Annotated in this window: 162 protein-coding genes and 6 pseudogenes; 66 read left to right on the top strand and 102 right to left on the bottom strand. The window is 66.5% G+C overall.

Annotated elements, in window-relative coordinates; all coding sequences use genetic code 11:
* Positions 1-94: 94 nt before the first annotated feature.
* Both E5S69_RS13225 and E5S69_RS13220 read right to left on the bottom strand, forming a co-directional pair.
* Positions 95-856: an SDR family NAD(P)-dependent oxidoreductase gene (locus E5S69_RS13225; protein ID WP_171515085.1), complete on the bottom strand. Its 762-nt coding sequence runs from the start codon at positions 854-856 to the stop codon at positions 95-97.
* Positions 857-911: 55 nt separating this feature from the next.
* Positions 912-1,652: an SDR family oxidoreductase gene (locus E5S69_RS13220; protein WP_171515084.1), complete on the bottom strand. Its 741-nt coding sequence runs from the start codon at positions 1,650-1,652 to the stop codon at positions 912-914.
* A gap of 250 nt (positions 1,653-1,902) precedes the next feature.
* Between E5S69_RS13220 and E5S69_RS13215 the strand changes: the two genes are divergently transcribed.
* Positions 1,903-2,829 carry an AraC family transcriptional regulator gene (locus tag E5S69_RS13215; protein ID WP_171515083.1) on the top strand — a complete coding sequence of 309 codons (927 nt, stop codon included), beginning with the start codon at positions 1,903-1,905 and terminating at the stop codon, positions 2,827-2,829.
* An 8-nt stretch (positions 2,830-2,837) separates the two neighbouring features.
* Here the strand turns inward: E5S69_RS13215 and E5S69_RS13210 are convergent, their stop codons facing one another.
* The 3 genes from E5S69_RS13210 to E5S69_RS13200 are packed head-to-tail and all read right to left on the bottom strand — an operon-like array spanning position 2,838 to position 4,658.
* A complete protein-coding gene (locus tag E5S69_RS13210) occupies positions 2,838-3,764 on the bottom strand; it encodes an NADP-dependent oxidoreductase (protein WP_171515082.1) in 927 nt (308 codons plus the stop codon).
* Positions 3,764-4,192, bottom strand: coding sequence for a nuclear transport factor 2 family protein (locus tag E5S69_RS13205; protein WP_171515081.1), 429 nt, complete (start codon positions 4,190-4,192; stop codon positions 3,764-3,766). The genes E5S69_RS13210 and E5S69_RS13205 overlap by 1 nt, the downstream gene beginning before the upstream one ends.
* A gap of 25 nt (positions 4,193-4,217) precedes the next feature.
* Positions 4,218-4,658 (bottom strand): DoxX family protein, encoded by a 441-nt coding sequence (locus tag E5S69_RS13200; RefSeq protein WP_171515080.1) that lies wholly within the window; start codon positions 4,656-4,658, stop codon positions 4,218-4,220.
* Between the two features lie 96 nt (positions 4,659-4,754).
* Here E5S69_RS13200 and E5S69_RS13195 point away from each other — a divergent pair, with 96 nt between their 5' ends.
* Positions 4,755-5,666 carry a LysR family transcriptional regulator gene (locus E5S69_RS13195; RefSeq protein ID WP_171515079.1) on the top strand — a complete coding sequence of 304 codons (912 nt, stop codon included), beginning with the start codon at positions 4,755-4,757 and terminating at the stop codon, positions 5,664-5,666.
* Between the two features lie 295 nt (positions 5,667-5,961).
* Here the strand turns inward: E5S69_RS13195 and E5S69_RS13190 are convergent, their stop codons facing one another.
* The 4 genes from E5S69_RS13190 to E5S69_RS13175 all read right to left on the bottom strand — a co-directional run bounded on the left by E5S69_RS13190 (position 5,962) and on the right by E5S69_RS13175 (position 8,782).
* On the bottom strand, positions 5,962-6,258 hold the full coding sequence (locus tag E5S69_RS13190) for a high-potential iron-sulfur protein (RefSeq protein ID WP_171515078.1): 297 nt from the start codon (positions 6,256-6,258) through the stop codon (positions 5,962-5,964).
* Positions 6,259-6,412: 154 nt separating this feature from the next.
* On the bottom strand, positions 6,413-7,468 hold the full coding sequence (locus E5S69_RS13185) for an alkene reductase (RefSeq protein ID WP_171515077.1): 1,056 nt from the start codon (positions 7,466-7,468) through the stop codon (positions 6,413-6,415).
* An 84-nt stretch (positions 7,469-7,552) separates the two neighbouring features.
* The gene (locus tag E5S69_RS13180; RefSeq protein ID WP_018314104.1) at positions 7,553-7,849 is read right to left on the bottom strand and encodes an ArsR/SmtB family transcription factor; all 297 of its coding nucleotides are present in this window, start codon (positions 7,847-7,849) and stop codon (positions 7,553-7,555) included.
* A 171-nt stretch (positions 7,850-8,020) separates the two neighbouring features.
* Entirely contained in the window at positions 8,021-8,782 is a 762-nt protein-coding gene (locus tag E5S69_RS13175) for an NADPH-dependent F420 reductase (RefSeq protein ID WP_171515076.1), read from the bottom strand.
* A 214-nt stretch (positions 8,783-8,996) separates the two neighbouring features.
* Between E5S69_RS13175 and E5S69_RS13170 the strand changes: the two genes are divergently transcribed.
* Together E5S69_RS13170 and E5S69_RS13165 are read left to right on the top strand one after the other, a co-directional pair.
* Positions 8,997-11,306, top strand: coding sequence for a TonB-dependent receptor (locus E5S69_RS13170; protein WP_171515075.1), 2,310 nt, complete (start codon positions 8,997-8,999; stop codon positions 11,304-11,306).
* A gap of 38 nt (positions 11,307-11,344) precedes the next feature.
* Positions 11,345-12,406 carry a beta-propeller fold lactonase family protein gene (locus tag E5S69_RS13165; RefSeq protein ID WP_171515074.1) on the top strand — a complete coding sequence of 354 codons (1,062 nt, stop codon included), beginning with the start codon at positions 11,345-11,347 and terminating at the stop codon, positions 12,404-12,406.
* An 11-nt stretch (positions 12,407-12,417) separates the two neighbouring features.
* Here the strand turns inward: E5S69_RS13165 and E5S69_RS13160 are convergent, their stop codons facing one another.
* A complete protein-coding gene (locus E5S69_RS13160) occupies positions 12,418-13,098 on the bottom strand; it encodes an ankyrin repeat domain-containing protein (RefSeq protein WP_171515073.1) in 681 nt (226 codons plus the stop codon).
* A 351-nt stretch (positions 13,099-13,449) separates the two neighbouring features.
* Here E5S69_RS13160 and E5S69_RS13155 point away from each other — a divergent pair, with 351 nt between their 5' ends.
* The 4 genes and pseudogenes from E5S69_RS13155 to E5S69_RS32400 form a co-directional block, all read left to right on the top strand.
* Positions 13,450-15,180, top strand: a complete 1,731-nt coding sequence (locus tag E5S69_RS13155; RefSeq protein WP_171515072.1) for a pyrroloquinoline quinone-dependent dehydrogenase — start codon at positions 13,450-13,452, stop codon at positions 15,178-15,180.
* Positions 15,181-15,202: 22 nt separating this feature from the next.
* Positions 15,203-15,817 (top strand): c-type cytochrome, encoded by a 615-nt coding sequence (locus tag E5S69_RS13150; protein ID WP_171515114.1) that lies wholly within the window; start codon positions 15,203-15,205, stop codon positions 15,815-15,817.
* A gap of 162 nt (positions 15,818-15,979) precedes the next feature.
* Positions 15,980-17,020 carry a virginiamycin B lyase family protein gene (locus E5S69_RS13145; protein WP_171515071.1) on the top strand — a complete coding sequence of 347 codons (1,041 nt, stop codon included), beginning with the start codon at positions 15,980-15,982 and terminating at the stop codon, positions 17,018-17,020.
* Positions 17,021-17,264: 244 nt separating this feature from the next.
* Positions 17,265-17,441: pseudogene (locus tag E5S69_RS32400) on the top strand (APC family permease); the annotation flags it as partial.
* Positions 17,442-17,878: 437 nt separating this feature from the next.
* Here E5S69_RS32400 and E5S69_RS13135 read toward each other — a convergent pair.
* The 6 genes and pseudogenes from E5S69_RS13135 to E5S69_RS13110 form a co-directional block, all read right to left on the bottom strand.
* Positions 17,879-19,027 carry a branched-chain amino acid ABC transporter substrate-binding protein gene (locus tag E5S69_RS13135; RefSeq protein ID WP_171515069.1) on the bottom strand — a complete coding sequence of 383 codons (1,149 nt, stop codon included), beginning with the start codon at positions 19,025-19,027 and terminating at the stop codon, positions 17,879-17,881.
* Positions 19,028-19,434: 407 nt separating this feature from the next.
* Positions 19,435-20,325: an HpcH/HpaI aldolase/citrate lyase family protein gene (locus tag E5S69_RS13130; protein WP_171515068.1), complete on the bottom strand. Its 891-nt coding sequence runs from the start codon at positions 20,323-20,325 to the stop codon at positions 19,435-19,437.
* A gap of 110 nt (positions 20,326-20,435) precedes the next feature.
* Positions 20,436-21,587, bottom strand: coding sequence for a glycine cleavage system aminomethyltransferase GcvT (gene gcvT / locus E5S69_RS13125; RefSeq protein ID WP_171515067.1), 1,152 nt, complete (start codon positions 21,585-21,587; stop codon positions 20,436-20,438).
* Positions 21,588-21,697: 110 nt separating this feature from the next.
* Positions 21,698-22,648: a GlxA family transcriptional regulator gene (locus tag E5S69_RS13120; protein ID WP_171515113.1), complete on the bottom strand. Its 951-nt coding sequence runs from the start codon at positions 22,646-22,648 to the stop codon at positions 21,698-21,700.
* Positions 22,649-22,724: 76 nt separating this feature from the next.
* A complete protein-coding gene (choW, locus tag E5S69_RS13115; RefSeq protein WP_171515066.1) occupies positions 22,725-23,621 on the bottom strand; it encodes a choline ABC transporter permease subunit in 897 nt (298 codons plus the stop codon).
* A pseudogene (locus E5S69_RS13110) lies at positions 23,614-24,777 on the bottom strand (quaternary amine ABC transporter ATP-binding protein); the annotation flags it as partial. The gene choW and the pseudogene E5S69_RS13110, both read right to left, overlap by 8 nt.
* A 469-nt stretch (positions 24,778-25,246) precedes the next feature.
* Between E5S69_RS13110 and purU the strand changes: the two are divergent.
* Complete coding sequence (purU, locus tag E5S69_RS13105) at positions 25,247-26,119, top strand: formyltetrahydrofolate deformylase (RefSeq protein WP_171515064.1); 873 nt, start codon at positions 25,247-25,249, stop codon at positions 26,117-26,119.
* A gap of 76 nt (positions 26,120-26,195) precedes the next feature.
* Here the strand turns inward: purU and E5S69_RS13100 are convergent, their stop codons facing one another.
* From E5S69_RS13100 to E5S69_RS13055, 10 genes are all read right to left on the bottom strand, one after another.
* Positions 26,196-27,059 (bottom strand): glycine betaine ABC transporter substrate-binding protein, encoded by an 864-nt coding sequence (locus E5S69_RS13100; protein ID WP_171515063.1) that lies wholly within the window; start codon positions 27,057-27,059, stop codon positions 26,196-26,198.
* A 106-nt stretch (positions 27,060-27,165) separates the two neighbouring features.
* Complete coding sequence (locus E5S69_RS13095) at positions 27,166-28,326, bottom strand: hybrid-cluster NAD(P)-dependent oxidoreductase (RefSeq protein WP_171515112.1); 1,161 nt, start codon at positions 28,324-28,326, stop codon at positions 27,166-27,168.
* A 27-nt stretch (positions 28,327-28,353) separates the two neighbouring features.
* Complete coding sequence (locus E5S69_RS13090; protein ID WP_171515062.1) at positions 28,354-29,595, bottom strand: aromatic ring-hydroxylating oxygenase subunit alpha; 1,242 nt, start codon at positions 29,593-29,595, stop codon at positions 28,354-28,356.
* 53 nt (positions 29,596-29,648) lie between these two features.
* Positions 29,649-30,434: an electron transfer flavoprotein subunit beta/FixA family protein gene (locus E5S69_RS13085; RefSeq protein WP_171515061.1), complete on the bottom strand. Its 786-nt coding sequence runs from the start codon at positions 30,432-30,434 to the stop codon at positions 29,649-29,651.
* Positions 30,431-31,600, bottom strand: coding sequence for an electron transfer flavoprotein subunit alpha/FixB family protein (locus E5S69_RS13080; RefSeq protein WP_171515060.1), 1,170 nt, complete (start codon positions 31,598-31,600; stop codon positions 30,431-30,433). Before E5S69_RS13080 ends, E5S69_RS13085 begins: the two co-directional genes overlap by 4 nt.
* A 4-nt stretch (positions 31,601-31,604) precedes the next feature.
* Positions 31,605-33,530 (bottom strand): (Fe-S)-binding protein, encoded by a 1,926-nt coding sequence (locus E5S69_RS13075; protein ID WP_171515059.1) that lies wholly within the window; start codon positions 33,528-33,530, stop codon positions 31,605-31,607.
* A 2-nt stretch (positions 33,531-33,532) separates the two neighbouring features.
* The gene (locus E5S69_RS13070; RefSeq protein WP_171515058.1) at positions 33,533-35,596 is read right to left on the bottom strand and encodes an NADH:flavin oxidoreductase; all 2,064 of its coding nucleotides are present in this window, start codon (positions 35,594-35,596) and stop codon (positions 33,533-33,535) included.
* Between the two features lie 61 nt (positions 35,597-35,657).
* A complete protein-coding gene (locus E5S69_RS13065; protein ID WP_171515057.1) occupies positions 35,658-36,197 on the bottom strand; it encodes a DUF5943 domain-containing protein in 540 nt (179 codons plus the stop codon).
* Positions 36,198-36,328: 131 nt separating this feature from the next.
* The gene (locus E5S69_RS13060) at positions 36,329-37,300 is read right to left on the bottom strand and encodes a dipeptidase (protein ID WP_171515056.1); all 972 of its coding nucleotides are present in this window, start codon (positions 37,298-37,300) and stop codon (positions 36,329-36,331) included.
* A 28-nt stretch (positions 37,301-37,328) separates the two neighbouring features.
* Positions 37,329-38,603, bottom strand: a complete 1,275-nt coding sequence (locus E5S69_RS13055; protein ID WP_171515055.1) for a serine hydroxymethyltransferase — start codon at positions 38,601-38,603, stop codon at positions 37,329-37,331.
* A 412-nt stretch (positions 38,604-39,015) separates the two neighbouring features.
* On the opposite strand from E5S69_RS13055, the gene E5S69_RS13050 reads away from it, so the two are divergent.
* Positions 39,016-40,032 (top strand): GlxA family transcriptional regulator, encoded by a 1,017-nt coding sequence (locus E5S69_RS13050; protein ID WP_171515054.1) that lies wholly within the window; start codon positions 39,016-39,018, stop codon positions 40,030-40,032.
* An 88-nt stretch (positions 40,033-40,120) separates the two neighbouring features.
* Here E5S69_RS13050 and fdhA read toward each other — a convergent pair whose 3' ends face one another.
* Positions 40,121-41,317 (bottom strand): formaldehyde dehydrogenase, glutathione-independent, encoded by a 1,197-nt coding sequence (gene fdhA / locus E5S69_RS13045; RefSeq protein ID WP_171515053.1) that lies wholly within the window; start codon positions 41,315-41,317, stop codon positions 40,121-40,123.
* Positions 41,318-41,660: 343 nt separating this feature from the next.
* Here fdhA and E5S69_RS13040 point away from each other — a divergent pair, with 343 nt between their 5' ends.
* Positions 41,661-43,091, top strand: coding sequence for an MFS transporter (locus tag E5S69_RS13040; protein WP_171515052.1), 1,431 nt, complete (start codon positions 41,661-41,663; stop codon positions 43,089-43,091).
* 93 nt (positions 43,092-43,184) lie between these two features.
* On the opposite strand, the gene E5S69_RS13035 is transcribed toward E5S69_RS13040, so the two are convergent.
* The 7 genes from E5S69_RS13035 to E5S69_RS13005 form a co-directional block, all read right to left on the bottom strand.
* The gene (locus E5S69_RS13035) at positions 43,185-44,336 is read right to left on the bottom strand and encodes a porin (protein WP_171515051.1); all 1,152 of its coding nucleotides are present in this window, start codon (positions 44,334-44,336) and stop codon (positions 43,185-43,187) included.
* Between the two features lie 155 nt (positions 44,337-44,491).
* A complete protein-coding gene (locus E5S69_RS13030) occupies positions 44,492-44,938 on the bottom strand; it encodes a dihydroneopterin aldolase (protein WP_171515050.1) in 447 nt (148 codons plus the stop codon).
* Complete coding sequence (locus tag E5S69_RS13025) at positions 44,935-45,588, bottom strand: sarcosine oxidase subunit gamma (protein WP_171515049.1); 654 nt, start codon at positions 45,586-45,588, stop codon at positions 44,935-44,937. The genes E5S69_RS13030 and E5S69_RS13025 overlap by 4 nt, the downstream gene beginning before the upstream one ends.
* Positions 45,578-48,589 (bottom strand): sarcosine oxidase subunit alpha family protein, encoded by a 3,012-nt coding sequence (locus tag E5S69_RS13020; protein WP_171515111.1) that lies wholly within the window; start codon positions 48,587-48,589, stop codon positions 45,578-45,580. Before E5S69_RS13020 ends, E5S69_RS13025 begins: the two co-directional genes overlap by 11 nt.
* Entirely contained in the window at positions 48,586-48,882 is a 297-nt protein-coding gene (locus E5S69_RS13015) for a sarcosine oxidase subunit delta (protein WP_171515048.1), read from the bottom strand. The genes E5S69_RS13020 and E5S69_RS13015 overlap by 4 nt, the downstream gene beginning before the upstream one ends.
* A gap of 19 nt (positions 48,883-48,901) precedes the next feature.
* Positions 48,902-50,146: a sarcosine oxidase subunit beta family protein gene (locus tag E5S69_RS13010; protein WP_171515047.1), complete on the bottom strand. Its 1,245-nt coding sequence runs from the start codon at positions 50,144-50,146 to the stop codon at positions 48,902-48,904.
* Positions 50,147-50,160: 14 nt separating this feature from the next.
* On the bottom strand, positions 50,161-51,549 hold the full coding sequence (locus tag E5S69_RS13005; protein ID WP_171515046.1) for an L-serine ammonia-lyase: 1,389 nt from the start codon (positions 51,547-51,549) through the stop codon (positions 50,161-50,163).
* Positions 51,550-51,888: 339 nt separating this feature from the next.
* Between E5S69_RS13005 and E5S69_RS13000 the strand changes: the two genes are divergently transcribed.
* From E5S69_RS13000 to E5S69_RS12990, 3 genes are all read left to right on the top strand, one after another.
* Positions 51,889-52,974, top strand: a complete 1,086-nt coding sequence (locus E5S69_RS13000; RefSeq protein WP_171515045.1) for a GlxA family transcriptional regulator — start codon at positions 51,889-51,891, stop codon at positions 52,972-52,974.
* 178 nt (positions 52,975-53,152) lie between these two features.
* Complete coding sequence (locus E5S69_RS12995; RefSeq protein ID WP_171515044.1) at positions 53,153-54,259, top strand: S-(hydroxymethyl)glutathione dehydrogenase/class III alcohol dehydrogenase; 1,107 nt, start codon at positions 53,153-53,155, stop codon at positions 54,257-54,259.
* Between the two features lie 281 nt (positions 54,260-54,540).
* Positions 54,541-57,999, top strand: a complete 3,459-nt coding sequence (locus tag E5S69_RS12990; RefSeq protein ID WP_171515043.1) for an adenylate/guanylate cyclase domain-containing protein — start codon at positions 54,541-54,543, stop codon at positions 57,997-57,999.
* Positions 58,000-58,034: 35 nt separating this feature from the next.
* Here the strand turns inward: E5S69_RS12990 and E5S69_RS12985 are convergent, their stop codons facing one another.
* The 4 genes and pseudogenes from E5S69_RS12985 to E5S69_RS12975 form a co-directional block, all read right to left on the bottom strand.
* Positions 58,035-58,556, bottom strand: a complete 522-nt coding sequence (locus E5S69_RS12985) for a flavin reductase family protein (RefSeq protein WP_171515042.1) — start codon at positions 58,554-58,556, stop codon at positions 58,035-58,037.
* Between the two features lie 38 nt (positions 58,557-58,594).
* Positions 58,595-59,059 (bottom strand): annotated as a pseudogene (locus tag E5S69_RS12980) (L-serine ammonia-lyase, iron-sulfur-dependent, subunit alpha); the annotation flags it as partial.
* Between the two features lie 42 nt (positions 59,060-59,101).
* Positions 59,102-59,176, bottom strand: a pseudogene (locus E5S69_RS32935) (serine dehydratase beta chain); the annotation flags it as partial.
* Between the two features lie 439 nt (positions 59,177-59,615).
* On the bottom strand, positions 59,616-60,194 hold the full coding sequence (locus E5S69_RS12975) for a TetR/AcrR family transcriptional regulator C-terminal domain-containing protein (protein WP_171515040.1): 579 nt from the start codon (positions 60,192-60,194) through the stop codon (positions 59,616-59,618).
* Between the two features lie 510 nt (positions 60,195-60,704).
* Between E5S69_RS12975 and E5S69_RS12970 the strand changes: the two genes are divergently transcribed.
* Positions 60,705-61,598, top strand: coding sequence for an NAD(P)/FAD-dependent oxidoreductase (locus E5S69_RS12970; protein WP_171515039.1), 894 nt, complete (start codon positions 60,705-60,707; stop codon positions 61,596-61,598).
* Between the two features lie 140 nt (positions 61,599-61,738).
* Complete coding sequence (locus tag E5S69_RS12965; RefSeq protein WP_171515038.1) at positions 61,739-62,200, top strand: methyltransferase family protein; 462 nt, start codon at positions 61,739-61,741, stop codon at positions 62,198-62,200.
* Between the two features lie 34 nt (positions 62,201-62,234).
* Here E5S69_RS12965 and E5S69_RS32930 read toward each other — a convergent pair whose 3' ends face one another.
* Positions 62,235-62,399, bottom strand: coding sequence for a DUF6572 domain-containing protein (locus tag E5S69_RS32930; protein ID WP_423766625.1), 165 nt, complete (start codon positions 62,397-62,399; stop codon positions 62,235-62,237).
* A gap of 13 nt (positions 62,400-62,412) precedes the next feature.
* Between E5S69_RS32930 and E5S69_RS12960 the strand changes: the two genes are divergently transcribed.
* Positions 62,413-62,877 carry a YaiI/YqxD family protein gene (locus E5S69_RS12960; RefSeq protein WP_171515037.1) on the top strand — a complete coding sequence of 155 codons (465 nt, stop codon included), beginning with the start codon at positions 62,413-62,415 and terminating at the stop codon, positions 62,875-62,877.
* Positions 62,878-62,951: 74 nt separating this feature from the next.
* Complete coding sequence (locus E5S69_RS12955; RefSeq protein ID WP_171515036.1) at positions 62,952-63,470, top strand: DUF1697 domain-containing protein; 519 nt, start codon at positions 62,952-62,954, stop codon at positions 63,468-63,470.
* Between the two features lie 45 nt (positions 63,471-63,515).
* Here E5S69_RS12955 and argC read toward each other — a convergent pair whose 3' ends face one another.
* A complete protein-coding gene (gene argC / locus E5S69_RS12950) occupies positions 63,516-64,445 on the bottom strand; it encodes an N-acetyl-gamma-glutamyl-phosphate reductase (RefSeq protein ID WP_171515035.1) in 930 nt (309 codons plus the stop codon).
* 126 nt (positions 64,446-64,571) lie between these two features.
* Between argC and E5S69_RS12945 the strand changes: the two genes are divergently transcribed.
* A complete protein-coding gene (locus E5S69_RS12945; protein WP_171515034.1) occupies positions 64,572-65,456 on the top strand; it encodes a LysR family transcriptional regulator in 885 nt (294 codons plus the stop codon).
* Between the two features lie 144 nt (positions 65,457-65,600).
* On the opposite strand, the gene E5S69_RS12940 is transcribed toward E5S69_RS12945, so the two are convergent.
* Positions 65,601-66,662 carry a hypothetical protein gene (locus tag E5S69_RS12940; protein WP_236901308.1) on the bottom strand — a complete coding sequence of 354 codons (1,062 nt, stop codon included), beginning with the start codon at positions 66,660-66,662 and terminating at the stop codon, positions 65,601-65,603.
* On the opposite strand from E5S69_RS12940, the gene E5S69_RS32395 reads away from it, so the two are divergent.
* Positions 66,661-66,948 carry a hypothetical protein gene (locus tag E5S69_RS32395; protein WP_236901307.1) on the top strand — a complete coding sequence of 96 codons (288 nt, stop codon included), beginning with the start codon at positions 66,661-66,663 and terminating at the stop codon, positions 66,946-66,948. The genes E5S69_RS12940 and E5S69_RS32395 overlap by 2 nt on opposite strands.
* A gap of 407 nt (positions 66,949-67,355) precedes the next feature.
* Here the strand turns inward: E5S69_RS32395 and E5S69_RS12935 are convergent, their stop codons facing one another.
* On the bottom strand, positions 67,356-67,802 hold the full coding sequence (locus E5S69_RS12935; RefSeq protein WP_171515032.1) for a MerR family transcriptional regulator: 447 nt from the start codon (positions 67,800-67,802) through the stop codon (positions 67,356-67,358).
* A 131-nt stretch (positions 67,803-67,933) separates the two neighbouring features.
* On the opposite strand from E5S69_RS12935, the gene E5S69_RS12930 reads away from it, so the two are divergent.
* The 4 genes and pseudogenes from E5S69_RS12930 to E5S69_RS12915 all read left to right on the top strand — a co-directional run bounded on the left by E5S69_RS12930 (position 67,934) and on the right by E5S69_RS12915 (position 71,802).
* Positions 67,934-68,764, top strand: a complete 831-nt coding sequence (locus E5S69_RS12930; protein ID WP_171515031.1) for an alpha/beta fold hydrolase — start codon at positions 67,934-67,936, stop codon at positions 68,762-68,764.
* Positions 68,765-69,050: 286 nt separating this feature from the next.
* Positions 69,051-69,946, top strand: a pseudogene (locus E5S69_RS12925) (HisA/HisF-related TIM barrel protein).
* A gap of 99 nt (positions 69,947-70,045) precedes the next feature.
* Positions 70,046-71,026 carry an acetoacetate decarboxylase (ADC) gene (locus E5S69_RS12920; RefSeq protein WP_216621313.1) on the top strand — a complete coding sequence of 327 codons (981 nt, stop codon included), beginning with the start codon at positions 70,046-70,048 and terminating at the stop codon, positions 71,024-71,026.
* A gap of 296 nt (positions 71,027-71,322) precedes the next feature.
* The gene (locus E5S69_RS12915; protein WP_171515030.1) at positions 71,323-71,802 is read left to right on the top strand and encodes an SRPBCC domain-containing protein; all 480 of its coding nucleotides are present in this window, start codon (positions 71,323-71,325) and stop codon (positions 71,800-71,802) included.
* 40 nt (positions 71,803-71,842) lie between these two features.
* Here the strand turns inward: E5S69_RS12915 and E5S69_RS12910 are convergent, their stop codons facing one another.
* The 5 genes from E5S69_RS12910 to E5S69_RS12890 all read right to left on the bottom strand — a co-directional run bounded on the left by E5S69_RS12910 (position 71,843) and on the right by E5S69_RS12890 (position 74,926).
* Positions 71,843-72,058, bottom strand: a complete 216-nt coding sequence (locus tag E5S69_RS12910) for a hypothetical protein (protein ID WP_171515029.1) — start codon at positions 72,056-72,058, stop codon at positions 71,843-71,845.
* A gap of 88 nt (positions 72,059-72,146) precedes the next feature.
* Positions 72,147-72,788: a TetR/AcrR family transcriptional regulator gene (locus E5S69_RS12905; protein ID WP_171515028.1), complete on the bottom strand. Its 642-nt coding sequence runs from the start codon at positions 72,786-72,788 to the stop codon at positions 72,147-72,149.
* A 13-nt stretch (positions 72,789-72,801) separates the two neighbouring features.
* Positions 72,802-73,188 (bottom strand): nuclear transport factor 2 family protein, encoded by a 387-nt coding sequence (locus E5S69_RS12900; protein ID WP_171515027.1) that lies wholly within the window; start codon positions 73,186-73,188, stop codon positions 72,802-72,804.
* A 22-nt stretch (positions 73,189-73,210) separates the two neighbouring features.
* Positions 73,211-73,996: an SDR family NAD(P)-dependent oxidoreductase gene (locus E5S69_RS12895; protein WP_171515026.1), complete on the bottom strand. Its 786-nt coding sequence runs from the start codon at positions 73,994-73,996 to the stop codon at positions 73,211-73,213.
* 39 nt (positions 73,997-74,035) lie between these two features.
* Positions 74,036-74,926, bottom strand: coding sequence for an alpha/beta fold hydrolase (locus E5S69_RS12890; protein WP_171515025.1), 891 nt, complete (start codon positions 74,924-74,926; stop codon positions 74,036-74,038).
* 131 nt (positions 74,927-75,057) lie between these two features.
* Here E5S69_RS12890 and E5S69_RS12885 point away from each other — a divergent pair, with 131 nt between their 5' ends.
* From E5S69_RS12885 to E5S69_RS12855, 7 genes are all read left to right on the top strand, one after another.
* Positions 75,058-75,855 carry an SDR family oxidoreductase gene (locus E5S69_RS12885; protein ID WP_171515024.1) on the top strand — a complete coding sequence of 266 codons (798 nt, stop codon included), beginning with the start codon at positions 75,058-75,060 and terminating at the stop codon, positions 75,853-75,855.
* A 137-nt stretch (positions 75,856-75,992) separates the two neighbouring features.
* On the top strand, positions 75,993-77,564 hold the full coding sequence (locus E5S69_RS12880; RefSeq protein ID WP_171515023.1) for a DUF1302 domain-containing protein: 1,572 nt from the start codon (positions 75,993-75,995) through the stop codon (positions 77,562-77,564).
* 55 nt (positions 77,565-77,619) lie between these two features.
* Positions 77,620-78,402 carry a 2-oxopent-4-enoate hydratase gene (gene dmpE, locus E5S69_RS12875; RefSeq protein ID WP_171515022.1) on the top strand — a complete coding sequence of 261 codons (783 nt, stop codon included), beginning with the start codon at positions 77,620-77,622 and terminating at the stop codon, positions 78,400-78,402.
* 27 nt (positions 78,403-78,429) lie between these two features.
* Positions 78,430-79,335 carry an acetaldehyde dehydrogenase (acetylating) gene (locus E5S69_RS12870; protein ID WP_171515021.1) on the top strand — a complete coding sequence of 302 codons (906 nt, stop codon included), beginning with the start codon at positions 78,430-78,432 and terminating at the stop codon, positions 79,333-79,335.
* A gap of 11 nt (positions 79,336-79,346) precedes the next feature.
* Positions 79,347-80,372, top strand: a complete 1,026-nt coding sequence (dmpG, locus tag E5S69_RS12865; protein ID WP_171515020.1) for a 4-hydroxy-2-oxovalerate aldolase — start codon at positions 79,347-79,349, stop codon at positions 80,370-80,372.
* Positions 80,373-80,448: 76 nt separating this feature from the next.
* The gene (gene surE / locus E5S69_RS12860) at positions 80,449-81,441 is read left to right on the top strand and encodes a 5'/3'-nucleotidase SurE (protein WP_171515019.1); all 993 of its coding nucleotides are present in this window, start codon (positions 80,449-80,451) and stop codon (positions 81,439-81,441) included.
* Positions 81,442-81,452: 11 nt separating this feature from the next.
* Positions 81,453-82,115 (top strand): hypothetical protein, encoded by a 663-nt coding sequence (locus E5S69_RS12855; RefSeq protein ID WP_171515018.1) that lies wholly within the window; start codon positions 81,453-81,455, stop codon positions 82,113-82,115.
* Between the two features lie 44 nt (positions 82,116-82,159).
* Here the strand turns inward: E5S69_RS12855 and E5S69_RS12850 are convergent, their stop codons facing one another.
* From E5S69_RS12850 to E5S69_RS12835, 4 genes are all read right to left on the bottom strand, one after another.
* Positions 82,160-82,375, bottom strand: a complete 216-nt coding sequence (locus E5S69_RS12850) for a hypothetical protein (RefSeq protein ID WP_171515017.1) — start codon at positions 82,373-82,375, stop codon at positions 82,160-82,162.
* A 186-nt stretch (positions 82,376-82,561) separates the two neighbouring features.
* A complete protein-coding gene (locus tag E5S69_RS12845) occupies positions 82,562-83,743 on the bottom strand; it encodes a CaiB/BaiF CoA transferase family protein (protein WP_171515109.1) in 1,182 nt (393 codons plus the stop codon).
* Positions 83,744-83,748: 5 nt separating this feature from the next.
* Positions 83,749-85,713, bottom strand: a complete 1,965-nt coding sequence (locus tag E5S69_RS12840; RefSeq protein WP_171515016.1) for an AMP-binding protein — start codon at positions 85,711-85,713, stop codon at positions 83,749-83,751.
* 68 nt (positions 85,714-85,781) lie between these two features.
* Positions 85,782-86,591, bottom strand: coding sequence for an enoyl-CoA hydratase/isomerase family protein (locus tag E5S69_RS12835; RefSeq protein WP_171515015.1), 810 nt, complete (start codon positions 86,589-86,591; stop codon positions 85,782-85,784).
* 413 nt (positions 86,592-87,004) lie between these two features.
* On the opposite strand from E5S69_RS12835, the gene E5S69_RS12830 reads away from it, so the two are divergent.
* The 6 genes from E5S69_RS12830 to E5S69_RS12805 all read left to right on the top strand — a co-directional run bounded on the left by E5S69_RS12830 (position 87,005) and on the right by E5S69_RS12805 (position 94,123).
* A complete protein-coding gene (locus E5S69_RS12830; RefSeq protein ID WP_171515014.1) occupies positions 87,005-88,333 on the top strand; it encodes an MFS transporter in 1,329 nt (442 codons plus the stop codon).
* A 32-nt stretch (positions 88,334-88,365) separates the two neighbouring features.
* A complete protein-coding gene (locus E5S69_RS12825; protein ID WP_171515013.1) occupies positions 88,366-89,286 on the top strand; it encodes an alpha/beta hydrolase in 921 nt (306 codons plus the stop codon).
* The gene (locus E5S69_RS12820; protein ID WP_171515012.1) at positions 89,286-90,341 is read left to right on the top strand and encodes a zinc-dependent alcohol dehydrogenase family protein; all 1,056 of its coding nucleotides are present in this window, start codon (positions 89,286-89,288) and stop codon (positions 90,339-90,341) included. The genes E5S69_RS12825 and E5S69_RS12820 overlap by 1 nt, the downstream gene beginning before the upstream one ends.
* A 53-nt stretch (positions 90,342-90,394) precedes the next feature.
* Positions 90,395-91,855 carry an aldehyde dehydrogenase gene (locus tag E5S69_RS12815; RefSeq protein ID WP_171515011.1) on the top strand — a complete coding sequence of 487 codons (1,461 nt, stop codon included), beginning with the start codon at positions 90,395-90,397 and terminating at the stop codon, positions 91,853-91,855.
* A gap of 172 nt (positions 91,856-92,027) precedes the next feature.
* Positions 92,028-93,290 (top strand): CaiB/BaiF CoA transferase family protein, encoded by a 1,263-nt coding sequence (locus E5S69_RS12810; protein ID WP_236901306.1) that lies wholly within the window; start codon positions 92,028-92,030, stop codon positions 93,288-93,290.
* Positions 93,291-93,322: 32 nt separating this feature from the next.
* Positions 93,323-94,123 (top strand): SDR family NAD(P)-dependent oxidoreductase, encoded by an 801-nt coding sequence (locus E5S69_RS12805; RefSeq protein WP_171515010.1) that lies wholly within the window; start codon positions 93,323-93,325, stop codon positions 94,121-94,123.
* Between the two features lie 21 nt (positions 94,124-94,144).
* Here the strand turns inward: E5S69_RS12805 and E5S69_RS12800 are convergent, their stop codons facing one another.
* From E5S69_RS12800 to E5S69_RS12725, 16 genes are all read right to left on the bottom strand, one after another.
* Positions 94,145-95,299, bottom strand: a complete 1,155-nt coding sequence (locus tag E5S69_RS12800) for a CaiB/BaiF CoA transferase family protein (protein ID WP_171515009.1) — start codon at positions 95,297-95,299, stop codon at positions 94,145-94,147.
* A 113-nt stretch (positions 95,300-95,412) separates the two neighbouring features.
* Positions 95,413-96,618: a CaiB/BaiF CoA transferase family protein gene (locus E5S69_RS12795; RefSeq protein WP_171515008.1), complete on the bottom strand. Its 1,206-nt coding sequence runs from the start codon at positions 96,616-96,618 to the stop codon at positions 95,413-95,415.
* A gap of 6 nt (positions 96,619-96,624) precedes the next feature.
* Positions 96,625-97,647 (bottom strand): Bug family tripartite tricarboxylate transporter substrate binding protein, encoded by a 1,023-nt coding sequence (locus E5S69_RS12790; RefSeq protein WP_171515007.1) that lies wholly within the window; start codon positions 97,645-97,647, stop codon positions 96,625-96,627.
* A 62-nt stretch (positions 97,648-97,709) separates the two neighbouring features.
* Entirely contained in the window at positions 97,710-98,126 is a 417-nt protein-coding gene (locus tag E5S69_RS12785; protein ID WP_171515006.1) for a Zn-ribbon domain-containing OB-fold protein, read from the bottom strand.
* 13 nt (positions 98,127-98,139) lie between these two features.
* Positions 98,140-99,354 (bottom strand): thiolase family protein, encoded by a 1,215-nt coding sequence (locus E5S69_RS12780; RefSeq protein ID WP_171515107.1) that lies wholly within the window; start codon positions 99,352-99,354, stop codon positions 98,140-98,142.
* Between the two features lie 10 nt (positions 99,355-99,364).
* Positions 99,365-99,880, bottom strand: coding sequence for a MaoC/PaaZ C-terminal domain-containing protein (locus tag E5S69_RS12775; RefSeq protein WP_171515005.1), 516 nt, complete (start codon positions 99,878-99,880; stop codon positions 99,365-99,367).
* A gap of 28 nt (positions 99,881-99,908) precedes the next feature.
* Positions 99,909-101,057 carry an acyl-CoA dehydrogenase family protein gene (locus tag E5S69_RS12770; protein WP_336510592.1) on the bottom strand — a complete coding sequence of 383 codons (1,149 nt, stop codon included), beginning with the start codon at positions 101,055-101,057 and terminating at the stop codon, positions 99,909-99,911.
* Positions 101,058-101,232: 175 nt separating this feature from the next.
* Positions 101,233-102,174, bottom strand: a complete 942-nt coding sequence (locus E5S69_RS12765) for a LysR family transcriptional regulator (protein ID WP_171515003.1) — start codon at positions 102,172-102,174, stop codon at positions 101,233-101,235.
* Positions 102,175-102,569: 395 nt separating this feature from the next.
* Positions 102,570-103,544: an NAD(P)H-dependent flavin oxidoreductase gene (locus E5S69_RS12760; protein WP_171515002.1), complete on the bottom strand. Its 975-nt coding sequence runs from the start codon at positions 103,542-103,544 to the stop codon at positions 102,570-102,572.
* 63 nt (positions 103,545-103,607) lie between these two features.
* Positions 103,608-104,576, bottom strand: coding sequence for a Bug family tripartite tricarboxylate transporter substrate binding protein (locus E5S69_RS12755; protein ID WP_171515001.1), 969 nt, complete (start codon positions 104,574-104,576; stop codon positions 103,608-103,610).
* Between the two features lie 22 nt (positions 104,577-104,598).
* Entirely contained in the window at positions 104,599-105,369 is a 771-nt protein-coding gene (locus tag E5S69_RS12750; protein WP_171515000.1) for a crotonase/enoyl-CoA hydratase family protein, read from the bottom strand.
* A gap of 10 nt (positions 105,370-105,379) precedes the next feature.
* Complete coding sequence (locus E5S69_RS12745) at positions 105,380-106,177, bottom strand: SDR family NAD(P)-dependent oxidoreductase (RefSeq protein ID WP_171514999.1); 798 nt, start codon at positions 106,175-106,177, stop codon at positions 105,380-105,382.
* Positions 106,174-107,709, bottom strand: a complete 1,536-nt coding sequence (locus E5S69_RS12740; protein WP_171514998.1) for a class I adenylate-forming enzyme family protein — start codon at positions 107,707-107,709, stop codon at positions 106,174-106,176. Before E5S69_RS12740 ends, E5S69_RS12745 begins: the two co-directional genes overlap by 4 nt.
* 15 nt (positions 107,710-107,724) lie before the next feature.
* A complete protein-coding gene (locus tag E5S69_RS12735; RefSeq protein ID WP_171514997.1) occupies positions 107,725-108,870 on the bottom strand; it encodes an acyl-CoA dehydrogenase family protein in 1,146 nt (381 codons plus the stop codon).
* Between the two features lie 29 nt (positions 108,871-108,899).
* Positions 108,900-110,045: a thiolase family protein gene (locus E5S69_RS12730; protein WP_171514996.1), complete on the bottom strand. Its 1,146-nt coding sequence runs from the start codon at positions 110,043-110,045 to the stop codon at positions 108,900-108,902.
* On the bottom strand, positions 110,042-110,452 hold the full coding sequence (locus E5S69_RS12725) for a Zn-ribbon domain-containing OB-fold protein (protein ID WP_171514995.1): 411 nt from the start codon (positions 110,450-110,452) through the stop codon (positions 110,042-110,044). The genes E5S69_RS12730 and E5S69_RS12725 overlap by 4 nt, the downstream gene beginning before the upstream one ends.
* Positions 110,453-110,583: 131 nt before the next feature.
* Between E5S69_RS12725 and E5S69_RS12720 the strand changes: the two genes are divergently transcribed.
* The gene (locus tag E5S69_RS12720) at positions 110,584-111,717 is read left to right on the top strand and encodes a CaiB/BaiF CoA transferase family protein (RefSeq protein WP_171514994.1); all 1,134 of its coding nucleotides are present in this window, start codon (positions 110,584-110,586) and stop codon (positions 111,715-111,717) included.
* 12 nt (positions 111,718-111,729) lie between these two features.
* Positions 111,730-112,377 carry a TetR/AcrR family transcriptional regulator gene (locus E5S69_RS12715; RefSeq protein ID WP_171514993.1) on the top strand — a complete coding sequence of 216 codons (648 nt, stop codon included), beginning with the start codon at positions 111,730-111,732 and terminating at the stop codon, positions 112,375-112,377.
* A gap of 107 nt (positions 112,378-112,484) precedes the next feature.
* Here E5S69_RS12715 and E5S69_RS12710 read toward each other — a convergent pair whose 3' ends face one another.
* The 5 genes from E5S69_RS12710 to E5S69_RS12690 form a co-directional block, all read right to left on the bottom strand.
* Positions 112,485-114,665 carry a molybdopterin cofactor-binding domain-containing protein gene (locus E5S69_RS12710; RefSeq protein WP_423766627.1) on the bottom strand — a complete coding sequence of 727 codons (2,181 nt, stop codon included), beginning with the start codon at positions 114,663-114,665 and terminating at the stop codon, positions 112,485-112,487.
* A gap of 18 nt (positions 114,666-114,683) precedes the next feature.
* The gene (locus E5S69_RS12705; RefSeq protein WP_171514991.1) at positions 114,684-115,142 is read right to left on the bottom strand and encodes a (2Fe-2S)-binding protein; all 459 of its coding nucleotides are present in this window, start codon (positions 115,140-115,142) and stop codon (positions 114,684-114,686) included.
* Positions 115,139-115,927, bottom strand: a complete 789-nt coding sequence (locus E5S69_RS12700) for a hypothetical protein (protein ID WP_236901304.1) — start codon at positions 115,925-115,927, stop codon at positions 115,139-115,141. The genes E5S69_RS12705 and E5S69_RS12700 overlap by 4 nt, the downstream gene beginning before the upstream one ends.
* A 112-nt stretch (positions 115,928-116,039) precedes the next feature.
* The gene (locus E5S69_RS12695) at positions 116,040-121,202 is read right to left on the bottom strand and encodes a trifunctional serine/threonine-protein kinase/ATP-binding protein/sensor histidine kinase (protein WP_171514990.1); all 5,163 of its coding nucleotides are present in this window, start codon (positions 121,200-121,202) and stop codon (positions 116,040-116,042) included.
* A gap of 191 nt (positions 121,203-121,393) precedes the next feature.
* Positions 121,394-122,053 (bottom strand): response regulator, encoded by a 660-nt coding sequence (locus E5S69_RS12690; protein WP_171514989.1) that lies wholly within the window; start codon positions 122,051-122,053, stop codon positions 121,394-121,396.
* 391 nt (positions 122,054-122,444) lie between these two features.
* Here E5S69_RS12690 and E5S69_RS12685 point away from each other — a divergent pair, with 391 nt between their 5' ends.
* From E5S69_RS12685 to E5S69_RS12650, 8 genes are all read left to right on the top strand, one after another.
* A complete protein-coding gene (locus E5S69_RS12685) occupies positions 122,445-123,131 on the top strand; it encodes a hydrolase (RefSeq protein ID WP_171514988.1) in 687 nt (228 codons plus the stop codon).
* Between the two features lie 54 nt (positions 123,132-123,185).
* Positions 123,186-124,007 (top strand): alpha/beta fold hydrolase, encoded by an 822-nt coding sequence (locus E5S69_RS12680; RefSeq protein ID WP_171514987.1) that lies wholly within the window; start codon positions 123,186-123,188, stop codon positions 124,005-124,007.
* Positions 124,008-124,086: 79 nt separating this feature from the next.
* Positions 124,087-125,952 (top strand): amidohydrolase, encoded by a 1,866-nt coding sequence (locus tag E5S69_RS12675; RefSeq protein WP_236901303.1) that lies wholly within the window; start codon positions 124,087-124,089, stop codon positions 125,950-125,952.
* Positions 125,953-125,993: 41 nt separating this feature from the next.
* Entirely contained in the window at positions 125,994-126,458 is a 465-nt protein-coding gene (locus E5S69_RS12670) for a DoxX family protein (RefSeq protein ID WP_171514985.1), read from the top strand.
* Between the two features lie 5 nt (positions 126,459-126,463).
* Positions 126,464-128,095, top strand: a complete 1,632-nt coding sequence (locus tag E5S69_RS12665; protein ID WP_171514984.1) for an MFS transporter — start codon at positions 126,464-126,466, stop codon at positions 128,093-128,095.
* 27 nt (positions 128,096-128,122) lie between these two features.
* Positions 128,123-128,401 carry a XapX domain-containing protein gene (locus E5S69_RS12660; protein ID WP_171514983.1) on the top strand — a complete coding sequence of 93 codons (279 nt, stop codon included), beginning with the start codon at positions 128,123-128,125 and terminating at the stop codon, positions 128,399-128,401.
* Between the two features lie 37 nt (positions 128,402-128,438).
* Complete coding sequence (locus E5S69_RS12655) at positions 128,439-129,494, top strand: porin (protein ID WP_236901315.1); 1,056 nt, start codon at positions 128,439-128,441, stop codon at positions 129,492-129,494.
* A 98-nt stretch (positions 129,495-129,592) separates the two neighbouring features.
* Positions 129,593-129,967: a response regulator transcription factor gene (locus tag E5S69_RS12650; protein ID WP_171515106.1), complete on the top strand. Its 375-nt coding sequence runs from the start codon at positions 129,593-129,595 to the stop codon at positions 129,965-129,967.
* A 100-nt stretch (positions 129,968-130,067) separates the two neighbouring features.
* On the opposite strand, the gene yddG is transcribed toward E5S69_RS12650, so the two are convergent.
* Both yddG and E5S69_RS12640 read right to left on the bottom strand, forming a co-directional pair.
* Positions 130,068-131,000: an aromatic amino acid DMT transporter YddG gene (yddG, locus tag E5S69_RS12645; protein WP_272871714.1), complete on the bottom strand. Its 933-nt coding sequence runs from the start codon at positions 130,998-131,000 to the stop codon at positions 130,068-130,070.
* A gap of 73 nt (positions 131,001-131,073) precedes the next feature.
* Positions 131,074-131,199 (bottom strand): annotated as a pseudogene (locus tag E5S69_RS12640) (aldehyde dehydrogenase family protein); the annotation flags it as partial.
* A 208-nt stretch (positions 131,200-131,407) separates the two neighbouring features.
* On the opposite strand from E5S69_RS12640, the gene E5S69_RS12635 reads away from it, so the two are divergent.
* Positions 131,408-131,818: a hypothetical protein gene (locus E5S69_RS12635; protein ID WP_171514980.1), complete on the top strand. Its 411-nt coding sequence runs from the start codon at positions 131,408-131,410 to the stop codon at positions 131,816-131,818.
* 62 nt (positions 131,819-131,880) lie between these two features.
* Here E5S69_RS12635 and E5S69_RS12630 read toward each other — a convergent pair whose 3' ends face one another.
* From E5S69_RS12630 to E5S69_RS12595, 8 genes are all read right to left on the bottom strand, one after another.
* Complete coding sequence (locus E5S69_RS12630; RefSeq protein ID WP_171515105.1) at positions 131,881-133,425, bottom strand: acetolactate synthase large subunit; 1,545 nt, start codon at positions 133,423-133,425, stop codon at positions 131,881-131,883.
* Positions 133,426-133,493: 68 nt separating this feature from the next.
* Positions 133,494-134,279, bottom strand: a complete 786-nt coding sequence (locus tag E5S69_RS12625) for a GntR family transcriptional regulator (protein ID WP_171514979.1) — start codon at positions 134,277-134,279, stop codon at positions 133,494-133,496.
* A gap of 156 nt (positions 134,280-134,435) precedes the next feature.
* Positions 134,436-134,639 carry a CsbD family protein gene (locus E5S69_RS12620; protein ID WP_116358015.1) on the bottom strand — a complete coding sequence of 68 codons (204 nt, stop codon included), beginning with the start codon at positions 134,637-134,639 and terminating at the stop codon, positions 134,436-134,438.
* A gap of 105 nt (positions 134,640-134,744) precedes the next feature.
* Positions 134,745-135,353: a hypothetical protein gene (locus E5S69_RS12615; protein WP_171514978.1), complete on the bottom strand. Its 609-nt coding sequence runs from the start codon at positions 135,351-135,353 to the stop codon at positions 134,745-134,747.
* A 313-nt stretch (positions 135,354-135,666) separates the two neighbouring features.
* Positions 135,667-138,789, bottom strand: a complete 3,123-nt coding sequence (locus tag E5S69_RS12610) for an efflux RND transporter permease subunit (RefSeq protein ID WP_171514977.1) — start codon at positions 138,787-138,789, stop codon at positions 135,667-135,669.
* A 13-nt stretch (positions 138,790-138,802) separates the two neighbouring features.
* Positions 138,803-140,053 carry an efflux RND transporter periplasmic adaptor subunit gene (locus E5S69_RS12605; protein ID WP_236901302.1) on the bottom strand — a complete coding sequence of 417 codons (1,251 nt, stop codon included), beginning with the start codon at positions 140,051-140,053 and terminating at the stop codon, positions 138,803-138,805.
* A gap of 23 nt (positions 140,054-140,076) precedes the next feature.
* Positions 140,077-141,492, bottom strand: a complete 1,416-nt coding sequence (locus tag E5S69_RS12600; protein ID WP_171514976.1) for a TolC family protein — start codon at positions 141,490-141,492, stop codon at positions 140,077-140,079.
* Positions 141,493-141,816: 324 nt separating this feature from the next.
* Positions 141,817-142,974 carry an acyl-CoA dehydrogenase family protein gene (locus E5S69_RS12595; RefSeq protein ID WP_171514975.1) on the bottom strand — a complete coding sequence of 386 codons (1,158 nt, stop codon included), beginning with the start codon at positions 142,972-142,974 and terminating at the stop codon, positions 141,817-141,819.
* Positions 142,975-143,204: 230 nt separating this feature from the next.
* On the opposite strand from E5S69_RS12595, the gene E5S69_RS12590 reads away from it, so the two are divergent.
* Positions 143,205-143,450 (top strand): hypothetical protein, encoded by a 246-nt coding sequence (locus tag E5S69_RS12590; protein ID WP_171514974.1) that lies wholly within the window; start codon positions 143,205-143,207, stop codon positions 143,448-143,450.
* Positions 143,451-143,480: 30 nt separating this feature from the next.
* Here the strand turns inward: E5S69_RS12590 and E5S69_RS12585 are convergent, their stop codons facing one another.
* Positions 143,481-144,341 carry a LysR family transcriptional regulator gene (locus E5S69_RS12585; RefSeq protein ID WP_171514973.1) on the bottom strand — a complete coding sequence of 287 codons (861 nt, stop codon included), beginning with the start codon at positions 144,339-144,341 and terminating at the stop codon, positions 143,481-143,483.
* Between the two features lie 121 nt (positions 144,342-144,462).
* Between E5S69_RS12585 and vapB the strand changes: the two genes are divergently transcribed.
* Together vapB and E5S69_RS12575 are read left to right on the top strand one after the other, a co-directional pair.
* Entirely contained in the window at positions 144,463-144,711 is a 249-nt protein-coding gene (gene vapB / locus E5S69_RS12580) for a type II toxin-antitoxin system VapB family antitoxin (protein WP_423766624.1), read from the top strand.
* Entirely contained in the window at positions 144,711-145,136 is a 426-nt protein-coding gene (locus E5S69_RS12575) for a type II toxin-antitoxin system VapC family toxin (protein WP_171514972.1), read from the top strand. Before vapB ends, E5S69_RS12575 begins: the two co-directional genes overlap by 1 nt.
* Positions 145,137-145,167: 31 nt before the next feature.
* Here E5S69_RS12575 and E5S69_RS12570 read toward each other — a convergent pair whose 3' ends face one another.
* The 6 genes from E5S69_RS12570 to acnB all read right to left on the bottom strand — a co-directional run bounded on the left by E5S69_RS12570 (position 145,168) and on the right by acnB (position 152,666).
* A complete protein-coding gene (locus E5S69_RS12570; protein ID WP_171514971.1) occupies positions 145,168-145,533 on the bottom strand; it encodes a hypothetical protein in 366 nt (121 codons plus the stop codon).
* A gap of 205 nt (positions 145,534-145,738) precedes the next feature.
* On the bottom strand, positions 145,739-146,563 hold the full coding sequence (locus E5S69_RS12565) for a class I SAM-dependent methyltransferase (protein WP_171514970.1): 825 nt from the start codon (positions 146,561-146,563) through the stop codon (positions 145,739-145,741).
* 181 nt (positions 146,564-146,744) lie between these two features.
* Positions 146,745-147,593: an EamA family transporter gene (locus tag E5S69_RS12560; RefSeq protein WP_171514969.1), complete on the bottom strand. Its 849-nt coding sequence runs from the start codon at positions 147,591-147,593 to the stop codon at positions 146,745-146,747.
* Positions 147,594-147,697: 104 nt separating this feature from the next.
* Entirely contained in the window at positions 147,698-149,038 is a 1,341-nt protein-coding gene (locus E5S69_RS12555) for a PQQ-dependent sugar dehydrogenase (RefSeq protein WP_171514968.1), read from the bottom strand.
* 141 nt (positions 149,039-149,179) lie between these two features.
* Positions 149,180-149,884 carry a glutathione S-transferase N-terminal domain-containing protein gene (locus E5S69_RS12550; RefSeq protein WP_171514967.1) on the bottom strand — a complete coding sequence of 235 codons (705 nt, stop codon included), beginning with the start codon at positions 149,882-149,884 and terminating at the stop codon, positions 149,180-149,182.
* Between the two features lie 190 nt (positions 149,885-150,074).
* Positions 150,075-152,666, bottom strand: coding sequence for a bifunctional aconitate hydratase 2/2-methylisocitrate dehydratase (gene acnB / locus E5S69_RS12545; RefSeq protein ID WP_171514966.1), 2,592 nt, complete (start codon positions 152,664-152,666; stop codon positions 150,075-150,077).
* A gap of 846 nt (positions 152,667-153,512) precedes the next feature.
* Between acnB and fliL the strand changes: the two genes are divergently transcribed.
* The 8 genes from fliL to nadC all read left to right on the top strand — a co-directional run bounded on the left by fliL (position 153,513) and on the right by nadC (position 158,930).
* On the top strand, positions 153,513-154,004 hold the full coding sequence (gene fliL / locus E5S69_RS12540) for a flagellar basal body-associated protein FliL (RefSeq protein ID WP_171514965.1): 492 nt from the start codon (positions 153,513-153,515) through the stop codon (positions 154,002-154,004).
* A gap of 57 nt (positions 154,005-154,061) precedes the next feature.
* Positions 154,062-155,081, top strand: coding sequence for a flagellar motor switch protein FliM (gene fliM / locus E5S69_RS12535; RefSeq protein WP_171514964.1), 1,020 nt, complete (start codon positions 154,062-154,064; stop codon positions 155,079-155,081).
* Positions 155,074-155,520 (top strand): flagellar motor switch protein FliN, encoded by a 447-nt coding sequence (gene fliN / locus E5S69_RS12530; protein WP_171514963.1) that lies wholly within the window; start codon positions 155,074-155,076, stop codon positions 155,518-155,520. Before fliM ends, fliN begins: the two co-directional genes overlap by 8 nt.
* The gene (gene fliO, locus E5S69_RS12525) at positions 155,517-155,972 is read left to right on the top strand and encodes a flagellar biosynthetic protein FliO (RefSeq protein ID WP_171514962.1); all 456 of its coding nucleotides are present in this window, start codon (positions 155,517-155,519) and stop codon (positions 155,970-155,972) included. Before fliN ends, fliO begins: the two co-directional genes overlap by 4 nt.
* A 77-nt stretch (positions 155,973-156,049) precedes the next feature.
* Complete coding sequence (fliP, locus tag E5S69_RS12520; protein ID WP_423766626.1) at positions 156,050-156,790, top strand: flagellar type III secretion system pore protein FliP; 741 nt, start codon at positions 156,050-156,052, stop codon at positions 156,788-156,790.
* 41 nt (positions 156,791-156,831) lie between these two features.
* Positions 156,832-157,101: a flagellar biosynthesis protein FliQ gene (gene fliQ, locus E5S69_RS12515; RefSeq protein ID WP_012355210.1), complete on the top strand. Its 270-nt coding sequence runs from the start codon at positions 156,832-156,834 to the stop codon at positions 157,099-157,101.
* Positions 157,102-157,181: 80 nt separating this feature from the next.
* Positions 157,182-157,967, top strand: coding sequence for a flagellar biosynthetic protein FliR (gene fliR / locus E5S69_RS12510; RefSeq protein WP_171514961.1), 786 nt, complete (start codon positions 157,182-157,184; stop codon positions 157,965-157,967).
* A 129-nt stretch (positions 157,968-158,096) separates the two neighbouring features.
* A complete protein-coding gene (gene nadC, locus E5S69_RS12505) occupies positions 158,097-158,930 on the top strand; it encodes a carboxylating nicotinate-nucleotide diphosphorylase (protein WP_171514960.1) in 834 nt (277 codons plus the stop codon).
* Between the two features lie 98 nt (positions 158,931-159,028).
* On the opposite strand, the gene E5S69_RS12500 is transcribed toward nadC, so the two are convergent.
* Positions 159,029-159,574, bottom strand: a complete 546-nt coding sequence (locus tag E5S69_RS12500; protein WP_171515101.1) for a MarR family winged helix-turn-helix transcriptional regulator — start codon at positions 159,572-159,574, stop codon at positions 159,029-159,031.
* A 354-nt stretch (positions 159,575-159,928) separates the two neighbouring features.
* Between E5S69_RS12500 and phnN the strand changes: the two genes are divergently transcribed.
* Positions 159,929-161,734 carry a phosphonate metabolism protein/1,5-bisphosphokinase (PRPP-forming) PhnN gene (gene phnN, locus E5S69_RS12495; protein WP_171514959.1) on the top strand — a complete coding sequence of 602 codons (1,806 nt, stop codon included), beginning with the start codon at positions 159,929-159,931 and terminating at the stop codon, positions 161,732-161,734.
* 43 nt (positions 161,735-161,777) lie between these two features.
* Positions 161,778-162,770: a tripartite tricarboxylate transporter substrate binding protein gene (locus E5S69_RS12490; protein WP_171514958.1), complete on the top strand. Its 993-nt coding sequence runs from the start codon at positions 161,778-161,780 to the stop codon at positions 162,768-162,770.
* A 111-nt stretch (positions 162,771-162,881) separates the two neighbouring features.
* Here the strand turns inward: E5S69_RS12490 and E5S69_RS12485 are convergent, their stop codons facing one another.
* From E5S69_RS12485 to E5S69_RS12465, 5 genes are all read right to left on the bottom strand, one after another.
* Entirely contained in the window at positions 162,882-164,111 is a 1,230-nt protein-coding gene (locus E5S69_RS12485; RefSeq protein ID WP_171514957.1) for an RtcB family protein, read from the bottom strand.
* A gap of 73 nt (positions 164,112-164,184) precedes the next feature.
* On the bottom strand, positions 164,185-165,147 hold the full coding sequence (locus E5S69_RS12480; RefSeq protein WP_171514956.1) for a threo-3-hydroxy-L-aspartate ammonia-lyase: 963 nt from the start codon (positions 165,145-165,147) through the stop codon (positions 164,185-164,187).
* A gap of 76 nt (positions 165,148-165,223) precedes the next feature.
* The gene (locus E5S69_RS12475) at positions 165,224-166,858 is read right to left on the bottom strand and encodes a methyl-accepting chemotaxis protein (RefSeq protein WP_171514955.1); all 1,635 of its coding nucleotides are present in this window, start codon (positions 166,856-166,858) and stop codon (positions 165,224-165,226) included.
* Positions 166,859-167,153: 295 nt separating this feature from the next.
* Entirely contained in the window at positions 167,154-168,149 is a 996-nt protein-coding gene (locus E5S69_RS12470; protein WP_171514954.1) for a tripartite tricarboxylate transporter substrate binding protein, read from the bottom strand.
* Between the two features lie 63 nt (positions 168,150-168,212).
* Positions 168,213-169,331: a muconate/chloromuconate family cycloisomerase gene (locus E5S69_RS12465; protein WP_171514953.1), complete on the bottom strand. Its 1,119-nt coding sequence runs from the start codon at positions 169,329-169,331 to the stop codon at positions 168,213-168,215.
* Positions 169,332-169,441: 110 nt separating this feature from the next.
* Between E5S69_RS12465 and E5S69_RS12460 the strand changes: the two genes are divergently transcribed.
* Positions 169,442-170,329, top strand: a complete 888-nt coding sequence (locus E5S69_RS12460; RefSeq protein ID WP_171514952.1) for a LysR family transcriptional regulator — start codon at positions 169,442-169,444, stop codon at positions 170,327-170,329.
* Between the two features lie 25 nt (positions 170,330-170,354).
* Here E5S69_RS12460 and E5S69_RS12455 read toward each other — a convergent pair whose 3' ends face one another.
* From E5S69_RS12455 to E5S69_RS12445, 3 genes are read right to left on the bottom strand one after another with little or no spacing between them, the layout of a single operon-like run.
* Complete coding sequence (locus E5S69_RS12455; RefSeq protein WP_171514951.1) at positions 170,355-171,113, bottom strand: enoyl-CoA hydratase/isomerase family protein; 759 nt, start codon at positions 171,111-171,113, stop codon at positions 170,355-170,357.
* Between the two features lie 20 nt (positions 171,114-171,133).
* Positions 171,134-171,889, bottom strand: coding sequence for a glutathione S-transferase family protein (locus E5S69_RS12450; RefSeq protein WP_171514950.1), 756 nt, complete (start codon positions 171,887-171,889; stop codon positions 171,134-171,136).
* A 16-nt stretch (positions 171,890-171,905) separates the two neighbouring features.
* Positions 171,906-172,886, bottom strand: coding sequence for a quinone oxidoreductase family protein (locus tag E5S69_RS12445; RefSeq protein WP_171514949.1), 981 nt, complete (start codon positions 172,884-172,886; stop codon positions 171,906-171,908).
* Between the two features lie 208 nt (positions 172,887-173,094).
* On the opposite strand from E5S69_RS12445, the gene E5S69_RS12440 reads away from it, so the two are divergent.
* Together E5S69_RS12440 and E5S69_RS12435 are read left to right on the top strand one after the other, a co-directional pair.
* Positions 173,095-174,330 (top strand): CaiB/BaiF CoA transferase family protein, encoded by a 1,236-nt coding sequence (locus tag E5S69_RS12440; RefSeq protein ID WP_171514948.1) that lies wholly within the window; start codon positions 173,095-173,097, stop codon positions 174,328-174,330.
* A gap of 47 nt (positions 174,331-174,377) precedes the next feature.
* Positions 174,378-175,355 carry a Bug family tripartite tricarboxylate transporter substrate binding protein gene (locus tag E5S69_RS12435; RefSeq protein ID WP_171514947.1) on the top strand — a complete coding sequence of 326 codons (978 nt, stop codon included), beginning with the start codon at positions 174,378-174,380 and terminating at the stop codon, positions 175,353-175,355.
* A 19-nt stretch (positions 175,356-175,374) separates the two neighbouring features.
* Here E5S69_RS12435 and E5S69_RS12430 read toward each other — a convergent pair whose 3' ends face one another.
* Together E5S69_RS12430 and E5S69_RS12425 are read right to left on the bottom strand one after the other, a co-directional pair.
* Entirely contained in the window at positions 175,375-176,061 is a 687-nt protein-coding gene (locus E5S69_RS12430) for a GntR family transcriptional regulator (protein ID WP_171514946.1), read from the bottom strand.
* 114 nt (positions 176,062-176,175) lie between these two features.
* On the bottom strand, positions 176,176-178,308 hold the full coding sequence (locus tag E5S69_RS12425; protein WP_171514945.1) for a catalase: 2,133 nt from the start codon (positions 178,306-178,308) through the stop codon (positions 176,176-176,178).
* 314 nt (positions 178,309-178,622) lie between these two features.
* Here E5S69_RS12425 and E5S69_RS12420 point away from each other — a divergent pair, with 314 nt between their 5' ends.
* Both E5S69_RS12420 and E5S69_RS12415 read left to right on the top strand, forming a co-directional pair.
* Positions 178,623-178,826 (top strand): hypothetical protein, encoded by a 204-nt coding sequence (locus E5S69_RS12420; protein ID WP_171514944.1) that lies wholly within the window; start codon positions 178,623-178,625, stop codon positions 178,824-178,826.
* 46 nt (positions 178,827-178,872) lie between these two features.
* On the top strand, positions 178,873-181,077 hold the full coding sequence (locus tag E5S69_RS12415; RefSeq protein ID WP_171514943.1) for a phosphocholine-specific phospholipase C: 2,205 nt from the start codon (positions 178,873-178,875) through the stop codon (positions 181,075-181,077).
* A 131-nt stretch (positions 181,078-181,208) separates the two neighbouring features.
* On the opposite strand, the gene E5S69_RS12410 is transcribed toward E5S69_RS12415, so the two are convergent.
* Together E5S69_RS12410 and E5S69_RS12405 are read right to left on the bottom strand one after the other, a co-directional pair.
* Positions 181,209-182,711: a tripartite tricarboxylate transporter permease gene (locus E5S69_RS12410; protein WP_171514942.1), complete on the bottom strand. Its 1,503-nt coding sequence runs from the start codon at positions 182,709-182,711 to the stop codon at positions 181,209-181,211.
* A gap of 10 nt (positions 182,712-182,721) precedes the next feature.
* Complete coding sequence (locus tag E5S69_RS12405) at positions 182,722-183,183, bottom strand: tripartite tricarboxylate transporter TctB family protein (RefSeq protein ID WP_171514941.1); 462 nt, start codon at positions 183,181-183,183, stop codon at positions 182,722-182,724.
* Between the last annotated feature and the right edge of the window lie 46 nt (positions 183,184-183,229).

Below are 183,229 nucleotides of genomic sequence, written 5' to 3'. Positions count from 1 at the left end.
TCGATGCGCCGGTGATGAACCAGGTACGGGATGCTTGCTTCACGGTAAGAACTCCTTGAGTGATGAAACGTTTGGCTGCGGACAGGATGTTTCTTCAGGGCAAGGCGACGCTCATGCCCCCGTCGGCCATGACCACGGCTCCGACGATGAAGCTGGCCTTCTCCGATGCGAGGAAGGCGATCACCTCGGCAATTTCCTTCGGCTGGGCTGCGCGGCGAATGGGTGCCTTCTTGCCATGCTCGGCAAGAAATGCCTGGCCATCGGCATGGATGTGATTGGTGATGTTGGTAATGACATCGCCAGAGCCCACCGCATTGACGCGAATGCCATGTTCGATGGCTTCCAGCGACAGCGCGCGAGTCAACTGCGCAAGCGCACCCTTCGACGCCGCATAGGCCGCGATCAGCGGAAATGCCTGATAGCAGGCGTAGGAGCCCACGTTGACGATGGCGCCGGTCTTTGCCGGCACCATCGCGCGCATGGCTTCCCGGGAGAACAGAAACGCGCCCGTGGCATTGACGGCCTGGATGCCGTTCCAGTCATCGAGCGACATGTCCACCAGGGGCTTATTGATGATGATCGCTGCGTTGTTGACCAGGATGTCGAGCTTGCCGAACCGGTCAATCGCGGTGGCCACCGCCTGCACCGCGCTTTCCTCGCGCGCCACATCGGCGACGATGGGAACGATGCCGGGACGCGCAAGGGCTTCCACGTTGCTGCTGCGCCCGACGGCAATGACGCTCGCGCCTTGAGCATGGAGCAGTTCCGTCGTGGCCAGGCCGATGCCACTGGCTGCACCGGTAACGATGGCGACCTTGCCTGCAAAGGCGCCGCCTGCTGTGTGAGTGGATGTCATGGTGTTCTCCTTGATTCGCTTGGGTAATGCGTCGTGCTTAGTGCGTACCGGCTCGTCAGAACGGGCTGGCGGTGGGGCGCACGACGATCTCGCTCACGTCGACGTCGGCAGGCTGCTCCACTGCGTAGGCAATGGCACGCGCGATGGCGTCGGGCGTGATGGCGATGCGGCGGAATTCCTTCATGGCCGTCCGCGCGGTGTCGTCAGAGATCGAGTCGGCGAGCTCGGATTCCACGACGCCGGGGCAGATCACCGTCACGCGGACGTTGTCGGTTTCCTGACGCAGTCCGTCCGAAATCGCGCGCACGGCGAACTTGGTGGCGCAGTAGACGGCGGCAGTCGGCGACACGGATAGTCCGCCGATCGAGGAAATATTGATGACCTGACCGTGTCCCTGCGCTTCCATTGTTGGCAACACCGCGGCAATGCCGTGCAGTACGCCACGGATATTCACGTCGATCATCCGGTTCCACTCGCCTACCTTCAGGGCATTGAGCGGCGAAAGTGGCATCACGCCTGCGTTGTTGATCAGCACGTCGATGCGGCCGAAGGCGTCGAGCGCGAAGCGGGCAAACGCCGTGACGTCGTCTGCGGAGGTCACGTCGAGTTCGCGATAACGAACGATGCCGCCGTACGCTTCGATCGATTGCGTCAGTTCCGCGAGCCGGTCGGTACGGCGCGCGCCAATCACAAGCCGGTGGCCTTGCGCGGCGAGCAAACGGGCCGCACCCTCGCCGATGCCGCTGCTGGCGCCGGTGATCAGAATGACTTTCGACTGTTCGGTTGTGTTTGCCATATTGCATACTCCTATCGTTGGTTCGGGTCTGGCCGGTAAACTCCGCGCTTGACGTGGTACGTTTTCGGCAGGTTGTCTGCCATCAATGAAGCGATATGGTTCGCCAGCCGGTGAGTGAATGTTAGGGATGGCCGGCCTTCCGGCGAATACACGGACCGATGCCGTCATTGCCTATTCCTATCACGTACGCTAGAGCCGGGCGCGAGGGAAGACTAGAATGGCGCCTATAGCGAACACACAGGAGAACGTGATGTCGAAGGTCCGCTCCCCCGCTTCCGTCAAGATGGTCAGCCTCATCGAGAAACTGGCGCCTAACGAGGGCTACACGCAGTCGACGCTCGATAGCGTTCGGCTGATGCGTTCAGATCGTCCCCTTGGGCGCACGCCAGTGCTGTACGAGCCGAGCATCGTGATCGTCTGCCAGGGCTGCAAGCTGGGCTTTCTGGGTAATGAGGTCTATGTCTACGACGCGCAGCACTATCTGGTGCTGTCTGTGCCGCTGCCGTTTTCGACGGAAACCCAGGCGTCGCCGGAGGAGCCGATGCTTGCGGTTTCCATCCGCCTGGACCTCCTCGAACTCAGCGACCTGATCACGCAGATCGGTGCGGCGGGACATCTTCCCGACGAGCCGCCGAATGGCATGGTGTCTACACGGCTTGACGAGACTCTGGCCGGCGCAACAGTCCGGCTGCTGGAGGCATTGACGGTGCCAATGGATGCGCAAATCCTGGGACCGAGCCTTGTGCGGGAGATCTGCTATCGGGTACTGACGGGCGCGCAGGGCGGCGCGATGCGTGCCGCACTTGTCCACCACGGACGGTTTGGCCGCGTCGCGAAAGCGCTGAAGCGCATCCACGCCGACTATGCTGCGCCGCTCAATGTGACACGTCTTGCCGAGGAAGCGGGCATGAGCGTGCCGGCATTTCACGCGAACTTCCGCACGGTGACGCAGACTTCGCCGATCCAGTACATCAAATCGACCCGTCTCCACCAGGCGCGCCTGATGATGATCCGCGACGGCGTCACTGCCGCGGCGGCAGCAGGACGCGTCGGCTACGAAAGCGCCTCACAGTTCAGCCGGGAGTTCAAGCGACTTTTTGGAAGAACGCCGGTTGAGGAGGCACGCGACATGCGCGAGTCTTTCACCCTTTCGCCGGCGGTCCGCTTTGGTGCCTAGGGCAAGGTCTACTTGATCACGTCTAGAACAACCTTGCCTCTCACGTGGCCGCTCATGCTGTGGCCAAGGGCATGGCCCGCGTATGACAGAGGAAAGACCGAATCGATGTGGGTGCGCAGATCGCCCGCTGCATGGAGCGCTGCCAATTTCTCAAGCAGCGGGCCATCGCTACGGGTCGCAAAATGTCTGCCATTGGCCTGCGCGCCTTGGGCGCGTGCGGAATCAGGTCTGGCAACGGTCGAGACCAGCGTGCCACCGGATTTGAGCACAGACCATGACCGGTCCTGGGTTTCTCCGCCGATCAGGTCCAAAACCAGGTCGACACGTGAAACACGCTTGGAGAAATCCTCGGCACGGTAGTCAATGAAGGCGTCGGCGCCAAGGCTCTGGACATAGTCCCGATTTCTCGCCGAGCCGGTGCCGATCACGCGCGCACCGGCCAGCTTGGCGAGCTGCACGGCCGCACTGCCTACACCGCCTGCCGCACCGTGAATCAGGACGGCTTGGCCGGCTCGCAATGCCCCATGTTCCTGTAACGCCTGCCAGGCCGTCAGCGACGCCGCAGGAAGCGCGGCGGCCTCGGCAAAACTCACTGACTCTGGCTTGCGTGCCAGCCGGGACGCTTCCACCACAGCGCGCGTGGCAAAGGCCCCGACGATGCCAATGAAGCCCATCACTTTGTCCCCCGGCTCAAGCGTAGTGACATGGCGTCCTACGGCGATGACGGTGCCAGCAGCATCCACGCCCGGCGTAAATGGCAGCGGCAGTGGAATGAACGCCTGCATGGCGCCACTGACAATTTTCCAGTCGATGGGATTCACTGACGCCGCGGCAACATCGATCAGTACTTCGTTGTCGCCAGGCACGGGATCGTCCACCTCGGCGACAGTCAGACGGTCAGGGCTGCCATAGGCAGCGACTCGGATCGCTTTCATTAGATGCTCCTGGAAGAGACGCCCACCACGGGGGCATCGAGGGCGAGGGCGGCCTGGACCGGATCAAAATACTCCCGCAGATGCACGATGCGGTCGTCATGGGCGGTCAGGAACACGACGTACTCCTGGCGATAGATACGGCCGGTCGCAGCAATGAGGCCCTCGGCGTGTACCCGTGCGATCGCATGCCGGGGGTCATCCGTCGCTGTCACGACGGCATCGAAAAAGCGGAAGTTCTTCACGGCTGCCGCGAACCAGCTCGCGTGCCGCAGCACGGATTCGCGACCTTCGAGTTTCAGCGGATGGCCCAGACTGGGGGCGTAGGGCAAATCCCAAACGATGTTCTCGGCAATCAGTCCCTGCCATTGCTGTGGCTCGTCCACCAGCCATTGGAGGTGTTGCTGCATGAGCGTTGTTGCGATGGTCATGATGTGGTCTCCAGTCATCCAATCATCAGGCGACGACGCGGGCGGCTGCTGCGCGACGGTTGTCAATGCTGAAGGCGCCCGGTCCAAAAGCCACTACCTGCAAGAGGCCACCGGCCATTGCCAGGTTCTTAAGGAAATGGAACATCTGGTTCTGGTCAGCGAGTGCGTGATGGAAGATCAGTGCGGTCACGACAGCGTAGGCAGCAAGCAGTAGCGCTGTCAGACGCGTCTTGTAGCCAACGACCAGGAGCGTGGCGCCCGCCAGTTCCAGGACCAATGCGCCAGTTATTCCGAGCGCAGGCGCCGGTAGACCGAGCGATGCGATATAGGACATTGTTGCGCCGGGGGCCAGAAGCTTGCCAATGCCGCTGATAAAGAAGATGGCTGCAATGAGCGTGCGGCCAGCGGCGGAAACTACCGGGTTTGCGGCGAGCGAGACATTGAGGTTCGAGTTCATGGTGATCATCCTTTCAAGTGAGAGTGGGTAGACCGAAGAGTAAAGACTTGACATGTATCCAGGAAGCCTATATTTCTAGATGTAATCCATCTAAACCATAGATACATGCTCGACGCCGTCTCGCTGGATCAGCTTCGCACCTTCATCGCCGCTGCCGATGAGGGCAGTTTCTCCGCAGCAGGCCGTAAGCTGCGCCGCGCGCAGTCCGTGATCAGCCATACGCTGGCCAATCTGGAGGGGCAGATTGGCGTACAGCTCTTTGATCGCGTCGGACGTTATCCGCGACTGACGGATGAAGGGACGGCCTTGCTTGCGCAGGCGCGCCTCGTGGTAAGCGGCATGGACGGCTTCAAGGCAAAGGCCCGCGCCATATCCGACGGACTTGAACCCGAGCTGTCCGTCGTGGTGGACGTGATGTATCCAATGGCGTCATTGACTGACGCCGTGGGCGCGTTCCGGGAAGCGTTTCCGCACACACCATTGAGGCTTTACGTCGAGGCGCTGGGCGCCGTCATGCAGCCTGTACTCGCGCAGGCATGCCGGATCGGCATCAGCGGTTCGATGCCATCGGTCCCGGAGCTTCTCGATGCCGAGAAGCTCCGGGATGTTTCCATGATCACGGTCACCGCGCCGTCACACCCGCTGGCATCAAAGAAGGGGATCATCCGGCCGGCCGAGCTCAAGGCGCATGTGCAATTGGTGCTCACCGATCGCACAACCCTCACGGAGGGCAAGACTTTCGGCGTCTTCTCCCCACAGATATGGCGGCTTGCCGATCTCGGCGCCAAACATGCATTCCTACGCGCCGGATTCGGATGGGGCCATATGCCGGTAGCGATGGTGCAGGATGACCTGGATGCCGGGAAGCTGGTGCCCTTGCGGCTTGAAGCCTTCCAGCCGTACACGCCTCCAATCGCCATGTTCGCGGTCTATCGAAAGGACACGCCGCCGGGACCCGCCGGTCGCTGGTTTCTCAAACGGCTTAAGGGCGCCCGTGGTATCGAATCGATGGGGTAACGGAGGCGAGCGTCTCAAGATCATTCATGTTCGGTCAGAGACAATAGCGAGTCGATAGACCGATATGGGTCGCGAGCGGAAATCCATGGTCGCTGGCGCCCTGGCGACCGACGATCGCCCGCCTTCGGCCATGACGCGACATTCGCTCTTTCCGTCGGTCACAAATATGGATGTCCGTTCCTCGCTGAGAATGGTCCCCCCAACTGCGAGCTAGGGCTTCCGGCCGCCCGCTGCCAGCCACCCGCCTTGCCAAGGTATGCAGCGCGCGATGTCAGCCCTGCTCCCAGGCGCTGCATCACCCCTTCGCCGCGACATCCTTGCCGCCGAACAGTGCGCAACCGCCGGCGGCGCTGCCCTCGTCACCCTGGTAAAGCTGGCAGTTGGCGCAGGTCTGCGATGGCTTGTGGGCCGGGTATTGCCGCGGATCGACCTTGGACGAGTGGGCCATGTAGCCGACCTTGAGCGCCTGCGGCTCCTGCTCGCCCAGCATGGCGGCGGCGCGGGCCGGCCGGCTGCCGAGGGCCGCTGCGGCAGCGATGCTGCCAGTCAGCGCAAGCGGGAGATAGCCAAGGAACTGTCGTCTGCAAGGCATGGCCGGGGCTCCTCTGTTGGGGGACGGTGCCCGGCTTATGCCTGCCGCAGGAGGCAGAGCTTACTGCGCGTCGTCCGCAAGAGGCAATGACGGCGCCGGAAGGACGGCGCGCAAGCATGGTGGCCGACGCTGGTGCGCGGGCCACAACGGCTGCTCAGGCGAGCGCGGGGTAATCGATATAACCTTCGGCGCCGGGATGGTAGAAGGTTTCCGGCTGCGGCGCGTTGAGCGGCGCATCCAGTTGCAGGCGGCGCGGCAGGTCCGGGTTGGCGATGAAGAGCTGGCCGAAGGCCACTGCGTCGGCTTCGCCGGCCTGCAAGACGTGCTCGGCGGTGGCCTTGGTCATTTTTTCGTTGGCGATATAGGTGCCGCCGAAGGCCCGCTTCAGTTCCGGCCCCAGGCGGTTATCGCCGAGCGCTTCGCGCGAGCAGATGAAGGCAATGCCGCGCTTGCCCAGTTCGCGTGCCACATAGCCGAAGGTGGCGGCGGGGTCGGAGTCGCCCATGCTGTGGGCATCGCCGCGCGGGGCCAGGTGCACGCCCACGCGCGCCGGACCCCAAACCGCGATGCAGGCATCCGTGACTTCCAGCAGCAGCCGGGCGCGATTTTCGATCGAGCCGCCGTAGGCATCGTTGCGCTGGTTGGTGCTGTCTTGCAGGAATTGATCGAGCAGGTAGCCATTGGCGCCGTGCACTTCAACGCCGTCGAAGCCGGCGGCCTTGGCGTTCTCCGCGCCGTGCCGGTAGGCGGCGACAATGCCCGGGATTTCCTCGGTTTCAAGCGCGCGCGGGGTGACAAAGGCGCGCTTGGGGCGCACCAGGCTGACATGGCCGCCGGCCGCGATCGCGCTGGGTGCCACCGGCAGTTCGCCGTCGAGGAAGACCGGGTCGGAGATGCGGCCCACGTGCCACAGTTGCAGGAAGATGCGGCCGCCGGCGGCGTGCACGGCGTCGGTAACGTGCTTCCAGCCAGCCACTTGTTCTTCCGACCAGATGCCCGGGGTGTCGGCATAACCCACGCCTTGCGGAGTCACGGCCGTGGCTTCGCTCAGGATCAGGCCCGCTGAAGCGCGCTGTACATAGTATTCGGCCATCAACGCGTTGGGCACGCGGCCGCCGCCCACTGCGCGCGAACGCGTCAGAGGCGCCATGATGACGCGGTTGGGAAGGTCGAGGTCGCCGATACGGATCGGGTCAAAGAGTGTGGGCATGGTTTTCGGTATCGAGGAGGGTGAATGCACCATCGGTGCGGAATTTGGCGCTTGCGCGCCGCTGACTATGCGCAGTGCAGGTCTTCAAAGATCGCTATGCATGTGATCGAGGAAGGCGCGGATGGTCTCTTCATCGCGCTTGAAAAAAACCCATTGGCCGACCCGCTTCGACGTCACCAGCCCGGCTCGCTGCAAGGTCGCAAGGTGGGCCGAGACGGTGGATTGCGACAGCCCGGTGCGCGCGTCGATCAGGCCCGCGCATACGCCGAGGTCGAGCGGATATTCCTGCTCGCCGAAACACTGCTGCGGCGTCTTGAGCCAGGCCAGGATATTGCGCCGGACCGGATTGGCCAGCGCCTTGTGGATGGCATCGATGTCCATGGAGGGGTTCGCCTTGGGTGAAGGAACGCTGTTTCGCCAATCTGCGAAACATAGATCATTCCCTTACAAATTTAATATCGAGATTATACGATATAACTTTCGGCTTTGCTGGCGTGGTCCAAACGGCACTGGCCTTCCAAGCGAGGTATGGTCTCTTATCGTTTTGCCGCGCTATTGCCCATTCATCTTGCTGCGGAATTCCTCCGCAGTGCCAATCTGCCGGAACAGCGGCCCGCCCGGCGCGAACTTGTCCGCGCTGGCCAGCGGCCCCACCACCACCGGCTCAAACCCCGCATCGCGCACCAGTTGCGCCGCCACCTGCAGCGCCGCCTGGTCGTCGCCGGCAATCGGCACGGCAATCAGGCCGCCCGGCCGGTGATGCTGACTAGCGAAGTTGGTCGCCCCCATGAAGTTGAACGCCCGCACCACGCGCGCGCCGGGCAGGTATTTCGCCGTGGTGATGCCAATGCCGTTGCGCTGGGCTTCATCGGCAATCGCGCCGTCGCGCTGGGCAATGGCATTGGTGGCATCCAGCACGATCTTGCCTGACCACGCTCCGGCATGCTCCTGGCCGAGTTGCGGCAATGCGCCATAAGGGGTGGCGAGGAACAGCACATCGGCAAAGGCGATTGCCTGCGCGACGGTGCCAGCCTGCGCCAGCGGGCCGAGGCCGTCGACCAGCGGCTTGAGCGCTTCAGGATGCCGCGACGAGAACAGGACCGGGTGCCCGGCCTTGACCCACAGTCCGCCGACGGTCCCGCCAATGCGTCCGGAGCCGATCACGCCAATGCGCGCCGGGCCCGCGTTCCCGCCAGCAGCCGTTCGCTGAGCGCAGGCGGTCAACGGCGGAAGGTTCAGCGTCAGGATGGCCAGGGCCCCTGCCCGCAGCATGCGGCGGCGTTCGGGATCCATGACAACTGCCGGCTTTTGCATCGCGCGCTCCCAGGAAGACTGCTTGACCCCGGGGCCGGTGCGCAAGGACGCCTGCTGCACACTGGCCGCCAAGAAACTCTAGGCGAAAAAATGGCTTGCCGGGCAATGGCGCTTGGCACTGCCTGCGCGCTGGATTAGATTAGGTAGCATTGGCGCCACTCCAGGAAGTCTCCATCACAGCCGCCCTGTGCGAGGCGGCGCCAGAGGGAAAGCCATGGCCGATGCCCGACGCCGCACCTGCCCGTCCTTGCCTGCGCCGGGCATGGTCGCCGTTGCGCTGGCGGCGGCCACGCCTGTCGCAGCGCAGCAGGCGAGCCCGGATCCGGGCAGCCAGGCCGACCAGGTCCACAACCTCCAAGAGGTCACCGTCGTGGCCCCGACACCCTTGCCCGGCTTCACCATCGAGCGCCAGGCTTTTCCCGCCAATGTCCAGACTGCCACCGATGGCGACCTGGAACGGGCGAAATCCACCAGCCTCCCGTCCTTCCTGGCGGAGCACATGAACGGGATCGTGGTCAATGACGCGCAGGGCAATCCGTTCGCGCAGGACATCCTTTACCGCGGCTACCGGCTCTCACCCACGCTCGGTTCCACACAGGGGCTGTCGCTGTACCTTGACGGCGTGCGCCAGAACGCGGCGCTGGGCGATGTCATCAACTGGCCCGGCATTCCTGAGGCCGCCCTCAGCACGCTGACGCTGGTGCCCGGCAGCAACCCGCTCTACGGGCTCAACACGCTGGGCGGCGCACTAGCGCTGGTCACCAAGTCCGGCGAAACGCATCCGGGCGTGGAGGCCGACCTCAGCATCGGCAGCTACGGCCGCGCGCGGCTTGATATCAGCGCGGGCAAGTCGCTCGGCGACGGCTGGCACGCCTACTTTGCCGGCACCGGCTGGCGCGAGGACGGCTGGCGCGACCGCTCCGGCAGCGATCTCGGCAACCTGTTCTTCAAGCTGGGCCGCTCGACCAGCGCCACCCAATGGAGCATGAGCCTGCTGGGCAGCAACAGCCGGCTGTCAGGCAACGGCCTGACGCCAGACAGCCTCTACGGCCAAGACCGGCGCGCGATTTACACCGCGCCCGATGCCACGCGCGTGAAATCGCTGCAGCTGACGCTCAACGGTGCGCATCAGTTCAATGCGCAGGACCAGCTGCAGCTCACCGCCTACGTGCGCCGCACGCGCTTGCACGCCAACAGCGGCGATATCAACGATGACTACCTCGACACCCTGCTCGGCTGCCAGGGTGCCGATGGCTGCCAGGGGGATGAAGTGCCCCCCAGTGCCATACTCAATACTTCCACGGTAAGCGAGACCAGCTACGGGCTGTCGGCGCAGTGGTCGCACGATGGCGAGACCCACCGCTTCGCACTGGGTGCCGCGCTGGACCTGAACCGGTCGCGCTACACGCAGGCCACGCAGCTGGCCAGCTTCGACGCTGCGCGCACGGCGCAGGGTGATCCCAATGCGCCGGTGGCCACCAATGCCTTGCTGGACGGCCACGACAGCACTGTGGGGCTGTACGCCACCGACACCATCCGCCTGCTGCCGCACAGCTTCCTGACGCTGGCCGCTCGCTGGAACGACGGCCGCCGGCATACAGTGCTGGGCGCGCCCACGCCGTCGGACGAGCGCTTCACCTTCGCGCGCCTCAATCCCTCGGTGGGGGTATCGCACCTGCTGTCCGACAGCGTGACGGTCTTCGGCTCCGCCTCGCAGGGCACACGCATGCCCACGGCGATCGAGCTGGGCTGCGCGGACCCGGCCAACGCCTGCCAGCTGCCAACCGGCCTGCAGGCCGACCCCTTCTTGCGCCAGGTGGTCACGCGCACCGTCGAGCTGGGCGGACGCTGGCAGCCGGCTGACACCACTGAAATGACGCTGGCGCTATACCGCAGCCACAATACCGACGACATCATCTTCCAGCGCTCGCCATTCAGTCCGCTGGGGTATTTCTCGAACTTCCCGAAGACACGCAACCAGGGCTTCGAGCTCGGCTTGCGCCAGCTCCTGGGCCGGCTCACGCTGCGCGCCGGCTATAGCTATACGCAAGCGACCTACCGGGCGGACGGCCAGTTGCAGACCCCCTTGGCCGCGCCGGTGATGGTGCATCCGGGCACACGCATGGCAGGGATCCCGCTGCACAGTTTCAGGCTCGGGGCAGACTGGCGCGCGACCACTTCCGTCAGCGTGGGCGGCGACGCGATCGTGTCGTCCTCGCGTCCGGTCGCGGGCAACGAGGATGGCGCGCTCAGCGCGCAAGACCCGGGCCTCGCCCGCACCGCTGGCTTCCTGCTGCTGAACCTGCGCGCCAGCTGGCAGTTCTCGCCGCGCTGGCAAGTCTATGGGCGCATCGACAACCTGTTCGACCGGCGCTACCAGACCTACGGACAGGCGGGCTACAACCTGTTCCCGGGCGGCACGCTGCTGCTGCCGGGCGCGGCCGTACCCGTCGGGCGTTTCGTGGCCCCGGGCGCGGCCCGGCTGTTCCTGGTCGGCGTGCGCTATGAATGGGACGGGCGCTGAGCGGGCAACAATATCCTGCCTGACAACGAGGAGACACCATGCCTTCACATCCGTGCCGTACCTGGCACCTGCTCGCCTCTGCCGTACTCGCGCTGGCCGGTCCCGCTGCGGCCAACGCGGCGCAGGCCTACGTGTCGACCGAAGGCGGTGGCATTGCCGTCATCGACCTGGACCGGCTCGAAGCCGTGGCCAGCCTCCCGACCGGGGGCAAGGGTCCGCGCGGACTGAGCGTGACCGCCGATGGCAAATACCTGCTGACGGCCAACAAGGACACGGGCGACCTGGCGGTGATCGACATTGCCACGGGCCAGCTGGTCCGGCGCGTGCCGATCGGACAGAACCCGGAATTCATACGCGTGGCGGGGGGCCAGGCCTTCGTCACTTACGAACCGGGCGAACGCTCCGGCCCGCCCGGCGCCGCGCCGCCACCCTCCGCCAAGGGCAATGGCAATGATCACAAGCCCCTGCCGGCGGAAGTTGCCGTGATCGACCTGAAGGACTGGCGCGTGAGCCGGACCATCCGCAGCGGGCTGGAAACCGAAGGCATCGAGTTCTCGCGCGATGGCAAGCTGATGCTGGTCACCAACGAAGGTGACGACACCGTCACGGTCTATGAGAAAGCCAGCGGCAGGCAAGTGAAGCTGCTGCCGATGCCGGCTGGCTCGCGCCCGCGCGGGATCAAGGCAAGTCCGGACGGCAGGCGTTATGTGGTGACGCTGGAATCGGCCAATGCCTTCGTCGTGCTAGACGCCGCGGACTTCCGCGTGCAGCGCACCGTGCCGACGCGTACCGGTCCCTACGGGGTGGCGTTCGATCGCGCCGGCGCGCGGCTGTTCGTCGCCGCATCGCGCGCCGATACACTGCAGGTATTCGATGCGCAGACCTTCGCCTCGCTGGCCGAGATCGCGGTAGGCAAGCGCTGCTGGCATTTCAGCTTCACGCCGGACGATGCGCGACTGCTGGTGGCCTGCGGGCGCTCCAATGCGGTCTATGTCTTCGACGCGCGCACCTACCAGCCAGTGCGGCAGTTCGACGGGCTGCCGCTAAGCTGGGGCATCGTGACCTATCCGAGGAGCGTGGGTTCGATCGATTCGCCTTGACCGCAGCGGCACTACCTCGCCGGCCCCGCCGCGGTCTGGCTACCCGGCAGGTTGGTCAATGCGTGCTTCGCGCCGGCCTGCTCGGCAATCTCGCGCGCAGTCAGCCCGCGATCATCTCGCAACGCGGCATCCGCGCCACGCGAGAGCAGCAGTTGCACGACCTCGTTCCGATCGTAGCCGGCCGCCCACATCAGCGCGGTCAGGCCATGTGCATAGCGCGCGTTGATATCGACGCCGGCATCGAGCAACTGCTTCACCACCACCGTGTGTCCCTCCCCCGCTGCGTAGATCATGGCGGTCTTGCTGACGCGGTCGGTGGCGTTGAGCTCGGCATGACGCGCCAGCAGCAGCGCGGTGATCTCCTGGTAGCCACCAAACGCAGCCGCCATCAGCGGCGTCACGCCTTGCACGTTCGCCTGGCTGACATTGGCTCCGTGTTCGACCAGCGCGCGCGCCATGCCGGTCAGGCCGCGCTTGGCGGCAGTCAGCAGCGGCGTGTCGCCGATACGGTTGCGCGAGTTCACCGCAGCGCCCTGTTCCAGCGCACCGCGCACGCCGGCCTCGTCCCCGGCGCGCGCCGAAGCCAGCAACCGCGCGTTCACGCTGATGTCGTCTTCCGCAAGTGCCTGGCCTGCGAGCAGGCCTAGTGCGCACAGGCACGCCACTGAAACCTTTCGCGGACCACGCTTCATTTCCGGCTCCTCGGAAAACAACCGGTGCGACGCGTTGCGCAAGACCGGTACCGCAGTTCAAGGCCACTCGCTGGCTCATTCGCTCACCCGCCCGCTAAGTCTGGTGCGTGCGAAGCACAAATTCAAGTCGCCTGCGGGTGCCCTGATGCCAGGAACCAGCGGATCCCTTGCGGCGTGTCAGCCACGCCTGGTGAGCTGGTTGTTTTGCGGGGGTTCTTGCCTATACTGCACTTTACCTCGGGCCACTTCGACGCATGGCAAGGCCTGCTTTGCGTCGGCACGGTACGCAGCGACTCATGCGTTTCCCACACCCAGCGGCCAGGTCGACAAGAATCAAATAAGGAGCACCCCATGCTCTCATTCCCTCGCCTCTCCGGGCATGCCCTCTCCTTGCTGTTTGTTGCCTTCCATGCGTCCGCCGCGCTCGCCGCCGAGGAAATCCAGGGCGGTGCGACCACGCCAGCCGCGCCAATGTCCAGTGCGCTGCGCCCGGTCACCCAGGCTCAGCTCGATGCCGCGGGCACCAACAGCAACGACTGGCTGCACTCCAACGGCTCGTACGTGCAGACGCGCTACTACCCGGCGGCGCAGATCAACACCAAGAACGTCGCCAGGCTCCGGCCCGCCTTCATCTTCCAGACGGCCGTGATGGAGTCAATGGAAACTGCGCCGATCGTCGTCAACGGCGTCATGTTCCTCACGACTTCCTACAACCACGTCTATGCCATCGACGCGGTGACGGGCAAGGAGTTCTGGCACTACAAGCACAAGATGGGACCGATCACCACGTTCTGCTGCGGGCCTAACAACCGTGGCGTGGCGATCAGCGGTGATCGTCTCTACATGGGTACGCTTGACGCCAAGCTGGTCGCCCTCGATGCCAAGACCGGCAAGCTGCTGTGGGAAACACAGATCGCGGACCCGGAGCTTGGATACTCGGAAACCATGGCGCCGGTAGTCATCGACGACAAGATCCTGATCGGCACCAATGGCGGCGAGTACGGCATCCGCGGCTTCGTCAAGGCGTTCAGCGCCACCGATGGCAAGCTGCTGTGGACCTTCTACACCATACCCGAGAAGGGCCACGAGGGTGTCTGGGCCACCAAGGACGCTACCGGGCGCGACATGAAGCGCGACATCGCCGCGGAGAAAAAGATGCTGGCCGACAAGGGCGGCGACTTCTACAAGACACTTGGTGGCGGCGTGTGGATGGCCCCGGCAGTGGACCGCGCCAACAAGCTGGCGATCTTCGTAGTGGGCAATCCGTCGCCCGACCTGTATGGCGCGATCCGTCCCGGAGACAACCTGTACACCGATTCGCTGGTCGCGGTCGACCTGGACACGGGCGCCTACAAATGGCACTCGCAATATATCGCCCATGACGTGTGGGACCTGGACGCAGCCAGCCCACCGATCCTGGTCGATGTGCGCGATGAAAAAGGCCAGATGATTCCGGGCGTCATCCACGGCGGCAAGTCCGGGCACGTCTATGTGCACGACCGCCGCGACGGCCGCCTGATCCGCTATTCCCAGGCGATGATCCCGCAGGAGAACATGTGGACCTTGCCCACCGCGCAAGGCGCGCGCATGCTACCGGGCGCAAACGGCGGCGTGGAATGGTCGCCGATGGCGTTCAACCCCAAAACGCGGCTTGCCTATGCCGCCAACCTGCATCAGCCGATGACCTACCAGGTGGAAGACGTGCCTTATCCGGGCGGCAAGCTGTGGCTGGGCGGCGCATTCAAGGTCATCCCGAGCGAACAGCAGTGGGGCAAGCTTTCGGCGGTCAATATCGATAGCGGCAAGGTGGCGTGGGACTACAAGACCGAGCAGCCGCTGATCGGCGGCGTGCTGGCTACCGCCGGCGGACTCGTCTTCACTGGCGAGGGCAACGGCCTGTTCAAGGCGTTTGATGCGGCCAACGGCAAGATGCTGTGGCAGTTCCAGTGCGGGGCCGGCGTCAATTCACCGCCGGTGTCCTATACCGTCGGCGGCAAGCAGTACATTGCCGTGGCAGCCGGCGGCAACACCCAGCTGGACTTCAAGCGCGGCAACAGCATCCTGGTGTTCGCGGTGCAATAGGTCCGTGGCAAACGATCCGGAAATGCGGGCTCCCCCGATCCGTGCGCGCCGCCATCCCGCGGCGCGGCGCGTCGTGGTGTCTGCCCTGCTCGCCCTGTTCGCAGCAAGCGGCAATGCCCGTGCCGATGCGGCGGCCGGACAGGCCAAGGCACAGGTATGCGTTGCGTGTCACGGTCCCCAGGGCAATTCCACCAATCCCGCCTATCCGCAACTGGCGGGACAGACTGCGCGCTACCTCTACCTGCAGTTGCGTGATTTCAAGGAAGCACGGCGGAGCGACCCTGTCATGTCGCCGATGGCCACGCCGTTGTCAAAGGAGGACATGCTGGACCTGTCCGACTACTTTGCCGCGCAGAAGCCGATGGCATCGACCTACAAGGTCGATGCAGCGCGGGTCGCGGCCGGACGCAGCAAGTCGGAGGAAGTGCTATGCACGATGTGCCACCTCGGCGGCTTCGCCGGGCAGAACGAAATACCGCGGGTAGCCGGGCAGCAGTACGCGTATATCGTCAAGCAACTGGAGGATTTCCGGGCCCGGCGGCGCACGAATGACGCGGGGAATATGACAAGCGTATCGCGCAACCTGAGTGATGACGATATCAAGAATCTCGCGAACTACATTACCGGCCTGAATTGATCCGGCGGCCGGATCGTCAAGGCGTAAGGCCCCTCCGGCGTGGCGCGCGACCTCGTTTCGGTACGCGGGCGGGGTTGCCAGCGATCCCCGCCCCAGCCGTTTTCCACTGTCGCGGCAGGCGATTTCCTCACTTTGCGACGCATACTCGGCCAGGAGGCGGACATGCTGGAAGTCGAGAAGGGAAGAGCCGTGACAGCGGTGAGCAGGATTCTTGAATCCGTGTTGGTTCCGCTATGTGCATCGGCCTTCCTGAGCGTCCTGCTCGCGATGACTTCGGCACGGGCGCAACCCTTGTTCGAGACGTTTGCCGTCCCCCCAGGAAGCGCACCGCACGATGTTGCACCAGCCCCCGACGGCACTGTGTGGTACACCGCGCAGGCGCAGGGCGCGGTGGGACGCCTGGAACCTCGCTCCGGCACGGTCGACACGGTGTCTCTCGGCGCAGGCTCGGCGCCACACGGCGTGATCGTCGGACCCGATGGAGCGGCATGGATCACGGACGGCGGCCAGAATGCAATCGTACGCGTCGACCCTAAGACACGTGCCGTAACGCGTTATCCGCTCCCGAAGGACCGGCCGAATGCCAATCTGAATACCGCGGTGTTCGACAAGCGAGGGCATCTGTGGTTTACGGGGCAAAGCGGCATCTACGGCGAACTCGACCCAGCGCGCGCCACCATGCGCGTTTTCGATGCGCCGCGCGGGCCCGGTCCGTACGGCATTTGCGTGAGCCCTGACGGCAGCCTGTACTTCGCGTCACTGGCCGGTAGCTATCTCGGCCGCATCGATCCCGCGAGCGGCGCGGCGCAGGTCATTGAGCCGCCGACGCCGAATCAGGGTGCGCGACGCGTATGGGCCGATTCGAAAGGGCGTACTTGGATCAGCGAGTGGAGCGCTGGGAAAGTCGGCGTGTTCGATCCGGCAACGCATCAATGGCGCGAATGGCGGCTGCCCGGCCACGACCCCCATGCCTACGCGATATTTGTCGACGATCGCGACATCGTTTGGCTTAGCGAATGGAGCGCCAACGCGTTGGTTCGCTTCGACGCGCGTGCCGAGCGATTCGAAGTGATCACGCTTCCGCGTCCGCACGCGAACGTACGCCAGATAATGGGCCGCCCTGGGGAAGTCTGGCTGCCCGAATCCGGCACCGACCATCTGCTGCGCTACCGGCCTGGTGCGGCCGATGCCAAACGCAATTGATGCCGCTCTGCGGCGGGGCCATAGCGTGCATCCGCCGCGGGGTTGCGCGATTGCTGCGTGTGGCATCGCTTTCGCCCGTGCCAACGAAGTAGTTCCATCGTCACTGCTGCAATGAGACGCGCGAAGGTGCCATGGTATGTACTACAGCGCTCGGTAGCGATTTCCGTTCCAGCCACTTTTCGCCAGAATCTCCAGAGTCGCCTCTTGCAAGCACGCGCCGAGGAGAGTAGAAGTTGGTCCATCAATGCCGACCACGCGTCGCGCGCCCCATGGACCCATCCATAGGCTCAACGCCAGTTCGCTGGGAATCGTCGAATCCGTGATCATGGGCATCGCCGGCACGGCGCCTGCCTGGAGCATCGAGATCACGCTCATCGGGGCGGCCGGCACACTGTCGGCGGCGAACATCCTGGTGTGCGGGTTCTGGAGACAGCAATGAAGAATTTGGCTTGCCTCATCGTGCTTTCGCTAACGGTTGTTGCGGCTTGGGCCCAGGGCGGTCGCTATGGTTCACCTCCAACACCAGGAACTGATACTGGCAGGCGTCCGGAGCTGTCTGAGCAGGCCGCCAGCGGTGCCGCCGGCAAGAGTGCCAAAACGGACAAGAGCGAAGCGCATGGCAAGGTCGACCGCAGTATGGAGTCTACCGGCGCCCGGGGCGCTTCCGGCGCGGTTAGCCGTCCTGCCTCGGAGCCAAAGAGCCGGCCCTGAGTTGGTTCTGCTCGCCCAGGCACCGCGCACAACGGCGTGCGAATTGCTTCTTTGCGTCGTACCGCACGCTGGTGGAACGTTGCGTCACTCCACAGCACGTTAGCCCGGGTTCGTTCGCACGGATGCTCCGTCGAAGTCTCAATAACGTCATTCAACCCCGATCGTCGTGACCGGAACCCAACGGCCACCTTTTACCTGATAGAGCGTCGACGTCGGGTTCTTCAAGTCGCCGTTCGGATCGAAGGCAATCTTCCCGGTGATACCCTCGTATTGCGTTGCGCGCAGCGCCGCGAGGAGGTCGGCCGACGTCGCAGAATTCGCCTGCCTGAGAGCGTGTATAGCCACCCACGCGGCGTCATACGCGAAGGGCGCATAGCTGAGACTGCCGGTGCCGAAGCGCTTCCTGAATTTCTGCATGAAGGCCTTGCCTTGCGGCAGCGTTTCGACAGGACGCCCGTATTCCCACGCCATCGCGCCATCCGCGGCGGGACCGGCAATGTTCAGGAAGATACTGTCCGCGATGCCACCGCTTCCGACGAACTGGGTGCGCATGCCGAGTTCCCTCATCCGCTTCGTGATAAGCGCCCCTTGGCTGTCCAGGCCGCCGAAGAACAGGATGTCGGCATTGGCAGCCCGGATGCTCGTGAGCTGCGCGCTGAACTCGACCGCCTTGTCGCTGGTGTATTCAGCGATCGCGATTCTTCCGCCTGCACGGGTGACGGCCTTCTTGAACTCGTCCACTGCCCCCTGGCCGAACGCGGTCCGGTCGTCCATCACGGCAATGCGCTGCCCCTTCATGACGTTGACCGCGTACTTGCCAGCGGTACCGGAGTTTTGCCTATCGGTCGCAATGATGCGGAAGACCGTCTTCAGACCTTGATGCGTGATAGCCGGATTGGTTGCCGCCGGATGGATGACCGGGATGCCTGCGCGGGCGAAAATCAGCGAGGACGGAAGCGCAACGCCAGAGTTGTAATACCCCACAACGACAGCCACCCCGTCATCGACCAGCTTCTGGGCCACCTGAACGCCGATGCGCGGGTCACTTTGGTCGTCCACCGAATCAAGCTCGAAGCGGGCGTCCTGGCCATCCAGTCTGATGCGCTGCGCGTTGGCTTCTTCAACAGCGAGACGAACACCGCTCTCAATGTCCTTCCCGTTGGCGGCATTGATCCCTGTCAGCGGAACGGAAATACCGATCTTGACAACCAGTTGCCCATACGACGGGTTGCAAGCGAAGGACAGCAACAGGGCGCTCAGACTCGTAACGAGCAGCTGTCGAGGAAAATGGATCATTGGCCGACTCCGGCGACTAACGGACGGTGCTATCAACGGCAGAAACCGACCCCGCACCGATTCTGATCGCTCCCTGAATGGCGATTTCTATTTTGCCATGGTGCCTGCTCAGGTGCGCCCGCGATTCTAAACCGACGGTGGAACGGCGCATCCCGGCTCAGCCTGTTTCGCTTCCAGGCACGCATGGACGACAGCCATCACGGATGCAAATAGCATCAGTGAAACCGATATCGGGCCGGGCAAGAAATAGGCGACGGCAACGCATGCCGTGAGGAGGGTGCCTGCCATCTCCTTTGTCATCATTGACTTCCCTCCTTATATACGGTGAAGCTTGATACGGCAACATAACGCGCCAACCTCAATGCGCGAAGCATCATCGCGTCGACACCGTTGCCCGACTGCTGATCTCAACTCTCGTCGACGTGACACAAGATTCGATGGGCGAGGCGAAGGTGCGGGCGATCTATCATTGCGTTTCCCAATCTCGCAACACCAGAGGCGCCGACCCGCGAAAACGCCTCGACCACCTCACTCGCCCAGCGTATTTCCGCTTGCTGCGGTATGAAGGCCTGGTTGATGGCGTCGATCTGAGAAGGATGTGCGGCAGCTTTGGCCGAGAATCCGTCTCGTTTTGCCTGCGCGGCTTCTTCCCCGATCCTCGCCGGATCGCTCAGGTTCGTGCTGACCGCATCGATGGCGTCGATACCCGCCTGGGCGGCCGCCAGCAGGCACATGGTACGAGCCACGGAAAACGGCGTGGTCAGCTCCTTGCCGGTATGCGACGAGAATGCGCCAAGGTCGGCCGCAAGATCGTCCACGCCCCACATCAGCGCCCGCAGCCGCATCGGCGCGTTGCGATACGACGATAAACCGAAGACACCTTCGGATGATTCGGTCGCCATCGCGATGATGGACACTTCCCACCTATCGTCCAAAAGGGCGCATTCAAAGGCTGCGAGAAAGTCGCAAAGGCGATGCACATCATCGACACTACGACACTTTGGCAGCACGATCGCGTTGGGCCGGTGCGGCACCACGGCGGCCAGGTCGCGCAGAATGTGGCCGGACGCCAGCCCGTTGACACGCACCAGCAAGGCCTGATGCATCGAGGCTCGATGCTCTTCGAGGAAGCCAGCCAGCTTGCACCGTGCGTACGCCTTCCCTGGCTCCGGGATGGCGTCTTCCAGATCGAACACGAGTCCATCCGCTGCTGACTTCAGCGAGGACGCAAGTTTCCGGTCACTGTCGGCGGGGACGAAAAGGAGTGAGCGCAAGCGCTGCGGCAAGTTGTCGTGCATAAGCGGTCGTAACGTGATTCTCGGGCGGGTCAGGTCTGCGGCTCCCGCAACCAATGGTCTGGTGCAGTGCGTCGGCACGATCTCTGGCGCAGAGGTTGCACAAAGCCGCCCTATTGTTCCCGCACTGGGCTTCCGTCCCGTACGAACGGTGGGCGAACGACCTTTGCGGAGATTCGCTTGTTGTAGACCTCGACACTCACATACGATCCGACCTTGATGTCTGGGGTAACCAGAGCCAAAGCGATGGCGATTCGAAGCGTCGGACTATAGGTTCCGCTGGTGACCTTCCCGATCTTTTCCCCTTCGAGGCTCATCACCGGGCTCTGCGTGCGGGCCACCGCGGCGCTTCCTTCGAAAGCGAGCCCGACGAACTGCCAATCCTGGCGGCGGGCACGTAGCGCTGCCTCGCCGACAAAGTCGCGCTCCAGCTCCAGATCAACACTCCAGCCCAAGCCGACGTCGAAGGGCGAGGTCTGCGGGTCCATGTCCAGCCCATTCAGGTGCATGCCTGCTTCGAGCCGAAGAGTGTCCCATGCGTCGAGGCCTGCTGCAGGGATGCCGGCCGACCTCAGCATGTCCCATACCTGACCGGCATGCTTTGCCAGCACGATCATTTCGAAGCCGTCCTCGCCGGTCTTCCCGGTCCGCGCCAGCATCAGTTCGCCGACTGCGGAGTCGTGCACGATGATGGAGTTGAACGGCTTCACCTTGTCAGCGGCGCGCGTTGACGGGATGGCTCGAAATACCTTTTCCCGAGCATTGGGACCCTGCACGGCGATCATTGCCAGCGCCTCCACGTCGCCGCCAACCATATCCTCGCGCCGCGCGACCAGCGTCACCGAGCTTTTGGTCTCAACGATCTGTGACCGGATCCATTCAATGTCGCGGCTGGCAGCGTGCGCGTTCAAGACCATACGGAAGCATTCATCGTCCAGGTAGTAAACGACCACGTCATCGATCACTCCGCCTTCCCTGTTAAGCATGCATGAATAGAGCGCCTTTCCAGGGGATCGCAGCTTGCCGATGTCGTTGGCAAGCAGCTTGCGGAGAAACATTCGAGCGTCCGCCCCGCGTATGTCGATCACGCACATGTGCGAGAAGTCAAACATGGCGGCATCCGCCCGCACGGTGTGGTGCTCCTCGATCTGGGATCCATAGGCAACCGGCATACTCCAGTCACCAACATCTGCCATGCGGGCGCGGATGAAACGGTGACGCTCATACAGCGGGGTGCGCAATGGGTGCAGGATCGTCTGGGTCATGGGAGGTCAAGGTCAGTAGTCAAGCTGGCGCAATATCGCGCATTCCGTTGCGCGTCTGAAGGCCGGGTATCCGCGGCCCTGGCGATCGCTTCGTGCCCCGCCAGCAGCGATCATCGCGTCGGTCGGCGTTCATGGCTGGGCGCATGGCCGAACTGGGCGCGGTACGCCTTGCTGAAGTGGCACGGCGAATGGAAGCCACAGACGGCCGTGACGCGGGCAATTGACGCGTTGGTCGTGCGCAGCAGCTCGCGCGCGCGCTTCAGGCGCAGCGTCAGGTAGTGGTGGGTCGGCGACACATTCAGATAGAACTTGAAGATCCGCTGCAGATGCCGCTGCGACAGCTGGACCAGCCGGGCCAGCGCGTCCAGCGACAGCGGCTCCTCGATATTCGCCTCCATCAGCCGCACGACCTCGACCAGCTCCGCCCGCGAGAGGCCAACCCGTGCATCGACCGGGATCGGCTGTGGATCGGTCGCGCCACGTATCCGCTCGAGAATGAACTGCTCGGAGACCTGCGCGGCCATTTGCTGCCCAAAACGCAGGCCGACGAGATTCAGCATCATGTCGATCGGTGCGGTCCCGCCCGTACAGGTAAGCCGGTCCCGGTCGATGACGAACAGTTCGTCGGCTAATTGCACCAGCGGAAACTCGCGGTGCAGTGCGGATCGGTTCTCCCAATGCACGGCGCAGCGGTAACCGTCGAGCAGACTGCTCGACATCAGCGCGTAGGCACCCGTGCAGATCCCGCCGAGCGGCATATTCTGCCCGGCGAGTCGCGCAAGCATCATGCGCGTACCATCGTCAACGGCATCGCGGATGCGGATGCCGCCGCAGACGACCATCACGTCCGGCAACTCCGAGGCGTCGAGCGCGCGCGTCGGCCGTACCGCGATACCATTGCTCGCGCGCACCGGCGCGCCCTGGGACGAATAAATCGACCACGTGTAATGGTCGGCACGCCCGACATAGTTCGCCATCCGCAGCACTTCGACCGCGCTCGAGAATGCGATCATCGAGAAATCGGGCAACGTCAGGAAGCCGAAATGCGCGAGCGTCGACATCGGCGGTGGAGCGCTGTGAGCCAGCGCGGCGGCAACGGACCTCACATCGCTCTCCTGGCGAACGGATCAGCCGGAATCAGGCGTGGGCCGTCGCCGTCTTGGCACTGAACAGCTGCCTGAGCCCCGAGAACAGCGGCGCCTTCGCAGTGCCCGGTGCGCGCCCAAAGCTCTCCGTAATGCGGTCCAGGACAATCGCCAGCAGCACCACCGACAGGCCGCTTTCAAAGCCCAGGCCGATGTCGAGCCGCTGGATGCTCGCTAGCACCTCGTTGCCGAGGCCGCCCGCGCCTACCATCGATGCAATGATCACCATCGACAGCGCCATCATGATGGTCTGGTTGACGCCTTGCATGATCGACGGCAGCGCGTTGGGGAACTGCACCTTGTACAGCAACTGCCACGGCGTGCAGCCGAACGCATAGCCGGCTTCGACGATCTCCATGTTCACCTGGCGAATCCCAAGGCTGGTCAGCCGCACCGCGGGCGGCATCGCGAATATCACGGTCGACAGGATACCCGGCACGCGACCCAGTCCGAACAGCATCGCGGCAGGAATCAGATAGACAAAGGCCGGCATCGTCTGCATGAGGTCAAGGATCGGGCGCACGATGGCCGCAACCACCCGGCTCTTCGCCGCCCAGATGCCGAGCGGAACGCCAAGGATCAGACTGATGATCGTCGACGACAGCGTGAGGCCCAGCGTAATCACGGTCTGATCCCAGAATCCCGTGGCGAAAATCACGAACAGCGACGCGGCCGTGAAGATCGCAAAGCGCCAGCCGACGCGCCAGAGTCCAATGCCAATGAATAACGCCATCATCAGCCACATCGGTACCGCCTGCAGGCTCCGCTCGATCATTGCGGCGAGCCCCTCGATCGCTCGCCCGACCGCGTCGAACGTCGCCGCATCGTGATCGAGAAGGTAATGGACGGACTGGTCGACCCAGTGGCCGAGCGGAAGGATTTCAGACATGGTGACCTCGCAGGTGCGTGATGGCTTTCAGGATGACGGCACGGTCGACCGAGCCGCAATAGCAACCGTTGTCGTCGACGACTGGCAGCGCGTTCGGGCTTGCCACGACACGCTCGACAACGTGTTCGAGCGACGCATCGCGCCGGATGCTCTCGATGGGCCGCACGCTCGCCGCCGCATCGCGCATGACGCAGCCTCGAAGCTTGCGCTGGGCATCGAGCACAAAGGCATATCCAGCCTGGTTGTTCAGCATCGCGTCGAGGTTTGGCGTATCGAGCTTTGACACGACCGGCACGGCGTCCGTCTGCATCAGGTCGCCGGCAGTCAGGTAGCGGCTGGTGTCGATGCCGTCGAAGAACGTGCGGACGTAGTCGTCGGCTGGCTTGGCAATGATTTCCTGCGGCGTCCCGACCTGAACCAGGCGGCCACCTTCCATGATCGCGATCCGGCTGCCGATGCGCAACGCTTCCTCCAGATCGTGCGACACGAACATGATCGTGCGGCGAGACTCTTTCTGCAGCTGCAGCAGCACGTTCTGCATTTCCTTGCGCTTGAGCGGATCGAGCGCGGAGAACGCTTCGTCCATGATCATCAGCGACGGGTTCACCGCCAGGGCCCGCGCAAGGCCGACGCGCTGTTGCATGCCTCCCGACAATTCGCGCGGAAGCTTCTGCGCAAACGTCGAGAGCCCGACCTGCTCCAGCACATCCATCGCCCTGCGCTCACGCTCGCTCCGGCCGACGCCGGCGACCTCGAGCCCGAACGCGGCATTCGACAGCACGGTGCGCTGCGGCATCAGCGCGAACGACTGGAACACCATGCTCATGTCCTTGCGACGGAGCGCGATCAGTTCCGAGCGGCTCACGGCGGCCACATCGCGGCCATCGATCAGCACCTTCCCGGCGGTCGGCTCGACGAGCCGGTTGACGAGACGGATCAACGTCGACTTGCCGGAGCCGGACAGGCCCATCAGCACGAAAATCTCGCCCTCCTTGACATCGAACGACACGTTATGCACGCCGACGACCTGACCGGTCCGCCTGAACACTTCGTCCTTCGTCGAACCGGCGGCTAGCATGTCGAGCGCCTGTTGCGGGTTACTTCCAAATACTTTGCACAGACCTTCGACCACGACCTTGGGACTATCCATCGAAACCTTCTCCTGGTCCTGCGGGGACTCATACGTCATATGGCATGCCCGCGACTTCCTTGTATCCGAAAGGCGCTGGCGGTGCATTGCTACGTCTTCCTGGAATGCCTTGGCAAATTCGCTTCGTCGCATCACAAACAGAAGCGGTGCGATCACCTACATAGTTGCCAGAAAAGGCCCTCTCCTGCCGATGAATTCCGACAAGGGCTTGCACAAATGCGACACCGCCAATCGTGGCAACCGATGGTCCGGCCCGGCTTGTGCGCAAGCGACGCCGAATGGCTCGAATGCGACCCGCCAGCGCGAGCTTGCTGAAGACGCCGGCATCGGGTAGCAGCGTGCGTTGGCGCGCCGATACCAGCCACGCGGCGCTTCGGTTCTATCCGCCCTGCCATGCAGCCTGCTCTACTTCGCGCATGGCCCGCGCAGGCGCTCGACGCGTCCGCCCGCCACACCACCCCAATAAAGGAATCCCATGGACGCCATGCCCCGCTCACAACCATTCGTTCTCACGCTGGCGTGCCCCAGCGCGCCAGGCCAGGTGGCCGCGGTCGTCGGCCTGCTCGAGCGGCACCGCTGCTACATCGACGAGCTGACCGTCTTCGATGACGACCTGAGCAATCGCTTCTTCTTGCGCTGTGTATTTCATCCAACGCATTCAGAAGCGCTTGTCATCGACGTACTGCGGCAGGAATTCACGCCGATCGCGGATCGCTTCGACATGCAATGGGCGATCCACGACGCCCTCGCGCGTCCGAAGGTTCTGATCATGGTGTCGAAGCTTGAACATTGCCTCGCGGACCTGTTGTTCCGCTGGCGAATGGGCGAGTTAAAGATGGACATCGTCGGCATCGCCTCGAACCATCCCGACCTGGAACCGCTCGCCCGGCAGCATGATCTCCCGTTCCGGCATTTCCCGATCACGCCAGAGACGAAGGCTGAACAGGAAGCGCAGTGGCTCGACCTGTTCGAGTCGAGCGGCGCGGAACTGGTGATCCTCGCCCGCTACATGCAGGTGCTGTCCCCAGGAACCAGCGGCAGGCTCGCCCATCGCGCGATCAACATTCACCATTCTTTCCTGCCCGGCTTCAAGGGTGCGAAGCCGTATCACCAAGCGCATGCGCGCGGCGTCAAGCTGATCGGCGCGACCGCGCATTTCGTCACAGACGATCTCGACGAAGGTCCGATCATCGAGCAAGCCGTCGAGCGCGTCGATCATTCGTACCGTCCGGAGCAACTGCTCGCGGTCGGACGCGACGTCGAATGCATCACGCTCGCGCGCGCCGTCAAGGCCTTCATCGAGCGGCGGGTGTTCGTGAACGGAGACCGGACAGTCGTGTTTCAGTAGGCCCTAAATGGCACCGGCCACGCGCGCAATGCGAGCGTGGCCGGTGCCTGCTGGTTCTGCTGTGTCGTTTGACGAATTAGCGCTCGACCTCGATCCACGCATTGACGCGCTCCGCGTTCGCGGAGATCCACGCATCGGCGGCCGCATCGGGTTTCGTGCCGCCCTGGATCGCCAGCATCACGCTGTCGATCTCGCCTGGCTTCCACTGGAATTTCTTCAGGAACCCGACGACCGGCTTCGCCTTTGCCTCAAGCCCGGGATTCACGATGTTGTCGACGTGCTCGGCATCGCCGAACACCTTCTTCGGATCGTCGAGGAAACGCAGCTTCCATTTGGCGAACATCCAGTGCGGCGCCCAGCCCGTCACGATCACCGGCTTGTTCGCGTTCATCGCGCGCGCCAGTTCCGCTGTCATCGCACTGCCCGAACTCGGCATCAGCGAGTAACTTAGGCCATAGCTCTTGATCGCCTCGGAGGCCTTGCGCATCACGCCGGCGCCGGCGTCTATGCCGACGATGCGGCCTTCGAACTTCCCCTTCTGCGCGTTCAGGTCGTCGATGCTCTTCGCGCTCACCGATTCCGGAACGATCAGGCCAATCCTTGCCTCGGTGAAGTTGGGGCCGAGATTGACCACCTTGGTCTTGAACTGGTCCCAGTACGCGCCCTGCGTAACCGGCAGCCAGGCGGACAGCGTCGCATCGAGATCGCCGCGCGCGACACCCTGCCACATCACGCCTGCCGCGAGCGGCACCAGTTGCACCGGGTATCCCAGCTTCTTCTCGATGATCCGCGCCGCGACGTTGGTCGTCGCGACGCTGTCGTCCCAACCCTCGACGTAGCCTATCTTCAAGGTCGGTTTGGCATCCCCTAGCGCGAACGCGCTCCATGTCATCATCACCGACGCCGCGCCGGTGAAAAACAGCTTTGCAAGCAGCTTCATGGCATACCTCCATTGGTCGGGGCGGAAACGCCCCGTGTACTTAGAATCGTCGAGAGAGCGGCCCGACGGTCCTCATCGACCGTCGTCTGCGTGGCATGCGCCTGCCCTACTTATCGATGATGAGATCCGACAGCGGCTTGCTGCAGCACAACAACACCATCCCCTGGTCGATCTCGCGCTGGCGGATGCCGCCGTTGTGCTTCATTTCGACCTGGCCCGACACGAGCTTGACCTTGCAGGTGCCACACATGCCCTGGGTGCACGACGCCGGCAGCCGCACGCCCGATTGCCGCGCCGCGTCGAGTACATGCTGACCCGAACCGCAGAGGATCTCGCGGTGGCTCTTGGCGAAACTGACGCTGAACCGCGCCATGTCGGCATCGCCGTTTGTCGCCGGCGCGGTGCTGGCAGCCGGCACGTCGAGCGCGGCCTCGGCCTCGGCCTCGGCGACCAGCGTCTCGAACGAGAAACTCTCCTCGTGGTAGCGCCTGCGATCAAAGCCGGCCTCGTCGAGCAGGTCGCGCACCGCCTTCATGTACGGCGCCGGCCCACACGTAAAGACCTCGCGTTCCATGAAGTCCGGCGCGATCAGCTTCAGCAACGGCAGCGACAGGAAACCCGTCATGCCAGCCCAGTTGGTACGCGCGCCAACCCGTTCGCACACAAAAGAGGTGCGGAAGTTGGCGTGGTTTGACGCGATCAGGTCCAACTCGCGCGCGAAGATGATGTCGTCCGGCGTGCGCGCGCTGTGCACGAACACGATGTCGCGATCCTCGCCGAGATCATGGTGTGCACGGCTCATCGACATCAACGGCGTGACACCCGAGCCCGCGGACAGGAACAGATACTTGCGCGCCGGATGCCGCGCGCAGGTGAACTCGCCGGCCGGGCCGAGCACCCGGATCGGTGCGCCCGGCCGCAAGTTGTCGTGCAGCCAGTTTGACACCTTGCCGCCCGGCACCCGCTTGACCGTGATGGCGAGCGTATGCGGCCGCGCGGGCGACGACGAGATCGTGTAGCACCGGTTGATCGTCTCGCCCTCGATCTCGAGCTCCAGCGTGATGAACTGCCCCGGCTCGAACACGAACGCGCGGCCCTCCGGCGAATGGAAGAAGAAGCTCTTCACATCGTGCGTTTCCTGCCGCACGTGGCAGCACACAAGTGTTTCCTCGATGTCGCTCGTCCAGCGTTCAGGGAGCGCACTCCAGAACGCCACGCGTGTCACCCGGCTGTCGGCGGGCTCGAATTGGACCGCATCGCGCATCATCTCCATCTCCCCTTCCTTCGCTTTCGCCTAGGCGTCCGTCTGCTCGGCGAGCCGGCGGATATACCAGGCCGAGAACTTCTCGACGAGACCTTCGGTGAACGGCGAGTACGGGCCGGGCTCGTACGCGCTGCTGGCCGCGCCGCGCTGCGAATACTCGACCAGCACGCGGTCCTGGTCGTTGGTCGCGTTCCACACGGCCGTCAGGTTCTCGACGTCGTAGTCGACACCTTCCTGCGCATCCTTGTGGACGAGCCACTTCGTTCGCACCAGCGTTTCGCCGGCAGACAGCGGAATCACCGAGAACGTGACGATGTGGTCGCTCATGAAGTGATGCCATGCGTTCGGCTGGGTCCAGAACGAAAGCCCGCCCAGGTCGGCCTGCGCGAAGTTGCCGAGCAGCTTCTTCGAGGCGACCTTCGCATCGAGCGTCTGCGATTCGCCGCTGCGGTCGAGCGGCAGGCGCTGCGTGCGGAAGCCGGTGGTGTCGAGCAGGCGCTCGATTTCGGACGACGGCAGGTTCAGCGCTTCCCACTGCGCCGCGCGCTCGATGCAGGTTCTCTCGAACGCTGCCATGCCCTCGGCGTTGGCCGGCGAGTGCTGATAGCCGAATCCGTACTCGTATAGCGAGACGGTCAGCTCGGGATGGTTCGCCACGCAGTGATAGCACTCGCGGTTGTTTTCCATCGTGAGCTTCCAGTTGCCCTTTTCGATGATATCGACCTGCGCGGCGATCTTCGTGTTCGGCAGGTCGTGCGGGAGCAGGTACGGCTCCATCGCGGCGCGCATCGCGGCGAAGTCGGCGGGCGGCTCGTCCGCCAGGCAGACGAAGATCAGCCCCGCCAGGTTCTGCACATGGACCGCCTTGAGGCTGTGCTTGCAGCGGTCGAACTTCTCGCCCATGTGCTCGGCGAACATCAGGTCGCCGTTCAGGTTGTAGGTCCAGCTGTGATATGGGCAGACGATATTGCCGACCGTGCCCTTGTCCTCGTTGCACAGGCGCGCGCCGCGATGGCGGCACACGTTATGGAAAGCGCGCACCTGCATGTCGTCGTCGCGCACGACCAGGATCGAGTCGGGGCCCAGCTCGACCGTCACGTAGTCGCCCGGCTCGGGCACGTCCGGCTCGACCGCCACGTGGATCCAGTGCTTGCGGAAGATCGCTTCCATGTCGAGCGCGAAAATCTCTTCACTCTGATAGAAAGGCGCCTCGAGGCTGTAGCCTTGCTTGCGCCGGTCCACCAGCGCACGAATGTCTGCCGATACTTTCATCGTTTGGCTCCGGATTCCTTATTCTCTGTTGGTTTGCCGACCGATCGGCAACATCAGTAGTCGATGAGTTGATGCTCGCGCAAGTACGCGAGGATGACTTGTGCTTTTTCGACCGAAGTCCCTCCGTTTACGACGTTTCCGCCGCGGCTCTCGGTCGTCGTCGCCGACAGCATCCGGGCGTGACCGGAGCGCTTCTCGGCGGCGGCCAGCCTGACTGGCTTGCGCTCGGGAGCGCCGAGTGTCCACGCGGCGGCGCCGGCGTCTTCGAATCGCGCCGCGGGCGCCGTCCGGATCGCGCCCGCACGCAGCCGTGCGTACGCATAGCGCGGCTGCACGTTCGCGAGCGGATGGACGGCCACCACGGCCGGCAGCACCGCCTCGACGCGCCGGCGCAGTCCCTTCGGCAGGAACTGACGCACGGTGGCGCGGCCGTCGGCGACGCCGACATCGACGGCCGCGGCAAGCAGCGGGCGCCCCAGCGCCGCGGCGACCTGGTAGGGCAGCATCCCGGTGTCGTACGCGCCTTCCGCGCGGGTACCGGTCAGCACGAGGTCGTAGTCCTTCACGCGCGCGGCCAATGTGCGCCCGGGGTCATCCGCTGCCCCGCATGCGAGCACCTCGACTTCGCGTGCCCCGAGCGCCAGGTACTCGGCGAGCGCCGGCTCCGCGGCGTCGCCCGCGTGCAGTACCGCCAGTTGCGCGCGATGTTTGTCCGCGAGCGCCAGGCCGATTTCGAGCGCCGCCGCGTCGTTGCGGCTGTAGCGCCGCGCGCCGCTGAGCGGATGACGGCCGACCGACACCAGCACCGCGATGCGTCGGATTTGCTGGGGGGCGTTCATGCTGCGGCTCCTAAGGGTTCGCGGACGCTGGCCGCGGCCGGCGCCTTTCCGTTCGCGCGGCGCGCGGCCTGCACCGCTTCGATCAGCGCCGCGATCGTCTCGTTGGCGTCGCCGACGATGGTCAGGTTCGCGCGCTTGGCAATGGGTGCGCTGCCGTCCAGGTTGACGGCGATTACGTGACGGCAGTCCTTGATGCCCTGCAGGTGCTGCACGGCGCCCGAGATGCCGAACGCGATATAGACGCTCGCCTCGACCGTCTTGCCGGTCGCCCCCACCTGCTTGTCGCGCGTGAAATGGCCGTTGTCGACCGCGACACGGCTCGCGGCGATCGCCGCGCCGAACACGCCGGCGAGCTGCTCGAACGCACCGATATCGGCTACGCCGTTGCCGGCCGACACGATGAAGTCCGCTTCCTCGAGCGCGACCTGTGCGGCATCGATCTCCTCCAGGCCCAGGTCGCGGTACGGCTGCGAGCTGTCGCCGATTCCGAGCAGGAAATCGCCGGACATGGCCTGTCCCGCGCCGGTGAACGGCAGCTTGGTGTCGACCGCGCCCGGTGCAAGCAGGATCACGTCGGGCAGCGAGCGGGTCGCAAACGCGCGTTTCGCCTGTGCATAGGTGCCGACGTGGCGCGCGTCGATCTCGTTTACATGCGTCGCGACGCTCGCGCCGGTCGCCGCCACGTAGCGGCGGCCAAGATCGCCGTCGCCGGTGGCGTTATCCGGCAGGAAGAGATGCTTCGGCGACAGCGCGGCCGCGCAGGCCAGCAGCGCCCGCAGCTCGGCATCGGGCTCAAACGCGCGGCGATCGAATGCGGGCAGCGCGATGACCTTGTCGGCGCCAAGCGCCGCCGCGTCGTCCTTCAGCTCGCCGAACACCAGCAGCGCGACCTCAGTCTGCGCATCGGCAAGCAGCGCGGCCGCGGCGAGCGCCTGGCACGCATGATCGTCGAGTGCTCCGCGCTCGCTGTGCGCGGCGACGAGCAGTACCTGCCGCGGGTCGCTGACCGCCCGGCGCGGCCTCGCCGCCGTCGCGCCGTGGCCGTGCCCGGGCCAGTGCGCGGCGTTCGGATCCGCGCTGCCGGTTTCGCCGAGCGTGATTCTTCTCAGGCCCGCCGCCGTGATCACGAACGGCCGGCGTGGATCCATACGGGGGATCTTGTTCATCGAATCACTCCAGCGAGGCCGCAACAAGTTCGGCCACATCGAGCACGTCCGGGCGCGGGCCGACCACGCCTTCGAGCATTGCCGTGCAGTTCGGACACCCGACCGCGACCACTTCCGCGCCCACAGCGCGCGCATCGGCGACGCGGATATCGGGGATGCGCTGCTTGCCCGGGATATCGGTCAACGGCGCGCCGCCGCCGCCGCCGCAGCAGCGGCCACGCATGCCATGGCGTTCCATCTCGACCACCTTGATGCCGATCGTCTTCAGCAGCTTGCGCGGCGCCTCGGTCTCGCCGTTGTAGCGACCGAGATAGCAGGGGTCGTGATAGGTGGTGACCTTCTCGCGCAGCGCTTCAACCGCCTTCGGCGCAATGCGGCCGCTGTCGGCCAGTTCGGCGAGGTAGCTCGTGTGATGCTTGACCGTGACGCGCAAGCCCAGGGCGCGATACTCGTTGCGCAGGCTGTGCATCACGTGCGGATCTGCTGTCACGATCTGCCCGAAGGACAGCGTGCCGAGCGTGCCGATCAGGCGCCTGGCCATTTGCTGGAACGTCGCCTCGTCGCCGAGACGGCGGGCCACATCGCCGGTGTCCGTTTCCACGCTACCGAGCACCGCATAATCGACGCCAGCCTTGTTCAGCACCTTCACGAAAGCCCGCAGCGTGCGCTGATAGCGCATGTCGAAGGCGCCCTCGCCGGCAACGATCAGCACGTCCACCGCCTTGCCCCGCTGCGCGACCGGTGCACTGAGGTCGACCGACCAGTCATAGCGCGCTGCGGTGTCGTAGCCGCCCATCGTGCCGGTCTCGCGCAGGTTCGCGAGCACTTCGGCGCCTTTGCCCGGCACGGTGCCGTGCACAAGCGTCTGGTTGCGGCGCATATCGACGATCGCATCGACGTGCTCGATCAGCATCGGGCACTCCTGCACGCAGGCTCGGCAGGTCGTGCACGACCACAGCGTCTGCGCATCGATCAGGCCCGACACGATCGGGCCATTCGGCTCGCCGCGATGGCGGCCGACCGGAATGCCCGGAGTGGGGCTTCCGGCGTACGCGGCATCGGTGCCGCCCGCCATGCCGACAACGAGATCCTGGATCAGTTTCTTCGGATTGAGCGGCTGGCCCGAGGCGAACGCGGGACACGCGGCCTCGCACTTGCCACACTGCACGCAGGCATCAAAGCTCAGCAGCTGGTTCCAGCGGAACTCCACGGGCCGGGCCACGCCGTACTCCTGCTTATCGATCTCGGGCAGCTTGAGCGCGGTCGGCGGTGTGGCGGTGCCGCTGCCGGTGTACGCGTCAGGCTTGCCGGCAAACCGTTCCTGGCGCGGATGAAACGCCAGATGCATGAGGCCCGCGATCGCGTGCTTCATCGGGCCGCCTTTTGCCGCGCCGAACGTCATCGCGAACGCGCCGGCGCCGATCAGCAGCGCGCAGGCCACCGCGAACGCACCGGACATGACGCCAGCCGGCACGACCACGAACAGCACGAGGCCGAGCGCGAACGAACCGAGCAGCCATGGCAGCGTATTCCATGGCCCCTTCGACAGGCGTGCGGGCACGTCCTTGGCGGCCCGCCGGCGCCAGACGAACACCGCGCCAACCAGCATCGCCACCGCCGCGGCAAAGATTGCCCGATCGAGCCATGGCGAGTAGATGGCGAGACCGTAGTTGACGAACACAAGCGCCAGCGCGGCAATCGCGCCGCCGGCCGTGGCGACGTGCGTCCTGGCGATGTACGGATCGCGGGCGACGACGTGGTGCAGGTCGACGAAATAGCGCTTCGGGATGGCCAGCAGGTTAGCGATGCCGAACGATCCGGGCGCGGTCGCCCGGCCGAGCCGCCAGTACGACGCGCGCTTCACGACCGCGAACGCGAGCCCCGCCACCGACAGCCACAGCAGAACGGTAATCAGGAGGGACGGATTCATCGTCAGAAATCCTTCACGAGCCGCAGCGCGTCATAGATGGCGCCGTGGATGTTGTGCATCGAGATGCAGTCGCCGACGCGGAACAACAGGAAGCGGCCGTTGCCGAGCGTTTCCGACAGACTCGGCTGCGGCTCCGACGCAAACAGCTTGTGGACGTCGACCTGGCCGCGGTTGACCGATTCCGGCTTGAGCTTCCAGTACAGCGCGTCGTTCGGTGTCGAGCCGTTCTCGATCACGACCTGGTCGACCGCGCGCTCCTCGAGCTCTTCCGTGTACTCGTTGCGCAGCACCGCGATCTTCTTGCCGCCTTCCTCGTAGACGCGATCGAGCCAGTAGTTCGGCGTATGAATCACACCCTGCGCGTACAGGCGGCGATAGAAGATCGGGAAGGTGGTGCCGCCGCAGTCGTCGGCCACCTTGACGTCCGGCGTCACGATCTCGACCTTCGCACCGCGGCTCGCCAGGTAGTCGGCTACGCCCGCGCCTGCGTGCGTGCTGACCCCGTCGTAGACGAGCACGTTTTCCTTCGCCTCGACATGGCCGGCCAGCACGTCCCACGAACTGACCGCGAGCCCTTCGGCGACGGCCCAGCCGGGCACCTGATCGGAGAATGCACGGCCGCCCGTCGCGAGCACGATGATGTCCGGCTTCTCTGCCATGATCGTCTTCGCGTCCGCCTCGACACCCAGCCTCCGGTCGACGCCGAGGCGCTTGGTCTCCATGTCGAACCAGCGCACGATGCCCTGCATCTGCTCGCGCTGCGGTGCCTTGGCGGCGAGCAGGATCTGCCCGCCCACTTCGGTGTTCTTCTCGAACAGCACGACGTCATGGCCGCGCGAACGCGCGACGCGCGCCGCCTCCAGGCCACCCGGCCCGGCACCGACCACGACGACCTTGCGCTTCGGGCCGCGCGACTTCTCGATGATGTGCGGCATCGTCGCCTCGCGCGAGGTCGCGGCGTTCTGCACGCACAGCACGTCGAGGCCGTTGTACTGGCGGTCGATGCAGTAGTTCGCGCCGACGCATTGCTTGATCTCGTCCTCGCGGCCGTCGCGAATCTTGATGACCATGTGCGGGTCGGCAATCTGGGCACGCGTCATGCCGACCAGGTCGACCATGCCGTTGGCGAGCAGGCGCTCGGCCTGGCCCGCGTCACGGATGCTCTGCGCGTGCATCAACGGTACCTTGATCACCGACTTGATGCCCGCCGCGAGATGCACGAACGGCTCGGGCGGCAGCGCCATCGGCGGCATGCAGTTTGCGAGCGTGTTGTGCGTGTCGGCGCCGGAGCCGACCACGCCGATATAGTCGACAAGCCCCGACTCGGACATCGCCTGCGCGATCTCCTTCAGTTGCTCGTGATCGAGACCGTCTTCATGGAACTCGTCGCCGCACATGCGCAGGCCGACGCAGAAGTCCTTGCCGACCACCTCTCGCACCGCCTTGAGCACCTCCACGCCGAAGCGCATCCGGTTCTCAACGCTACCGCCCCACTCGTCGGTGCGGAAGTTCGTGCGCGGGCTCCAGAACTGGTCAATCAGGTGCTGGTGGGCGGCCGAGATCTCGATGCCGTCCATGCCCGCGTCCTTCACGCGCCTGGCAGCGGCCGCGAAGTCCGCGATGATGCGGCGGATCTCCTCGACCTCGATGATCTTCGCGTTGCCACGGTGCACGGGCTCGCGCACGCCGGACGGCGTCATCAGGTGCGGCCAGTGCTCGCCATGGAACGCCGAGCGGCGTCCCATGTGCGTGGCCTGGATCATGATCTTGGCGCCGTGCCGGTGCATCGTTTCGGCGAGCCGTGACAGCGGATCGATGATCTTGTCGGTCGAGAGATTCACCGACTTCCACCACCCCTGCGGACTGTCGATCGACACGGGGCTCGAGCCGCCGCAAATCGCCAGGCCGACGCCGCCCTTTGCCTTCTCTTCGTAATAGCGAATGTAGCGGTCACCTGGCAGGCCGCCAGGCTCGGCATACACTTCCGCATGCGCCGTACTCACGATCCGGTTGCGCAGCGTCAGCTGATTGAGCTGCAAAGGTTTGAACAAGTGGGGATAACGCATCGCGGACGACCTCTGGCGTTGGTGTGTCTCGTATTTGTCGTAGTGCGGACGGGCCTCGGTGTCAGCGTGCGATCGGCGACACTTCGAACCCGCAGTGATCGTGCCCTTCGGCTGCGCACTGCACTTCCTTCGACTGCGCGCGCGGGGCGCCCTTGCCCTTGCCCGCGGGCGTGGTGTCGTTGACCCAGTCCATTGCGCCGGCGAACCAGCCGGCGAACATGTAGCAAAGCTTGCCGCTCTTTTCCGGCTGCTGGAGCACGAATGACGAGTGGCGCAGCGCGATGCGCGCGCTCGCCGTCGCCGGATCGGCCTCGAGGATCGAAAACAGTCCCCAGCCGCGCTGCGACAGCCGCTTCAGGTAATGCTCGAACACGGCCATCCCGCTGATGTCATGCAACTGCGCTTCCTTATCGCACCAGTGGTAGGCGGACTTGTAGCCGGCCTTGTAGAGGATCTCTTCGTATGCCTCCCGGCCGAGCGCTTCTTCGACCGCGACATGGTTGTTCGTGAAGAAGTGGCGCGGCACGTAAAGCATCGGCAGCGCGTCGGTGGTCCAGACACCGGTTTCGGGATCAACGTCGATTGGCAGTTGCGGTTGCATCGTGATAACTCCGTGAGGAAAGGAAAGCCGCTGGTAGCGTTGCGTAGACGCGGCGTCGCCCGCGAGCGCGCGCTATCGCGCGCGCCCGTCCCGTTTGTGGGGATTTGATTGAAAGTCGGCGCTGGCGGGGATCAGGCGCCCCACACTTCCTTGAAGACGCGCACCCAGTTCTCGCCCATGATCTTGCGGATGCGAGAGGCCTTCCAGCCCGCTCGCTCCATCGCCGCAGTCAGGTTCGGAAACTCGCCGATGGTCCGGATCCCTTCGGGGTTGATCACCTTGCCGAAATTGGTCAGGCGCCGATAGCGGCCCTTGTCGTGCGTCAGCATGTCGAAGAACTCGGTGCTGTAGCCCTGCGTGAAGTCGGTGCCGATGCCGACCGCATCCTCGCCGATCAGGTTGACCACGTAGTCGATCGCTTCGATGTAGTCGTCGACCGTCGCCTCGATCCCGCGCTTGAGGAAGGGCGCGAACATCGTCACGCCGACGAAGCCGCCCGCATCGGCGATCTCCTTCAGCTGCGCGTCGCTCTTGTTGCGTGGATGTTCCTTGAGGCCGGACGGCAGGCAGTGCGAGTAGCAGACCGGCTTCTTCGAGAACGCAATCGCCTCGGACGAGGTATTGCCCCCAACGTGCGACAGATCGACCATGATCCCGACGCGGTTCATCTCGGTGATCACTTCACGGCCGAAGTCCGACAGGCCGCCGTCGCGCTCATAGCATCCGGTGCCAACCAGGTTCTGTGTGTTGTAGCAGAGCTGCACGACACGCACGCCCATGTCGGCAAAAGCTTCGACATAACCGAGGTTGTCCTCGAACGCGTGGGCGTTCTGGAAGCCGAGGATCACGCCGGTCTTTCCCTCATGCTTGGCGCGGCGGATGTCGTCAGTCGTGCGCACCAGCGTCAGCAGCTCACTGTTGTCGCGAATCGCCTTCTTCATCAGCGCAATGTTGTCGACGGTCTTGGTGAAATTGTCCCAGACCGAGACCGTACAGTTCGCGGCCGTGACGCCGCCCTTCTTCATGTCTTCGAACACCGACCGCTCGAACTTCGAGATGTTCAGGCCGTCGATGATGATGCTGTCCTGGTGCAGCGGGCTCATGGGGGCTCCTGTCTTTTCGTTCGTCGGGTCAGTAGATCGGGAAGCGATCGCACAGCGCGAAGATCTGGTGGCGCACGCGCTGCTCGGTGGCAGCGTCGCCCTCCGGATTCGCGCGCAGCGCTTCGAACACTTCAAGGATCAGGCGGCCGATCTCGCGGAACTCCGCAACGCCGAAGCCGCGGGTCGTGGCTGCCGGCGCGCCGAGCCGGATGCCGGACGTGATGGTCGGCTTCTCCGTGTCGAACGGGATGCCGTTCTTGTTGCAGGTGATGCCGGCACGTTCGAGCGCCTGCTCGACCTGCGTGCCCTTGAGACCCTTCGGGCGCAGATCGACCAGCAGCAAGTGATTGTCGGTGCCGCCGGTGACGAGGTCGACACCGCCTTCCTTCAACACTTCTCCGAGCGCCTTCGCGTTCGCGAGCACGTTGTCGATATAGGTCCTGAAGTCCGACGACAGCGCCTCGCCGAACGCCACTGCCTTGGCTGCGATCACGTGCATCAACGGGCCGCCCTGCAGACCGGGGAACACGGCCGAGTTGATCTTCTTGGCGATCTCTTCATCGTTGGTCAGCACGAAGCCGCCGCGCGGACCTCGGAGGGTCTTGTGCGTAGTCGAAGTGACGACGTGGGCATGCTCGACCGGATTCGAATGGCGGCCCGCAGCGATCACGCCGGCGATGTGCGCCATGTCGACCATCAGCTTCGCCCCGACGCTGTCGGCGATTGCGCGGAAGCGGGCGAAATCGAGCTGGCGCGGATACGCGGAGAAGCCGGCGATGATCAGGCTCGGCTTGTGCTCTTGGGCGAGCGCATCGACCTGATCGTAGTCAATCAGCATCGACTCGCGGTTCACGCCATACTGCACGGCGTTGAACCACTTTCCTGACAGCGCCGGCTTGGCGCCATGGGTCAGGTGGCCGCCCGCGTCGAGCGACATGCCAAGCACGGTGTCGCCCGGCTTGGTCAGCGCGAGCATCACCGAGCCGTTCGCCTGGGCGCCCGAGTGGGGCTGCACGTTGGCAAAGCCGGCGTTGAAGAGTTGCTTCACGCGCTCGATCGCGAGCGATTCGACTTCGTCCGCAAATTCGCAGCCACCATAGTAGCGCTTGCCCGGGTAGCCTTCGGCGTACTTGTTGGTCAGTACCGAACCTTGCGCCTCAAGCACCGCACGCGACACGATGTTTTCCGAGGCGATCAGCTCGACTTGCGATTGCTGACGCTCGAGTTCCTTCGAAAGGGCGCCGCGAACCAACGCATCGCGCTCGGCCAGAGGCTGCGAGAAGAAAGACTGGGTGTTCGACATAGAGGTCCGTGTGGGATGAAATGGCTGACTGGGGGCGAGAGACCCGCTGCGCCAGGCTTGTTCGCCTGATCGGCGCAGCGTTGTCAACGGCTCTATTCTTGTCGTTCGTGTTTTTGGCCGATTGATGAATTCAGACGCGTTCTTTTCCATTTCCGCCATTCCCGTCCGATTTGCACAAGTGCCCCGGGGCGGGCACTGCGGCGGTGCCTGACGCGCATTGCGGGTGCGGGGCGTCACGATTGCAGTGCAACAAGGAAGGCGGCCACCTGCCTCCCAGCGAGACACCCCACTAAAGAGCTAGGGTTTCGCCGTATGGCATGCTTGTTGCGGCTGACTTAACAATAAGTAAAAAGAATCCGGACCCTTCCCCCAAGGGCTGGAAAAGCACCTTAAAAATCTGAAGGACGCCCCCATGTCGACCGACCGCACCGCGTCGTTATCTCACTTCGCGTTCCTGCCGCTGCCCAACTTCACCATGATCGCGTTCACCAATGCGATCGAAGTGCTGCGCATGGCCAATTACCTGAGCGGCCAGGAACTGTACCGCTGGAGCATCATCAGCCCGGAAGGCGGACTGGTGACGGCGAGCAACGGCCTGGCGCTCGACACCGAGCGGGCCGACAGCATCGGGCGTCCTGACATCGTGTTCGTTTGCGGCGGCATCGACGTGCAGCGTTCGACGACAGCGGAGCACCTCTCCACGCTGCGCCGCGCGGCGCGCGAGGGCACGATGCTGGGGAGCCTCTGCACCGGCACGTACGCGCTCGCGCGATCCGGCCTGCTGGCCGGCTATGCCTGCGCGATCCACTGGGAAAACATGTCCGCGCTCAAGGAGGAGTTTCCCGATACGCGCTTCCTGAAGGAACTGTTCGTGATCGACCGCGACCGGGTCACTTGCACGGGCGGCGTTGCGCCGCTGGACATGATGCTGAACCTGATCACCCGTCGCGTCGGAACCGCGCGCGTCACGCAGATCGCCGAGCAGTTCATTGTCGAGCACGTGCGCGACACCAGCGCGCAGCAGAAAATCCCGTTGGTCGCGCGCCTGGGCTCGGCGAAGAAGTCTCTGTTCGAGGTGGTCTCGCTGATGGAGAACAATATCGAGGAGCCACTGTCGCGCGAAGAGCTGGCGCGGCTTGCAAACTTGTCTCAGCGCCAGCTGCAGCGCCTGTTCCGCGACCATCTCGGCATGACGCCCACGCATTACTACCTGACGTTGCGCCTGCGCCGTGCGCGCGAGCTGCTCCTGCAGACGGATATGTCGATCATGCACATCACGATGGCATGCGGCTTCCAGTCCGCGTGCCATTTCAGCAAGAGCTACCGTGACGAGTTCGGCGTCGCGCCTACGCGCGAGCGCAGGGCGCAGAGCGCGCCGCTGGCGAAGTCGTCAGGGCACAAATCCTCTTCCGTGATGCTGCACGCGTGAGCGTCGGGGGAAGCGGCAGTGAACCCCACTGCCCCAACTGCAAAACGGGCGGCCGCTAATCGGCCGCCCGTTTTTTCTGCGCGGGTAGTCAGGCCGCCAACAGCCCGTGCGGATCAATGACGAATTTGCGTGGCGCGCCGCCATCGAACTGCTTGTAGCCTTCCGGCGCCTGATCCAGCGGGATGACCGTCACATTGACAATCTCTGCAATCGGCAAGCGATTGTGGAGAATTGCCTGCATCAGGTTGCGGTTGTACTTGAGGATCGGCGTCTGCCCCGTATGGAACGAGTGCGACTTCGCCCAGCCGAGGCCGAAGCGGATGCTGAGGCTGCCGCGCCGGGCCGCGGCATCCCTGGCGCCCGGATCATCGGTCACGTACAGACCCGGAATCCCGATCGCACCGGCTGGCCGCGTGATTTCCATCAGGGAGTTGAGCACTGTGGCGGGCGCCTCCTCCACATAGCCCGACGAGCCGTGACCATGCGCCTCGAAGCCGACGCAGTCCACCGCGCAGTCGATCTCGGGCGTGCCGAGAATCTCGGCGATCTGCTCGCCGAGCGTTGCGTCCTTCGACAGATCCACGACCTCAAAGCCCATCGCCTTCGCATGCGCTAGGCGCGCCGGGTTCATGTCGCCGACGATCGTGCAGGCCGCGCCGAGCAGGCGCGCCGAAGCGGCAGCCGCCATGCCGACCGGGCCCGCGCCGGCGATGTAGACCGTCGAACCCGGCTTCACGCCCGCGGTCACGGCGCCGTGATAGCCTGTTGGCAGGATGTCCGACAGGCAGGTGAGATCGCGGATCTTTGCCATCGCCTGGTCGCGGTCGGGGAACCTCAGCAGGTTGAAGTCGGCATACGGCACCATCACGTACTCGGACTGCCCGCCTATCCAGCCGCCCATGTCGACATAGCCGTACGCCCCACCCGCGCGCGACGGGTTGACGCTCAGGCATACGCCGGTGTGCTGCTCCTTGCACATCGCGCAGCGGCCGCACGCGACGTTGAACGGCACCGACACCAGGTCGCCGATCCGCAATGTCTCGACGTCGCGGCCGATTTCGATGACCTCGCCGGTGATCTCGTGACCGAGCACCAGGCCGGTCGGTGCGGTCGTGCGGCCGCGCACCATGTGCTGGTCCGAGCCGCAGATGTTTGTGCTGACGACCTTGAGGATCACGCCGTGGCCAATTGCCTTGCCGCTGGGATCGACCATTTTCGGATAATCGATCTTCTGCACCTCGACCTGGCCCGGCCCAAGATATACGACACCTCGGTTGCTGCTCATCGCATTGTCTCCATGTCTCGTTAAATCGTGCCGCGGCCACGCCGATCGGCGCGGCACGCGCGGCAGCGTCTTCGAGCGTATTCCGGTACATCGGGCGGCTATGTTCAAAACCCGACAGGCGCTTGCACAGCGCCGACATCGGGGAACGTCGGCTCCGCCCTCGGTTGCGTACGCCGCGCACACCCGGGCGAGGCAGGCGCTACCGCCCCACACTGGTATGCCGATGTCGGATTTGCACAGACCGACGACGGGTATTCCCCAGAGCGTGCGGTGATAACCGCGTCTACTGAAGATTGGGGCCTGAAAGCAACCCGCTAAGAGGTCCTCATTTCTCAAGGACGCCATGCCAACTCCCACCACCTCACCCACGCGCTCGAACGCAGCCGCCCGGCTCGAGCGTCTGCCGTTTTCCGGCTATCACAAGCTGATCTTCGTCATCATCGCGATCGCCTTCTTTTTCGACTCGGTCGATCTCGCCACCATGACGTTCATACTGGGCTCGATCAAGCAGGAGTTCGGACTGTCCACCGCAATGACCGGCGTCGTCGCCAGCGCGAGCTTCTTCGGGATGGTGGTGGGCGCGGCGCTCGCCGGCCTGCTCGCGGACCGCTTCGGACGACGACCTGTGTTCCAGTGGAGCATGGTGCTGTGGGGGATAGCGTCGTATCTTTGCTCGACTGCGCAAAGCGTCGACGCGCTCATCGCCTGGCGCGTATTGCTCGGCATCGGCATGGGCATGGAGTTTCCGGTCGCGCAGACGCTGTTGTCCGAATTCGTCCCCACCGCGAACCGCGGCCGCCTGATCGCACTCATGGACGGCTTCTGGCCGCTCGGCTTTATCACCGCGGGCATTGTCTCTTACTTCGTGCTGCCGCAGTTCGGCTGGCGCACCGTGTTCGCACTGCTTGCGATCCCGGCCGTATTCGTGCTGATCGTGCGCCGCATCGTGCCCGAATCGCCGCGCTGGCTCGAGCATGCGGGCCGGCACGCCGAGGCCGACGCGGTGATGTGTAGCATCGAGGCCAGGGTGATGCGTTCGGCCGGCGTCGCGATGCTGCCACGACCGTCGCAGCAGCCAATGGCCGAGCCAGTGCGCGGGCGCGGCGCGCTGCGCGAGATCTGGAGCGGCGCCTACCGCCGTCGCACGACGATGGTCTGGCTGCTTTGGTTCTTCGCGCTGCTCGGCTTCTACGGACTGACGTCCTGGCTTGGCGCGCTGCTGCAGCAGGCCGGCTTTGCGGTCACGCAATCGGTGTACTACACGGTACTGATCTCCCTAGGCGGCGTACCGGGCTTCCTGTGCGCGGCGTGGCTCGTCGAGCGCTGGGGGCGCAAGCCAACCTGCATCGCGTCGCTGCTCGGCGGCGGCATGATGGCGTACCTGTATGGCCAGTCTGCGCTGTATGGCGGCAGTGTCGCGCTGCTCGTCGGCACCGGCCTGGCGATGCAGTTCTTCCTGTTCGGCATGTGGGCGGTGCTGTACACCTACACGCCGGAGCAGTATGGCACCGGCTCGCGTGCGACGGGGTCGGGCTTCGCCTCGTCGGTCGGGCGGATCGGCTCGCTGATCGGTCCCTACGTGGTTGGCGTGGTGTTACCGGTGTTCGGCCAGGGCGGCGTGTTCACGCTCGGCGCGCTGTCGTTCGCGGTGGCGGCACTCGCTGTGTGGGTGCTGGGTATCGAGACCCGTGGCGTCGCACTGGAAGCGCTGGCGTCCGAGGACGCAACAGGTGAGACGGCGCTTTATCCCGCTGTAGCGGACAAGTCCTCCTGACGCGCAGGTCCGGTTCTCGCGAGAAATTCCGGTCCAGGCCGCCTGCCACGAGTCGCTGTCGCGACTCGTGGCGACCGTCGGGAGAGAACAGGTTTAGAACTTGTGGCGAATCGCCGCACGGACCTGGAACTGATTCGACGTCGATGAAGCGTTCGCCGCCCCGGGCAAGTCAGCCATGTCCAATGCGGTGCCGGTCTTGCCGCCGGCGACATGCTGGTAGGCACCCTGGATATAGACGTCCGTGCGCTTCGAGAAGCTGTAGTCCGCCATCAGGCCGACGGAATGAACTTTCGGCTTCGTCTCGCCCGACGACGCGTTGAAGTTCTCCAGTGTGAGCGTATACGCCCCGCCCGCGTAGAAAGCGGGCGTGAACTGATATTTGAAATTGACTTCCAGGTTCTGGAACCGGAGCGAGTTCAACGTGCCGCTGGCCGGCAGGATCGAACCGGAGATGTACGAAGTGGACAGCGGTTCGGCCAGATTCGAGTTGGAGTAAGCGAAGCCTGCCGTCGCCGCGCCGAACGTGTAGTTGATGCCGGCTCCGAAGATGCGCAAACGCCTGGCAAGGAAGTTCTGGTCGCCGCCGTTATTGATGGCGCCACCCGCCGTCGCCGACGGGTTGTCCGCCTGGAGATAGGCCGCGGCCAGCAACAAGCCTCCGTTCGCGTACTGCATCCCCGCGCCGTACTGGCGGTTGTTGGCAAAGTTGGTGTCGTTGCTGAAACTGTAGGTGCCGCCGAACTGGAACCCGCCAAGCGAGGGACTCGTGTACTTGACGGTGTTGTTGACGCGGAACGAGTAGATCAGGTTGTCGTTATCGTAGGGGTGGCCGAACATGGTCCCCCCCCAATTGCCGGCGACGGTCGTCGGCGCGAGATAGTCGATCACCGAATCATACTGGCGCCCGAGCGTGACGCTCCCCCATTGATGGTCGGAAAGCCCGACGTAGGCTTGCCGGCCGAACATCAGCCCCCCCTGTGCCGCCCTGCCGTTGCTTGCATTGAAACCGTTCTCGAGCTGGAACAACGCCTTGAGGCCGCCGCCCAGATCCTCCGTCCCCTTCAGGCCCCAACGGCTGCCTTGCGCAAAGCCGCTTGCCAGCTCGGTCAGGCCATGGCCGCCGACGTTATTCGTGTAGTTGATGCCTTCGTCGATCACACCGTACAGCGTGACGCCGCTTTGGGCAAAGGCGGACGCGGAAAACATCAGCGCCAGAGCCGGGCCCGCAGTCGCTCCCATTTTCATTGGATTCTCTCCTTGTCATATCGTGGCTCGCGCCGCTGCCGCGCCGGTCGGCGCGGCATGTGCGGCAGCGTCTTCGAGAGTAGTCCGGGAGACGGGGAAGCCTATGTCCAATACCGACACGCGTTTGAACCACGCCGACACGGCTCGGGCAGCGACTATCCCGCCTTCCCGCTGCGCCTCAGGTAATCGGCGCGTGTCCACTCGAGTGCGACACCGACGCGCTGCGTGCCAGGCCGGATCTTCGGCTTGTGCACGGCAAGCGTCAGCGTGTCGAGCGCCGGCCATTCGCGAAACGACAGCTCCGCGATTTCGGCCACCAGCGTCTCGAGCAGCCGCGTATGCGGCTTGTGCGCCAGAAACGCGGCGAGGCTAGCACAATAGCCCTCGTAATCGATCCACTCGCCTTCCTCGCGCGGCTCGCAACGATAGCCGAGTCGAGCGTCGATGACGAGCGGTTGCGGTGCGTCGTGCTCATGCGGATGGATGCCGATCCGCACCGGCACCGCCAGCGCATCGATGAACACGCTCCATCCCCTGCCCGGCAGGAGCGGCGCATCGAGTGCACCGAGGGGTCCGTTGAACGCGTTATCGACGAGCTTCATGATGTCAGCGGCTGCGCCGCGTCGAGCATGATGCGGCAGAAGTAATCGGCAAAGCTGCGGCGCACCACGATCTCGAAGCGGTCGACGCCGGTCGGCACGAGCACGATCGAGGCCTTGAAGTAGTGGCTCTGCAAACACTGCCCCGGCTTGAGCACGCGCGGATGCAGATCGAGCGGGCATCCGCGCGCCAGCACGTCGCGCACGCGGCCCCCACTGATCTCGACAACCGTATAGCCGCTGCCGACGTCGACCGCCGCCGCGTAAGCCCCGGCGATCGCCAGGGCGAGCTTCGGCTCGAGCACGCCCGCCGGCACGGGGCCATTCGACCGCACGAGCCACTCGTCGGGGCCGAGCCACAGCACGTCATAGTTGGCACTGCGGGCGACCGTGTTAGGGCCGGCTGGCGGACAGCACCCGACCACGCCCTCGAACCCGTCCACGAATACAGGATCGGACAGGTCGCCGCGCACGTTGACGAGATCAAGGAAGGCGCGCTCGCGCATCACAAAGTGCTTCGATGCACGCGCCTGCTGCGCGTTCAGCAGATCGGTCGCGCCGATGAACGGCGACTCGAGTCGGACGCCGCGCTGGCGCGCGTCCGTCGCCGGCATGTCTGCAACCGGCGTAGCATTACCCGCTTCATTCCACATTCTGGCGCACTCCTTCGGTATCGTAGAAAACGGGGCTGGCGATCTTCGCCATCACGCGCCGGCCATTGGCCAGCGGGATCGCAACGCTCTGGCCCATCTTGCCCAGGCCGCCCTTCACCACGGCGAGCGCGATCGAACGCCTCAGGATCGGACTGTAGTAGCTCGACGTCACATGGCCGATCATCGGCGTTGGCTCGGCCGTCGACACGCGCGTGCCCGGCGCGAGGATCTGGGCGCCCTCGGGGAGGACAAACTCCGCGTCGTCGGTCAGCAGGCCGACGAACTGCTTGCGGCCTTCCTTCGCGGTATCCGAGCGCGTCAGCGAGCGCTTGCCGAGGAAGTCCTTCGACTTCGCGACGACGCCTCCCATCCCGAGGTCATACGGCGTGACCGACCCGTCTGTGTCCTGGCCGACGATGATGTAGCCCTTCTCCGCGCGCAGCACGTGCATCGTTTCCGTGCCGTACGGCGTTATATCGAACTCGGCGCCAGCGGCCATCAGCGCTTCCCAGACGGCACGGCCGGCGTTCGCGGGCACGTTCACTTCGTACGCCAGCTCGCCCGAGAAGCTGATCCGCATCACGCGCGCCTTTGCGCCGGCGACGGTGCCGTTGCGATAGCTCATGAACGGGAACGCGTCGTTGGCGAAGTCGATGTCATCGCAGACCTTGCGCAGCACCTTGCGGCTGTTCGGCCCGACCACCGCGAACGTCGCCCAATGATCGGTCACCGATGAAAGCCGGACCTTCAGGTGCGGCCACTCGGTCTGCAGCCAGCGCTCCAGCCAGGTCAGCACGCGCGCGGCGCCGCCCGTCGTCGTCGTCATCATGAAATGCTGCTCGCCGAGCCGCACCGTCACGCCGTCGTCGAAGACCATGCCGTTCTCGTCAAGCATCAGGCCATAACGGCACTTGCCGACTTCAAGCTTGTTCCACGGGTTGGTGTACATCCAGTTCAGCAGCGTTACCGCGTCCGGGCCCTGGATGTCGATCTTGCCGAGCGTCGACGCATCGAGGATGCCGACGCTGTTGCGCACCGCGAGGCACTCGCGCTTTACCGCCGCGTGCAGGTTCTCGCCCTGCTTCGGGAAGTACCACGGCCGCTTCCAGTTGCCGACGTCTTCGAACAGCGCGCCATGCTCGACGTGCCATTCGTGGATGCAGGTCTTGCGGACTGGGTCAAGGAAGTCGCCGACTTCGCGCCCGGCGAACGTGCCGAACGTGACCGGCGTGTAGTTCGGACGGAAGGTGGTCGTGCCGGTCTCGGGAATCGACTTGCCGAGCGCCTGCGCCAGGATCGCCATCCCGTTGATGTTGCCAAGCTTGCCCTGGTCGGTACCGAAGCCCATCGCGGTGTAGCGCTTGACATGTTCGACCGACTCGAAGCCTTCGCGCGCGGCGAGCAGGATGTCTGACGCGGCGACATCGTTCTGGAAGTCGACGAACTGCTTCGGCCCGCGCGCGGCGGCCGCGTGGCTGCCGACGAGCCACAGTGGCAGCAGCGCACCCTCGGCGACCGGCGCAACCTTCGGCGCGGCCGGCCGCTTTGCGGTACTGAAGCCGGCGGCTTTCGCCGCTTCGGCCCCTGCTTCCAGCGCGAGCGGCAGCGCCAGCGCAAGGTCGAACTCCCCGGCCGCCGCACCCACGCTGACCTCGGCCTGCAGCGACTTGCCCGGCACGAAGCACACCTTCTCATCGCTCCACTGCGCCTTGCCGCCCGACTGCGCGAACAGGTGAAGTACCGGGCTCAGCCCCCCCGACATGGCGACGAGATCGCAAGGGACCGTCGACACCTTGCCGCCTGCCTGTCCGTTCGCATAGGCCGCCACCTTGACCGACGTGACCTGCCGCGTGCCGGACGCGGCTATCACCACCGCTCCGCTCATGACGGTCACGCCCTGCCGCTTCGCGAAGGCGGGCAGCGCGCCATTGGTCGCGGTGCGCGGATCGACCACCGTCACCTTGGCGCCGCACGCCTTCAGGTCGAGCGCCGCCTGATAGCCGCGATCGTTGTTGGTGAAGACCACCGCCTCGCGCCCCGGCAGCACGCCGTAGCGATGAATGTAGGTCGATACCGCCGACGCCATCATCACACCCGGCAGGTCGTTGTTGCCGAACACGATCGGACGCTCGTGCGCGCCGGTCGCGAGGATCACCCGCTTTGCGCGGATCTTCCACAGCAGTTCGCGCGAGCCATGGCGCATCGATACCGGCAGGTGGTCAGTGAGACGTTGCGTGACCGTGACGAGATTGTGGTCCTGATAGCCGAATGCGTTGCTGCGCGACAGGATCGTCACGTCCGGCAGCTTGCGCAGCTTGCTCTCGATCTCGCCGACCCACTGCAGTGCGGGCTTGCCATTGATCTCGGTCCGCCCCGACAGCAGGCTGCCGCCGAGCTCACGCTGATCATCGACGAGGATCACGCGCGCGCCTGTCTCTGCCGCCGCAAGCGCGGCGGTGAGGCCCGCCGGCCCGCCGCCGACTACCAGGACATCGCAGTGCGCGTAGCATTTGTCATAGCGATCCGCGTCCAGCGTCGTGGGCGCCTTGCCCAGGCCCGCCGCCTCGCGGATCCTCTCCTCGTACTTCGGCCACATCTTGCGCGGCCACATGAAGGTCTTGTAGTAGAAGCCCGCCGGCATGAAGCGCGCAAACTTCTGGTTGACCGCCATGCGGTCGCGCTCCAGGTCCGGCTCCGCGTTCACGCTTGTCGCGACGAGCCCCTCATACAGCTCGATCTCCGTTGCGCGCGCATTCGGCACGGTATACGCGCCGCGTTCCAGTTGCACCACGGCATTTGGCTCGGCGACGTCGGCGGTCATGATGCCGCGCGGGCGATGGTACTTGAAGCTGCGCGCGACGAAGCGCACGCCGTTGGCCAGCAGCGCCGAAGCCAGCGTATCGCCCTGGTAGCCGCGGTACGCGCGTCCGTTGAACGTGAAGGCCAGCGGCTGGCCGCGATTGATGCGGCCGCCCGTGCCGAGACGGTCTTTCTGGCTCATTGCTTGCCCCCTTTCCGCGGTGCGTTGGCAGTGGGCTGGACGAAGGTCTCGTAGCCCTTGATGTCGTAGGTGACGGTGTCGCGCTCGACCTTGAACCAGCGTCGGCAGCCTTGGGCGTGGAGCCATTGCTCGCGATGCATGCCGCGGGTATTGGTGCGCATGAACAGGTAGTCTCCCCATTCGCGGTCAGACAGCTTGTCGGTTTCGAGCGGGCGCGCGATGTCGGCCTCGCCGCCACACGAGAATTCGGATTCGGCGCGCGGGCCGCACCACGGACATTCGATCAGCAACATTTCTTTCTCCTCGGGGCGTTCAGTGCGCGACGGCGGCAGCGCCGTGCTCATCGATCAGGTGGCCGGTATAGAAGCGATCCAGTGCAAATGGCGCGTTCAGCGGATGCGGCTCGTCGCGCGCGATCGTGTGCGCGAATACCCAGCCCGATCCCGGCGTCGCCTTGAAGCCGCCCGTGCCCCAGCCGCAGTTGAAATAGAGGCCCTTTACGTCGGTCTTGCTGATGATCGGGCAGGCATCCGGCGACACGTCTACGATGCCGCCCCACTGGCGGTTCATCCGCACACGCGAGAACACCGGGAACATCTCGACAATCGCCTGCAAAGTCCCCTCGATGATGTGGAAGCTGCCACGCTGGCCGAAGCCGGTGTACTGGTCGATGCCCGCGCCGATCACCAGGTCGCCCTTGTCGGACTGGCTGATATACGCGTGCACCGCGTTCGACATGATCACCGAATTGACAACCGGCTTGATCGGCTCCGACACCAGCGCCTGCAGCGGATGGCTCTCGATCGGCAGGCGCACTCCCGCCATGTCCGCGAGGGTCGACGTGTTGCCGGCCGCGACCACGGCGACCTTCTTCGCCTTGATGAAGCCCTTCACCGTCTCGACGCCGACGACCGCGCCACGGTCGCGGCGGATGCCGGTCACCTGGCAGTTCTGGATGATGTCCACGCCGGCGCGATCGGCGCCTCGCGCGAAGCCCCACGCGACCGCGTCATGCCGGGCCACGCCGGCACGGCGCTGGATCGACGCGCCAAGCACGGGATAGCGGCTGTCCAGATTGATCGTCGGTTCGATCTCCTTGATCTGCTGCGGCGTCAGGAACTCGGCGTCGACGCCGTTGAGGCGGTTCGCGTTCACCCTGCGCTCGGTATCGCGCACGTCCTGCAGCGTGTGGGCCAGGTTCATCACGCCGCGCTGGCTGAACATGACGTTGTAGTTCAGGTCCTGCGACAACCCTTCCCACAGTTTCATTGCCTTTTCATAGAGCGCCGCGGACTCATCCCACAAATAGTTCGAGCGGACGATGGTCGTGTTGCGCGCGGTGTTGCCGCCGCCGATCCAGCCCTTCTCGAGCACCGCGACGTTCGTGATCCCGTGCTCCTTCGCGAGGTAGTACGCGGTCGCGAGACCGTGCCCGCCGCCGCCGACGATCACCACGTCATACTCACGCCTGGGCTCCGAGCTCTTCCATTGCTTCTCCCAGTTCTCGTGATAGGACAGGCCGTTGCGGAACAGGCTGAATATCGAATAGCGGCTCATTTCATGGACCCTCGTTAGCATTCAATGACGTTCACGGCCAGGCCGCCGCGCGACGTCTCCTTGTACTTCGTCTTCATGTCGGCGCCGGTCTCGCGCATGGTCTTGATCACCGAGTCGAGCGACACGTAGTGCTGGCCGTCGCCCTTCAGCGCCATGCGGGATGCGTTGAGCGCCTTGATCGCGCCCATCGCATTGCGCTCGATACACGGAATCTGCACCAGTCCGCCGACCGGATCGCAGGTCATCCCGAGGTTGTGCTCCATGCCGATTTCGGCGGCATTCTCGACCTGCCCGGGCGTGCCGCCCATCACGGCGGCGAGCGCCGCCGCGGCCATCGAGCACGCCACGCCAACCTCGCCCTGGCAACCGACCTCGGCGCCCGAGATGGAAGCCGTCTCCTTGTAGATCATCCCGATCGCGGCCGCCGTCAGCAGGAACTCGACGATGCCGTCGTCATTCGACCCTGGCACGAACTTCACGTAGTAGTGGAGCACCGCCGGGATCACGCCAGCCGCGCCGTTCGTCGGCGCGGTGACGACGCGGCCGCCGGCCGCGTTCTCTTCGTTGACAGCCATCGCATACAGGTTGACCCAGTCAAGCATCGACAGCGGGTCACGCAGTGACTCCTCGGAACGTGTGCGCAAGCGGTGGTTGAGCTCGGCCGCGCGGCGTTTCACGCGCATCGGGCCGGGCAGCTCGCCCTCGACCTTGCAGCCACGCTCGACGCAGGCGGCCATCGTCTGCCAGATCGCCAGCAGCCCGGCGCGCACGTCTTCGGCCGGGCGCAGCGCGCATTCATTGCGAAAGATCAGCTCCGCGATCGACAGCCCGCTGTCGGCACAAGCTTGCATCAGGTCTGCGCCGGTGCGGAACGGATACGGTACGTCGGCCGCCGCGCGGACGCCGTTCACGCGGTCACCGTCGCGATTGACCACGAAGCCGCCGCCGATCGAGTAGTACTCCTTTTCGACGAGCAACTGCCCCTGCTCGTCGAACGCCTGGAAACGCATGCCGTTCGGATGCACGACGTTGCCCGTGCCGCTCATCAGACGGCGAAAGAAGCCGATATGCTCCTTTTCGTCGAAAGCGATCTCATGCTTGCCAAGCAGCAACAGGCGTTTATCCTTGCGGATCTGCGCGAGGCGCGGCTCGATCCCGTCCGGCTCGATCCGGTCGGGCAGGCTTCCCTCCAGGCCGAGCAGCACCGCCTTGTCGCTGCCGTGGCCCTTGCCGGTCGCGCCGAGCGAACCGTACAATTCGGCCCGCACGCGGCGCACGAAGCCGAGCAGGTTGGCGTCTTCCAGGTGCGATACGAACCGGCATGCGGCGATCATCGGGCCGACCGTATGCGAACTCGATGGGCCGATGCCGATCTTGAACAAGTCGAAAACGCTGACATTCATCTGGCTGCCTCTCTGCGCTTGGCTGGTAAGTGTCGTTGGACGCCAGTACATCAAAGCGCAGGATTTGCTGATAGAACAAAAGCGGCATCAACGTGGGACGCCGCCGCCAGGCGCGGGTCCAGACGGGCCGGAAGTTCGCTTTGGCGATGATTCGCGTCGGAAATGTGCAAGTCCGCGGCAAGCTGATCGGCGACGCTGTCGGTGACGGAGCCGCGTCGAGCGGACAGGTGGCGAGCGCAGCATGGATGCCGTACGCATCACCGGCATCGAGGCTGAAGCGCCACCGCCCCGCAACCCAGATCCGCCCACTTGCGCGGGCCTGTCAAGATGGATGCCGCCATGACACCCGACGTTCCCATTTCCCCTGTCGCCGAGCCGGCGCCACGGCGCGTGCGCTTCGGCATCGTGCTGCTGCCGAACTTCACGCTGACCGCGTTTTCGGGTTTCGTCGACATGCTGCGGCTGTCGGCAGACGATGGCGACTACAGCAAGCCGGTGCGGTGCGTCTGGAGTGTGATCGGAAACACACTCGCGCCGGTACGCGCAAGTTGCGGGATCCAGGTTGCGCCATGGGAGACTTTCGACGCGGCGGAGCCGTTCGACTACGTGGTCGTGGTCGGCGGGCTACTGCATTCGGGACCACAGGCCGGACCTGAGACGCTTGACTTCATCCGTCGCGCGGCGCGCGGCGGCGCGACCATCGTCGGCATCTGCACCGGCGTATTCACGCTGATGCGCGCCGGCGTGCTCGAGGGGCACCGCGCCTGCGTCAGCTGGTTCCATTACTGGGATTTCATGGAGCGCTTCCCGTCGGTGGCCCCGGAACTGCTGATTGCCGACCGGCTGTTCGTGATTGACCGCCGGCGCATCACCTGTTCAGGCGGGCGCGCGTCGATCGACGTCGCAGCCGCCATTCTGCTGCGCCACTTCGATCACGCCACCGTACAGAAGGCGTTGCGGATCCTGCTTGTCGGCGAGATGCAAAAGGGCAATGCGCCGCAGCCGCATCCGCCCGGCCTCGAGCCCGCGACGCACCCGAAGGTCAAGCGTGCGATTCTGCTGATGGAGCAGCACGTCGGCCGGGCGCTCCCGCTCGAGGCGCTCGCCTGCAAGCTCGACCTGTCGCCACGCCAGCTCGAGCGCCTGTTCAAGGCGGAGACCGGCAAGAGCCCGCAGGCCTTCGCCAAGCATGTGCGGCTGCGGACCGCCGCGTGGCTGTTGACCAGCTCGGACCGCACGGTCGCCGACATCGCGTTGAGCTGCGGTTTTGCCGACGCATCGCACCTGGGCCGTGAATTTCGCAAACAGTTTGGAGTACCGCCTGCAACCTACCGCGACAAGGGCGCTGATCCGGCCGAGTCGATGCTGCCCGACGGCGATGCCGGCGATGTGTTGGCGCTCACTGAAAGTGAAAGCGAGGGTTGAACTTGTAGTTTCATGATGATGACACGACATGTCTCGGCATTCCGGTACTCCTGATCGCCATGACGGTCGTCGGCCAACTTACCTCTGTCTTCGGACAAGTGCACGCCCAACGGACCATGACCATCGTTCGGTCGGCCTATAGTTTGGCGCCAAATGCTTATATCTGAGAGAACGATCAATGAAAACACGCGCAGCAGTTGCCTGGGGTGCGGGAAAGCCGCTGACCATCGAAGACGTGGACCTGGATGGCCCGCGCGCCGGCGAAGTGCTGGTGGAAATCAAGGCCACCGGCATCTGCCACACCGACTACTACACGCTGTCCGGCGCCGACCCAGAAGGCATCTTCCCCGCAATCCTGGGCCATGAGGGCGCGGGCATCGTCACCGACGTGGGCCCAGGCGTGACCGCGCTCAAGCCCGGCGACCATGTCATCCCCCTGTACACGCCGGAATGCCGCCAGTGCAAGTTCTGCCTGTCGCGCAAGACCAATCTGTGCCAGGCGATCCGTAGCACGCAGGGCAAGGGCCTGATGCCGGACGGCACCTCGCGTTTTTCCATCGACGGCAAGCCGATCTTCCACTACATGGGCACCTCGACCTTCGCCAACCACATCGTGGTGCCGGAGATCGCGCTGGCGAAGATCCGCCCGGATGCGCCGTTCGACAAGGTCTGCTACATCGGCTGCGGCGTCACCACCGGCGTGGGCGCGGTGCTGTTCACCGCCAAGGTGGAAGCCGGCGCCAACGTGGTCGTGTTCGGCCTGGGCGGCATCGGCCTGAACGTGATCCAGGCGGCGAAGATGGTGGGCGCCGACAAGATCATCGGCGTCGACCTGAACCCGGGCCGCGAAGCGATGGCGCGCAAGTTCGGCATGACGCATTTCATCAACCCGAAGGATGTCGGCAACGTGGTCGACCACATCATCCAGCTGACCGACGGCGGCGCCGATTATTCGTTCGAATGCATCGGCAACACGCAGGTCATGCGCCAGGCGCTGGAGTGCTGCCACAAGGGCTGGGGCAAGTCGATCATCATCGGCGTGGCCGAGGCCGGTGCGGAAATCTCGACGCGCCCGTTCCAGCTGGTGACCGGGCGCGAGTGGAAGGGCTCCGCCTTCGGCGGCGCGCGCGGCCGCACCGACGTGCCGAAGATTGTCGACTGGTACATGGAAGGCAAGCTCAATATCGACGACCTGATCACGCACACGTTGCCGCTGGAGCGCATCAACGACGGCTTCGACCTGATGAAGCGCGGCGAGTCGATCCGCTCGGTGGTGCTGTACTGAGGAACGGGCCGTGGGGCTGTCCGGACGGCTACGTCCCACGTGGCGAACTGAGCACCCATCGCGACACTGAGTGGTCAGCAAGACATAGGACAGCTTTCGGCCCTCACTTGGCCGGCAACCGCCGTTAGGGGCCTCCACCGCCCGCGCTGGCGAAGCAATGAGCGAGCGCCGAGCAGCAGCGAGCACCCCGCGCAAGCGCACGGGAGCTGGTTCGACGTGCCCTGCCCGCCTTGATAAGATCTAATCGTTGACTGTCGCCAGCCCCATCAGGGGACAGCCCCATGCGCTGCGCAAGGTGCGGGTTCGAGAATCCGGCAGGTGCCAAATTCTGTGAGGAATGTGGCGCCAGGCAGGTGCGCGCCTGCCCGGCCTGCGGGCAAGAGGCGGCTGCCAGCGCCAAGTTTTGCAGCGAATGCGGCGCGCCGCTGGGCGCTCCTGTAAGCGTCCCCGCTGCCTCAATCGCGGCCCCCGGTGCCACGGCAACTGCGTCCAGCACCCCCATCGACTACACCCCTCCCTATCTGGCCGAGCGCATCCTCGCGGCGCAGGCAGAAATGGAAGCCCGGGGCCCGGCTGACGGCGAGCGCAAGATGGTCACCGCGCTGTTCGCGGACATGGCCGCCTCGACCGCGCTGATCCATGACCTCGATCCCGAAGATGCCCGCCGCCTGATCGACCCGGTGCTGGCACTGATGATGGAGGCCGTGCATCACTATGAGGGCTATGTCGCCAAGTCGATGGGCGATGGCATCCTGGCGCTCTTCGGCGCGCCCATCGCGAACGAAGACCATCCGCAGCGGGCCATGCTGGCGGCGCTGCGCATGCAGGAAGCCATGCGCCATTACGCCGACGGCGTGCGCCTCGCCCAGGGCATCGCGCTGCAGATCCGTGTCGGCATCAATTCCGGCGAAGTTGTGGTGCGTACGATCCGCATCAAGGACTTGCACACCGACTATGACCCCGTGGGCAATTCGATCCATATTGCTTCGCGCATGGAGAGCATTGCAGTGCCCGGCTCTATCGTTGCGAGTGAACACACGCGCAACCTGACCGAAGGCTATTTCGCGTTCAAGGCCCTCGGAGAAACGCCGATCAAGGGGCTATCCAAGCCGCTCGAGGTCTTTGAAGTCGTCGGTCTGGGCCCGCTGCGCACCCGGTTGCAGGTGTCGGCCAGCCGCGGCCTGGCGCGCTTTGTCGGGCGCACCCGGGAACTCGAACAGCTGCACGAAGCGCGGGCACGGGCACGGGCCGGACATGGGCAGATTGTCGGCGTGGTCGGCGAACCAGGGGTCGGCAAGTCACGGCTTTGCCACGAGTTCAAGCTGCTCGCGCCGCGCGATGGCCTGGTGCTCGAAACCTTTTCGGTTTCGCACGGCAAGGCCTACCCCTATCTGCCGCTGATCGAACTGCTGCGAAACTACTGCCAGATCACGGTGCAAGACGATGAGCGCCGGCGGCGCGAGAAGCTCACTGGCAAGCTCCTGACGCTGGACCGTGCGCTGGAAGACAGCCTGCCTTATCTTTGCCACCTGCTGGGAGCCGTCGAGCCTGGCTCGGCACTGGCGCAGATGGATACCCAGATCCGCCAGCAGCGCACCTTCGAGGCAATCAAGCGGCTGCTCGTGCGCGAAAGCCTGACCCAGCCACTGGAGCTGATCGTCGAAGACCTGCAGTGGCTCGACAGCGAAACCGAGGCCTTCCTCGGTTTTCTCGGCGAGAGCGTGCCCAGCGCACGCATCCTGCTGCTGGTCAATTTCCGGCCGGAATACCGGCACGACTGGAGCCGCAAGAGCTATTACACCCAGCTACGCCTGGATCCTCTTGGCGAAGCCGAAGCGCGGGACCTGCTGCGCGCGCTGCTGGGCGACGCCACCGAACTTGCCCGGCTCGAGCCGCTGATTCTGGAGCAGACCGAAGGCAACCCCTTCTTTATCGAAGAAGTGGTGCAGGACCTGGTCGAGGGGCAAGTCCTGCGCGGCGAGCGCGGCCATTATCGTCTCGAGCAGGTCCCGGGCAAGCTGCACATCCCCGCTACCGTGCAAGGGGTCCTCGCCGCCCGCATCGACCGCCTGCAGCCGGCCGAGAAAGCGCTGCTGCAGACCCTGGCCGTGATCGGCAAGACATTTCCCTGGAGCCTGCTTGCACGCGTCGTCGGGCAGCCCGAGGACAAGACGAAAAGCCTGCTGGCCCGGCTGCAGGCTGGCGAGTTCATCTACGAGCAGCCAGCGTTCCCGGAGATCGAGTACAGCTTCAAGCATGCGCTGACCCAGGAGGTGACCTACGGCTCCCTGCTGAGCGAGCGGCGTCGTACGTTGCATGAGCGCACCGCCCAGGCGATCGAGGCCCTGTTCAGTGCTCAGCTCGAGGAGCACTGCAGCGAGCTGGCCTATCACTTCAGCCGCAGCGGCAACACGCCAAAGGCGGTGGAGTACCTGCACCGCGCCGGCCGCCAGGCCGTGCAACGCTCGGCTGACGCCGAGGCGGTCGCCCACCTCACCACGGCACTTGCCTTGCTTGCCAGGACGCGGCCTGAGGACCTCGAACACGCACGGCAAGAGTTGAGCATCCAGCTCACCCTCGGCCCGGCCTTGATGTGCAACAAAGGCTTCGCCGCCCCCGAAGTCGGGGCAGCCTATACGCGTGCGCTGGCGCTGTGCCAGGAACTGGGCGAGACGACCCAGCACTTTACGGCGCTGATGGGACTACGCACCTTTTATACGGTCCGCGCGGAACACCGGACCGCTCGCGAGTTGGCGGAGCAGCTGCTTGGCCTGGCCGAACAGGCGCAGGATCCTGCTTTGCAGCTCCAGGCGGGTCGGGCGTTGGGGGCCAACCTGCTCTATCTTGGCGAACTGATCCCTGCCCGTGCGCGGCTCGAGCAGGCCCTGGCAATCTATGACCCCGAGCTGCACCGATCACAAGCCTTCATCTATGGCCTGGAGCCCGGCGTTCAAGGCCTGGCTCTCATTGCCATGGACCTGTGGCTGCTTGGCTACCCGGATCAAGCCTGCACACGCAGCCAGGAGGCGCTCGCCCTGGCCCAGGCCCCGTCCCATCCCTCCGACTCGGCCGATGCGCTGATAGCCGCTGCGCAGGTCGGTCTGTTCCGTGGCGAAGTGCAACAGGCTCACGATCTCGCACAGGCACTCGTCGCGCTCGCAACCGATTATGGCTTGCCATACGGATTGGCTTGCGGAACGATCCTGTCAGGCTGTGCCCTGGCTGCTAGTGGGCAAGCTGAAACCGGGATCGACCTTATGCAGAAAGGCTTGCGCGCATACCGCGAAACCGGTGCCGAGCTTCTGCGAACCCTTTTTCTGGCGCTGCTTGCCGAAAGCTGTGCCAGAGCCGGACAAGTCGAGGCGGGGCTTGCAGCAGTGGCCGAGGCGCTGGCTGTCGTGGAACGAACCGAAGAGCGGATGCACGAAGCAGAGTTGCACCGCCTCAAGGGAGAACTGACGCTGCTGGAAGCGGGCCGACCGGGCCAAGCGAACGAGGTCGCCAACGAAGCTGAAGCCTGCTTCCAGCGGGCGATTGCGATTGCCAGCAGGCAAGATGCCCGATCGCCGAAGCTCCGCGCGGTACTAGCGCTGAGCCGCCTGTGGCAGCAGCAAGACCGGCATGCCGAGGCCCGTTCCTTGCTGCGCGAAACCTACGGCTGGTTCAGCGAAGGCTTCGACACAGTGGACTTGCGAGAGGCCCACGCGTTGCTCGTCAAACTCGAGGAAGCGGCGCCATAATTGAAGCAGACTCCACATGGAGTGGACCACCATCCCTAGCTTTCCAAAGCGAGAACGGCGCCCCGCTCATCCTGCTGATGGGGGCGTGCTACCAGGTAGCGGCCATCCCCGAAGACGAGCGGCCTCTGTTCGGACCGTTCCTGGCGGATAACTCGTCCGATATAAACCACATGGTCACCTTCAGGGTGGGCGGAAACCTTCACGCACTCCAGGTTTGCCGCGCATGAACTAATAATGGGAACGCCGCCCAAACCGGATCGAAATTCGATATTGCGAAATTTGTCGTCGCTAGCTGTCGAAAACTGCTTGGAGATTTGAATTTGATGCTCTGAGAGGATGTTTACCACGAACCGCTCCGCGTCCCGAAAAACGGGGTGGCTCCTAGATGAAAGCGATTGACTCCATAGGATTAATGGCGGATTCAGGGAGACAGAGCTGAACGAGTTGACGGTGAGCCCACATGCCCTTCCGGTGGCGTCCAAAGTGGTCATCACAGCCACCCCTGTGGGGAAAGCACCCAACGCCTTGCGCAGAGCCAGACTATCAATATGTTCCATGGTTTTTCCTTTCAGGCTGCGCTGAGGGCCCCACAGCGACAAGGTCGCCGGCCGTGCTCTCCGGCCGGGTCGCAGCTTATGCCAAGGTTGTGCTTCAAGCCGATTTCAACTGCATTCTCGATTTGCCCGTTGCTACCGCCAAGCACCGCGGCAAGACCCGCTGCAGCCATCGACCAGGCCGCCCCGACTTCACCCTGGCTACCGGCCTCGCCCCCAAATATCGACGCGTTTTTCCTATAAATAATGCCGATGGCCGCAGCGGTTAACAGGAAATCCACCACACCATCCTCATTGGCTCCGGGTACGAACTTGCGGTAGTACTGCAGTACAGCGGGAATTATGCCGCCAGCGCCCATGGCAGCGGCAATTGCCAGTAGCCCGGCGCGAATGTCATAGGTGCTTCGCCAGCATTTCTCATTCTCGAGCATCAGGTCGGCAATGGTGCGACCTGACTCCTTGCACATCCGCAATAGCTCCTCGGCGCTCTGAAAGGGGTAAGGAATCGGGTGCTCGTCGACCCTCGGCACATTCAAGTGGCAAGACGCGATCATGGGGCCCACGGTATGCGAACCAAGGGGCCCGATTTCAACCTTGAAGATATCGAATATGCTGACGGACATACTGCCCTCGACCATGTCTGCGGTACCAGTTCCGCTCGCTCCGAACGGAGCGTCGTCCGCCCTACGGCGTGTCACTAGTACATCAGGTATTGCAGGCTGAGAGATAGAACCGGTGCGTCGTCACATTAGGACATTCGCGCCAAGGCGGGGATTCGTCTACTTCGGCTCTACCGCGACCCACCCCAATCCAGAGCCGCCGGCGAAACGCCCGGCGTCATCCATAGCCGGGCAGCTTCACGTCTAGCCCTATCAAAACGAGGCGGCGCGTTGGTGCCGCCCGATCATTCGGCGCCAGCACGCGCGCGAGGTGGCGCCGCCCGCAGCTCGCGCGGCCGCGTCTTCACGCAGACGGACGTGATGCCCGCTGCGGCGAAAGCCCGGCGTGCACCGCGAGCACCAGCAGGCCGCCCGCCATCGACCTCAGGCCGCATTGTGGAGCCTACGCGCCGTAGGCCGCCAGGAAGACCCGTACGGCCTCGCGCAGCAGCGCCCTGTTTTCCCGGGTATCCGGCATCTCGAGCTTCAGCAGTCCGCGGATGTGCCCGGAGCCCAGGAACATCGACAAGAACAGGTCCGCCGCCTGAAGCGGGTTCCGCACCTTCAGCGTGCCCGCCGCGTCGGCACGGCGCAGGTATGCAGCCAGCTCGCCGTTCACACGCTCCGGGCCGTCCTTGTAGAACGCACGGCAGACTTCCGGCTGCGCCCCCGCGACGCCGTAGACCGAGCGCAACGCGCCCAGGGCGTCGTCTCCGCGCGCCAGTGCGAGAAACCGGGCGCCGATCGCCAGCAGCGCCTTCTCCGGCTGGTCCGGGTCCAGCGCCCCGGCGCCCGGGACGCCAGCCACCACCGTCGCCGTCCTGTCGCGCACGACCGCCTGGAACAGCCTCTCCTTGGAGCCGAAGTTGCTGTACACGGTCATCTTGGACACACCGGCGTCCGCGGCGATGGCATCCACGCTGGCACGCTCCAGGCCATGCTCGTTGAAGTGCCTTTGCGCCGCTTCCAGGATGCGCCGCACGCGCTCGGGATCGCGTGGCCGCCCGCGTTGGGGCTTGGGAGCGGGAGCTGGGGGGCGGGCCATGGGCAGATTTAGTGGATTTGACAGTTCATTATAGCGCACGCACATTATTGGACTTGCAGTCCAGTAACTGACGGCGACCCGAGGAGCCCCATGACGCAACAGACGATCGACTGGACAGGGGTGGCGGGCACCACCCGCGGCGATCGCCGCCGCGCTAAGCAGGTTTACGAGGAACATCACCCCCAACGGTGGGCAGGGCGAGTCGCGAGCAGCGGCAGCAGTGGGCCATCAAGCATGGCGGACTGTGGAAGATTAATTGTACTTGACAGTTTATTATTAACGCCTAGCATTACTATACTCGTAGTCCAATAATCAATCGACCCATGACTTCCTCCCCCTGGCGCAGCCGCGGGCCGGCCCCGCCGCCCGTCTCGAGCGCGTAACGCTGGACGATATTTCGCGCCAGGCCCAGCCCACCCCTCCATCCACAACACGGAGCCCATCACCATGAATGACGTGATCATCATCGGCGGCAGCTTTGCCGGCCTCGCCGCCGCCCTGCAGCTCGGCCGTGCCCGCCGCAAGGTCACCGTTCTCGATACCGGCCTGCCGCGCAATCGCTTCGCCGGCCACTCGCATGGCCTGCTCGGGCACGATCACAAGCCACCGCTGGACATCCTGGCAGAGGCGCGGCAGCAGCTGGCGCGTTATCCTACGATCAGGCTGGTCAGTGCCCGGGCCGACAGCGTCTCCGGCGCCATCGACCATTTCTCCGTCCTCACTGGCGATGGCGAAGGCCTTGGGGCGCGCCGCCTGATCCTGAGCTATGGCGTCGCCGACCAAATGCCTTATGTTCCGGGCTTTGCCGAAAGCTGGGGCACGTCCATCGTGCCCTGTCCCTATTGCGACGGCTTTGAAGTCGCCGGCCAGCATTGGGGCCTGGTCTGGGCCGGCCCGCAGTCGCACCAGTCTGTCAGGCTGTTCCACGATTGGACCGACAAGTTGACTGTCTTCGCCGATGGTCACGACATTCCGCCCGATATCCAGGCCGATCTGGCGCGCCGCAACATACCTGTCGTCGATGGCCGGATCATCGAGATCGCCCATCACAAGGGCCATATCACCACCGTCAATCTCGATACCCGCCGCAATATCGCGGTCGACATCCTGTTCGCCCATCCGCGCAACAAGCCGTCCGCAAGCCTGCATGAATCACTGGGCCTCGCCACGGTGGAGACGCCCGTCGGCATCGCCCTCAAGGTCGACGAGCGCCGCCAAACCAGCATGCCCGGCATCTATGCCGCCGGCGACCTCGCCACGCCCTTCTTGCCCTCGGTCACCCTGGCATCATCGCAGGGCGCGATGGCGGGTATCTTCGCCCAGCAATCGATGCTGGTTTGAGGGCGTAGATTCCCGTCTCCGGTGCCGCGGGCTATCGCCAGCAGGGCGATCCCGGCGTGGGTTCGATCCGCAAGACTTGCCGCTAATCAGGTGTGTGCGTGGCGGGTCATGCCGGGCGCCAGGCCTCATCATGGAGTGATATGAGCGTGCTTGAACTGAAGGTTCCTCCTCCCATCGTGGCGCTTGTCCTGGCTGTTCTTATGTGGCTGACGCCAGCCGTCGCGGGCCTTGTGCAGATTCCCTATCCGGTCCGCGTGCTCTGCGCCGTCGTTTTGGTGTGCGTCGGCCAAGGCATCAGCATCGCCGGAATGGTTGCGTTTCGGCGCGCCAGGACCACCGTGAACCCGGTCAAGGCAAGCTTGGCTTCCTCGTTGGTCATTCAAGGCGTGTACCGCTATACGCGCAACCCCATGTATGTCGGGCTCTTGCTTACCCTGTTGGCGTGGGCAGTGTTTCTGGCGAATCCACTCGCTGCCCTATGGGTCGTCGTGTACGTGCTTTACATCACTCGGTTCCAGATCATTCCGGAAGAACGTGTGTTGGCGTCTCTATTTGGGGCAGAGTACGAGGCTTACAAAGGGAGGGTACGCAGATGGGTATGAGGCCTGACGGGTCTGCAAGCACTTTCCACCTAAGTCAACCGCCAGACCAACGCTCCGGTTGACGCAGACAGCGCCAGATGGAGATCTCGCCCGTTTCTATGAACGAAAGATGGGTGTTCAGCTTTTCTTGAAGTAACTGGAGATGACGGCCATCCCATCGAAACGCTCCCAGGCAGTAATATGAGCGTTCGCTCCCCACTGGAAATACCGCAATGCAAGTACTGGTTGACGCAGACGCCTGTCCGGTTGTCGTCAAGGAAATGCTGTATCGGGCCGCGCAGCGTGTCGAAGTGTGCGTCACGCTGATAGCGAACAAGTATCTGCGCACGCCGCCGTCCCGCTTTATCAAGGCACTGCAAGTGCCGGCGGGTTTCGATGCCGCCGATGACCGCATCGTCGAACTTGCCAGCAGCGGTGACCTCGTGATTACGGCGGACATACCGCTTGCGGCCGCGGCCCTTGACAAGGGCGCTTACGTGCTCGACCCGCGAGGCATCTGGTTTAGCCCGGAGAATATCCAGGAGCGCCTGACGATGCGTGAGGTGATGGAACAGCTCCGCAGTGCCGGCATCGATACCGGCGGCCCGGCGCCGTACGCCGCACAGGATGGCAAGGCGTTCGCTGGCCAATTGGATCGGTTCCTTGCACGCCATGCGTTGCCAGGCGCGGCCGGCTGAAGCTTGCCGTCCCCAGGAACGCAATAGTGGGCCCACGCTGTTGCGGTCGCCCCGCCAGCCATGACGAGATAGCCATGTCCCGATACGTTGCCTTTCTGCGCGGCGTCAGCCCGATGAACGCCCGGATGCCCGAACTCAAGCGCTGCTTCGAGGCGGCGGGCTTCTCCGAAGTGAAAACCTTGCTCTCCAGCGGAAACGTCGTGTTCAATGCGCGATCATCGTCACTGGCCAGCCTGGAGCGGCGCGCCGAGAAGGCAATGCAATCGGAACTGGGCCGCAGCTTCGACACCTTCGTCCGGCCGGTTCGCTATCTCCAGGATCTCATCGACGCGGACCCGTTCGCCGAGTACAGCCTTGCGCCCTCGGCTAAGCGGGTGGTTACCTTTCTACGCAGCCCGGTGCCGCCAGACGTGAAGCTGCCCATCGAGCGTGACGGCGCAAGCATCGTCAAGGCCAGGGCCACGGAGGTCTTCAGCGCCTACGTGCCTGACCCGAAGAAAGGCCCGGTGTTCATGAGCCTGCTGGAACGCTCGTTCGGGAGGAATATCACCACTCGCACGCTCGATACGGTCATCAAGTGCGCCAGGGCTTAGGGTGGATGCGTACGGCGGCCGACCTCGAGCTCACGCAATCGGACACTATTGCTGCGCGAGCATCAGGTTCAGGTTCTGAACCGCGGCGCCGGATGCGCCTTTGCCCAGATTGTCGAAGACCGCGGATAGCAGGACGTGCCCGTGTTCCATGTTAGGAAAAACGCTTAGGTGCATGTCGTTGGTACCGTTCAGCCGTTGCGGATCCAGATGCTTTAAATCACGCGATTCGTCCAACGGTACGACACGTACATGAGCCGCCCCGGCATAGTGGCGGGCAAGGCAGGCGTGCAGCGTGGCGCCATCCACGTTGGGGGCCAGCAGCCGCAACGCGAGCGGCACCGTCAGCACGATGCCCTGGCGGAACGCACCATACGCGGGAACGAAGATGGGACGATGCACGAGCCCGGCGTGCTGCTGGATCTCCGGGGGATGCTTGTGCGCGAGTTCCAGCCCATACACCTGGAACGCCGGCGCGCTGACGGCATCCGGCCCCTCGTGCTCTTCCACGCCGGCACGCCCGCGCCCGGAATAGCCAGACACCGCATGCATGCTGACGGGGTAGCTGGCTGGGACAAGCCCGGCCTGCACCAGGGGACGCAACAGGCCGATCGCACCGGTCGGATAGCAGCCGGGATTGGTGACCCGTCGTGCGTTCGCGATGCGCGCCGCCTGTCCCGGTGCCATTTCCGGAAAGCCATAGGTCCAGTCCGGATGCGTACGGTGGGCGGAACTTGCGTCGATCACCCTGACGGCGGGATTGACGATGGCGTTCACCGCCTCGCGCGCGGCGGCATCGGGCAAACACAGGATGGCGATGTCGCAGGCATTGATGGCTTCCGCGCGACGCCGGGGGTCCTTGCGTTCCGATGCGGCAAGCGTGAACAGGCTGAGGTCGGTCCGGCCGCGCAGCCGTTCGTGGATCTGCAACCCGGTGGTGCCTTGGTCGCCGTCGATGAAAACCAGGGGAGAGCGCATGCGGGAATACTCCGGTGGCTGAAGGGGTAACACGTCGAAGGAGCCCCAATCTTCCATGGACCGGTAGAATAGCGAAAGTTGAATTTCACAACCTTGACATTCAGCTTTGCTGAACCGGGAGGCGACATGCGAGAGATCAGCCTGGACCGCCTGCGCACGCTGGTCGCCATTGCCGACCATGGCTCATTCGCCGGGGCGGCGCGTGCCTTGCACCTTGCGCCGCCCACGGTCAGCCTCCACATCGCTGAACTGGAACACCGCATCGGGGCATCGCTGCTGTCGCGCAAACGCGGACAGGTAAGGCCGTCAGCGATCGGCGAGGTGCTGGTGGAGCGCGGGCGTCGGCTGCTGGCCGATGCGGAGCAGGCGCTGGACGATATTCAACGGCAAGTGGAGGGGCTCGAAGGGCGCGCCCGGCTGGGCGCGTCGACTGGCGCGATCGCGCACCTGCTGCCACAGGCGCTCGAGGTGCTGCGCCAGCAGCATCCCGCCATCGACATTCAGATTGCGGTCCTCACTTCGCAGGAAACACTGTCCCGGCTCGCGGACGGCAGGCTGGATATCGGGCTGGTTGCCCTGCCTCAGCCGCCGGTGGCCGGACTGGTGATAAAGCCTTGGCGCCGCGACCCTGTGATGGCCTTTGTGCCGGCGCATTGGCGGTGCCCGGCCCGCGTCACGCCGGAATGGCTCGCCGCCCAGCCGCTGATTCTCAATGACGCGACCACACGCCTCTCGCGTCAGACTGCGGAGTGGTTCGCGGCTGCGGGGCACCATCCCGCACCGCGCATTCAGCTCAACTACAACGACGCAATCAAGAGCCTGGTCGCGGCGGGTTACGGCGCGGCGCTATTGCCCCACGAGGCCACCACGCCACTGCCGGACAAGCGCATCGTCATGCGTCCGCTGCGCCCCGCGTTATGGCGTCGGCTCGGCATCGCGCATCGTGCGGGGTACGTTGAGCGCTCCACCCAACACGTACTGGATGCGCTGTGGGAACTGCGAGTGGTGTAGTAGGTACCAGTCGTGGCTTGGGTTCGTTCTGCGCCTATGCGAAGCGTCCTGGCGATTGGCGGGCGAGCTGCGATCTGCCCGCAATAGCAGCGGTCGGCGCCAAGGATGGCGGCGGCAGGCCATGCCCGCCGCCATCCTGTCGGCCTACTTGATGCAGGCAAGGTTCACGGCAAGGCCGCCCCAATCGGTGGCCTGGTTGTTGTCGACCTGCACCTGGAGCTTGTCGCCATGGGTGACCGTCCCGGCCGCCACCTCCTGGCTGCAAGACTGCTGGCCATTGGTGACCTTGCAGCTCAGGTCCTTGACCGGGGTGAGCGTCACCGACGCACCGGAGCCGGTCACCTTGTGCACCGAGATATCGAGGGTGCCCTGCACCTTGCCAAGCGTGCTCGCCGTAAGCGTGACGCGCGTGCAATCGTACGGGATCACGACCCCGAAGTCCGACGGCAGCGGTACCGCACCGCCGGCGCCGGTCATGGCATAGCGGCCGCGGCTGAGCGAATCCGGCACGTTGAAGTTGCCGTTGTAGACGGTGCCGTTGGCCATGGTCACTCCCGACGTTGGCCACTTGCCGTCCTGCTTGGGCCCGTACATCGTCCACGTCGTGGTGTCGAAATAGAAGTCGCCATTCTCGCCGATGTTGTCGGTCGGTGCGCCGCTGCCGTACAGGACATGGCCGCCATTGCCGACGGTGGTACCACCCGTGCCGCCCGTGCCACCCATACCGCCGCTGCCGCCGGACCCACTGGTCAGCGTGACCCCTGCCGGCCACGCGCCATCGGCCTTCGGCCCGTACAGCGTCCAGGTGGTGGTGTCGAGGTAGTAATCGCCGTTGTTGCCGAGGCTGTTTGCGGGCGCGCCGGCTCCGGTCAGCACCGCGCCGCCGCTCGGTGGCGGCGAGCCGGTGGCGCTGCCGAGCGGCACACCGGCGGGCCAGGTGCCGTTTGCCTTGGGGCCGAACAGGGTCGAGGTGGAGGTGTTGATGTAGTAATCGCCGTTGTTGCCGACCCCGTCGGTCGGATCCACCGAGCCGGACAGGATGGTGCTTCCGGCCGCGCCGGTATTGCCTCCCGGACCCGCCAGCGAAACCCCTGCGGGCCACACGCCATTGGCCTTGGGACCGAACATCATCCACGTCACGGTATTCAGGTAGTAGTCACCGTCTTTGCCGATCTCGGGCCCCGGGTCGGTGGTGCCAGACAGCATGGCACTGCTGGCGGCCACAACCGGGGCGGGCGCGGATGGAGCGGTGGGTGTGGCGGGCGACGTGCCGGTCGAAGTGCCAGGGCTCGCGGCGGCGCCGGCAGAGGTCGAGTCGCCCCCTCCGCCCCCGCCGCATCCGGCGAGCGCGATGACAAGGCAGGCGAATGGCACGGCGGCCAGTTTGATGTGGGTGTTTTTCATGGGCTCCCCTTCCTCGGACTCTTCGGTCGTAAAGGTCGACGGCTTCGAAGGCGCCATCGATGAACCCAATCTAGTTGGCGGAAATTGAATGGAAAATCGGCTCTATGGATGAGCCGCCCGATCGAAGCAACGCCGTTGCGGCGCGGATGGCATGGCACTACGTGCGGACTGGTGCAAGGTGTCCGGAGCGCCTGCGCCAAGCGAGAAATGGCCAGCGCCGCGCTCCCGCGGAACCCTGCCAGGCTTTGCCTGACCAGGCTCCCAGCCATCGACCATGCCGCCTGCGGCGCGCTGGCGAGCGGTAGCCAGCGACGCAAGTCTGACGTTGGAAAAACAGTTCAGGGGCGCTGAAACCGCTGATCGATCAGCGCCAGCCGGGGCCCGCCAAATGGACCGGCAAAAGTATGTGTCCGGGATGAAACGCTGAGGGCGATGCGCCGCGACGCGCGGGAGCTTGCCCTGCGCCTGGCGTGCCCAACGGTGGCTAGTCGCTTGTCATTTGGCTGCGGGGCGACGGCGCTTGCCGGGCGCAACAGCCCCTTCTTCGCGGAGCCGGTCCAGCACCCACCTGGTCCGGTCGGAACAATTCAAGGCTTCGGGCCGGTTCTCGATGTTCTTGATCGCGGATAGCAAGTGCCCCTTGCTTTGCGTCAGGCGCTGTTGCATGGCTTCGATCTCGGCAACTTTCTGCCGGAGCGCTTCCAGCAGTTCCTCATGCTGCCAGTTCCCGGAGCCAGGCGGCAGCAGATTGCGGATCTGTTCAAGCGAGAACCCGGCGCTTTGCGCGCTGGCGATGATTTCAAGGATCCATGCCGCCTCGGGCGGGTAGTCGCGGTAGCCGTTTGCCCTGCGCTCGACCGCCGTAATCAGTCCGGCTGCCTCGTAGAAGCGGATGCGGGAGGCCGTCAGGCCACTGAGTTTTGCCAGTTCTCCGATTCTCATGAGCAATAAATATTTGACCTTCAGGTTAGCTTCAATCCTACAGTGATTCCTGGCCGGGGCGCCGCCCGTGCATGAACCGGAGCGAAGCAGGCACGCCTTGACGTCTTTCACACCCGACAGGAGAAGCGAACATGGGATACGTAACCACCAGGGATGGCGTTGACATCTTCTACAAGGACTGGGGTCCACGCGACGCGGAAGTGATCTTCTTTCACCACGGCTGGCCTCTCAGCGCCGACGACTGGGATGCGCAGATGCTGTTCTTCCTGGCGCAGGGATTCCGGGTCGTCGCGCATGACCGCCGCGGCCATGGGCGCTCCAGCCAGGTCTGGGACGGCCATGACATGGACCACTATGCCGATGACGTGGCCGCGGTGGTGGACCATCTCGGCGTGCAGAAGGCCGTCCACGTTGGCCACTCCACCGGCGGCGGCGAAGTCATCCACTACGTTGCCCGCCATGGGGAGGACCGCGTTGCCAAGGCGGTGCTGATCAGCGCGGTTCCACCGTTGATGGTGAAGACCGAGAACAATCCAGGCGGGCTTCCCAAGGAGGTGTTCGACAACTTCCAGGCCCAGGTGGCGGCAAACCGCGCCCAGTTCTACTACGACATCCCAGCGGGGCCCTTCTACGGCTACAACCGTCCCGATGCCAAGCCCTCGCAGGGCGTCATCTTGAACTGGTGGAGACAGGGCATGATGGGCAGCGCAAAAGCGCACTATGACGGTATCGTCGCCTTCTCGCAGACCGATTTCACCGAAGACCTCAAGCGCGCGACCATCCCCGTGCTGGTGATGCATGGTGACGACGACCAGATCGTCCCCTATGCGGACTCGGCGCCGCTGTCGGCCAAGCTGCTTAAACATGGCACGCTGAAGACCTATCCGGGCTTCCCGCACGGCATGCCTACCTCCAACGCCGAAACCATCAATGCCGATCTGCTGGCCTTCATCCGGGGCTAGCCGCTCGGGCATGGGTTCGCCGTTTTCTCGGAGGCATTGACGCACGCAGTGCGGCTGCACTGAAGCGGAACCACGCCGCGCGGCCCGCCCCTTGTCGGGGGCGGGCCTTTTGCATTGCGCAGGTGGGCGGCTCCGTGGCCGTCCGGTGCATCGCCAGCCTGCATCGCGCGAGCGCTTGCAGTGGCAAGGGTGAGGCTGACAGGTCATGTCAAAAAAAAAAAAAATGACTTGACCTTAAAGTTCACTTCAACCTTAGAGTTTGGCCTCGATCCAGGCGAGGTGCCCCATGAACGTGTTCGACAAGTTGATTCTTCGCAACGGTTCCAGCATTCCGAACCGCATTGCCAAAGCCGCCATGGAAGAGAACATGGCCGATGCCGACCACGCCCCTTCCAAGGCGCTGGTTCGCCTGTACCGGGCCTGGGCCGACGGCGGCGCGGGGCTGCTGCTGACCGGCAATGTGATGGTGGACAGCCGGGCCATGACCGGGCCCGGCGGCGTCGTGCTGGAGGACGCCACGCACCTGGACCGGTTCCGGCGCTGGGCGCAGGCCGGCCGCTCCAGGGGAGCGCAGTTCTGGCTGCAGATCAACCATCCTGGCCGCCAGATGCCTGCCAGCCTGGGGCAGCCAGCCTGGGCACCGTCTGCCGTGCCGATGGACCTGGGCACCCTGTCCAGGCACTTCAACCCGCCGCAGGCGATGAGCGGGGAAGCGATCGCGGACGTGATCCGGCGCTTTGCCCGCACGGCGCAGCTTGGCGAAGCCCGCTGGCCCGCGAGGCCTACTTTATCGAGTTCGCGCGCGACATCCGCGCGGTGGCGCAGATGCCGGTAATGGTCACCGGCGGGATCCGCCGCCGGCCGGTGGCCGAGCACGTGGTCAGCAGCGGCGTCGACATGGTCGGCATCGGCACCGCGCTGGCGATCGAGCCCAACCTGCCGCGCCATTGGCTGGCCGGCCAGGACAGTGCGCCGGCGTTGCCGCCGATCCGGTGGAAGAACAAGACACTGGCCTCGCTGGCCAACATGGCGGCGGTCAAGTTCCAGTTGCGCAAGCTTAGCCGGGGCAAGACCACGAATCCCCGCGTATCGCCGCTGCGCGCGCTGCTGTTGCAGCAAGCCGCCGACGCGTGCCGCGTGCGTCAGTACCGGCGCTGGGTGGCGCAGCGCATGCCTGGCTGACCGGCCCACAGTCCTGCATCAGCGTCTCGCCAGAAGGCAAATCGTTCCTGCGTCGATCGCTAGAGCTCCATGCCGACGCCCCACCACTCACTACCAAGCATGAAGACCCGCAATCTTGCCGCCGTCGGTGCACTCAGTGCCGCCATGAATCCCGCCGGGGCCGCTGGCACGCCGGCAGCGAAACGCGCTGAAGCCACGACCATCCGCATTGCCGGCCATGAGGTCCCGGTAGTCAAGGGCGGGCTCTACGACCGCTACCGTTCCAATCCTCCACTTGCCGTTGTGGAAGCCGAAGTCCCGGGCATTGACCTGAGCTGGTTCAAGGAACTGAGGAAGGAGAAGGTGGATATCGGCTTTGAATCGTACTCACCGAATTTCTACTACCGGAACAGCCGCGTGACAGCCATTTTTACCGCGGACCTGGCCAGGCTGCGGGAACTGATGCCCGCGGCAGTGCTGGAGAAGGTCCAACCGCTTCAGGTCTGGCCGGGCAGAGGCCTGCTTGACCTCACCGCCTATGCCTATCACTATTGCGACAATGACAGCTACAACGAAATCGGCCTGTCCATTGTCACCAACCGTCCGGGCGGTGCCAATCTCGGGCCGCTGACACTGATGAGCCAGGCGATGGCGGGCGACTTCTGGGGCTACGTGCTGGAACTGCCGGTCAATACCGAACTGGCCAGGGTGCGGGGTGTGGTGGGCTACAACTTGCCAAAATGGCTGGCCGGCATCCATTACCGCGAAACCGACAAGTCAGTCGTCGTCGAGATCCTTGACAGCCAGACGGGCAAGCTCGATGTCACCGTCGAAACCCGGAAGCTTGGCGAGCTTTCGGGCAAGGCCTCGCTGGTGACCCACAGCTTTACCAACGTCGACCAGCAAGGGCGACTGACCACTGGCTATGCGACCTCCCGACAGCTCAGTCATGCCTCCAGCACAAAGGCCGAGTCGGTAAGCCTGGGGCTGACCGAAGGCAGCCTGTCGACCTTCATCAAGTCGCTGAAGCTCGGCAAGATGCTCAGGTACGAGTACGTGCCGGAATTCCAGAGCGCGCTGTACGCGCCCAGGCCACTCTGATCTTCACCCTGCAACCGAAGCCTGCGGCCCGGAAGTCCAGGGCCACTGCCCCGCCGGAATCCCGAAAAAATGCCGGCCATCACCGATGGCCGGCACCAAGCTCACAGCAGATGGAGAATGCGGCCCCGCCGCGCGTCGTCGCCGCCGGACAGCGCGAGCGCGGGGCCGCAGCTCAATGTGCATCACCGCGATGGCCTCGCCTTCGTCCACCCGGACTCGTCCGTTCGGGGTATGCGAGGCGCCGGCGGATGGCTCTAGTGTTTCCTTTCCCAATGACTTTGATAAAGGAGGAGACCATGGCCAAGGCCGAAAATCTGGTGACGTCGATCCAGGTGGAGATCGATGCGCCGGTAGCGCTGGTGTGGGAAGTGCTGACCGACTTTGCGCGCTACGGCGAATGGAACACGTTCTGCCCCGGCCTGGAAACCACCGGGCGGCTCGGCGACATGGTGTACATGCAGGTGCGCATTCCCGGCACCGATAAGGTGATCCCCGTCAACGAGCATCTGGTGGCGTGGGAGCCGGAGCGGCTGCTGTCGTGGGAGCAGCGCCCGACCGACGCTAACAAGGACGCCGCGCGGCGCGACCAGTACCTGGAAGCGATCGGTCCGGGACGGAGCCGCTACTTCACCACCGACCTGTTCCTGGGCCTGAATGCCGAGACCATCATGCGCGAGCACGGTGCCTGGGTGAAACAGGGATTCGACCAGGTGGCACGCGACGTCAAGGCGCGCGCGGAAGCGCTCCACGCGCAACGGGAGGCCGGGCGCGGCTGAGCCCGAACCAGATCGGCCCGGACCGCGGGCCGACCGGCCTTTACTGTGGCGGACGCTGGCTCAGCACCAGCAGCGCCGCGGCGCCACGGCTGCGCACGCAGGCGTCGTCGCAGCGCTCCACCGGGGCTTCGGCGGCGGGCAGTGTAACGGCAGGCCGGTGGTCCTGGCCGGCATCCACGGCCAGCCCCCAGGCCACGCCCATGGCAGCGCCGGCCCCGGCCAGGCCCGCCGCCCAACGAAATCCGAGCCGCTTCATCGCTGTCTCCTCCGCTTGCCCCGCTGTTATCCGAGGCTGTTGAGAGCATCGTAGTCAGCAGCGCGCCGAATCTCTTCGTCCGAGCAGACTAAGGGGTATCCCGCATCCGAGCAGGGTTGGAAGTGGCAGCGGAGCGACCGCCCTCCTGGGTGGCGGCAAGCGCCGGATTGCCCTGGTACAGCCGGGCCAGCGCGGCGGCGCTGCCAGACAGGCCGGATGGCGCCAGGTGCATGGCATGCGCGCCCAACAGGCCCCACAGGTGGGCCAGCAGCAGGCCGGCGAGGCCGGGCGCCGGCAGCACCATCGCGAACGCCGCACGCAGCGCTTCGACGCCGCGCAGCACGCGCTCGCGCAGCGGACAAAGCTCGCAGGCCTCGCCGCACTTGTGCTGCAGCAGCGCCGCGATCAGGCTGACATGGCGGGCAAGGTCGTCGTCGCTGAGCAAGGCGGAAAGCGCCTGCTCCAGCGCGTGCGGACCGGTGCCGTCGCACCCCTGCGTCAGCGGCGCGAGCCGCGCGGCGAAGTCGGCTTCGGCGCAGCACAGCAGTGCGCCCAGCAATTCGGCGCGGGAACGGTAGTGCCCATAGACGGCGCCGCGCGTCATGCCGATCGCGCGGGCCACGTCGTCGACGGTGACGCAGTGCAGGCCGCGCTGGCGCATCAGCTGCTGCGCGCTGGCCAGGATGCGCGCGCGCGTGGCGGCGGCATCCTCGCGGGTGTGGCGGGCCATCGGCGCAGCGCGCTTACAGGAAATGCACGTCGTCCGGGCCCCAGTGCGCGCGCATGCTGCGGATGCGGCCATCGTCGCCGAAGGTCATGATATCGGTCACGTCGATGCGCGCGGGCCGCCCTTCCAGCCGCGCATGCACGGCGAAGGTCAGCGCCGCGGCGTTGCCGTGCGAGCCACGCGGCGGCGCCACCACCTCCAGCCGCGCGCCCAGCGCGGTGGCGTGCTGGTAGAACGCCAGGATGGCCGGCTTGCCGGCGACCGGCTGCGCACCGACCGGGTCTTCCACGGTGGCGTCGGCGGCGTATAGCGCGGCAACGCCCTGTGCGTCGCCGGCATTGAAGCGCTCGACATAGGCGAGCAGTGTCGCCTTCATCGCGGCGCTATCGGGGCCCTGGGGCATGGGATTCTCCTTGTCGTGGGCTTCAGCGTGCGGTGTAGCCACCGTCGATCACCAGTTCGGCGCCGGTGACATAGCGTCCGGCGTCGGAAACCAGGTACAGGATGCCCGCGGCGATGTCGCGCGGCTGGCCCACCTTGCCCGCGGGCGTCTGCCCTCCCAGGTAATCGAACAGCGCCTCGCCCTGCCCCGAGGCCTCGGCCACGTGCTCGAGCATCGGCGTACGGATAAAGCCGGGATGGATCGAGTTGGCGCGAATACCCTTGCCGGCATACAGCAGCGCATCGGTCTTGGCCATCATCCGCACCGCCGCCTTCGACGCGTGATAAGGCGGCACGTCCGGCCCGCCGGCGATGCCGTACATCGACGACACATTGACGATCGCGCCGCCGCCCGCACGCTCCATATGCGCGATGGCGTGCTTGGTGCACAGGAAGGTGCCGGACACGTTCACCGCCATCACCTGCTGCCATTGCTCCAGCGGCAATTCGTGGGTGGGCGCATTGGGCCCTTCGATGCCGGCGTTGTTCACCAGGATGCCAAGGCCGCCGAAACGCTCGGCGATCTCGCCGAACACGCGTGCCACGTCGCCTTCGCGCGTGACGTCGAGCTGCCAGAACGCGGCCTCGCCGCCTGCGGCGCAGATGGCTTCGGCAGTCGCCTTGCCGTCGGCTTCCAGCAGGTCGAGCACGGCCACCCTGGCACCCGCCGCCGCCAGCACACGCGCGGTCTCGGCGCCGATGCCTCGCGCCGCGCCGGTGATGGCGGCCACCTTGCCATGCAGGCCGAACAGGTCATACGGGTATTCCATGATGTCTCCTTGGTTTTGTCTTGTGGGGGCGCGGGCCAATTATGCCGCGCCGTCCGGCGCGGTATCGGCCAGGAAGCCCAGGCATTCGCGATTGAAGTAGGCCGCGTGCTCAACCATCACCCAGTGGCCGCAGCGATTGATCATGACGAAGCGCGCATCAGCGCAGCCGCTCAGGAATTTCGCCGCGCCCGCGGCGGGATTGAACTGGTCCTCGGTACCCCAGAACCCCAGCACCGGGCAGCGGATCTCGCCCAGCCGCGCGGTCAGGTTGGGCACCTTCATGGTGGCCAGCACCTCGCGCGGCTGCTCGCGGCAGACCGCCATGCGCTCGTCGACCAGCGCGTCGGTGACCAGGCTGGCGTCGTGCACCAGCAACTGCAGCAGCTGCCGCATGGTGTGCGGGTTCATATGGCCGCCGGTGAACAGCGACACCATGCGCTGGATGCCAGGCATCTCGAAATAGGTCTCGCGCTCTTCGACGCCGCCGGGCGCCATCATCACCAGGCGGCTGACATGCTCGGGGTAATCCAGCGCGTATTGCAGCGCGATCGCCCCGCCCAACGAGTTGCCCACCAGCACGCAGCGCGGCAGTTCCAGCGCCAGCAGCTGCGCGCGCAGCGCGGCGACGAAGAAGTCCAGCGTGTACTCGACGTCGTCAGGCTTGGACGACAGCCCGTAGCCCGGCAGGTCCACCACCACGGTGCGGTAGCCCGCCGCGGCGAACGCCGGCACGTTGTGGCGGAAGTTGCTGTGCCCGCTCGCGCCCGGCCCGCTGCCATGGATAAAGACCACCGGCTCGCCGGCGCCGGTGTCCAGGCAGTGCAGGCGCAGGCCCGTGGCGGTGGTAATGAAGCGCCCTACCGGCAGGCTGGGGTGCAGCGAGGCCGGCGTGGCGGATGGCGAGGACGGGTGCGGCGAGGTAGCGGACATGAGGGCGTCTCCCTTGGTTTGCCCAGCATCTTGCGCAGCGCCAAGGCCGCGGGCATCGTTCATTCGGACTACGAGCCGCCGGGCCACTTCTCCTACGATGGGCGCTCCATGCATCGAACGGGGAAGAACCCATGACAGGATCCGCAGGATTCCATTACACCGGCCAGACCGTGCTGGTCACCGGCGGCATGCGCGGCATCGGCCGCGCCATCAGCGAGGCCTTCCTGCGCGCCGGCGCGCAGGTCTTCGTGTGCGGACGCACCGCGCCCGCACACGACAGCGAGCTGCCAGCCGCGGACGGCCGCAGCGCCCGCTTCATTGCCGCGGACATCCGCGACCTCGAACAAGTCGACGCGATGCTGGCGCGGATCGCGCAGGCGAGCCCGAGCCTGGACGTGGTGGTCCACAACGCCGGCGGCGCGCCGTTCGCGCTGGTTGCCGAAGCCTCGCCGCGGCTGCTCGAGTCGGTGATCCGGCTCAACCTGGTGGCGCCGCTGCAACTGGCCCAGCGCGTCAACGCGCGCATGCAGCAACAGGCCAGCGGCGGCGTCCAGCTGTTCGTCGGCAGCGTCAGCGCGCTGCGCCCTTCGCCCGGCACCGCTGCCTACGGCGCGGCCAAGGCCGGCATCCTCAACGCGGTGCGCACGCTCGCGGTGGAATGGGCGCCCCGCGTACGCGTGGCCGCGGTCAGCCCGGGCATGGTGCTGACCGATACCTCGCAGCAGCAGCACTACGGCGACCCGGCGGCGCTGCGCAGCATGGCGGCGACGGTGCCGCTGGGCCGGCTGGCGCTGCCGGATGATATTGCCGCCGCCTGCCTGTTCCTGGCGTCGCCGCAGGCCGCGTACGTAAGCGGCGCCAATCTCGTGATCGATGGCGGCGGCGAGCGGCCGGCCTTCCTCGACGCGGCCTCGGTCAACCGCGGCTGAGCCGTGGCCCGTAGGGAAACCGCCTAGTCCGTTCTGCCGATTTGTGCGTGGCTCCCCCTCTCTACGCTTCTCGTCCAGGCGAGCGCCGATCGAAGTGCCAGGCAATGAACCAACACCGATACCACGGGGAGACCACCATGCACCAACCAACACGCGGGCCACTGCCGCGCCGCAACCGGCTGCGGCCCATTGCCGCGGCCGCGGCCCTGACAGCGCTGGCCGCGCTGCTTGCGCAGCCCGCGCGCGCCGGCGATACCATCGACCTGGGCCATGACACCACGCTCGACTACAGCGTCACCGCCTCCTACGGCGCGGCGCTGCGCACCGGCCGCCAGAGCGACGCACTGCTGAGCCCCGCCAATATCAACGGCGACGACGGCGACCGCAACTTCAAGCGCGGCGACCTGATCGCCAATCGCGTCTCGCTGCTGGGCGAAGCCCATCTCAAGCACGATGCCTTCGGCGCACTGCTGCGCGGCAGCGTGTTCCAGGACTGGGCCTACTCCGGCACCAACTCGAACAACGCGCCGTTCACGGTCAACCACAGCGGGCCGTTCAACCAGTTCACCGGCTCCGCGCAGGACTATCACGAGCACCGCGCGCAGCTGCTCGACGCCTATGTCTACGGCGCCACCCCGATCGGCGGCACGCAGCTGAGCTTCAAGCTCGGCAACCAGGTGGTGGCCTGGGGCGAAAGCCTGTTCTTCGCCAACATCGCCGGCGCGCAAGGCCCCGCCGATGCAACCAAGGCCTTCGTGCCCGGCGCCGAGGTCAAGGACATCCTGCTGCCGGTGCCGCAGGCCTCGCTGCAGCTGCAGGTCACGCCGTCATTCAGCGTGATGGGCTATTACCAATTCACCTACAAGCCGAACCAGATATTCGCCCCTGGCAGCTATTTCAGCACCTCCGACGTGGTGGGTCCGGGCGCGGAGTTCATCATCGGACCCGGCTTCAATATCCCGCGCGGCCCGGATATCCGACCCTCTGACTGGGGGCAATGGGGCATTGGCACCCGCTTCCGCGTGTTCGAGGGCACCGAGGTCGGGCTTTACCAGCTGCGCTACCACGACAAGAACCCGAGCGTGGTCACTTCGCTTATTCCCACGCTGCAGTACCAGCAGAAATTCTTCGGCGGCATCAACCTCACTGGCGCCAGCTTTTCCACGCAAGTGCTGGGTGCCAACGTAGCCGGCGAAGTCAGCTACAAGGACGGCATACCGATGCTGGTGGACGTGGCCGGTTCGCCAACTGCCTCGCGCGGCAAGGCGCTGCAGGGCAACCTGTCCGCCATCTACTCGGTGGGCCCGACCTTCCTCGCCAATTCGCAGTCACTGCTGGGTGAAATCTCGTACCTGCACGTGCTGAGCGTAGATCCGGTGATGGGCTTCAGCCAGCTGACGAATACGCGCAATTCGGCGGCATTTCAGCTTGGCTGGTCGCTGACCTACAACAATGTGTTCGATGGCTGGGACCTGACGGTGCCGTTCACCTACGCGCAGCAGTTCAGCGGCAGGTCGGCGGTGGCCGGCGCCTTCGGCACGCTGATGGGCTATGGCGACAAGCGCGCCAGCGTCGGGCTGACCTTCAAGTACCTGAACAACCTGGAGCTCAACCTGACCTATGCCGCGTTCATCGGCGGCGCCAACATCGCCAACCGGCCGCTGGCTGACCGCGACTACGTCGCCTTCAACGCCAAGTACTCCTTCTGACCCTGGTCCCGGTCCGCGCAGCCGACATGGCGGCGCGGACCGTCTCCCCCTTGCCATGAACGCCGACCTGATCACCACGCTCAGCAACGAACTCCACCAGGCGCTGGTCACGCGCACGCCGGTGCCGCCGCTCAGCGGCCGCGGGCTGGCGCTCGATGTCAGCGCTGCCTACCGCATCCAGCAAGGCTTTATCGCCCACCGGCTCGCCGCCGGCGACCGCGTCACCGGCAAGAAGATCGGCGTGACCAGCGCCGCCGTGCAGCAGATGCTGGACGTGCACCAGCCCGACTTCGGCATCCTGCTGGAAAGCATGCACTACGCCGCCGGCCAGCCCATTCCCGCGGCGTCGCTGATCCAGCCGCGCGCGGAGGGCGAGATCGCCTTCTTCCTGCGGCGCGACCTGCGCGGGCCGGGCGTGACGCGGGACGACGTGCTGGACGCCACCGAGGCCGTCGCGGCCTGCTTCGAGATCGTCGATTCGCGCATCCGCGACTGGCGCATCCGCATCGAGGACACGGTGGCCGACAACGCCTCCTGCGGGGTCTATGTGCTCGGCGACGAACGCGTCAGCCCGCTTGCGCTGGACCTGGGCGCGTGCGCGATGACGTTGGAAAAGAACGGCGAATGCGTCGCCACCGGCGTGGGTAGCGCCGCGCTGGGCCACCCCGCCGACGCGGTGGCGTGGCTGGCCAACACGCTCGGCAGCTTCGGCATTCCGCTGCTGGCGGGCGAGACCATCCTGTCGGGCTCGCTCGCGGCACTGATTCCCGTGCAGGCCGGCGACCGCCTGTCCATGCATATCACCGGCATTGGCGGCTGTGCCGCCGTGTTCTCCTGACCCCCTGACCTTGCCACGCGAGACCCCATGAACAAGATCCGATGTGCCCTGATCGGGCCCGGCAATATCGGCACCGACCTGCTCTACAAGCTGCGCCGCAGCGAGATCCTCGAACCGGTCTGGATGGTCGGCGTGGAGCCGTCCTCCGAAGGGCTGGCGCGTGCGCGCGAACTGGGCCTGAAGACCACCAGCGACGGCGTCGACGGCCTGCTGCCGCACCTGGAGGCCGACGATATCCGCATCGCCTTCGATGCCACCTCGGCCTACGTCCATGCCGAGCATTCGGCCAAGCTGACCGCCCGTGGCGTGCGCGTGATCGACCTGACGCCGGCGGCGATCGGGCCGTTCTGCGTGCCGCCGGTCAACCTCGAGGCCCACATCGGCAGCAACGAGATGAACGTCAACATGGTGACCTGCGGCGGGCAGGCCACCATCCCGATGGTATATGCGGTATCGCGGGTGCAGCCGGTGGCGTATGGCGAGATCGTGGCGACGGTGTCGTCGCGCTCGGTGGGGCCCGGCACGCGCCGCAATATCGACGAATTCACGCGCACCACGGCAGGCGCGATCGAGGCCGTGGGCGGCGCGCGCCAGGGCAAGGCCATCATCGTGATCAACCCGGCCGAGCCGCCGCTGATCATGCGCGACACCATCCACTGCCTGACCGAAGACGCGCCCGATGTCGCCGCGATTACCGCGTCGGTGCACGCCATGATCGCCGAGGTGCGCAAGTACGTGCCCGGCTACACGCTGAAGAACGGGCCGGTGTTCGACGGCAAGCGCGTCTCGATCTTCCTCGAGGTGGAAGGCCTGGGCGACTACCTGCCGAAGTATGCCGGCAACCTCGACATCATGACCGCCTCCGCCGCCCGCACCGCCGAATGCATCGCCGCCGCCATGCGCGCCGGCAGCCCCGCAACCGCCACCGCTTGAGGAGCCTGGCCATGGCCCAACGCATCACCCTGCACGACATGACCCTGCGCGACGGCATGCACCCGAAGCGCCACCAGATCTCGCTGGACCAGATGAAAAGCATCGCGCGCGGGCTGGACGCCGCCGGCGTGCCGCTGATCGAAGTCACCCACGGCGATGGCCTAGGCGGCGCCTCGGTCAACTACGGCTTTCCCGCCCACAGCGACGAGGCATACCTGCGCGCCGTGCTGGGCGAACTGAAGCAGGCGCGCGTGTCGGCGCTGCTGCTGCCCGGCATCGGCACCGTCGACCACCTGCGCATGGCGCACGAGATCGGCGTGCATACCATCCGCGTGGCCACGCACTGCACCGAGGCCGATGTCTCGGAGCAGCATATCGGCATGGCGCGCAAGCTTGGCATGGATACCGTCGGCTTCCTGATGATGGCGCACATGGCGCCGGTGCAGACGCTGGTGCAGCAGGCGCTGCTGATGGAAAGCTACGGTGCCAACTGCCTGTACATCACCGATTCCGCCGGCCACATGCTGCCGCATGATGTCACCGAGAAGCTCACCGCGGTCCGGCAAGCGCTGCGCCCCGAGACCGAACTGGGCTTCCACGGCCACCACAACCTGGCCATGGGTGTGGCCAATTCGCTCGCCGCGATCGCCTGCGGCGCCGCCCGCATCGATGCCGCCGCCGCTGGGCTGGGCGCCGGTGCCGGCAACACGCCGATGGAAGTCCTGGTGGCGGTGTGCGAGCGCATGGGCATCGAGACCGGCGTCGACGTGTTCCGCATTGCCGACGTCGCCGAAGACCTGGTGGTACCGATCATGGACCACCCCATCCGCATCGACCGCGACGCACTCACGCTGGGCTACGCCGGCGTGTATTCGTCGTTCCTGCTGTTTGCCAAGCGCGCCGAGGCCAAGTACCGCATTCCCGCGCGCGAGATCCTGGTCGAACTGGGCCGGCAGCGGCTGGTGGGCGGCCAGGAGGACATGATCGAGGATACCGCGATCACGCTGGCGCGCGAGCGCGGCTTGCCGGTGACGTAACGGCGGCGGCCCCGGTTTCGGCCCGGCGCTGCCGGGCCCTGCTTGCATTACCAACAAGAAAAGGAGACAGGTTCCCATGCTCAGACTTCGTGCCCGCCCGCGGCGCGCCGGCCTTGCCATCGCCGCCATCACACTGGCCGCCGCGGCCAGCCCGGCCCATGCCCTCAATATCCTGCTGACCAATGACGACGGCTGCGCCGCGCCCGGCATCGCCGCGGTACGCAAGGCCCTGCAGGACGCCGGCCACCGCGTGATCACGGTCGGCCCGGCCATCAACCAGAGCGGCTCGGGCGCTGCCTATGCCGTGCCCGACGGCCGCACCCGGCTGGTGGTCGACCCGCTCGCCGGCAGCGCCGAGACTTTCTGCGTGCACCGGGTCAAGCCCACCTTCGTCGCGGGCGGCGCGCTCAACGCCACCAACCCCGAATACATCGGCACCGGCTCGCCGGTGGACGCCACCGCCATCGGCCTGAAGATCGTCGCGCCGGAAAGCGGCTTCACGCCGGACCTGGTGGTCTCGGGGGCCAACTTTGGCGAGAACCTGTCCGACTCCATCCCGCATTCGGGCACGGTGATGAACGTGCTGTTCGCCGCGCGCCGCGGCGTGCCGGGCATCGCGCTGAGCGTGGGGGTGGACTTTGCCGAGACCCGCACCGGCTTTCCCAGCACGCTCGCCGCGTTCCCCAAGGCCGGCGCCTTCCTGGCACGCGTGATCGCCAACCTGGAGGCCACCCGCGCCGCCGGCCAGCCGCTGCTGCCGGTGACCAACCCGCTGAGCATCAACTACCCGGTGACCGCCGGCGGCACGCCCGCGGGCGTGCGCCTGACCGTTCCCGGCACGGTGGACTCGTTTACCACGGCCTATAAGCGCAACCCCGACAACACGGTATCGATCGACGTGGGCGCGACGGAGACCGAACCGGCCGCGCTCGCGCGGATTGCCGAGACGCCGGCCTTCCTGGCGAAGTACATCACCATCTCGCCGCTCGATATCGACTTCCGCCCGACGCCGCTGGCGCGCGGCCTGTTCAACCGCTCGCGCCGCGAGCTGGCCAACCTGGCCCCTTGAGCACCGATACCATGGGCAAGCACCTTCGACACTGGCGCCACCTCGTGCTCGCATGCGGGGTCGCAGCCGTCGCGGCATGCGGGAATGACCAAGCGCAGGAAGTAAGCGGCACCGCCGCCGTCGGCGCGGCGCTGGCCGGCGCGACCGTGCAGTTGCGCGACGCGCAAGGCCAGGTGCGCCACGCCACGGCCGATGCCAGCGGCGTGTTTCGCCTGGCCGGCGTACCGGACGGCGCGCTGATGGTCCGCTGTGAAGGCGGGCAAGCGCAGGGCGAACCGAACCGCCAGCGGCTGCACGGCGTAGTGCTGGGCGGGCGCACCGTGAACTGCACGCCGCTGACCGAGCTGGCGCTGTGGAAGGTCACGGGCGGCCCGCCGGGCCAGGCCTTCGACAGTTTCGGCGCGGCAAGCGCCAGGGGGCTGTCAGCCGAAGCCCTGGCCGAAGCGGAAACCGCCGTACTGACCGCCCTGGCCGCCGGTGCCGGGGTCGACATCAACCCCGCTGCCCTACCGCAGCGCTGGCATGACACCCCGCTGCAAGCCGGCACTGCCGGCGACGCTCACGATGCCGCGCTGGACGCGCTGCGCGAAGCCATCGCCGACCAGGCCTCGATGGACCTGATGGGCGAGATGGTGGTGCACGGCCTGTGCGTGGCGGACGGGAATTGCGGGTAAGGTAGGCGCTGCGGGCCTGGAGTTCAGGCCGGCCGCCGCCGTCATCACTCCGGCCGCAGCACGGTCAGCTCCAGGCCCGCGCTTCCCTTGGCTTGCCTCAGCACAGTGAGCTCGCCAGGAACCAGGAACAACGCAGCCAGGCAGATCTTCAGTTCATGCAACAATGCCTCTCCCCGCGCCGAGTCCTTGCCGCCGTCCAGGACCCAATCGCGATAACGGCTCTGGACCGCCATCACGTCATCGGTGAACTTCCGCTTCATGGCATGCTCCCCGCCCCGTTGTGCTTTGCGTGCCACGTAAGGAATGCGATGGCCGCGTTGCACCGATGGTAATCAGGCGCGTCTCGATGCCATATCGGGCAAAGGGATGTTTCAGAAGTGAACGGGAGGATCGAACGGACTGAGGCGAAGCGGCCCGCTTCGCCTTGCTACAGCGACCGCGCCTGCTCAGATCACTCGCAACGCCCTCAGCCGCGCGATCTCCTCGGCCACATAGCCCGCGTCGTGCAGGACTTCCTCCGTATGCTCGCCGGCCGTCGGCGGGCGCCGCGCGATTGCCGGGCCCGTGCGCGACAGCGACACCGGTGTGGATACAAGCGGCACCTGCGCCGCAGCACCCGGATACTCCACGCCGTGGAATGCGCCCGAAGCGCAGACCACTTCGTCCCCCAGCGCCTGGCGCGGCGTGTTCACCGGGCCGCCGGGAATGCGTGCCGCTGCCAGCAAGGCCAGGGCTTCGTCGCGGGTCCGGCCGGCGCACCAGTCTGACATGATGCCGCTCAGGACTTCGCCATGTTCGCCCCGGGCAGCATCGTCGGCGAAGCGCGGATCATCCAGAAGATCAGCGCGGGCCATCATGTTCGTCCAGCGCCTGAACATCGCCTGCCCGATCACTTGCGCAATGATCCAGCCGTCCTTCACGCGGAAGATGTCCGACGGCCCGTAGGTCGGGCTGCGGTTCGCCGTCGCCTGCCGGTTCAGCCCAAGCAGCGCTTCCTCGATCAGACTGCCACTGGACAGCGTGAGCGCCGTATGCAGCAGCGACGCCCCTACCTCCTGCCCCTGACCGCTGGTCTTGCGTTCATACAGCGCCATCATGGTGCCGAGCGCGCAGCACAGCGCGGTCGAGAAGTCCACCACCGGCACCATGGACTTCATCGGATGGTCGGGCAAGCCGGTCAGGTGGACCGCCCCGCTCATTGCCTGCCCCACGCCATCGAAACCAACCCGGTCCCGCACGGCGGGATCGGCACCGAACGCCGAGGAGGCGGTCAGGATGATGTCGGGCTTCACCTTGCGCAGGGTGTCGTAGTCGAGGCCGAGCGCGGCGATGGTCTTCGGCGGCATGTTCGCCACGACCACGTCGGTGGTCAATAGCAGCTTGCGTACCACCGCCCTGCCTTCCTCCCGGTCGAGGTCGAGCGTAAGCGAGCGTTTGTTCCGGTTGACCTGCAGGAAGAACGCGCCTTCGCCTGCGCTGGTCACCGGCGCGACGAAGCGGTCCTCGCTGCCGCCTACGCGGTCGATACGGATAACGTCCGCGCCGAAGTCAGCGAGCAGCGCCGCGCAGAAGGGGCCGGCGATGAACCGGCCGAAATCCAGCACCCTGATACCTTCGAGAACCTTCATCGTCTTCAAGCCTTATGCCTGTGGCTGCCGTCCGATGCCGCGCGGATCTCGTCGAGCGACGCCGGGTTGTCGAGCGACGAGAGATCACCTGGCGGCGTATTGCAATACACGCTGCGGATGACGCGGCGCATGATCTTGGAACTGCGGGTCTTCGGCAGCTGATTTACGACATGCACCGCGCTCGGTCGGAATGGCCGTCCGAGGCGCTTGTCGACATGCCCGGCTACTCTGGTCGCGACCGCATCGGCATCAACATCACAGCCCGCTACGCCGACGACGAACACGACCAGCCGCTGCCCCTTGTCCTTGTCGTCGACCCCTATGGCAGCGGCTTCCGCGACTTCGCGCAGTTCCAGCACGATTTCCTCCACCTCCGCGGGCCCCAGCCGCTTGCCGGCCACCTTGAGCGTATCGTCTGAGCGACCCATCAGGAAAAAGGCGCCGTCCTGCCGGCGCAGCGCCAGGTCGCCATGCACCCAGAGGCCGGGGATGGTGCGCCAGTAGGTGTCGAGGTAGCGCTCAGCGTCGTGCCAGAACGACTGTGTCATGCCGACAAAGGGCTGCCGGATCACAAGCTCTCCCACCGCGCCGGTCAGCGGCGCGCCGCTCGCGTCGGCCACGTCTACGTCCACGCCGGGCGAGGTCGTGTTGAAGCCGCTCGGCGGGATGGGACGCACCACTACGCTCGCAAGCAGTGCGCCCGATACCTCGGTGCCGCCCGTGTAGTTGATCAGCGGCTGCGTGCCGCGCCCGAAGGTCCGCTGGAACCAGCAGAAGTGCTCCGGGTCGATGCCCTCGCCGGCAGTGATCAGCAGGCGAACCGAGGACACGTCGCCCTGCGTCGCCAGGGGCTCGTTGCTGCTGAGACCACGGATCAGCGTCGGCGCCGAGCCGAAATGCGTGACCTGGTGCCGCTCCACCAGTTTCGACATGCGCGACCAGTTTGGATAGTCTGGCGCACCGTCGTAGCAGACAAGCGTCGCGCCGCGCAGTAGCGCGCAACCCAGCACCAGGGTGCCAGCGATCCAGCCCATATCGGCGGGCCAGCAGAACACATCGCCCGGCGCCACGTCGAAGTGGACCACGGCGTCATGGGCAATCTTGAGCGGGAAGCTGCCGTGCGCATGTACGACGCCCTTCGGCTTGCCCGTGGTCCCTGAGGTGTAGATCACCATGAAGGGATCGTCCGGCCCCAGCGTGACAGGGTCGGCCAGTCGCCCGGTACCGGACGCCATCACTTCCTGCCAGTCGAGATCCCGGGTCCCGGCCGCCTGGGTCGTGTCATCCTGTTTCCAGATCACGCGCTTGAGCGCGGGCAGCCGTGCCCACGCTTCGCGCAGCGTCCTTTCCACGTTGATCCGCTTGCCGCGCCGGCTGAATCCGGTGGAGGCAATCGCCGTGGCGGCCGCGGCCGCGGACAGGCGCGCGACGATGGCATCCACGCCGAACCCGCTGAACAGCGGCACCACGATGGCCCCGAGCGATGCCAGCGCCAGTAGCGACACCGTGGCCTCGATACCGTTCTCCATCAGCAGGCCCACCCGCTCGCCGGGCCCGATGCCGAGCGCCTGCAAGGCTCCCGCGAACTGGCGCACGCGCGTTCCGAGTTCCGCGTAGCTGACGGCCTGATCCTTGCCATCTTCCCGTTCCGCGACGACGGCAGCCTGGTCGCGCGTGCGAGGATCGTTCGTCCATGCCAGCACGGTATTGACCCAGTTCAGCCGCCCGCCCGGAAACCACCGCGGGAATTCGCGTGGCGAAGCCGGGTCGAGGTAGCCCCTCGGCGGCGTATCCCACACGATTCCGCAGTGCTGCATGACCACTTGCCAGTAGCGGTCGGGATGACTGCGCGAGAGTTCGAGCAGATCGTCATAACGCGTCAAGTCGAACGCGCGCATCAGGTTGGCGATGCCCGAGGACTGCAACTCGCGCGCGCCCGGCTTCCAGGTGTTGGCTTCGGTATCCATCATGTCTCGCTTCAAGATCTCTCGTGGCGATGGTTCATGATCGCCGCAATGTCCTGCTTCAAACCGTGTCACTAGCCGGGCAGCTTCGCCGAGGGGAATTGCGGCGCACGCTTGTTGCGCACGGCGTCGAGGCCTTCACGCGCATCCGCGCCGAGGAAGCCGAGCATCTCGGCGGCAAGCGAGGCATCAAAGATCGGCCCTGCCATCCGCATCCAGTTGTTGATCGACTGCTTGGTGGCACGAATCGCGGTCTGGCTGCCGCGCGCCAGCGCCTGCCCGACGGCCAGCGCGCGCGTCATCAATTCCTGCGGCGGCACACAGAACGTCACCAGCCCGATGCGCTCCGCTTCCTTGCCGTCGATGAAGTCCGCGGTCATCAGGTAGTACTTCGCCTTCGCCACGCCACAGAGCAGCGGCCAGACGATGGCGGCATGGTCGCCCGCCGCCACGCCAAGGCGGGCATGGCCATCGGTGAACCGCGCGGACTCGGAGATGATGCTGACGTCCGCCAGCAGCGCGACCGCCAGGCCCGCGCCGACCGCGGTGCCGTTGATCGCTGAAATGATCGGCTTCTCGCAGGCCAGCATGTTGTAGACGATCTCGGCGGCCTCCTTCTTCACCACCGCCACCGCCTCCGGGTTGCCGACCATTTCCTCGACCCACGCCAGGTCGCCGCCCGCCGAGAACGCGCGGTCGCCGGCTCCCGTCACCACCACCACCTTGACCGACGGATCGTCGTTGACGACGCCCCACAGCTTCGTCAGCTCCCAGTGAAGCCGGGCGTTGGTCGCGTTCATCACCTCGGGCCGATTCAGGGTGGCGAGCAGGACGCCATCCGGCTGCCGGTCGAACAGGATGAACTGGAAGTCTTCATAACGCATGGTGCAATGTCCTGAAAATGATGGGGCGCCTGACCCCATTTCACATAGGCGATGCAGGGACGGCTAATTCATGGCGGCCCCTCTCCAGCGCCAGCCCCGTCTGCACACACGACCATGTCTGCGCCTTGCCGTGAATCGAGCATCGCCCCCTCATGCCAGCAGGCTTTCGTGTGCCGCGATGAACGAAGCGTAGGGGCTTGCGCTGACCGCGCCAACTGGCCTTTTCCGAAGCGCCGGTTCACGCGCGTCGAAGCCCGCACACCGCCAGTTTCATCTCGGCCGAATCGCCGCTTCGAGAAAGGTCAATTGGTTCGCCGCCGGCACGCCACTACCCTTCGGTAGTCCCAGTCACCCTCCCGACGGACACCGCCCCATGGCGACGGGATTTAGAAGAACGATATCGAGGAGACAACGTGCATCAAGCAACACTGCCGGCTCGCAGCCGCCTATTCGTGGTCATGATGTGCTTTTTGACGCTCGTCGCGGATGGCTACGATCTCATCGTCTACGGGGCCACTCTCCCACGCTTGCTCGAAGAGCGGGGGTGGGGCCTGACGCCGGCGGCGGCCGGCATGATCGGGAGCTGGACACTCGCCGGCCTGATGGTCGGCATGGGCGCGGCCGGCCCGCTCTCCGACCGCATTGGCAGGCGCCACCTCATCATGGCCGGCGTGCTGTGGTTCTCCATCGGCTCCGTCCTCTGCGCGCTCGCCCCCTCGCCGTTCTCACTGGGTGCCGCGCGTTTCTTCACCGGCATCGGGCTGGGCGGCGTGGTGCCGTCCGCCGTGGCGCTGACGGTCGAGTACGCGCCACCCCATCGACGCCAGTTGTACAACGCGCTGACCCTGACGGGCTATTCCGTTGGCGGCGTCATCTGCGCGCTACTGGCGATCACGCTGCTGCAGGAACACGGATGGCGCACGCTGTATGCGCTCGGCGCGCTCTACGCGCTGATCCTGCCGGTGATGTATCTGTGGCTCCCCGAGTCGGTGAGCTTCCTCGTGGAGCGTGGTCGCATGGATGAGGCGCGCATCCTGGCCGCCCGGCATTCGCTTGACCTGGAACGGATCACGCGGGAGCAACGAGCCCAGGCCCTGCACGCGGCCGCCTCCGGCGCGCGCGGCTACCGGCTGCTGGCGACGGACGCACTCCGCACCTCGGCGCTGCTCTTCGCGCTGGTGAGTTTCTGCGTGCAGTTGATCGTCTATGGCCTGAACGCCTGGCTGCCGCAACTGATGCGCAAGGCCGGCTATCCGCTGGGGTCGTCGCTGCAGTTCCTGCTGGTGATGCAGTTCGGTGCCGTGGTGGGCATGATCGGCGGCGCGTGGCTGGCGGACCGGCTGGGCTCCAAGCGCGTGATCATCCCGTTCTTCGTCATCGGCGGCCTGTCGCTGCTCGCGCTGAGCCAGAAGCTGGACTTCGGCTGGCTGATGCTTGCGGTGTTCGGTGCGGGGATCGGCTCCATCGGCACCACGACGCTGATCTACGGCTACATCGCCACGCACTTTCCGGCTTCGTGCCGCGGCTCGGCGCTCGGGGCGTCGCAGGCGTTCGGGCGGTTCGGCTCCATCCTCGGTCCGCTGATCGGCGGATGGATCGTCGGCTCGAACCTTGCGCTGCACTGGAACTTCTACGCGTTCGTCGTACCCGCCGTCGTCGCCATCATGATCGTGCCGCTGATCCCGAAGCCGGCACAGGAGCCCGACGCCCCTCCGGGCGCGGATTACCGTACCGCAGACTGAGTCCGCCATCCTCTTCGCCTTGAGGTGAAACCATGAAAACCGTCAGCATCAAGCATCCGTACTGGAATATCGCCGCCGATCTCCACTTCCCGCCGGACTTCGACGAGAAGAAGAAGTATTCCGCCATCATCAGCGCCCATCCGATCGGTAGCTGCAAGGAGCAGACCTCGGGAAGCGTCTACGGCACCGCGCTCGCCGAGGCGGGCTTCGTCGTCATCGCGTTCGACGCCAGTTTCCAGGGCGCCAGCGGCGGCGAGCCGCGCTTCATCGAGGACCCGACGCTGCGCGTGGAAGACTTCCGCGTGGTCACGGACTACCTCGTGACGCTCGACTACGTGGACGACCGCCGCATCGGCGTACTCGGCATCTGCGGCGGCGGTGGCTACTCCATCAATGCCGCCATGTCAGAGCGCCGCATCCGCGCCGTGGGCACCATCACGGGGGTCAACTACGGCCGCCTGATGCGCGAGGGCTTCAGCGGCTACGATCCGATCGGCGCGCTGGAAGCGATGGCACAGCAGCGCACCGACGAGGCACGTGGTGCCACACTGCGCGTGGACGACCTGCTGCCGCCGTCGCCCGAGGAGGCGAAGCAGCGTGGCCTGACAGAGATCGACGTCTATGAGGCCACCGAGTACTACCGGACGCCGCGCGGGCAGAGGCCACACGGCGCCAACCGCTCGCTCTTCTCCCACCAGGGTGCCGCGGCCGGATGGGATGCCTTCCACCTGGCCGAGGTCCTGCTGACGCAGCCGCTGATGGTGGTGGTCGGCGACAAGGTCGGTGCCTTCGGCGCCTACCGGGACGGCTGCGAGATCGTGGGCCGCGCACGCTCAGCGAAGAAGGAACTCGTCGTGCTGGACGGCTGGTCGCACTACGACCTGTATGACAAGCCCGAGCCCGTGCGCAAGGCGCTCGACAAGCTGATCCCGTTCTACCGGGAACACCTCTGATGCGCGGGATGATCTTCCGCGGCGCCCGCGAGGTCGAGCTCGCGCACTTCGACGATCCCACGCCCGGCCCCGGTGAGGCCGTGATCGAGATGAAGGCTTCGGGCATGTGCGGCACCCATCTGCACTACTACCGGCATGGCATGGCGGCATCGCTGGAGATGCTGGGCCTGAAGGACCGCATTGCGTCCGACCGGATCATCGGCGGGCACGAGCCTTGCGGCACGGTAGCCGCGCTCGGTCCGGGCGTGGACGGCAAAGCGTTCCGCGTGGGCGACCGCGTGATGGTCTTCCACTATGAGGGCTGCCGCCACTGCGACCACTGCCGCACCGGCTGGACGCAGCTCTGCGACCACGGCGCGCGCATCCACGGCGTGCTGGCGCATGGCGGCCATGCCGACTACATGAAGGTGCCGGTGTCGTCGCTGGTGCACCTGCCGCAGGAGATGTCGTTCGCGGGCGGCGCCGCCGTGGCGTGCGGCACCGGCACCGCCTACGGAGCCTTGCTGCGGCTCGACATCAGCGCCCGCGACACACTGGCCGTCTACGGCCTTGGCCCGGTCGGCCTGTCGGTGGTCCAGCTTGCCGCCGCGATGGGCGTCGAGGTGTTCGGCGTCGACATCAACGCGGCGCGCGTGGCCCGCGCGAAAGACTTCGGCGTGGCGCACGCGATCGACGCCACGCAGGTCGACCCTGTCTCCGAGATCCTGAAGCTGACAGGGGGCAAGGGCGCATCGTGCGCGGTGGAGTGTGCCGGCGGCGAGTTGCCGCGTGCTCAGGCTGTGCGCAGCACCAGGATGTGGGGCCGCGTCGCGCTGGTCGCCGTCGGCGGCAACCTGGTGCTCGATGCGATGAAGGACCTGATCGGCAAGCAGCGGCTGTTGCTCGGCTCGTTCACGTTCTCCGCAGTCGAGATGAAGGCTTGCGCCAGCTTTATCGCCACACGCGGCATCGAGGTGGACCGGTTGTTCACCGACAGCTGGCGGCTCGACCAGGCCGCGCAGGCTTACGCCCACTTCGACAGGCAGGCGGGCGGCAAGGGCGTGTTCCTGTTCTGATCCCTGCCGAGCCCTTTCACGATTGCCGCTGTCCGGCAACGTAGATCCAACCCATGACGAACCGAACTATCGAACTCAAGCACCCGCGCCGCCTGTACATCGACGGCGAATGGGTCGAACCCTCCTCCGGCGGCGTCTTCGACGTGCTGGACTGCTCAACGGAGCAGGTCGTGGCGACGGTCGCCCGCGCCGAGTCGGCCGACATGCGGCGCGCCGTCGCCGCCGCGCGCAAGGCATTCGACGACGGCCCGTGGCCGCGCATGACGCCGCTGGAGCGTGTCGGTTTCCTCGAGAAAATTGCCGCGCGGCTCGAAGCCCTGAACGACGAGTTCGCCCGCATCTGGTCGCTCGAAACCGGCATCGTCTACAAGGTCGCGCAGCCGCGGATCGGGCTGTTCATCAGCGGCGCATTCCGGCAGTACGCGGCGATGGCAGCGACGTTCCCTTTCGCGCAGCCGTGCCAGTCCGCCACCGGCAACGATGCGTACCGCGTCTACGAGCCGGTGGGTGTGGTCGCCGAGATCATTCCCTGGAATGGCCCCGCAGGCCTGCTCGCCTACAAGACCGCACCGGCGCTGCTGGCTGGCTGCACGCTGGTCATCAAGTCGCCGCCCGAGGCGCCGTGCTCGGGCTACCTGTTCGCGCAGGTCTGCGAGGAAGTCGGGTTGCCCCCGGGCGTCGTCAACGTCATCACGGCCGAGCGCGACGTGTCCGAGGCGCTGGTGCGCAGCCCGGACGTCGACAAGATCACATTCACCGGCTCGACCGCGGCCGGCCGCCGCATCGCGTCCATCGCCGGCGACCGCGTGGCGCGCGTGACGCTGGAACTCGGCGGCAAATCGCCTGCCGTCATCCTGGACGACTACGACGTCGGAACTGCCGCCGCCACGCTCGGCAACTCCTATTTCGGCTACAACACCGGGCAGATCTGCCACAGCCTGACCCGCATCATCGTGCCGCGCGCGAAGCACGACGCGATGGTGGAGGCACTGTCGGCCATCGCGCGGCAGATCGTGCTCGGTGACCCGCTCGCGGCAGAGACCACCTCTGGCCCGCTCGCCAATGCCCGTCAGCGCGACACCGTCGAGCGCTTCGTCGCCATGGGCGTGGCGGAAGGCGCAATGCTCGCGGCTGGTGGCAAGCGGCCGCAGCATCTGGCGCGCGGCTTCTTCTTCGAGCCGACGGTGTTCGGCAATGTCGACAACCGCTCGGCCATTGCCCAGCAGGAGATCTTCGGCCCCGTGCTGAGCGTCATCCCGGCCGACGACGAAGCCAGCGCCATCGGCATGGCGAACGACACGCCGTTCGGCCTGAACGCCGCCGTCTTCACCAACGACCGTGAGCGCGCGCTCGCGGTAGCGCGGCAGATCCGCGCAGGCACCGTAGGCCACAATGGACCGCGCACCGATTTCTCCATCGGCTTCGGCGGCTTCAAGCAGTCCGGCATCGGCCGCGAGGGTGGCGTCGAAGGACTGACCGCCTTCATGGAGTCAAAGACCATCGTGATGGCCTGACGATGGCGGTCGTCCGGAGCGGGTGAATGTTCGCCGCCCGCTTCGGGTCGTCCGTTTCGGGTCGTCCGCTTCGGTTCGTCCGAACCACAGCTTCGAAAATGACAAGTTGGACGCGCGGCACGGGCGCTCTACCCTTGCATCAACCGCATCCGCAAATGCAAAGGAGACCGCCTTGAACAACGACACGGGCCGCGCCGCGGCGGCCACGCAGGACCCATGTTCCATGCCCGACCGCCCGCTCCAGGGGGTGCGTGTGCTGGCCGTGGAAAACTTCGTCGCCGGCCCGTTCGCCTCGATGTGGCTTGCCGATGCGGGCGCCGAGGTCATCAAGGTCGAAGCCCCGGCGGGCGGCGACTTCGCGCGCAGCACCAGCCCAGTCAGGACGGCTGAGGACGGCAGCCCGCACGCACTGTCGTTCCTGCGCACCAACCGCAACAAGAAAAGCCTGACGCTGGACCTCAAGCAGCCCGAGGGCAAGCGGCTGTTCCTCGAACTGGCCGCCGGCGCCGACATCGTGCTCGAGAACCTGCGCCCCGGCGTGATGGACCGCCTCGGCGTCGGCTACGACACTTTGCGCGCGCGCAACCCGCGCCTGATCTACGTCGCCATCTCCGGCTTTGGCCACACCGATGTGAAGCCGAGTCCGTACACCGACCACCCGGCCCTCGACATCGTCGGGCAGGCGCTCAGCGGCCTGATGTACCGGCCCGAGCGGCAGGACGACCGGCCGACTTATCTCGGCTTCTCGATGACCGACCTGCAGGGCGGCATTCTGGCCGCGCAGGGCGCGCTGCTCGCGTTGTACCAGCGCGAGCGCACCGGGCGGGGCAAGAAGGTCGACATTTCGCTGTACGACGCCTCGCTGGTCCAGAACGAGATCTCGATCGCCATGTACTCGGCCCTGCACCAGCCGCTGCCGCCGGGCGTACCCGCGGTGACGGCGCCGTTCGGGCCGTTCCGCGCCAGTGATGGCCATATCGTCATCGCGGTGCTCGGCGAGCACATCTGGCGCCGCTTCTGCGAGGTGATCGGCAAGCCAGAGCTGGTCGATGATTCGCGCTTCGCCGACGGCATGGCCCGCCGCAAGCACAGCGCCGCGCTCGATCCGCATATCCACGCCTGGCTCGCCACGCGCACCCGCGCGCAAGCCGTGGACCTGCTGCGCGAGGGCGGCGTGCCGGCGTCGGTGGTCAACGACGTGGCCGACCTGTTCGACTGCCCGCACGTCGCGGCGCGCGAGATGCTGATGACGGTCCACGACCCAGTGTGGGGGCCGGTGCAGGTGGTCGGCAACCCGATCAAGATGTCTGACGTGCCCGAGCCCAAGGCCGGTGTGCCGCCGCGGCTCGGGGAGCATACCGACGCGGTGCTGCGCGACTGGCTGCACCTCGACGCGCGGCAGGTCGAGGCGTTGCGCACCGACGGCATCGTCTGACCGCAAGACAGAACCACAGCAAGGACACAGCAATGAAAAGTCTTGAAGGCAAGGTGGCGATCGTCACCGGCGGCACCGGCGGGATCGGCCGGGGCGTGGCACTGCAGCTCGCGGCACGTGGAGCGCTGGTGGTCATCAGCGGCAGGAGCGCGTCAAAGGCCGAAGCGGTGCTCGCCGAACTCCGCGAGGCAGGGGGACAGGGCGACTTCATTACTGGTGACGTCCGCGTGAAGGCCGACATGGACGCGCTCGCCGCCGAGGCCGGGCGCCGCCATGGCGGCATTGACATCGTGGTCGCCAATGCCGGCGGCAACGACGACGAGGCGCGCCGCCCGGACGTGCGCGGCCCGTTTGGCGATATCGACCTCGCGCGCGTCTGCGCCGTGGTGGCGGAGAACACCGCCGCGAAGCTGCTGCCGGTGCAGTCGGCCCTGCCCTTCATGCGCGAGCGTGGCGGCGGCGCGGTGGTCTTCGTGACCTCGGAGGGCGGCCGCGTGCCGACGCCGACGCAGACCGCGGTGGCCACCTTTGCCGGCGGCCTGATCAGCGCAAGCAAGGTACTGTCGAAGGAACTGGCGCGCGACGGGATCCGTGTGAACTGCGTCTGCGTGACAGTGGTACGCGACAGTCCCTCGTGGAAGGCCGCCTTCGAGCGCACCGATGGCGTGTCGGACCGGCACCGCAAGCAGTACGAGAAGATCATCGCCAGCAGCCCGCTCGGTGTGGCGAGCCCGGAGGATATCGGCCAGGTGGTGGCCTTTCTTGCCTCCGACGAGTCGCGCTACCTGACCGGGGCGACGATCAGCCCGACCGGCGGACTGACGGTTCACTGACTGGCCGCGCGGCCCGCCGCCTTACACGATGGCGCCGGCCGCGCGCAATGCCGCAATTTCCTGCAAGCCAAAGCCCCAGTCGCTCAGCACCGCGTCGGTATGCTCGCCGGGGCGGGACGGGGAATTCTGTATCGCACTGGGTGTGCGGCTGAAGCGTGGCGCGGGCGCAGGCTGCACGACGCCGTCCCGTTCGACGAATGTCCCGCGCGCGCGCAGATGCGGGTGGCCGGGCGCCTCGGCCAGCGACATGACCGGCGCGAAGCAGACCTCCCGTCCTTCGGCCAGCGCACACCATTCGTCGCGCGTGCGCGTGCGGAAAATTTCGGCGAACCTCGCTTGCACCTCAGGCCAGCGCGAACGGTCGTGCTGGTCCGGCATCTCCGCCTCGTCCAGCCCGAGCACTTCCAGCGTCGCACGCCAGAAGCGCGCCTCGTTGGACCCCACGCTGACCCAGCGGCCGTCCTTCGTCTCATAGACGTTGTACCAGGGCGCCCCCGAATCGAGCCGGTTGCTGCCGCGCTCGTCCTTCCAGTAGCCGCTGGCGAACATGCCGTAGAAGAGCGTCATCAGCGAGGCGGAGCCGTCGACCATCGCGGCATCCACCACCTGCCCCTTGCCCGAGCGCCGGCTTTCGAGGATGGCCGACACGACGCCGAGCGCCAGGTACAGCGAGCCGCCACCGAGGTCCCCGGCGAGATTGAGCGGGATCACCGGTGGGCCGCCGCAGGTGCCGACCGCGTGCAGCACGCCGGTCAGCGAAATGTAGTTGATGTCATGGCCGGGCGCGTGCGCGAGCGGCCCATCCTGGCCCCAGCCCGTCATGCGGCCGTAGACCAGCGCAGGGTTCGCCGCGAGGCAGTCTTCGGGTCCTAACCCCAGTTTCTCGGCAACACCTGGCCGGAATCCCTCCACCAGCGCGTCGGCCTGGCCCACGAGCTTCAGTACTGCGTCCTTCGCTTCCGCTTTCTTCAGGTCGAGTGCGGCGCTGCGCCGGCTGCGGTTGAGCAGGTTGAAGCGCGGATCGCCGGGTTGTCCGCCGTCGTGGCCAGGCGGACGGTCGATGCGGACAATATCCGCGCCGAGATCCGCAAGCAGCATGCAGCAGAACGGCACAGGCCCTATGCCGCCCAGCTCGATGATCCTGACGCCCGCGAGCGGGCCCTCGGTTTTGCGCATCGTATTGGTCTCCTCAAACGTCGAAACCCGGCTCGCGAATGAGCCGGGTCTGCCTCGCGCGCCGCGCCTTCGAGTGGCCACGGTCACGCTATCAGCGGTCATGGCCGCCGCGCCTACTCCGCGATCCCTGCGTCGAGCACTGCCTCGCCGCCCGACGACTGCGCCTCGCGCCGGCCACGCCGCGACGCCATCAGCCTGTCGAGGTCAGCATTGTCCTCTCCGACGTCGCGCGCCGCCGACAGCGGTCCTGGCCGCCTGCCGTTGAACAGCAGCGGCAGCCCGACCAGCGCGAGATCGTCCCCGGTCGGCTTGCCGATGATGCCCAGCGCCCGCGTCTGCTCGTGATTGACCAGTTCGCTGGTGGTCTGCACCGGTGCGCACGGCAGGCCGGCGGCGCCGAGCACTTCCTGCCAGTGAGCGCGGGGATGTTCGGCAAGCCGCCCGCCGATCAGGGCATCGATCTGTCCGCGATTGCGCAGGCGTGCGTCGTTGGTGGCAAAGCGCGGGTCGGTGGACCACTCCGGCCGGTCCAGCGCGGCACACAAACGTGCAAAGAGCCGGTCGTTGGCGCAACTGACCACCAGATGGCCATCGGCCGTGTCGTAGGCGCGGTGCGGCACGATGAAGCCGACGCCCGAGCCATGCCGGCCGCCCGTGTCGCCGTCGGCGTTGTAGTTGGCGATGCCGACCGTCATCCAGGCGATGGCCGTCTCCAACAGCGAGCTGTGGACGGTGGCGCCCACGTGCTTGCGCTGCCGCCGGCACAGCGCGGCCAGGATGCCGATGACGGCCCACATGCCCGCGCCGAAGTCGACGATCGACACGCCCGCACGCACCGGCGGCTGCCCTTCCTCGCCGGTGACGCTCATGATGCCTGCGAAGGCCTGCATCAGCGGGTCGTAGCCGGGCGCCTGGTTCAGCGGGCCGACATTGCCGAACGCGCCCACCTCGCAGCAGACCAGTTCGGGCTTGGTCACGCGCAGGCTGTCGGGGTCCAGTCCGTATTGCGCGGCCGATCCGGGGCGCAGATTGTGGAAGAAGACGTCGGCATGCTCGGCGATGAGCCGATGCAGCGTGGCGAGGTCGTCCGGGTCCTTGATGTCGAGGCTGATAAAGCGCTTGCCCTGGTTGATCGCATGGAAGGCGGCACCGCTGCCCTTCCACTTGCTCGGCCCCCAGCCGCGCGCCGAATCGCCTGTGGGGCGTTCGATCTTCCACACATCGGCGCCCAGCGCCGCAAGGATCTGGCCGGCGAACGGCGCCGAGGCGCTGTCGCTCAGTTCCACGACCACCACGCCATCGAGAGGCAGGTCACGCATGGCTTCTTACTCCGGCTGATAGTTGAGTTCGGCGAAGAGGCCTTTCCATACCGCGACCTCTTCCTTCAGTTGTCGGGCGAACTCGCCCGGAGACGACACCACCATGCTGCCGCTCAAGCGCGACTCCACCATACTCCTGAATTGCGTGTCTGCCGACAACGCCCGGAGATCGCGCGCGATCCGGTCGACCACGGCCGGCGGCGTGGACTTCGGCACGAACATGCCGGCCCACAGCAGCGGCAGGTAGCCCTTGTAGCCCACGGCCTCCGACAGTGTCGGCACGTCGGGCAGGTCTGCATAGCGCTCGGTGCTGATGGCGGCCATCGGCCGCAGCTTGCCGGCCTCCATCTGCGACTTCATCGAGCTTGGCGTGTTCACGAGGAATTGCGCATCGTCGCGCATCACCGCCATGTTCATCGCGGTCACGCTGTTGAAGTCGATCGGTGCGTATTTCATGCCGAGCGACTTGTTCAACAGCGCCATCGTCAGGTTGAAGATCGACGTTCGGCCGGTACCGGCGAAGAACAGGCCATCGGTGCCACGCCGGCTCAGGTCGACCAGCCCGCGCATGGTCTTCGCCTTGCCGGCGGTGCCATCATTGGCGGCGACCACAAGCTGGTAATTGATGACTTTGTACACCGGAACCAGGTCGGTCGTCGGGTCGAACTTCAGGTTCCTGGTGGTGAACTTCGGCAGGATCGAGCTTTGCGTGCCGAGCAGCAGCGTGTGCCCGTCAGTGGCGTTCACCACGTATTCAGTGCCGATTACGCCGCCCGCGCCCGGCCGGTTCTCCACGATCACCGGCTGCTTCCACATGCCTTCGAGCCGTTGCGCCAGCAGGCGCGCGAGCAAGTCGCCGCTGGAGCCGGCCGCCAGCGGAATGACGATGCGCACCGGGCGCGTCGGCCACGGCTCGGCCGCCGCCGATGCCAGCCGCGGCAGCAACATCGCCGCACAGCCGGCCAGGCAGGCGGCGCCCGCCTTGCGTAGCCAGCGCCGCCGGTGATCCCGTTTACGGGGGTCGGTCATGGGTCTCCTCCTTCTATCTCTTTATAGATGTCTTGCCGGATGCCTGGCGAGGGCGCGAAGCGTCAGGCCGCGGCGAAAACCGGCAGGCGTTGCCCGCCCCGCTCGATCACCCACGCCGTCATGCGCGCACCGATGCGCAGCGCTTCCGGCGGTCCCTCGATCTGCGCGAACAGGTGATAGCCCTCGTCCATCTCCACGAAGCCCACGGTATAGGGGGCGATCGACGCGAAGGCCGGCGTGGGCCCGCGCATCACGGTGCTGTACGAATACAGCGTGCCGCTGCCTTTGGCCTCCTGCCACACCAGCCCGTCGCCATCGTCCGCCTCGCAATGCGGGCAGAACGAATGCGCCGGCCAGACTGCCTCGCCGCAGCCGGTGCACCGCTGGTACTTCAACTGCCCCGCCGCCAGCCCTTCCCAGTAGGGTCGGGCGTCGAGCAGCGCGTAAGGCTGCGGCCAGCCGTCTTTCGTCTGGATCATCACGTGCTCCCGTTCAGGTTGTCGAAGACAGCAGCACCACGCTGCCGGCCGCCAGCATGCCGCCCGCGCCCTGCACCAGCACGGTCTTCGGCCGACGCTGCGGCGCGAGGCCCAGCGGCTGGCCGCGCAACTGCCGCACGGCCTCGACCAGGCTGTCCATGTTGCAGGAGATGCCCGGCTGGCCGAACGACAGCCAGCCGCCGTTGGTGTCGGTCGGCAGGTCGCCGTCGAAGCCCGTGCGGCCCTCGCGGTACAGGTCGATCCCCCGGCCCTTCTTGGCAAAGCCCAGGTCCTCCATCACGATGGGCCCCATATGCGCAAAGTTGACGGAGATTTGCGCCATGTCGATATCCGCGCGCGACAGTCCCGACATGCCGAATGCCTGGGTCGCCGCCGCGGCCGTGGCCGTGTGGGTCAGGTTGGGCATGGGGCCAAGCTCGGGGAAGCGACATGTACGCATGTTCATGCGGTCCGTCAGGTATTCGTGCGTCGTGGCGGACCCGTAGCCCAGCAGGTAGACCGGATCGGCATGCATCGCGCGCGCCCGTTCCGGCGACGTGACCACCAGTGCACCACCGGTGCCGCCGCCCCACGTCGAGCACATCCAGCGCCGCAGCGGGCTGGCGACATAGGGCGACGCCAGCACCGTCTCGCGGTCCACCTCCCCGAAGCGCGCCTTGGCCGCGTGCGGATGGTGAACGCCCCAGCGCTGGTTCGACACCGCCACATCGGCCAGATCGGCCTCGGTCAGATCGTACTCATGCAGATACCGGCAGGCGGCCTGCCCGTACAGCGCCGGAATGATGGGGCCGTACGGCACCTCGAACTGCGGGTCCGCGTCGGCCTCGGCGCCCATGGCGACGGCGTCGACGAACAGCTCCGTCGCATCGCTCTGCAGGCACAGCACGTACTCCGCCTGCCCGGCCGCGATCATCTCCGAAGCCACCGCCAGCGTCGCCGTGAGGCCAGCGCCGTGCATGGTGATCTCGGTGGTGCGCTTCACCGGCATCTGCATGTGCGAGATGAAGATGTTGCTCCACTGCGAGCGCTTGTCGGCCCACGGCGAGCGGCCCGTGTAGACCGCATCGACCTGTTCCTTGCGAATGCCCGCGTCACGCAGCGCGCGCCGCGTGGCTTCGGCCGCAAGCTGAAGAGGATCCTTGCGATCCTGGCGGGAGGCGTAGGCATCCCCCATCCCGACAATCGCGGCGACTGGCTTCGTCGACATCATGTCGCCCTCAGGCCGCCTTCAGTTCGGGCAGCGACGATGCGATCAGCGCGTCCAGATCCTCGCGCCTGCGCAGCATCAGCAGGCTCCATTCGCCCTGCTGGAGCAGGTCGCCGTTCTGGTTGATCGCGCTGATGCGGAACTTGATCACGCCGTACTTCTCGTCCTTCTCCTTCTTGCCGATGACCTCGCAGACCGCATAGATGGTGTCGTTGATGTACACCGGGTTGCGGAAGCGCATGTTGTCGATGCCATAGTTGGCCTGGATGCCGAGTCCGAACTGGATCAGGCCGGTGACGATCGAGTACGTCAGCGAGCCCTGCACCAGCCGCTGGCCGAAGCGCGTCTTCGAGGCGTAGTGCGTGTTCGAGTGGATCTCGATCCAGTTGCCGGTCAGCGCGCAGTAGTTGACCACGTCAGCCTCGGTGACGGTGCGCCCGCCCGAGCGGAACACCTGGCCGATCTGCAGTTCATCGAAGGTCTGGTCGATGCGGTTGTTGATGATGCGCTTGCTCGTGTCGCTCATGGCTGTCTCTCCTTCAATGTCGTCTGCTTCAGCCGATCCGCATGGACTTGGCGATGATGGTCTTCTGGATCTGCGAGGTGCCGCCGCCAATGGTCGACTGCACGCTCTCGCGCAGGTAGCGCTCCATGTCGGCTTCCGGCAGGTTGGCGTAGCCGCCGAGCACCTGCATGCCGGTCAGCGCGCACTGCTTGAGCGTCTCCGAGCCGAACAGTTTTGCCATCGATACTTCGCGGCTGCACGGCACGTCGGCCGCCGCCATCTGCGCGGCGCGGTAGCACAGCAGGCGCGCGGCATCCACCTCGGTCTGGCGGTCTGCCAGCATGTGCTTGAGCACCTGGAAGTCCCACAACTGCTTGCCGAACTGGATGCGCTCGTGGGCGTACTGCGTGGCCTTCGACACCGCTGTCTGCGCGTTGCCGACATAGGCGGCGGCCACTGCGCAGCGCTCCAGTTCAAGGTGCTTGGTAATGATTTCCCAACCCTGGCCTTCCTCGCCCAGCAGGGCGTCGGCCGGCACGCGGACTTCATCGAGGAAGATCTCGGTGGTGCCGGTGGCGTGGCGCGACAGCGTCGGCAGCTTGTTGATGACCAGTCCCGGCGTGGAGTTGGGGATCAGCAGCACCGAGAGGCCGCCGTGCTTGTTGTCGGCATCGGTGCGGACCAGCATGGCGATCACGGTGTCCTGCGCCGCCGCGCCGCTGCACCACAGCTTCTGGCCGGAGACGATCCAGTCGCCGTTCTCGTCGCGGCGGGCGCGGGTCTTGGTGTTCGAGGCATCCGAACCGGCGTCGGGCTCCGAGATCGACACCGAGAAACGGATCTTGCCGTCGATAAACGGCTTGATGTACTTGTCCTTCTGCGCGGCGGTGCCGTACTTGGCGATATTCATCGCCGTGAAGGTCGGCACCAGCACCGCGGCTGCGAAGTCGAAGCCGAACTTGCCGAGACCCTCGGCCATCAGCGTGTAGTCGAAGATGTCGCCGCCCGCGCCGCCCTCTTCCTCGCTGAACAGCAGGCCCAGCCAGCCCTGCTTCGCGATCTTGTCGTAGGCCTCGTACGGATAGTCGCGGTTCTGGTCGCATTTGCGCACGTACTCGACCGTGACCTCGTTGTCCATGAAGCGGTTCACGGTGTCGAGCCAGAGGGCCTGGGATTCGTTCAGGAAGTTCGGTTGCACTTCATCTCTCCATTGTTGGGTGGCGCCGGCTTGCATCGGTGCAGCGCGTGTTGGAAGAGTAGAGTCGTGCCGCCGCGCGGCCAACTGGCCATTTCTGAAGCGGCGCTTCGGTGCGTTCGAAATGAAAAGGGCGGGCACGAATGCCCGCCCTGCCGGCGATGCGGAAGCTGGAACGTCAGTCCTGCGCCGGCGCCGGCGCCTGTTCGCCGGGACGGTCGAGCAGTTGCTTCATCAGGGCGGCGGCGGCGGGACTCGGTACCCGTCCGCGTGGCGTGGCAATGTGGATACTGCGCACCGCCCACGGTTCATCCAGCGGAATACAGCTCACGTCATCGAACAATTGATGGCTTACCAGGCACTCCGGCTGCACCGTCACGCCGAGTCCCGCCTGCACGAGGCTGATTGCCGTGCCTGCGCTGCGGACGCTGAACGCCGGCGCAAACTCCTTTCCCAGCCGCTTTGCCGCGACGCGGAAGGCGCCCAGCATCGCATCGACCGGAATCACGCGCTCGGGCAGCAGGTCGGCAAACGTGACGGTCTCATGCGCGCCCAGCGCATGGGTCCGGGGTACGACTGCCACCAGCCGGTCGCGGCGGTACGGCGTGACGTCAACGCCGCCGAGCTCCAGTTCGTGGGCCATGGCAAACACGCCGATGTCGGCATCGCTGCGGGACACCACCTCCAGGATCTGCGCGTTTTCGACCTCGCGCACGGCCAGTTCCACCAGCGGGAAATCGCGGGCATAGTCGCCCAGCTCACGCGCCAGGAACGGCGCAATGATCGAACGCGCCGACGCCACTACGACCTTGCCGCGCATCCCTTCGGTAAAGGCCGCGATCTCGGAACGCATGTCCTCCACGTTATCGAAGATGCGGCGCGCGTAGTGGACCAGCACCGCACCGGCCGGACTGGGCACTACGCCCTTGGGGCCACGTTCGAGCAGCTTCACGCCGGCGATGTCTTCGAGGTCCTGGATGCGCTTGGTCGCGGTCGAGGCGGCAATATTCTCCCGCGCCGCGGCACGCTGGATCTGCTGCTCTTCGACGGCGGACAGGAACAGGCGCAGCGTAAACAGGTCGATTTGCCGGATCAGGTGCAGGCGGTTGAATGTGCCCATTTATGTACCCATTCTTGGAGGGTCGAAGCGGTGCGATGAGGCGGATATTATGCCTCGCCGGCGCGCGCGTCGTTGCCCGGGATGTGCGCGGATCCTGCACGCCGCCAGCACGGCAAGTTTCCAGGCCAACCGGGCAATGAGCGCGCTGGCGGGCGACACGGCGCGTTGCCTGAGCAGGCACGCGCGCAATGGAGGCGTGCGTCCCGGCATCCGAAGCGTAAGCCCTGCGGCCACACCCGCCAACTGGCCGTTCCCAAAGCGGCGGTTCGTTGCGGTCGAAGCGAACCCCCACGGCTTGCCGTTGCGGTCAGCGAAAGATGCCGCCGGGAACGCCAGCCTATCGCCATGAACCGCGGTGCACGGCCGCGCAGGCGTACGCGGCAGTCGTCCCGACGTCAGGCCGTCGCCAGCAGCCCCGTCGTGTCTTGCTGCGCGGCCCTGTACTGGGTCAGAAGCTCGTCCACCAGCCCGGCCACGTCCTGCACCGCATTGACCCCTGACACCGAATGCCCCGCGCTCCAGATATCGACCCAGCGGCGCGGCGTGCGGCCGCCGTTGTGGTGCTCGCTGTACAGTTCGGCCGCCCGCTCCGGCGTGATCGGGCCGGCCAGCGCCTTGGGGTCGAGCCCCGCGGCGATCACGGACGGGCGCAGCATATTGGTGTCCAGCCCGGTGAAAGCCTGGGTCAGCAGCACGTCATCGAGCCGGCTGTCGACAAGCATGGCCTTGTAGCGCTCCGCGCCCAGGCTTTCGCGCGTGGCAATGAAGCGGGTGCCCATCATGCCCAGGTCACAGCCCAGCGTGCGGGCCGCCCACAGCGCGGCACCATCGGACATGCCGCCAGACAGCACGATGGGGCCGTCAAACATCTGCCGCACGGCACGCACAAAGGCAAACGGGTTGGCCCAGCCGGTCTGCCCGCCGGCCCCGGCCGAGAGCAGCACCAGGCCGTCAGCCCCGGCCGCCAGCGCCTTCTCCGCATGGCGGATCGAAGCCACGTCGGCGAACACCAGGCAGCCGATATCGTGCAGCGGCTGGATGACCGCCTCGGGCGAGCCCACGCTGGCGATGACCATCTCCACCCGCTGGCGGATGAGGACCTGCAGGTCTTCATCCAGCGTGGCCTGGCGGCGCATGATGATGTTCGGGCAGACCGGCGCGGTCGGGCCCGGCGCGTCCGCGCAGCGGGCCTTGATCTCGGTAAGCCAGGCGTCCAGTTGCGCGGCGCTGCGGGCGTTGACCGTCGGAAACGCGCCGATGACGCCGCTGCGGCACGCGGCCGTCACCAGCTCCGGGCCGGACACGCGCAGCATCGGCGCGGCGATCAGGGGCAAGCGCAGGCGCGACGCCAGCGATGAAGGCAAGCTCATGCAATCCTCTCTTGGATGCCTGGCATCCGCGCACAGCGCGGTGTGCCAAGCCATGTCGATCCATCAGTTGGTGTAGCCGGTCTTTTCGATCAGGCGCGCAAAGCGCTTGCGCTCTTCCTGTGCATAGCGCGTGGTCTTTTCCGGATCCAGGTCGACCGTCTCGGAGCCCGCGCTGGATTGCTCCATGTAAGCCAGATACTCTTTGGATTTCAGCGCAGCGGAGAACCCCTTGTACAGGCGCTGGACCATCTCTGGCGGCGTGCCGGCCTTGACCCCGTAGCCGATCCAGATATAAGCCGTCGAACCGGGGTAGCCCAGCTCGCTGAAGGTTGGAACATCGTGGAAGGCCGGAGGCCTGCGCTCGTGCGTCAAGGCCAGCAGGTGGATCTTGCCGGCGCGGAAGAATTCGCGCGCGGCGCCGGCGTCGATGATCATCGCATCGACATTGCCCCCGACCACGTCGTTGAGCGCGGGCGCAGGGGCCTTGTATTGCACGTTGTTGAGCTCGATGCCGAGCTCGCGCTGGATCATCAGCGCCAGCAGCTTGTAGTAATGCCCGCTATAGGTCGCCAGCGACGCCTTGCCCGGATTGGCCTTGGCGTAGGCGACGAATTCGGCCAGCGACTTGTGCTTGCCCGCTTTCACGACCAGGGCAGTGCCGCCCCGCGCCGAGGTGATGACGGGCTGCAGCTGTGCTTCCGGATTGAAGCGCAGGCTCTTGTTGACCAACGGCACGATCACCATGTTGCTGGGCGAGATCATCAGCACGCGGGTTCCGTCAGCCGGGCCGTTCAGCACGTACTGCGTGGCGATCATGGTGTCGGCCCCCGGCTTGTTCTCGACGATCACCGTGCGCTGCAGTTCCTGGGACAGGATGCTGGCCAGGATGCGCGTGCTGGTATCGGCGCCTGAGCCGCCGCCCAGCGGCAGGATGATGCTGATCGGGGTCTTGTCCTGCGCCAGCAGCGGGGCAGGCACCGTCCATGCCGCAGCCGCCGCGGCGGAGCCCAGCAGAAAGCTTCGTCGTTGCATCGTTGTCTCCTCCTTGTTGGCGCTATTCGCCCGACCAGACCGGCGCGCGCTTGGCCGCGAAGGCCTTGAGTCCTTCCACCCGGTCCCTGGAGTTGAGCGCGACCTGGGCGATGGGCATCTGGTTTTCCCAGGCGTCCAGCTCCTGCCATTCGAAGGCCTTGGACATGATGCGCTTCGACGCGGCCAGGGCCGTCGGGCCGTTCACCAGCAGCGAGCGGGCCAGCTCGATGGCGCTGTCCAGGGCCGAGCCGGGCTCGACCACCCGGTTCAGGATGCCATAGGGCCGCAGGAAGTCGGCGTCGTAGATCTTGCCGGTCAGGGCCATCTCGAAAGCGATATTGCAAGGAATCTTCTTGGGCAGGCGGAACAGCCCCCCGCCCACGGCGACCAGGTTGTGCCTGACCTCGGGCAGGCCGAACTTGGCGTTGGCGGCGGCCACCACCATGTCGGCAGTCAGGCACAGCTCGAAGCCGCCGCCGACCGCATAGCCCTCGACGGCGGCGACCAGCGGCTTGCGCAGCGGGTGCATGAAGCAGCCGAAGCCGCCGCGGCGCAGCCTGGCGCGCTTGGCGCCGCTGGCCGCTTCCTTCAGGTCGGCGCCGGTCGAGAAATTGCCGCCTGCGCCATGGATGACGGCAACGAAGCAGGTACGGTCCTCTTCGATCTCGTCCATGATGTCCTGCAGCGCGATCGCCATGGCGTTATTGCAGCAGTTCTTGACCTCGGGCCGGTTCAGGGTGATGACGGCGACCCCGTCTTGCTTCTCCAGCACTGCGGCTTGCTCGGTTGTCATGCTGCGCTCCTTACAGGTTGAACGAGAATCCGCCGTTGACCGGGTAGGTCTGGCCGGTGATCCACGAGCTGGATCCCGAGGCCAGGAACAGCACCATGTTGGCCACGTCCTCGGGCTGCCCCACGCGGCGGATCACGTAGTTCGACAGCATCTTCTTTTTCCTGTCGGGATCGGCCTCGAGACGCGCCGCGATCGCCGGCGTTGCGGTGGCGGAGATGGCCACGCAATTGGCCGTGATGTTGTAGCGCCCCAGGGCGCGGGCCGCGCCGCGCATGAAGCCGGCGGCGCCGGCCTTGGCGCCGGAGTAGATCTCCAGGTTGGGCTCGCCCACGCGGCCGGCGTCGGAGATGATGGTGATCAGCCGGCCCGCATTCTTTTCGATCATGCCGGGCACGACCGCCGCGGTGCAGTTGATGACGCCGTAGAAATTGACGCGGATAAAGCTGTCCCACGCCGCCTCGCCGACTTCCCAGAAATGCTTGCGCGCTTCCGGGTCGGGGTTGACGCCGGAATTGCCGGCGTTGTTGACCAGGATGTCGATGCTGCCGCCGGCCGCTTGCGCGGCCTGCGCAAACACGGCCTTGACCTGCGCCTGGTCGGTCACGTCACAGACAGCCGCCACGGCTTTCACGCCCAGCGCCCCGATTTCCTGCACCACCGCGTGCGCGCGCTCGGCATAGAAGTCGTTGACGATGACGGCGCGCGCGCCGCTCCTGGCAAAGTGCAGGGCCACCTCGCGGCCCACCCCCTGGCCCGCGCCGGTCACGGCCGCGATTTTTCCGTCGAGATCGGTCAGGTTCAAGTTCATACGTTTCGCTCCTGGTTATTCCAATGAGGTTGGCGAAGCTCGCGCTTCAGGATCTTGCCGACGGCGTTGCGCGGCAGTTCGGCGACATGCACGAAATCCCGTGGCCGCTTGTATGACGCCAGGTGCGCCTGCCCCAGCGCCGCCAGTTCGTCGCCCGCGATGGGCCGGCCGTCCTTGGACTCGTAATAGGCCACCACTTTCTCGCCGAATTCTTCGTCGGGCAGGCCGACCACCGCGATGTCGAGCAAGCCGGGATGCTGGTAGAACGCGGCTTCGATTTCCGCGGGATAGATGTTGACCCCGCCCGAGATGATCATGTCCTTGGCGCGGTCGGTGATGTAGAGATAGCCGTCGCCATCGAGATGCCCCATGTCGCCCGTGCGGAAGAAGCCGCGCGCATCGAGCGTGTCCTGCTCCAGCGGCGGCGCGTTGAGATAGTTCCTGATCACGGCCGGGGTGTTGACCCAGATCTCGCCGACGGTGCCGCAGGGGCACGGCGCACCATCCTCGCTGCGGATTTCGACTTCCACGCCGTCATAGGGCAGGCCGCTGGAGCCGGGTTTCTTGAAGTGGTCTTCCGCCTTCATGCCGGCGATCATGCCGGTCTCGGTGGAGCCGTAGCCCTCATGCAGCACCGGCCCGAACTGCGCTTGCACCCACTGCTTGATCGCCATCGGGACCGGCGCGGCGCCGATGCCCATGCTCTTGAGGCGCGGCACCTGGCGGCCCGAAGCCTCCTGGTAGCTCTTGAGCCGTTTGTACATGGTGGGCACGCCGGTCCAGTGCGTGACACCATGCTGCTCGGCCAGGTCGAACCAGTGCGCGGCATCGAAGCGGTTCTGCAGGACCAGCATGGAGCCGTGCGTCATTGCCGCGCGCACCTGCGAGGGGCCCGATCCGTGGTGCAGGGGCATGGACACCAGCACTACGTCGGATGGCTGGTAGCGCTTGTACGCGCCGCCCTGGGCTTCCAGATAGCGGTTCAGGCGCTCGTCGCCCGGCTGGGGCCGCAGGTGGCGCGCCACGCCCTTGGGCCTGCCCGTGGTACCGGAGGTGTAGATGATCTGCTCGCACAGTTCTTCCATGAGGAGGGGCGCTCCGCCCGGCTGGACCAGTGCGTTCCATTGGCTCTGTGCGCCAGTCCTGCTTACCGGAATGATCGCGTCCCGCGGCAGCACGGAGATTTTGTCCATGAACCCATGCGGCTGCTCGTCGTCCAGAACCAGCATGCTGGCGCCGGCGTTTTCCAGCACATAGTTGACCTCGTCGGGGACCAGGCGCCAGTTGATGCCCAGCAGGCGGGCCTTGAGCTTGGACAGTGCCAGCATCAGGGCCACCCATTGCGTCGTGGTCTGCATGCGCAGGGCCACGATGTCGCCGGCGACGACCCCGCGGCTGGCCAGTTGGTTGGCGATGTTGTCGGCCAGGGTGTTGAGTTCGCGCCAGCTCAGGCGGGCGTCCGCGGCCAGCACGGCGGTCCGGTCGGGCTGGACCTGGGCCCAGTGCTCAGGCAGGGTCGGTACAGGTGTCATGGGGATGTCCATCGATCAGCGGAACAGGTGGCGGGCCAGCACGTGGTACTTGTGCACCTCGCTCGGGCCTTCATAGATGCGGGCGGGGCGCTGCGAGCGGTACCAGTGCGCGATGGGGTTGTCCAGCGAGACCCCGGCCGCGCCGAAGATCTGCACGCCGCGGTCAAGTACGCGCCCGACCACCTCGGTGGCCTGCATCTTGATCAGGCTGGCCTCTACACGCGTGTCGTGGCCGGCATCGGCCTTGCGGGCGGCGGCATACATCATCAGGCGGCACTGGTTGATGTCGATCCAGGAATCCACAACCATGGCCTGGACCGCCTGCTTCTGCGACAGGGTGGAACCGAAGGCCACGCGTTGATTCGCGTAGTCGGTCATCATCGCCAAGGTGCGCATGGCGATGCCCATGGCGCGCGCGCCCACGCCGAAGCGCGCCTGCGAGAGGATGATCTGGGCATTGCGAAAGCCTTCGCCGCTGGCGCCGATCAACGCATCCTCCGGCACTTCGCAGTTGTCGAAGATCAGCTCGTTGGTGATCATGCCGTCCAGCGTCTGGATGTCGCGCGACACCTTCAGGCCCGGGTTGGCCTTGTCCACCGCGAACATGGAGATGCCGCCGTGCTGGCGCTTTGCCTGGTCGGTCACGGCCACGACGAAGATCACCTCGGCCGGACCGACGCTGGAGATAAAGACCTTGGTGCCGTTGATCACCCACTTGTCGCCGCGCTTGACGGCCTTGGTCTGGATCGCATTGCCAGGATCGGCGCCGCCCGAAGGCTCGGTCTGCGCAAACGCGTAGCGCAGCCGGTCCTCCAGGCAGGGATCGAGGTAGCGCGCCTTCTGCGCGCCCGTGGCGTTGAAGAGAAACGGCGGCACCTGTCCGCCGAAGCGCAGCGGCACCAGGCACTGGAAGTTCTCCTCGATGACGGCCAGTTGCTGCGTCACCGTCAGCTTCGCGCCGCCCAGCGCCTCGGGCAGCGTCAGGCCCCACAACCCCACCTCTTTTGCGGCCCGGGTGCCCGGCAGCAGGTCCTGCGGGGTGATCTCGCCGCCCTGCAGCTTGCGGGCCTCCAGCGGCATCTGGTGCTTGTGCACCAGCTTGCGGGTAAGGTCCACGATGGCACGCGTGTCCTCGTCGAATTCGACCATGTAGTCGATCATGTCTGTGTCTCCTGGATAGGGTTCTTGGTTCAGATGCCCAGCACGTGCGCGTAGCAGACGGCGCCTACGCCCACCATGTGCGCCAGCCCCGTGCGCGCTCCGGGCTGCTGCCGCGGCCCCGCCTCGCCGCGCAGCTGCAACGTGATCTCGGCGATCTGGCCCACGCCTGTCGGGCCGATCGGGTGCCCCATCGCAATCAGCCCGCCGGATGGGCTCACCGCCACCTTGCCGCCGATGTGGAATTCGCCCGCCTTCAGGGCGGGGATAGCGTGGCCCGGCTTGCACAGGCCCATGGCCTCGAGGTACAGCACCTCTTCGATGGCAAAGGCATCGTGCAGCTCGACCACGTCCAGCGCCGCGGGAGCGACGCCGGCCTCCTGCAGCGCCTGCAGGCAGGTGGCCTGCGTGAGCAGTTCATCGAACGCCGTGGCGTCCTGGTACACGGCCTGGCTTTGGGCGGCGGACGACAGCACCCGCACCGCGCGGCCGGGGTCGATGCCGTGCGCCCGGATCGCGTCTTCGGACATCAGCACCACGGCCGCCGCGCCTTCGCCGACCGGCGTGCATTGCAGCACCGTGAGCTCGCCCGACACCTTGCGTCCGCCGAGCACTTCGTCCAGCGTGCGGGGCTTCTGGCGCTGGGCGTTCGGGTTGAGCGCGCCGTTGTTGTGGTTCTTCACCGCGGCCAGCGCGATGTCGCGCATGTCGGCGCCGCAGCGATGCACATACCGGTCCGCCAGCAGCGCGAAGTGCGTGAACGGCGCGATGTATTCACTGGCCAGTTGCTCGATGCCAGCCTGGGTTTCGGCGCGCACTACCGGCGCGCGCTTGTCCACGCCCAGCACCAGCGCGGTATCGGCCAGGCCGCTGGCCACTTCGATGCAGGCATGGCGGAATGCCGTGGAGCCGGAGGCCGACGCGTTCTCGACATGGGCGATGGGCATGCCCGTCGCCCCCAGGTGGCGCAGGATGGGACGCCCGCAGGCCATGCCCAGCAGCGCCCGCGCAACATAAGCGGTGTCCACGCCGCCGATGGGCACGCCCGCATCCGCCAGTGCCTGGCGCGCGGCGGTCAGGCCCAGGGTCACGTACGGCGTATCCGATGGGTCCTGGTAACGGTGCCAGCCAATGCCGACCACGTAGACCGGCCGCAGGTCCTTTAGTGTTTGCTTCATGCCGTTACCCCGAAGCGGAATTCCAGCACCGCCGGGTCCGGGCCGCGCTGACGCAGCACGCCATGGACGCGCCGGCCATGCCAGTCGCCCGGCTCGTGCCCCACGTCGAGCAGGGCGCGCACCACCGGGCCGGCATCGAGCCGCACCTCTGCCACCGTGAACGGCACGGCCGGCTCCGGCTGGGCATGGATGTGGACCTGGCTGCTGCCCAGCACCACGCCCTCGGCGGCCAGTTCGATATCGGCCAGTGCGCCGCTGCCGCAGCGCTCGCAGCCGAAGTGCTGGGGTGGAAATGCCACTTCATTGCATGCGGTGCAGCGAATGCCCTTGAGAAAAGGGGTGTGATGGGCGCTCCAGCCACAGAGCCCGGGCTTGTCGATTCGTGGGGTTGTCTCGTCTGTCGTCATGTTTTTTTCCTCAACTTACTTACCATATGGTCGGTAAGTTTGTATGATTTATCAAATAGGGTTTTCACGCAGTCGGACACCTATGTCCTGGCTTGCCCCACCCCATCCCTGTCCAACAAGGAGCGCACACCATGGGCCCACTCGCAGGCGTCAAAGTGATCGAAATCAGCGGCATCGGGCCCGGCCCGTTCTGCGGCATGCTGCTGGCCGACCTGGGCGCGACCGTCATCGCCGTCGAGCCGCCGGAGCGCCTGGCGGCGCCGGAACGGCCCCATGCCATCACCAGCCGCGGCAAGCAGTCAGTGGTGCTGAATCTCAAGCATCCCGTCGCCGTCGAGGCCGTGCTGCGCCTGTGCGAGGGCGCCGACCTGCTGATCGAGGGCATGCGCCCGGGCGTGATGGAGCGCCTGGGCCTGGGTCCGGAGGTGTGCCTGCAGCGCCGGCCCGCGCTGGTGTACGGGCGCATGACGGGCTGGGGCCAGGACGGGCCCTGGGCACCGCGCGCCGGGCACGACAGCAACTACACCGCCCTCAGCGGCGCGCTCTGGTTTGCGAGCCCGCCCGATCAGCCGCCGATGGCGCCGTCCACCGTGCTGGGCGATGTGGCCGGCGGCGCGCTTTACCTGGCGGTGGGACTACTGGCCGCCCTGCAACATGCGCGCAGCACGGGGCAAGGACAGGTGGTCGATGCCGCCATCGTCGATGGCGCGGCCCACATGCTGAACCTGATGCTCGGCGCCATCCAGCGGCGCGGCGGCAGTTTCGCGCGGGGCACCCAGGCGTTTGACGCTTCGCACTGGGCGGCGCAGAGCTTCCAGTGCAAGGACGGCGGCTGGATCAACTTCGCGCCGCTGGAACCCAAGTTCTATGCAGAACTGCTGGCGCGCCTCGGACTGAGCGGCGATGTGCGCTTTGTCCGCGGCCAGAACGACCCCGACCTGTGGCCCGAGCTCAGGCAGGCCATGGCTGCACGGATAAGCTCGCGCACACGCGCCGAATGGGAGGCTTGCCTGGAAGGCAGCGATGCCTGCTGGGCACCCGTGCTGGCGCCGGACCAGGCCGCGCGCCACCCACACCTGGCCTCTCGCCAGAGTTATGTCGAGCGTGGTGGCGTGCTGCAGGCCAGTCCCGCGCCGCGGTTTTCGGCCACGCCCCCGGCCATGCGGGACATCGCCCCCGCTGGTACGCACACGCGCGAAATTCTCGGCGCCCTGGATTTCACGTCCGATAATCTGGAAGAATTGCTGTCTTCACAACACGCCTGAATTTGCCCGAACATGACCACCACAGCCGCCCGCCCCGCCCAAACCCGACGCACCCAGGAGGAGCGGCGCGCCACGTCGGAGGGTGCGTTGATCAAGGCCGCCATGACGGTCATGCGTGCCAAGGGCATTGGCGGCATGACCATTGCCGAGGTAGCCGAGACTGCCGGCGTCAGCAAAGGGCTGGTGGTCCACCTGTACGGCAACAAGCAGGCGCTGCAACTGGCCGTGCTGTCCGAATTACGCAGCCAGTTCGCCAGGCGTTTCCACCAGGCGGAAGGGCACACGGTTGGCCTCGCGCGCCTGCGCAGCTTCATCCGTACCCAGCTCGGCAGCCTCGGCAAGTCGGACTCCAACACGCAGGTGTTCTCGGCGCTATTGTCGGAGGCCATCTTCCAGGATCGGGAATTCGCGGCGGACGTCGCGCGCATGAACGATGCCACCGTCGCTTTCGTGCGCGAGTGCCTGGAGGACGAACAGGCCCAGGGGACCCGCTTCATCGAAGAGGATCTGGACAGCCTGGCCACTTTCATCGTCGCCAGCCTGCGCGGCATCGCGCAGGTCTATTCCATCAACGCGACCGCAAAGACCAAGACGCTCGACACGAAAAAGCTGATGCAGCTGTGCGAAGCCATGGTGGATGGGATGGTCGTTTCGGCTTGATGGCGAGCTGGCATTTTCCGGCCGCCGCCGGCGCGCGTTCACGCGCACGCTGTCAGGGACGTCGGGACGCTCCCGCCCACGTGTCCCTGACCGCGCAGGCGTTTCGATCATGTCACGTCGCCGAACGGCAGGCTGCGATACCGCTTGCCTGTCAGGGCCGCAACGGCGTTGGCCAGTGCGGGCGCAATCGGCGGCACCGCGGTTTCGCCGATGCCGGTCGGCGGGTCGGCCGAGGGCACGATGTACACGGCAACCTGGGCGGGCATGTCCGCATGCGTGGCCAGCCGGTAATCATTCCAGTTGCCTTGCTGCACCACGCCGTCCTTCAGCGTGATCTGCGCGCCTGGTAGCGTGGTGCCCAGCCCCATCAGCATGCCGCCCTGGACCTGTGCCTCGATGGTGCGCGGATTGATCGGCATATTGCAGTGCACGGCAGCGGTGACGCGATGCACGACCGGCTGGTTGCCACGCATCGAAGCCTCGACGATGTACGCCACCACCGTGTCGAACGATTCGTGTACCGCCACGCCCCAGGCGCGGCCGGCCGCCAGGCGACGCTTGCCGTAGCCGGAGCGTTCCACCGCCAGGTCCAGCGCCGCGATATGTCGCTTGTGCTCGCGCAGCAGCGTGCGGCGATACGCCACCGGATCGATGCCGGCCGAGCGGGCCAGTTCGTCGACCAGCGTCTCCATGACAAAGGCGGTGTGGGTGTGTCCCACCGAACGCCACCACAGTACCGGCACATTGACCTTGGGGTGATGAACCTGGAGCGCGATCGGGAATGGATAGGGGCTGCCGGCGACGCCCTCCACCATGGTCGAGTCAACCCCATTCTTGACGGTGAAGGATTCGAACGGCGTGCCCATGGTGATGGACTGGCCAACGATGACGTGCTTCCAGGCGAGAACCTTGCCCTTGCCGTCGTGACCGATTTCCACGCGGTGCAGGTGCATCGGGCGGTAGTAGCCACCGCGCACGTCGTCTTCGCGGATCCAGATCATCTTGATCGGCTCGCGGCGGCCCGCTGCGTACCGCGCCTTGGCCACCTGGGCGGCCTCGAACAGGTAATCCGAAGTCGGCACCGCGCGCCGGCCGAAGCCGCCGCCGGCCATCATGGTGTTGAAGGTCACCTGTTCGGGCTTCAGGCCAAGTACGGCCGCGACATTGGCCTGGTCAACGGTCTGGAACTGCGAGCCGGCCCACACCGTGCACTGGTTGCCACGGAAGTCGATGGTGCAATTGAGCGGCTCCATCGGCGTATGCGCGAGGTATGGGAAGGTGAATTCGGCGGTGATCCGGTGCGGCGCGGCAGCCAGCGCGGCGGTGTCGGCCGTGCTCGCCTGCGTGCCGGGCTGCATTGCCAGCTCGCGGTAGCGGGCCAGTAGCGCGGTGCTGTCCGCCTTCTCGACGCCGGTGGTATCCCATTCCACCTGCAACGCCTCGCGTGCCCGCCGCGCCGCCCAGAATCCGCTGGCGACGATGGCCAGCCCGGTGGCGCCGCCGACCAGCGGTACCTGATAGACATCTTCCACCCCGGCGATCGCTTTTGCGGGCGCCGTGTCGACGCGCGCCACGCGGGCGCCGAACACAGGCGGATGCACCATGACCACGGCGCGCATCCCGGGCAACATCATGTCGATGCCGAACTGCTGCCTGCCGTTGGACTTGTCGCGCGCATCCAGTCGGTCGACAGGCTTGCCGATCAGCCTGAACTGCTGCGGCGACTTGAGCTGCACGCTTGCCGGCACGGGCTCGGCCAGCGCGGCCGCGGCCAGTTCGCCGTAAGCGGTGCGGCGGCCGTCCGGCGTGGTCACCACGCCCGAGTCGGCCTTCAGCTGCGCAGGCGGGACACCGAAGCGCCTCGCGGCTGCGGCAAGCAGCATGGCACGCATGCGCGCGCCTACCTCGCGATACTGCGTCCAGCAGTTCTTCATGCTGGTCGAGCCGCCAACCATCTGCATGTGAAAGACCGGATCCTTGTAGGCCTCGCCGGCGGGGGCGAGCTGGCAGCGCACCTTGCTCCAGTCCGCGTCAAGCTCTTCTGCCACGATCATCGGCAATGCCGTCTGCACGCCCTGCCCGAACTCGAGCTTGCCGATGGTGACCGTCACGATGCCATCGGCATCGATACCGACAAAGGCCGAGGGCGGGACCGGGGGCGCGGGCGGTGTGGGCGAGGCACCGCCGGCCGTCTGCGCACCCACCGGAAAAGCGCACAGCGCGAAGCCGGAACCGAAGCTCAGCTTCAGGAATGTGCGCCGGTCGATGCCGCCACTGGCCTGCTGCATGCGTATCATGGCATCTCCTCAGCCGATAGACTTTGCCGCGTCCTTGACCGCGGCATGGATGCGCGCGTAGGTGCCGCAGCGGCACAGATTGGCGCTCATGGCGCGGTCGATGTCGGCGTCCGTCGGATGCGGGTTGGCCTTGAGGAGCGCCACCGCGGACATGATCTGGCCGCTCTGGCAATATCCGCACTGTGCGACATCGTGACGGATCCAGGCTTCCTGCACTGCGCGGCCCACCTTGTCGTCGCCAATGGCCTCGATGGTGGTGACCTGCCGGCCGGCGACGGAAGATGCCGGTGTCATGCATGCGCGACGCGGCTGGCCGTCGACATGGACGGTGCATGCCCCGCACACCGCGATACCGCAGCCGAACTTGGTCCCGGTCAGCGCCAGGGTGTCGCGCAGCACCCAGAGCACCGGCATGTCGCCAGGCACATCCACTTCCTGCGTCTTGCCATTGAGGCGTAAAGAGATCATGGCTGGCTCCCGTTGCCTTCCCGCGCCGTCTTGGTCATGACGCCAGAGCGCGCAATCTCGCGTAGATGCTTCACCAATGCCTCGTCAGCAGCGGCGCGGGTGGGTCCGACCGAAGTACGCAGCGGTTCGCGCGTATCGCAAGGCGCGCCATTGCGGATCCATGTGCGCACCTGCTCGTCAAAAGACGGCTTGTCCAGCGGCGGCAAAGTGCGCCCCGGCCCCGGCTGCCAGCCCCAGGCAACGAGATGGTCCATGACCATATGTTCCTCGAGCATTGCGAGCGAACGCCCGCCATTGGTCTTTGGCTCGCGGAACACCTTGCACAGCGCAGGGCCATTGAGTCCAAGCCAGGACATCTTCATGCTGGCTGGTGGCATGTGCCATCCCGGCTGGCCGTCGGTATCCAGCCCGGGGGGCGCATGCACAAGCGGGCTGTTCTGCGTGCCATGGCAGGTGGCGCATTGCAGCGGTGCAACGCCCCTGCCGTCAACGCCGCGCTGCACTGGGGGATAGTGCGGCGCCTTGGCATCGCCCTGCAGTGGGGCATCGGGCACATGGCAGTTCAGGCAGCGGCCATGCAACAGCACCCGCTCGATATTGGCAAAGGCTTGCAGGCCGGCGTTGCGATCGGGCGACGCAGACACCTGGGTGGGCTGGAATGGCCCATCCGGACCCGCTGCGGAAGCGAGCGTGGACAGGGCCGTAGCACCGATTACCGCAACGCGGCGAAAGCCCGGGTGAATGTCCATAGCGTCAGCCTCCCCATGCCGCCATGCTGCGGCCATTGGAATGTTGTAGTGCCGGATGCGCTGGCTGGCAAGAACTGGACCGACGTAGCTCGGCGTCTCAGGCGCCGGAGGGTCGCTCCGGGAACAGCCGCCGTCACGCGTGCCGCTTCTATGGACCCACCGACGGAAACATCTCGCACACCGGCAGCCGGAACATGAACTCGCTGCCGCCGCTGCGCCGGTTGCGCACTTCCAGCGTGCCGCCGTGCGCCTCGATGATGGAGCGGCAGATGGCAAGGCCCATGCCCATGCCGTCTTGCTTGGTGGTGAAGAATGGATCGAACACCTGGCCCAGCACGTCGTCGGGAATGCCGGAGCCATGGTCCTGCACGCTGACGACGACGTTGTCGTTTTCCCGGTACGAGGTCACGATCAGCTCGCGCTGCGCCGTCGGCGTCTGCGCCATGGCGTCGAGCGCGTTGGTGATCAGGTTCAGCACCACCTGCTGCAGCTGGACGCGATCGGCTTCGACCATGGTGGTCCCCGTCGCCAGGCGCGTGCAGACCTTGACGTCGTGCGCGTCGATGTCCAGGCGCACCATGTCCAGCACCTCGCGCAGGACCTCGTCGGGATGCAGCGGGGCCAGCACTGCCGGTGCCTGCTTTGCCAGCGCGCGCAGGGCGCGGATGATGTCGGCGGCGCGCAGCGCGTTGTGCTTGATATGGGTAAAGCCGTCGAGCGCCTCGGCGATCTCCGGGGTGGGCCGGTTCAGCCAGCGCAGGCTGGCGTCGACCGTGGCGACGATGGCGGTCAGCGGCTGGTTCACTTCATGGGCGATCGATGCGGCCAGGCTACCCATCACGGTGAGGTGCGAGGTGCGCGCCAGTGCCGAGCTTGCGCTGCGCAGCCGCATTTCCGCCGCGACGCGGCGGTTGCTCTCGTCGATCAGTTGCTCATACAGACGCGCGGTCTCGAGCGAGATCGCCAACTGCGGCGCCAGCACCTCGAGTTCGGCGATCCGGCCAGCGTCGAACACCGCGGGGGCCAGGTTGTTTTCCAGGTAGATCGCGCCGATCATGCTGCCGCCGCGCAGCAGCGGCAGGCACAGCACCGAGCGCAAGCCGCTGGGGATGGCGCCCTTGCTGCGGATCGACGGCGCCTCGACCATGGCGTCATCCAGCACCAGCGTCTGCCGGGTGCGCAGCACGCTGTCGAGCACCGCCAGCGGCAGGGCCTGTTCGGTCGGCACCGCGCTGCCCAGCGTCACCGCCACCTTGCCGTCGGCGACGCGTCCCGAGGCTTCGATCATGGGCTGCTCGCCGCGCATCAGCAGCAGCAATCCGTACTGGGCGCCGGCGTGGACCACCACATGGGTCATCAGCGTTTCGATCAGCCGGTCCATCACGATCTCGCTGGACATTGCCCTGGCCGTCTTCATGCCCAGCTCCCAGCGGCTCGCGGCAAGCTTGCTGCCGGCGCCGCCGGCGCCATCGTCGTCAGGCCCCGCAACGTCGAGCTGCGGATGCCGCGCGCCCAGCAGCATCGCCTTGTGCTCCGCGCCCCAGCGGCGGTAGCCGGCACCGGCCAGGCGCCAGTGCTGCGCGGCCGCGGTCGGCAGGCCGCGCGCGTCGCACAGCATGCCGGCCAGCTCGTGCGCGAGCGCCGCCTCGTGAACGAACCCGGCCGCGGCGGCGGCAGCGGCCGACTCCTCATAGCAGGCCAGCGCCCGCATCGGATCGCCGCGCAAGCGCGCCAGCTCGGCATCGACCATCGCTAGCTTGCCCTGGAAGGTCAGCGGGTTCAGCGCCGCCCAGCGAACAAAGCAGTCGCGCTGCGCCGCCACGTCGGCCATGACGCGGTCCGGCGCCGCACCGGTGACCGCGTGCGCCAGTGCAATGGCGAGATACAGCCGGCAATCGGCGACGTTGATATGGGCCGGCGCCGACCAGCTCAGCGCCTGCGCCTCGCGCAGGCTGCGCACCGCGTGGTCCCATTCCTGCCGGAACACCGCAGCCATGCCGTCATAAAGCCAGATCCAGAACTGGGTCGGCAGCGAGTTGGCGTGCGCCAGCCGCTGCGCCGCGCTCATCTGGTGCACGGCCTCGCCCTGCGGCGGCGCTTCGTCGCCGTTGCGCAGCCGGTGCAGGAAATGCAGCTGCGAATACAGGATGAGCTCGATGTCCCGGTATTGCACCAGCCGGGTCAGCGCCAGCCCGCGGCCGATCTCTTCCTCCACCAGCCGCAGGTGCTCGCCCATGGCAAGCAGGTCCGAGGCGATATGGTTGCAGGCATAGCAGGCCATGCCGATATCGCCCGAGGCCAGGCCCAGCAGGACCGCGCGCTGCGCATGCGCCAGCGCGTAGGACAGTGGCCGGGTCCAGGCGCTGACCTGGTCGACCGCCACCAGCGTTGCGATGCGTTCGGCCTCGTAGCCATGGCGATCGGCCAGGTCCATCGCCGCCAGCCCGTAAGCCAGGCCGTCCTCGTATTCCTCATACAGGCTGGCGATAAAGACGCCGAACCAGGAAAGTCCGTATGGCGATTCCGCGGTGGCGCCGTGCTCCAGCGTCAGTTCCACCATTTTGGCCACATGCAGGAAGCTGATGCCGTCATGCACGAACAGCGATGAGATCAGCGTCGACAGCAGGCCCATGATGGTCTGGATGCGGCGGTCCCCGGTCGCCGGAAACGACCCCAGGCTGTCGATCGGGCGACCGTCCAGCGCCCTGCTCACGGCCTCATAGGCCTCGCGCATGCGCGCTGGCGTGGGGCCGCGCTCCAGGTGGATATCGAGCAGCGCCAGCCCCGACAACGCGGCGTTGATCGCGCCTTCGTAATCGGAACGCACGGTCTGCAGGCTGGCCTTCAGCCGATGCACGGCGGCCTTGTCCGCCGGCGGCAGCTCGCGCGCGAGCAGCGCATCGATCTCGCGCGAGGCGGGCTCCAGGCGTGCCTGCGCCAGCAGGCATTCGCAGTGCAGCAGGCTGGCGGCGTAGGCCAGTTCGCAATGCGTCGACCACCACGACGGTTGCATCAACGCGAACGCCTCGTCGGTATAGCGAATCGCCTGCGCCAGCGCCGCGCTGCGCCGGGCGCGCCGGGCAGCGACCAGCAGCACCTGCACGAACGCCACGCGTTGCGGCTCCGGCAACGGATGCCCGTGCGCGCGCTCGATCTGGTTGCCGATCTCGAAGGCATGCACGGCCAGCTCGGCTTGCCAGTGCTCGATCATGATGCCCGCGATGCGCGCGTGCATGGCCGTACGCTCACGCGCATCGACCATGGCGTACGCCGCTTCCAGCACGCGGTCATGCTGGAAGGCGTAGCCATCCTCCGTACGTGTCAGCAGTCCGGCAGCGACGAACGGGCGCAGCCGCGCGCCAAGCCGCGCCGGACTGACTTGCGCCACGCAGGCGAGCAGGCTTCGCTCGCAGCGTATGCCCACGCACGCCAGTTGCTGCAGCAACTCCGCACCGTCTTCCGGCAGCCTGGCGAAGCGGCGAGTCATCAGGTCGGTCACGCTGTCGCTGTAGCGATGCTGGGCGGCGTCTGCCTCGTCCCAATGCCAGCCGGCGTCGTCGTCGCGGTAGGCCAGCACGCCGTCGTCGACCAGCGCGCGCAATAGCTGGTACGAGAAGAAGGGGTTGCCACCGGTCTTCGCATGCACCAGGCGCGCCAGCCCCTCGACCTGCGGCGCCGGCTCATGCAAGGCAGCCGCCACCAGTTCGGTCAGGTCCGGCACGGCCAGGGGGCGCACGGCGATGCGCGTGACCGGCAGCGCGCCGGAGCGACTGGCGTGCAGCAGCCACGAAAAGCGCTGTTCCACGTCGTTGCCGTGGTCGCGATAGGCGGCGATCAGCAGCAAGTTGCCAGGACGTTGCGTGGTGAAGGCTTCGAGCAGCGCAATGGTCGACGCATCGGCCCATTGCAGGTCATCGAAGCACAGCACCAGCGGCGCGCCCTTATCCGAAAAGATGGCGAAAGTGGCCAGGATGGCCTTCACCGCGCGCGCCTGCGCCTGCCGGGCCGGCACGTCGGCCAGCGGCGCGGTGCCTCCAAGCACATGTCCGGCCTCCGGCACCAGCTCGGCAACGGCCCGGCCCTGCCCCGCGAGCGCGCCCAGCCAGCGCTCGCGCACCGGCGCCAGCGCGGCTTCCGGCTCGGCGAGCAGCGGCAGCACCAGCGCGCGGATCATCTGGGCCACTGGCGCATACGGAATTTCGCGTTGCAATTGGTCGCTCTTGCCGCTGGCAAAGCGCATGCCTTTCTGTCCCGCGTGGCACGACAGCCAGGCCGCCAGCGCTGATTTGCCGGTGCCGGCGGCGCCGGCGATCAGCACCAGCTCGGACTGGCCGCTGTGGCGCACGCGCGCCAGCGCATCGGCCAGCTGCGCGGTTTCGCGCGAGCGGCCAAAGAGTTCGCCGGACACGCTCAGCGTCGAAGTCGCGCCGGCGCCGTCGAGGTTAAACGGCGCGATCTCGCCGCGTTCGCGCCAGTCCGCCTGGCAGCGCAGCAGGTCGGCCAGCAGCGACATGGCGCCGGCATAGCGGTCGGCGGGGTCCTTGTCCAGCAGCCTGAGCACGATCGTCCCCAGCAGCGGCGCGATGCCAGGTGCGAGCACCTGGGTCGGGACGGGTTCGATGGCGAGATGGGCATGCTGCCACGCCGCGGGCGAGTCCGCGGTGAACGGCAGCGTGCCGGTCAGCATCTGGTAAAAGGTGATGCCGAGCGAATACAGGTCCGAGCGCGCGCTGGTGCGCGCCTGGTCCTCGCGCGCGACTTCGGGTGACCGGTATGGCCATGATGCAGGCCCGGGCCGCGGCACGACGGACGGCATGGCATCCAGCGCGGTGGCGTGGTCAAAGCCGGTCAGGCGTACGCCGGCGCGGTCGTCGGCGAGCAGGTTGTGCGGCCGGATATCGCCATGCAGCAGGCCGTGCGCATGCGCGCCCGCCAGCGCACGGGCGCTGCCGATGGCAAGCTCGAGGAAGCGTGCGACGGGGACGGGGGCGCCGCCCAGTGTCGCGGCGAGGGTCGAAGTGGGCGCTGCGCCATACACCACCACCATGCGCTCTGCGCTGCGCAGCGTGGCCGCCGGCACTGCGGCCCAGTCGGCTTGCAGGCGGCCGGACAGCCGGAGCTCGTCCTGCAGTGGCTCGCTGTGCGCCAGCGGCGCACTCCTGGCGAAGCGGCGCAGATGGGTATCGGGATCGGCGAGTTCCAGGTAGCTGATGCCGTCCGATATGTGCAGCACGGTCTGCGCGGCCCTGTTCAGCCAGGCGTTGTCAAAGGCCGGCGCAGTGCTTTGCTGCGGAGGGATGCCAGGCGTCATGGGGGGCAGGAATGGTCGGAATCTGGGCGTCATGCGGATGCCATACCTGACTGGCGAAACCCGCACCGCCATGCCGCGCCATTCTAACCGGCATGCGCGGCAAGTCAGGCCAACGATTCCACGCCGGCGGGCCATCCCATCCCAGGCGTTGAGGATGCCGGTTCAGGCGGCCACCGACGCACGTCGGGTGATCAGCCGCCGACCTTGCAGATGCCGAGCTGCTGCGCCATCAGCACCAGCTCCGCAAAGGTGCGCGCCTTCATCTTGCGCATGGCCTGGCCGCGATGGATCTTCACCGTCACCTCGCTGATGCCGATCTCGGCGGCAATCTGCTTGTTGAGCAGCCCGGCCACCGCAAGGCCCATGACTTCGCTTTCGCGCGGGGTCAGCGACTGGTAGCTGGCGCGCAGCGCTTCGCCCTGGCGCAGACCCTCGCGCCGCAACCGGTCTTTCTCCAGCGCCGCGGCCACCGCATCGAGCAGGTCCTGGTCCCGGAACGGCTTGGGCATGAAATCTTCGGCGCCGGCCTTCATGGCCGCGACCGTCATGGCGATATCGCCGTAGCCGGTCATGAAGATGATGGGGATGTCGATGCCCATCCGGCCCAGGCGCGACTGCAGGTCGAGCCCGCTTGGCCCGCGCAGCCTGACATCGAGCAGCAGGCAGCACGGCGTATCGGGAAAGGGAGTTGCCAGCAACTCTGCGGCCGAGGCGAACAACGCCACCTTCAGGCCGACCGAGCGGAACAGGTTGCCCAGCGCTCGGCGCAGCCCGGCATCATCGTCGACCACCAGCACCGTCGCGTCATCGCTCGCACTGGCGTCGGCCGGCTCCAGGCTTGGTGATGTCACGGTCAGATCTCCAGTGCGCGCGGAAAGGTGAGGCGGATTATAACCAGCAGACAGGCCGGTCACTGCAAGAACCGCGATTGGACCATGGCAGTGATGCACCGGGCACTCATACCATCGTGTTAGTCGCACGGTTGCCCAGCGTGACGGCGTGCCAACCGCAAACCGCACGCCCCCCCCGGCAGGTGCACGGGGTACCACGCCAAGGGCATCGGCCAGGCCGCCGGGTAATACGAACATACGATTTGCATGGCGGCCCCCAACGACTAGTCTTTCATGCGGCAGCGCTGCGGTCACGGAACCACGCCGCCCTTTTCCGCCCCTCCCGCGCCACGGCCTTGCCCGCAAGCAAGGACCACGCTCGCGCTCAACCCTGTCCCCAAGGAACGCCATCATGTCCAATCCGAAGCTCGAAGTCCTGACCCCGCAGAACAGCCAGTTGATCATCATCGACCATCAGCCGCAGATGGCCTTCGGGGTGCAGTCGATGGACCGGCAGGCCATGAAGAACAACGTGGTCGGCCTGGCCAAGGCGGCCCGGATCTTCAATATCCCGACGACGATCACCACGGTCGAGAGCGAATCGTTCTCGGGCTTCACCTACCCGGAACTGCTCGACGTGTTCCCGGACCAGAAGACACTGGAGCGCACCTCGATGAACTCGTGGGACGACCAGAAGGTGCGCGACGCGCTCAAGGCCAACGGCCGCAACAAGGTGATCGTCGCCGGCCTGTGGACCGAGGTCTGCAACACCACCTTCGCGCTGTGCGCGATGCTCGAAGGCAACTACGAGATCTACATGGTGGCCGATGCGTCGGGCGGCACCAGCAAGGAAGCGCACGACTACGCCATGCAGCGCATGGTGCAGGCCGGCGCCGTGCCGGTGACCTGGCAGCAAGTGCTGCTGGAATGGCAGCGCGACTGGGCCCACCGCGACACCTATGACGCCGTGATGAAGCTGGTCAAGGAGCATTCCGGCGCCTACGGCATGGGCGTCGACTATGCCTACACCATGGTCCACAAGGCCCCGCAGCGCACGGCCACGCCACACGAGTCGATCGCGCCGGTGCCGGCCCGCTGAGCCCGCGGCCATATCGTCTCCTCCTGTCGTCCTCCTCCATCGCAAAGGTGAACCATGAGTTTTGTCACTACCCCAGACGGTACCCGGATCTTCTACAAGGACTGGGGCGCCGGCCGCCCGGTCGTGTTCTCGCACGGCTGGCCGCTGAACGCCGACGCCTGGGATGCGCAGATGCTGTTCCTGGTGCAACAGGGCTTTCGCGTGATCGCCCATGATCGCCGCGGCCATGGCCGCTCGGATCAGCCCGCGCAAGGCAACGACATGGACACCTATGCCGATGACCTGGCGGCGCTGCTGGACGCGCTGGACCTGCAGGGCGCGACGCTGGTGGGCCACTCCACCGGCGGCGGCGAAGTGGCCCACTACATCGGCCGCCATGGCACCAGGCGCGTGGCCAAGGCAGTGCTGATCGGCGCGGTGCCGCCGGTGATGCTGAGGACCACGGCCTACCCCAATGGCCTGCCGATGGAGGTGTTCGATGGCATCCGCAAGGGCGTCGCCGACAACCGCTCGCAGTTCTACAAGGACCTGGCGGTGCCGTTCTTCGGCTTCAACCGCGACGGCGCCCGGGTTTCGCAGGGCACCATCGATGCGTTCTGGGTGCAGGGCATGGCCGGGGGCATCGTTGGCCAGTACGCCTGCATCAAGGAGTTCTCGGAGGTGGACTACACCGAGGACCTGAAGCAGATCGACGTGCCCACGCTGATCCTGCATGGCGATGACGATCAGATCGTGCCGGTCGACAACTCGGCGCGCCTGTCGGCCGAGATCGTTAAGGACGCCACCCTGAAGGTCTACCCGGGCGCTTCCCACGGCCTGTGCGTGATCAACGCCGACCAGGTCAATGCCGACCTGCTCGCCTTCCTGAACGCGTAAGCTTATGTCAGTTACCCGCCGGCAATTCATCGCCTCCGCTGCCGCAATCGGCGCGGCCGCATCCTCGGAGATCTTCGCCATGTCAGCAGGCACGCACCCCGACCTGATCCTCGTCAACGGCAAGTTCGCCACGCTTGACAAGTCCAACCCGCAGGCGGATGCCGTGGCCGTGCGCGACGGGCGCTTTGTCGGCGTCGGCACGCGCCAGGACATCATGAAGCTGGCCGGGGCGCAGACCAAGGTCATCGACCTGAATGGCCGGCGGGCCATTCCCGGGCTGATCGACAGCCATATGCATATCATCCGCGGCGGCCTGAACTACAACATGGAGCTGCGCTGGGACGGCGTGCGCTCGCTGGCCGATGCGATGCGGATGCTCAAGGACCAGGTGGCCCGCACCCCCGCGCCGCAATGGGTGCGCGTGGTGGGCGGCTTCACCGAGCACCAGTTCGCCGAAAAGCGGCTGCCCACCGTCGAAGAACTGAACGCCGTGGCGCCCGATACGCCGGTGTTCATCTTGCACCTGTACGACCGGGCGATCCTGAACGGCGCGGCACTGCGCGCGGTGGGCTACACCAAGGACACACCGAACCCGCCGGGCGGCGAGATCATGCGCGATGCCCGCGGCAATCCCACTGGCCTGCTGCTGGCCAAGCCCAACGCCACCATCCTTTACGCGACGCTGGCGAAGGGCCCGAAGCTGCCGCCGGAGTACCAGAAGAACTCGACGCGCCATTTCATGCGCGAGGTGAACCGGCTCGGCGTCACCGGGGTGATCGATGCGGGCGGCGGCTACCAGAACTATCCCGAGGACTACAGCATCATCGAGGAACTGCACAAGGAAGGCCAGTTGACGGTGCGGCTCGCCTACAACCTCTTTACGCAGAAGCCCAAGGAAGAGCTCAGCGACTTCAAGACCTGGACCTCGACAGTCAGGCCCGGCCAGGGCGACGACCTCTACCGCCACAACGGCGCCGGCGAGATGCTGGTCTACACCGCGGCCGACTTCGAGGACTTCCGCGTCGAGCGCCCCGACATGGCGCCGTCAATGGAGGCCGACCTGGAGCCGGTGATCCGCCTGCTCGCGGAAAAGCGCTGGCCGTGGCGCCTGCATGCCACTTATGACCAGACCATCACGCGCGCGCTCGACGTCTACGAGAAGGTCGCCAGGGAGGTGCCGTTCGATGGCCTGAACTGGTTCTTCGACCACGCCGAGACCATCTCGGACCGCAATATCGACCGCATTGCCGCGCTCGGCGGCGGCATCGCCGTTCAGCACCGCATGGCGTACCAGGGCGAGTACTTCGTCGAACGCTACGGCGCGCGCGCGGCGGAAGCGACGCCGCCGGTCAAGAAGATGCTGGAGAAAGGCGTCAAGGTCGGCGCCGGCACCGATGCCACGCGCGTGGCCTCGTACAACCCGTGGGTGTCGCTGTACTGGCTGACCACCGGCAAGACCGTGGGCGGCATGGCGATGTACCCGCAGGCCAACCTGCTCGACCGCGAGACCGCGCTGCGGCTGTGGACCGAGGCCAATACCTGGTTCTCGTCCGAAGTGGGCAAGAAGGGCCAGATCAAGGTGGGCCAGCTCGCCGACCTGGCGGTGCTGTCCGCCGACTACTTCAGCGTGCCGGGCGACGAGATCCAGGATATTGCCTCGGTGCTGACCATCCTCGGCGGCAAGGTCGTCTATGGCGATGGCGACTTCAGCAAGCTGTCGCCGCAGATTCCGCCGGCGATGCCGGACTGGTCGCCGGTGCGGCATGTGGGCGGCTACCAGCCGAGGCCGCAGGCGCGCACGCTGGCCATGAACACCGCGTGCGGCTGCGCCAGCAGTTGCGGCGTGCATGGCCACGCGCATGCCCGGGCCTGGACTTCGAGCGTGCCGACCTCGGACGAAAGCACCTTCTGGGGCGCGCTCGGCTGTTCGTGCTGGGCGTTCTGATCCCGAACCTCCGCGCCCACGCCCTGATCTGGAGACCGGCCATGCCTGAACCGACTGCCACCCTGACGCCGGCCGCCTCCGGCCCTTCCGCGCACCTGTTGCCGCGCTGGCTGCACTGGCTTGCGCTGCTGCTGCTGTGCGCGGCCTACCTGCAGGGCGGCCTGGTCAAGCTGATCGACTTCCGCGGCGCGATCGCGGAGATGCAGCACTTCGGCCTGGCGCCCGCGGTGCCGATGGCGATCGCGACCATCGTGCTGGAGCTGGGCGCCTCCGCCATGATCCTGCTCGGCTGGCGGCGCTGGCTTGGCGCACTGGCGCTGGCAGCGTTCACGCTGGCCGCAACCTTCGTTGCCAACCGCTTCTGGCAGGCGCCGCCCGATGTCAGGTTCATGATGGCCAATGCCTTCTTCGAACACCTGGGACTGGTAGGCGGCTTCCTGCTGGTGGCCTGGCATGACCTGCGCGCGCGCCCCTGGCGCTCGCAGCTTGCGCAAACGCACCGGTGACCAGCATGGCAGAACAAGCCCTCCGCCCCGCGCCCCCACCTGCCGATGGCGGCACCTTCGCGCCGCTCGCGCAGGCCACCTTCGCGGTGCTGTGGGCCGCGACCATCCTCGGCAACATCGGCAGCTTCATGCGCGACGTGGCCAGCGCGTGGCTGGCCACCGACCTGTCCACGTCTCCGGCGGCGGTCGCCACGATCCAGGCCGCGGCCACGCTGCCAGTGTTCCTGCTGGCGATTCCGGCCGGCGTGCTGTCCGACATCCTCGACCGCCGGCGCTTCCTGATCGCGGTCCAGGCAGGACTGGCCATGGTCAGCGGCACGCTGATGGTGCTGGCCTGGCGCCAGGCGCTGACCATCGAAATCCTGATCGGCATGGCCTTCCTCGGCGGCATCGGCGCGGCGATGATGGGCCCCACCTGGCAATCGATCGTGCCGGAACTGGTGCCGCAGCAGGAGCTCAAGCGCGCCGTCGCGCTCAATGCGCTGGGTGTCAACATCGCGCGCGCAATCGGCCCAGCTGTCGGCGGCCTGCTGCTGGCAGCGTTCGGCGCGGCCACGACGTATGGCGTGGACCTGGTCAGCTATGTCTTCGTGATCGCCGCATTGTTGTGGTGGAAACGCCCGCAGCGCCCTGCCGACCCGCTGCGCGAGCATTTCCTCGGCGCGTTCCGCGCCGGGCTGCGCTTTACCCGTGCGCACAGCAAGCTGCATGTCGTGCTGGCGCGCGCAGCCGTGCATTTTGCCTTCGGCAGCAGCATCTGGGCGTTGTTGCCGCTGGTGGCCAGGCAACTGCTGCACGGTGGCGCCAGCCTCTATGGCGTGCTGCTGGGCGCGGTCGGCATCGGCGCGATCCTCGGCGCGCTGGGGATGCCGCGGCTGCAGCGGCGGCTCGATGCCGACGGCATGGTGCTGCTGTCGGCCATCGTCACCGCGGTGGTGATGGCGGCGCTGTGCCTCGCGCCGCCGGTATGGCTGGCGCTGCCGCTGCTGCTGTTTCTCGGCGCGGCCTGGATCACCGCGCTGACCACGCTGGGCGGCGTGGCGCAGGCCATCCTGCCCAACTGGGTACGCGGACGCGCGCTGGCGGTCTACCAGATGGTGTTCAACGGTGCGATGGCGGCGGGCAGCCTGGTGTGGGGCTTCGTGGCCCAGGCGCTGGGCATTTCCGGCGGGCTGCTGGTGGCCGCCGGCGGCTTGCTGGCCGCGGCGCTGCTGCTGCATCGGCTGCGGCTGCCGCGCGGCGAGGAGGATCTTGGACCCGCCGGGCACTGGCCGGAGCCGGAAGGCGCCGACGAGATCGCGCATGACCGCGGACCGGTAATGGTCCTTATCGAATATTGCGTGCGCGCGGAACACCGCGACGACTTCCTGCGCGCGGTGCACAAGCTCTCGGAAGAGCGCCTGCGCGACGGCGCCTTCAACTGGGGCGTGATGGAAGACCCGGCCGATCCGGAACTGCTGACCGAGTGGTTCCTGGTCGAGTCCTGGGCCGAGCACCTGCGCCAGCACCGCCGCGTGCCGCATGCCGACGCCGACCTGCAGCGCGACATCACACGCTTCCATGCCCGCGAAACGCCGCCACGCGTGCGGCACCTGCTCGGCGTCGGGCTGCCGGCAGCGCCGTCGGCCCGGCATTGATTTGCGCATCCATCAGGAATCCCTCCCATGAAGCTCTACCTTGTCTCCCTGGCCGCCGGCATCCTGGTCGGCATCATCTACGCGCTGATGCAGGTCCGTTCGCCGGCACCGCCGGTAGTGGCGCTGCTCGGCCTGCTCGGCATGCTGATCGGCGAACAGGTGGTGCCGCCGATCAAGCGCATGCTGGCCGGCGAACCGGTGACGGCCGCATGGTTCCATGCGGAGTGCGTACCCAAGATCACCGGTACCCCCGGCCCGACGCTGAACGCCGCCAGCAAGACGCCCGCGGACGATGCGGCGAACTAGTCTGGGCGTCGGCGCGCTGCTGGGCACAGGCTATGCAATGCTGTGCGTGCCTGCGCTGGCGGCAGGCAGCGTCACCGTCTACGGCCGCCTGAACACGTCGATCGAGTACAGCCGCGCCAGCACGGCGACCGACGGCACCGCTCTCGGCGGCATCGTGCGCCTGAACAACAACCGCTCGGTATTCGGGCTGCGCGGCGAGGAAGAACTGGGCGGCGCACTCAAGGCGCTGTGGCAGATCGAAAGCGCCTTGTCGCTCGATTCCGGGCAGGGCCAGATCGCCAGCCGCAATTCACGCATCGGCCTGCAGGGCAGCCATGGCTTGCTGTTCATGGGCCACTGGCACACGCCCTACACCGAGGCGACCATGGGGTACGACCCTTACTACCCGACCACGGCCGGCTATATGGCGCTGATCGGCAACGGCTCGACATCGAGCACCGACAATGTCGAGAACACCAGCGCGTTCGATCGCCGCCAGAAGAACATCGTGCAGTACCGCTCGCCGCCATGGGCGGGCATCAGCTTGTGGCTGGGCTGGGGATTGCCCGAGGAGAAGACCACTTCTGCGCGCAATCCCGCGCTGTATTCGGTGGCGGCGGTCTATGAGCGCGGCCCGCTCAACGCGACGCTGGCGTGGGAACGCCACCAGCACTACCAGGCTGCCGGCCGCAACGACGACGCGCTCAAGGCGGGCGTGGCGTGGCAGCTGCTGGCCGGCACGCGCCTTGCCGCGGTGGCCGAGCACCTGCACTACCGCACCGATACCGGCGACCTGCAGCGCAACGCGTACTATGCCTCGCTGGTGCAGCAGGTGGGGACCGGCAGCGTGCGCATCGGTGTGGCCTACGCGGCCAACGGCACCGGATCGTCGGCGCAGACCATCGGCTTCTTCGGCAGCGGCGCGCAAACCCACGCCACGCAGTTCACGGTCGGCTACGACTATCCGCTGTCGCGGCGCACGGCGCTGTACGCGTACTACAGTCGCATCGACAATGCGGCCAACGCGGTCTACGACTTCGCCATCAACGACCTTGGCATCCGCGCGGGCGCCGATCCGCAGACCGTAGCGCTGGGGCTGCGGCACAGTTTCTAGCGCGGCGCCGAGCCCGTTGGCCTGCTGCCGACGAAACAACGGGGCGTGCGTGCCCCTGCCTTCGCGCACACTTTCCTCGGGGAATTTGCGTGAATGCCATGCCCGTGATTGCCATCGTCGACAACGACGCTGCCGTTCGGCACGCCATGGGCCGCCTGCTGCGCGCCTTCGACCTGGCAGTGGAGCTATACGCCGGCGGCGCGGCGTTGCTGGCGTCGCCGTCGATCCGCGGCATTGCCTGCGTCATCACCGACGTGCAGATGCCGGACATGAACGGCTTTGCACTCAGCGATGCGCTGCGCGCGCGCGGCCTGCGGATGCCGGTCATCTTCATGACGGCATTCGACAAGCGCGGGTATGAAGCGCGCGCGCAAGCGGCGGGGGCAGCGTGCTTTATCGGCAAGCCGTTCGAGGATACGGAGATCATCCGGTGCATCGAACAGGCGCTGGGCCTGCCCAGTGACACGCTGTAAGTCGATCGTGCCCCCGGTCTCGACGCGACGCCAGGCGCGCTTGTCTCTCTCCGGTTTCATTGTTTTATGCTCTTCTGGAGGCGCCAGGCGCCCCGATGCGCTATGTCGGCTGGCTGGTGCGCGAGGTTGGCGCGGCGCGTTCGCCTTTGCCATGCGTCGCGAGCCAGCACAGGATCGAACCCGCGACCACCATCGCAGCCCCCTTCCAGAACGCGAACGACAGCGGCGCTTGCAGCAGCGCTGCGGCCAGCGCCGCGGAAAGCACCGGAATGAAATACGAGGCCCCTGCCAGCACGGTCACGTTGCCGTGCAGGATGCCGACGTTCCACGCCGCGTAGCCGAAACCCATCGCACAGGCAGCCAGCGCCAGGTAGACCACGCCCGCGACGCTGAACACCATCGCTTCGCCGCCCGTGAACAGGTACTTGGCCCACAAGGCGAGCGCGGTCAGCATGAAGAACAGCGTGACCGCGTTCTTGCCCTGGGCAATCCGGGCCGTCACCGTGCAGTAGCCCGCCCAGATGATGGCGCCGGCGAAGGCCAGGCCGTAGCTGAGCGGGTTGTCGCGCACGTTGACCGCCATGCCCGCCAGGTCCAGGCCGTGATCACCGCCCAGTACCGCGCAGACCCCCACAATGGCTACCACAAAGCCTGGCACGATCAGCCAGTTGGCCAGTTGCCGATTGAACAGGATGGCGGCCAGCATGGTGAAGGCTGGCCACAGGTAGTTGACCATGCCCACTTCGATCGCCTGCCTGCCGCTGTGGGCATAGCCGATTGACAGCGAGAGGCACAGCTCGTAGGAAACGAACAGCGCGCTGCCCCAGACCAGGTAGGCGCGCGGCAACGCCCTGAGCCGCACCTTGCCCACCGCGATCCACAGCAGCACGGAAGCAACCGTATACATCAGGGCGGCCCCGCAGGTGGCGCCGAAGCTCTCGCTGACGCCGCGGATCAGGCCGATAACCGAACTCCAGAGGAGCACCGCGACCAGCCCGACCAGCGTTGCCTGTTTTCTTTGCATGACTGCCATGGGGGAAATCTATCGATGGAGCGAAAGGGGCCCTACTTTACTTGAGCGGCGCCGGCACATCGATGCGATGCAGGACGCCGTCCTGGTGGGCCCGCTCGGCGACACGCAGCGCGGTCAGCGCGGTCAGCGTGGTCTCCTTGGCCGGCTTGACCACGATCGAGCAGCCGGCGGCCAGCGCAGGACCGGTCTTCGAGGTCAGCCGGGCAAACCCGGCGACTTGGTGCCGGGGGGTGCCCCGGGGCGCGCACCTATTTATGACTATCATTTGTAGACAGATAATATTTCTCGCCGGTGAGCGTGGAGCTTCCGCTCATGCTTCAGTCGCCGGCGTGCGGGCCTGCGCGTACCGCTAGAATGCAAGCAACGGCGCAGCAGTGCTGCGTTGAGTCTGATCCCCGGGAGCCGGCATGGAACCTCTCTCTTTTGAGTTTGTCACCGTTGAGGAAGCAAAGAAGATCCTGGACGGCGAGCCGCCGGTGCAGGCGGTACCGGACTGGAACGACCTGCGACGCCCGCCGTCGCCGGAAGATGCGGTGCTGTCGGACGCCGCCATGCGCTGGGTGTTGTCGCTCCCCGCCGAGGCGCGTCCGCTGTTGCTGTGCCGGCGTTATCCGCGCATCGGCAACCAGTTGGCGGCGCTGTCCGCCAATCCGGCCGCGCTGCATGCTTTCCTGGTCGAGTTATTGATCGACAAGCGCGGTGGACGGCAGGGGTTCCCGGATGGCATCGCACTGGAACTGTCGCGCTTGCATGAATACATGGTGCGGCAACTGTCCTGTGGCAGCGATGCGCCGGGCTGCCCGGACCTGACGGACTGAAACGCCGGCAATTCCCCTGTGCCGGGATGCGCGGCGGGCGCGGTTGCCCGCGGCGGCGCCGTTCAGATCACCAGTTCGATCACGAACGGCCCCTTGCGCGCATTGGCCATGCGGAACAGGTCGGCGAAGCCTTCCATGTCGGTGGCCTGGGCCCCTTCCACGCCCATGCCCGCGGCCAGCTTGACCCAGTCCAGGTCCGGGTTGCCGATGTCGAGCATGTCGAGCGCCGTCTTGCCGGGGTTGGCGCCGACCCCGGCCAGTTCGCCCAGCAGGATGGCGTACTTGCGGTTGGCCAGCAGCACCACGGTAACGTCGAGTTGCTCGCGCGCCATGGTCCACAGCGATTGCAGCGTGTACATGGCGGAGCCGTCGGCCTGCAACGCGACCACGCGCCGGCCGGGCGCCGCCACGGCCGCGCCGAGCGCCAGCGGCAGGCCTGCGCCGATGGCGCCGCCGGTCAGCTGCAGCCAGTCGTGCGGGGCCGCGTGCACGGTGCCGGGATAGAACGCACGGCCGAAGCTGATGCTCTCTTCCACCACGATGGCCTGCTCGGGCAGCAGCGCGGTCAGCGAGCGCGCCACCGCCTCGGAGGTGACCGCGCCGCGCGCGGGTTCCACCGGCGCGGGCACGGCGGCGGCAGGCAGCTGCACCTGGCGCGCGCCGACTTCATCGGCCAGCCGTGCCAGCGCTTCGGCCAGGTCTTCTTCCGGGCGGGCCAGCACATGTACCGCGGCATCCTCCGGATACGGGCGCGGCGACTTGCCGGGGTAGGCAAAGAACGTCACCGGCGCGGGCGCGCCCACCAGGATCACGTTGCGGATGCTGGCCAGCTTGTCGCGCGCGGCATCGCCCGAATACGGCACGCGATCCACCGCCAGGCGGCCGCGCCCGCGCGCCACGCGCGCATTCGACATGGGCGAGATCAGCCGCGCGCCAGTGGCGGCGGCGATGCGGTGCGCGTCGGCCAGCGGCGCCTCGCGCAGCGCGCTGCCGCCCAGCACCAGCAGCGTCGGCTGGCCTGAGCGCAGCACGCGCGCGGCCTGCTGCACAGCATCCGGCGAGACTTTGGGCACCGCCAGCGGCGGCATCGGCGCGGCCACGACGCCGCCGGCGTCCCAGCACACGTCGGACGGCAGGATCAGGCTGGCGACGCCGCCTGGCGCGGCACAGGCCGCCTGCACCGCGGCCGCCGCATCGGCGCCCACCGAAGCCGCCTGCGTGGCGGTGCGCGTCCACACCGAGACCGGCCGGGCCCAGCCTTCGGTATCGGCCGTGAGCGGCGCGTCCAGCGGCCGGTGATAGGTGGCCTGGTCGCCGATGAGATTGACCACCGGCGTCTGCGCGCGGCGTGCGTTGTGCAGGTTGGCCAGGCCATTGGCCAGACCCGGCCCGCAATGCAGCAGCGTGGCGGCGGGCTTGCCGGCCATGCGCGCATAGCCGTCGGCGGCGCCGGTGACCACGCCCTCGAACAGCCCCAGCACGCAACGCATGCCGGGTATGCGGTCCAGCGCCGCGACGAAATGCATCTCGCTGGTGCCCGGGTTGGCAAAGCAGGTGTCCACGCCATTGGCCAGCAGGGTCTTGACCAGGCTCTCGGCGCCGTTCATCGGTTGTGCGTTGTTCATCTGGGGTCCGGTGGTTGAAGGGTTGGCAGGGGTGGGCAGGGACCGCTCAGTCATGCCGTCTGCGGGCGCGTGGCCAGCAGGTCGAAATCGAGGCAGACAAACTCGGTCGGGAACTCAATGCGGGCGAAGTAGACGATGCGCTCCGCACCCTCCGCCGAGGCCAGCGGCACGCAGGCAAAGCGGCGCAGCTCGGCCACCGGCGCGCCCACCGCAAGCGCCAGCGCGGCCGCGGATTCCGCCCCCGCCGCGACGATCGACAGCCGTTGCCGCGCCGTGCTGACCGACATCCCGGGAAAACGGTCGAGCACCGGCACCGAGGCGCCTTGGCGGAAGGCGTCGGGCTCGCGCGCGAACACCTCGGCGTCGATATAGACCTCGCCCACGGCAAAGGGGCGCCCATCAAGGCGGTGCAACCGGCGCAGGAAGTGGTAAGCGGGCGCGCGCTCGCCGGAGCAGGGCATGCCAAGGTCGTCCGGTAGCGGCACATTGCCGGCCGACTCGACCATGGCTTCGGTATCGAGCTGCGCGCCGACGGCAACGGCCTCGTCCCAGCTGGTTGACAGCGACACCTGCCGCCGCGCGCGGCACGGCGCCTTGACGAACGTGCCGCGCCCGCGCGAGCGCTCCAGCAGCCCTTCCTCGTCGAGCATCGACAGCGCATGGTGCATGGTCATGCGCGCCACGCCGTACTGGCGGCACAGCTGCTCCAGCGACGGGATGCGCGCGCCCTGGCGCCACGCGCCGCTTTCGATCTGGCGTCGAAAGATGGTAGCGAGCTGCAGGTAGACCGGCTGGCGGCTGCGCGACAGCAGTTCGCTGGAAAGAGGTTCCGGCATGGGCGGGTGCCCGGTGCGGGGCACATTGAGCGTGCCGGTGGATTCCGGCGGGGGTGCCGACAGTATAAAAAGTCTATATAAGTAGACTACTAGGGTAAACCTTGAACCAAAAAAAAAAGCGCCCGAAGGCGCCATACAAGACCATCGTGCAGCGTCTTACCACCGCACATCCCGTTCCCACTCCTTCATCTCTTCCTCGGCGCGCTCCTTGGTATAGCCATAGCGCTCCTGGATGCGGCCGGCGAGCTGGTCGCGCTTGCCGTTGATCTGCGTAATATCGTCATCGGTCAGCTTGCCCCACTTCTCCTTGACCTTGCCCTTGGCTTGTTCCCACTTGCCTTCGATCTGATCCCAGTTCATGTCGTGCTCCCAGGTTTCATGGCAAGGGGGCGCCGGCAGCGTCCCCTCGCGTGTGGTGTGGTGAACGGCCCGCCCTTGGGCCGGGCTGGACCGTAATGAAGCTGCTTACTTGCCGTACTTGGCCTTCACGTCGGCCTGGCACTTGTCCTTGGATTCGCCGGACATGGCGTCGCAGCGTTCCTTGTCGGCCTTGTAGGCGGCATCCATGGTGTCCTTCTTCGCGTCAGCGCGGGCTTCAGCGACATCGGCGCGCGAACCGGTCGCCGCGGCCTTGTCGACCTTGGCGGCAGTCAGGGCCTTTTCATGCGCGGCCTTGGCGTCCTTCTTGCAGACGTCCTTGTCATTGCCCTTCTTGTCGTCGCACATTTCCTTGGCAACGTCATAGTCGCGGTCGGCCTTGGTCTTCTCGGCCTTGGCCATCGACTTTTGCGTGCCGTCGCGGCGGGCTTCGGCCTGGGCCTTGGCCACATCGCGGTCGCGCTTGGCTTCGGCCTTGCAGACGTCCTTGGCGTTGTCCTTCATGCCGTCGCACTTGGCAGTGGCCGCCTTGTAGTCTGCGTCGGCCTGCTTCACCGCGGCGTCATAGTCGGCTCTTGTACCGGTTGCAGCCGTGTGGGCCGTCGTTGCCGGTGCTGTGGTCTGCGCCAGGGCAAAGCCTGCCGGGGCTGCAACCATCATCGAACACACTGCTGCAGTCAGCCATTTTTTCATCATGTCGAGCTCCTTTCCGGTTGATTGCGTAAGGGTACGCATGAGAGGCCGGCGGCTATGCTGCTGGCCACGCCGTATGTACAGAGTAGGCCCGGGGGGATGGGGTCAGCAGGCGTTGGGCTCCGAAAGGAACGTCAGACTATTCCGACATAGCGCATCGCGCTCGGCACATGCATGGCTGCACCGGGTTGCGCAGCGCTTGTTGATTGCGTCTCGCCATGAAAAACGCCGCCCGGCAGCGGGCGGCGCCAGGCATCGCCTATGTCTGCGATGCCAGACAGGCAGCGCAGGGGCACGCCCCCGCGCGGCACTGTCATCAGCCGGAAATCGAAGACCCCAGCCGGTTTTCGTCGGGCGCTGCGCCAGCCTCGTCCGGCCAGTTGCGGCCCACCATCCATTCATAGAGTGTCGGCAGCACGATCAGCGTGAGCACGGTCGCGGTGATCAGCCCGCCGATGATGACGATGGCCAGCGGCCGCTGCGTCTCCGAGCCGATGGCGCGCGAGATCGCCATCGGGAACAGCCCCAGCATGGCCAGCAGCGCGGTCATCAGCACCGTGCGCAGCCGGTCCATCGAGCCGGTCAGCACCGCCTGGCGCACCGGCATGCCTTCTTCGCGCAGCTGGTTGAAGTAGGTCACCATCACCACGCCGTTGAGCACCGCCTGGCCGAACAGCGCGATAAAGCCGATCGCCGCCGACACCGACAGCGGGATCCCGGTCAGCAGCAGCGCGAACACGCCGCCGATCAGCGCGAACGGGATGTTCGAGATGATCAGCGTGGCGCTCTTGAACGACTTGAACGCATTGAACAGCAGCAGGAAGATCACCAGCACCGACAGCGGCACCACGATCGACAGCCGCGCCATGGCGCGCTCCTGGTTCTCGAACTCGCCCGACCAGCTGATCTTGACGTCATCGGCCCTGACGTTCTTCGCCACCAGCTTCTGCATGTCCTTGACCACGCTGCCCATGTCGCGGTCATGGATGAAGATGCCGATCGAGGTGGTGCGCTGGCCGTTCTCGCGGCTGATGTTCATCGCGCCGGAAGCGGCGCGGAAGGTCACCAGCTGCGACAGCGGCACCTGTGCGCCATCGGCGGTCTGCATGAAGATATTGGGCAGGTTCGGCAGCGCGCGTTCCGACGGCTTCAGCCGCACGGCCACGCTGAAGTGCTTCTCGCCCTCCCACAACTCGGTCGCGGCCTTGCCCGCCAGCGCGGTTTCCATCAGCTCCTGCACGTCGGCCACGTTGATGCCGTAGCGCGCGGCCTGGGCGCGGTCGAACTCCAGCACGTACTGCGGCAGCTCGCCGTCGCGGTCGATAAAGGCGCGCATCACACCCTTGACCGACTGCACGTTGGCCAGGATCTGGTCGGCCACCTTCTTGTTCTGCTCCAGGCTGTCGCTCTGCACCTTGATCACGATCTGGCCCTTGATCTGCGAGATGCTTTCCAGGATGTTGTCGCGCACCGGCTGCGAGAAATTGGGCTCGATGCCGGGGAGCCGGCGCAGGTTCTTGTCGATCTCGCCGATGATGGCGCGCTTGTCGAGGCCACCGCGCCATTGCTTCTCGGGCTTGAGGTCAACCAGGATCTCGACGGTGTTGATGAGCTTGGGATCGGTGCCATCGTCGGGCCGGCCCACCTTGGAGATGGTGGTGTTGACCTCCGGCGTCTGGCGGATCACGCTGCGCAGCAGTCGCGCCTGGTCGCGCGCCTCGTCGATCGACACCGACGCCGGCAGGTCGAAGCTGACCCACATCGAGCCTTCGTCCAACTCCGGCAGGAACTCGCTGCCGAGGAACTTGCCCGCGCCCACGGTCACCACCAGCAGGCCCAGCGCCGCCCCCACCACCAGCTTCTTGTGGTCCAGGGCCCACGCCAGCATCGGCGCATAGAGCCGCTTGCAGTGGCGCACCAGGAAGTTGTCGTCGTGGGCGATGTTCTTCTTGAGCAGCAGGTGGCACAGCAGCGGCACCAGTGTCAGCGACAGGATCAGCGAACCGATCAGCGCGCCCGTCACCGTGTACGCCATCGGCGCAAAGATCTTGCCCTCGTGGCGCTGCAGCGTGAAGATCGGGATGTGCGCCGCGATGATGATGACCATCGAGAACACGGTCGGGCGGCCTACCTCGGTGGTGGCTTGCAGGATCGCCAGCAGGCGCGCCCTGCTGTCCTGGATCTGCTGCTCTTTCAGCTCGCCCAGCCGCTTGAAGATATTCTCGACCACGATCACCGCGCCGTCGACGATGATACCGAAGTCCATCGCCCCCAGCGACAGCAGGTTGGCCGGGATCCCCACCCAGGTCAGGCCGATGAAGGTCGACAGCAGCGCCAGCGGGATGATCAGCGCCACGATCGCCGCGGCGCGCACGTTGGCGAGGAACAGGTACAGCACCGCCATCACCAGCAGCGCGCCCTCCACCAGGTTGCCGAACACCGTGTGCAGGGTCTTGTCGATCAGCGTGGAGCGGTCGTAGTACGGCACGATCTTCACGCCCTTGGGCAGGATCTGATCGTCCAGCAGCGCGATCTTCTGTTTCAGCGCGTCGAGCACCAGCGACGGGTTTTCGCCCTTGCGCATCACCACGATGCCCGAGACGATGTCCTCCTCGTCGTCCTGGCCCATCAGGCCTTGCGGCGGAGCGCTGCCGACGCGCACGTCGGCAATGTCCTTCACCAGGATCGGGGTGCCGTTGTTCTCCGCCACCACCACGTTGGCGATATCGGCCGAGGTGCGGAAGCTGCCCAGCGAGCGCAGCAGGAACTGCTGGCGCCCGTGCGCCACCGCGCCGCCACCGGCGTTGGCGTTGGCGCGCTGCAGCGCGGTGAACAGCTGCGACAGCGAGATCCTGGCGTCGCGCATGCGCGCCAGGTTGGGGTTGACTTCATACTGCTTGATGGTGCCGCCGATGGTGACCAGGTCGGCCACGCCGGGCACCTGGCGCAGGTTCTTCTCCACCACCCAGTCCTGCAGCGTGCGCAGTTCCTGCGGCGTATAGCCCTTGCCGGTCAGCCGGAAGCGGTAGATCTCGCCGATCGCGGTGGACAGCGGCGCCAGGTCCGGATGCACGCCGTCGGGCAGGTCCACGCTGCGCAGCCGCTCCAGGATCTGCTGGCGCGCGGCCACGTCGGTGGCGCGGTCGTTGAAGGTCACCATCATGAACGACAGCCCGAACTGCGTATGCGAGAACACCCGCACCGCGTTGGGCGTGCCCGCCAGCGCGGTCTCGATCGGGATGGTGACCTGGCGCTCCACTTCTTCGGCGGCGCGCCCCGGGTACAGCGTGATGACGTTGACCTGGATGTCGGACACATCCGGGAAGGCTTCGATCGGCAGGTTCTTGAACGCGGCGACACCGCCCCCGACGAAGATAAGCAGGCCCAGCCAGACAAAGAGCTTCTGGTGCAGGGCAAAGCTGACGATACGCGAAATCATTGGGCGGCGGTCCTCATTGTGCTTTTTTTGCCGCGGGTGCCGCGGGCGCGGCGCGCGCCGCGTTCACCGCGGTGGCATCGCGCAGGATGTCCTGCAGGTAGAGGTTGCCTTCGCTGACCACGGTCTCGCCGTCCTTCACGCCTTCGAGCAGCTCGGTGGTGCCGGGCAGCGTCACGCCTACGCGCACCTGGCGGCGCTCGAAGGTATTGGGCGCGGTGCGCACGAACACATAGTTGCGGTTGTCGGCCAGGAACACGGCCTTGGACGGCACCGCGATACCCTTGAACGAGGCCGCCGGCAGCTTCGCCGTGACGAACATCTCGGCCTTCAGGCGGCGCTCGGGGTTGGGCACGCTCAGGCGCACCTTGATGCTGCGCGCGGTCGGATCGACATAATCGGCAATCTTGACCACGGTGCCGGCAAAGGTCTCGCCGGGCCAGGCGGCGCTGGTCAGCTGCACGTCGACGCCGGGCTTGAACAGGCTCAGGTCGGCCTCGCCCGCATCCACCTGCGCCCACAGCGTGGTCGGATCGGTCACCAGGAACAGCGGCGCGGTCGGGGGCTGGTCGGGGCGCAGTTCCATGCCGAGGTTGATGTTGCGCTCGACCACCAGGCCGTCGATCGGGCTGCGCAGCGCGAAGCGCTGGTTGACACCAGCCGCCCCGGCGGCGGCCGCGCCGTACTGGCTGAGCGCCGCCTGGGTGCGCTGCAGGTCGGCCGCGGCGCGCGCGGCATCGGCCTGCGCCTGCTCCAGTTCCTTCTGCGCGATGATGCCGGCGCCATACAGCTCGCGCTGGCGCGCCAGCGCCTTGGCCGCGACCGCGCTGTCGGCGGCGGCCTTGCGCGCATCGGCCTGGGCCACGCCGAATTCCGGCGAGGTCAGCGTCGCCAGCGGCTGGCCGGCCTTGACCGTGGCGCCCGGCTGCACCAGCACCTCGGTCACGCGCCCGGCAAACGGGGTGGCCACGCGCACGGTCTTGTCTTCGTTCCACACCAGCCGGCCGGGCAGGCTCAGCATGCGCTCGCCGCCGGTTTTGGCGGCCTCGCCGGCGATGCCGGGCAGCGTCTTTACGCTGGCAGGAAACTGGATGGTATTGCCGCTGACCTTGGGATCGTCATCGGCCTTGGGCGCTTCGGACTTGCCGCACGCGGCCAGCACCAGCGCGCACAGCGCCACGGCGCAGGCCGTGGACAGGCTTGCCGGCGCGGCGGCGGAAAAAGGGATGCAGGACGTACGGCGGAACATGCGTGACAGGAGAGACATGAAGAATGCGCGGGAACTGCGGTTCAGGGACGTGCCTGCGAAGCCACGGGTGCGCCCGTGGTGGTAGAGGTCTGCAGCGCGACGCGATACGCCGACAGCGCCTTGGCGTACTCGCCCTGCGCTTCGGTGGCATCCAGCCGGGTCTGGCGCAGCGCGCGGCGCGCGTCGAGCAGGTCGAGCACGCCGGTGGCGCCCTTGCTGTAGGCGAACTCGGCACTGCTGGCCACGCTCTCGGCCGCCGGCAGCACCTCCTCTCGCATCTGCCGCAGCGACTGGCGCGCGGTCTCGAGCTGGCTGCGCAGGCGGTCGATCTCGTTGCCGGCCTCTAGCATCACACGGTTGCGGTCGTCCAGCGCGGCGTAGTAATCGACTTCGGCGCGGCGCGCCTCGCCGCCATTGCGGTGCCGCACGAACAGCGGGATCGACACGAACACGCCGAAGCTGTTGCCGGAGCCGTAGCTGTTGGTGGGCGAGGTCGGGTAGTGCTCCGCCTGGGCACCGATGGTCACATCGGGCACCCGCCCGGCGCGGGCAAGGTCGCGCGACGCGGCGGCGGCGGCCAGGCGGGCTTCAGCCGCGGTCACGTCGGGCCGGCGCTGGAGCGTGTCGGGGTCTGGTTGCGGCACGGCGGCATCAAGCGCCGGCCAGTCCGCCACCAGCCGGTTGTCGGCAAGCGTGCCAGGTACGCCCATCGCCTGCGCCAGCATGGCCTTGTCGCGGTAATGGTCGGTGATGGCCTGGCGCATGTCGTTCTGGGCCCGCAGGGCGTCAAGCTGCAGCTTGGTCACGTCGGCGCGCGCCACGTCGCCGGCCTTCAGGCGCGTCTCGCTGGCCTGGCGGGTGCGCTCGTACAGCGCCAGCGTTTCGCGCAGTACCGCCACGCGTTCCTGGCTGACCAGGGCCTCGAAGAAGGCCTGCTCCGCCACGCCGGTCTGCTGCGCCATGACTGCCTGCACCACTTCACCGGCGGCGGCACTGGCCTTGCGCGCGGCATCCACGCGCAGGTTGCCCTTGTTGGCGGTCTCGACGAGCTGGTCCACGCGCAGCGTGGAGTCCACCGTCTTGCTGCGCAGGTTGCCCGAGCCGACCCCGGCATGCGGGTTGATGTTCTCCACGCCCAGGCTCAGCACCGGGTTCGGGCGTTGCGACGCAATCTGCACATCGGCCTGGCTGGCTTCAACCCCGCGGCGGGCGGCGATGATGGTGGGGTTGCACCGCATCGCGTCCAGGCGCACCTGGGCCAGCGTCAGCGAGGCGTGGGCCGGCGGCGGCGCGCACGGGCCGGGGGCGGCCTGTGCGGCCTGTGCGGAGTCTGCGGTAGGAAGCGGATCGGCAGGGCGTGCGGCGACGGGTTCGGCGGCAAAGCTCGGCGCGGGCCCCGCCACGGCCCCTGATACCAGCAGGACAGCTACGGCAACACGGGAAAAGACAAAAGACACGGTCAGTCAGGCTCGGTTTGACAACGATCTGCGGTAAACGACCGTGCCCGCCGAACGGTTCACCGGGGCGCAAAATATTCATGCGCCTGGACCCGCGATGCGTGCTGCGCGGCGTGGCTGTCTAGGATGCGCCCTCGCCCGCTGTCCTGATGCTGCCAACGGCACCTGGACACGATCTCCCGCCCGCATTCAAACCGAATCGCATTACAAACGGCTTTCATTCGACTGACAAAAGCCTTTAACTGCTCGAAAACCCCTAGTGACCGGAAAAATCGGCTGCCGTCATGGCCGGCGCCGGCCATGACGGCGGAAACCGCCGCCGCGTTACCCCTTCACGCGGTCATCGAGCCCCAGGCCGCGGCCGATGATTTCCTTCATGATCTCGCTGCTGCCGGCATAGATCCGCGAGATGCGCGCATCGGCATACATGCGGCAGATGCGGTACTCCTCCATATAGCCGGCGCCGCCGTGCAGCTGCACGCCCTCGTCGACCATGCGTCCCTGCAGCTCGGAGGTCAACAGCTTGGCCGACGCCGCGGTCTCCACCGTCAGCGTGCCTGCATTGTGTTGCAGCACGCACTGGTCGACAAAGGTCTGCAGCGCGTCCAGCTGCGCGCGCAGCTCCGCCAGCTTGAAGCGCGAATTCTGGAACGTGCCGATGGCGCGCCCGAAGGCCTTGCGCTCGCGCACGTAGTCCAGCGTGATATCGAACGCCACCTGTGCCGACGCCATGTAGCCGCAGGCCCCGATCAGGCGCTCCTCGGCCAGGTGGCGCGTCAGGTAACGGAAGGCCTGGCCGGGCTCGCCCAGCACGTTGGCCTTGGGTACCTTGACGTTGTCGAAGAACAGCTCCGAGGTGTCCTGCGAGTGCAGGCCCAGCTTGCGCAGCTTGCGCCCGCGCTCGAAGCCAGGCATGCCGCGTTCGACGATGAAGAGCGTCAGGCCATGGCTGCGCTCCGGGTCGGTGCGCGCCACCACGACCACCACGTCGGCCAGCTGGCCGTTGGAGATATAGGTCTTGGCGCCATTCAGCACCCAGTGGTCGCCGTGGTCCTCGGCGCGGGTGCGGATGCCGGCCAGGTCGGAACCGGTCTGCGGCTCGGTCATGGCCACGGCAAAGATCGACTCGCCGCGCGCGGCCGCCGGCAACAGGCGCTGGCGCTGCTCTTCATTGCCGATGCGGCCGATGTAGGGCGCCACCAGGCGCGAGTGCAGCGTGCCGAAGAAGCCGGAGTCGCCGTGGCGCGCGTTTTCCTCGATCAGGATCTGCTCATAGCGGAAGTCCTGGACGCCGGCGCCGCCGTATTGTTCGTCGGCCCACATCAGCAGGTAGCCCTGCTCGCCGGCCTTGCGGAACACCTCGCGGTCCACGCAGCCCTGTTCGCGCCAGCGCTCGCCGTGCGGGCCGACCTCGCGCTGGTAGAAGCGGCGGGCGGATTCGCGGAAGGCGTCGTGTTCGGCTTCGAAGATCAGGCGTTGCATCGGGGTCTCCAGGGGTTTTGAGATAGACCAGGCCAGTGTCGGCCGCGCCACGCCGATGAGATTCGTCGGAACGGATGATTTTTCTTACCGCCTTGACAGGCCCCGGCTGCCAAGCAAAACCCGGATGAATGCAATTTTATTGATATGAAGTGCAAATAACTTTCATTTACCCGCCGGCACGCTTTGTGCCAATACTGGAGCCACAGATAACGATTCGATGGAGCGGGAACATGGAAGCCATCCTCTGGATTGGACTGGCGCTGGCATTGGTGGCGTTAGGGGGTACCGTCACCTGGCTGATCGGCACGCGCGTGCCGGAACCGGTCTTTGCGCGTGCGCAGTTGCACGGCCGCTTTGCCGGATTGGAGCCGCGCCCACCGCGCCGGGGCGGCGGCGGGCGCAGGCAGCGGGTGCGGCAATGGCGCCTGGTGGCCATGCCCACGCCCGCCGGCCAGCTGATGCCGGTGCGGATCTGACGGCAGGTCGCAGGGCAGGTCGGCCGGATGCTATTGCGGGAAGTCCCAGCGCTGCGACCAGTCTGATTCCTCCCGCACGATGTCGCGCAGGATGTCCACGGCGTCCTGCGCCGTCCCCGCCGGTGCCTTGGCACAAACCAGGAACACGGGATACGAGAATTCCGGCGCGCCGGCCACGCGCGCCAACACCCCGCTGTCCAGGTAGCTCTGCACCACGCGCGTACGGAAATAGCCGCTGCCGCCGAACTGCAGGATGTACTGCAGCGCCAGCGGCCCCAGATTGAAGTAGAGCGATGCCCGCGCATGCTCCGGCAGTGCGCTGTCATGCTGGCGGCGAAACTCCGGGCCCCAGTCGACATAGACATAGCCGCCGTCGCGCTGCGTCGAGCGGATCAGGACCAGCTTCTCCTCCATCAGCGCTTCCACGTGCATGCCGGGCGCGTACTCCGGCTGGTACACCAGGGCCGCGTCCAGCGCGCCCGACTGCAGCTTGCGCTGCAGCTCGGCGCCCTCGCCCACCTCCGCCCGCACCGCCTGCGCCGGCATCCGCTGCCGCAGGCGCGTCGCCCACAGCAGCACCAGCGGGTTACCCAGGCTGATTTCCGTGCCATAGCGAAACAGGCTGGCCAGCCCCGCCGGCAACGGCAACTCGCGGCACGCCGCCTCCCAGGTCTGCACCAGTTGTCCGGCATAGCCCAGGAAGCGCTGCCCATCCGGTGTCAGCCGCGCCCCGGCCTTGTTGCGCTCGAACAGGCGGCAGTTCAGCTGCGCCTCCAGGCTTTTGATGCGCGCGGTCACGGCGGTCTGGGTGACATGCAGCTTGTCCGCGGCAGCCAGCAGGCTGCCATCGCGCACGACTTGCAGGAAGGTGCGGGCGAGTTCGATATCCATGGGGCGATCCCGGGGGCGGTGTGGCGGGTTTCAGGCAATCTGGCCATTGAGAATCGGAGCATACACACAAGGATGTACTTCTGCTTCAATGGTGCTATGCTTTGTACCTACAGGGATGTACATGGACTCCTCAATGCCTTTCACCCGGATCTTTCGCAACGGCAATTCCCAAGCGGTGCGCATTCCCGCAGAACTGGCGTATCCCGACACGGATATGCAGTTTGAAATCGAGCGGGTCGGCGATGAGCTGCGCATCCGGCCCGCACGCCGGCGCCTGACCGGGCTGCTCGACGTGTTCTCCGCATTCCCTGACGACTTCATGGCGCACGGGCGCGAAGAGCAGACCCAGGCCGAGCGGGAGGGATTCTGATGGCCAGGTATATGTTCGACACCAACATGTGCATCTACCTGATGAAGAACCAGCCCCCTCAGGTAGCCGAGCGCTTCGCTCAGTGCTTCGAGGGGGACGTGGTGTTGTCCGCCATCAGTCTGGCCGAACTGGAATACGGCGTCACTACCTCATGCGATCCGCAGGGTGCACGGCGCGCGCTGCAGGCCTTGATCGGGCGCGTGCCGGTGTTACCAGTGAATGCGGCGGCGGCGCGCGCTTACGGCCCAGTCCGAGCCGCCACGCGCGAACGCAAGGCAGATGCGCTGGACAAGCTGATCGCCGCCCATGCGATTGCCGAAGACTTGACCATGGTCACGCGCAACGTCGGCGACTTCGGCGCCTATCCGGGCCTGCGCGTCGAAGACTGGACCGCGCCGCGCCAGGGCACAGTCCCGGGTCGATAACCGCCGCCGGTCCGGCCAGATTCACGTTGGCTCAGCGCGCCGGCTGTGCCCGTACTCCCGCTGGCATCGCAACCGGCACGGCGCCCGCCATCGGCGCCACCGGCACGCTGCGCGCCTCGCGTGGCGGCCGCAGCGGCGCGATGCCTTCCGGCGCCTGCCACGCCTGGCCATTGTCATAGCCGGTGGCGGCGGCCTCCAGGTAGCCGGCGGCAAACTTGCGCTCCGGCGTCACGGCCTGCACGGCCGGCGCGGCCGGCGCCTCGGACTGCGCGCAGGCGACGCTGTTGATGCATAGGCCCAGCACACGCAGCAGGGCCATGGCCTGGCGCGAGCGGTGCAGGATGGCGGACGGGCGCGACGCGGCCTGCCCGTTCTGGCATGGGGATCGGGGGTTCATGGGGGTTCTCCGGGAAGCCATTGCTGGCAGGTGGCACAACGAGCCGCGGCGCCGCGCTCGATGTCCATTGCGCAATGACCGTGCCACCGCCAAATGCTGGCTGAAGCGGGGATTACGGCACTTTCCGGAGGTGAAATGGTGGGGTCGGGCCGACGCTAGCGGCGCTGGTGTCGGCTGGCGTCCGACATCCCGGAACCGAGCCGCGTCAGGGCTTGACCGCAGCCGCCAGCACCGCCGGCATCGGCACCTCGAAGCCGCTGCCGCGCATGTAGCCGGCAACGGTGCCGCGCAGCACCGCACGGATTTCGTCGCGGGCCTTGGGCGTCTGCGCGCGCAGCGTGGCGGCGGCGCGCACGGTACCCTGGGCGAGCGCATCGAACAGCTGGTCGGGCGTGGAGAAACGCCAGACCTGCGGCACGCTGCGGCAAGTCGGCATGACAAAGCCGGCCTGCTGCAACGCGCTGCGGCAATGGCCGGGATCGCTGAACAGGAAGAAATTAGGCCCGACCGGAATATCGACTTCCATCGAGCCACAGGCCCGGATCGCGGCATAGACGGCGCCGAAGCCAACCGCGCGCTCCGGCGAATCCCAGACCGTGAAGGCGATGCGGCCGCCCGGGCGCAACACGCGGAAGGCCTCGGCCAGCGCAGCGTCCGGGTCCGACATGTGGCACAGGCCGAAGCCATTGACCACGGCGTCGAAGCTGCCATCGGCAAACGGCAGCGCCTGCGCGTCGGCCTGCTCATACTGGACCTCGGGATGCAGCTTGCGCGCCAGCTGCACCTGCGCCAGCGAGAAATCGACGCCGACGGACTCGGCCCCGCGCTGCACGGCCCCCGCCGCGACGTGGCCGGAGCCGGAGGCCACGTCGAGCACGCGCTGGCCGCCGGCCACATGGGCCGCGTCCAGCAGGGACTCGACCGATTGCCGGGTCACGTGCGACAGATGCTCCTGGTACCGGCTGACGACTTCCGGATCTTCCCAGCCCGCCAGTTCAAAGGCGCGAAACGAATCTGCGGTGTGGTCCATGCCTACTCCTCGGCGTCGATATCCAATCGGGCGGGCGTGTATTGGTGATATTGGTGAGCGGACGCAGTGTGGCTGCATCGCGGGAACCCGGTCAAGCCAAGTATAGACAGCGCCGCGGCCGGTCATCGGCCAGGCGCCCGGGCCGGCACCCTGGCGCGCTGTGGCGCCAGGTCGCACCGATTCAGGCAAAGCGCAGCGTGGCCACGCCGGCGGCGATCAGGCAGGCTGCGCCCAGCCGCGCGGCGCCGACCCGCTCCTTGAGCAGCAGCGCGGAGATCAGCGCGCCGAACAGGATCGATGACTCGCGCAACGCGGCCACCGGCGCCACCGGCGCGCGCGTCATCGCCCACAGCGACAGCGCGTAGGAGGCCAGCGTGCCGCCACCGCCCACCAGCGCGAACCCCAGGTTGCGCCGCACGTAGCCAGCGAGTTCCGGGCGGCGCGTTGCCAGTGCCCACGCCGCCAGCGGCACGGCAGTCAGCAAGAAAATCCAGAAGGCATAGGCCACCGGCGCGCCGGAGCGCCGCACGCCGGTGCCGTCGATCAGCGTATAGATGGCAATTACCAGCGCGTTGAGCAGCGCCAGCCATACGCCCTCGCGCCCGCCCCGTACGCCGCGGGCGCCCCGCGCGCCGCCCGCCATGGCCAGGATGCCCAGGCTGATCACGGCGATGCCGCCCCATGCCAGCGCCGACAGGTGCTCGCCCAGCCAGCCCACGCTGGCCAGCGCCACCAGCAGCGGCGCGCAGCCGCGCATCAGCGGGTAGGTCAGGCTCATGTCGGCGCTACGGTAGATCCGCGCCACCAGCGCGAAGTACACCACATGCACGCCCACCGACGCGGCGATGAACGGCCAACTGGCGGCCGCCGGCTGCGGCAACGCCGGCAGCGCCACCGCGGCCATCAGGCCCGCCGTCACCGCCACCATCACGGTGGACAGCATCTTGTCGCCGCCGCCCTTGACCACGGCATTCCACGCGGCATGCAGGAAGGCGGCAAGCAGGACGACGGCGAAGACGGTCAGCGACATGGGCGGCAGCGGAGTCGGCGCCATCAGGCAGCGCGGGATCGCGCCATTCTAGCCGCGCCCCCTGCTGCGCTTCCTGCCGCGGCGCATATCGCGCTAACGCCGGCTCACCTGGCACCGGTGACGCGCCAGACCGTATTGCCGACATCGTCCGCCACCAGCAATCCGCCGCGCTTGTCGATCGCCACGCCCACCGGCCGCCCGCGCGCCTTGCCGTCGTCGTCGACAAACCCGGTCAGCACATCGAACGGCGCGCCCTGCGGCCGGCCCTGGCTGAACGGCACGAAGATCACCTTGTAGCCCGCCAGGGGGCGACGGTTCCACGATCCATGCTGGCCGACGAACATGCCTTCGCTGAAGCGCGCCGGCAAGCTGTTGCCGCTGGCCGCGGCGAGGCCCAGCGAGGCGGTGTGCGCGCCCACGGCATAGTCCGGCACGAGCGCTTTGGCCACCAGGTCCGGTGCCTGGGGCTTCACGCGCTGGTCCACATGCTGGCCGTAGTAGCTGTAGGGCCAGCCATAGAAGCCGCCGTCGCGCACCGAGGTGATGTAGTCCGGCACCAGGTCGCTGCCGATCTCGTCGCGCTCGTTGACGGCGGTCCACAGCATGCCGGTGACCGGCTCCCACGCCATGCCGTTGGGATTGCGCAGGCCGCTGGCAAAGATGCGGTGCGTGCCGGTCCTGGGGTCGACCTCCCAGATCGCGGCGCGGCCCGCCTCCTTGTCCAGGCCGTTCTCGCCCACGTTGCTGTTCGAGCCGACGGTCACGTACAGCTTGCTGCCATCGCGGCTGGCAATCAGGCTCTTGGTCCAGTGATGGTTGAGCGGCCCGCCGGGCAGGTCGACCACCTTCTGCGGCGCGGCGCTGATTTCGGTCTGGCCGGGCTGGTACGGGAAGCGCAGCAGCGCATCGGTGGCGGCCACGTAGAAGTCATTGCCGACCAGCGCCATGCCGAAGGGCGAATTCACATCCTTCACGAACACCGAACGCTGGTCGGCCACGCCATCGCCGTTGGTGTCGCGCAGCAGCGTGATGCGATTGGCGCTGGGCGTGCCGGCGCCGGCGCGCTTCATCACCTTCTTCATGATCCAGCCGCGGATGCCCTTGCCGTCCTCGGGCTTGGGCGGCGCATTGCTCTCGGCCACCAGCACGTCGCCATTGGGCAGCACATAGACCCAGCGCGGATGGTCCAGCTTGTCGGCGAAGGCGGTCACCGCCATGCCTTCGGCCGCCACCGGCCGCTGGCCCGCGGCCCAGCCAATGGCCGGTGCGATCTTGACAGTGGGGATGGCGGTCTGGTTGGGCGGCGGCAGTTGCGGCGTGGGTCCGAAGCCGGCTTCTGACGGCAGCTTGGCCGATTCGCCGCAGGCGGCGAGCGTGGCCATCACGGGCACGGCGCCCGCGAGCATGGCGGTGCGCAGCAGGCGCAAGAGGGTGGGCATCGGCATGGTCCGGGCTCCTCAGGCGACGCTCGGCCGCGCGCCTGTGCTAGGAATATAGGACGTGCGGCGCCCGGCGCTCTGTAGGCGCCGCGGAAGGCACCGTGTAGGACGATGCCCTGGCCCACCCTGCGCCCTGGGCGCAGGCGCTCAGCCCCGATGCGGCGTATCCAGCCCCTTCACCACCGCGGGGCGCTGCACGAACGCATCCAGCACGCGCCGCACGTTACGGAAGTCCTTGAAACCGACCAGGTCGCCGGCCTCGTAGAATCCGACCAGGTTGCGCACCCACGGAAAGGTGGCGATGTCTGCAATGGTGTACTCGTCGCCCATGATCCACGCGCGGCCGTCCAGCCGCTGCTCCAGCACGTTGAGCAGGCGCCGGCTTTCGGCCACGTAGCGGTCGCGCGGGCGCTTGTCTTCGTAATCCTTGCCGGCAAACTTGTGGAAGAAGCCCACCTGGCCGAACATCGGGCCGATGCCGCCCATCTGGAACATCACCCACTGGATGGTCTCGTAGTGGCGCGCCGCGTCGGCGGGGATCAGCTTGCCCGACTTCTCGGCCAGGTACAGCAGGATCGCGCCCGACTCGAACAGCGCCAGCGGCTTGCCACCCGGGCCATTGGGATCAAGGATCGCGGGGATCTTGTTGTTCGGGTTCAGCGACAGGAATTCGGGCGAATGCTGGTCGTCGCTGTCGAAGCGCACCAGGTGCGGCTCGTACGGCAGGCCGGTCTCTTCCAGCATGGTCGACACCTTGACGCCGTTGGGCGTCGGCAGCGAATAGAGCTGGATGCGGTCGGGATGCTGCGCCGGCCATTTGCGGGTGATGGGGAAAGCGGACAGATCGGGCACACGAGCTCCTGGTTCGGGCGCTTCCACGCCAAGGGAAGCTGCCGGACTACGAAAGAGCCGATCATAAACCGGCCCCGCCGCGCTTGCAGGGCAACGGCCCGGACCTGCCCGCTGCCGCGCGCCATACGCGGCATGCAAAAACAAAAGGGGCCCCGCAGGGCCCCCTCCTCTTGCCAGCCGGCTGCGCGGCTTACACCGTCACGCCGTCGGCGACTTCCTTGAAGTCCTCGATCTGGTCGAAGTTCATGTACTTATAGATCTTGTCGCCATTGGCGTTGAGCACGCCCATGTCGGCCATGTACTCTTCCTTGGTGGGGATGCGGCCGAGGCGCGAGCAGATTGCCGCCAGTTCGGCGGAGCCCAGGTACACATTGGTGTTCTTGCCCAGGCGGTTCGGGAAGTTGCGGGTCGAGGTCGACATCACGGTCGCGCCTTCGCGCACCTGGGCCTGGTTGCCCATGCACAGCGAGCAGCCCGGCATTTCGGTGCGGGCACCGGCGGTGCCGAACACGCCGTAGTGGCCTTCCTCGGTCAGTTGCTTCTGATCCATCTTGGTCGGCGGAGCGACCCACAGCTTGACCGGGATGTCGCGCTTGCCTTCCAGCAGCTTCGACGCTGCGCGGAAGTGGCCGATGTTGGTCATGCACGAACCGATGAAGACTTCGTCGATCTTGGCGCCAGCCACTTCCGACAGCGTCTTCACGTCGTCCGGGTCGTTCGGGCAGGCCACGATCGGCTCATGCACGTCGGCCAGGTCGATCTCGATCACGGCGGCGTACTCTGCGTCGGCGTCCGGCTCGAGCAGCTTCGGATCGGCCAGCCACGCTTCCATGGCCTTGATGCGGCGCTGCAGGCTGCGCGGGTCTTGATAGCCCTGGGCGATCATCCACTTCAGCAGCGTGATGTTGCTGTTGATGTATTCGATGATCGGGTCCTTGTTCAGGCGCACCGTGCAACCGGCGGCCGAACGCTCGGCCGAGGCATCCGACAGCTCGAACGCTTGCTCGACCTTCAGGTCGGGCAGGCCTTCGATTTCCAGGATGCGGCCCGAGAAGATGTTCTGCTTGCCTTGCTTGGCCACGGTCAGCAGGCCTTGCTTGATCGCGTACAGCGGGATCGCGTTGACCAGGTCGCGCAGGGTCACGCCCGGCTGCATCTGGCCCTTGAAGCGGACCAGCACCGATTCCGGCATGTCCAGCGGCATCACGCCGGTGGCCGCGGCAAAGGCCACCAGGCCCGAGCCGGCCGGGAAGCTGATGCCGATCGGGAAGCGGGTGTGCGAGTCGCCGCCGGTGCCGACGGTGTCGGGCAGCAGCATGCGGTTCAGCCACGAGTGGATCACGCCGTCGCCCGGGCGCAGCGAGATGCCGCCGCGGGTGCTGATGAATTCGGGCAGGGTGTGGTGGGTCTTGACGTCGACCGGCTTCGGGTAGGCGGCGGTGTGGCAGAAAGACTGCATCACCAGGTCGGCCGAGAAGCCCAGGCAGGCCAGGTCCTTCAGCTCGTCGCGGGTCATCGGGCCGGTGGTGTCCTGCGAGCCCACCGAGGTCATCTTCGGTTCGCAGTAGGTGCCCGGGCGGATGCCCTTGCCTTCCTGCAGGCCGCACGCGCGGCCAACCATCTTCTGCGCCAGCGTGAAGCCCTTGCCGGTATCGGCCGGGTTCTGCGGCAGGCGGAACAGCGTCGACGGAGCCAGGCCCAGCGCCTCGCGTGCCTTGGCGGTCAGGCCACGGCCGACGATCAGCGGAATGCGGCCGCCGGCGCGGACTTCGTCGAACAGCACGTCGGACTTGACCTTGAACTCGGCGATCACTTCACCGTTCTTCAGCGCCTTGCCTTCGTACGGGCGCAGCTCGACCACGTCGCCCATTTCCATCTTCGACACGTCCAGCTCGATCGGCAGCGCGCCGGCGTCTTCCATGGTGTTGTAGAAGATCGGGGCAATCTTGTTGCCCAGGCACACGCCGCCGAAGCGCTTGTTCGGGATGAAGGGGATGTCTTCACCGGTGAACCACAGCACCGAGTTGGTGGCCGACTTGCGCGAGGAACCGGTACCGACCACGTCGCCGACGTAGGCGACCAGGTGGCCCTTGTCCTTCAGCGACTCGATGAACTTGATGGGGCCGCGCTTGCCGTCTTCTTCCGGCTGGAACGCCGCGCCTTCGCGCTTGTTCTTCAGCATCGCCAGCGCGTGCATCGGGATGTCCGGGCGGGTGGTGGCGTCCGGGGCCGGCGACAGGTCGTCGGTGTTGGTTTCGCCCGGCACCTTGAACACGGTGATGGTCAGGCTTTGCGGCACTTCCGGACGGCTGGTAAACCACTCGGCGTCGGCCCAGCTCTGCAGCACGGCCTTGGCGTTGGCGTTGCCCTTGTCGGCCTTCTCCTTCACGTCGTGGAAGGCGTCGAACATCAGCAGGGTCTTCTTCAGCGCGTCGGCGGCGACGGTGCCGACTTCGGCATCGTCCAGCAGCTCGATCAGCGGCGAGATGTTGTAGCCGCCCAGCATGGTGCCCAGCAGCTCGGTGGCCTTGGCCCGCGAGATCAGCGCGCATTGTTCCTTGCCCAGCGCCACGGCGGCCAGGTACGAGGCCTTGACCTTGGCGGCGTCATCGACGCCGGCCGGGACGCGGTGCGAGATCAGCTCGACCAGGTTCTGTTCTTCACCGGCGGGCGGGTTCTTCAGCAGTTCGATCAGCTCGGCCGTTTGCTTGGCGGTCAGGGGCAGAGGGGGGATGCCAAGCGCGGCGCGCTCGGCCACATGTGCGCGATAGTTTTCAAGCATGGGAACCTGCTGAGTAATTAGGTTTAGAAAGACTCGGTACGTCGCGATTGTAGTCCGAAGCGGCTGCGGGGTCAAATGTCTTATATCTTATATAAGAGTGTATTCAGGGAAATCCATGTGAAACAAAGACTTGCTGGATGAAGGAGTTGAAGACTCGCATGATTGGCTACCCGACTAGCGTAGTAGGGATTGTGGGGTGGTGGGCATGTGGCTTTGGGGTTGGGTGTCGTGCTTGACTAGCGTGGCTGTTTCGCCGGCGTAGCCGGCGACTTACTCTTTTGTCCGAGCGACAAAAGAGTAAGCAGAAAAACGCGTCGCCTCTGGGCGGCTGGCCAAGGCGGCGTTGGTCATTCGGGTGGTGGCGTCTTGCGGTCAGGGGTCCGGTGGTTCGACCCTGCTGACGCTACCGGGAGGTGCCTGGCGTTCGGGGTCGGATGGACGAACCCGACTTTAGGTCGGTGGCAGCCTGCTAACCAGGTTGTTGGTGGGACGCCTTCGGCTGCGCTGCGCGCGCTCACCATCTCAGGTCGTATGCTCTGGCACGGAGTGCGTCGCTGCGCTCGCACGGCGTTGTCGCGGGCGAGCCCAAAAGCTTGGTTTCGCTCACGCTTGTTCTCTCCCCCCATTCGCAACACCCTCCCCCCCACCCGATACCGACACTCAAGTTCCTCCGTCAACAAGCGTTAACCACCCTGCAGGCGCGCAACACAACGGCGCCCGCTCGCGTAGCCGTGCCTGCTCCCTTTCCGCTCAAATGGCCAAGCTGAAAGGGTTTCCCCCTTTTTTTCGGCCCTTTGCTGGCCTGCAATTCCGGAAGAATGGCAGGCATTCCGATACAGGCTTCTCATGGCGAACACGGCTTCCCCTCCCCGGACTGGCAACACAGGCAAGCGCGGCCGGCTACTGCTGATCGGCGCCGGCGTGCTGGTGGTGGCACTGGGTGCCGGAGGCTTCGTGCTGGGCAGCATCCTGAGCAACCGCCAGCCGGCGGCGCCCACCGCGCCCGCCGCTCCGGTGGTCCCGCCGCCGATCTTCGTGCCGCTGGACGCGTTCACCGTCAACCTGCGCAGCGACGACGGCGACCGCTTCCTGCACACCGGCCTGTCGCTGAAGGTGGCGGACGCCGAGACCCAGGCGCGCCTGGCCCAGTACCTGCCCGAGGCGCGCAGCCGCATCCTGCTGCTGCTGTCGGCCAGGCAGCCGGCCGAGCTTGCCACCGTCGACGGCAAGCGCAAGCTGGCCGACGATATCCGCGACACCATCAGCAAGCCGTTTGCCAGCGGCCTGCCGGCGCAACGCGTGCTGGACGTGCTGTTCACCTCGTTCGTGGTGCAGTAAGCGGAAAGCCAGGCAGCACGTTTCATCCATAACGCCGCACAAGGGGCAGGACACTAGATGGCCTACGACAAGTTCCTCTCGCAAGACGAGGTAGACGAGCTGCTCAAGGGCGTATCCGGCGAGGCCGATACGCCCAAGGTCAGCGAGACTGCGCCCGACGAGGGCGGGGTACGCCCCTACAACCTGGCGACGCAGGAACGCATCATCCGCGGCCGCCTGCATACGCTGGAAATCATCAACGAGCGCTTTGCGCGCTCGCTGCGCACGGCGCTGTTCAACTTTATCCGCCGCGGCGCGGACATCACCGTGGGCAGCATCAGGATCGAAAAGTTCGGCGATTTCGCGCGCAACCTGCCGATGCCGACCAACCTGAACCTGGTCCACCTGAAGCCGCTGCGCGGCACGGCGCTGTTCGTCTACGACCCCAACCTGGTGTTCCTGGTGGTCGACAACCTGTTCGGCGGCGACGGCCGCTTCCACACCCGCGTGGAAGGCCGCGACTTTACCCAGACCGAGCAGCGCATCATCCAACGCATGCTGGAGCTGACGCTGAACAGCTACGGCAACGCCTGGCGCACCGTGCATCCGATCGAGACCGAGTACATCCGCTCGGAGATGCATCCCAAGTTTGCCAACGTCGCCACGCACAACGAGGCCGTGGTGACCACCGCCTTCCACATCGAGCTGGGCGCCGTCGGCGGGCAGCTTCACGTATGCCTGCCGTACGCGATGATCGAGCCCCTCAAGGACCTGCTGATGAATCCGCTGCAGGACGAGAAAGAGGTCGACAAGGGCTGGGTCACGCAACTGTCGACGCAGCTGCGCGCGGCCGAGGTTGAGCTGGTGGCCGAATTCGCCCACCTGCAAAGCACCGTGGCCGAAGTGCTGGCGATGCGTGCCGGCGACGTGCTGCCGATCGAGCTGCCCGAGAAGGTGTTCGGCAAGGTGGACGGCGTGCCCGTGATGCAATGCGGCTTCGGCACGATCAACGGCCAGTACGCGCTGCGGGTAGAACGAATGATCAATCACCAGGACGGCGATTCCCACCTGGATACCGAGGACACCGATTATGACTGACGGCATCGAGGACAAGCCGGTCGACCCGATGGACGACTGGGCCAGCGCGCTGGCCGAGCAGACCAGCGCCACTTCCGCCGAAGCCCCCGCCGCTGCCGCGCCGGCCGCGCCCACCGCCACGCCGGCCGCGGCCACGGTGTTCCCGCCGCTGGCCAAGGAAGCGCCGAGCGGCTTCCGCAACGATATCGAGATGATCCTCGATATCCCGGTGCAGCTGACGGTGGAGCTGGGCCGCACCAAGGTGCCCATCAAGAACCTGCTGCAACTGGCGCAGGGCTCGGTGGTGGAGCTGGACGGCCTGGCCGGCGAGCCGATGGACGTGCTGGTCAACGGCTACCTGATCGCGCAGGGCGAGGTCGTGGTGGTCAACGACAAGTTCGGCATCCGCCTGACCGACATCATCACGCCGTCCGAACGCATCCGGAAGCTGAACAAATGACAGCCACGACCCGCGCCTTGCTGACTGCGCTGGCGGTGCTGCCTTGCGCCGCTACCGCCGCGGAAGACACGCACGTGCCAGCCATCAGCGGAGCGGCCAGCCTGGCGCAGGCGGGGCTGGGGCTGTTCGCCATCATCGCGCTGATCCTGGGCATTGCCTGGGTGGCGCGGCGTGCCGGCCTGGTGCGCCACGCCACCGGCGGCGCGATCAAGGTGGTCGGCAGCACCATGCTCGGCGCACGCCAGCGCCTGGTGCTGGTCGAGGTGGGAGACAGCTGGCTGGTGCTGGGCGTGAGCCCCGGCGAAATCCGTCCGCTGCACACCCTGGCCGCCGGCACGCCCGCCGCCAGCCAGACCATCGTCCACGGCGCCGCCGGCCCGTCGCAACCGCCCAACGGCGGCAGCTTTGCCGAAAAGCTGCTGCGCTCCATGCAGGCCCAGTTCAAGTCATGACTTCCCCGCGTGCCACGCCGTGGCGCCCGCTGCCGCGCCATGCGGACGCCGCGCGCCAGTTCCCGCTACCCCTGCCGATACTGCCGCTGCTGGCGCTGATGCTGGCGCTTGGCGCGCTGGCGCCGGGCCCCGCGTGGGCCCAGGCGCTGCCCGGCGTCATCAGCAAGCCTGCTCCGGGCGGCGGCCAGATCTGGTCGCTGCCGGTGCAGACGCTGGTGCTGTTGACCTCGCTGTCGTTCCTGCCGGCGGCGATGCTGATGATGACCGGCTTCACCCGCATCATCATCGTGCTGGGCCTGCTGCGCAACGCGCTCGGCACGGCCACCTCGCCGCCCAACCAGGTGCTGGTGGGCCTGTCGCTGTTCCTGACCTTCTTCGTGATGTCGCCGGTCTTCGACCGCGTCTACAACGACGCCTACAAGCCGCTGTCCGAGAACAAGCTCAGCCTGGAAGGCGCCGCGGCCAAGGCCGCCGAGCCGCTCAAGGCCTTCATGCTGCGCCAGACCCGCGAGAAGGACCTGGCCATGTTCGCGCAGATGGCCAAGGCGCCGGAAATGCAGGGCCCGGAGGAAGTCCCGCTCAGCATCCTGGTGCCGGCCTTCGTCACCAGCGAGCTGAAGACCGCGTTCCAGATCGGCTTCACCATCTTTATCCCGTTCCTGATCATCGACCTGGTGGTCGCTAGCGTGCTGATGGCGATGGGCATGATGATGGTGCCGCCGGCCACCATCTCGCTGCCGTTCAAGCTGATGCTGTTCGTGCTGGTCGACGGGTGGCAGTTGCTGCTGGGTTCGCTGGCGCAGAGCTTCATGAACTGAGGCCGGCCCCCGGCGCCCGCCACCCTTCACATAACCGAGCCATGACCCCGGAAACCGTAATGACCATCGCCACCCAGGCGATGAAGATGACCCTGCTGCTGGCTGCCCCGCTGCTGCTGGTGGCGCTGGCCGCCGGCCTGGTGGTCAGCCTGTTCCAGGCCGCCACCCAGATCAACGAGATGACGCTGAGCTTCATCCCCAAGCTGATCGCGCTGTTCGCCACCATGGTGCTGGCCGGACCGTGGATGATCAATGCGATGGTCGACTACATGCGCGAGGTGTTCCAGAGCATTCCCGCGCTGGCGCACTGACGGCCGCCCCCGCCGACACCCTCCGCCGCTGTCCGCCACCGTTGCCGCCCTTCGCCCTGCCTGCCCGCTGACCCGCCGCCGTGATCGAGTTCACCTCAGCCCAGCTCTACGGCTGGCTCGCGGCTTTCCTGTGGCCGTTCTTCCGCATCCTAGCGCTGCTCGGCACCGCGCCGCTGTTCGGTGAATCGACCATCCCGCGGCGCGCCAAGATCGCGCTGTCGGCGCTGATCGCCATGATCGTTTCGCCCACCATCGCCCAGCTGCCGGTCGTGCCGGTGTACTCGTTCGGCGGGCTGATGATCATCCTCAATGAAGTCGGCATCGGCCTGGCCACGGGCTTTGTCATGCGGCTGGTGTTTGCCACCGTGCAGCAGGCCGGCGAGATCATCGGCCTGCAGATGGGCCTGTCGTTCGCGTCCTTCTTCGACCGCGCGGCCGGCGGCCAGACCATGGTGCTGTCGCGCTTCCTGAACCTGATCGCGGTGCTGCTGTTCCTGGCGCTGGACGGCCACCTGCTGATGCTGGGCGCGCTAGTCGACAGCTTCAACAGCCTGCCCATCGGCGGCACCCCGTTGTCCGCCGGCGGCGCCATGGCGGTGGCCCGGGCCGGCGGCATGGTGTTCGCCTCGGGCCTGCTGCTGGCGCTGCCGATGATCGCCGCGCTGCTGACGCTGAACCTGGCCATGGGCATACTGAACCGCGCCTCGCCGCAACTGTCGATCTTCGCGGTGGGCTTCCCGGTCACGCTGTCGGGCGGGCTATTGGTGCTGACCCTGGTGATGCCGCAGATGGGCAGCTACATGCTGCATATGATCGAGGCGGGGCTGGAGGCGGTGGGGATGGTGCTGGAGCAGTTCGGGCGGTAGGGTCTTCTCGCCAAACTATCTTAGAGATCGAATATCTCTTGACATGGCACATGCAGGCGCTAGTATTACACCATGTACTTCGATCTCTAAGATTAATGAGGTACCGCAACCACCGCCCAGGAGCCCTTAATGTATGACATTTTTGCCACCGACAAGCTGATCGATCTCTGGCTGACCGAAGACATCGGCATCTGCGACCTGACCGTCCAGACCATGATAGAACCGGGAGAGACCGGCACCTTTTGCATGAACGCCCGCGAGCCGATGCTCATCGCCGGCATCGATGTGGCGACACGCATCTTTGCGCGCTACGATCCGACGCTGTCCATCGATGTGCGCGTCGCCGATGGCGACAAGGTTGAAAAAGGCGCGGTGTTGCTCAACGTGAGCGGCAACGCACGCAGCGTCCTGACGGCAGAGCGCACCGCGCTGAACATCATGCAGCGCCTGTGCGGCATCGCCAACCACACCGCAACGTATGTCCAAGCCATTGCCCACACCAAGGCTCGCCTGATCGACAGCCGCAAGACGACGCCGGGGCTGCGCGCGCTGGAAAAACACGCGGTGACCTGCGGCGGCGGATTGAACCACCGGCTGAGCCTGGACAACGGCGTGATGATCAAGGACAACCACATCGCCGTGTGCGGCAGCATCGCCGCCGCCGTGGCGCGCGTGCGCCGCAAGCTGCCCGTGTTGACCAAGCTGGAAGTGGAATGCGATCGGCTGGAACAGGTGCACGAAGCGCTGGCGGCCGGTGTCGACGTGATCATGCTGGACAACATGTCGGTGCCCGACATGAAAGAAGCGGTGCAGATCGTCAATGGCCGTACCAAGGTCGAGGCTTCGGGTGGCATCCGCCTGGAAACGATCCGGGCCGTGGCCGAAACGGGCGTGGACTACATCTCCACGAGCCGGATCACCCAGTCTGCCCCCGCCGTCGATATCGGCCTCGACGAGGCCTGACACCCGGGGCGCCAGATCCCGGCCGATTCACGCCTTCTACCCAAGGCATTCAACCTCGCCGGTCTCGCCCGGCGAGGGTCTTTTCCCTTGCGGCGCGCCTACAGATCCGAGAGCAGACGCCCGACTTCCTGCGTGGACGGAACCCGTCGCCCATGCTCGGCCGACGCGACCTCGTCGGCGACCAGACGCTCCGCGATCGTGATCAGCACCCGGCGCGTAGTCAGCACGTCTGCTTCGCTCAGCCCCTGCACGCTGAGTTCATTCACCTCGGTGGCCAGCGGTTCAAGCTTGCGGCGCAGCGCGCGTCCGGTCTTGCTGAGGAACACATGCACCTTCTTCCTATTGCCGGGAAGATGCGTACGTTCGACGTAGCCCAGCGCCTCCAGCGCCTTGACTGCCGCAAACGTCGTCGGCTCGGTCACGCCGGCCCGCTCGCTCAGTTCTCGCTGCGACAGGCCATCATGCCGCCACAGGATACGCAGGATGGTCCAGTGGCCGTACGAAACCGAATGCTCCGCCAGGCGCAACTGCAGCGCACGGATATAGGCCCGCGCAGCATCCTTCACCAGGTGGGCAAGCCGTTCTTCATCGGCTTCATCGGCAGGCGTGATCGTGACCGGGGCATCCGGCTGTCTTGTGGCCATAGTCGTGAGGGAAAGTAAAACGCATGCAGGCGGCACCGTGGAACCGGTGCCAGCGACAGCACACATGATAGCGCCTCCGGCGCCCGCGCACCGCCGCCACGCGACGCGGCCAACACACCTTTCCATGTAGCGTTCACTCCATCAGTGCACCCTGCCCGCGGCGCTGGCACGGCGCACCATCACTGCGCTTAGCGCATCCCCGTATTTTCCCCTACGACACCTCGAATGCCGCGCACACGCTGGATTTGCGGGGACTGGCCCGCTGCTTGCATTACCTTAGACATCGAACTTAACTTGACACCCCGGGAGCCGGTGCTAGCATGATTCCACAACTTCGACATCTAAGGTAATTCAATGAAGACGACGGGAACATTCTTTTTTGTCGTGGGACCCAGTGGCGCCGGCAAGGACTCCCTGATCGACGGCGCCAGGGCCATGCTGGATGACGGCTACGTATTCGCGCGCCGCGTCATTACGCGTCCGGGCGGCTCTGCCGGCGAAGACCACGAGGGCGTCTCGGAGTCGGAGTTCGTGCGACGTCAACGGTGCGGAGAGTTCCTGGTCACGTGGAACGCGCACGAGCTCAGCTATGGGTTGCCCAGCTCCCTGATGCTCGAGCTCGACCGCGGGCGCAACGTCGTGGCCAATGGCTCGCGCGGCGCCATCGCCGAACTCGCGGCCCGCTTGCCCCGCTTCGTGGTGGTGCTGGTGACGGCGCCGAAAGATGTCCTCGCCCGGCGCATTGCCGCGCGCGGGCGGGAATCGGGCGAACAGGTCGCCAGACGCGTGTCGCGCACGGGAACCCCGCTGCCCCCGCATGTGTCGTGTATCACGGTGCCGAATGACAGCACGCTGGAAGCGGGCACCGCGCGCTTTATCGAAGCCCTGCGCCATGGCGCCGCGCCATCCGCCGCCGGACGGCCGGCCAGCCGCGCCAACCTGATGGCCAAGCTGCGCGGCGAACCGCTCAACGAAGCCGCCTACGTTGCGGTGTTGCAAGATGCCATTGCCGGAAGGTACACCCGGGCAGAACTGACCGACTTCCTCGTTGCGGCGACGCGCATGCTGACGGACGACGAGGTAGTTGCGCTGGCGCGCGCGCGTACTGCCTTCACCCCCCGCATTGACTGGGACGAACCCCTTGTGGTCGACAAGCATTCGATGGGTGGCGTTCCCGGCAGCCGCATCACGCTGATCGTGGTGCCGATTGTCGCCGCCTACGGGCTCGCGATGCCCAAGACATCCTCGCGCGCGATCACGTCCGCGGCCGGCACCGCCGATGCCATGGAGACGTTGGCGCGCGTCGACCTGGCGCCTGAAGAGGTGCGCCGATGCGTGGCTCAGGCGCGCGCATGCATTGCGTGGAACGGCCGGCTGAACCACTCCGTGATCGACGACGTGATGAACGCCATCACCCTGCCGCTACGGCTGGATTCGCGGCGCTGGTCCGTGGCATCGATCCTGTCGAAGAAATACACCGCCGGCGCTACCCACGTCATCGTCGACTTGCCCTACGGCCCGCAAACCAAGCTGGCCACGCGCGCCGATGCCGAGGCCCTTGGCGCTCTGTTCGAACAGGTCGGCGAGGGCCTGGGCCTGCACGTGCGCGCACTGGCCACGGACGGCAGCCGACCGATCGGCCGCGGCGTCGGACCGGCACTGGAAGTGCGCGACGTCCGTCTCGTGCTCGACAACGCTCCCGATGCCCCCGCCGACCTGCGTGAAAAAGCGCTGCGCTTTGCCGGCGAAATCATCGCCTTCGATCCCCAAGTCGGGTCTTCTGAACGCGGCATGCAAATAGCGGCCGCACTGCTGAACGAAGGCAAGGCAAAGGCGGCGTTTGACCGCATCGCCGCAGCGCAAGGCATCCGTGCGGAGCCAGTGGTAGCCGGTGCGTACACGCAGCTCGTGGCTGCCGATGCGCAAGGCCGGGTCAAAAGCATCGATGGCCTGCAGATTTCCGCGGTGGCGCGCGCCGCCGGAGCACCGGTCGATGCCGGCGCGGGCGTCGACATGCTTTGCACAAGTGGCACAAAGGTAGTGCAGGGACAACCTCTCTACCGTATCCATGCCGGCTGCGCTGAAGCGCTTGACGCGGCCGCGGCACTCGCGCGCGCTGGCGGCGCTTGCTGCCAGGCGGTGCGTATAGACCCCGATTGACCGGCCTTTCCGCTTCCCTCACCCTAACCGACGAGGCATACCAATGAGACCCCTATCCGTCGTCAGCAGTCTGGCATCGCTCCTGTTTTTGGCTGGTACCCTGGGCACCATGCCCGGGCGCGCCGAAGCCAACATCGCCAACGCCTTCCCGCAAAAGCCGATCCGCGTGGTGGTGACGTTCCCGGCCGGAGGCGGAACCGATTCTCTCGCGCGCCTGCTCGGCAATGACCTCAGCAAGTCGCTGGGGCAGCCGGTGGTGGTCGACAACCGGCCCGGCGCCAGCGGCAATATTGGCGCCGAATTCGTCGCCAAAAGCCCTGCCGACGGCTATACGCTGCTTATCGTCAACAGCAGCTTCGCCATCAACCCGAGCGTTTTCAAGAAGCTGCAGTTCAATCCGAAGTCGGATTTCAGCGCCGTCATCACCTTCGCTTCGGTACCGTCGGTGATTGCCGTGCCATCGCACTCCAGGCTCCGTACTTTCAGCGACTTGCTTGCCGCGGGCAAGAGCGCCGCACCCCCCAGCTATGCGTCGTGCGGCAACGGCACGCCACAGCATCTGGCCGGCGAATTGCTGAAGGCCTCGGCAAAGATGGATATGCTGCACGTTCCGTACAAGGGTTGTGCCCCCGCCATTGCCGACGTGCTTGGCAACCAGGCCGATGTCAGCGTCAACACGCTGACCAACACCATCCCCTATCTGAAGAGCAACAAGCTGCGCGCACTGGCCGTCACGTCGAAGACGCGATCGCCGTTCCTGCCCGACGTGCCCACCGTGAGCGAGTTGGGGGTGACCGGCTATGACGTCGACCAGTGGTTCGGCATCCTCGCGCCAGCGCATACACCGCCCGAGATCGTGCAAAAGCTGAACACGGAAATTGCCAAGGCCATCGCCAAGCCCGAGATCAAGACATCGCTCACGCAACTCGGCTTTGCCACGACGACAAGCACCCCTGCCGAGTTCCAGAAGCTGGTGAGCGCCGACATCGATCGCTGGCAGAAATTCTCAACGAAGATCAATCTGCTCGTCGACTGACCGTGCGGGGTACAGTCCCGGCTACAGCAGGCAGACCCCGGCGCTTGCGCATTGCATGCGTTGCTGGATGGGCGCAAGAGAGTTCCCGTGCGCGCGTGTTCCCGCCGGGCCTTACCCCTTCACGCACACCACCTGCCGCAGCGTGTGCACCACCTCCACCAGGTCCGCCTGCGCCGCCATCACCGCGTCGATGTCCTTGTACGCCATCGGAATCTCGTCGATCACGGCAGCGTCCTTGCGGCATTCCACCCCTTGCGTCGCCTGCTTCTGGTCGGCCACGGTGAAGCGGCGCTTGGCCTCGGTGCGGCTCATGGTGCGGCCCGCGCCGTGGCTGCACGAGCAGAACGACTCCGGATTGCCCTTGCCGCGCACGATGAAAGAGCGCGCGCCCATCGAGCCCGGGATGATGCCCAACTCGCCGGCGCGCGCGCTGACCGCGCCCTTGCGCGTGACCAGCACGTCGGCGCCGAAGTGGTGTTCCTTCTGCACGTAGTTATGGTGGCAGTTGACCGCTTCGAGCTGCGCCTGGAACGGCTTGCGCAGCACCCGCTGCGCCGCGGCCAGCACGGCCTCCATCATCAGCTCGCGGTTGCGGCGGGCGTAGGCCTGCGCCCATGACACGGCGTAGATATAGTCCTCGTAGTGCGGCGAGCCTTCCACCAGGTAGGCCAGGTCGCGGTCCGGCAGGTTGGCCAGGTGTTGGCGCATGTCCTGCTGGGCCAGCGTGATGAAGGTGGTGCCGATGGCATTGCCGATGCCGCGCGAGCCGCTGTGCAGCATGAACCAGACTGACTGGGCCTCGTCCAGGCACACCTCTATGAAATGGTTTCCGGTGCCGAGCGTGCCCAGGTGGCTGCGATGGTTGGCGCGCGCGAGGTGGGGGTATTTGTCGGTGATGCGGCGAAAGGCCGGTGCCATTTCGGCCCAGGCGGCGTCGACATGCGCCGGCGCCGAACCCCACGCGCCCTGGTCGCGCCGCCCGCCCTGCGCGCTGCGGCCATGCGGCACGGCATGCTCGATCGCGCTGCGCAGCTGGCCCAGGTTGTCCGGCAGGTCGGACGCCGTCAGCGAGGTCTTCACCGCCATCATGCCGCAGCCGATGTCGACCCCCACCGCCGCGGGAATCACCGCGCCTACCGTGGGAATCACCGAACCGATGGTCGACCCCTTGCCCAGATGTACGTCCGGCATCACCGCCAGATGGCGGAAGATGAACGGCATCCGGGCCGTGTTCACCAGCTGATCGCGCGCGGCGCTTTCCACCGGTACGCCGCGTGTCCACAGCTTGACCGGCTTGCCGGCGCCGGTGTCGAGTACGTCGTATTGATGCTTGTCCGCCATGTCGAGCCTGCCCCCGTCGTCACGCTTTGCAGCTTAGAGGCCGGGGCTTGCCAAGGATTCCCTAGCGGCCACCCTAGCCTACAAAGCCTGCAAACGCCCTCAGGTCCACATTGCCGCCCGACACGATGATGCCCACGCGCTTGCCCTTCACCTCGAGCTTGCCGTGCAGCACCGCCGCCGCGGCCAGGCAGCCGGTGGGCTCGGCAACGATCTTCATGCGCCCGGCGAAGAACTTCATGGTGTCGACCAACTCGGCGTCCGACACGGTGGCGATATCGGTCACCAGTTCGCGGATCACGGCGAAGGTGTGGTGGCCCAGGAACGGCGTCTGCGCGCCGTCGGCGATGGTCCGGGGCGTATCGATGCGGACGATCTCGCCGCTGCGCAGGCTGCGCTGGCCGTCGTTGCCGGCTTCGGGCTCGACGCCATATACCGCGCAGCCCGGTGACATCGCCTGCGCCGCGACCGCGCAGCCCGACAGCAACCCGCCGCCGCCCAGGCACACCACCAGCATGTCGAGCGGGCCGGTTTCCTCGAACAGTTCCTTGGCCGCGGTGCCCTGCCCGGCCATCACATGCGGGTGGTCATAGGGCGGGATCAGCGTCATGCCGCGCTCGGCGGCGATGCGCCGGCCCAGCGCCTCGCGGTCATCCTGGTAGCGGTCGTACAGCACGACCTCGGCGCCATAGCCGCGCGTGGCCTCGATCTTGATCGCGGGAGCGTCCTGCGGCATCACAATCACCGCCTGCACGCCCAGCAAGCGCGCGGACAGCGCGATCGCCTGCGCGTGGTTGCCGGAGGAAAACGCCAGCACGCCGCCCGCCTTCTGTTGCGGCGTGAACTGCGCAATGGCGTTGTAGGCGCCGCGGAACTTGAACGCGCCGATGCGCTGGAAGTTTTCGCACTTGAAGAACAGCTGCGCGCCGGTGGCGGCGTCCGCGGTGGCCGAGGTCAGCACCGGGGTGCGGTGGGCCGCCGCGCGGATCCGTTCGTGGGCGGCGGCAACGTCGTCGAAAGAAATCGGCAGGGCGGTCATGGCGGTGGCAAGAGGGAGTCGGGACCGGTCAGTTTACCCGTCCCGGCGCCCGCGCGCAGCTACGCCCCGCCGGCGGCTATGCCGTGGCCAGCCGGTGCGCCGCGCGCCGCGGCGCGGCCGGGGTACCGGCGGCCGACGGCATGGTCCCCGCTTCGCCCGGCAGGCGGAAGAAAGCCACCACCTCGCTCAGTTCGCGGCCCTGTTCTTCCAGCGCGCGCGAGGCGTTGGCCGCCTCGCTCACCAGCGACGCGTTCTGCTGCGTCACCTGGTCGATCTGCACGATGGCCTGGTTGACCTGCTCGATGCCGCGGGTCTGCTCGGCCGACGCCGTGGCGATTTCCTCGACGATGCCGGTCACGCGCGCCACCGCCTGGGTCACCTCGGCCATGGTCTGGCCGGCCTCGCTGGCCAGCGACGAACCATCCTGCACCTGCCGGCCCGACGCCTCGATCAGTTCCTTGATCTCCTTGGCCGCGCTGGACGAGCGCTGGGCCAGCCCGCGCACCTCGCTTGCCACCACGGCAAAGCCACGCCCCTGCTCGCCCGCGCGCGCGGCTTCCACTGCCGCGTTCAGCGCCAGGATATTGGTCTGGAAGGCAATGCCCTCGATGATGCCGGTGATCTCCGCGATCTTGCTCGAACTGGCGCTGATGTCCTGCATGGTGCCGACCACGCGCTGCACCGTGGTGCTGCCGCGCTGCGCCACATCCGCCGCGTTGCGTGCCAGCTCGCTGGCCTGGCGTGCGTTCTCGGTGTTCTGGCGCACGGTTTCGGTCAGCTCTTCCATGCTGGCAGCAGTCTGCTCCAGCGAGGCCGCCTGCTCCTCGGTGCGGCTGCTGAGGTCGGCATTGCCCAGGGCGATCTCGCTGGTGCTGATGGCGATATTGCCGCTGCTGGCGCGCACCTGGGTGACGGTGGCGGTCAGGCGCTCGTTCATGTCGCGCAGCGCCGCCAGCAGGCGGCCGGTCTCGTCATCGCGGTCCACCTCGATGCGCGCGCCCAGGTCGCCGCCGGCGACGGTGCCGGCCACGTCGACGGCACGCTGGATCGGGCGCGTGATGGCGCGCGTGATCAGCACGCCGCCGGCCAGTGCAATGGCAGCGGATACCAGCGAAATCAGGATCAGCAGGTTGCGCTGGCGCTCGTAGTCCGCCTCGAGCCTGCGCTTCATTTCATTCTGACGCGCTCTGGTGAACTCGGCGTAGGCATCGGTCGACTTGATCAGCGCCGCCAGCAACGGACGGCATTGCTTGTCGATCCGCGCGACCGCTTCCTCGATCTTGCGCTCCACCGCCAGCGCGACAATGCCGGTGGCAACCGGACCGTACTGCGCCTCGACCTTGGCCACGTCCTCGACCAGCTTGCGCGCTTCGTCGCTGACGCCAGGCTGGCGCACCATCTCGTTGAGCCGCGCCAGCCGGGCCTGCACGTCTTCATGCGCGCGCAGGGCGTCGGCCTTCTCGCGCTCCAGTTCGGCCGCATCCGTCACCAGCACCATGTTGCGCGCCGCGATGGCGCGCCGGTCGACCGCGCTGCGGACTTGCTCAGCCATGGCGGCGCGCGCGTTCAAGCCGTTCAGATAGTCATTGAAGCCGGCGGTCGCATCGCCGAGCGCATGCAGCGAATACGCCGATACCACCAACACCACGCCCGCCAGCGTGCCGAAACCGGCCAGCATCCGCGTGCGGATAGACAGATTCCTGAAATTCATGATCACTCCCCTTACCGTCCAAGAAGACGTATGCGCTTCCGTTGTTATGGTTCTAGCCCTGGTGCATGCCCGACGGCTGCATGCCACTGCGCGCCCGTTCCTGCCGGTCGGCACGGTGTGCGCGGTCCGACGGGGCGCGTGGCCCCGGCGGCGGTCTGGCATCCGTGCTCTTTGTTGCGGGGGCTAACGGTAGGGATGCGGGGAACTGTTCCCTACTGGAGTGGGGGATGGGAGAGTGATGGTGTCCATGCCGCGTTGTCAGTGCGCGGCGATGCACTTGCGGGGCCTCAGTGCCTCAGTCCGCGCGGATACCCCGCTGCCGGATCAACGCGCCCCACTTGTCGGTCTCTTTGGCGAGGTGCTCGCGCAGCACCGCGGGCGTACTGCCGATCGGCTCCGCGCCGATCAGTGCCAGCCGCTTCTGCACCGCGGGCTTGCGCAGGGCCTCGAGCATGGCGCGGTTGAGCGTGTCGATCACCGGCTGCGGCGTCTTCGCCGGCACGAAGGCGGCGAACCAGGGCGACAGTTCGTAGCCGGGCAAGCCGGCTTCGGCCACCGTCGGCACATTGGGCAGCGCGCTCGAGCGCTTGCTGGTGGTGACCGCGATCGCCGTCAGCTTGCCCGAATCGATATGCGGCTTGGCCGAAGTGATGCTGTCGAACATGTAGTCGACCTGGCCGCCCAGAAGATCCGTCATGGCCGGGCCGCTGCCCTTGTACGGGATATGCAGCATGTCGATGCCGGCCATCGAGGTGAACAGTTCCCCGGCCAGGTGGATCGAGGTGCCATTGCCCGCCGAAGCGTAGGTGTATTTGCCCGGCGCAGCCTTGGCATGCGCGACCACGTCCTTGATGGTGGTTTCCTGGCGCCGGGCCTTGTTGGCCACCAGCACGTTGGGCACCACCGCCAGCAGCGACACCGGAGCGAAGTCCTTGACCGGGTCGTAGCTCAGGCGCCCGTACAGCGCCGGGTTCACGGCCATGCCGTTGGCGACGATGATCAGGGTATAGCCGTCGGCGGGTGCGCGCGCGACCAGTTCGGCGCCGATATTGCCGCCCGCGCCCGGGCGGTTTTCCACCACGATGGCCTGGCCGAGCGAGCGCGACATCTCTTCGCCAAGCGTGCGGGCGATGTTGTCCATCGCGCCGCCCGCGGGGAATGGCACGATCCAGCGGATCGGATGGTCGGGATAGGCGGCGTGCGCGGCCGGTGCGGCCAACGCCAGGCCGGCGGCCAGTGCCAGCGCTCCTGCGCGGCCCGTGCTTGCCAGCCGCTGGAATAACGTCTTCATAGTCTCCTCGCTGCGTGATGCGCCGGCGCGCGCAACGCGCCCGGCGTGGAATGGCTTGCCGGCTCAGTGGCGGCGGTAGTGCGCCAGCTTGTCTTCATCCAGGGACAGGCCCAGGCCCGGGCCTTCCGGCAGATGCAGGCTGAAATCACGGTACTGCGGCCGCTGCTGCACGATATCGTCCTTGAGCAGCAGCGGACCGAACAGCTCGGTGCCCCATGCCAGTTGCGGCAGCGTGCAGAAGCCGTGCGCCGCCGCGATGGTGCCGACGCTGCCTTCGAGCATGGTGCCGCCATACAGCGCGATGCCCGCGGCATCGCCCACCGCGGCGGTGCGCAGCATGCCGAAGAGGCCGCCGGCCTTGGCGATCTTCAGCGCGAACACGTCGGCGCCGCCGATGCGCGCCAGCTCCATCGCATCCTCGGGGCCGCACACCGCTTCGTCGGCCATGATCGGCACCACGAAGCGCGCGGCCAGCCGCGCCAGCGCCATGCGGTGCTCGCGCGGGGTGGGTTGCTCGATCAGGTCGATGCCGGCGGCCTCCAGCATGGCGATGCCGGTGGCCGCGTCGGCTTCGTTCCAGGCCTGGTTGACATCGACCGTGACGCGCGCGCGATCGCCCAGCGCGCGCTTGATCGCGGCCACGTGCGCCACATCGTCGCGCACGCTGCGCCGGCCGATCTTCAGCTTGAAGGTGTCGTGCCGGCGCTGGGCCAGCAGTTGCTCGGCCTCGGCAATGTCGCGCGCGGTATCGCCGCTGGCCAGGGTCCACAGCACCGGCAGCGTCGCGCGCACCGCGCCGCCGAGCAGCGTGGCCAGCGGCACGCCCAGGCGCTTGCCCTGCGCGTCCAGCAAGGCGGTCTCGAGCGCGGACTTGGCAAAGCGGTTGCCGCGCGCGACCTTGCCCAGGCGCGCCATGGCGGCATGCACATTGGTGGCATCCTGGCCGGCCAGCGCCGGCGCCAGGTAGGTGTCGATGGTCAGCTTGATGCCTTCGGGGCTTTCGTCGCCATAAGACAGCCCGCCGATGGTGGTGGCCTCGCCGATGCCTTCCACGCCATCGCTGCAGCGCAGCCGCACGATCACCAGCGTCTGCTGCTGCATCGTCGCCATGGCCAGCTGGTGGGCGCGGATGGTGGGCAGGTCCACCAGGATGGCTTCCACCGAAGTGATAGTCGGGTTCATACCTTGTCGATGCAATTTGGAGTAGTGGCCAAGTATGCGGCTTGACTTTATCGGTGTCCAAGACCGATGATGTCTCGATCAATACCTAAAAGGTATGGAGAAGGATGCCCATGGAACTCCGGCACCTACGCTATTTCCAGGTCGTGGCGCAGGAACTCAACGTGACCCGTGCCGCCGAGCGGCTGCATATGGCGCAGCCGCCGCTGTCGCGCCAGATCCGGCAGCTGGAAGAGGAAGTGGGCGTGGCGCTGTTCGACCGCATCGGCCGCGGCCTGCGCCTGACCGAGGCGGGCCGCTTCCTGCTGGAGCAGACCACGCAGCTGACGCAGCGGCTGGAAGAGACCATTGCGGGCACGCGCCGAATCGGGCGCGAGGAAAAGCGCTGGTTCGGCATCGGTTTCGTGCCGTCGGTGCTGTATGGCGTGCTGCCTGAGCTGATCCGGGAACTGCGCGAATCGGACCGCGGCCAGCAGGTGGAGGTCGGACTGGCCGAGATGATCACCGTCGAACAGATCGAGGCGCTCAAGGCCGGTCGCATCGACCTGGGCTTCGGCCGCATCGCGCTGAACGATCCCGCCATCCGCCAGCAGGTGGTGATGGCCGAACCGCTGGTGGCGGCGCTGCCCGCGCGCCTGCCGGCACCGCGCCGCAAGGCGCTGACGCCGCAGGCGCTGGCGGCACGTCCGTTCATCCTTTATCCGGCCAGGCCGCGCCCCAGCTACGCCGACCACTTGCTGTCGCTGTTCCGCGCGCAAGGCCTGCAGCTGCGCGTGGTGCAGGAAGCCAACGAACTGCAGACCGCGCTTGGGCTGGTGGCCGCCGGCATCGGCATCACGCTGGTGCCGGCGTCGATCCAGCGCTTGCACCGCGACGATGTGCGCTATTGCCCCATCGATGCGCCGGGTTTCGTCTCGCCGGTGATCATGAGCTATCGCGAAGGCGACACCTCGCCGTTCCTGGCGCGCGCGGTGGACTGGGTGATGCAGCGGCGCCAGTAGCCGCCGCCGCTTCAGGGGGGGCGGCTCAGGTCCCGGTAAACCGCGGCTGGCGCTTCTCCTGCCAGGCCAGCGCGCCTTCGCGGATATCCTGCGAGCCGCTGGCCGCGCCGATGTCGGCCGCCAGCGCCGCGGCATCCAGACGGCCATGGCTGATCTCGTTCAGGTGCCGCTTCATGCCTTGCACCGCCAATGGCGCCAGCCCGGCCACGGTGTCGCCGAGTTGCTGCGCGCGCTCGCGCAGGCGTTCGGCGGGCAGCAATTCGGTCAGGAAGCCGCAGCGGAGCATCTCGTCGGCATCGATGCGCTCGGCGGTCAGGAACAGGCGCTTGGCGTGGTTCAGTCCCAGCCGGCTGATATAGCGTTCCATGCCGCGCTGGTAGAAATGCAGGCCCAGCCGCGCCGCGGGCATGAACATGTCGACCGCCGCGGTGCCGAGCCGGAAGTCGCACGCCAGCGCCAGGTCGGTGCCGCCGCCGTAGACGCCCCCGTGGATCTCGGCAATGGTGACGGCGCGGCAGTCTTCCAGCGCGTTGACCAGGGTTTCGAAGCCGGCGCCGCGCTGTCCGGCCGCGAGCCGGCCGATGTCGAAGCCGCTGCAGAAGTATTTGCCGGTGCTGCGCAGCCGCAGCACCCGCACGTCGCTGGCATTGACGGCCTCGACATGGCGCTGCAGTTCGGCCAGGTCGTCCGGCCCAAGCCGGTTGGCCACCTCGGGGCGGCGCAAGGTGATCGTGGCGACATGGCCGGCAAGGTCTAGCGAAGGAAGGGAACCATCAGTCTGCATGGGCAATTCTCCAGTGGGAATCAATGGGCATCGGCGGATGGCGCGCCCCGGCGTGCGAGCGCGATGTCGAAACGTTCCAGCCGCGCCTGCGCAAACGCCGGCCGGTCCTGGGCGCGCTGCCACCAATCCGCCACGGCGGGGGCCGATGACAGCGCGGCCGGTGCCAGCTCTGCAATGCGCGCGATAAAGGGCGTCGCCGCGATATCGGCCAACGTATAGCGGGCGCCGAACAGCCAATTGCCAGGCGCGAGCATGGCTTCCATCCTGGGCACCAGCCCGACCAGCGCATCGAGCGCGCGGCGTTTCTCCGCATCGGTGTAGGGCTGGCGCGCAATGCGCAGCCACGCGTCGCGGCGCTCGGCGGTCGGTATGCGCGCAAGCCGCTCGGCCAGCGTGGCATCGCTCCATCGCGCGGCAACCGGCTGCAGCGCGAGGCTCCAATTCAGCACCAGCAGGTTGGGCAGCGCCTTCTCGTCGGTCCAGCGCACGAAGTTGCGCATGACCGCGCGCTGGTAGGGATCGTCGGGCCGCAAAGGCGGCAACGGGTGGATCTCGTCGAGGTATTCGCAAATAGTGCCGCTCTCATAAAGAAAGCGGCCATCGTCCAGCACCAGCGCCGGCACCACGCCGTTGGGGTTCATTGCCAGGAACGCGGGCGTATGCTGCTCCTGCGCCGCCAGGTCGACCGGCACGCTGTCATAGGCAAGGCCTTTCTCGGCCAGGCACAGGCGTACCCGGCGCGACGCGCTCGACAACCAGCCATGGAACAGTTTCATCTTGTGCTCGCCGGGCTCAAGGGAGCAGCACGGCCGAACCCGTGGTGGCACGGCCCTCCAGGTCGCGGTGCGCGTCGCGCACGGCGGCCAACGGGTACCGGTGGTTCACCTCCAATCGCAACCGCCCGGCCGCAACCGCGGCGAACAACGCGGCCGCCGCCGCGGCCAGCGCTTGCGGGGTGGCGATATAGGTGCGCAGCGTGGGCCGCGACACGATCAGCGAGCGCGCGTGCAGCAACTGCAGGTCGAACGCCTCCACGTCACCCGACGCGGTGCCGTAGTTGATGGCCATGCCGCACGGCCGCAGGCATTGCAGCGAGGGCACGAACACATCCTTGCCGACGGCGTCGTAGACCACGGCCACGCCCTCGCCGCCGGTCAAGGCCTGCACCGCTTCGGCAAAGTTGCCGTCGCGGTAGTTGATGACGTGGTGACAGCCGTGGGCCAGTGCTACCGCCCGCTTGGCCTCGCTGCCGACGGTGCCGATCACGGTTGCGCCGAGGGCGCGCGCCCACTGCGACAGCAGCACGCCCATGCCGCCCGCCGCCGCATGCACCAGCACCGCGTCGCCAGGCTGCACGGCGTAGAGCCGCCGCAGCAGGTATTCGGCGGTCAGGCCGCGCAGCAGCGTGGCGCCCGCCACGTCTTCAGAGATCGTGTCCGGCAAGGGCACGAGCCGGCCCGCCGGCACGTTGCGGGTCACCTGGTAGGCGCCCGGGTGCATGCAGGCAACACGCTGGCCGACCAGAAATCCCTCTACGCCTGCGCCGATCGCGGTGACCGTGCCCGCGCCAACCGAGCCCAGCGTGATGGGAAACGGCGTGGCCGCATGGGGACCATGCGCGCCCTTGCGCTGATAGATGTCCGCGAAGTTGAGGCCGATGGCCGATTGGCGCAACTGGACTTCGCCGGGCCCCGGCGACGGCACGGCGACCTGGCATGGCTCCAGCACTTCCGGGCCACCGGTCCTGTAAATACAGAAAGACTCTGAAAGCATACAAATCCAGGAAAGGTGGAAACAAGGGATGAGCGGCCAAACTGAGGCAACGAGGCCGTGAGAAATGCGCGTTCCGCTTGACGTAAGGAAAGCAACGCTTGACAGGGTACGCCTTTCTCGCGCTGCATGCATCGTGGAAAGTCCTTATACGTATTTTTATACTGTGTATTTGTATACTAAACATCGCCATCACCGCCGAGGAATTGCCATGACGTCTTTGCCACCCGCCCCCAAAGACGGCGGGACTCCTGCCCCGGGGGCAGACCTGCCGCTGACGGGCATCACCGTGCTGGACCTGTCGATCGCGCGCGCCGGCCCCGCCGCCGTGCGCCTGCTGTCTGACTGGGGGGCCGACGTGATCCGCGTCGAGCCGCCGCCGCCGCAGGATCGCGGCTCGGTGACCGGGCGGCGGCGGGGCTCGGACGAGCAGAACCTGCATCGCAACAAGCGCAGCCTGTGCCTGGACCTGAAGACGCCACAAGGCGCCGAGGTGCTGGAGCGCCTGGTGCGGCGCGCCGACGTGGTGGTGGAGAACTTCCGCTCGGTGGTCAAGGAACGCCTGGGACTGAGCTACGCGCGCCTGAGCGCGATCAATCCGCGCGTGATCCTGGCCAGCATCTCGGGCTTTGGCCAGGACGGGCCGTACTGCGAGCGCCCGGGGCTCGACCAGATCGTGCAGGGCATGTCGGGACTGAGCTCGGTCACCGGCGAGCCGGGCCAGGGGCCGCTGCGCGTCGGCATCGCCATTTCCGACACCACTGCCGGCATGTTCCTGGGCCAGGGCATCCTGCTGGCGCTGCTGCACCGCGCGCGTACCGGCCGTGGGCAATGGGTGCATACCTCGCTGATCGAGGGCATGCTCAACAAGCTCGATTTCCAGGCCACCCGCTACACCGTGGACGGCGAAGTGCCGACGCAGCAGGGCAATGCGCACCCGACGCTGGTGCCGATGGGCACCTACCGCTGCCGCGACGGCGTGGTCAATATCGCCGCCAGCACCGACCGCATGTGGGCCAACTTCTGCCGCACCGTCGCGGCCGGCTGGCTGCTGGACGAGCCCGCCTTCCAGAGCGCCGCCGGCCGCGCCGCCGAGCGCCATCGCCTGGACGCGGCCATCAACCAGTGCACCGCTGCCTTCACCGTCGCCGAACTGACCGCGCGCCTGAATGCGGCCGGCGTGCCCTGCGGTCCGGTGTTCGATATCGGCCAGGCTTTCGAGGACGCGCAGGTGCGCCACCTGCGCATGACCCGGCCCGCCGAGCACCCCGTGCTGGGGCCGCTTGCGCTGCTGCGCTCGCCGATCAACCTGTCGGCCGCGCCGCACCCGGAACAGTTCGCCCGCGCCGCGCCCGATCCCGGCGAACACACCGACGAGATCCTGCGCGCACTGGGCTACGACGAAGCCGGCATCGCGGACTTGCGCGCGGCCAGCGTGGCGGCCTGAAGCCCGCAAGAACCACCGCGACAAGCGAAAACACCAAGGAGACAACCATGACCCATGCTCTCGGGCGCGCCGCCATCGGCGCGGCCCTTGCCGCCCTGGCGGCGTTGCCCGCCCTGGCCGGCGCGCAGGAATACCCGGCCCGGCCGATCCGGCTGCTGGTGGGCTACACGCCGGCGGGCGCCGCGGACTATGTCGCGCGCGTGTTCGGCGAAGCCCTGTCCAGGGAACTCGGCCAGACCGTGGTGGTGGACAACAAGCCCGGCGCGGGCAGCACGCTGGCCTCCGCCGCGCTGGCGCAGGCCGCCCCGGACGGCTACACGCTGGGACTGGCCACGGCGACGCTGTATGGCATCGACCAGCAGTTGTACAAGGCCCGCTACAAGGCGACGGATTTCACCCCGGTCACGCGGCTGACGGTGTCGCCGCTGATCCTGGCCGTCAACAAGAACCTGAACGTCAGCGACGTCAAGACGCTGGTGGCCAAGGCCCGGGCGCAGCAAGGCAAGTTCAACTACTCCTCGTCCGGCATCGGCGGCTCGCCGCATATCGCCGCGCTGCAGTTCGAAAAGGCCACGGGGGCAAAGATGACCCACGTTCCCTACAAGGGCGGTGCGCCGGCGCTGCAGGCGGTGGCCGCGGGCGAGGTGGAACTGTCGTTCGGCACCGCGGCGTCGGTGCTGCCGCTGGGCACGCAAGGCGTGGTGAAGATGATCGGCGTGACCACGCCCAAGCCCTCGGCGGTTGCGCCCGGCCTGCCCGCGCTGGCGGAGATGGGCTTGCCGGGTTTTGACTTTACCTTCTGGTTCGGACTGTACGGGCCGGCCGGGCTTCCCGACGGCATCCGCGACAAGCTCTTCGCCGCCGCGAACAAGGTGATGGCCGACCCGCAACTGCGCGCGAAGCTGGCCTCCAACGGCAGCGAGGTCGCGACTTCGGCATCGCCCGCCGAGTTTGCCAGATGGGCCGCGGCGGACGGCAAGGCGGCCGTGACGCGGATCGAGCAGGCCGGCGTCAGGCTGGAATAAGCCTGTCCGGCCGCGGCGCCTAGCGGCGGCCGCGCCGGCCGCCGGCTTCGTCGTCGGGCATGGCGGCGATCATGTCCGCATAGACATCGCCGCCGGTGGCGATATGCCGGACCATGGCGGCCGCGGCATCGTCTTCGTTGCCGCGCGCGATCGCGTCCATCACCGCCTCGTGCTCGGCCAGCGAGGCTAGGATGCGCGCCGGCTTCTCGAAGCGCAGGTCGCGCATGCCGCGCATGCGCGCGCGCATGGTGCGGATCTGCCGCGACAGGATGTCGTTGCAGCAGGCGGCGTAGATGACCTCGTGGAAGGCATCGTTGGCGGCGCGGTAGTGCTCGGAATCGGCGCGCTCCGCCGCCGCGCGGCACGCCTCGAACGCCTGCTGCAGCGCCGTGCGCTGCGCCGCGGAGATGCGCCGCGCCGCCAGCCGGGCCGCCAGCGCCTCGAGCTGGACCAGGATCTCGTTCATGGCGACGTATTCGCGCAGCGTGATCGACGACACGATCGCGCCCTGGCGCGGCACCAGGTCGACCAGGCCGGCCGACTCCAGTTGGATCAGCGCCTCGCGCACCGGCGTGCGCGATACGCCAAAGCGTGCCAGCAACTGCTGCTCTTCCAGTTGCGTGCCGCTGGGAAGTTTTCCGGAAAGAATCTCCTGCTCGATCGCGGCGCGGATGGTTTCGGACAGGCTCTTCTTTTCTTCGGACATGGACTGCGGCACGCGGGAAACAGGGATGGGTGATTCTACCCTGCCCTGCGTATTCACAGACGCACGTTGTGTGCACAAGGCCGGCCCCCGGCAGGCTACCGGCCTCCTTTCCCCCTATGCCAGCATCCGCACCTGCGGCTCCCGGTCCCACTGCCGCGTCTTCGCCGCCGCGATAAAGCGGGCCGTGTCGCTGGCGGGCACGATGCCGTTATCCGGGGGCAGTCCGGCGCGGGACAACAGTGCGTCGCCGCCCGCATCGGCGGCAATCGCCTTCAAATGGGCGTAGGCAAAGCAGACAAAATCCAGTGCCGCGCTCTCCTGCGCCAGCATGGCGGCACCGTCGGCGGACAGCACCACGGCCACGGCATCGAACATCACCGAAGGGGTTCCGGCCAGCTGCCCGTCGGCGGGCAGCTTCGAACCATCGGCCAGCACCGCGCCGCCCACCTTGGGCGCGACGATCTTGACCGTGGCGCCGGCGGCCATGGCCGCCTGCCGAATCGCCTCGACCGTGGCGCCATCGGAGCCATCGGCGACCAGGATGCCGATCTCGCGCCCCTGCAGCGTGTCCTTCATCTTGCCAATGATCTGCAGCGCCGGCGACGGCGGCAGGTCCTGCACCGGCGCGGCGGTGGGCAGCGGCTCGGGCACCTGTTCCAGCGCCAGGCCATCGGCCACGCGGCGGCCCAGGTCGTTGTCGATATTGAGCAGGTGGGCCACCATTCGCTCGCGCACATGGACGTGCTCGACCTTCGACAGCTCGAACACCAGCGCCGAGGCGATGTGCGCCTGCTCGGCGCGGGTCTGGCTGCGGTAGAACAGGCGTGCCTGGCTGTAGTGGTCGGCGAAGGTCTCCGGACGGATGCGGCCCTTGTCGCCCTGCTCCGGCACCTGCGCGCTGCGGAAGCCCAGGTCTGGCGCTTCGCGCGGCGAATCGTCGGACAGCGAGTTGGGCTCATAGGCGACGCGCCCCCTGGGCTGCTGCATCTGCATATGGCCGTCGCGCTGGTGGTTGGCAAACGGGCACTTGGGCGCGTTCACCGGGATCTGGTTGAAGTTGGGTCCGCCCAGGCGCAGCAGCTGCGTGTCGAGGTACGAGAACAGCCGGCCGAGCAGCAACGGGTCGTTGGAGAAATCGATGCCGCGCACGATGTTGGCGGGGCAGAACGCCACCTGTTCGGTCTCGGCGAAGAAGTTGTCGGGCCAGCGGTCCAGCACCATGCGGCCGATGATCTTCAGCGGCACGGTCTCTTCCGGGATGATCTTGGTGGCATCGAGATGGTCGAACGGAAACTTCGCGGCATCGGCTTCGGTGAACAGCTGCACGCCAAGTTCCCATTCGGGGAAGTTGCCGGACTGGATCGCGTTGAACATGTCGCGCCGGTGGAAATCCGGGTCCGCGCCGGCAATCTTGACGGCCTCGTCCCACACCGTGGATTGCAGCCCCAGCTTCGGGCGCCAGTGGAACTTGACGAAGGTGGACTTGCCCTCGCTGTCGAGCAAGCGGAAGCTGTGCACGCCAAAGCCTTCGATCATGCGCAGCGAGCGCGGGATGGTGCGGTCCGACATGATCCACATGACCATGTGCATGGACTCCGGCGTCAGCGAGATGAAGTCCCAGAAGGTATCGTGCGCGGTCGCCGATTGCGGGAAGCCGCGGTCGGGTTCCATCTTGACCGCGTGGACCACGTCAGGGAACTTCATCGCGTCCTGGATAAAGAACACCGGGATGTTGTTGCCGACCAGGTCCCAGTTGCCCTCCTTCGTATAGAACTTGACCGCGAAGCCGCGCACGTCGCGCGGCGTGTCGACCGAACCGGCGCCGCCGGCCACGGTGGAGAAGCGCGCGAACACCGGTGTCTTGACGCCGACCTCGGTCAGGATGCGGGCGGTGGTGAATTGCGCCAGCGAATCGGTCAGCTCGAAATAGCCGTGCGCCGCCGTACCGCGTGCATGGACGATCCGCTCGGGGATGCGCTCATGGTCGAAGTGTGTAATTTTTTCACGCAGGATGAAATCTTCGAGCAAGGTCGGGCCGCGCGAGTTGGCCTTGAGCGAGTTCTGGTTGTCCGCGATCGGCGCGCCCTGGTTAGTGGTCAACGGCGCGTGCGTGCCGCCGGCAACCTGGTGCAATTCACCGCCGGCGCCGCGCTGGGCATCGCCATAGCCGGCCGGTGCACCAGCGGCGGTGGTGGCGGGGGTGGCGCTTGACGCGGGCTTTGCCTGGTCATCGGACGTCTGGGCCATATCGGTCTCCTGGGTCGGGTTCACGGTTGAAGGATTGCAATCGGGCACTGCTTGCAATTGCCACGCCCGCTTTCGGACACTTTTGGTTACAAATGCAATGCCACGAAGTGCTTCCTGTCAAACATCTGACATTTGATCCGTCAACAATCGCCCGCTGTCGCGACAAGCCACGGCCACCTCCCGGCAACCGGCCGGACCTGCGCTTGCCATCCGCTGCGGCGGAGTCCATCGCGTGCAGCCGCTGTCGGCGCATGGGCGCGGCCATCGTTATTCCTTTAACCAAAAGAAAAGGCCCTGCACCAATGAGACCCACCTTGCTGTCGCCTTCCGCCCGGCCCTGGCTGGCCGCCGGCACCCTCACCCTGGCATTGATGCTGGCCGCCTGCGGCGGCGACGACTCCCCCGGCGCGGGCGGCGGCACCCTGCAGCCCACGGCCCAGGGCAGCGCGCCGGACCCGCCAGGCAAGCCCGGGCACACCGGCAAGCCCGAAGCCTGCACCACGCGTTGCGCCCCGTGATGCGGGCCGCCTTTCGATCCAGCGACAGACCGACCCCACCCAAGCCATGACCTTCAATCCGTCCAAGCGACAGTTCCTCAAGACCAGCCTCGGCACCGGTGCCGCCGCCGCGGTGCTGGCCAGCTTTCCGCCCAGCATCCGCCGCGCGCTGGCGATCGAGGCGAACAATGCCACCGGCACCATCCAGGACGTCAAGCACGTCGTGATGGTGATGCTGGAGAACCGTTCGTTCGACAACTACTTCGGCACCTTCAAGGGCGTGCGTGGCTATGGCGACCGCTTTGCGATCCCGCTGCCGAACGGCAAGAACGCGTTCTACCAGACCGATGCCAACGGCAATACGCTGACGCCCTACCACCTCGATGAAACCCAGGGCAACGCGCAGCGCGCCGGCGGCACGCCGCACACCTGGCCCGACGCCCAGGCCGCGTGGGACCACGGCCGCATGGACCGCTGGCCGGTGGCCAAGAAGGCGCTGTCGATGGGCTATTTCGACAATACCGAGATCCCGTTCCAGCGCGCGCTGGCCGACGCCTTCACGCTGTGCGACGCCTACCACTGCGCGATGCACACCGGCACCATCCCCAACCGCCTGTTCTACTGGACCGGCAGCAACGGCCCCACCGGCGACAACGTCGCGGTGATGATCAATGAATTCAACGCCGGCGCCGACGTGGGCCCGTCCACCGAAGGCTGGACCTGGAAGACCTACGCCGACCGCCTGCAGGGCGCCGGCGTGAGCTGGAAGGTCTACCAGAACGTGCCGGACAACTACGGCTGCAACCAGATGATGAGCTTCCGCCACTGGCGCGCCGAGATGGAAAAAATGCCGGATGGACGCAAGCTGTCCAACACCGCCGGCACCGGCGTCAATCCGCCCTACAACCCGGATATCGACGACCAGTACAGCCCGTTCGCCAAGGGCTTCTGCAACACCATGCCGGACGCCGGCTTCCTGCAGTCGCTGCGCGACGACGTGCAGAACGGCAGGCTGCCCGAAGTGTCTTGGATCATCCCGCCGGCCGAGTTCAGCGAGCACCCCGGCCCGTCCAGTCCGGCCAAGGGCGGCTGGTATGTGCAGGCCATCCTCGATGCGCTGACGGCATCGCCGGAGGTATGGAGCAAGACCGTGCTGCTGATCAACTTCGACGAGAACGACGGCTTCTTCGACCATAGCCCGCCGCCGACCGCGCCGTCGCGCAACCCGGACGGCACGCTGGCCGGCAAGTCGACCCTGGCCGACGCGCAGATGGCCTACGAGTATTTCAACTTCCCGCCCGCCACCGCCAAGCAGCCGCCGCAGGACGGCAAGCCGTTCGGGCCGGGGCCGCGCGTGCCGCTGTGGGTGGTATCGCCGTGGAGCCGCGGCGGCTGGGTCAACTCCGAAGTGTTCGACCACACCTCGGTGCTGCGCTTCCTGGAAGCGCGCTTTGGCGTGATGGAGCCGCAGATCAGCGCCTACCGCCGCGCCGTATGCGGCGACCTGACCAGCGCCTTCAACTTCGCCACGCCCAATACCGAGACGCTGCCCGTGCTGGCGGGGCGCACTACGCGCGCCGACGCCACCAGCCTGACCGCCTGGCAGCAGACGCAGCCCGCGATCCCGGTGCCGGCCACGCCGGCGCCGCCGGCGCAGGCCACCGGCTCGCGCCCGTCGCGCAAGCTGCCGTATGAACTGCATACCAGCGCGCGCGTCGATGCAGCCGCCCGCACCGTGCGGCTGCTGTTCGCCAACGGTAGCGCGCACCAGGCGGGCGCGGTGTTCCATGTCTACGACAAGCTGCACCTGGACCGGATTCCGCGCCGCTACGTGGTCGAGGCCGGCAAGGCGCTGGACGATACGTGGGACATCAACGCCGACGGCGGCAAGTACGACCTGTGGGTGCTCGGGCCCAACGGTTATCACCGTGCGTTCTCCGGCGACATCCACGAGGCGGCCACCACGTCCGCCGAGATCCAGGTCTGCTACAACCCTTGCAAGAAGCCGACGATCCAGGTCAAGCTGCATAACGATGGCGATGCCGACGTGACCTTCACCGTCAAGGCGCTGGCCTATCGCGGGGACGGCCCGTGGACGCAGCGGGTCAAGCGCGGCAAGGTGGAAACGCTGGAATGGCCGGTGGCCGAGAGCGGCAACTGGTACGACTTCGTCGTGAGCTGCGAGGCCAGCCCGGCGTTCGCGCGGCGCTTTGCCGGTCGCATGGAGACCGGCGAGGATACGGTCAGCGATCCGGCGATGGGACTGGCCTGATCCTGCGGGGCGCGGGGCCCCGCGTCCCGCGCAAGGCCCGGGCCGTTTCGTCCGTGCGGAACGAAACGGCCCCTCTGCCGTTTGCTCGTCGCATGCGAGCTTGCCTTGCCTCCCCGTTCCCCTGTGCTCCGCTATTCCTCCTGGAACGCCTCTTCGCGCTTGGCCTTGATCGACGGCAGCGCCACCACCGCCACCAGCGCCGCGGCGGCCACCAGCAGGCCCAGCGACAGCGGACGCGTGGTGAAGACCGAGAAGTCGCCACGCGACAGTAGCAAGGTGCGGCGGAAGTTCTCTTCCATCATCGGCCCCAGCACGAAGCCCAGCAGCAGCGGCGCCGGCTCGCAGCGCAGCTTGTGGAAGACATAGCCGATCAGGCCGCAGCTGGCCGCGGCAAAGACGTCGAACACGGTGTTGTTGACCGAGTAGACGCCGATGCTGCAGAACACCAGGATGGCCGGGTACAGGAAGCGGTAAGGCACCGTCAGCAGTTTCACCCACACGCCGATCAGCGGCAGGTTCAGCACCACCAGCATCAGGTTGCCGATCCACATTGACGCAATCAGGCCCCAGAACAGCGCCGGGTTGCTGGTCATCACCTGCGGGCCGGGCTGGATGTTGTGGATGGTCATAGCCCCCACCATCAGCGCCATCACCGCATTGGGCGGAATGCCCAGCGTCAGCAGCGGGATGAACGAAGTCTGGGCCGCGGCGTTGTTGGCCGATTCCGGACCGGCCACGCCTTCGATCGCGCCCTTGCCGAACTCATGCGAGAACTTCGAGGTCTTCTTCTCCAGCGAATACGCCGCGAACGAGGCCAGCGAGGCGCCGCCGCCGGGCAGGATGCCCAGCGCCGAGCCCAGCGCGGTGCCGCGCAGCACCGCGGGGAACATGCGCTTGAAGTCTTCCCGGGTCGGGAACAGGTTGGTGACGCGGTCGGTGAAGGTCTCGCGGTGCTCCTTCTGCTCCAGGTTGGCGATGATCTCGGCGAAACCGAACAGCCCCATCGCCAGTGCGGTGATGCTGATGCCGTCGGTCAACTCCGGCACGTCGAACGAGAAGCGCGCGGCGCCCGAGTTCACGTCGGTGCCGACCAGGCCCAGCAGCAGCCCCAGCACGATCATCGCCACGGCCTTGACCAGCGAGCCCGAGGCCAGCACCACGGCGCCGATCAGGCCCAGCACCATCAGCGAGAAGTACTCGGCAGGACCGAACTTGAACGCCAGCTCCGACAGCGGCGTGGCAAACGCGGCCAGGATCAGCGTGGCGACGCTACCGGCGAAGAACGAGCCCAGCCCCGCGGTGGCCAGTGCCACGCCGGCCCGTCCGCGCCGCGCCATCTGGTAGCCGTCCAGCGTGGTCACCACCGCCGACGATTCACCGGGCAGGTTCACCAGGATCGCGGTGGTCGAGCCACCATACTGGGCGCCGTAGTAGATGCCGGCCAGCATGATCAGCGCGGCGACCGGCGGCAGCGTGTAGGTGATCGGCAGCAGCATGGCGATGGTGGCCAGCGGCCCCAGGCCCGGCAGCACGCCGATCAGGGTGCCCAGCACGCAGCCCAGGAAGGCGTAGGCCAGGTTCTGCAATGACAGCGCGGTGGAAAACCCCAGCGCAAGATGACTCAGCAACTCCATCCGATATCCCCTAGTTGACGAAAGCGGCAGGCCACACCGGCATCTGCAGGTTGATGCCATAAACGAAGGCCACGGTGCTGATCAGCACCAGGATGACGGCGTTCAGGATGGCGCCCTTCCAGGTGAATTCATGGCTGGCCATCGATGACACCAGCACCAGCGCCAGCACCGACAGCACCATGCCGAGCGGCTTGAGCACCAGCCCGAACAGCACCACCGAGCCCAGGATCCACAGGAGCGTCTTAATGTCCCAGCGTGCCATCCGGTCTGCTTCGCCCCGGTGCGACAGGGCGCCGGCCGCGACCACGGCGCCCAGCAGCGCCAGCACGATGCCGAGCCAGAACGGGAAATAGCCCGGGCCCATCCGGGCGGCGGTGCCCATGGAATAGCCGCGGGCAACGAAGGAAAAGCTGAGGCCGACGACGATGAACATCAGGCCGGAAAGAAAGTCGGTTTGCTTGCGTATGCGCATGCAGTCTCCTTGAAGCGGGGGGCGACGGGACGACACCAACAGGTGG

This window comes from Cupriavidus necator, from assembly GCF_013141915.1.
GTDB classification, from domain to species: Bacteria; Pseudomonadota; Gammaproteobacteria; order Burkholderiales; family Burkholderiaceae; genus Cupriavidus; species Cupriavidus necator_B.
This window is presented reverse-complemented; position numbering and strand designations above follow the sequence as displayed.

Coding starts and splice junctions, on each gene's coding strand:
- E5S69_RS12880 (WP_171515023.1), top strand. CDS start 75,993: ATGCACCAACCAACACGCGGGCCACTGCCGCGCCGCAACCGGCTGCGG.
- purU (WP_171515064.1), top strand. CDS start 25,247: ATGGACGCCATGCCCCGCTCACAACCATTCGTTCTCACGCTGGCGTGC.
- E5S69_RS12700 (WP_236901304.1), bottom strand. CDS start 115,927: ATGGCCGCAGCATGGCGGCATGGGGAGGCTGACGCTATGGACATTCAC.
- E5S69_RS12465 (WP_171514953.1), bottom strand. CDS start 169,331: ATGAACCCGACTATCACTTCGGTGGAAGCCATCCTGGTGGACCTGCCC.
- fliO (WP_171514962.1), top strand. CDS start 155,517: ATGACAGCCACGACCCGCGCCTTGCTGACTGCGCTGGCGGTGCTGCCT.
- E5S69_RS12415 (WP_171514943.1), top strand. CDS start 178,873: ATGACCTTCAATCCGTCCAAGCGACAGTTCCTCAAGACCAGCCTCGGC.
- E5S69_RS12650 (WP_171515106.1), top strand. CDS start 129,593: ATGCCCGTGATTGCCATCGTCGACAACGACGCTGCCGTTCGGCACGCC.
- vapB (WP_423766624.1), top strand. CDS start 144,463: ATGGACTCCTCAATGCCTTTCACCCGGATCTTTCGCAACGGCAATTCC.
- fliM (WP_171514964.1), top strand. CDS start 154,062: ATGGCCTACGACAAGTTCCTCTCGCAAGACGAGGTAGACGAGCTGCTC.
- E5S69_RS12795 (WP_171515008.1), bottom strand. CDS start 96,618: ATGCGTGACCTGCCTCTCGATGGCGTGGTGGTCGTGGAACTGAGCGAC.
- E5S69_RS13185 (WP_171515077.1), bottom strand. CDS start 7,468: ATGCCCACACTCTTTGACCCGATCCGTATCGGCGACCTCGACCTTCCC.
- E5S69_RS12425 (WP_171514945.1), bottom strand. CDS start 178,308: ATGGCCCAGACGTCCGATGACCAGGCAAAGCCCGCGTCAAGCGCCACC.
- E5S69_RS12455 (WP_171514951.1), bottom strand. CDS start 171,113: ATGCAGACTGATGGTTCCCTTCCTTCGCTAGACCTTGCCGGCCATGTC.
- E5S69_RS12720 (WP_171514994.1), top strand. CDS start 110,584: ATGGGCCCACTCGCAGGCGTCAAAGTGATCGAAATCAGCGGCATCGGG.
- E5S69_RS13150 (WP_171515114.1), top strand. CDS start 15,203: ATGCGGGCTCCCCCGATCCGTGCGCGCCGCCATCCCGCGGCGCGGCGC.
- E5S69_RS12945 (WP_171515034.1), top strand. CDS start 64,572: ATGCGAGAGATCAGCCTGGACCGCCTGCGCACGCTGGTCGCCATTGCC.
- dmpE (WP_171515022.1), top strand. CDS start 77,620: ATGAACGCCGACCTGATCACCACGCTCAGCAACGAACTCCACCAGGCG.
- E5S69_RS13175 (WP_171515076.1), bottom strand. CDS start 8,782: ATGCAAAAGCCGGCAGTTGTCATGGATCCCGAACGCCGCCGCATGCTG.
- E5S69_RS12750 (WP_171515000.1), bottom strand. CDS start 105,369: ATGACAACCGAGCAAGCCGCAGTGCTGGAGAAGCAAGACGGGGTCGCC.
- E5S69_RS12900 (WP_171515027.1), bottom strand. CDS start 73,188: ATGCCCCAGGGCCCCGATAGCGCCGCGATGAAGGCGACACTGCTCGCC.
- acnB (WP_171514966.1), bottom strand. CDS start 152,666: ATGCTTGAAAACTATCGCGCACATGTGGCCGAGCGCGCCGCGCTTGGC.
- E5S69_RS12955 (WP_171515036.1), top strand. CDS start 62,952: ATGTCCCGATACGTTGCCTTTCTGCGCGGCGTCAGCCCGATGAACGCC.
- E5S69_RS12695 (WP_171514990.1), bottom strand. CDS start 121,202: ATGACGCCTGGCATCCCTCCGCAGCAAAGCACTGCGCCGGCCTTTGAC.
- E5S69_RS13200 (WP_171515080.1), bottom strand. CDS start 4,658: ATGATCACCATGAACTCGAACCTCAATGTCTCGCTCGCCGCAAACCCG.
- E5S69_RS12570 (WP_171514971.1), bottom strand. CDS start 145,533: ATGAACCCCCGATCCCCATGCCAGAACGGGCAGGCCGCGTCGCGCCCG.
- E5S69_RS12710 (WP_423766627.1), bottom strand. CDS start 114,665: ATGCAGCAGGCCAGTGGCGGCATCGACCGGCGCACATTCCTGAAGCTG.
- E5S69_RS13095 (WP_171515112.1), bottom strand. CDS start 28,326: ATGATGCGCGATGCGGTCCAATTCGAGCCCGCCGACAGCCGGGTGACA.
- E5S69_RS12585 (WP_171514973.1), bottom strand. CDS start 144,341: ATGGATATCGAACTCGCCCGCACCTTCCTGCAAGTCGTGCGCGATGGC.
- E5S69_RS12615 (WP_171514978.1), bottom strand. CDS start 135,353: ATGATGAAAAAATGGCTGACTGCAGCAGTGTGTTCGATGATGGTTGCA.
- E5S69_RS12680 (WP_171514987.1), top strand. CDS start 123,186: ATGAGTTTTGTCACTACCCCAGACGGTACCCGGATCTTCTACAAGGAC.
- E5S69_RS12665 (WP_171514984.1), top strand. CDS start 126,464: ATGGCAGAACAAGCCCTCCGCCCCGCGCCCCCACCTGCCGATGGCGGC.
- E5S69_RS12790 (WP_171515007.1), bottom strand. CDS start 97,647: ATGACCGACCCCCGTAAACGGGATCACCGGCGGCGCTGGCTACGCAAG.
- E5S69_RS13210 (WP_171515082.1), bottom strand. CDS start 3,764: ATGAAAGCGATCCGAGTCGCTGCCTATGGCAGCCCTGACCGTCTGACT.
- E5S69_RS13190 (WP_171515078.1), bottom strand. CDS start 6,258: ATGCCTTGCAGACGACAGTTCCTTGGCTATCTCCCGCTTGCGCTGACT.
- E5S69_RS12745 (WP_171514999.1), bottom strand. CDS start 106,177: ATGAACTTGAACCTGACCGATCTCGACGGAAAAATCGCGGCCGTGACC.
- E5S69_RS12765 (WP_171515003.1), bottom strand. CDS start 102,174: ATGGGCACATTCAACCGCCTGCACCTGATCCGGCAAATCGACCTGTTT.
- E5S69_RS13130 (WP_171515068.1), bottom strand. CDS start 20,325: ATGCACGACAACTTGCCGCAGCGCTTGCGCTCACTCCTTTTCGTCCCC.
- E5S69_RS13220 (WP_171515084.1), bottom strand. CDS start 1,652: ATGGCAAACACAACCGAACAGTCGAAAGTCATTCTGATCACCGGCGCC.
- E5S69_RS12800 (WP_171515009.1), bottom strand. CDS start 95,299: ATGCGCAAAACCGAGGGCCCGCTCGCGGGCGTCAGGATCATCGAGCTG.
- E5S69_RS13015 (WP_171515048.1), bottom strand. CDS start 48,882: ATGTTGCTGATCGAATGTCCGTGGTGCGGCCCGCGCGCCGAATCCGAA.
- E5S69_RS12470 (WP_171514954.1), bottom strand. CDS start 168,149: ATGAAGACGTTATTCCAGCGGCTGGCAAGCACGGGCCGCGCAGGAGCG.
- E5S69_RS13005 (WP_171515046.1), bottom strand. CDS start 51,549: ATGAATGTCAGCGTTTTCGACTTGTTCAAGATCGGCATCGGCCCATCG.
- fdhA (WP_171515053.1), bottom strand. CDS start 41,317: ATGAGCAGCAACCGAGGTGTCGTATATCTTGGGCCGGGCCAGGTCGAG.
- E5S69_RS32395 (WP_236901307.1), top strand. CDS start 66,661: ATGGCACTGCTGGCGGCCACAACCGGGGCGGGCGCGGATGGAGCGGTG.
- E5S69_RS12805 (WP_171515010.1), top strand. CDS start 93,323: ATGAAAAGTCTTGAAGGCAAGGTGGCGATCGTCACCGGCGGCACCGGC.
- E5S69_RS12775 (WP_171515005.1), bottom strand. CDS start 99,880: ATGAGCGACACGAGCAAGCGCATCATCAACAACCGCATCGACCAGACC.
- E5S69_RS13020 (WP_171515111.1), bottom strand. CDS start 48,589: ATGAGCCAGAAAGACCGTCTCGGCACGGGCGGCCGCATCAATCGCGGC.
- fliN (WP_171514963.1), top strand. CDS start 155,074: ATGACTGACGGCATCGAGGACAAGCCGGTCGACCCGATGGACGACTGG.
- E5S69_RS12685 (WP_171514988.1), top strand. CDS start 122,445: ATGTCCAATCCGAAGCTCGAAGTCCTGACCCCGCAGAACAGCCAGTTG.
- E5S69_RS12730 (WP_171514996.1), bottom strand. CDS start 110,045: ATGAAGCAAACACTAAAGGACCTGCGGCCGGTCTACGTGGTCGGCATT.
- E5S69_RS13180 (WP_018314104.1), bottom strand. CDS start 7,849: ATGGACATCGATGCCATCCACAAGGCGCTGGCCAATCCGGTCCGGCGC.
- E5S69_RS12475 (WP_171514955.1), bottom strand. CDS start 166,858: ATGAATTTCAGGAATCTGTCTATCCGCACGCGGATGCTGGCCGGTTTC.
- E5S69_RS13120 (WP_171515113.1), bottom strand. CDS start 22,648: ATGTCGACGCTCGCGCATTTCGGCTTCCTGACGTTGCCCGATTTCTCG.
- E5S69_RS12485 (WP_171514957.1), bottom strand. CDS start 164,111: ATGGCGGACAAGCATCAATACGACGTACTCGACACCGGCGCCGGCAAG.
- E5S69_RS13090 (WP_171515062.1), bottom strand. CDS start 29,595: ATGAAAGTATCGGCAGACATTCGTGCGCTGGTGGACCGGCGCAAGCAA.
- E5S69_RS12855 (WP_171515018.1), top strand. CDS start 81,453: ATGGGCAAGCACCTTCGACACTGGCGCCACCTCGTGCTCGCATGCGGG.
- E5S69_RS12705 (WP_171514991.1), bottom strand. CDS start 115,142: ATGATCTCTTTACGCCTCAATGGCAAGACGCAGGAAGTGGATGTGCCT.
- E5S69_RS13145 (WP_171515071.1), top strand. CDS start 15,980: ATGCTGGAAGTCGAGAAGGGAAGAGCCGTGACAGCGGTGAGCAGGATT.
- E5S69_RS12895 (WP_171515026.1), bottom strand. CDS start 73,996: ATGGAATACCCGTATGACCTGTTCGGCCTGCATGGCAAGGTGGCCGCC.
- fliL (WP_171514965.1), top strand. CDS start 153,513: ATGGCGAACACGGCTTCCCCTCCCCGGACTGGCAACACAGGCAAGCGC.
- E5S69_RS12725 (WP_171514995.1), bottom strand. CDS start 110,452: ATGACGACAGACGAGACAACCCCACGAATCGACAAGCCCGGGCTCTGT.
- E5S69_RS12985 (WP_171515042.1), bottom strand. CDS start 58,556: ATGGAACATATTGATAGTCTGGCTCTGCGCAAGGCGTTGGGTGCTTTC.
- fliQ (WP_012355210.1), top strand. CDS start 156,832: ATGACCCCGGAAACCGTAATGACCATCGCCACCCAGGCGATGAAGATG.
- E5S69_RS13085 (WP_171515061.1), bottom strand. CDS start 30,434: ATGAACGCCCCCCAGCAAATCCGACGCATCGCGGTGCTGGTGTCGGTC.
- E5S69_RS12850 (WP_171515017.1), bottom strand. CDS start 82,375: ATGAAGCGGAAGTTCACCGATGACGTGATGGCGGTCCAGAGCCGTTAT.
- E5S69_RS13155 (WP_171515072.1), top strand. CDS start 13,450: ATGCTCTCATTCCCTCGCCTCTCCGGGCATGCCCTCTCCTTGCTGTTT.
- E5S69_RS13165 (WP_171515074.1), top strand. CDS start 11,345: ATGCCTTCACATCCGTGCCGTACCTGGCACCTGCTCGCCTCTGCCGTA.
- gcvT (WP_171515067.1), bottom strand. CDS start 21,587: ATGACCCAGACGATCCTGCACCCATTGCGCACCCCGCTGTATGAGCGT.
- E5S69_RS13035 (WP_171515051.1), bottom strand. CDS start 44,336: ATGAAAATGGGAGCGACTGCGGGCCCGGCTCTGGCGCTGATGTTTTCC.
- E5S69_RS12735 (WP_171514997.1), bottom strand. CDS start 108,870: ATGATCGACTACATGGTCGAATTCGACGAGGACACGCGTGCCATCGTG.
- nadC (WP_171514960.1), top strand. CDS start 158,097: ATGTATGACATTTTTGCCACCGACAAGCTGATCGATCTCTGGCTGACC.
- phnN (WP_171514959.1), top strand. CDS start 159,929: ATGAAGACGACGGGAACATTCTTTTTTGTCGTGGGACCCAGTGGCGCC.
- E5S69_RS12825 (WP_171515013.1), top strand. CDS start 88,366: ATGAAAACCGTCAGCATCAAGCATCCGTACTGGAATATCGCCGCCGAT.
- E5S69_RS12460 (WP_171514952.1), top strand. CDS start 169,442: ATGGAACTCCGGCACCTACGCTATTTCCAGGTCGTGGCGCAGGAACTC.
- E5S69_RS12890 (WP_171515025.1), bottom strand. CDS start 74,926: ATGTCCGCTACCTCGCCGCACCCGTCCTCGCCATCCGCCACGCCGGCC.
- dmpG (WP_171515020.1), top strand. CDS start 79,347: ATGGCCCAACGCATCACCCTGCACGACATGACCCTGCGCGACGGCATG.
- E5S69_RS13065 (WP_171515057.1), bottom strand. CDS start 36,197: ATGCAACCGCAACTGCCAATCGACGTTGATCCCGAAACCGGTGTCTGG.
- E5S69_RS12435 (WP_171514947.1), top strand. CDS start 174,378: ATGACCCATGCTCTCGGGCGCGCCGCCATCGGCGCGGCCCTTGCCGCC.
- E5S69_RS13075 (WP_171515059.1), bottom strand. CDS start 33,530: ATGAATCCGTCCCTCCTGATTACCGTTCTGCTGTGGCTGTCGGTGGCG.
- E5S69_RS12940 (WP_236901308.1), bottom strand. CDS start 66,662: ATGCTGTCTGGCACCACCGACCCGGGGCCCGAGATCGGCAAAGACGGT.
- E5S69_RS12910 (WP_171515029.1), bottom strand. CDS start 72,058: ATGAAGCGGCTCGGATTTCGTTGGGCGGCGGGCCTGGCCGGGGCCGGC.
- E5S69_RS12440 (WP_171514948.1), top strand. CDS start 173,095: ATGACGTCTTTGCCACCCGCCCCCAAAGACGGCGGGACTCCTGCCCCG.
- yddG (WP_272871714.1), bottom strand. CDS start 131,000: ATGGCAGTCATGCAAAGAAAACAGGCAACGCTGGTCGGGCTGGTCGCG.
- E5S69_RS13100 (WP_171515063.1), bottom strand. CDS start 27,059: ATGAAGCTGCTTGCAAAGCTGTTTTTCACCGGCGCGGCGTCGGTGATG.
- E5S69_RS12840 (WP_171515016.1), bottom strand. CDS start 85,713: ATGATGGATACCGAAGCCAACACCTGGAAGCCGGGCGCGCGCGAGTTG.
- E5S69_RS12620 (WP_116358015.1), bottom strand. CDS start 134,639: ATGAACTGGGATCAGATCGAAGGCAAGTGGGAACAAGCCAAGGGCAAG.
- E5S69_RS12630 (WP_171515105.1), bottom strand. CDS start 133,425: ATGAACGGCGCCGAGAGCCTGGTCAAGACCCTGCTGGCCAATGGCGTG.
- E5S69_RS12560 (WP_171514969.1), bottom strand. CDS start 147,593: ATGTCGCTGACCGTCTTCGCCGTCGTCCTGCTTGCCGCCTTCCTGCAT.
- E5S69_RS13170 (WP_171515075.1), top strand. CDS start 8,997: ATGGCCGATGCCCGACGCCGCACCTGCCCGTCCTTGCCTGCGCCGGGC.
- E5S69_RS12885 (WP_171515024.1), top strand. CDS start 75,058: ATGACAGGATCCGCAGGATTCCATTACACCGGCCAGACCGTGCTGGTC.
- E5S69_RS12715 (WP_171514993.1), top strand. CDS start 111,730: ATGACCACCACAGCCGCCCGCCCCGCCCAAACCCGACGCACCCAGGAG.
- E5S69_RS13040 (WP_171515052.1), top strand. CDS start 41,661: ATGCCAACTCCCACCACCTCACCCACGCGCTCGAACGCAGCCGCCCGG.
- E5S69_RS12565 (WP_171514970.1), bottom strand. CDS start 146,563: ATGGACCACACCGCAGATTCGTTTCGCGCCTTTGAACTGGCGGGCTGG.
- E5S69_RS13000 (WP_171515045.1), top strand. CDS start 51,889: ATGACACCCGACGTTCCCATTTCCCCTGTCGCCGAGCCGGCGCCACGG.
- E5S69_RS12740 (WP_171514998.1), bottom strand. CDS start 107,709: ATGACACCTGTACCGACCCTGCCTGAGCACTGGGCCCAGGTCCAGCCC.
- E5S69_RS12450 (WP_171514950.1), bottom strand. CDS start 171,889: ATGAAACTGTTCCATGGCTGGTTGTCGAGCGCGTCGCGCCGGGTACGC.
- E5S69_RS13070 (WP_171515058.1), bottom strand. CDS start 35,596: ATGCGTTATCCCCACTTGTTCAAACCTTTGCAGCTCAATCAGCTGACG.
- E5S69_RS13060 (WP_171515056.1), bottom strand. CDS start 37,300: ATGAGCCCGCTGCACCAGGACAGCATCATCATCGACGGCCTGAACATC.
- E5S69_RS12930 (WP_171515031.1), top strand. CDS start 67,934: ATGGGATACGTAACCACCAGGGATGGCGTTGACATCTTCTACAAGGAC.
- E5S69_RS12905 (WP_171515028.1), bottom strand. CDS start 72,788: ATGGCCCGCCACACCCGCGAGGATGCCGCCGCCACGCGCGCGCGCATC.
- E5S69_RS12655 (WP_236901315.1), top strand. CDS start 128,439: ATGCTGTGCGTGCCTGCGCTGGCGGCAGGCAGCGTCACCGTCTACGGC.
- E5S69_RS13025 (WP_171515049.1), bottom strand. CDS start 45,588: ATGTGGAATGAAGCGGGTAATGCTACGCCGGTTGCAGACATGCCGGCG.
- E5S69_RS13195 (WP_171515079.1), top strand. CDS start 4,755: ATGCTCGACGCCGTCTCGCTGGATCAGCTTCGCACCTTCATCGCCGCT.
- E5S69_RS13050 (WP_171515054.1), top strand. CDS start 39,016: ATGTCGACCGACCGCACCGCGTCGTTATCTCACTTCGCGTTCCTGCCG.
- E5S69_RS13055 (WP_171515055.1), bottom strand. CDS start 38,603: ATGTCGAACACCCAGTCTTTCTTCTCGCAGCCTCTGGCCGAGCGCGAT.
- E5S69_RS13080 (WP_171515060.1), bottom strand. CDS start 31,600: ATGAACAAGATCCCCCGTATGGATCCACGCCGGCCGTTCGTGATCACG.
- E5S69_RS12555 (WP_171514968.1), bottom strand. CDS start 149,038: ATGCCGATGCCCACCCTCTTGCGCCTGCTGCGCACCGCCATGCTCGCG.
- surE (WP_171515019.1), top strand. CDS start 80,449: ATGCTCAGACTTCGTGCCCGCCCGCGGCGCGCCGGCCTTGCCATCGCC.
- E5S69_RS12405 (WP_171514941.1), bottom strand. CDS start 183,183: ATGCGCATACGCAAGCAAACCGACTTTCTTTCCGGCCTGATGTTCATC.
- E5S69_RS12845 (WP_171515109.1), bottom strand. CDS start 83,743: ATGAAGGTTCTCGAAGGTATCAGGGTGCTGGATTTCGGCCGGTTCATC.
- E5S69_RS12660 (WP_171514983.1), top strand. CDS start 128,123: ATGAAGCTCTACCTTGTCTCCCTGGCCGCCGGCATCCTGGTCGGCATC.
- E5S69_RS12870 (WP_171515021.1), top strand. CDS start 78,430: ATGAACAAGATCCGATGTGCCCTGATCGGGCCCGGCAATATCGGCACC.
- E5S69_RS12635 (WP_171514980.1), top strand. CDS start 131,408: ATGGAACCTCTCTCTTTTGAGTTTGTCACCGTTGAGGAAGCAAAGAAG.
- E5S69_RS12780 (WP_171515107.1), bottom strand. CDS start 99,354: ATGTCGACGAAGCCAGTCGCCGCGATTGTCGGGATGGGGGATGCCTAC.
- E5S69_RS12785 (WP_171515006.1), bottom strand. CDS start 98,126: ATGATCCAGACGAAAGACGGCTGGCCGCAGCCTTACGCGCTGCTCGAC.
- E5S69_RS12670 (WP_171514985.1), top strand. CDS start 125,994: ATGCCTGAACCGACTGCCACCCTGACGCCGGCCGCCTCCGGCCCTTCC.
- E5S69_RS12590 (WP_171514974.1), top strand. CDS start 143,205: ATGGAAGCCATCCTCTGGATTGGACTGGCGCTGGCATTGGTGGCGTTA.
- E5S69_RS12960 (WP_171515037.1), top strand. CDS start 62,413: ATGCAAGTACTGGTTGACGCAGACGCCTGTCCGGTTGTCGTCAAGGAA.
- E5S69_RS13010 (WP_171515047.1), bottom strand. CDS start 50,146: ATGAGCCGCTATTCGATATTCAGCCTGTTCCGCAACGGCCTGTCCTAT.
- E5S69_RS12970 (WP_171515039.1), top strand. CDS start 60,705: ATGAATGACGTGATCATCATCGGCGGCAGCTTTGCCGGCCTCGCCGCC.
- E5S69_RS12490 (WP_171514958.1), top strand. CDS start 161,778: ATGAGACCCCTATCCGTCGTCAGCAGTCTGGCATCGCTCCTGTTTTTG.
- E5S69_RS12835 (WP_171515015.1), bottom strand. CDS start 86,591: ATGCGTTATGAAGACTTCCAGTTCATCCTGTTCGACCGGCAGCCGGAT.
- E5S69_RS12990 (WP_171515043.1), top strand. CDS start 54,541: ATGCGCTGCGCAAGGTGCGGGTTCGAGAATCCGGCAGGTGCCAAATTC.
- E5S69_RS12445 (WP_171514949.1), bottom strand. CDS start 172,886: ATGCTTTCAGAGTCTTTCTGTATTTACAGGACCGGTGGCCCGGAAGTG.
- E5S69_RS12500 (WP_171515101.1), bottom strand. CDS start 159,574: ATGGCCACAAGACAGCCGGATGCCCCGGTCACGATCACGCCTGCCGAT.
- E5S69_RS12820 (WP_171515012.1), top strand. CDS start 89,286: ATGCGCGGGATGATCTTCCGCGGCGCCCGCGAGGTCGAGCTCGCGCAC.
- E5S69_RS12995 (WP_171515044.1), top strand. CDS start 53,153: ATGAAAACACGCGCAGCAGTTGCCTGGGGTGCGGGAAAGCCGCTGACC.
- E5S69_RS13205 (WP_171515081.1), bottom strand. CDS start 4,192: ATGACCATCGCAACAACGCTCATGCAGCAACACCTCCAATGGCTGGTG.
- E5S69_RS12610 (WP_171514977.1), bottom strand. CDS start 138,789: ATGATTTCGCGTATCGTCAGCTTTGCCCTGCACCAGAAGCTCTTTGTC.
- E5S69_RS12755 (WP_171515001.1), bottom strand. CDS start 104,576: ATGCAACGACGAAGCTTTCTGCTGGGCTCCGCCGCGGCGGCTGCGGCA.
- E5S69_RS12760 (WP_171515002.1), bottom strand. CDS start 103,544: ATGAGCTTGCCTTCATCGCTGGCGTCGCGCCTGCGCTTGCCCCTGATC.
- E5S69_RS12965 (WP_171515038.1), top strand. CDS start 61,739: ATGAGCGTGCTTGAACTGAAGGTTCCTCCTCCCATCGTGGCGCTTGTC.
- E5S69_RS12595 (WP_171514975.1), bottom strand. CDS start 142,974: ATGCAACGCCTGATCTTCGAAGCCGAACACGACGCCTTCCGCGAATCC.
- E5S69_RS13160 (WP_171515073.1), bottom strand. CDS start 13,098: ATGAAGCGTGGTCCGCGAAAGGTTTCAGTGGCGTGCCTGTGCGCACTA.
- E5S69_RS12430 (WP_171514946.1), bottom strand. CDS start 176,061: ATGTCCGAAGAAAAGAAGAGCCTGTCCGAAACCATCCGCGCCGCGATC.
- E5S69_RS13135 (WP_171515069.1), bottom strand. CDS start 19,027: ATGATCCATTTTCCTCGACAGCTGCTCGTTACGAGTCTGAGCGCCCTG.
- E5S69_RS12605 (WP_236901302.1), bottom strand. CDS start 140,053: ATGTCTCTCCTGTCACGCATGTTCCGCCGTACGTCCTGCATCCCTTTT.
- E5S69_RS12625 (WP_171514979.1), bottom strand. CDS start 134,279: ATGCCGGAACCTCTTTCCAGCGAACTGCTGTCGCGCAGCCGCCAGCCG.
- E5S69_RS12935 (WP_171515032.1), bottom strand. CDS start 67,802: ATGAGAATCGGAGAACTGGCAAAACTCAGTGGCCTGACGGCCTCCCGC.
- E5S69_RS12480 (WP_171514956.1), bottom strand. CDS start 165,147: ATGACCGCCCTGCCGATTTCTTTCGACGACGTTGCCGCCGCCCACGAA.
- choW (WP_171515066.1), bottom strand. CDS start 23,621: ATGTCTGAAATCCTTCCGCTCGGCCACTGGGTCGACCAGTCCGTCCAT.
- E5S69_RS12675 (WP_236901303.1), top strand. CDS start 124,087: ATGTCAGCAGGCACGCACCCCGACCTGATCCTCGTCAACGGCAAGTTC.
- E5S69_RS13030 (WP_171515050.1), bottom strand. CDS start 44,938: ATGAAGCTCGTCGATAACGCGTTCAACGGACCCCTCGGTGCACTCGAT.
- E5S69_RS12575 (WP_171514972.1), top strand. CDS start 144,711: ATGGCCAGGTATATGTTCGACACCAACATGTGCATCTACCTGATGAAG.
- E5S69_RS13215 (WP_171515083.1), top strand. CDS start 1,903: ATGTCGAAGGTCCGCTCCCCCGCTTCCGTCAAGATGGTCAGCCTCATC.
- E5S69_RS12815 (WP_171515011.1), top strand. CDS start 90,395: ATGACGAACCGAACTATCGAACTCAAGCACCCGCGCCGCCTGTACATC.
- E5S69_RS12915 (WP_171515030.1), top strand. CDS start 71,323: ATGGCCAAGGCCGAAAATCTGGTGACGTCGATCCAGGTGGAGATCGAT.
- E5S69_RS12920 (WP_216621313.1), top strand. CDS start 70,046: ATGAAGACCCGCAATCTTGCCGCCGTCGGTGCACTCAGTGCCGCCATG.
- E5S69_RS13225 (WP_171515085.1), bottom strand. CDS start 856: ATGACATCCACTCACACAGCAGGCGGCGCCTTTGCAGGCAAGGTCGCC.
- argC (WP_171515035.1), bottom strand. CDS start 64,445: ATGCGCTCTCCCCTGGTTTTCATCGACGGCGACCAAGGCACCACCGGG.
- E5S69_RS12410 (WP_171514942.1), bottom strand. CDS start 182,711: ATGGAGTTGCTGAGTCATCTTGCGCTGGGGTTTTCCACCGCGCTGTCA.